Origin of the sequence: Sediminibacterium sp. C3 (assembly GCF_000508085.1) — a bacterium.
In the GTDB taxonomy this organism is placed as follows: Bacteria; Bacteroidota; Bacteroidia; order Chitinophagales; family Chitinophagaceae; genus Sediminibacterium.
Map to the genome: position 1 here is coordinate 2537158 of NZ_KI669560.1, position 189076 is coordinate 2726233.

Here is a 189076-nt window from a genome sequence, read left to right on the forward strand (position 1 = left end):
CATATAGCATGTTCCCGGGCAGAGGCTTCAACGCCAAGCCCATGTATATTACCAGAATAGAAGACCGCAACGGAAACGTACTGGCCACTTTTACACCACAACGTAAAGAAGTCATCAACGATGTAACGGCTTATTCCGTAATTAAAATGATGCAGGGGGTTTTAACCAATGGTACAGGTGCCGGCATCAGGGGCTATGGATTACCTGCGGGAATACAGATGGCGGGTAAAACAGGCACCACCAACAACAACAGTGACGCCTGGTTTATGGGCTATACCCCTCAGTACCTTGCTGGCGGATGGGTGGGTTGCGACGATCGTTTCATCCGCTTCAACAGTAAGAACGGGGAAGGTGGCCGTGCTGCCATGCCCATTTGGGCTTACTTTTTTAATAAAGCCGCGGCAGATCCTAACTGTGGCATCGACACCAAGCTAAGCTTTATTAAACCGGAAGTAATGAGCAACGATATTATCATTGATTATATTAATGGCACCAATCAGATACTGGGTGGAGAAGGGGAAGATATGGGAGCAGGCACTTCAGAAGATTATGAAATTCCCAAGAATATTAAGGCGGAAGACCTGGGTGCGGAATCAGATTTAATCATTGACAATAAGAAACCGGCAACACCTCCTGCAGTACCAGCCAATAATCAACCTAAACAGGCAGACAAGCCGAAAGCAGTATTGCCTCCCCCGGTAAAAAAACCGGGTGGAAATAAATAGTGAATCATTTTAATTATTGAAATAGCTTTCAAAAATCCAATCCTTTCAGGATTGGATTTTTATTAACCCGAATGCGGGGTTTACATCACCCGATGATTGATAAATCATATCAAGGACTGAACGACCATATCTGGCGTAAAACGAAGCCAGGTTCTCCTGTCTTTCCTGTAAACTATTGCCAGGGAACAAAGCTTGTTTAATAGTTTGTATCTGATGAGCTGCAGTAGAAAAATTTCTTTTCTCGGCACGTTTCATTTTCTTTTCAAGCTCTGTTAGTTTTTTCAAAGATTGATGTGACAATGCGGCCACATGATCTTTAAGGCTGGCATCTATCTGTGTTGCCATTTTATTCAACTGATCATAATATGCCTGCAATGCAGCTTTTTCTTTATCCAGATTAAGTTGATGTTCGGAATGTTTCTCTACATACTGACTAATCAGCTGATGCTCAGGAAGAAATAAATCTGCATCAGTAAGTTGCAGCGTTAATTGCTTCTGTACAAGCTTGGCTGAAGAGATAGAGAAAGAATTTCGCAACAGCAACATGGGATAAGCTACCCCGGCCCTTTCAAAAACCGTTTTTAACTCCAGCCAATAAGCCAGTTCACCTCCCCCACCTACAAAAACAATATTGGGTAAAATTGTTTCCTGAAAAGCTCCACGTAAAATTACATTCGGGCTAAATCGTTCAGGATGAGCATCCAGTTCCTGCATGATCTCCTGTTCTGTAAAACGCAACCCGATGGTTGGAACGGTAAAAGCATTGCCATCCTTTTCTATACGTTCTCTTTTATCATCAATTAGATAGAACAGATTAATCGGCCTGCCGGCAGCCTGCACTTTGTAAAATTGCTCCAGACTTTGAATGGTTGCAGATACCGCTTTATGAGAGAACTGTTCGGTAAGTTCTTTCGCCATTACAGGAACAAACAACTTTTTTAACGAAGCTTGATCAGGAATCAATACAACCAAACCATAGTGTCCAAACAAAGCATGTACAATGGATAATGTAGCTTCCTGAATGGTCTTCCCGGTAGCATAATTATTACGTAATAATTGTGCCCATTCATTACCATTCGGTAAAACACCTATCTGACCTGCGATGGATTCTATTAATGACAGCAATTGCTTGTCTACTTTCATCCTTCCCACTGCTCCGGATTGTTTGGTTTCCCAACTCCATCTTGCTCCATCAATATTTACAAACCCCAACTCATCCAGATCGGCATCCTCACTTCCCATGTAAAAAACCGGCACAAATTTTTTATCCGGATATTTTGCAGAAAATGATTCAGCCAGCTTAATCACATGCAGTATTTTATAAATAAAATACATGGGGCCGGTAAATAAGTTGGGCTGGTGTGCCGTAGTAATGGTATAAGTAGCCGAATCTTTTAGCAATGCAATATTCCTGAAAACGGCTTCTGTGTTTTCCTGGCCGTCATATTGCTGCAGTAAAGCCTCTGTTAGCACTTCCCTGTTAACCGGATGGCGATCCCTTGATAGCATGGATGTCTCCACTCCTTGCCAATTGGGCTCATGCAAATAAAAGGGTCTGATATTTTCGTGTTGCTGAAGATAGGCTTCTACAATCTTTGAAAAATAACCGGTACTCTCAAATGGCAAATACGTCGTGCTACAATCCATATCGGTTGTAAAAATACAAATGTTTTAAGCAAATCGGTCAGGACTGAATGGAGTAATATCCATACTCGGCGATTTCCCGTTAATGATTTCGCTCACCAGTTTTCCGGTTCCTGCTCCCAAACTCAAGCCAATCATAGAGTGCCCGGTTGCAAGGGTCAGATTCTCCCATTTGCGGGTTCTGCCAATATAAGGAAGACCATCTGCGGAACAGGGTCTGTAACCATACCAGATATTTTCAACAGGAGGCATCTCTATTTTAAAATCGGTATACACAGACTGCACTGCAGACAGAATCCCTTTAACGCGATTCATTCTGGGTGGTGTGTTGGTTGAAGTAATTTCCATGGTTCCTCCAAATCGGATTTTATTGCCATCCATTGGGGTCAATGCCACCCTACCTTCTACCAATACACTGGGATGATTGATTCGGTATGGTGAGTTTTCCAGGGTAACCGAATAGCCTCTACCTGGCATCAATAAAAGATTCATGTTCAGTTGGCTGGCCAACTCACGGCTCCAGGATCCGGAAGCAAGTACCACTTCATCTGTTTGGTAATTCCCTTTTTCAGTTTTTACTCCAATAATTTTTTTGCCCGCTTTGTCAAATCCGGTTACGGCTTCATTCTTAACTAAACGTACCCCACGTTGGTTTAGTAAGTTTAACAATTGCTGCATCAGCTGATTAGGATACAAATGAGCATCACATTTAAAATACAATGCCCCCATTGCATCCAGCGGAGTATGAGATTCCAGCGCCTGTAACTGCGAACGGTCCAGCATAACTGTATCAGCTAATCCCAAGGCCTGAGCTTTGTCACATAAATGAGCACATTTGTCTCTTCCTTTTTCCGTCTTAAATATTTCTAACAATCCTTTTTGTTCATACGCAAATGAAAACGCTGGTAACCGGTCCCATTGTTCATACCAGTACTTGCTTAAAATGGCAATATCCCGTAGTGGAATAGCAGCGGCTTCTACCTGTTTTTCATTAGCCATTTGCATGAATTTCCAACCCCATTGTATCAGCGACCAGTCTGGTCTTGGCTGAACATAAAACGGACTTTCCGGATTCCACATCCATTTTAATCCCTGCTTAACAATTCCCGGTGTTGCCAATGGCACAAAATGGCTGGGACAAACATATCCGGCGTTCCCATAAGAACAATTATTCTGCATATCTGTACGGTCAATTACGGTTACTTCATGCCCCGCTTCGCTTAAAAACCAGGCACTGCTCAATCCAATAATTCCACCTCCGATTATCGTTACTTTCATTTAATTTGGGTATAATTTTGAGACAATTATTATGGAAACTTACGGAAAAATTTTGCTCATTGCGATGCCCGCATTTTTAGTGTTGATTCTGCTGGAAAAATGGTGGGGAATTTACAAAGGGAATGACACTATTAGAACCATGGATATGGTCTCCAGTTTAACTTCAGGCATCACCAATTCTACCAAAGATGTGCTGGGATTAAGCATTGCGGTAATCAGTTATAACTGGATGGTTACCCACTGGGCCATTTTCCATATTGAATCTTCCGTATGGCTGTATATCATCGCTTTTTTTGCGTTGGATTTAACTGGCTATCTGGTTCACAGGATTGATCATGAGTTTAACTTCTTCTGGAATGCCCATATCATTCATCACAGCAGCGAAGACTTTAATCTGGCATGTGCGTTGCGCCAGAGCATTTCTACATTCGTAAGATTATTCACCATTTTTCTTTTACCTGCGGCACTGCTTGGCGTACCCACGCAAATTATTGCCGTAGTGGCCCCCCTGCATTTATTTGCTCAGTTCTGGTATCATACCCAACATATAGACCGTATGGGCTGGCTCGAAAAAATTATTGTAACGCCTTCTCATCATCGGGTTCATCATGCCATTAATCCGGAATACCTGGATAAAAATTATGGCCAGATTTTTATTTTCTGGGACAAATGGTTGGGTACTTTTCAGGAAGAGTTACCGGATGTTAAACCTGTATACGGAATTACCAGACCCGTAAGAACCTGGAATCCCATCAAAATTAATTTCATGCATTTATGGCTGCTGATTAAAGATGCCTGGCATGCACGCAACTGGTCAGATAAATTGAAAATCTGGTTTATGCCAACCGGTTGGAGGCCTGCGGATGTTGCTGAAAAATATCCGGTATATAAAATTGAAGACCCCTATCATTTTGAAAAATATGAAACCAGAGCCGGAAAGGCATTCACCATCTGGGTTTGGGCACAGTTGGCCATCCTGTTATTGATGATCAGCTATTTATTCGGGAACATTGCCAATATAGGAAGCCCTGGCATATTTTATTATGGCCTGTTTATTTATATCTATGTGTATGCATTTACTGAATTGATGGATGGAAACCCCAAAGCATGGGCCTGGGAGTTGCTGAAACTATCCATTGGAGGATGGTTAATGTGGAATACCAAGGGGTGGTTCGGCATTGAGCAACTGCATCCCATACTACCCTATATCATTGGTTCCTATCTGTTTGTTTCTTTTCTGCTTTGCATCTATTTCAGAAAAGACAGCAACCGTGTTCCTGCAATGGCTTAATACTATTGCATATCATTGGCTGTAAAACTCAACGGCAATAAAGTAGTAGCATCTTCAATTATATATATAGGCCCTTCCTGTCCGCTTAAAATCAAACGTATGGGCTGTTGCTGACGCAAAGTTTGCTCCAGTAAACTCTGACGGCAAATACCACAGGGGCTAACAGGATTATTGCTTTTACCATTCTCGTTATAATAACTGATGGCAATCGTTTTAATTGCCTGGTTTCTGTGCAGGGAAGCAACAGCAGACAACAATACCCGCTCAGCACAAATCCCAACCGGATAACTGGCATTTTCCTGATTGGTTCCTTCTACCCTGCTTCCATCATTCAGTAAGGCAATGGCTCCCACATTAAAATGAGAATAGGGCGCATAGGCATGAGAAGTGATGGCTCTTGCCTGAAGCAATAGAGAAGCATCTTCCGGAGAAAGGGCTGATACATTTTCAAAAACCTGGTACTGAAATGGTATTTCTTTCATGAAATCTATTCAATGACTTTAAAAATCCTGTTCCATCTGGGTCCTTTATTCCAGCTGAACCAGATAAGAGAAGCTTTCCCTACAATATGGGTTTCGGGCACAAACCCCCAAAAACGACTGTCCTGACTTCTGTGTCTGTTATCTCCCATCATCCAGTAATAATTGTATTTAGGGATATACTGATTGGTAATTTGTCCATTGATAATAAATTGACCGTTTCTCTCTTCCAGTGTATTTTGTTCATAAACCGAAATTAATCGGCGATACAATGCAATATTATTGGGAGTTAAAGCAATGGCTTTTCCTTTTTGAGGAATGGTTAAAGGACCGTAATTATCCAGTGTCCATGGAAAATTAGCTTCGTCATTAGGGAAAAACATGCCTACATTGGTATCTACATACTTTACCACAGAAACAACTCCTGGATATTTTTTAACCTTTTCTGCTTCTGCAGCAGTGATATTAAAAATATAAGTTTTGCTATCTGGCCCAGGGGAAAAATTTCCATTGTTGTTCTCCAGATCAATCCCAATTTCATCCTGCAGGAATTCATCAGAAAATCCGGAACCAGAAGTGGTTACAATATAATCAGTTTGCGCCCCTTCCGGATTATCGGCAGGTTTCCCATTGATAAACAGGTCTGCATTTTTAATTTCCAACACATCCCCTGGCATGGCAACACATCTTTTTATATAATTGTCCGTTTTGTCCATTGGATGCACCAGAATGGGATATTCTGCCAACAATGCTTCTCTGTTACCTTTGAACTGACTGCTTCTTAAGACCTCATAGTAAGTTACTTTGCTACCAAATTCAGGCAAATTAATGATGGTATCCCCCGCCGGAAAATTAAATACAACTGCATCATTTCTCTTTATGGCACTGGTTGCCGGCAAGCGTTTATAAGGCAACTGTATTTCCTTGATATAAGAGGGCGTTGTTAAACTGAAGGGCATTATGTTGTGTACAAAGGGAAAAGAAACAGGTGTTTGAGGTATTCTCGGACCATAACTCATTTTACTAACAAAGAGAAAATCATTCACCAGCAAACTCTTTTCCATACTCTCTGTAGGAATCACATATGCTTCAAATACAAAAGTCCGGATAATGGTAGCAGCCACTACTGCAAATACACCTGCGTCTATCCACTCTCTGGAAGCAGGCTTGTGATAATGTTGTAACGCCTCTGGGCCATACCATTTTTCTTTCTCTGAAAAGCCCAGGTAAGGAAAATAAACGAACGGGAAAAATACCACGGCTGCATGTGCAGGCACAGATACTTTTTTAAAATTCATTACAAAAATGATGGTAATCCATATAGTAATGAACTGGCCAGCAATAGGTATCAATTGTAGCCAGAACCAAAATCTTTTAATATGGGCAATACGTACTATTTCCCAAGTGTTATAAAATGGCACCAATGCTTTCCAAGGTTCAATTCCTGCCTTCTTAAACATACCATACATGCCTGCATGCCACCCGATTAACCCAATTAAAAAAATCGCAATACCCATAAGTTGTTTTTAATGTAAACAAATGTATCCAATTCAAATATAACTTTTTACATCTGTTGCTTGTATCTCCTTGCCGGATAAAATAATTAACCTTTCTACTACATTTCTCAATTCCCGAATATTACCGGTCCAGTGGTGCTTTTTAAGCAAATCAACCGCTCCAGCCGCTATTGCCTTTGGTGTTTGCCCGTACTCTTTGGCAATTTCTTCAATAAAATGCTGCACCAACAGAGGGATATCCTCTCTTCTTTCATTTAAGGAGGGCACATGTATTAATATAACCCCTAATCGATGATATAAGTCAAGTCTGAAATTCTTGGCTTCTACTTCTTTCATCAGATCCTTATTGGTAGCAGCCACTACTCTTACATCTACAGCAATTTCTTTATCTCCTCCTACCCTTGTAATCTTTCCTTCCTGCAAAGCCCTTAAAACCTTTGCCTGTGCAGATAAACTCATGTCGCCAATTTCATCCAGAAACAAAGTTCCACCGTGGGCTTGTTCAAATTTACCAATGCGTTGTTTTACTGCGGAAGTGAAAGATCCTTTTTCATGTCCAAACAATTCGCTCTCAATTAATTCAGCAGGGATAGCTGCACAATTTACTTCTACCAGTGGACCTTGGGATCTGTTACTCATTTCATGTAACCATTTTGCAACAAGCTCCTTACCGCTGCCATTCTCCCCGGTTACTAATACCCTGGCATCGGTTGCAGCTACTTTTTCAATGGTCTCCTTAATTTTTTGAATCGGCGCTGATTCCCCAATGATTTCCTGAATACGTGAAACTTTTTTGCGCAATACTTTTGTTTCTTTAACCAATGAGGTTTTATCCATTGCATTGCGAATGGTAATTAACAAGCGATTCAAATCAGGCGGCTTGGAAATAAAATCAAATGCCCCTTTTTTAACTGCATCTACGGCAGTTTCAATATTACCATGACCGCTGATGATAATTACAGGCACATCCGGATTAACTTCTTTTGCCTTTTGCAAAAATTCAATGCCATCAATCTTCGGCATTTTTATATCACAAAGTACCAAATCAAAATTACCCGCTGAAAACTGCGCCAGTCCTGCTTCGCCATCACTAGCTTCCGCGGTTGTATATCCCTCATTGTTCAGTATATCCCTTAAAACATTCCTGATTGCTCTTTCATCGTCTATAATTAAAATAGAAGCCATATATTAAGTTTATTTACGAAGTTAATCATTGAAAACGGATTCTGAATCCTGCATAAAAATTACGCCCTGCTGCCGTATTGTAATAACGGTTTCCCAATGCATTGATATCGTTACCCAGACTGTAGACCTGATTCAGCAAATTATCAATTCCGGTAAAAAGCTGAACATCTTTATTCCATTTATGAAATTGCTGACTAAGTTTTACCTGTACCAGCTGATAAGGATCTGCATACACGGTTGCTGCATCATTCAAAGAAATTTTTCCAGTGAAATTGGCATTACAGAAAATAGACAACCCCGATTTTGTTTTAATATCAAAACCTGTTACCCATACAGTTGCTGGCACTCCGGTCAAGGGATTATTATTTAACTGCAACAGGCCTTGCTGAAAATTCGTGAAACGATATGGCTGATAACTAAATGCACTTTGGTATTCCATATCAAAAGGTTTTCCTTTTCCCATTTGCATCACTTTATAGCGAATGCTTAATTCTGCACCATTTTGCCTGGTCCCCCCTGCGTTCACAAAATATTCATTCCCACCTGCATCTGTTCTACGGACAATGGCATTTTGAAGAGAAAAATGATAAAAAGATGCATCAAAAACAAATTGCCCATCCCCTAAAAATCCTTTTATCCCTCCCTCAAAATTCCATCCCTGCTCGGCATTCAGCAGAGGATAAAATTGCCCATCTGAGGGTCTTATTTCTGCAAGCGTAGGGGCTGAAAATCCCCTTGAAGCCACTCCATAAAAATTTATTGTGGAAGTTACAGCGTAATTAAATGAAACCCTTGGACTTATTGGCGAAGCTATCTTTCTGTAATTGAAAGGCGCTGATACCCTTTGCATAGACTTATACATATAGTCCTGCTGATTAACACTCAGTCCTGCCTGTAGCAAAAACCTCTGGAATGGCTTCCATTTAACCTGTGTAAAAATAAAATGCTGTTGACTATAAATGATATCATCTGCTAAAAGATTGGCTGGCAGTCCTTTATTGTTTACAAAATTTTTTATGCCAGCTTCATTGGCCATATACTCTACACCTGTAGTCCATTGAAACTGATTGGTATTGCCGGAGGGCGACAAAACCCATTGTATTCCTGTTATTAAATTTTTCTCTCTCCGTTTCTCATAATTGGTAATGAAAGGATTTTCAAATCGGGTATCTGAAAAGCCGAGAAATGCATGAATTGAATTCATTCTATTGATCTGGTATATATCCTGTAATCCAAGCCAAATAGTAGCATTACGAATAGATGCTTTCTGCTCTATAGCTCCGGGTAAAACAGGGGTAGCCTGTCTTGATAATCGGGGATTCATAGCTACCTGTGCAAGTGTAATCCCTCCTGGAGTCTGATAAAACAAATCAGTAAAAAGTAATCCTGATTTAATCTGATGTTTATTTATCAGAACCGAATTCTGCCAGAAGATCCCTGATCGGTTCATCGCAGAATGGTCTCTGTATCCATCTTGTGCCAGACGATGCAAATGGAGGGTTGAACTCCAGCTCCGGGAATTGTACTGCTGTGTTACTTGTTGCTGATTGTATCCATAAGATCCTGCACTAAAATCTATACGAATCTTTTGTTGAGGCTTCTCTGTAAAATTTGCGTTTTGTTTCATTAACAATACCCCGCCTGTACCCGCACCATACATACTGGATGCAGGCCCTTTGGCCACTTCTATCTGGTCAAGCTGAGTAAGATCAATTAAATTCAGATAAGTATTCCCTGTAGCATCAGTAAAGGGTATCTGGTTCCAGTAGACTTTAATATTTCTTACTCCAAACGGTGATCTTAATAAGCTGCCCCTTACCGATAATCGATAACTACCCGGTGAACGTTCTTCCATTCTGATTCCTGGAATTCTGTTTAATGCGGGTAAAGCAGAGGCGGCAGAAAAGGATTGAAAATCCTTTTGTCCAACAATGGCAACTGCGGCAGGTGCTTCTTTCCACTTGACTCTGCTATTAAATACAGTTACCATCACGTCCTGCAGTGGTTTTTCAGCCGATATTGCTGAATCCTGTGCCATTAACCGCTTACAAAACAAGAGGAACAAACCTACAAACAAAGCTTTTTTCAAAATCATCATGAGGATAGCTATCAAATAACAAAGCCCGAAATGAATCGGGCTTTATCAGTTCATGTGATATTTTATTTCTTCATGTACATTACTTCTTTTACCAGCTTAACCGTTCTGGTTACATCCGGCACTGCCAATGCAGTCAGATTAGGCGCATAGTGCATAGGTGCATCTGCGCTGGTAATTCTTCTGATGGGTGCATCCAGGTAATCAAACCCTTCTTTCTGAATACGGTAACTGATTTCTGAAGAAACGGATGCAAATGGCCATTGTTCTTCCACAATAACCAATCGATTGGTTTTCTTGACACTTTCTAAAATGGTCATCCAATCCAGCGGTCTGATGGTTCTTAAATCAATCACTTCTGCACTTACGCCTTCCTTAGCTAGTTCTTCAGCAGCACCCAATGCCACTTTCATCATTTTATTAAAGGATACAATTGTAACATCAGTGCCCTGTCTTTTTACATCAGCCTTGCCCAATGGAATATAATATTCTTCATTAGGCACTTCAGATTTATCACCATACATCACTTCACTTTCCATGAACATAACAGGATCCTCCTCAAAACGAATGGCCTGTTTCAATAATCCCTTTGCATCATACCCGTTAGAAGGTGAAACTACTTTTAATCCTGGTATATTGGCATAATAACTCTCGAAAGCTGTTGAGTGTTGTGCTCCCAATTGACCCGCACTACCATTGGGTCCTCTGAATACTATAGGACATCCAATTTGACCACCACTCATCGCAAGCATTTTTGATGCAGTATTCAGAATCTGATCCATGGCCAATACCGCAAAGTTCCAGGTCATGAACTCAACAATGGGTCTTAATCCATTTTGAGCAGCACCCACTCCAACTGCTGCAAATCCTAACTCGGCAATAGGCGTGTCAATCACACGTTTATCACCAAATTCAGCCAGCATACCCTGACTCACTTTATAGGCTCCATTGTACTGAGCTACTTCTTCTCCCATTAAGAACACTCTTTCATCTCTTCTCATTTCTTCACTCATCGCTTCCCGCAGGGCTTCTCTAAATGCTATTGAACGCATGGTAGGTTATTTTAAAATGTGCACAAAAATAGAATTTAAACCTATACAAAACCAAAAAACCCCTCCTGAGTTTTCACCAGGAAGGGTTTTTTATGACTTGTTAAACTATTATTAGAATACGTTCCAGCCAAAGCTTACATAATATAAACCTCCAATCTGTACGTTTCCAAAACCGTTATAGTAGTATTTGTTGAAAATATTGGTACCACCTACTTTAATCAATGACTTGATGCTTGGTATTTTGTAGCTAACCATAGCGTCAACAGTTGAGTAAGAAGGAACCTGACCTACAGCAAATGTACCTTCGTAGTTGAAAGAATCCACCCATCTGTAAGTTACATTAAAGCCATAACGATTGTCTTTCCCGAATCCGCTGTTAGAGAATCCTGCGTTGAATCTGTATTTAGGCGTATTGAAATAAGAAACAAAACCAGCTGGTAATTCTCCAATTACATCAGAATATAAATTGGCATTAACAGAGAAGTTCTTTGGCATCAAATACTCCATTGAAGCACCCCAGCCTTTAACATCTACAGAACCAGGTGCATTGGTAGAAATGCTATAAGCAATTCTGGTATTTGCATTTAAAAGATTCAATGGACTTGGAGGCAATCCAGCTCTTGCCTGTATTACAGTTACTCCACTTAAGAAGTCTCTGTAACGGGCTGTATAAGCATAAACGTCAATCAACAAACGCTTTCCAATCAAGCCCTTGTAACCCACTTCAAATGAAGTAGTAGATTCAGGTTTGAATTCGCCAAACTGTTGTTGTTGAAGTAAACCTGGATTTGGAGCACCAGCCAAAGCACTTGCACCAAAAGCCTGAACACTGGCTAAAGTATAGGCAGGGTTGCCATTGAAATTGTAGAAATCTCTCAATTGAGGCAACCCACCCATCAAACGGGTACCACCACCTACAAGAAGATTGATCCACTGATTCTGTGTAGTTGGGAAACGGTAAGCAGTTTGATAAGAGAAACGTAAATTATGATCCTGTGCCAACTTAATTACCGCAGAAACTCTTGGAGTGAAACGGCCTTTGAAGTTGGTATTTTTATCGTAACGTCCGGAAGCAGTAATCTTTAAACGATCTCCGAACATTTTTTGTGAAATCTGTAAGTAAGCACCTGTTTCAGTAATGTTGATATTACCGGCAGTATCTGCAAACAAGGTTCCCTGAGAGTTTAGACCAAACTGACGGATATTACCTCCAATCATTAAATCTGTTCCTTTTTCAGTTAAACCTAAATCGTCAGAAAGGTTGTATTGTGCTTCCAAACTCTTTAAAGTTGTTCTGTCCACGAATAAACCACCTCCCTGAGAAATTGGGGTATTGGCAATTTGCTGGAATAAAGGATTGTTTCCAATAAATCCGCCAGGTCTTCCCTGATCAGCTACATTTCTTGCAGCATTCAGAATATTCATTCTATTGGCAGCTACTACTCCGGGGGCAGCAGTTTGTGCAGCAGTTAATGCAGCAGTTGGAGATAAACCTGCACCCAAACCAGCAGCATAACCACCAGCCAATGCAGCAATATAAGTACCAATTGCACCGCTTGAAGCAGACCCTACGGTTGCACCCACAAATTGTGGATACCACTGAGTAGCACTTGGCTTCCAGGCTTCATTAAATAAACGGGTAGCAATGGTAGAGTTAAAAGAACCTCCAGAATTTTCGCGGGTTGTGTATGCTCTAACATACCAGTTCTTCGCTTTTAATTCAAATTTGTATTGACCCATTTTTAAGTCCTTCAAAGAGTAACGGTCACTACCTGTGTATACGGTATTACCCATACCCCAGTATCCGGCAACAATGGCTTCAATTTTATCACTAATCTTGTAATGCAATGCACCACTCAATTTAACGTTCAGTGTTGTTGGGTTTACCACCTGACTTTCATCGTAACCAGTTCTGGAAACATACAATGGAGAGTTGGCAAATGTTCCTAAAACAGCAGAAGAAGGAATTGGAGTTGGAGTGGTAATGCCAGGGAATGTTCCTGCTGGTAACAATGCAAGGAATGGATTACCGGCAATAACACCTGCAAATGCAGAACGCAAATCGGCATTGGTTTCATCACCATAAGTGTTAACACCATCGTAGTTTGGATCTGTCAAGCGATTGCCCGGAATTACATTTCCGTTAGGGCTGGCAGACAATGGAGAACGCAGATAGTTGCCGTTGTTATTAGCCAACCAGTCCTGAGCCTGAACAAACTGAAGATTCATTTTGTATGCCCACTTTTCATTAATTTTTTTAGCAAAACGTACACTCCAGTCATAATAAGGAGATCTTGGACGCTGTTTGTTATCTACGTGGTTGATACCAGATTTAATCTGGAAACTCAATCCCTGGTATTTAAACGGATTTTTACTGTTGATCAATAAAGTACCATTGGTACCACCGGGACCATACAATGCAGAAGATGCACCTTGTAATAGTTCCATGTTCTCAACATCTAATTCTGTTAAGCCAATGATATTTCCCACTGAGAAATTCAATCCTGGCGACTGATTGTCCATACCGTCCACAATCTGATTCAAACGAGTGTTACCACTGCTGTTAAAACCACGTGTACCAACACTGGTAAAAGTTAAACTTGCAGTCACCACGTCTACTCCTTTCAAAGTAGCAATCATATCGTAGTAATTTGCGGCGGGAGCATTTCTGATAGCCGCTGGTCCTATTCTTTCAATAGAAACCGGAGACTCAAGAATACGCTCTGGCACTCTGGATGCAGATACAACGATTTCATCACCCAATGTGAAAGCTGTTTCAAGTTCAACAACAATATCCTGATTGTTATCCTTTACAACTACTTCCTTGGCTGCATAACCTACAGAAGAGATCACAAGGGTAAAAGGTAATTTTTGAACAGTGGAAAATTTAAAATTTCCTTTGTCATCGGTATAAGTACCTGCAGTACCTCCTTTAACAGAAATTGAAACCGCAGAAAGGAATTCTTTGGTCTTTCCATTTTTTACACTGCCGGAAACGGTTGTTTGCTGAGCCATTACTGAAATACTCAATAAAAGTGCAAAGACAGACAAGCCGAAATGGGTTAATAGTCTTCTCATATTGGCAATTTTTGTTTGAATTGTAAGGCAAAATACTGTATGTTCCCCTCACATAAAAATTTAATTTACACAATAAATCAGCGGTTTGTGGACAAATTTTAATGAAGCTGGCAGGTTTTAGAAAAAAGCAGTCTAATTTTGGGAAATGGCACAATATAATTTCCCCGATCAAACCGGTTTTTACAGAGGTAAAGTAAGAGATGTTTATTCCATTGGCAGCCAGTGGCTGGTGATGGTTGCAAGTGACCGGATTTCGGCATTTGATGTCATTTTACCCAGGACCATCCCTTACAAGGGCCAGGTTTTGAATCAGATTGCGGCTTATATGCTTGAACAGACCGCAGATATCTGCCCCAACTGGTTATTCGATTCGCCTGCCCCCCATGTTTCCATCGGCAGAAGATGCGAGCCCTTTAAAATTGAAATGGTCGTGAGAGGAAATCTGGTGGGACATGCCTGGCGGACCTATCAATCCGGTTCCCGGATGATTTGCGGGGTAACTATGCCGGAGGGGTTAAAGGAAAATGATTTTTTCCCGACACCCTTAATCACTCCTTCAACCAAAGCAGCTGAAGGACACGACGAAGACATTTCCAAAGAAGCCATTATTGCAGAGGGATTGGCAACCGCTGACGAATGGGATGTACTTGAAAAGTACGCACTGGCTTTGTTTCAAAGAGGAAAAGAAATTGCAGCCAAAAGAGGACTGATTTTGGCAGATACCAAATACGAATTTGGCAAACTGGGAGATACCATTTACCTGATGGATGAAATTCATACCCCGGATTCATCCCGCTATTTTTATGCGGAACAATTCGAAGAAAAACAAATCCGTGGTGAGAGGCAAACCCAATTGAGCAAGGAATTTGTAAGAGAGTGGTTAATCGCCAATGATTTTATGGGGAAGGAAGGACAAACAGTTCCCGCAATGAGCGACGAATGGATACAAACCATCAGTAAGCGTTATATTGAATTGTATGAGAAAGTAATTGGAGAACCCTTTCAGCCTCAGGACTTTTCTGAAGAAGAAACTTACAGGGCGGTTATTCAATCCCTGGAAAAAATACAATAAGGCAGGATTATATCTCCTGCCCCATTTCTTTTTTCGCCTGTACAATTTCGTCCAGCCGGGGTCTGATACGGGCCTGGCTTTTATTGAATATATTACGCCCCTTATCTATCCCTTTTCTTATTTCAGCTTGTCTTTCCAATGGCATATGAATGGTTTCTTTACATTCTGTACTGCAACATCCTTCATATTTTTCTGCACAGGAAGGACATTGTATAAATAGCAAATGGCAACCATCATTTTTACAGTTGGTATGACTATCGCAAACCGCTCCGCACTGATGACAATGTGCAATGATATCTTGTGTGATACGCTCCCCTAACCTATCATCAAATACAAAGTTTTTCCCTATGAATTTAGGTTCCAGTGCCTGACGTTTTATTTCATTGGCATAATGAATAATACCTCCTTCCAGGTGATACACTTTTTCAAATCCTTTGTGCAACATATAGGCACTGGCTTTTTCACAACGGATTCCTCCCGTGCAATACATCACCACATTCTTATCTTCCTTTCCCTGTAACATTTCTACTGCCATGGGTAATTGCTCCCGGAAAGTATCCGAAGGAATTTCAACCGCATTGGCAAAATGCCCCACTTCATACTCATAGTGGTTGCGCATATCAATCACAATGGTATTGGGGTCGTTCAGCATTTCGTTCATCTGGGCTGCATTTAAATACTTGCCCTTACGCTCCATAGAAAATTCAGGATCGTCAATACCATCCGCTACAATTTTTTCCCTGACTTTTATTTTTAGCACCCAGAAACTTTTCCCCTGTGTTAAAGGATCATTTAAACCAGAAGGGTCTTCTACTGCAATATTCAATCTTAGATTTTCCAGCCCGGAAATAGACTCCATAATCCTTTTAAATTCATCCATATGATGCTCAGGTACACTTATTTGCGCATTAATACCTTCCTTGGCAACATATACCCTTCCAAAAACGGAAATAGCATTGTACATTTTGTACAGTTGATCCCTGAATTCCTGTGGATTCTGGATGGGGAAATAACGATAAAAACTAATGGTAATTCTTTTGAACGTTTCTTGCATCAAACGCTCTTTCAGCTCCTTATTGGAGACACGATTGTGTAGTACTGCCATAAATAAATTTTAGACATAGCTATTGCTATGTTCCGTTAAAAAATGGAGCTGCTTGCAGGGCAGCCAAAATTCATGGCAAAAATACAAATTATCTTCCAACAGGCAATGCAATGCGGATACCCGAACGCTGAGCGCCCCCTTGTTCAACAGAGCGTATATAATCCACCCGAATAACCTTGAAGATATTTTCCAAACCTGCAAAATATTCCAGATAATAATTTCCCTTCTCCAGCATCAAAGCATTGGCACCTGTAACCAAAAACCAATTCAGTTTCTTAAATCCCGGAATTTTATTGGTGAACAAACCATTTAAATGGTATTCAATATGTCCTGTACCATACAATGCTACCGTATTGCTGAACCTGTAATAAGGTGCCAGCTGAAAAGAGCTAGAAAAAGGGCTGGCCAGAATAACCTGGTTGCCAATAAAATGAATCTGATCGGGTTCAAAAACTCTGGTTTTCTGCAAAAAGCCCCCAGTAGAAAAAGCATATTTTAATTCCCCCGCAAGTCCCAGATTCATTTCATCTGAAACATTCAACCGCCATTTGGTATAATCTGCGTCCGCACCCAAAACACCTGAAATGGCTTTGGTAACAGATAAATTAAATGTGGGATAACCTGAACCAATATTCACTTTGCGATCAGGATATTCAATATACCTTGCACCAGGAATCCATGTTAGGCCTGCACTTAACAGGAATGCCTTATGAGGTTGCATAGGTCCTGCACCCATTTCAGAAGGATAATTATTGGAAAAAGATCTGTTAGGGAAATCTTTCCAAAAAGCTATATCAGGAAGATTACTCAATGGTCTTCTATTTTGGAATTGTAAGGAAGCCGAAAAATTCAACCCATTGCCGATGCCTGCACTATAATTCATACGCAAAAAATCTGCCTCATATATTTTCATGAAATTCTGTTCGCGCATCAAAGTGTAAATAGAGTTAATCGGCTCAGAAATAGGAGCAGCATTGTTAAACTGAAAAACTTTTTTACCTCCTGCTATTTGAATGGACTGAAAATATTTTTTGCCGAAACTGTAATTCAAAGATATCGATGGATTAAAATGTTTATTTGCGAATCCATAGCGGAATTCTGGGGTTATAGTTAAAGATTTTCTTCCCTCGTATTGCTTTATCCATTGTGGCGCAATCTTTAATACACCTCCTTCCACTGTATTAAAGTTTAAAGAATTAATAAGCGGATCAATACGAAAAGTTATTTGCTCCTTTCTCTTAGAAAAGAATTTACCGGTAAACAAAATAGCTCCAATACTGATTTTATTTCTAATCTTGTCCAGTGAATCCAGGTAAGCCGGGGATTCTCTAACTTTTTCCAAACTATCTTTTTTCTGATAATCTCTAACTTCTTCTATCAGCAAGGGCAATGGACGGATGCTATCCCAATAAGCCATTGGCTTTTTATTGGCGCTATCTTCATATCGGCGAATTACATTGTTGAAAAATTTGGGGTTAAAAACAGGATCAATATCAAATTGGTTGTACACTTGAAGAAAACTTCCAAAAAAATCAAACCCAAAAAATTTTCCATATGGGTAAATCACTTGCTGTTTAATTACCCAAAAAGATTTTAACGGCACATATTGTTGCTGTATTACCAATGAATCCAGCAATTGCATTTGTTGCTCTCTCACCAGTTTCAATTCCACACTCTGAATATGCCAGTCATTTTCGGTAATATGTATATAACCAGTAAATAATGGTTCATAATTTCTTTTTGGCATCACGCGAATGCGATTGATTTCTTTTCCAGATTCATAAAAAGTCCCCTCAAATTTGTACCGGTAAAAATTCAGGGCATTATCCGATATAGGGGATATAAACCCTCTGGGATTCAAGCCATCTCCCAGAGATACAATATTGTCGTAGAAAGAGATAATCTGTGGATTCCCAAATCCAAAACCATTGCTTCTGCCACTGACTTTTGTAGAAACAATCTCTACTTTTCTTTGATTGGGTTCATTTACAGAATACCTGGCAATTGTTTCAGAAAGGAATAACATCTTTCTTTTACTGGTATCACCATCTTCAAAATCTACTTTCTGTCCCAAAAATGTTTTGGGATAATTCCTGAGCTGCATTTGCCCTTTTATATAAACTTCAGCTGAAAACTTTTTAATCTCAGTTCCATTTTCCTTTCTGCGGGAAATGGCATTTCTGATAATGCCGTATGCCGGATCTTCTCCTCCGGTTTTTACAACCACTTCATTCAATTGATAGGTTTGATTCTCCAGAAAAATATCAAGTCTGATTGGCTGATTGGTAACAACAATATTTTTTTCCTGTGATTGGTATCCTATAAATTGAAAAACCAATGTGTATTTACCCGGGGTGAGCAACAAACTATAAAAACCATCACTGTTGGCTGTTGCCCCTTTGGTTGTGCCTTTGACCAGAACAGAAGAAAATGGTAAAGGAGATCGATTGGTAGCAGAACTAATTACACCTGTAACTGTACTGGCCCAAATGGGCACTTGTACCACCATGAAAATTAAAAGAGCTACTACCTTTTTACACATACATTTTATTTTCAATACAAAAAAAGCCCCAATACCTGAGAATTCAGGTTGGGGCATTATAAAATGATGTTAATTTATTATCCTTTGATGCGTTCCTGCCAGGCAAGCATTCCTCCGGTAACATTAATTAAATTAGAAAAACCGGCAGTTTCAAGTATCAGGCATGCCTGTCCACTTCTGTTTCCGCTTCTGCAATAGATATAGATGGGTTCATTTTTAAAATCTTCAATTTCATCCAATTGCATGGTTTGAATATGTCCTAAGGGAACATGTATTCCTCCAATGTTGAAATCTGCTCTTTCATGGGGCTCTCTTACATCTACCAGATGAATAGCTTCTCCACTATCTAGTTTGGCTTTTAATTCTTCTACAGTTATTGTTTGCATACAATATTTTTAAGGATGATGATTTACGGTATCTTTTACGGGTGCCTGTTCACTAATATAAAGGTCGATTAATTGTCCGGATCTGATTTTATTTTTTGCAGGATTGCCATCCATTCCTGGAGTATCACTCCAAAGAGCGGGATTCTGACGAATGATAAAAGCATTGGCGGAATCTCTAATTGAACCGGCTGCTATAATTGAACCAATATTGATATTCATTCCGGTAAGGGTTGATCTTGCCTGATCCAGCGTAAGACCTACTAAATCCGGCACGTCCAGCTCGTCCCCGCCAACACCGCTGCCCAAAACCAGATTGATGATGGTGCCTATGGGCACTTTCTGACCAGGTTTAACAGGAGTTCCATTAATCAATTGCTCTAAAACAGCATTTCGTGCGATATCAGGTTTATAGGTTACAAATCCAAGCTTTAAACCAAGGCTTTGTAGATACATTTCAGCACTACGAATAGAAAACCCGGTTAGATTAGGCATTTCAACCTGTGGCGGAATGGTTCTATTTAGGGTTAAATAAATTCTTCTGCCTGTTTTTACAATAGCATCCGCTTCAGGCGACTGCCTTATTACAGCCTGTTTGGCAATAGTATCTATGTAAACTGAATCCTGAATTACTACTTCAAATCCCTGATCTTCCAGTAGTTTCTGTGCCGCAATTATATGCTGACCAGCCACATTGGGCACTTTCTCAAACTTTCCATACCCAGTTATCCAGTCAAGTGATCCAAAAAATAAGAGAACTAACAGCAGAATAATTCCTATTCCTGTTAAAATATTTACCCAAAGTGGTTTTTCTGTAATGAACTTGAACACTTGCTATTATTAATTTAGTGAAACGCCTGCTCAATTACGGCTGAATAAAAATCCGTCAAACTCATTCCCATAGCCCTCACTTGCTGAGGAATTACAGAAGCATCGCTTTGACCAGGTACTGTATTTACTTCCAGCATAAATGGCTTCTGGTGTTGAGTATCGTATATAAAATCTACTCTAACCACTCCCCTGCAATTGAAGATTTCATAAACCCTTTTTGCAGCGGCTTCTAAAGAAGATTTCATTTCGTCATCAATGATAGCCGGAGTGGTTTCTATACTTTTCCCCTGATACTTTGCTTCAAAATCAAAGAATTCATTTTGGGTAGTTATTTCTGTAATTGGCAACACCCTGATGATACCATTCTGCTTAAACACCCCAATGGTAAATTCTCTGCCCCCAATAAACTCTTCTACAAGAATCTGATGATCTTCTTTGAAAGCTTTTGTAATGGCCTGCTCAAGTTCTTCAGCTTTGGAGACTTTACTCATACCAATACTACTGCCTCCGTTATTGGGTTTTACAAACAAAGGCAATTGCAATTGGGAAAGAATTTCACTTACTGGAACAGGTGTATGACTGAACAAATGCATGGACTTAGCAACAGCAATACCACCAAACGAAGCAACAGCTACCGTATATCGCTTATTCATAGTTAAAGCAGAAGTAGCGGCATCACAGCTTGTATACGGTAATCCAATCATATCAAAATACCCCTGCAATTTCCCGTCTTCACCAGGAGTGCCATGAATACACATGAGAGCCACGTCAAAATCTATTTTTTCATTGTTTTCCACAATTGAAAAATCGGCTTTGTTTACGGGTAACTTTTCTCCCGAAGTGGATTCATACCACCAACCTGTGGCATTGATATCAATTTTATAAACATCATACTTAGAACGATCCACGTGTGTACCGACCGTTAAAGCACTTTTATAACTGATTTGCGCTTCACCGCTCAACCCGCCTGTAACCAATGCAACTTTTCGCTTCATTTGATAGTTTGTGCAATTAAATATGCATTTTAGCCTTCTTAGCCATTAATTCTTCAATGGTTTCCTGATACATTTCATCAGGCACACAGCAATCTACCGGGCAAACCGCAGCGCATTGAGGTTCTTCATGAAATCCCTGACATTCTGTGCACTTATTGGGAACAATAAAATAGGTATCTAGACTGATTGGAGCAAAACGCTGATCTGCATCAACAGTAGATCCATCCATTAGCTGAAAACTTCCTTTGATAGTGGTTCCGTCGGCAATAGCCCACTCAACGCCACCTTCATAAATTGCATTATTAGGACATTCTGGCTCACAGGCGCCACAATTGATACACTCTTCTGTTATTTTGATTGCCATACGAAATGGGTTTGTTAGGTTTGTAAAATTACTTTTGCAGTACCAAAAATACGGTTGACAAATGATTTTACAAGAACGAATTGGATTATTATCCCAATTAGGTCAATATATGCAGGCCAATCCCCCTGAATGGCAAGAAGCTAAAGAACGGGCTTATCGGGAAAACCAGTGGTTTATCCCTGAGTTCATAGAAAAAGCCAGTCAGCAAATTGCCCAAACCTTTCTGGATGAAAAACAACTGACAGCTTGGGCTGAAAAATACCAGGTTCCTGCTTCAATACTCCTTCCGAAACAGGTGGGTATTGTAATGGCGGGAAATATTCCACTGGTAGGTTTTCACGACTTCCTATGTGTGTTTGTTTCAGGTCATATCAGTGTAATTAAACCTTCTTCCAAAGACGAAGTACTTATTAAGCACCTGGTAGCCAAATTGTATGAATGGGATGTTAGAATACAGAACTGGGTATCTTTTGCAGAAAAATTGAAAGGGCTGGATGCCTACATTGCAACCGGCAGTAACAATTCCAGTAGATACTTTGATTATTATTTTGGCAAATACCCGAATATTATCAGAAAAAACAGAACTTCTGTTGCTATTTTAGGGGGATCAGAATCGCCGGAAACACTATCCTTACTTGCAGATGACGTATTGCAATATTTTGGCTTGGGTTGTAGAAATGTAACACAGGTGTATGTGCCCGACAATTATAATTTTGAACCCTTGCTGGATGCCCTGAAGAAATATCCTGAATTCATAGACTACCATAAATACAAACACAACTACGACTATCACCTGGCATTACTTATCATGGGCGGTAAATATTTCATGAATAACGACCTGGTCGTACTTACAGAAAACAGTTCTCCTTTTTCCCCGGTGAGTCAACTACATTACACCTATTATCAAGACCGGGAAATCCTTCTAGAACAACTAAAAAAAGACGAGAATATCCAATGTATAGTTGCAGAGGGAATGGTGGATTTTGGAAGGGCACAGACACCCGGACTAAGCGACTATGCGGATGGAGTTGATACCATGGAATTCTTAACAGGCTTATAAGCTGACATTTTTTCGGAAAAATTTGTTAAATGGTGTCATTGGTCAACTGTCAATTAAACAGCTTTGTTTATTTGCTATCTAATAGGCACATTAATTGATTAAATTTATTAAAACAAACAGCGTATATGAATTGGAAAAATGGTTTACTGATCGTAGGCATTAGTGCCTCTACCGCCCTAGCAAGTGTTTGGGGCTACGGTAAATATATGGAGAACCAGCAGGCTGGAATTCAGGAACAGGGAAAATTACCTGTTAACTATGCTGGATTTATGGGGGGCGCCAATAATGCAGCAAATAATGCAATAGATTTTACTGCGGCTGCCACTACCGGAACCCCTGCCGTTGTACACATTAAAACCAGAACCAAGGCCAAACAAATCAGCAATTCTCAACGCCAGCGTAATCCCTTTGCGGATATGTTCGGTGATGACTTCGGCGATTTCTTCGGGGGTCCAAGAATTCAGCCGGAACAGAGGGCTAGTGGTAGTGGGGTAATCATCACAGAAGATGGTTATATCGTTACCAACAACCACGTAATTGACGGAGCTGATGAAATAAATGTTACCCTGGCCAATAAAAAATCTTACAAAGCCACTTTGATTGGGCAGGATCCAAACAGTGATTTAGCTGTGATTAAAATTGAAGGAAAATCATTCCCCTATATTGTTTATGGCAATAGCGATGACGCCAAATTAGGACAATGGGTACTTGCCATAGGTTATCCGTTCAGTTTAGACGTAACCGTAACTGCCGGAATCATCAGTGCAAAAGCCAGATCCATAGATATCAATGGAAGACAGGGTGCCAATCCAATTGAATCCTTTATTCAGACAGATGCAGCTGTGAATCCTGGAAATAGTGGTGGTGCACTTATCAACACGAATGGAGAACTCATTGGTATCAACTCTGCCATCGCATCACCAACAGGATCTTATGCAGGATATTCTTATGCCATACCCGTAAATATGGTCAAGAAAATAGTAACCGACATTGTTAAATTCGGTACGGTTCAAAGAGCTTATATTGGTATCAGCTATCCTAAGGAAAACTTATCTGATGAAGCTAAGAGAGAACTTGAAAAAGAATTGGGTACTGCCTATAAGGAAGGAGAAGGCGTTTATATTACTGATACTCCTGAAGGGGGTGCTGCTGCAAGTGCAGGTTTAAAGAAAGGAGACATTATTACGAAAATTCAGGGTGTTAATATTACCAGTGGACCTGAATTACAGGAACAAGTGGCCCGTTATAAACCGGGGGATAAGGTTACTGTACAATACAAGCGCGGAGGAAAGGAAAACACCGTAACCATTACCTTGAAAAATAAAGCAGGCAATACAGATTTAGTTAGACGCAGCAGTGTAATTGAAAAACTGGGAGGAGAACTGGTTAATCTGGATAAGAAAGTAGCTACTGCTAATGATGTTCCTGGAGGTGTATTGGTGAAGAAAGTAGGCAATGGCTTGTTGAGTAAGAGCCGTATGGAAGATGGCTTTGTTATCACCGGCATCAACGGTAAAGAAATCGTAAACCTGGACGAACTCAAGATTGCATTAGGCAGTATTAAAACGGGAACCATCCGTATAGACGGTTTCTATCCTGGATTCGAAGGAAGATATACTTATCCGCTTCAGATTACTGAAGAATAAAATAAATTTCAACTTTAAAAGCCAACTGGAAACTAAAAGCCCCGCATTATGATGCGGGGCTTTTTTTATCAATCATTTATTTTTTCATACACCAGGTACTCCCCTGCCTGTAATTCAAAACTTTCTGCATGCTTAAATTGAAATGTTAAGTCTGAAAACAGATTCCTGAATTTTCCTTTTAACCAATCATGCTCAATTGAAATTCGTAATCTGTTGTGCTTTGAAACATTCAACAATACTAAAACTATTTCTTTGCCGCTTCTTCTGAAAAAAGCCATCAGAGAGTGGTCATGATCAGAAGGAAGAATATGCGTTTCACCTTTATAAATTGCTGCATTTCTAATTCTTAATCCTGAAAGCTTCTGATAAAAAGAATGCAATGATGGCTGTTCTTTCCATTCAATTAAATCCTTGTCAAAAAATGCCAATCGCTTCAGCAGTGGATTTTCCTGACCACTATAAATTAAAGGCATTCCTGACCAGGTAAAAGAAAATACAGACCATGCAAGTGCTGCTGAGCCATATTTCTCGTATTCAGTACCATTCCAGCTATTTTCATCATGATTCGAAGTGAAAAATAGTTTAATGGCATGTCTTGGGTATTGCGAATAAGCATGTAATACATTTCGTATTTCATGTAAACTGCTGTGCCCTTCCGCATATCTGCCCGTTTCATGCATCCACCACCAGGCATAAGTGGCATCAAAAACCTGATGATAGTCCTGCACTTCACATTCTGCCAACCAGAAAAGGGGCTTGGTTAATTCACAGCTTAATCTGGCCTGCTGCCAGAAATCAATCGGCACTAAATGTGCCATATCACAACGGAAACCGTCAATATCAAATTCATTTACCCAATAGCGCATGGATTTAATGAGTTCATGTCTCATTTCCGGCACGGCAAAATTCAGATCAATAACATCCTTCCATCCATTTTTTTCAGTGAAATTTCCTTCTTCGTCCTGCATAATCCAGTCGGGATGTTCCAAAGTCCAGTGATGATCACAACCGGTGTGATTAGCCACCCAGTCAATAATCACTTTCAATCCAAGGGCATGGGCATTTTCAACCAATGCTTTAAAATCTTCCTTATTACCAAATTCCGGATTGATATCTGTATAACTGCTACAGGCATAATAGCTCCCTAAACTCCCCTGTCTGCCAACCTTACTAATGGGAGTAATGGGCATCAGCCAAAGTAGGGTAACCCCCATATCTTTTAGCCTTGGCAGATGTTTTGCAAATGCAGCAAAAGTTCCTTCAGGGGTATATTGTCTTATATTAACCTCATATAAAATAGCCGTATGTGCCCATGGCACTACGTGAAAAGATGACTTCATGGTTACCAAATCTTATACGGTAAGATAAGGGTTTATCGTTTGAAAAAACCCAAAACAACACTAAAAGCAACTACAGCCAATGCGCCGGCAACATTCAACCAAAGAAAGCCTAAGCCTATTACATTGTATTTATCCAGTAGAAATAATGCTATCACTAGCAATTCACCAATAACAGCTGCCCAGAAAACAGCCGTGCCGCCTATTTTTTTAAAATAAAATGCCACTAAAAAAATTCCGAGGATTACACCGTAAAAGAGCGACCCCAAAACATTAACAGCTTCAATCAAACTTCCCATTCCTGTAGCAAACTGTGCTGTGATTATGCAAAATACTCCCCAGAAAAAAGTATACCATTTAGAGAGTTGATAATCTTTTAATGATTGTACAGCTATATCAACTGAATCCTTAGCACTAAAAAATCGTTTATGAAAATCAACCATGGTGCAGGAAGCCAAGGAATTCAAGGCAGCAGCAATAGAACCCCAGGCAGCCAGAAATATGATGGCAATCAATAATCCTACCAACCCTGCAGGCAAAAAGTCTACCACAAATCGCAGGAAAATATAATTGGTATCATTGGTGTCAGCAGCAGGCACTGCCTTTTTTATAACCGTTTTATATTCTTTTTTTAGAGCAGCCAATTTTTCTGCCCCAATCGCCACACTGTCTTTTAATTGAGGTGTAGATTTTAAAATATACAATTTGCTATTTGCCTGCTGATTAAATTGCTGTTCTTCAAACTGATATCTGATTTGTAGCAATGAATCTTTATATGGCGTCTGCATGGCTTTGTCTTCTGCAGCTTTGTTAAAGAAAATAGGGGATGGATTAAATTGATAAAAGGTAAACAAAAGAGCTCCCAGTAAAAGAATGAAAAACTGCATAGGAACTTTAACCAGGCCATTCATGAGTAAGCCCAACTTACTTTCTGATTCACTTTTGGCGGTTAAGTATCGTCCCACCTGCGATTGATCTGTACCAAAATAAGAAAGGGCAAGAAAAAAACCACCAATAATTCCACTGATGATATTATAACGGTCTTTCCAGTCAAAGCCGTTTTCAGTAAATCCGGTGGTAATTACATTCATTTTTCCAGCGGCACCACTAACTGCCAGGGCTTCACTAAAACCAACATTTTCCGGAAGATGTTTTACAATCAGGTAACCTGCTATAAACATTCCAATAAAAATGATAATTAATTGCAACTGCTGCGTATATGCAACGGCTTTGGCTCCTCCGGTAACCGTATACACAATTAACAAACCACCCATTACAATATTGGTATAGTAAATATCCCAGCCCATCAGGGAAGATAGAATAATGGAAGGCGCATAAATACTGATGCCGGTAGATAACCCTCTTGACAATAAAAAAAGCGCTGATGTAAAAGTTCTTGTTTTAACATCGAAGCGTTGCTCAAGATATTCATAAGCTGTAATCACTTTTAATTTGCTGAAGAGCGGAACAAATGTGATACACAAAACCACCATTGCAATAGGAATACCAAAATAATACTGAACAAAACGCATCCCATCAGTAAATGCCTGTCCGGGAGCAGAAAGAAAAGTAATCGCACTGGCTTGAGTTCCCATAATACTCAGCAACACAATATACCAGGGCATATTTCGGTTACTCAGAAAATAGCCTTCCATGTCTTTACTGGTCTTGCTTTTGTAAACACCATAAGCAATAATTCCAGTAAGCGTTACTATTAAAACAATCCAATCAGTCAGTCTCATTTAAACAAGTTTGTTATCCATTCAAATAAAACAATCTGACACAGCAAAACAACTAATATAAATATATACCAGCTGCGCCATGATTTAAACAACGGTACTTTCTCTTTCATTTTTTAGACCTTGAGTTTAATAATCCACCTCCCAATAATCCCAACGCCAATCCAATCAACAATCCTGCTTTCACATTTTTCAAAAAGAGTCCAACTATTACCCCAATGATAACAAGCATGAAAAAACTAATTTTTTTCTTGGTTGCATAATTATTTATTGGCAGTAGCCGCAATTAAGTTAGCCAATAATTTATAACTACCCGGAACTCCTGCTGGCAGCTGCCTGAATAAGACCAGACTAACATAAGTAAAATATCCTTTTCCATAACTGGCAGTAACCAAACTTCCCTTTGTAGGCGCATCATTGCTATCCTTCATTTGAAAAAATGCTTCATAAGGTGCTTTTACTGGCTCCATCTGATAAGTACTTCTCTCCTGAACCCAATTGTCAAAATCCTTTTCACTAATCAGGTTCGGATAATTCATAATTGGGTGTTTGCTATTCAGAAATTCCACTGGTGCATTTTCTTCCGTAACTCGAACACCAGACACAGAAAAGTCGTAAGGACCCACTTTAACACGCTTGTTTCCCACCAAATTATTCTTTAAATACTGTACAATTAAATGTCCCCCATTCTCAATGTATTGATTAAGTACATCATTTTTATTCGTGAGCCACTCATGAATATTATAGGCCCTGATACCAACTACCACTGCAGCATATTGAGAAAGTTTGGATAGAACAATATCAGACTCTTGTAAAATATCAACAGTATGACCCAGTTGCAGTAATGCTTCGGGTACTTTGTCGCCTGCACCTACTATGTATCCCACTTTCTTGGGCGTTGAAAAAATAGTTTCGTCAATCAATTGTATCTGGTCTTTGTACAAGTAATTGATTGCGGGTATATGATCATAATGAATTGATTTCAATTGCTGATCAAATGAAAAGTCTTGTCCATTTCGCTTTAACTGAACTTCACCGGTTATTGCATTCCCCTTTTCTTTTTAAGTACTTCTGACAAGGGAAGCGAGTATGGATAAATATTACCTGCAACTAAATTATAAGTGGTGTCTTTGGAAACAAGCAAGTTTTTATCGTCCCTCAAACCCAATTTTACCGGCACAGAATTAGCTGTAAAATTAGACTTGAACTGAAGCTGGATGTCTGGCTGAGGTATCTTCTTTTTATCGGGTGTTTTTAAATCTGAAATAATTACTTTTTTATTCAGCGAAACCAAGACGGGTGGAATAACAGTAAGCGGTTCATACAATTCGCCTCTAACCAGATCTACATATTTGTATTGCAGAGGAGTCCTGAAATTAAAGGTTTCTCCGTAAACAGTAAAGGTAAAACTAGCTTCAAAATCCGGTAAGGAATTAGCAAGTCCAATTAAATGTTGGTCCGAAACATTAAATGTTCCCATATCATTCATAGGAGATGCCAGCCAATAAGGCTGACTAAGCGGTTGATTGGCAGGAATAGTGTACTGATATGTAAAATTGAAATTGTTATTGTTTTGCAAAGGCAGCTGCATAGATGAATCAAAGGCTATTTTACCCTGAGATTTCAGCTGTATCTGCAACAAATTGATATTCGCTTCGCTTCGTTTATTAATCAGGAACTGAATACCCAATTTTTCACCAGGAATCGCATATTCCATTTCAGTAGTTGCTTCAGCAATCAATCCTGAACTGGCAGCAATTAAACGGGACAATTCAGATAATTTCTGATCCTTCCATATTGCATTCATAGAGATTGATTGAATCTGTCGATACAATTCTACAAGTTTAGGTACTGCATTTTCAGGTTTTACAAATTGGAAATCACGAATCAATGCATCTATTTTCTGCTCTACCATTTTACCTGAATTCCCAAATCTGCTCCAATCGGTAATTACTCCATCCATTAACTGAGTCTTAGCAGAGTCTCCGGCAATCGTTACAAAATATTCATACAGTGGCCCTTTTCTTCTAGGCCTGCCTTCTCCCTGACTTTTGTGCATGGATCTGGCTTCTCCTCCAACTTCTCCGTAACTCTGACCAAGAAAGGAATTAAAAACTCCAGCATTTATTTTTAACTGATTTTCACTGGTTGTATTGGCACCTCCGAAATTGAAGGTATTCCATAACAATCTTTTAGCTTGCCAGATATCAACTCCCATTTTTAATTGTTCCGGAAATTGATTTGGATCTGCTGCAGCTTTGAATGCCTCTATGGATAAAATGGCGGAAGAAGCATGATGTCCATGTCCGGCTCTGGCATCTGGCGGGAAACGGTTGATAATGATATCAGGTTGGAATTTCCTGATTACCCATACCATATCCGCCAGCACTTTTTGCTTATCCCAGATAGATAGTGTCTCGGTTGAGGTTTTACTGAACCCGAACTCATAGGCACTGGTAAAATACTGTTCTGACCCATCAATTTTTCTTGCTGCCAGTAATTCCTGTGTTCTGATAAGACCAAGATCTATCCCTTGCTCTGAACCAATCAGATTTTGTCCCCCATCTCCTCTTGTTAAACTGAGATAGGCAGTCCTGTATTTTTTCTCTTTAGCCAAAAATGGCAAAAGGCTATTGTTTTCATCATCCGGATGGGCAGCAATATATAAAACACTGCCCACCACTTTCAGTTTTTGTAATTCCTGAAAAATTGCCGCGCTTCCCATAGGTTCAGGCAACTGTGCTTTCAGACCAGAGAACCCCATGCACCATGCCGCAATAAAGGCCATAACAAAGTATCTAACCATTACATTCAAATGCATAAACAAATTGGTGTTTAAACGAAGATAACCATAGTTATCGCTCTTGCTTAACCATTCAAAAAAAAATATGATGAGTATCATAATTGCGGGTAATGCAGGTCATATTTCACTCATTATTAGCTACTTAGCTTCGCATAAAATATTCGATTATGAAAAAAATAATGACAGCCTTATTGCTTATTGTGGTTAGCCTAGGTGCTAACGCTCAGAAGAAAGGATTACAGGGTACCAGCTTCGTAACCTCTCAGTTTGGCTATACCCAAATGAAAGATGGTATTGACAAGAATACCAATTTAACGGTATTACCCATCGTTGGAACTTTTGTATCTCCTTCTGTAGCTATTGGTGCCGGTATTGGAACAGTTAATATAAAATCAGTAAGTGGCGCAACCACCAATGCCAATACCAGTTTATTTGTATTTCAACCATTGGTAAGAAAATACTGGAACGTTGCCGGAAGTATGTATTTTTTTGGTCAACTGGCTGCACCTATCATCAGTGGTAAAGAAAAGCAAAGCGAATTGAAAGTAACACAGATAGGACTTGCTGCATCTGGTGGCTTTGATATGATTCTAGGCAAACATTTCAGTGTTGAGTTCTCGTATAACCTGGCTAACCTTTCTTTTACTACATTGACTCCAAAAACCGGCAACAAAACAACCATTACCGATTTCTCTCTGGCACATGTAGCGAATGTAGAAAGTGCATACAATACTGCTCTAGGTGGAAGCAATCCAACATTAACTACCCCACTATCATTTGGATTTAAATTTTTGTTTTAGTTTAGAAAAATTGGATTTTTCAACCGGTCAATCTTTTTGACCGGTTTTTTATTTTTTATACCCCTACTGTATAACATTCAACACTAGAAATGAGTCTACGAATCAGAAACCTGTTTAATTTGCAGACACTAATCGTATTTCTATATTCATTTCAATATGAGCAAACCTATTATTATACTTTTATCTAGCTTTCTTGTTTCTCTTTCATCATTTGCTCAAACGATTCAGAAAATACCCTTGGATGGAAACCGTTGGTACCAATTAACCAATGCAGAAAAGGGGCTGCAACAATTAACAGATGGGGATTTATATACCCCTGTAGACGCCCAATACGATAAAATTATACCCTTGCACGAATCTTATTATCCATTATTGAAAGGAGAATCAATGATAATTCAAAGTGTTAGGTTCTATGATTGGGTCGGCATGAGTTCACAGCCCTTTGTGCTCTATATCATCGACAGCAATTGGACAAGGAAACCCATTGCTTCATTCGATGGAAGCAAATACGATAGATGGGTTGGCCCCTACCCCAACAGACCCGATATTATTCAGCTGGATACCCCTGCCACCAATATTATGTATCTGATGCTGGTTTCGCAAAATGATTATCCTTCCGAAATGGAGCTGTACGGTACTTATAAAGCACCTTTACCCGTAACTACGGTTATCAAAAAGAAAAATCCACTTTCGGGCTTATTGGGCATCAATGGGTATGAATGGAACTTTTCAGACGCAAGAACAGACCCATTTAGTATAGATCCTATCAGGCTAAAAACAGTAAAGCAGTTTGGGGGATTCAGGCACTATATGGATTGGCAGAAACTGGAATACAGACAGGGCAGTTATACCTATAGTCCTACCAGAAGTGGCAGCTGGAATTACGATGCCATCTATGAAGCCTGTAAAAAGGAGGGCATCCCTGTATTGGCCTGCTTAAAAACATTACCAGACTGGATGCTGGCATCTTATCCGGATAATTTAAAAGACAACGAAAATAATCCGGTATTCTATGGCAAAAACCTAAGTGATCCTGCTTCTTATATTGAACAGGCTAAAGTTGGTTTTCAGTATGTGGCACGCTATGGAAAAAATAAAAATATTAATCCAGCCTTATTAAATGTATTTGACTCCTCCAGATTTACCGGAGATGAAATCAATACCATAAAAATTGGTCTAGGACTGATTGAATACATTGAATGTGAAAATGAAAGAGACAAGTGGTGGAAGGGAAGAAAAGCCTATCAGACCGGAAGAGAGTATGCAGCCAATTTATCTGCTTTTTACGATGGGCATAAAGGCAGTTTAGGAACCGGCGTTGGCGTAAAGAACGCAGACAGTTCCATCAAGGTAGTAATGGCAGGAGTAGCACTGGCATCAACTGATTATTTCAGAGGCATGATTGATTGGTGCAAAGAATTCAGAGGTTTTCTACCAGACGGATCCGTAAATATATGCTGGGATATCATCAATTACCATCTTTATACGAATGACTCCAAAGCCCAACGCGGCATTGCGCCAGAACTAAAATCGAATAATACCAATGCAGATTCAACTGCAAAAGCTTTCATATTAAATGCAGCAATTTACTTAAATAATATGCCCGTTTGGGTTACAGAAACAGGTTATGATATCAACCCTGGCAGTCCTAATAAGGCAATAGTCGTAGGGAATAAAACGGTATTACAGACACAAGCAGACTGGTTGCTCAGAACAGCCCTATTATATGCCAGAAACGGAATTGAAAAACAGTTTTTTTACCAACTGGAAGATGATAATACAGGATCACCTAAACTATATGCAACCAGTGGTTTATTGGGAGATGCATTGAGTAACAGACCTGCTGCAGATTATATATACCAAACAAAAATGCAGTTTGGAAATTATGTATTTAATCAATCCCTTAATGCAGACCCCATAGTAGATGAATATTTACTGAACGATACCGGGAAAATGTATGTAGTATATATTCCTGATGAAAAAGGCAGAACCGGAGTCTATACCTTACAAATAGGCAATGCTGATTCTGCCTATATCTATACGCCCACAGCAGGTGCCAGTGAAATGACTGTGAGTAAATTTAAAGTCAACAATGGGAATATCATTGTAAATGCCTCCGAAACACCGGTCTTTGTAAAACCGGTTGGAAGGTCAGGAGGTAATCCTACAACCGTTACCGGTATTCAACTATTTCCCAATCCGGTAAAACATTCTATAACCATACAGGGATTGCAAAATGGGAAACAGCAGCATTTAACGGTATTTAATAGCATCGGGAAGAGGGTTTCTCAGGCCATAACCACAAGTAATACCTTTCAGATGAATATGGCTTCTCTGCCGACCGGCATCTACTATCTGGAAATAAGGAACAACGATCAGAAACAAACCCTGAGCTTTATTAAAAGTAACTAAAAGCAAAAAGCCACTCAAATGAGTGGCTTTTGCGGACCGGACGGGACTCGAACCCGCGACCTCCGCCGTGACAGGGCGGCATTCTAACCAACTGAACTACCGATCCATTCCTTTGTTCGACAGGTTATGTCGTTTTTGGGATTGCAAAGATAAGGGGAAAAGAGTTTTTCAAACAAATCTTTTCAAAAAAAAAGCAATCCCTATTTTTACCGCCAAATCATATAATATGCCTCAATACCCCAATAGACAATTTCTTGATTTTGAAACCCCCATCAAAGAGTTATATGAACAAATTGATGCAACAAAAAAATTAGCAGAGAAGAATCCTAAAATAGACTATACCCTCACGCTACAGCAACTGGAAGCTTCTATACTTGAAAAGAGAAATGAAATTACAGCACATCTAACCCCCTGGCAAAGAGTGCAGCTTAGCCGTCATCCCGACAGACCCTATACCCTGAAATACATAGAGAAAATGTGTACCAACTTCGTGGAACTGCACGGAGACCGAAATGTGAAGGATGATAAAGCAATGGTGGGAGGATTTGCTCAACTAGACGGCGAAACAGTAATGATTCTGGGCCAGCAAAAAGGGGTTAATACCAAAATGCGCCAGATGAGGAATTTTGGTATGGCCAACCCAGAGGGATACAGAAAGGCATTACGCTTAATGAAACTGGCAGAAAAATTCAATAAGCCCGTTATCACACTGATAGATACCCCAGGTGCTTTCCCGGGACTGGAAGCCGAAGAAAGAGGGCAGGGTGAAGCCATTGCCCGTAATATTTACGAGATGATGAGACTGAAAGTGCCGATTGTTGTTGTAATCATTGGAGAAGGTGCAAGTGGTGGCGCATTGGGTATTGGTGTTGGTGATAAAACCCTGATGATGGAAAATACCTGGTATACAGTTATTTCTCCCGAGAGTTGCAGTTCTATTTTATGGAGAAGCTGGGACAAAAAAGAAACTGCCGCAGAACAGTTAAGACTTACCGCTTCCGACATGAAGGGATTTGGATTAGTGGACGAAATTGTTCCTGAGCCACTCGGTGGTGCGCACTGGGATTATCAGGAAGCAGCTGATATATTAAAGAAAAATATACAACAGGCTTTGGCTGAATTTAAAAACGTTGATCCCGCAGAAAGGATCAACAATAGAATTAATAAGTATTGTAAAATGGGATTCTGGGAAGAGTCTGCTATATAAGATTTATGCAAGTTCAAAATCAATTAAAAGGAACAGGTGTTGCGGTCATAACCCCATTTACCAAAGAGAATGCTGTAGACTTTACCGCATTGGGCAAAGTCATTGATTTTTTAATCTCCAATCGCGTAGAATACCTGGTTTTATTGGGCACTACAGGAGAAACCCCTGTACTATCCACCGCCGAAAAAACAGATATTTTGTTGTACTCCTATGAAAAAATTGCTGGAAGGGTTCCTGTTGTAGTAGGAATTGGCGGGAATGATACCAGACATTTGCTGGAAGACTTTACAGTGCTACCCCTTGAAAAAGCCACAGCGGTATTAAGTGCGGCTCCTTATTACAACAAACCTTCGCAGGAAGGTATTTTTCAGCATTATAAATTGATCGCCGAAGCTTCTACCAAACCCATTATTCTTTATAATGTGCCAGGCAGAACAGGCAGAAATATGTCTGCAGCAACCACCCTTCGATTGGCCAATGAAGTTCCGAATATAATAGGAATTAAGGAAGCCAGTGGAGATATGGCTCAGTGTATGCAAATATTGAAAGAACGTCCTGAAGGCTTTTTGGTATTAAGTGGAGACGATGCATTGGCTTTACCACAAATAGCTTGTGGCATGGAGGGAGTTATTAGCGTTGCTGCCAATGCGTTTCCGTCAGAATTTGGAAATATGGTAAGAGCTTGTTTAATGAATAACTTTTCTCAAGCCAGAGCAATCAATAACGAATTAATCCCAACTTATGATTTAATGTTTGCAGAAAACAATCCTGCAGGTGTTAAAGCATTTATGTATAAAATGGGGCTAATTGAAAATGTTTTGCGCCTTCCGAACGTGCCTTTGAGCAAGCCGGTGTTCAGTGCCATTGAAGAATGGATGAGTAATAACCGTTAGTATCCTAAAAAAAAAGAGAGTTTAAAAAAATTGCTGAACAAATTCGTTTTCCTTTAACTCAGCAAGGTTTTCAACACTTAAAGGCTTACTTACAAACTGGGCAACAACAGGGAATTTTTTTGCTCTGGAAAAGTCTTCCGGATCAATCGTAGAGGATAGAATTATAACTTTAGTTTGGGGCAATTTATCCGCAAATAGCGGGATATAAGCCTCCAAAAATTCCCAGCCGTTCATAACTGGCATATTGATATCCAGTAAAATCAAAGAGGGTGCGTCAGCTAAAGGATCTGAACTGGTAGCAAATAAATCTTTAAAGTAATCCAGCGCATCACTACCATCAACAGCTGTTACCACATCATTGGTAAAACCTGTTCTTTTCAAAAGTAATTTTGAAATAGTAAGTGAGATACTGTCATCGTCAACACAAAGAATTTTATTAATCATCTATCTAAAGATTCTTTTACTAATTATCCTATTAGATTGAAGATACGGCGAAATCTTTAAAAATGCATCATTTTCGTTTCGCTTTTTCCCATAATACAGACTGTTCGGTAAAACAATATCTCAGTAAACCTGCTACAACCGCATAATTCATCAAACAAAAGTAATAAGGAACAAAAAATACTTTCACTTTTAATTGCCTTTGTTCTAAGATCCAACCCAGCAAGGCCGCCATATAAAAAAACAACTGACTACCCAGCATCAAACCATAGATATTGATCCAACCATAGGAATAAACCAGTAGACAGTTCAATACAAAAGCCAACACCATCATGTAAGGGGTTACCATCCACCTAAGTATCCGATGACTAATATATTCAAAACTTAAAACAGGTTGTTTAAATGGCAATAAAAGCGACTTTAGCCGAATGGTTGACTGTACGCCTCCAGCTGCAATTCGTATTTTTCTTTTTAGCTCCTCCCCTGTATTTGCTGATGCCAACTCAGAGGCATAAGCATCCGGCTCATACACTATCCTATATCCTTTTAATGCAATATGCATTGAAATCATAAAATCGTCTAAAATGGTATCTGGTTCTACCGGTGTATATAGATGGGTTCGAATGCTGAACAATTCCCCCGCTGCACCCACAACCGAATACAACTCAGAATCCCATTTCTTTAATTTTGATTCATATTTCCAGTAGAAACCCTCCCCTGCCGTTGCATCTGCGGTATCATCAATCTGAACTCTTTTTTCTCCGGCAATTGCCCCAACAGTTGGGTCAATATAATGCCTGCACATTAGCATTAACGCCTCTTTGTTTAACATCGTATTGGCATCGGTAAAAACCACCACTTCGGAACTTACCTGTTCCATTGCACGATGAACGGCTGCAATTTTACCACTTCTTCCAGGTTGGTGCATCCCCTTTATTTGTGGATACTTCGCAACAATGGATGGGGTTTCATCTGTAGAACCGTCTGTTATAAAAATGTAAGTGATTTTATCAGCCGGATAGTTTAATGCCAGCGTATTAAGTATCTTTTCTTCTATGCAGTAAGCTTCATTATAGGCAGCAACAATAAGCGTTAAGGAAGGGGTATAACCTGGCTCAGGACTATTCTTTTTTCCTTTTATAATTGCTTTTACTTTCAGCAACAAATACAATAACAATCCATAGCCAATATAGGTATAAAAGACAATGAATACAGATATCCAAAAAATAATATGCATAGTTTTAATTAAGGCTTGAATCCCAATTGCTTACTATTGATACCATTGGTTAAATTCCACCAGATAGCATTAAATAGTTGCTTAATGAAGTTATAATTTTTCTCCCTGATATAGGTTAGCAGATTTCTCGGAGTAACAATAAGCAGAAAATAAAAATAAAAACAAACTGCTTTCAAAAAAGGGGCGTTCCTTCTGATAAAAAGAATGCGATTTCGATTCATGTAATACTCTTTCAAGGCACTTTTCTTTCCAACAGAAATCGACTCTTTATGATAGATGGTAGCTTTCATATTTACCCAGATATCAAACCCATTTCTTCTAATCCGGTCAGCCCAATCCAGTTCTTCATAATAGAGAAAGAAGTTTTCTGCCATTGGACCAGATTTCTGTATGGCTTCTCTGGTAACCATCATAGCGGCACCGTGCGCAAATCCGGTTGGTCCAACCAATTGGTCGTATTGTCCTTTATCTGTTTCGAACTGCCCAATACAGGCGTTTCTGGCTGTAAAATAATTCATGGGCGTATATCCGGCATATTGAAGCATCTCTGGCTGATCAAAATAAAGCAACTTGGGCGAAACAACACCCACTTCTGGGTGTTGAACAAGTGTATCAACCAATTTATCAATCAGTCCTTCAGTAAACTCTGTATCGTTATTCACAAAGAATAGGTAATCGCCGGTTGCTGAATTGAGTCCAAGATTGTTTCCTCCTGCAAAACCCAGATTCGCTTCAGAACGAATAAAATGAACTTCAGGATACTTACTCTCCCAAATGGGAACTGGATTATCCTTACTTCCGTTATCAACTACTATGATTTCAATGTTTTTATAAGTATTCCTGGAACGGATAGAATCTAATAATTCGTCAGTAACATGGCTATGATTAAAATTGACTGTAATAATGGAGACTTTTTTCATGAATCTTATACGGCAATTAGTTCCGTAATTTATTTAAATTAGCGCACAAAGTGAAATAATAGGTGCTATGGCCACGGACAACAGTCAGGTTTTAAAAATAGAGAAGGTTTTTGCTGAGTTTATAGAAGAGCTCGAGAAACAGCCTGTAAGCAAGCAAAAAGCTATAGAAATGCAGCACCTGTTTTTACACACGATGGAAAAAACCTATAAAGTAGCAGATAATTCCTACGTTGATGACGCAAGAGGCAACGAAGAAATTGTTTTAGACATGGATAAGCTATTGAGACAACACCGCTCATTTAGCGTAAAAAACCTGCCAGACAAAGCAATAAACTGGGCAGCGGGATTGGCTTATTCTGGTGTTGGCTTACTTTTTATTACGGTAGGTTTCTTAACCATTGTAACACCTACATCAGCTGAATTTGAAATTGCTACTTTATTTTATTTTAACGAACATGATGGTTTTACCGTTCTTGATGCATTCGCACTAGTGGTGATTTTTATTGGAATATTTTTCTTTATCAAAGCCTTTGTTGCACAGGACAAGAAAGATTAATCTAATCTATTTTTGCATCAATCAAAGAAAGCACTTCGTCATTTTCTGCAAACTTTCTGGCAAAGAAACAACCAGATTGCATCATAGATGGCAAATCATCCTTAGTGAGCATTTTAGGGTTTTTTAACCCTTCGGACCAATCTATATATCTTAGGTTATCATTGACAATATCAGACCTGAAAGTGGAATTATACAAAAGTGTCTGAAAGATAATTTCATCTGGTGCCCATGAATATGAAAAGAATCTTGAGAATGCAGGATTGGTCTCTAACCTTCTGATAATAAAAACTACGTGCTTTAAAGTAATAGTAAACCATTGAGATCTTCCAACTGGAATAAGATTCTCAGGCAGCTTCCGACGGGGCATTATTAAATTAAGGGCTTTCTGGAACTTGTATTTCCCTGGTATAGACCAATGTGTTAAATGATAAGACCTTACCCTGCTTATCGCTTCTGTCCATTCGGTTTCAATGTCCAGGCATTGCATAAATGCTTTCCCCGGATTCATCTTTAAAAAATCATGGAATTTTGAAACGGGCTGTATTGGATAATCCTGCCCACTTAAGAGGTTTACATAATCAATAGCCAACCCTGATGCAACAATCGCCTCAAATCCATTAACAGTAGCTTCTACCATGCTATAAGTTGCCCATTGAATATCGACTCTTTTATCAACAAAATAAACGCCATTAACATCTTCTAATGCCTTTCTGAAAGGCAGAATATCAGTTTTGGCATCCACATGTATGAAGAAAAAAGCTTTGCTGTGCACAAGCTTCTTAACCAGCCGCATCAGCTGACCCGGTTTGGAATGGACAAGAATTAAGTGAGCTACAACCATTTATTTTAGTTTTTAACCACGTAGTTTCTTAATATTTTTCTAATATTAATGTATCCTGATACAAAAATACCAGACAATTTAAATGGTATATGCTGATTAAAACGATAGTAACCGTAAAAAATTCCAACCAATAGGGGTAAAGATGTAGCCAAAGCTGCTCCGTATAAATTTCCCGTCAAATATATACCGACAAAATCGCCAATTACGTTAACCAGCAACATTAGAAGTACTTTAATAAAATTGGCTTTGGGTTGATGAATGATGTCAAGAGAAACGGCAATAAACCGATCAATAGGGTAAAATATCGCCAGCAACATCATTATTCTCAACAAATTGGCTGCTTCAGAATCAACATATTTGCCCCCGCCCAACAACCCTGTTGCAATATCAGCAAACAGTATCGCTCCCAATGCCAATGGAACAAAAGCAAGTGTTAATGTTCCAGCATATTTTTGCATAATATATGCCACTTCACGTTTATTGCCATTATTAAAAGCTTTAGCTAAGGAAGACATAGCAGTGGCCAGCGTACTTCTTAATGGAATTTCAATAATCTCCATGAGTCGGCCGGGTAAATTATAAATAGCAACAGCAGCCGGTCCAAGCATATAAGCCACAATAAAAGTATCCGCACTTCTAAGCATATTTGCACTGATGGTAGTACCTACACTATACTTTCCAAAGTGATAGATTTCCTTAACACATGCACTGGTTTTAGATCCCAGTGTTTTAATGCCAGACCAACCTGCCAGAACTGCTATTAAACTCGTCAATGATGCTGAAGCAATATTTACAATAAACACATTCTGTAAGTGCATCTGATCAAAAACAATTAACAGAATAACAGAGAGGATAAAACTTCCCTGTGTAATAATTCTCAATATCAATAATTTGTCAAATCGCTGATCTGCCTGCAGAATCCACGAAGCAATACCAGAAGGTAAGGTTGATAAAAAACTCCAGCCAAACCACTGAATAATTACCAATATAGCCGGATTATCAAAGTACGTCTTTAGAGGAACAAATAAAAGATTGATGATCCCCAATACAGCTGTAATTACAATCGCCAAAAACCAAACTGAACCAAGCACTTCTTTTGCACGGTCCTGTTGAGTACCCGTATAAAATTTAACCAATGCTACCTGTAAGAATCCGGTTCTAAAAGTATCCAGTAAAATAGCTACTGTCTGAAAAAACACCCAGTATCCAATTTCCTCAACAGTAAGGGCTCTGTATAATACAGCAACTGTTATCATTGCTAATACCGACATTGCGCCATTGCCTGCTAAAGACAAAAAATGCTTATTATTCAATTGCCCTACCAGCTTCTTAATCATAAAGGTCTGAGATAATCTATCTGAATTTACAATAATATTTAATCCAAATGCTTTTCAATAGCTTTATAAATTTCTGCCACACTGTTTTCCCAGGTATGTTCAGCGGCAAAGCCTCTTCTTTTTAATTGCTTCTCTTTACCATCTTCCTGTAAAGCAAGTTCAATTAAATCAATATATTCAGCTGCATTTTTTGCCAGATAAGTGTAATTAGAAAAAACGGCTTCCATAAATGGAGTGCTTGTTGCAATAACAGGCTTTCCCATAGCCAGGTACTCATCAATCTTCCTGGGATAATTACCAATAGTTACCTGACTAATTACTTGTGGATTCAGACAAATATCAAAAGAGTTAATAAAAGCAGGCAAATCATCAGGAGGCTTAGATCCAATAAAATGAACATTAGACAACTGATGGAGTTCGCTTTCTTTAAAGAGGTCGTCCTCAGGACCTACTAATATAAGTTGCCATTGAGGTCTGCTTTTGGCAATCCGGATTAGAATATTAATATCGAGTCGAAGCCCCAGCAATGCCCCTACGTACCCAATTTTAACACCCGGAATCTTTTTAATTTCATCCGGTGCCACCCCATTAAAATTCATAAATAAATCCAATTCGCATCCCTGACCAACATAATAAGAATTGGGATTGTATTGTCTGCAATAATCTGCCAGATAGGTAGAATTTGCCACACAGATATCAGAGGAAGTAATCAACTGAGGTTCCATTTTTTCTCCATGCTTCTTCCAGTAATCTACAGCAAGCATATAGTCTCTGGAATAATAGACAGATAAAACAGGGTTTAACATTTCTTTCAAATGAAAACTCCTGAACATATCATTATCATTGAACAAAATAAATTCAGTGAATCCCAATTTAATAATTGCCTTTTGGATACTACTGGCAAAACGGCGATTATTAATTTTATTCAATACTTTAAAAAGTGGATGAATAGAAATCCAGTTGATAGATTCAATCATTGAATCGGGATATAAATTCCAAAGATTATCACTTATCTGGATTAAACCAGTAGCCCTGCCCTCAATAATTTCTTTCCGTTTCTTAATTTTTACATCACTTCCATTTCGCATTAAAGTAATCCGATCAAGCGGAGAATTTACATATAAAACCCTGTTGTGTTTACTAAATTCAAGAGCAATATTCTTGCAATTACTGCCGATTTCAACATCCCATGGTTGTTGACCAACTATAATAATGTCTCTGCCTTTAATCATAATTTTTTATTGAATACGGGTAATATGTCATTTTGCGAATCAAGACGTTTGGTAATAACAATAAGTGCTGCAACCAAGTAAAATAAGGTATTTGATGGAAACTGAACGATTGCCTCCTGCGGATAATTTCCAATATGATAGGCGAAAATAACCAGAATCATTGCCAAACATATAGATTTTAAAGTCGGATCTTTTATAGAATAATAATTATTGATGCCTACTTTAAGAATAATAAACATTAAAGTACAAAATATCAAAAGTCCAACCCAGCCTGTTTCAACTGCTACCCTTACATAACCACTATCAGGTGGGAAATTAGCAAGAAAGGAATTGGGAGCAAATCTTTTACCCCACATACCAGTAGCGCCTAAACCTCCTCCAAGTGGATGACTCTGAATAAAAGGCTGGATTCGTTTTTGATTCAACTTTCGCACGTTGAATGAAGCATCATCCGAAGGTTTAAATGCAGTTTGAAAACGATATATGGTAGGATTGGATGTTGGAACAAAAATTAAGGCTGCAAATCCCAATGCGCCAACAATGGCCCCAACCATTACTTTTTTATTGAACTTTAAAATGGCATAGAGCGCCATTGCTGCAGGAGGCAAAACATAAGCCCCCCTGGTTCCTGAAAATAACATGGAAGTCAAACATAAAAAGGCACTGATCATCAAAAGAACTTTAGTCCTTCTGGAAAAAGGCCCTGTTAACAGGCCAATACAAAGCAGTGCACTAACCACCATATTATACGAAAAGGCTACCGGATCAGTAAAAATGGAAAACTTCCTCCATTGCCCTCCAATGAATAAAAGCCCTGCAATCTCAGGATCAGAATATAAATAAGCTTCTTCAAATGCTGTAAAACCAATGTATTGTTGCTTGTACCCATACAAAGCTGCAAATACGGAAAGCCCAATCCAGATTTTCAGTATTAACTTGATAAAATCAAGTGATCTGATGTTATATAAAAAAACAAAGAACATCATCATAATTACTGCAACAGATCGAACCGTATATACCCACGCAAGTCTTGACTCTGCTGTTGGATTTATAACCTGAATTAAATTATAACAGATCCAGACAAGAATAATAATACTGATTGGGCTTTTAAAAAGCGCCCAGTTTGATTCTGTTTTTTGCTGAACAAATATTCCCAAAAACAAGAGCAGCTCCATTCCATCCATTAAAGTACCTAAAGGGAAATCCGTAATATTCATCCTGCCTACATACATTATTAAATAAGCCGCAACGATAAAAGTAATAACCCCAAATTTTGGATAAAATATTAGGGCTAATACTACAGGCAACCCAATTAACATTAATAATATAAGCACCCCTGGAACCAACCCTAGTTTACTCACCACTAAGGAAAAAAATACAGCCGCAGCGCCAAAAAAAACCAGACCCAAAATCCCCCCCATTTTTCTTACAATGAAAAAATCATGCAAAAGAGTTAAAAAACCTTTTGGATTGTTTTTTCCACCAACTGGTATTTGGAATGGCTCTTCCATTAAAGAAAAAGTAGTTTGATAAAAAAGTAATAAACACTTGCCCCGGCAAACACCAACGCTGCAAGCTTTGTTAAACGATCCAGTTTTTGCTGATCATGAATAGCCTGCTCTTCTTTACTAAGCCTTTTGGAAGATGGTTTTATTCTCATGTTCAATCGGCATTTTATTCTGTTTCAGCAGAAACAGGTATAAAAAAATAGTTTAAAGAAGATTGTCCCAGATATTTAATCATCTTCTTGTTTTTAATAATGTATGTTTCATATCCGAGTTCTTGCATTAATTGAATACATGAGTTCCTTCGGTTATTATCCCACAATTCCGCCATAACAATTGGGCGGAACTTCGCAATCAGATTTTTGGCTCCCTTTAGAACAAAATATTCAAAATTTTCTACATCTACCTTAATTCCTACCACAGAATTATCCTTATAGCTTTCCCAATCACTGTCTAAGGTTACCATTTCTACTTCCTCCGAAATACTGGCCTTAAGCATCTCCATATCTCCTCTGTCTACGTCCTTATCAATATAACTAAGCCCCTGCTTTTTAACACCTTGGATAACGGGGGTTTTAATCATCACAGGTTCAATGCTCTCTCCTAAAGCTTTCTGTCTCACTTCTACATTATTGACACCAAAAAAAAGAACTACTTTATTAATAATGCCGGATAGTAAGCTTATGGGTTCATAAGAAACAATAGAAAAGGACTTAAATGCCTTTGCAAAAATTACAGTTGTATAACCCACATTGGCTCCTGCGTCAATAACTATCCCGTGTTTTTGCTTTTTAACCAGTTCTATAAAAAAAACAAAATCCATATCATCTTTCAGTAATTGAAACCTGAGCACCCGGTAGATACTAAACCAGAACAGATATGTAGGATATCCGATGATTCTCTGAATAAGAAACTGAATGAAATTTTTTATTTTTTGCGCCATTAATTCAATTAGTCTGTTTTTTTATCCGCATGAAAATGTTTGGTTGCCACAGACCGCTTATTTGCCGAACGCACACTCATTAATGACATCACCTGGTAAAATATAAACTTGGGAATACCCCAAAGTGATTTATAAATTTTGGGGTCAGTATTACTCATAATCAGAGACATCATAAATCCACCGATAAAAATAACAAAACCAAGTGCCCAAAGTAAAGCCGCAAAAGGATTTAAAATCAAATTCAATAAAAGGCAAAACAATCCTAGTAATAAAAAAATGAACAGAGGTGGCCTAAGCAATATCAAGCCAAATAAAAACTGATTCCAGTTGAGTCGGATTAACCCTTTTGCGGTTATTCCAAATCCAAATTTAAAATACCGAAACCAGGTATTAATCCATCTGGCACGCTGATTTACCAACTGATCGCTTTTTGAAGTCTTCTCATCATACACTACAGCATGTTCTGCAAATGCAATCCTATTACCCCTGATTACGATTTCCTTCTGTAATACCTTATCGAAACCAGCTCCTGTAATATCCAAATGCCCCAGGCATTCTTTGTACAATGATGTTGTGAATGCCATACCCGATCCTGAAAGGGTAGCAGAAGATCCTACATTAAATAATACTTTACCATCGTAAAAATGATAATAAATATCTCTTGCCCCATCCAATGCCGCGTATAATGTGTCTAAATTCTTGGCATCCCTTACACCCTGAACTGCTTTGTACCCTAAATCAAAATATTCATTTAATGCAAGCAGATAATCAGGGTCAACCAAATTGTCGCTATCAATAATGGTTAAGCGCTCATGAGATCTCTTAAATCTTTCAATAGCATAAAAATGAGAACGGGTATTACTTGAGAGTGTCTGTTCCGGGCGAAGTATAATAACTCGCTCGTCTTCAAAATGAAGTCCGGAAACATCACATTTATCAGCAACAATATAGATAAGATAATTACTGTAGTTTAGTTTTAAAAGAGAAGATACAACAGAAGGAATTAAAGTGGTTTGTTCATATGCCGTAACTATAATGGCATAATCCGCCTCATCTTTATTAAATTGAATATTTTTCTTTTTGTTACCTGTTAACGCATATAATAGAAGTAAAAAAAAGGGAAGGACCAGATTATAACCAATAGCAATCTGAAAAAAAGCCCAGGCAAATTCGAGAATGAATTGGAAAGTCATTTTACCGCAATTAAATTATTTAGGAATCTTGTTAAGGCGATTAATAATCACTTTATTCAAAGCCCATCCTGCAAACTGATCGCCCAAATCGTAAAGATATTGAACACTTTGATTTTTGCCGTTCTTTATTGTTGTACCAGCAGCATAAATAGCTACCACTTTCTCGGCTAATACCACCCACTCTCTTGATTTATTTAGTTTATCCATGGATGGTGCTTCAATAATAATAATATCAAAAACGTCTCTTAGATAAGTAAGTTTGGGTTTTACAATAGATTCATCACAAAATTCAAAAATAGATGTATCTCCTCCACGGTTTCCAAGAACACTGATCTTGCCTTCCTTGATAATTTCGCCGAGCGTAATCCTGTTTTTTAAATAATCTTCCAGATATGTGTTGGTGCCTGTTGTTTCAGTAATCGTAGGCTGATCAAAATTGCCATCAATTACCAGTACCCGCTTATTCACCATAGAATAAGCATAGGCAAGACCTAATGAAATAAGCGTCTTACCTTCTCCATCAGTTAAACTAGTTATAGCCAGCAATTTCTTGTTCCCCATTTCCCTTTCAACTTCAAAACGGAGGGAACGAAGTAAATTTTTAAACGCAATTGTAATTCTGTTTCCTTCCCCATTCTTCCATAGATTGGTTAAATCTAGCATGGAAGTATTAATATAGGGCAGATAAGCCAGAACGGGAAGATTGGTCTTATTAGCCAGTTCTGAAGCATTCTGTATACTGTCATCTAAATAGAAAATTACAAACAAGGCTGCCAGACAAAAAACAAAACTGATAATACCGGCAAGGGCTACGAGCAATAATTTTTTGGAGGGTTGAGCCGGGCCTGGCATGGCCATTTCAATCTGTCGAAGCTGAACAGTCATGCTCGATTCCAGTGAAGTCTGGTTAAATCGATTCTGAATATCCAGATACTCCTTGCCTGCAACATCCACTGAACCCTCATAACTTTGAATCAGCGCCTCATGAGGAACCAGCATGTCAAACTTTTCATTCAACCTTCTAAGCTCTGAAGAAAGTGGATCAATACTGCTTCTAGCCTGATCAAGTGCTATTTCCAGATTCAGTTTTTGCTGAACCAGCAATTGTTTATTTGCCAACGGGCTTACCAAAAGACGGTCGGTTGATTCTAATATTTTACCTTCCAGTTCACTTCTTAAAGAATCTTGTTTCTCTTTAATTCTGGGATCAAAATTACTTTTAACCAAATCGTTTGTCACCTGCCTTAGCCTGTCTCTGGTAGCTATGACTGATTGATTCACATCCACCACTACACTTTCCAGATATCGCCTGTCTTGTGGACTAAACTTACTTTCAATACCCCGGATTGCTCCCTGGTAGGCTTCAACATCTTTTTGTGCAACTTGCAATCTTGATTCATAATCTGCAATCTGATTGTATAGACTTTTAGCCTGTTCATTCAGATTCAACACCCTGTTACGTATTTTATAGTCTCTCAGCAATCGCATTTTCGCGGTCATTGAGTCAAACTTTTTCTTCATCAGCATATCTAAAAAATTCACCGCCTTCTGCTGATTTCCTTTAATATAATTGCCGTAGAAGTCTACAAATTCTGAGATTAAAGTATTAATTACAAATGCCGATAAAAATGGATTTTCAGACTCATATTCAAAATCTATGAAGTCACTGTTATTAACTCTGTAAATAATAATTTTTTTCTGCAGTGTGGGCTCATCATACCCCATAGAAATGAGCAACTGATTTATTCCAAACTGATCCTTATCAAAGAGAGAGAGGGGCTCTTTTGAAACTATATGTTTTTTAAAAACATCCAGTGCATGAGCTCTCGCTTCAGGGCCTATCTCATTGAGTAGTTTACTTGGAGGTCTGAATGGTTTATCGCTGGTTAAATCATGAATCATTAATTGAAATGAAACCTGATCAAAAATTCGTTTCAACCTGTTCATTTCAATCAGGTTACTGAATTGCTGGGAAATTTTATTCTCGTCCTGCGTTTTATTGGTTTCAAGAAACTGTTGAGATTGGTCTACCAAACCAGTGGATATTCTAGATCTGGACTTAAAGGTATCAGGAAGCTTTCGTACAAGAAAATAGGTTATAAATACGGCAATCATTGGCACAATGAGCAGTATATATTTCCTCTTGTATAACAGTAAAAAAAACTTCTGTAATTCCATTTACTTTATCTCTTCCAGTTTTTTCCCTACCAATTCTTCCAAAGCATTTTTTGCAATTAAAGCGGCACTTTCGGCATCAATAATTTTTTGTCTTTGATCGGCATTCTGAATCATTACTTTAGTAAAGTTTTCTAAAGTCTCCTCTCCCCTTTCATACCGAAACTTCAATTGTTTATACAATGCCTCAATGTCTATTGCGTTCTGATTTTGCACTTTCAAAACAGAAAGTGTTTGCATGTATCTGAAATAACGATTCTTAACATCTGTTTCAAGTGTTATTGCATACTGCTCAGCTGTTAATTGCGCAATTGCCAGCTCCTCCCTCGTTTGTCTTATTACCGTTGGCTTCTGTATGATATTACTGAAATTGATGAATAATCCTATCTGCACACCGGTTAATGTAGCATTGGTTAATGTTACGGATGTACTGGGGCTATAAAATGCTGATAAAGTAAAAAAGTCGAACCAGGAAAGTCTTGCTTTTTGCAAATTATAGTTGGCCACATTTACCCTTCTTAAGTTAGCTTTCATTAAAGGATAATTCTGTTTGGCACTAAAAATCAGTTTCTCTAAAAAAGGATAAGACAACTCAGGAATCATAGATTCCTGGGCCCTAATTTCCCTGGAAGAACCCAACAAAAAAGAAAAAGAAAAAAGCAAAAAAAACAGCCTTTGCCTGATGCAGGAAACTCTTACCGAAGACAGCAGGCAGGATTTAGGGTAATTTATATCTAAACCAATGATTCTCATAAAGATTAAAGATAAATAATATAGTTAAAACCAATAGTTTAGATATCCCCACTTTATTCAAATATCAGGATTGACATCTTAAATAAAGAAAAATCAGCAGAATTATACAGATTCTTTTTGTAAAAGTGCGGGTATGGTTCTAAGAATCAACTTGATATCGTACCAGAAACTATGGTTTTCAGCGTACTTGTTGTCTAACATAAGTCGTTCTTCCTCGGACATTTCACCCTTTCCTCTTTTCTCTACCTGCCAAAGTCCGGTAATACCAGCTGGAGCCATGAAACGCATGGCATATTTATCTGTTGTTAATTTTTCTGCCTCATATAACGGCAAAGGACGATTGCCCACAATGCTCATATCCCCTATAATCACATTCCAAAGCTGCGGTAGCTCATCAATACTGCTGTTACGGATGAACTTACCCACTTTGGTAATTCTTGGGTCATCTTTGAGCTTAAAGAAAGCCGATCCGGCTTTGGCTTTTTTATTCTCGCTGTATTGCTTCTCGCACCATTGAATGGTATCTGAATAAATGGGGAATTTACAACCAGTACCTGCGGCTTTACATTCATCACACAGATATTCCTCTTCTGCTTTATCATTGGTGGTTTCGTCAGCTGCCGGTGCGTATTGGTTTAGGTGTTTTAAATCCTTCAGGCGCTTATCTGCATTCACGTACATAGACCTGAACTTATAAAACTTAAAAGTCCTGTACCCTGAACCCACCCTGAGTGCGTAATAAAAAATTGGGCCCCGCGATTCTAGTTTAAGCAGGATACAAACGGTAATCAATAAAGGCGATAACAACAGCAAAGCCATACTGGCAAAGAAAATATCAAATACCCGTTTAATAAAAGGGGTTTTATATTTATGAAAATCCAATACGTTATTAGCGTGCTTTAAGTCATTCCACTTTTCAATTAAAAAGGGGATTCTGATTTCCAGATTTTCTTTGTGAATAGGCAGTTTAAAAACATCGGCTACACCAGATTTAAGGGTCATTCGAACCGTACTCTCACTCAATTGCTGGCTCACCAGAAAAAATGGCACATTAATGTTTTTTTTATTGACCAGCGTCTCCAGCAAAGAAATACCACCAATACCCAATACTTCACTTTGCGAAACAATAGCAACCAGATTAAACTTGCTTTTCTCCCATTCGGCAAAAAAAAGCAGCGGGTTGGCAAAACGCCTTAAACTGCGTCCTCCTAAATTGGCAGAGGAAAATATTTCGAAAATATTATCATCACAATTGAGGAAAACGATGATTTGCTCCGGGGGGGGTACTGTTGTATTCATTGGCCCTTTTAATGAAATTATTTTCTGATTCTGCGTAAAACTACTCTAAGCCTTGCTTCCAGTTCTTTAGGATTAAATGGTTTTACCAAATAATCATCTGCCCCGGCTTCCAGACATTGTATAATCATTTCAGAACTCTCTTCTCCGGATAATATGATAATAGGAATGGCATTGAAAAAATCACTGGCCCTTAACTGCTTGGTTAGTTCCAGCCCCCCCATTACAGGAGTATTCAGGTCAGATATAATTAAGTCAGGAACATTTCCTTGCTGCAAAAAAGCCATTGCATCAACCCCATCTTTAAAAATTTCTACCTGGTAAAGCGTACTCAGGTATTTTTTTAAAATTAGTTGCATGGTCATCTCGTCTTCAACCACAACAATTTTTAAAGTATCTGAATTTGAGAATGCCATATTTTTAAAATTTTGCTAATGTAAGAAATCTAAATATATTTAAATATATAAGAGCCGAATTTAATAGAAATTAAATCAATTTTTCTACAATTTTATCCCTCATGAGACCTATTTCAATCCCAACTTATATTGAACAATTATTCAAGACCAATCCAAAAGAAATTGCAACCACTGCTCTAATTAGAGAAAGATACGGCAAAATTGCCAATCAGCCGCCTGTGGTTTCCATAGTTATTCCTGCGTATAATGAAGAGGAAAATATTCTTCAAACCTTGCTTTCATTAAGCAACAATGAAACCCAATGGCCTGTGGAAATAATTGTTGTGAATAATAATTCAAAAGACAGAACTGCCGAAATGGTTATGGCCACGGGTATCCCTTGTGTAAATGAACCCAAACAGGGTATCACCAATGCAAGAAATGCCGGACTTGCCATTGCTAAGGGTAAGTATATATTAAATGCCGACGCAGACACTATTTATCCCAAAGATTGGATAGAGGAAATGATTAAACCGCTGGCAACCAACGAAAACATTTGTTCTGTTTACGGTAGATTTTCCTTCATTCCCATTGGCAGTACAGGGAGATTTACCTATTTTTTCTATGAATATTTTGCAGATTTCATGAGGTGGCTGAATAAAGTGTTCAGAGACGAAGCCATGAATGCCTATGGTTTTAATTCGGGGTTCAGAAGAGAGCAAGGACTAGAAGTGGAAGGATTTAACCATCCTCCTGGAACCAATGAGGATGGATGGCTAGCGCTAAAACTAAGAGAAAAGGGATTTGGTAAACTGTACTATGTAACCAATATAAATGCCCTTGTATGGACTACCGACCGAAGAATTCAGATTGACGGTGGGCTTTGGAAAGGAACCTGGAAACGGCTTAAAAGAATGATTGGATGGTAAATAAGCTAATAGTTGAGCATAAAGATGATTTAATCAATTATACCGGTACCTTGCTTGGGCCTAGTGACTGGATTAGCATTAACGAAAAAATGATTTTTGATTTTGCTGCACTTACTGGTGACAAACAATGGGTTCATACCGACCCGGAAAAAGCAAGCAGATGGCTTCCGGAAGGAAAAATTATTGCGCATGGATATTTAACCCTTTCTCTATTATCTAACCTGCTTTACAGTCTGGTTGAAATTAAGGGTATGCAGTCTTTTGTAAATTATGGGATGAATAAACTGAGATTTATTCATCCTGTTCAGGTTAACAGCAGAGTCAGACTCAAAGCCGAACTAAAAGAAACAACCCTTTTGGACAATACAAACATTCAAATATTACTTGGCTGTACTTTGGAAATAGAGGGTAAGGAAAAACCAGCTTATGTGGCTGATCTCATTGCATTAATACAATAAAATATGTTACCATATACTAGTATGGAATTACTAAGATTCCTGTTATTTCATGTTCATCCTTTAGAAAGACTTTTTAGTTACGAAAGATTTGCCCACTTGAATAAAGAACAGGCATGGATGATGATTGAATCTGCCAAATTACTGGCGGATCAGGAAATGGCTCCATATTTTAAAGCCATGGATGAAACCCCTGCTCATTATGATGGAAATGGAAATGTTATTACCCATCCTGCCTTAAAAAAAATAATTACTATAGCAGCAGAGCAAGGTTGGATTGGAGGCAGCGCCATTTTTGAACACGGCGGCATGCAGTTACCTGAATTGATATTTGGAACAGCACATCATATTTTCCAGGCGGCTAATAACGGCGTGCAGGGTTATCTGGGTTTATCTGCAGGAGCAGCGGCTTTAATTACCAGTTTTGGCACAATAGAACAACTTACACAATATGTTCCTAAAATTTATTCAGGTGAATGGCAGGGTACAATGGCCTTAACAGAACCACAGGCAGGAAGTTCACTTTCTGATATAACAACGAGCGCACAAAAAAAATCTGAGTCAGTCTACTTAATTAAAGGACAAAAAATATTTATCTCTGCTGGACAACACGAAGCCTGTGAAAATTTTGTACATTTAACACTGGCAAGAATTGAAGGATCCCCTGCAGGGGTAAAAGGAATTTCTTTATTTATAATACCAAAGTTCAGACCTGAGCCAGATGGTAGCTTAACGTATAATGATGTGTATTGCGCAGGTGACTTCCAGAAAATGGGACAACGTGGATATGCCACCACTCACTTATCCTTTGGAGACAACGACAACTGTATCGGATATTTAGTTGGAGAGCCCAATAAGGGATTGAACTATATGTTCCAGATGATGAATGGAGCCAGAATCAGTGTCGGTTTATCTGCTGCTTCTGTTGCCATGGCTGCCTATCAATATTCACTTCAATATGCCAAAGAAAGACCACAGGGAAGAAAAGCGGGTGATAAAAATCCGGATGCAGCTCCGGTTCAGATTATTCAGCATTCAGACGTTCAAAGAATGCTATTAACCCAAAAAGCGATTGCAGAAGGGGCCATTTCGCTTGGACTGGAATGCAATTTATTATACGATTTATGTCATGCCACTAAAGGCGAAGAAAAACAATCCTACCAATTATTGCTAGAAATTCTTACCCCTATTGCCAAATCATACCCTTCAGAACAAGGAAGCAGATCTGCCGCCCTTGCCATTCAAACATTAGGGGGCTATGGATTCACAACAGACTTCCCTGTTCAACAGCATTATCGCGATTTAAAAATCATGTCTTTGTATGAAGGCACAACTGGAATTCAAGCTATTGATTTGTTGGGCAGAAAAGTAATTATGGAAAAAGGACAAGCACTTGACTTGTTGATTGGAGAATTCAAAAAGGAAATTACCCATGCTTATTCTTCAGAAATACTAACGGCAGAAGCTGAACTGTTAGATCAGGAAGTGGCAAGAATCAGATGGGTTTTAAATAAACTGAAACCCTTTACAACATCAGGAGATACCGCCAGGTATCTTTCAGATGCAACCGTGTTCTTAGAAATGCTGGGATATGCAGTAATTGGATGGCAATGGCTTAAAATGGCTACAAAATCATTGGAATTATTATCCTCAGAGAACCTTTCTTCAGAGCAAAAAGCATTTTATGAGGGTAAAATTCATGTTTGCCGGTTTTATTTCAAATATGAACTACCGCATGCTTCAGCCTGTGCCGCCATCCTAACCAATGAATCGGCATTGACATCCATTCAAAATTTCGACCTGTTCAATTGATTGGTTATATTTACGCATTATATTATTAAATTATGTTGAAAGTAGGTGTATTTGGGGTTGGACATCTTGGAAAATTTCATTTAAACAACTGGAAGGAAATCGAGGGGGTTAAACTTGTCGGATTCTTTGACCCGAATAATGACAATGCCAAAGAAGTAGTAGAAAAGTATGGAATCAAAAGATTTATGGATGAAGATAAATTGATTGATGCCTGTGATGCTATTGACGTAATTACCCCGACCACCCTTCATTATGATATCTGCATGAGGGCTGTTAGAAAGGGCAAGCATGTATTTGTAGAAAAACCTATTACCCATACCTTACAAGAGGGGAAAGACCTTGTTAATATGGTAAGGGAAGCGAATGTTAAATTACAGGTTGGCCATGTAGAAAGATTCAATCCAGCGTATTTGGCTATCAAAGACATGCCCCTGAATCCCATGTTCATTGAAGTACATCGCCTAGCACAATTCAATCCTCGTGGAACTGAAGTTAGTGTAATACTTGACCTAATGATTCACGATATTGATATTATTCTTAGCCTTGTTAAAAGTGACGTGAAAAATATTGCGGCCAGCGGTGTAGCAGTAATGACAGACACACCTGATATTGCAAACGTTAGAATTGAATTTAACAACGGCTGTGTTGCCAATTTAACAAGCAGCAGAATTAGCATGAAAAAAATGCGCAAAATCAGGCTTTTTCAGAAGGACGCATATATCGGAATTGATTTTCTGGAAAAGAAAACCGAGATTATTAAACTGAAACAGCCAGAAGACGAAAAAGCTTTTTCTTTTGATATTGATACACCCAACGGCAAAAAAACAATTGCGATAGCCACACCTTCTATTGAACCTTTAAATGCAATTAAGTTGGAACTAAGTGCATTTGTAGATGCCATTGTTAATAACAAGCCTACTCAAGTAAACGAAATAGATGGATATCTTGCAATGGAAGTAGCCCATCAGATTCTGGATAAAATTAACAATACCAGCATATTGGTGTAAACGAATATTCAATATGCAAAACAGGAAGAGGAATATCAATTTATACATAGTAAGTGACTTTATTTTTTCTCTTGTTGCACTAATCATTTTTTTTCAAGTTTACCCCGAGCTGACAAAGTCAACAATTCAACTTTTTCAAATTGATATTGAAGGGCTTGAAACAATACTGAAATTCCTGTTTATTCCTGCTTACTGGATTGCTTTTTATTTTATTACAGGTAGTTACAGCCGGTCGCTGTATGACAAATCACGACTAAGTGAGTTAACTGCTAGTTTATTACACTCGCTTTTTGGAGTCTTGTTATTGTATATAATTCCCGGATTTCATCTGATACAACAAGCGAATCAGTTCTTTGTCTATTTCATCGTTCAGTTTATTATGATTGCGGGAGGAAGGACCATGCTTCTTTTTCAAACAAAGAAAACACTTAAGCGAGGAGAAGTTTTTTTTAAAACAATAATTGTTGGAAACAATACCAATGCAATCAAAGTATATGAAGCCCTTAATAGAAACTTTAAATACCTTGGCTTTAAAACAATTGGATTTGTATCGGCACACCCGGAAGAAATCAAAAATGGTTTGTCAAAATGGATGCCTCATTTAGGATCAGCCCGCCAGATAAAAAACATAGTAGAAGATTACGAAGTTGAAAGAGTAATCATTTCAATTGATAAAAAAGAACAAGAACTAATTGAAGAAATTGTTCGCATTTTAACAGAGAAAGAAATAGATATTAAACTAGTACCAGACACGATTGATATTTTAGCGGGTTCCGTTAAGACCAGTAATATACTGGGAGCCTTATTAATGGACATTCAGACAGCAACTATGTCTCCTGAGGAGCAACATATCAAAAGAATGATAGACATTCTGGCTGCGATCTTTGGTTTAATTATTTTGAGCCCTTTCATATTATACATCACCATCAGAACTCTTTTAAGTTCCCCTGGAGGGGCCATTTACAAACAGGAAAGAATTGGGTATAAGGGTAAGCCATTTTTTATTTATAAATTCAGGAGCATGTATCAGGATGCTGAAAAAGAAGGTCCTGCCCTTTCCAGTGATGAAGATCCAAGAATAACTTCCTGGGGTAAAATCATGAGAAAATGGAGACTCGACGAATTGCCGCAGCTTTGGAATATTATTAAAGGAGATATGAGTCTGGTAGGTCCCAGGCCAGAACGAGCAATTTATATTAATCAGCTTTTACAGGTTTCTCCATTTTACAGATATCTGTTAAAAGTTAAGCCAGGGCTTACATCCTGGGGGATGGTGCAATTTGGATATGCCTCTAACCTGGATGAGATGATAGAAAGGATGCAGTACGATTTAATTTATGTTGAAAATGCATCCCTTTTCTTAGACTTTAAAATCATGATGCATACACTTCGAATTATATTATCCGGTAAAGGAAAATAATCAACTCTTTGAAACACAATATTGAAATATTGTCATCGCAAGAAATTGACAAAAACAAATGGAACAAGCTTGTCAACGATTGTAACAATGGACTCATTTATGCTCAATCCGATTTGCTAGATAGTCTGGCTGATAACTGGGATGCTGTTATTGTTGGAGATTATGATGCAATTCTACCCATACCCCACAGAAAGAAATGGCATATTTCCTATTCCTACTCTGTTCCTTTTGTTCAGCAACTTGGATTAATTGGAAAGTCGGAGTTTTCCTATGCAGAAAAAATAAAATCACAAATACAGAAAAAATTCTGCTATGGTACTATCCAATTAAATTATGGCAATGTGGCAATAGCCTCTCAATTCGGAGCAACTCCAAAGACCAATATGTATTTATCATTGCAGCAACCATTTTCAGTATTGGAACAAACTTTTAAAAAAGAAATTTCCAGAATAAGCAACAAACTAATTACCAATAACTGGTCTGTTAAAAAAAATATACCCATTAAGGACTGCATGCATTTATACCGCCGGTTACTGGGCCATAAATTGCAGAATATCAGGGAAGAGGATTTTGAAAGACTGGTTCGGTTTTGCCATAAGAATAAAAACGAAAACCTACAATATTTTACCAGAGCTGTAGTGAATCCTTCAGGAGAAATTTGTTCTGTGGCTGTATTACTGAGAGACAATAAAAGAATCTACAATATCATCAATGCTTCAACAGCAGAAGGGAAAAAAACAAGTGCCAATTATTTACTTTATTACGAATGCCTAAAGGAATTCAGCGAATTACCATTGTTATTCGATTTTGAAGGTTCATCTATACCAGGAATTGCCAGCTTCTATAATAAGTTTAATCCCCTCAAAGAATTTTACTTTATATGGCATTATAACGCATTGCCCTTTCCCCTTTCCCTGATTCCTTAATAGGATTTTCTTTTTTGCAAAATAGACTCTGCCAATAATAAATCAACAGGTCGGGTAATTTTGAGATTATCATAATCCCCCTCTATTAAAAAAGTTTTTATACCGGAATATTCTACAACAGTGGCTTCATCAGTAAAAGAATCCTGATAAGCCTGATTAAAAGCAGAGATTAGCAATTCGCTTTTAAATGTCTGTGGCGTTTGTACAATTTTAACCAGATTCCGGTCAATAGCTGAATGACCGGAATTCATATCTACAATTCTAATACTATCGGTTGCGCTTACCACTGGTATAGCAGAGCCTAGCTTAGAAGCCTGTTCATAACAGGCCCTTATTAAGTTGGGTGTAACCAAACACCTAACCCCATCATGAACAAATACAATGGATTCCATATCCAGCAAATCAACCCCATTCTTAACCGAATGAAATCTTGTTTGTCCTCCGGCAACAATGGAAACAAAATCTTCTTTTCCCATTTCAGCTACCAGTTCTTTGCCATGATTTAAATAATCAGAGGGCAAAACCAGTATAATAGAAATATCGCTGAATGCTTCATAAAAAGCGTTCAACGTATACCACAGGAGGGGTTTATTATTCAATAACAAAAACTGTTTGGGAGTACTAACCCCCATTCTGGTACCCGATCCACCGGCAGTGATAATTGCAACTTTTTTAGCCATGATTTATTTATAAATAGCTACCAGGTTTTCACCCTTACTGCTTTTAATTCCCCGATACATTCCAGCACTATTAAACACCATGGCAGTATTGCCTTGTGCATCAATGCCAATCATTCCGCCCTCCCCATTCATGTTCACCAATTTTTCATTCACAACCTTATGCATTGCTTCCTGCAGACTCAATCCTTTATATTCCATCAAACAACTTACATCGTAAGAAGCTACCGCCCGTATAAACATTTCACCATGTCCCGTGCAACTGATAGCGCAAGTTTTATTGTTGGCATATGTACCTGCCCCAATTACCGGACTATCTCCAATTCTGCCATATTTTTTATTTGTCATCCCTCCGGTAGAAGTAGCCGCGGCAATATTACCCGCCGCATCCAAGGCAACTGCTCCAACCGTTCCAAATTTTCTATCCCTGAGCAATTCCTCCAGGTGATGATTGGTATGATCCAAAGAATAATTGTCAGAGTCTCTTATGGCTTTCCATTGGTCGTATCTAAATTGAGAAAAGAAGTAATCATCCGGTTCCAGCTTGATCCCCTGCTGTATGGCAAAATCATTGGCTCCCTTTCCACTTAAAAATACATGATTGCTGTTCGTCATAACTTCAGCTGCCAGTTCAATAGGATTTCTAACATTCCTTACACCGCAGATAGCTCCAGCAGCTAAATTGGCCCCATTCATGATGGCGGCATCCATTTCCTGAACCCCTTTCTTGGTAAACACAGAACCTTTCCCTGCATTAAATAATACATTGTCTTCCAAAACAATGATGGCGGCCTTAACCGCATCAATGGCAGTACCCCCTTTTTCAAGTGAAGCGTAACCACTATCAAGGGCATCCTGCAAAACACCGGAATAAGCATGCTCCAGTTCGGAGGACATATCTTTTTTAAGTATGGTTCCCGCACCGCCGTGAACTACTATGGTAAAATTTGACATTTCGCTAATTTTCAACGAAAGTAAAAATTATGTTGTCGCAAAGATTCTAAATAAATAAGTTGCCTATTAGAAAGCATTGAATAAAAATATCAAATTACTAATGAATCACTAATCAGTCAGAAATAGCCTGACTACTCAATAATCTCTTACATTCAATTAGTAATTTTTCTTTCTCAATGGCTACTGTCCCCACTGATTCACAAACAAGTCCACCGGCAATATTAGCCATTTCAGCAGCCAGTTGAATTTGCCTGGTAACAGCCATTACAAGGGATACTACTGCAATCACTGTATCACCTGCTCCACTTACATCCGCAATCTTTCTTACATGTGTTGGAATGATGGAACTACTCTGTTGATCCTGATAAAAAACGCCTTTTTCAGACAAGGTTATCAACGAGATCTGGTGCTGCAATACCTCATGTAAAATATGGTGTATATGTTGCATTTTCTTTAAATCAACTTCTTCAACAACCATATTCAATCCTTCCTTTACTTCTTTCAAATTGGGCTTGAAAAGGGTTACATTCTTATAGGATAAGAAGTTTTTCTTTTTGGGGTCTACCGCCGAGGTTATCTGATGCTGATTGCAAATGTCTACCAACTTTTCTATTGTTTGGCTGGTAAGAACGCCCTTGTTATAATCTTCAAATATTACAACGGAAGGATGATAAGCATTAATATACGCCTCTACTTGCTTAACCAATAACTCTTCCAATTTTGTATCTATATCGGAAGTAATTTCTGAGTCCAGTCGCATCATTTGCTGATTCCTAGACATGACCCGCACTTTATTGGTTGTAATTCTATCCTTAGATTCAATTACAAAGGAAGTATCAATTGACTGCTCCTTCATTAAACTTAATAAGGTCTTGCCATCAGCATCATTCCCAATAACAGAGATGATTCCTGTTTTAGCACCCAAAGAAGCGGTATTCAAAGCCACATTGGCCGCTCCGCCTACTCTGCATTCCTTGTGACGAACTTCAACAACAGGTACCGGTGCTTCCGGAGATATTCGCTCCACATTACCCCACCAATAAGTATCTAACATCACGTCCCCTACAATCAACACATGTGTGTCTTTGAAACGCTCAAAAAGCTGATCAAAATTCATGGAACTATTTTTTTGCATTCCTAACTGCTATAAAATATAAAGGTATCCCCAACAAAGTAATGATTAATCCTGGCCAGGTAAACTGAGGCTTATAAATAATTAACAATACACAGAAACTAATACCCATCAGCATATAAATTGCAGGTAATACCGGATAACCTACTGCCTTATAGGGTCTGGGCAAATCTGGTCTTTTCTTTCGAAGAATAAATATACCAGCGATGGTGAGAACATAGAAAATAACCACTATAAAGGACACCATATCTAGAAGGTCTCCATATTTACCGCTTAAACATAGCAAACTGGCAACAACACATTGCGCCCATAATGCCCATTCAGGAACAGCATTTTTATTAAGCTTGCCTGCGTTTTTAAAGAAAAGGCCATCCTGAGCCATTGTATAATAAACCCTGGCTCCCGCCAGTATTAAGCCGTTATTACACCCGAAAGTAGATATCATAATCATTGCGGCGATAATATAAGTACCCATGCCTCCAAAAATTACATTGGATGCGGTTACCGCTACCCTATCAGATTCTGCAAATGCAATCTGATCTAATGGCAAAACGCTTAAATACATCAGATTGGCAGAAACATAAATCAGGGTCACTATTAAAGTACCCAGAAATAAACTAAGTCCAATATTCTTTTGAGGGTTTTTAATTTCACCGGCAATAAATGTTACGTTATTCCAGGCATCGCTACTGAATATAGAGCCAACCATAGAAGCAGCAATAGCACCTAATGCTCCTGCACCCAGTACTGGGGCAATGATGGCTGCAGACATTTCCCCCGTTCCCTTTGTCATAGACTTCATAGTAAAAGCATCTGACCAGTTTGCATTCCATACATCAGCATCAGCAGCAAGTAAAAACCAAATACAATCAAGCCAAAAAGAGACAACAACTTCGTTACAGTAAATATGGTCTGAATCATTTTACCCCCCTGCACCCCTTTTGTATTAATATAGGTTAACAGGATAATGATAAAAATGGAAACAAACTGCGCAGGATAAATTTTAAAAGGGCCGAGCAAAAAGAGCACGTCCGATTCATTCATTTCCAATGCCGGAATAAAATAGGCCGCGAATTTGCAGAAAGCAACCCCTACTGCGGCAATAGTACCAGTCTGAATTACAGAAAAGAAACTCCAACCGTATAAAAAGCCGGTAAGTTTATTATAGGACTCTTTTAAGTAAACATACTGACCGCCAGCTTTGGGAAACATCGCACTTAGCTCTCCGTAACTTAATGCAGCGGTTAAAGTCATAAAACCAGTAAGCAACCAGACTACAATCAACCAACCCGCACTTCCTACATTGCGGGTAATATCAGCACTTACAATAAAAATTCCGGATCCAATCATACTGCCGGCTACAATCATGGTTGCATCCAGCAAACCCAGCGTGGGTTTAAAAGAAGGGGTAGTTTCTGACATAAAAAATCCCGCCCATTTTTAAAAAGGGCGGGAATGAAGATAACAAATATGGTTGAACGATTATTGCTTCTTTGGATACAACTTATTTAATCCTGAAACCAGGTCATTAGTAATGTTAAAAGCACTGTCTTTTAAATACATGAACTCCGGTGCACTGGAAAAAATATAGGCATAGCCCTTGTCTTTATTGTATTCTTTCAGGTAGTCTTCAATTTTCTTTTTTACATCCTGAAGCTTCTTAAAGCTTTCGTCCTGCATTTCCTGAGCCATCATTTGCTCTTTACCCTGATAGGTTCTTTCCATTTGTACCAGTTCTTGCTGCTTGCTTGCTAATTCAGCCTGAGAAAGGCTTTGACCCACACGCTGAAGCTCTTGGTACTTATTGGTGAATACATTTTTTAATTCGTTCAATTGCTTTGCATTGGCTTGATCTTTAAGCTGTAAAGAAGATCGAACTTCTTTAAAGTATTCAAATTGATTCTGAATAGAGTCAGACTCAAAATAAGCTATTTTGAATCCGCCTGCACCGGCACTTACAGAGCTGCCGCCGGCAACAGTGGAAACGGCTTTAGCGCTAGAAAAATGCAGATAAAATAAAACAGCTACACCAATAGCAGTAGCGATTGAAAGTCCGGTTATAAAGTTTTTCATAAAGTAATTATTTTTCTAAAATAAGTCAATTTTTAAAATAAAAACAAGGCGATTCATACTAATATAGATTTTCACAAACGCCTATTCAGTAAAAAAGTAGGAAGCATACGCTTCCTACTTTTACTTATCGTTTCAGTAACTGATTACTCTTCCTCATCAAAGCTCATCGCTTCTCTGGTTGTAGCCAGCACTTCATATTCTTCCTTACTTCCTACAATCATATTCTCGAACTCTTTCTGTCCGGAACCTGCTGGAATTAAGTGTCCTGTAATTACGTTCTCTTTCAGACCCAACATCGCATCTGTCTTACCCTGAATGGCGGCCTGACTCAATACCTTGGTTGTTTCCTGGAATGAGGCGGCTGAAATCCAGCTTTGAACACCCAATGAAGCCTTAGTAATACCTAGTAATACAGGACGGGCAGTAGCAGGTTTGGCATCTCTTACTTCAACCAGTTTTTTGTCTGCACGACGTAAGATAGAATTCTCTTCTCTTAATTCGCGTAAAGTAATGATTTGACCCGCTCTCATCTTAGTACTTTCGCCCGCATTGGTTACCACTTTCTTATCGAAGATTCTGTCGTTCTCTTCAATAAAGTCGAAGCGATCTTCTAAGTCCTCCTCTAAGAATTTGGTATCACCAGCATCTACAATTTCCACTTTCTTCATCATCTGACGTACAATCACTTCTACGTGTTTGTCGTTGATTTTAACCCCTTGTAAGCGGTATACTTCCTGAATTTCATTTACCACATATTCCTGAACCGCAAATGGTCCTTTGATAGCCAGGATGTCAGCAGGAGCAATCTGTCCATCAGACATTGGCGTACCAGCTTTCACGAAGTCACCATCCTGAACAAGGATTTGACGAGTCAATGGAACAAGGTATTTCTTAATCATTCCATCACGTGATTCTACGATAATCTCACGATTACCACGTTTCACGTTACCAAAGGAAACAACACCATCAATTTCACAAACAATAGCTGGGTTTCCTGGGTTACGAGCTTCGAACAATTCAGTTACTCGAGGAAGACCTCCGGTAATATCTCTTAGTTTTCCTAAGATACGAGGAATCTTCACCAATACCTGACCTGCTTTTACTTCGTCTCCTTCTTCTACACCAATATGTGATCCAACCGGTAAGTTGTATTGCTTGATATCTTTACCCTCTACAATAATGGTAGGGATTTTTGTTTTGTCCTTGGTTTCAATAACCACTTTTTCGCGGTGTCCTGTTTGTTCATCAGACTCGTCACGGTAAGTGATACCATCAAGGATATTTTCAAATTTGATAGAACCGTTTGTTTCAGCAACAATTACGTTATTGAACGGATCCCATGTACAGATAACATCTCCTTTCTTTACCTGAGCACCATCCTTAACATTTAAAGTAGCACCGTAAGGAACGTTGTTGGTAATCATTAAACGATCGTTCTTCACGTCCATGATTCTAACCTCACCCGTACGTCCGATAACAATTTTAGTCTTGGTTCCGTCATTACCAACTGTATCAACAGTTCTTAAACCGTCGAACTGAATGGTACCATCAAATTTGGCTTGTAAAGTAGATTCAATGGATGCAGATCCGGCAACACCACCCACGTGGAAAGTACGTAGTGTAAGCTGTGTACCAGGCTCACCAATAGATTGTGCGGCAATAATACCTACTGCATCACCTCTTTGAGCAAGATAACCAGTGGCAAGGTTCTTACCATAACACTTCACACAAACACCACGCTTGCTTTCGCAGGTAAGTACAGAACGAATTTCAACTGTTTCAATACCTACTTCTTCAATTTGCTTAGCCACATCAGAAGAAATTTCTTCACCGGCAAGGATGATTAATTCTTCAGTGATTGGGTGGTAAACATTATGTAATGAAGTACGTCCTTCAATTCTATCTGCCAATGGCTCTATTACATCTTCATTGTCTTTCAGTGCAGAAGTTGCAATACCACGTAAGGTTCCGCAATCCTCTTCAGAAATAACCACATCCTGTGAAACGTCCACCAAACGACGGGTAAGGTAACCCGCATCCGCTGTTTTAAGGGCTGTATCCGCAAGACCTTTACGGGCACCGTGGGTAGAGATAAAGTAATCCAATACGTTCAATCCACCTTTAAAGTTAGATAGGATCGGGTTCTCAATTACTTCAGAACCGGAGCTACCACTCTTACGAGGTTTAGCCATCAAACCACGAATACCTACTAGCTGCTTAACCTGTGTTTTACTACCACGGGCACCGGAATCCAACATCATGAATACAGAGTTGAAGCCCTGGTTGTCGATAGTCATTTCGCGAATCAAAGATTCGGTGATCTTCATATCGACTCTACCCCAGATATCAATAACCTGGTTGTAACGCTCGTTATTGGTAATAAGACCCATATTATAGCTATCCCAAACTTCTTCCACTTCAGACTTTGCACTCTCTAATAATTCATTTCTGATTTCAGGAACAATCAGGTCATTCACGCTGAAGCTCAATCCACCACGGAATGCCATACGGAATCCAAGTGTTTTGATATCATCCAGGAATTTAGCTGTTTTAGGAACATCAGTGATTTTGATAATATCCCCAATGATTTCCCTTAAGCTTTTCTTAGTCAACAATGCGTTTACAAAACCTACTTCCTGTGGAACGTACTGGTTAAACAATACACGACCAACAGTAGTATCAATTAATTTCTTTACCAGAACACCTTTCTCACGAACATTGGTTCTGACTCTGATATTCGCATGCAAGTCAACTCTACCTTCATTATAGGCAATGATCACTTCATCCATGCTGTAGAAAGCCATACCCTGTCCCTTGATGGTTTCAGTTTCTGTAGACTTTCTGCCCTTGGTAATATAATACAACCCAAGTACCATGTCCTGAGAGGGAAGGGTAATAGGCGTACCATTCTGCGGGTTTAGAATGTTATGAGAAGACAACATCAACAACTGTGCTTCCAGTATTGCAGCATTACTTAATGGAACGTGCACGGCCATCTGGTCACCATCGAAATCCGCGTTGAACGAAGAGGTAACCAATGGGTGAAGTTGAATCGCTTTACCTTCTACCAACTTAGGCTGGAACGCCTGAATGGATAGACGGTGAAGTGTCGGGGCACGGTTTAATAATACCGGATGACCCTTTAAGATATTTTCAAGGATATCCCAGATAACCGCTTCTTTGCGGTCTACTAATTTCTTAGCAGACTTCACGGTTTTTACAATACCTCTTTCAATTAATTTACGAATAACAAATGGCTTGAATAGTTCAGCAGCCATGTCTTTCGGCAATCCGCACTCATGTATTTTTAACTCAGGTCCTACTACAATTACAGAACGACCAGAATAGTCAACACGCTTACCCAATAAGTTCTGACGGAAACGACCTTGTTTACCTTTCAGTACATCAGATAAAGATTTTAAAGCACGACCGCCTTCAGCTTTAACAGCATTAGACTTACGAGAGTTATCGAACAAAGAGTCAATTGCTTCCTGCAACATTCTCTTTTCGTTTCTTAGGATAACTTCAGGTGCTTTAATTTCTAACAAACGCTTTAAACGGTTGTTACGGATAATTACACGACGGTATAAATCATTCAGATCAGAAGAAGCGAATCTACCACCATCCAATGGAACTAGCGGGCGCAATTCTGGCGGAATAACAGGAATATACTGCATTACCATCCACTCAGGGCGGTTGGTAATTCTGGTGCTTGCATCACGGAAAGATTCAACTACGCTCAAACGCTTAAGCGCATCTGCTTTACGTTGTTGAGAAGTTTCTGTAGCTGCGGCATTTCTTAGAGAGAAACTTAATTCATCCAAGTCAATGCGCTCTAACAAAGCATGAACTGCTTCAGCCCCCATTTTTGCAATGAACTTTTGAGGATCATCATCAGGTAGGAACTGATTGTCTTTTGGTAAGCCATCAATCAAGTCTAAGTATTCTTCTTCGGTTAAAAGATCTCCCATACTTAGGTTCTCTTTAATTCCACCTTGAATAACTACATAGCGCTCGTAATAGATAATGGTTTCTAATTTCTTGGAACTCATTCCAAGTAAGTAACCAATTTTATTAGGCAAGCTCTTGAAGTACCAGATATGTACTACAGGAACTACCAGCTTAATATGTCCCATGCGTTCACGACGCACTTTCTTTTCTGTTACTTCAACACCACAACGGTCACAAACGATACCCTTGTAACGGATACGCTTATACTTTCCACAAGCACATTCGTAGTCCTTAACGGGTCCGAAGATTCTTTCGCAGAATAAGCCATCACGTTCAGGCTTATAGGTACGATAGTTGATGGTTTCAGGTTTCAGTACTTCGCCAAAACTTCTTTCCAGGATACTGTCCGGAGAGGCCAGACTAATCGTGATCTGTGAAAAGGTTGGACGTTGTTTGTTTTCTCTTTTGATTGCCATATCGCGGTTGAGAATTTGAATTTTTTGTTAATCGAATTTAAGATCTAAACCAAGACCTCTTAATTCGTGCACCAATACATTGAATGATTCAGGAACGCCTGCTCTTGGAATATTTTCACCCTTCACAATTGCCTCATAGGTTTTTGCACGTCCAATAATATCATCAGACTTAAGGGTTAATAGTTCCTGCAGGATGTTGGCAGCACCATATGCTTCCAGTGCCCAAACCTCCATTTCACCAAAACGCTGACCACCGAACTGAGCCTTACCACCCAATGGTTGTTGAGTAATCAAGCTGTATGGCCCGATAGAACGCGCGTGCATCTTATCGTCTACCATGTGGTGTAGCTTAATCATATAGATTACACCTACAGTAGCTTTCTGGTGGAAACGTTCTCCGGTTTCACCGTCATACAAGTATGTATGACCGTTTCTCGGAATGCCCGCATCTTTACAGTATTGTTCTATTTGTGCAGTTGAAGCTCCGTCAAAAATTGGCGTAGCAAAACGAACACCTAAACGCTTACCGGTCCATCCTAAAATGGTTTCATAAATCTGACCAAGGTTCATACGGGAAGGTACCCCAAGTGGATTCAATACGATATCTACCGGTGTTCCGTCTTCCATAAATGGCATGTCTTCTGCACGTACAATTTTGGCAACAATACCTTTGTTACCGTGACGACCCGCCATCTTATCCCCTACTTTCAATTTACGCTTAACCGCTAAGTAAACTTTAGCCAGCTTCAATACACCTGCAGGTAACTCATCACCAATAGAGATGTTGAATTTCTCACGCTTGTATCTACCCAACTCTTCATTGAATTTAATGCTGTAGTTGTGTAGAAGGGTATTGATCTGGTCGTCAGTTTTTGCATCACCTGTCCAGCCCAATGGATTGACGTTCTGGTAATCAATAGTGCTTAGATTCTTCTGATTGAATTTAGCCCCCTTACCAATTAACATTTCACCGAAGTTATTGCTAACACCTGCAGAAGCTTTGTCTTTCAACAAGGTCTGTAGTTTCTCTAACAATAATTCCTTAATGGCTTCAACATTTTGCTGATGTACTTTCTCAACTTTTTCCAACAATGCTTTTTCACGAATCTTACCGTTCTTATCTTTCTTAGCGCGCTGGAATAATTTTTTATCAATTACTACACCTTCTGTACCATTTGGAGCTTTCAAAGAAGCATCTTTTGCATCACCGGCTTTGTCACCAAAGATGGCACGCAATAGTTTTTCTTCTGGGGTTGGATCAGACTCGCCCTTTGGCGTGATCTTACCAATCAGAATATCACCCTCTTTAATGGTAGCACCAATTCTGATGATACCATTCTCATCCAGATCCTTGGTTGCTTCTTCAGAAACGTTAGGGATATCCGGGGTCAATTCTTCTTCACCCAATTTTGTGTCACGAACTTCCAGTTCGTATTCATCAATATGTACAGAAGTAAATAAATCTTCTCTAACTACTTTTTCACTGATTACGATCGCATCTTCAAAGTTGTATCCTTTCCAAGGCATGAAGGCAACCTGAAGGTTACGGCCTAATGCCAGTTCCCCATCTTTGGTAGCATATCCTTCAGTTAGGAAATCCCCTTTCTTAACAACCTGACCTTTCTTAACCGCAGGGCTAAGGTTGATACAGGTAGCCTGGTTGGTTTTAATGAACTTAGTCAGCTTATAAACCTGTAAGTCGTCATTAAAGCTTACCAAACGATCTAAATCATTTCTATCGTAACGAACATGAATTTCATTAGCATCTACAAACTCAACCACACCATTACCTTCAGCGTGAATCTGAATACGAGCGTCGCGGGCTGCTTTTGCTTCCAAACCAGTACCTACGATAGGTACTTCCGGAACAATTAGCGGAACTGCCTGACGCTGCATGTTTGATCCCATCAAAGCACGGTTGGCATCATCATGTTCAAGGAATGGAATCAGGGAAGCACTCAAACCAACAATCTGGTTAGGGGCAACGTCCATGTATTCTACTTCCTCCTTATCTAAGATTGGGAAATCACCGGTTTGACGAGAAACTACTTTATCTTCAACGAACTCACCTTTCTCGCTCAACGGCGCATTACTTTGTGCAATTTTCGCAGTATCTTCTTCTTCAGCACTTAGGAAAGTAAGTTCTTTCATGTTCACTTTTCCGTTTTCTACTTTGCGGTATGGAGTTTCAATAAAGCCCATATCGTTGATAGCTGCGTGAACGCATAAAGTAGAAATCAATCCAATGTTTGGACCTTCCGGTGTTTCAATGGTACATAAACGACCGTAGTGTGAATAGTGTACGTCACGAACTTCGAAACCAGCACGCTCTCTGCTCAAACCACCTGGTCCTAGTGCGGAAATACGACGCTTATGCGTGATTTCACTCAAAGGATTGGTTTGGTCTAAGAATTGAGAAAGCTGAGAAGTACCAAAGAATGAATTGATAACAGAACTTAAAGTTCTTGCATTAATCAAATCAACTGGCGTGAATACCTCATTGTCACGAACGTTCATACGTTCGCGAATGGTTCTGGCCATTCTGGCAAGACCTACTCCAAACTGAGCATACAACTGCTCGCCTACTGTACGTACACGACGGTTGCTCAAGTGGTCAATATCATCTATTTCAGCCTTGGCATTGGTTAAACGAACCAGGTACTTGATGATTTCAATAATATCCTGCTTGGTTAATACCTTTTTGGTTAATGGGTAGTCAAGACCCAACTTTCTGTTGATCTTGTAACGACCTACTTCTCCTAAATCATAACGCTTGTCGCTGAAGAATAATTTATCAATAATACCTCTTGCCGTTTCATTGTCAGGAGCATCTGCACCACGTAATTGGCGATAGATATGCTGAACCGCTTCCAATTCACTGTTAGAAGTATCCTTGTTTAAGGTGTTATAAATGATTGCGTAATCACCACCCACATCTTCTTTCTGAATAAATACGCTCTTCACTTCCATTTCAATAATGGTGTCAATTGCTTCTTCATCCAGAACGGTGTCACGCTCCATAACGATTTCGTTACGCTCAATGCTCACTACTTCTCCGGTATCTTCATCCACGAAATCTTCTACCCAAGTTCTCAAAACGCGGGCAGCTAATTTTTTACCAACATGATGAGCCAGCGTTTTCTTGTCCGCTTTAACTTCATCAGCCATTCCAAATAGCTCTAGAATGTCTTTATCGGTTTCAAATCCAATAGAACGCAATAAGGTAGTAACCGGGAATTTCTTCTTACGGTCAATGTACGCATACATTACGTTATTGATATCTGTAGCAAACTCCATCCAGGCTCCCTTGAATGGGATTACACGGGCAGAGTAAATTTTTGTACCGTTGGGGTGAACAGACTGTCCGAAGAACACGCCTGGAGAACGGTGTAGCTGAGAAACAACCACACGCTCTGCACCGTTAATTACAAAAGTACCACGCGGAGTCATGTAAGGGATATTTCCTAAGAAAACATCCTGTACAATGGTTTGGAAATCCACGTGTTCCTCATCGTTACAACTTAAACGCAATTTAGCTTTTAAGGGTACGGCATAGGTTAATCCACGCTCCATACACTCTTCAATAGTGTAACGAGGAGGATCAATAAAGTAATCCAGGAATTCCAGTACGAAAATGTTACGCGTGTCTGTAATAGGAAAGTTTTCCTTAAACACACGGAACAACCCTTCCACATTACGCTTGTCGGGTGTAGTCTCTAACTGAAAAAACTCTTTAAAGGATTCTAACTGGATGTCGAGCAGGTCTGGGGCATCAGCCAAATGTTTAGTTTTACCGAAGCCGACCCTGTTGTTCATTGATGTAGTAGACATATGTATGTAAAACCGGTTTTTGTACAAAATAATTGGGGAGAATGGTGAAATTCTCTTAACGTACAATCGGCGCATTCATCACACAAAATCTGCGATAAAAATGTCCACCCGCTAAATTGCCCAAATTTAAGGATGGCAAAGGTAAGGAATGAATTAGAACCGCAAAAACAAATTTTGCGCCAAACTGCCCTTTGGGGATAAATTAACTCAAAAAAAAACCTTCCCGCCTGAATGTCAGGGGGAAGGTTCCAAATTATGTTGAAGTGGATTACTTAATTTCTACTTCAGCACCTGCTTCTTTCAACTTAGCAGCTAAATCGTCTGCTTCAGCCTTAGAAATGCCTTCTTTAACTGGCTTTGGAGCTCCGTCAACTAGGTCTTTAGCTTCTTTCAAACCTAAACCGGTTAATTCTTTAACGATTTTAACTACACCTAATTTGCTTGCTCCACCAGAAACAAGAATTACATCAAAAGATGTTTTCTCTTCAGCAGCAGCAGCGCCACCACCGTCTCCGGCAGCAACTACAACTGCAGCAGCAGCTGGTTCAATACCGTAATCAGCTTTTAATACATCAGCTAATTCTTGTACTTCTTTTACTGTTAAGCCTACTAGTTGTTCGGCTAATGCTTTTACGTCTGCCATTTTTTTACTTTTTTAACCGCTTTCAAAGCGTTTGCTCCAGCGGATGGTTATAAATATTGCCCCATTTGAACCTCAGGGGCGTTGGGATGTGCACAATAATTACTGAGCAGCAGCTTCTGCCTGCTTTTCGTGGTGTTGTAACAAACCAGCCAAAACACGCTTGGCAGGGGACTGTAACAATCCAATTACTTCACCAATCAATTCATTCTTAGTCTTGATTTGGGTAAGTGCTTTCAGGTTGTTATCGCCACTGTAAACTTCACCGTTAATGAAAGCCGCTTTTAAAACAGGCTTTTCCATATTTCCTTTGGAACGGAAAGAGCTGATAATTAAAGCTGGTTCTTTTGGATTCTCAGAGAACATCAATGCAGTTACATTGTGTAAAGAATCAAAAACACCCGCATATTTTTCAGCATCCAACGCTTCTAGGGCTTTGCGTATCAAAGTGTTCTTAGCCACTTTCATCTCAACATTCTTGTCGAAACAAGTTCTTCTAAGGTTAGAAACCTGCTCTACAGTCAGGGATTCAGTATCTGTGATATAGAAGTTGTTATACTGAGCGAATTTTTCCTTCAGTATTTCAATTACTTCGTTTTTTTGGTCTTTGTTCATAACTAATTTTTTTTAAAACCCGGGTCATTTCCAGCTAAGCAGGATCGCCAGGATTAGTTCATTAATGATTTGGTGTCTAATGCAATACCAGGGCTCATTGTGCTGGCCATGCTAGCTCCTTTAAGGTAGGTTCCTTTAGCAGTAGAAGGCTTCAACTTAATGATGGCATTGATTAATTCGGTGCTGTTTTCAGCTAATTTTTCAGGAGAGAAAGAAATTCTTCCGATAGAAGCGTGAACAATACCAGTTTTATCTACTTTGAAAGCGATTTTACCACCTTTTACTTCATTAACAGCGGCAGCAACGTCGTTGGTTACAGTACCGGTTTTAGGGTTTGGCATCAAGTTACGAGGACCCAATACTTTACCTAATTTACCAATCTTAGGCATAACCGCAGGCGTAGCGATGATTACATCGATATCTACCCAACCACCTTCAATCTTAGTAATGAATTCGTCCAATCCAACATAATCAGCACCTGCTTCGTTTGCAGCAGCTTCTTTATCAGGCGTACACAAAACCAATACTTTTTTGGTTTTACCAGTACCATGCGGCAATGAAACGGTACCACGTACCTGTTGGTCAGCTTTTTTAGGATCTACGCCTAAACGGATATGTAGGTCAACAGAACTGTCGAATTTTGTACAGTTGATTTCTTTAACCAATGATGCAGCTTCCTTAAGAGAATAAAACTTTGCTTTATCCACCTTAGTGTTCGCTACTTTTCTTTTTTTAGTAAGTGACATGTTTAATTAGTTAAGTAGGTGAATAAATTAGTTTTCCCAAGGGGCTTTACCATCAACGGTGATACCCATACTGCGTGCAGTACCGGCAACCATGCTCATGGCGCTGTTTAAAGTAAATGCGTTCAGGTCAGACATTTTGTCTTTGGCAATTGCTTCAACTTGTTCCCAAGTTACTTTACCTACTTTTTGACGATTGCTTTCCTTAGAACCTTTCTGAATCTTGGCAGCTTCCATTAACTGCACAGCAGCCGGAGCGGTTTTGATAACAAAGTCGAAAGATTTGTCAGAATAAACTGTGATAAGAACAGGAACAACTTTTCCCATTTTATCCTGAGTTCTAGCATTAAACTGCTTACAGAACTCCATAATGTTAACACCCTTAGAACCGAGTGCAGGGCCTACTGGAGGCGCAGGATTGGCTTGACCACCTTTCACCTGCAGCTTCACAAAGCCAGAGATTTCTTTTGCCATTTTTATTTGATTTAATTGGTAATAACGTCCCGGTTTTATGCAGGACTCCCAAATTCAATCGCTCTTTAAAAAAGAACTTTTGGGGCGGCAAAGGTAATGATTTATTTGAAACAGCCAAACTAAAATGCATTCAATGCATCAATCACCTGCTGAATAGCCAATTCGGTATGGCAGGCTGAACAAGGAAGGCTTAAAGTGGTTTCGTGAATGGTTTCAGAAATAGGAAAACTTAAATGACCCAATAGCTGCTTCATAGCTTTTTGCTTATTGGGGGGAACAGGATAATGAATTTCCGTTCCAATACCCAGTTTAAGCAGGTATTCCTTCAATTCCGCCCTCTTGGGATGACGAATATTGAAAATATGATATACGTCATGGTAATCCGGGTCAACTACAGGAAGAATAAAATCCTCTTTCAGTTGTTCCAGGTACATAGCAGCCAGCTTGCGTTTGTGATCATTGATTTTGTCCAGATAGGGCAGCTTCACACCAAGAAACATTGCTTGAATTTCATCGAGGCGGCTATTGTAACCTACTACTTCATTATAATATTTCCCCTGTGATCCATAATTACGAATCATTTTCAGGTCCTCGCAGATATCCGGATCATTGGTCAGTATGGCACCCGCATCACCCAGTGCACCCAGGTTTTTGCTGGGATAGAAACTAAAGCCACTCATAATACCAAAAGTACCTGCCATTCTCCCTTTGTATTTGGCACCATGCGACTGGGCACAATCCTCAATAATATGCAGGCCGTGTTTATCGGCAATGGACAAAATAGGATCCATTTCACAGCACTTGCCATACAAATGCACCACCATGATGGCTTTGGTTTTGGCCGTAATGGCTTCTTCTATTTTATTAGGGTCTATATTATAAGTGCGTATATCAGGTTCAACCAAAACAGGTTTATGACCAGCATGAATAATCGCAATAATGGAAGCGATATAGGTATTGGAAGGAACAATAATTTCTGACCCCTTTGGTAAATGCAAGGCCCAGATAGCCAGAATTAACGCATCCAATCCATTGGCAACTCCAACACAGTGATTCATTTGATTGTATCTGGCAAAATCCTCCTGGAATTTCTTTACCTCATCACCCAAAATATACCAGCCTTTGTCCAGAAACTGGCTAAATCTTTTTTCAAATAAAAGAGTATAGGGCTCATTCACTTTTGAAAGGCAGTCGTACGGTATCATTTTTTTTCGGGATAAGGCTCGTAAATATAATCGGAAGAATCAAATGTAGTGGAGGCAAATACCAGCAAAACAGCATCTTTAGAGAAGTCATACATTTTATGCCAGTCTCTGGTTTCCAGAATTAAACACTTGGAAGGATTGTCTAAAAGAAATTCCTCCACATGTTCTCCATCATTGTTCCAGACTTTGCAGGAACCATGAATACAAATGGCAGCCTGCACAGTTTCATGATGACGATGTCCTCCTCTAGCAGTTTCATCTACATTGTAAATGTAGAACACACGCTTAATTTTAAAAGGGAGCAAACGCTCGGCATTGTCCAGTACTGTCAACTCTCCACGGGTATCTTTAAAATTAACAAGATTCAGTATATGCGCCATATGAAACTAAGATATTAAAAAATTAATCAAGGGATTGTTCAGCTAAAAATTTATCAATTTTATCTAATAATTCAGGGGCTTTAACCATATCAAATTTCCGGGCATACAATCTATCTGAACCAATGATATCTTCAAAGTCAGTGATATCAAAAGTCTTGGGACTTGGCGTTTTTGGAGGGTGTTTATAATAATGACAATTCTCATTAACTACCTGCCCAGCGAAAGGCGAATTAAGCAAAATGGTTTGAAACAAAAATTCATCAGGGGCCCAAGAATACCGGAAAAACCGACGCATCTTAGGATTCCTGTCAACTGTTTGCAGAACATATTCAGCTGCTTCAGGGCTGATTGCCCAGAACATGGAACTACCATAAAACTTCATGCCTTTGGGCTGATTGGTTCTTTTAAAAAGAAGATTGATGATTCGTTCAAGAAAAAATTGCCCACGAAATCGAAAATCAGTCAGATGGTATTTATTTACTCTTTGCATTCCCTCCTCCCATTCTCCATTGAAAGCCCTGTATTTCAATAAAAGTTTCCCTTTTCTTGCTTCAAAAAAGGATTGCATCTGAACAGCCGTTTTTATTGGATAATCCTGCCCGCTCATTAAACTGATAAAATCATAGGTTCGTGCAGAATCGAGAATCTCCTGCAAACCATTAAATTCAGCCTGAATTGTACTATAGGCAGCCCATTGAACATCTACCCTGTTTTGAATAAAGTATACATTGGAATATTTGTTCAGATTGCTATGCGATTCCAGGGTAAATTTTGCATCTACATGTATGTAGAAATCAAAATCGGGGTGTTGCATTTGCTGAATCATTCGCTCTGTTTGGAGCGGATTCGTATAAGTAATAATCAGGTGTGCAACTCTCATAATGCTTTGAAGACCGTAAAAGTATTAAATATTAATTAAAAAGCCACTACATTTCGTAGTGGCTTTGAAAAATATATTTAAATTATTTTATGCAATCTTTTCAACCTGCATATAACTTAATTCAACAGGTGTAGAACGACCAAAGATTTTAACGGTAACTTTCAACTTCTTCTTTTCGTCGTTAACCTCTTCAATAACCCCATTGAAGTCGTTGAAAGGACCTTCGATGATCTTGATGGTTTCTCCTACAATGAATGGTTCACTCATAGTTACACCCATATCATTCATTTCATCAACCTTACCCAACATTTTATTCACCTCAGACTTACGCAGGGAAATAATCATTCCCTTAGAGCCCTTACCATCGGTTAAGAAATGCATGACGTTGCTGATATTGCTGATATGCTGAACCATATCATCATTCAACTTTCCGTCTAAAACTTCCATCATTACATAGCCAGGAAAATAGTTCTTCTCGCGCATTACTTTCTTGCCGTTCTGAACCTTATAAACTTTTTCCATTGGAAGGAATATCTGCTTAATGATATCCTGCCAGCCATTTCTGATTACATCTTTGTCAAGGTATTCCTTCACTTTTCTTTCCTTACCACTTACTACTCGCAATACATACCATTTGGTTTCTTGCTGAGGTAGTTCGCTGGTCTGCATTTTTTCTGCTGCTTCCATGATGGGATTACTTGAATAATGAGTAAACTAACTTTAATAATTGGTTGCTTGAAAAATCCATTATCCAAACCATGGCAGTAATAATTACTGTAGCTACCAAAACAATAACCGTACTCTGTTGCAATTGTAACCAGGTAGGCCAGGTTACTTTCTCAAGTAATTCCTGGTAGCTTTCTTTAAAGTATAATGCTATTTTATTCATTTCCGTGTTTGATCGTTTGTTCAGTGAACGATTTTTGCACGGGCACTAGGATTCGAACCCAGATCAAAGGTTTTGGAGACCCGTATGCTACCGTTGCACCATGCCCGTTTTTAGACTTCTTTTTACAAACAAAGTACCTAGCGGATGCTAAGTACTTTGTTCTGTAAAGATATAGTTTTTTGCTGAAAGCCCCTAAGGCTAATTTGCAAATTACTTGATGATTTCAGTAACCTGACCAGCACCTACGGTACGGCCACCTTCACGGATCGCGAATTTCAATCCTTTTTCCATCGCGATTGGCTGAATCAATTTAACGCTTAGGTTGATATTATCACCAGGCATTACCATTTCAGTTCCTTCTGGTAAAGTAACTTCACCAGTTACGTCAGTTGTTCTGAAGTAGAACTGAGGACGGTATTTGTTAAAGAATGGAGTGTGACGTCCACCTTCTTCTTTGCTTAGTACGTAAACTTCACCTTTGAAATCAGTGTGAGGAGTAATTGAACCTGGCTTACAGATAACCATACCACGACGGATATCTTTCTTTTCAATACCACGTAACAATAAACCTGCGTTGTCACCAGCTTGACCTTCGTCCAATAATTTCTTGAACATTTCAACACCAGTTACAGTAGAAGATAATGGAGATTCCATTAAACCTACGATTTCAACAGCTTCACCTACTTTGATGATACCACGCTCAATACGACCGGTAGCAACAGTACCACGACCAGTGATAGAGAACACGTCTTCTACAGACATCAAGAAAGGCATATCGATTGGACGAGGAGGCAATGGAATGTAAGTATCTACAGCAGCCATTAATTCGTCAATCTTACCAACCCACTTTGGATCTTCAGCCAAAGCACCGGTTGCAGAACCCTGAATGATTGGGGTATTATCTCCGTCGAATCCATAAGAAGTTAACAACTCACGGATTTCCATTTCTACTAGTTCAAGTAATTCAGGATCATCAACAAGGTCAACCTTGTTCATGAATACCACGATACGAGGTACACCTACCTGACGAGCCAACAAGATATGCTCTTTGGTTTGAGGCATAGGACCATCTGTAGCAGCCACAACTAAAATAGCACCGTCCATTTGAGCAGCACCAGTAATCATGTTCTTCACATAGTCAGCGTGACCAGGACAGTCAACGTGCGCATAGTGACGATTTTCTGTTTGATACTCAACGTGAGCAGTATTGATGGTAATACCACGCTCTCTTTCTTCCGGAGCACCGTCGATTTCATCATATTTCTTAGCAACGTTACCCATACCTTTCTTAGATAAGGTAATAGTAATAGCTGCAGTTAAAGTAGTTTTACCATGGTCAACGTGACCAATGGTACCTACGTTTACGTGAGGTTTCTCCCTCTTAAAGGTCTCTTTTGCCATTTGTATCGGTTTTTAGTTGTGTTTTTAAAAATTTATATCGCTGCCCTCCCTCAGGCATTGTTTTATCTTCTTTCTCACCCATCCCATTCTTTCCTGACAAATCCAGTTGAACGGGATATCACCAGGGAAATCAATCTGAGCCATTCATCTGAGTGCAGAGCCGTTAGTGAGAATCGAACTCACGACCTCTTCCCTACCAAGGAAGTGCTCTACCACTGAGCTACAACGGCAGACTCAAAAAAATGGAGCGGAAGACGAGGGTCGAACTCGCGACCTATAGCTTGGAAGGCTATCGCTCTACCAATTGAGCTACTTCCGCTTAACCATAAAAAAAGAACTATCATCCGAAGATGAAATGTGGGCAGAGTAGGGTTCGAACCTACGTACACGTGAGTGAACAGATTTACAGTCTGTCGCCTTTAACCACTCGGCCATCTGCCCGTGTTTATTTTACCTGTTTCAGCAGGGCTGAACCAGGATTCAATGAGAGCCGAAGATGGGACTCGAACCCGCGACCTGCTGATTACAAATCAGCTGCTCTACCAACTGAGCTACTTCGGCAAAAAAAGAACTTCCCTATTTTTTGGGATGGCAAAGGTAATGGAAATCTTTATTTGGCAAAATTTTGCAAAGATTTTTTTTAATGATTTTACCGCATTTTTTTCAACAGCAACAAAAACAGGCCTTTTAGGGGCATTTAACCGGAAAATAAAAGAGATTGGTTCGGGAAAATTGCGGCAAGATTTGACTCCTCGTCTGGAAATTGAAAATCAGATTAAGGCATAAAATAAAAAAGCTCCCCGGTGGGGAGCTTGGTTTTAGGCGGCTAATTTTTCTTTTTACGTTTAATTTGATTGATTAATGAATTTAAAGCACTTTCAAATGATTCCTCGAAAGATTTGGAAGAGGACTTTACAAAGAATTCATGCTTAGGAACATGTACTTTAATCTCTGCAACCTTGTCCTTGATGTTGTGAACCACATTATCCAGTTTCAAGAATACATCCACTTTGAGAATCTTGTCGTGAAACGTAGGCAGCTTGGCCAGTTTCTTTCTTACGAACTCTACTAGTTTTTCATCTGCGTCAAAATGGACAGTTTGAATGTTAACGTTCATGGTTAAACATTTAATCGGTGAAACAATAAATTAAAAAGAACTGCCTGTTAAAAACTACCCTTTAACAGGACCATTAAGTTAATCAGAATTCTTCAGGAAAACAAGAGCCTGACGATAATTTTACTGGAATTTTAACAGCTAGGCTTTAGGATGCGCTTTCTGGTATACTTTCTTCAATTGCTCGATGGTATTGTGGGTATAAACCTGCGTGGCCGCCAGACTGCTATGTCCCAGCAAAGACTTAACTGCATTGATATCCGCTCCGTTATTCATTAAATGAGTGGCAAAACTATGGCGTAACACGTGAGGGCTTTTTTTATCAATGGTGGTAACCTGTTTCAAACGGGCATTAACCCATCCGTATACGGTTCGGCTATGCAGCGGCTTTCCGGCTTCATTCACAAAAAGCGGACTGCCCGCAATAGAGGCTGCAGGCCTTTCAGCTATATAATTTTTCAGCTGTTCCATCAGGTCTTCAGCAGCGGGTATAATCCGCTCCTTATTGCCCTTCCCTAACACTTTTATCTGTGAATTGGCAAAATCAATCTGCCCCGGTTTCAAGTTCATCAATTCACTTAAACGCATACCGGTACTATAAAAAAGCAATAGAATCAGTCTTTCCGTTTTTCCCTTCCAATCATCCGAAAAAGGCATGTATAAAAACAAATCTTCCATCTGCTTTTTCTCTACATACACAGGCAATCTTTTCTGTGTTTTTGGAGAAACAACGGCCGTCATAGGGGTTGCTTTTAATACCCCCGTTTTCAACAAATACTTAAAAAATGATTTTAAACTCGAAATTTTCCGGTTGATCGTCCGGGATGAAATCTGATCAGACTTTAACTCTGCCAGCCAGGAACGAACCATGGATGAACTGATAACACTTAAACCGGGGGCATCAAACTGGCTGGCCAGAAACTGGAAAAACTGTTCCAGATCGAGCTGATAGGCTTCCAGGGTATGAAAGGAATACCTCCGTTCGAACCTGAGATAGTTCAAAAACTCCTGTATTTCGGGATATTGAGGAATGGGCATAAAAAAAGTAGTCCAGATTACAACGAATCTACACTACTTAATCGTATGATGGAAGGGAAAAATTATCCCTCGATCTTTCCGCTAGCGATCTGCTGCTTGTAGATAGCTTTCAACACTTGACCACGACGTACAACTGACGGCTTGGTGAATGCCTGGCGCTCTCTTAACTGCAACAAAGTCTTACTTTTCTCGAATTTCTTCTTGTACTTTTTCAGTGCCTTGTCGATGTTTTCGCAGTCTTTAGAATCGATAATTAACATAGCTTATATACCTCCTCAGGTTATTTTTTAGGCGGCGAAGATAAGTCGCCGAAACTAATTGACAAAATATTTATCCTTTTTTACGGCAATGGCCCTTTGTACATATTTACCCAATAGGTCAAACTCAATATTGACAGAATCTCCCAACGTTATTTCCTGGATACTGGTATGCTCAAAGGTATAAGGGATTATGGCTACAGTAAATGCATTGTCGCTCACCTGAAAACAGGTTAGACTGGTGCCATTTACCGCAATTGACCCCTTTTCAATTACCAGGGCTGCAAAAGCAGGGTCAAACTCAAATCGATATTCCCAGCTTCCATCCAGGGTTTTAACCTCCCTACAAACAGCGGTACAATCTACATGCCCCTGAACAATATGACCGTCCAGTCGACCATTCATGATCATGCAACGTTCCAGGTTCACTTTCCTTCCAACTTTCCAATACGCCAGATTGGTTTTTCGTATCGTTTCCTCAATAGCAGTAACGACATAAGAGTCGCCTTCAATTTTTTCAACCGTTAGGCAAACCCCATCATGAGCTATGCTCTGATCTACTTTTAATTCCGGCGCTATGGATGCACGTAAGGTAAAAGTTACATTGGTTCCATTGAACTGAATGGATTCCACAACACCCATTGTTTCTATGATTCCGGTGAACATACTTGATTGAACAGAATTTTCATTTAAAAATTGTGCTAACATTTTTGCAGAAACTTAGCATTAACTAAACCTGCTTTCCTTTTAAAGCCCCACTCACTGCCTGATCCATGGCCCTTTCTGCAAAAGGTCTGCTGATTTCATTTAGCTCTTCAATTTTGGTCTGAATCAGATTTTTATCATTCATAGTCAATGCCATCTGCAGGTTCTGCATAGCACTGGCCGTAGCAATCATTTCTTCTTTTGTTAACAGCTCGGCATTTTTGGCAATGAACTTCTCAGTAACAGATAAAATCTGTTCTGCCTCTGTTCTGGCTTCTACCAATGCCCGGGTTTGCATATCATCTTTTGCATGTGTAATGCTATCCATTAGCATTTGTTCTACTTCTGCATCCGTTAAGCCGTACTGAGGTTTTACTTCAATACTTTGTTCCACCCCACTTCTTAATTCTTTGGCAGTAACCGATAGAATACCATCTGCATTGATCAGAAAACTCACTTCTACTTTGGGCATTCCAGCCGGCATTCCTGGAATTCCTTTAAAATTAAATTCAGCCAGTTTTCGGTTATGTTGTACCAGATCTCTCTCACCCTGAAAAACAGATATCCGCATAGAACCCTGTCCATCTTTTTGCGTGGTATATTGACGTGAAGCCCTGTTGGGAATTTTAGCATTTCGCGGAATTAAAACATCCATTAATCCCCCCATAGTCTCAATACCCAGACTCAAAGGCGTAATATCCAGCAATAAAAAATCTTTGTTCTTACCCGCTAAAATATCAGCCTGAACCGCAGCCCCAATGGCCACCACTTCATCCGGATTTACAGAGTCATTAACAGGTTTACCAAAATAGGCACTCACTTTATCTTTTACCAATGGCACACGGGTACTCCCCCCTACCATTATTACAGCATCAATTTCAGTGGTCTGCAAACCAGCATCAGACAAGGCTTTGGAGCAACATTCAATTGTTTTATTTACCAGAGGGATTAAACACGCATCAAATTCGGAACGACTGATACTAACTTTGTACCCGCTCCAGTCAGCAGCAAATTCTGTTTGCTGGCTCAGCGTTTTTTTGGCTTCTTCGGCCAGCAAGCGCAACGACTGTAACACTGCTTTATCGTTTTGTACTGCACTGAATGGAACATTGATTTGCTTTAACCAGAACTCCATAATAGCCCTGTCAAAATCATCTCCACCCAGATAAGTATCTCCGTTGGTGCTCAATACTTCAAAAATGCCATTGTTAATTTGCAATATGGAAACGTCAAAAGTTCCGCCGCCTAAATCATATACTGCAATGGTTTTATTCTCGTTTTTGTGAACCCCTAAACCATAGGCAAGACTGGCTGCAGTAGGCTCGTTTACAATCCGCAACACATCCAATCCCGCCAGCTTACCCGCATCTCTTGTTGCCTGACGCTGCGCATCATTAAAATAAGCAGGTACTGTAATAACCGCTTTGTTTACCGGCGTTTTCAGAATATGCTCAGCTCTGTTTTTTAGTTCCTTTAAAATAAAAGAACTCAACTCAATCGGAGAATAAAAACGGTCTCCAATCTGCACTTTTACCAGGCTATCTGTATCATCATCAATCACTTTATAGGTAAAGAATCCGGCATTTTCTTTTACATCCTTATAACTCTTCCCCATGAGTCTTTTAGCGGAGAAGATTGTATTGGAAGGATCGGTTTCCAGATAGGTTTTAGCCTGCTCCCCCACTTCAGCATTTCCAAATGCATCAAAGTGTACCACGCTGGGCACAAGGCTGCTGCTATTGTGCTCTTGCAATGCTACTGGTTGCTTGCTCTCCGGATGAATAATGGCCACCAAACTATTGGTAGTGCCCAGGTCTATCCCAACAATTACTTCTTCCTGCTGTAAACTACCGGTCGCTATATTAATACCAATCTTTGCCATAGTTCTATTCGAATTAAAGTGCGAAGGTATTACAATTGAACAGCCCCGTTGTTGCGATTTACGAAATCAATTATTTAGCCGGATCCTGCACCACGGTGGTGGCACTGGCAAAATCGTGTAATGGACCACCCAGAAAAGGGCTAAAAAACAAGTCTATCAACGTTAACCTTAATAAACTTCTGAAACCAATCATATACCAGTTGGGGCGCTTTCCGTTTTTGGCCATCACTCTTGAATAGGTCAGCCATTTCCCGGGCGTCTTTAAGAAGACTAATTCGAATAAAAAGTAATAAACAAACATCAAGGGAAAGAAAAACCATCCGAAATGAAAAGGCGTGTACCGCCAGTAAACCACATAAAAATGATACCATTTAAATAACACAATGGCCAGGATGGTAATAAGTATGGTATCGATAAAAAAATTGATTGCCCGAGTTCCGTCGCCTACACTTTTCATGTCTGATAATTATGAAGCAAAGGTAGCGCATTGGCCAATTGAGTCTAACTTTTGTACATTTGCCCCTCAAATACTTTTCAAATGAACTTAGTGGAAGAATTACGGTGGAGAGGCATGTTGCAGGATATCATGCCTGGCACAGAAGAATTGTTGAATAAGGAAATGGTTTCCGGTTATATAGGATTTGATCCAACCTCTGACAGTTTGCATATAGGCAGTCTGGTTCCCATCTTGTTATTGGTGCATCTGCAAAGAGCAGGACATAAGCCTTTTGCGCTGGTAGGCGGTGCAACCGGCATGATCGGTGATCCCAGTTTTAAAAGTGAAGAGAGAAATTTACTGAGCGAAGAAGCTTTGCAGCACAATCTGGAGGGTATCAAAAAACAATTGAGTAAATTTTTAGACTTTAGTTCTGACGCCCCCAATAAAGCTGAAATGGTGAACAACTATGATTGGTTCAAAGATTTCAGTTTCTTAAACTTTATCAGAGATGTAGGCAAGCATATTACTGTTAATTATATGATGAGCAAAGACAGTGTGCGCAAGCGTTTGGAAGGCAACAATGGTATGAGTTTTACTGAGTTCACTTACCAGTTAATTCAGGGATATGATTTCTACTGGCTGTACCAAAATAAAAACTGCAAACTCCAGATGGGCGGTAGTGACCAATGGGGCAATATTGTTACCGGAACAGAAATTATTCGCAGAAAAGCGGGAGGAGAAGCATTTGCGTTTACCTGTCCTTTGTTAACAAAAGCCGACGGTGGAAAATTCGGAAAAACAGAAAAGGGAAATGTATGGCTGGATCCGGAGAAAACTTCACCATATCAGTTTTATCAGTTCTGGCTAAATGCAAGCGATGAAGATGCCACCAAGTGGATTAAGATTTTTACTTTACTACCTAAAGAAGAAATTGATCAGTTAATCGCTAACCATGCTGCAGCTCCTCATGCGAGAGCATTACAGAAAAAACTGGCAGAAGAAATTACTTGTTTTGTACATAGCCGGGAAGACTATGAGTTTGCAGTAAAAGCTTCTGAGATTTTATTTGGCAATGCATCCACTGAAGCATTGGCATCTTTGAATGAAAAACAGTTGCTACAGGTAATGGAGGGAGTTCCAACCGCTGAAATTAAGCGCAGCCAGATTGTAGCTGGATACGACTTAATCAGCTTACTGGCAGACACAGGCGTAACACCCAGCAAAGGAGAATCCAAAAAATTACTGGCAGCAGGCGGAGTAGCCATCAATAAAGAAAAGATAGCTCCCGAAAAGATAACTGTTGGCACAGCCGATTTGCTGCAAAACAAATATTTGCTTTTACAAAAAGGAAAGAAAAACTATTTTCTGGTAAGGGTTACTGAATAGTTTTTAACGTATTCCAGATAGCTTTTGCTACAAACTCATTACCGGCTGCGTTTAAATGAACACGGTCGGTAGTGAGTAATCCTTTCTCTGCATTATTCGGATTATTCGCAATCAGGTAATTCTGAAATTCCGTTCTTAAATCTGTACAAGGGATTTGCTTCTCCTTAGCATATTGTCTTAACCAATTACTATACATATTCAACTCACCGTCCTGCTCATTGGAATTGTCTTTTCTTTCTCCAATTACAGAGGGAGTACAAACCACTACTTTAGCACCCGCGGCCTGCAGCTTTTTCACAATGGCATCATAGAACTCGGTGTATTTAACATAGTCGGTACCCGTACCGGCAAGGCGCTTATGCCAGACATCGTTAATGCCAACATAGATTACTACAATATCGGGTTGCTTGCTAAGCACATCTCTTTCCAGTCTCAAATACAAATCGGTTACTTTATTTCCACTTATGCCCGCACCCACCAATTCAAATTGATTGCTCAATCCTTCCTTCGCAATCATGGTCTCCATTTGCCGGATATAGCCACCTGCATCGGCCCCCATCTGGGTGATGGAGTCTCCGAAGAAAACAACTTTTTTTCTCTTCTGAAGGGTAAAACTCATGGTGATAACTGCACTGCAAATCAAGAGGAAAAGGAGGAATTTTTGTACCATCTAGGTGTAATTGGGTTATGAAATTCAATTATTTAAGTAAAAGACCTCTTAAAGGTAAGAATTGAGCATTCATTTTCACTTTTTGAATGAAAAAATTTGGAACAATTGAATACTCGTCTTATTTTTGCAGCCCATTCCAAAAGAATGGTCGGATTGCCTGATAGTATAAGGGTAGTACAACTGATTTTGGTTCAGTATGTCTTGGTTCGAATCCAGGTCGGGCAACAAGAAACCCGCAGCATAAGCTGCGGGTTTTGTTTTTTATGCGAGCACCATGAGCTTGCTCAATGGGGCGAGTAAAAAAACAAAACTAGCGCCGCGTTTACGCGGTGCGTGGTTTCTTGGGTAATGCAAAGCGGAGTGGATCAGCGCAGCTAATCCAAGCAGCCGAGTTGCCAAAGGCAACGAAAGGCGTTTGGGTAATTCCCGATATTATAAATGGTTTTCCCAATCCGTCACCATTCTACTCTTTTAAAGATGATTCTTTGCAAAAAGAAATTATGCAATCATTATTAAAAGAACAAACTTCAGAAAAACACAGAATAGCAGAAAGAAAACCATTCAACCTGAGAATGTTCAAAGGAGAATTGTCCGGGGCCGAATACCTCTTTTATTTAGAACAGCAGGAAGCCATTTTTGCAGCACTGGAAACAACTCCATTACCTTATAGTGGATTAAACAGATTACAGGCAATTCAAACAGATATAGAAGAGCTTGTAAAAAAAGGATATGAGCTAAAGGGGGTACTCCCATCAACACAGGCCTATAGCCAATACATCAATGAATTATCCCTGGCTGAAAAACAGCCACATATTTACCTGCATTATCTGGCACTGATTTATGGCGGACAAATGATGAAATCCAAAGTTCCTTCAAGTGGTAAAATGTATGAATTCAACAATATGGAAGAATGCATACAATCTATCAGAAGAATTCAAAGTGACGAATGGGTTAACGAAGTAAACAAAGGATACGACCATGTTATTGCCCTATTCGACGAATTAGAAAACACCTTATTCAGCAAAAAAACTGAAAGCTATGTTTAACTGGTTAGAAGATATTGGATGGATTGGATTCTGGTTCTTTTTTGCAAAAGGAATACTATGGATAATCGTTTTTGCCCTTTTATATGCAGGTGTAATAAAAAAATCAACATTTGAAAAGATAAAATCCAGGTTACAGATTTATAAAAAAAGCAAGTGAATCAAAAAGTCCTGACTACACAAGTCAGGACTTTTCTACTTTTTCAGTACCAACAATACCCCGTTCCCATCAGATTTATTACTGAAGTAATCTACTACCATCAATAAAAGAACCACTGGGTAAAACAGAATAACACAAATACCTGCAATAATTTTAAGCAGATAATTCCCGGAAACAATCAGAGTGGTACAACTATTTAATAACTCGTGACTTAGTTTTCCGGCAGTTCCATAAGTATATATTTTTTTACGTATGGCAAATCCGGCAGTCTCTGTCTTCTGTATAATTTCCTTTTCAGTATATACCCTCTTCCTATTGTTCACACTTTCGTATTGTTCAAACTTCTGAAAGATAATTGTATAGAGCCGGGTGATAAACTTACCATTAATAGGTACATAAAGAAGCAGCTGACCATTATCACCCAAACTTTTATACATATTTTCCAAAGCAATATCATCTTTATCTATGTACTGTAATACACCTACACATAAACCAATATCTGCTTCCTCCTTCAGATGATCTGACTCTAGGTTGATTAACTTACCCGATAAATTAGGTATAGCAAATAAACCCATGAGCTCAACTGATGGTGGGTGATAATCAGCTCCAATAAAAGTTGAGCTGGTAAACTTCCGGGTTAAAGGAACGATGTACTGCCCCTCTCCACATCCAAAATCAACAACAGTAAAAGGTGCAGGCAAGGAGGATAAAACAGACTTCCATTCCCGTACTACATACCACTTGCGCAATTGAGTCAGATAATTCAGACCGTACACCAACTTCACTAAAGAAGGAAATTTTCTTACAAAAGAGGGATACTGATATTGATACGCAACAGATTGAAGCTTAGCCATGTAATTGATCCATACAGTTTTTCAAACTAAGCTTCCAGTCTTTTAATTGAACCCCAAAAACTTCCGAAATGTTTTTCACATCCATCACAGAATAAGCGGGTCTTTTTGCAGGCGTTGGAAAATCAGAAGTAGGAATGGGATGAACCGTGCAGTTCAACCCAGCTAAATCCTTGATGGTAGAAGCAAAATTGAACCAGGTAATTGCACCTGTATTGCTGTAATGAAAAATACCAGAACGATTGTTGCCCTTGACTGAAGCATTCACAATTTGCATAATCGCTTCTGCTAAATCAGCAGCATAAGTAGGACAACCCTGCTGGTCCGCCACTACTTTAATTTCAGGACGTTCCTTCATTAAACGTAGCATGGTCTTCACAAAATTATTTCCATGGGTACTGTAAACCCAGGAAGTTCTAATGATGATTGTGTCAGGATTGTTCTCCAAAGCCTTTTGTTCCCCAATGGCTTTGGTATATCCATAATAGTTAACAGGATTGGTTGGAGTATCGGTAGTATAAGGAGCTTTGCCCTGACCATCAAAAACATAGTCCGTTGAAATAGTGATCAACCGGGTTTGATACTTAGCACAGCAGGAGGCAATTTCACCAACCGAAATGGCATTAATGGTTAAAGCCAGTTCCTTTTCTGTTTCAGCCTTATCCACTGCAGTGTAGGCTGCACAGTTTATAAAAAACTGCGGCTTAACCGAATTAAAAAAAGGTGCTATCGTTTCCGGTGCTGCTAAATCAAGCAGGGTCCTGTCAGTAAAAATAAACTCGAACCTATCCTGAAAGGAAGAAGCCAACTGTTGCAATTCCCATCCAAGCTGACCATTCTTTCCTGTAACAACAACAATTGGCTTCATATGTAAAATCAATAACTATTTTCCGGAATTAAACTCTTTGGGTTGCTTAGACCATTCTTCTTTAGGCAAAGACTTAAAATATTCATAGGTTTTTTTCAAGCCTTCTGCTCTTTCAACTTTTGGCTCCCAGCCCAATATGCTTTTAGCCTTGGTAATGTCTGGTTTTCTTTGCTTGGGATCGTCAACTGGTAAAGGCTTATAAATAATTTTTACAGAAGAACCGGTTAGCTTCAATACTTCTTCTGCAAAATCTTTTAAAGTAATTTCATGAGGATTACCAATGTTTACAGGCATGGTATAATCACTCATCAACAAACGATAGATCCCTTCAATTAAATCATCCACATAACAGAAAGAACGGGTTTGACTTCCATCTCCAAAAACAGTCAGGTCTTCTCCCCTTAATGCCTGACCAATAAATGCTGGTAAAGCACGACCATCATTCAGACGCATTCTTGGACCATAGGTATTAAAGATGCGCACAATCCTTGTTTCCACTCCGTGGAATGTATAGTAAGCTCTTGTGATTGACTCCATGAAACGTTTGGCTTCGTCATAAACGCCTCTTGGTCCTACCGGATTTACATTACCCCAATATTCTTCGGTTTGTGGATGCACCAGCGGATCACCATATACCTCACTGGTAGAAGCTACCAGCATACGAGCGCCTTTTGCTTTAGCAAGACCCAAACAATTGTGTGTTCCCAAAGCCCCAACTTTTAAAGTCTGAATTGGAATTTTTAAATAGTCAATAGGGCTGGCTGGTGAAGCAAAGTGCAGAATATAATCAATGGGACCGGGCACATGAATAAACTTGGTAACATCATGATGATAGAACTCAAAATCTTCCAGTTTAAAAAGGTGCTCTATATTTCTGAGGTCTCCTGTAATCAGGTTGTCCATCCCAACTACTTTATACCCTTCTTTAATAAAGCGATCACATAAATGAGAACCCAGGAATCCGGCAGCGCCGGTAATTAATACGCGTTTCTGAGACATAAGAATAATTTTATGGTCTACCTACACTTTCGTAGTGGTAACCCAGGCCTGTAATAAATTTAACATCAAATAAGTTTCTACCATCAAAAATGACTTTGTTCTTTAATCTGGTTTCAATCATTTCAAAATCAGGTGTTCTGAACTCACTCCATTCTGTAGCAATAATCAGTGCATCTGCACCTTCCAGAGCATCATACTGACTTTCAGCATATTTAACTTTGTCTCCGATGGTATTCTTTACATTCGGCATAGCTTCCGGATCATAAGCAGTTACCGTAGCTCCGGCAGCTACCAGGGCATCAATTACATACAATGCCGGCGCTTCTCTGATATCATCTGTGTTGGGCTTAAAAGCAAGTCCCCATAAAGCAAAATGCTTGCCTTTCAAATTTCCATTGAAGTATTTTTCAATTTTTGGAATTAAATGCAACTTCTGAGCTTCGTTTACTTCTTCAACAGCTTTCAATATCTTAAAGTCGTAGCTCACTTCTTCAGAAGACATAATCAAAGCCTGCACATCTTTGGGGAAACAGCTACCCCCATATCCGATACCGGGGAAAAGAAAACGCTTTCCAATCCGGTCATCAGATCCAATCCCCCTTCTAACCATATCAACATCGGCACCCACTTTCTCACATAGCTGTGCAATTTCATTCATGAATGAAATTTTTGTTGCAAGAAAAGAATTGGCAGCGTACTTGGTTAATTCAGCAGACTTTTCATCCATGAAAATCACCGGATTTCCCTGACGTACAAACGGCGCATATAAATCTGACATTAACTTTTTGGCTCTCTCAGAACGGGTACCTACTACTACGCGGTCTGGCTTCATGAAGTCATCAACTGCAACCCCTTCTCTTAAAAATTCCGGATTGCTGACCACATCAAATTCACCTTTATAATTTTCTGCAACTGCCGCATACACTTTTTCTGCTGTACCAACAGGAACCGTACTCTTATCAACCAGTACTTTATAGTCAGTCATGATTTTCCCAAGATCTTTGGCAACACCTAACACATAACGCAAATCCGCAGCTCCGCCTTCTCCCGGAGGAGTTGGCAATGCAAGAAAAACAATCTCAGCATCTTTCACGCCTTCTGCCAGATTGGTAGTAAAGGTTAATCTTCCTTCTCGTAAATTTCTCAAAAAGATTTTTTCCAGTCCTGGCTCGTAAATGGTGATTTCACCATTGGATAGTTTATTTACTTTGTTCTGGTCAATGTCTATACAGGTTACTTTGTTTCCTGTTTCAGAGAAGCAGGTACCTGTAACCAGTCCTACATAACCTGTTCCTACAACGGCAATTTTCATAAAAATTATTTATTGATAAAGTTTAATACATGAGTTGTGATATGATTCAGTTGGTCCTGATCCATTTCAGTATGAATTGGAAGAGAAATTACGGAATTTGTTAATGCATCGGTCACTGGCATCAAAATTTCTTTTAATCCGAAACTGGAAAACATATCCTGTCTATGGCCGGGTACCGGATAATAAATCATAGAAGGTATTTTTTGTTCTGCCAAATAAGCCACCAAACCATCCCTGTCTACCCCGTGTAATTGCATGGTATATTGATGGTATACATGGGTACTATAGGGAGCTACAAAAGGTGTTGTAATTGCTGGAATGCCTGCAAATGCTTTATTATAAAAAGCGGCAACCGACTGTCGCGCGGCATTGTATTCATCCAGTTTTTTCAGTTTAATATTCAACACTGCCGCCTGAATGGAATCCAGCCTTGAATTACATCCCACCACTTCATGGTAGTATCTCTTTTGCTGACCATGATTGGCAATCATTTTCATCTGATGAGCCAGCGCATCATCATTGGTAAATATGGCACCCCCATCTCCATAGGCCCCCAGGTTTTTAGAGGGATAAAAACTGGTAGCCCCGATAGTACCAATGGTTCCTGTTTTCTTTTTTGTGCCATCTGAAAAGGTATAATCACAGCCAATAGCTTGCGCATTGTCTTCAATTACGTACAATCCAAACTCTTGGGCAATCTCCATAACTTCTTCCATAGGGGCTGCATGACCATATAAATGAACAGGCACTATGGCTTTTGTTTTAGGGGTTATGGCTTTTCTAATTGCAGCAGGATCAATACAAAATGTCTGGGGATCCACTTCTACAAAAACAGGGGTAAGTTTTAACAAAGCCACTACTTCAGTGGTAGCAATATAGGTGAAGGATGGAGTTATTACTTCATCTCCCGGCTGCAAACCCAATGCCATCATAGCAATTTGAAGGGCATCCGTTCCGTTGGCACAAGGGATTGTATGTTTTACATTCAAATAAGCCCCCAAATCCCGGGTAAACTCTTGTACTGCCTTTCCATTGATATAAGCAGCAGTATCTAAAACCTCATGGATGGCAGCATCCACCTCTTTTTTTATTGCTAAATACTGAGAATGGGTATCCACCATCTGTATAGAACGCATATATAAATTTTAACTACAAAATTACTATAAAATCAACAACAAAGATTTGAGTTACTTTTGTTCCAATATGAAATGGGCATACTTTTTATTTACCCGATTATACCCGCTGATTGCCTGGTTGATTTCCCCATTCAACCGCAAAGCAGCCCTATGGGTGGATGGCCGGAAAAATTTGCTTGAAAAATTTAGAATAACATTCGAAAAAAATCAGGAGCCGGTTATCTGGATGCATGCCGCATCATTAGGTGAATTTGAACAAGGATTACCCATAGCTGAGCAACTCAAAGTTGCATATCCAGGCCATCGACTTCTTTTAACCTTTTTCTCTCCCTCAGGGTACGAGAACAGAAAAAATCATCCCATTGCCGATTGGGTTTTTTATCTACCCATGGACAGTGCTGTTCATGCACAAAAACTAATTGAATATACCCAACCCAAATTAGTCCTCTTTGTTAAGTATGAATTCTGGTATTACTATTTAAAAACTTTGCATCAACATAAGATACCTGTTTTACTGGTTTCCGGCGTCTTCCGTTCCAATCAGCTTTTCTTTAAATTATTCGGGGGATTTTACCGCTCGCTCCTGCAATACTTCACACATTTCTTTTTACAGGACCAGGGCTCAGCCAACTTATTGATGCCTATTGTTTCAGCAAGCCGCATCAGTGTTTCCGGCGATACCCGATTCGACAGAGTAATTACCATTGCTGCGGCAGCCCAATCCTTTTCTGCAATTGAAAAATTTGCCAATGAGCAACCATTAATTATTGCCGGAAGTACCTGGAGTGAAGATGACAAAGTATTGCATCATTTTGCCATCAGTCATCCCGAAGTAAAGTGGATTATTGCCCCCCATCATATTGAGAAGGAAAGACTTGAGGAATGTTTACGATTCTACCCCTCTTCTATTCTATATTCAAGCTATGTGTCGGCTAGCCAAGAGGAAAGAAACAAGGTAAACACCCTTATCATTGACAATATTGGCATACTTAGTCAATTGTACCAATATGCCACTATCGCCTTTATCGGAGGGGGGTTTACCAGTCAGGGTATTCACAATACCATTGAAGCAGCAGTTTTTGGGAAGCCCGTTGTTTTTGGACCCGTATATGATAAATACCTTGAAGCAGTAGAACTTATTGAAACAGGAGGAGCTGAATCTGTAGAGACTATCTTAATGTTAGAAGAAAGTTTTAATTCTCTATTGGTTCATGAGGAAAAACGAAATAAAATGGGGGAAGCAGCCAGAAACTTAGTACTATCAAAAGCCGGAGCCACCCAATTTATTCTCAGTTATATTCAGGAAAAGCGTCTTTTGACCAACTGATCAAATAATTTAACAGTAGGATTCTCTTCCAGCCAACCAAGCTTAACCTTTAATTCCCGCTGAATCCAATATTGTGCTTCAGGGTAAATATTAAAGCCGTTGATGGTCTTGATACTTCTCTCATACATATTCTCGTCACCTCTGAACAGATGATTGATAAACAAGTATCTATCGTTAATACTAATTGCTTTTTTAAGATCTCTTACCGGCGTTTCGTCTAGCATATTGGCCACTTCAACCGTATATTCCTTTAACTGCTCATTCAATTCGGGAATATCATTAATCAAAAGTTCATTCACTTCTTTTACCTGTAGCTCCACTTCAGGAACCACTGTAGGAACAACTGGTTGGTGAATCAATGTGGGTATTTCTGTGAAAGATTCAAAAAAGGAATGACCATTAGACAATTTTGCTACTTTCTCATCCTGTCTGGATGAAACTGGTGGCGGAACTGGTTCTGATTCAACAGAAGAATTAGTTATGGCTACGGAAGGCATAACAACCGCTACTTTTGAACTTGAAATATTGGAAGGCTTGTGCATTTGCAACTCCGCCAATAATAGCTGCGCCGTGATAGACAATTTATCCACCGCTTCCTTACGGCTAAATTGTTCTTGTAATTTATTAATTAAAGTACCTACTCTTTCCATAGGAAGCAATACTTTTGGGTTATCCAAAGAAGCAACTTATCAATCTAAAACGAATTTTAAGCTATTTTATTGTTACATGTTTATTGAACCCAATTTATCAGGAGAAAGAAGAGGCTGGATCGAAGTAATCTGTGGCAGCATGTTCAGCGGCAAAACAGAGGAATTGATCAGAAGATTAAAGAGAGCCAAAATTGCCAATTTAAAGGTAGAAATCTTTAAACCAGCTGTTGACAAGCGATACGATGAAAACGACGTGGTTAGCCATGATGCCAATACCATCACTTCTACCCCAATAGAAAACTCTCAGACCATTTTATTAATGGCACAGGATGTTGATGTGGTGGGTATTGACGAAGCACAGTTTTTTGATGCAGAAATTGCTGAGGTTTGCGAAAAACTGGCTTTAAGAGGGGTTCGGGTAATAGTGGCTGGTCTGGACATGGACTATATGGGCAAACCCTTCGGACAAATGCCTTATTTGTTGGCAACTGCAGATTATATTACCAAGCTACACGCCATTTGCATGAAATGTGGCAATATTGCCAATATTTCCTATCGCAAAACCAGTGATGAAGGACAGGTTTTATTAGGAGAGAAAGAAACCTATGAGCCCCGTTGCAGAAAATGTTTTCATGAATAATTTTAGTTTAATATTAGCACTTCTAAAAAAAGACATATTACTGGAAACCCGCCAGCAATACAGCTTTTACGGAGTGCTATTGTACATAGCATCCAGCACTTTTGTGGTATACTTAACCATGGGGCAGCCTGAAGATAAAGTATGGAATGGCCTTTTCTGGGTATTGCAATTATTTATTTGCATTAACGCTGTAGCCAAAAGTTTCTTACAGGAAAACAGAGGCCGAATGTTGTACTACTATAGCCTTAGTTCCCCCTTGCACTTCGTACTGGCTAAACTACTATTCAATGCCATCCTCATGCTTTTCATGACTTTATTAAGCATTGGCATTTTCAGTTTGCTACTGGGCAATCCAACGGTCCGTTTCATGGAATTTGTGCTGGTAAGCCTCCTGGGTGGGATCAGTTTAAGTATGGTGTTTACTTTTTTAGCTGCAATTGCAGCCAAGGCTCAGCAACAAGCGGCCATGATGGCAATTATGGGTTTCCCCATTATCATCCCCCAATTGCTGCTGCTCACGAAAGTTTCAGGGGCTGCGTTTACATCCGCCATACAAAACGGTTGGTGGCAAATGGTGGCCTTGCTATTCGTTCTTGACCTGTTGGTTTTGGCCTTGGCCGTAATTTTATTTCCATTTCTCTGGAAGGACTAATCCGGAGGGATTAGAACCGCAGGTGCCTTACAGTTAAGCCCTTATTAATTAGTTGCTTTAAAGAGTCGATGCCTATTTTCAAATGCTTATCTACAAACTGAGCAGTCACTTTAGAATCACTGGCTTCTGTTTTTACTCCTTCCGGAATCATTGGCTGATCGCTCACCAGCAATAAAGCTCCGGTTGGAATTTTATTGAAAAAACCTACGGTAAAAATGGTAGCGGTTTCCATATCGATTGCATAGGCTCTTACTTTTTGCAGATAGGCTTTAAACTCCTCATCATGCTCCCATACTCTTCTGTTGGTTGTATAAACAGTACCCGTCCAATAGTCCACTTCATAATCTCTGATGGTTGTTGAAATTGCTTTCTGCAGGGCGAAAGCAGGCATTGCAGGAACTTCCGGAGGAAAATAGTCATTCGATGTACCTTCACCACGGATGGCAGCAATTGGCAAAATTAAATCCCCGATTTTATTTCTTCTTTTTAACCCACCGCATTTACCTAAAAACAGAACAGCTTCCGGCTCAATGGCAGTCAGCAGATCCATAATAGTAGCAGCGCCCGGACTACCCATTCCAAAATTGATAATGGTTATTCCGTCAGCAGTGGCACATTGCATAGGCCGATCCAATCCAACAATCGGAACATTGTTCCATTCTGCAAACATTTTCACATAATTACTGAAATTAGTAAGCAGAATATATTTTCCAAAATTCTCTAGTTTTTCTCCTGTATAACGTGGCAACCAGTTGTCTACTATTTCTTCTCTCGTTTTCATATGCAATAATTTAACTTGTAAATATACAAATTAGCCCTGATTTATGCAGTAATCTTAAATTGCACCTATGAATATCCTGTTCCCCGCCTACGAGCCCAGGTTACAAAAACAAGACGACAAAGTATTTACCTGGTGTCTGATCAGAAAAAAATGGGTACTGTTTACGAAAGAAGAATGGGTAAGACAGAACTGGTTAAATTATTTATTAAACCAGCTTCAGTATCCAGCTTCTATGATTGCGGTAGAAAGAGGAATTCAATTAGGCGAATTAACAAAGCGGGTTGATATCTTGGTTTTCAAAGCCAGCTTGCCCTGGCTTTTAATTGAGTGCAAGGAAGAGGATACTACTTTAACAGAAAGTACCGTCCGGCAAATTCTCAGTTATCAGACAGTTTTACAGACCGGTTTTTTAGTCATTAGCAACGGAAACAATACAAGAGGATTTGAAATAAAAGGAACAGAAATCATAGAAATAACAGACTTACCCACTTACTCCTGAAGGGTTTCTGTTAAACTGTATAATTGCCAGTAAATGAATTGTTCCAGCTTAATCAAAAAAAATCCCGGTTCTAAACAGAACCGGGATGCTAAAAAACATTTTATCCTATTAAGGGAAGATACCCAATTCAGTATAAGAAGTACCTACTTTGTTAATGGCACAAACATAGGCAGCTGTTCTCATATCAGGAATGGCTGGATTTTCTTTCCAGATGGCCATGATTTCTCTGGTTGCAGCAATCATAGACTCTTCCAGACCACTGTGAACCAAATCTACTTCCTCTGGTCCGTGCAAAATAATATTGCGTTCCGCAGCACTCACTGTTTTTCCAGTCAGTTCTTCCAGCTGAGTCAGAATTTTGGTATTTAAATTTTCAGTAAATCTTTTTTCCATTCTACCATATCGAACATGGCTCAGGTTTTTTAACCATTCAAAATAAGAAACAGTAACACCACCTGCATTCAGATACATATCTGGAACTACCAACACCCCTTTTTTAGCAAATACCTCGTCCGCTTCAGGAGTCAAAGGACCATTGGCTGCTTCCCCGATAATTTTTGCCTTCACGCGAGGCGCATTTTCACCATTAATTACATTTTCCAATGCGGCAGGAATTAAAATATCACATTCCATTTCAAGCGCATCTCCGCTTTTTGCAATATTGGTTGCTCCAGGGAAATTCAGAATAGAACCTGTTGCTTTTCTGTGCTGGAAAACTTCCTCTTCGTTCAATCCATTTGCATTGTAAATAGCACCTTCATATTCAGCAATAGCGATTACTTTGGAGCCATTCTCACGGAAGAACTTGGCAGTATGATAACCCACATTACCTAATCCCTGAACTATCACAGTCTTACCAACAACGCCGGTTGACAAACCTAATTTCTCCATCACATCCTGCATATTGCAGACTTCGCGGATACCGTAAAAAACACCGAGCCCGGTAGCTTCTTTTCTTCCGCGAACACCGCCCTGTGTTACCGGCTTACCAGTAACACAACCCGCCGCATCAATTTCACCAGGTTTCAAAGAAGCATAAGTATCTACAATCCATGACATTTCACGCTCTCCGGTTCCATAATCAGGAGCCGGTACATCAATACCGGGTCCAATAAAATTCTTCTTCACCAATTCACTGGTATAACGACGGGTAATTTTTTCCAATTCGTATACGGAGTATTTCTTTGGATTGATTTTAATTCCACCCTTGCCTCCACCAAAAGGAACATTCACAATTGCGCATTTGTAAGTCATTAATGAGGCAAGTGCCATTACTTCATCCTGATTAACTTCATCACTAAAGCGAATTCCTCCTTTACAAGGAGACTTGTGCTGGGAGTGTTGTACCCTGTATGCTTCAATCACTTCAATTCTTCCGTCATCCATTTTTACTGGAAAACGCATGCTGTAAATACTGTTACAAGCTTTAATTTGTTCTAACAACCCTTTTTCCCATTTGGTAAAACTGGCTGCTTTATCAAAGCTTCTTTCAACACTTTGAAAAAAGCTGTACGGTTGATGATTCGACATGGCAATCGTTTTATTGGTTAAAATCGAAAATGTAAAATTACTTTTTAAAACCCTCTTTTTCAAGACGGGTGATTTTTTTATCAATGTTTATCAGGTAGGCGAATAATCCGGCTAAAATGGTGAGTACCACCGCCATTACCACAAAGATTTTTCCATTGCTTCTCATAAGACCTTGCTCTGTATCCTGTGCCATTAATTGGGAAGAAATCAGAAAAGCGCTAAGTAATAAGAGGCTGTATTTTATTTTAGTCATTATTCTCCAGTTTATCTTTTAAGAGAGAAAATCGTATTTGTAGGGTACTTATCCAGGTTCCCAACAGGGTCCAACCAATTACTGCCGGATAAAAGACAACTCTCATTTGAGCGTCCATATCCTTTCCGTTTATACCTGGGTTTCCTTCTGCACCTTGGCCTCCCGGATGCAATGATTCAGTTAGTCTGGGTAAAATCCACAATGTTGGGAAAAGCATGAAAAACGCAAATATGTTGTAAACAGCACCGATCCGACCTTTCTTATCATCTTCTTTCAAGCTACCCCTGAGCACAAAATAAGCCAGGTATATCAACATGGCTATCGCTGCACCGTTTTGCTTGGGGTCTCCACTCCAGGGGCTTCCCCACTGATAATTGGCCCAAATAGCTCCGGTTACCAGTCCTAGCATTCCATAAATAACACCGGTAACGGCAAATGCAACTGCATAGTGATCATTCTTAGCAATAGGGTTTCTCAGGTACCGGATAGAATAGATTAAGGATACCAATAATAAGATCATCATTGTAAACCACATGGGAACATGGAAGAAGAAGTTCCGGATAGATTCCTTCATTCGGTCATCCAGCCTGGGCACTTTTACGTAAAATCCGTACGTACACGTGTACACCAACAACAGCAAAGACAATATTTTCCACCAGTATTTCCGAATCATTGAATACAATTTTGCCCGAAGTTCTCCTCTGGGTTTGAATAGCTGCAAAATTAGGTGAAAGCAACTCAATAAACCTTGCCATTGTGTAAATTTTACCTATCATTAGCAATCTGCGCCATCCGCCACAAGAAACCAGTGGACAAATCTGCATTCCATTGGAAACAATGATGGAAAAACCATTGATTTTCGTTAGTTTTGCACACTTTCAAATTCATGCCGTAACATGAAGTTATCCTATTCCGCTCTGGCGGATTGAACAACTTGCTGTGGCTATCATCTTAAAAGATTAGTTACATGAAATTATCTCAGTTCAAGTTTGACCTACCGTTAAACTTAATTGCACAAAACCCAACCAAAAAAAGAGAAGACAGCCGCCTGATGGTGGTAGACCGCAAAAGCGGCCACATGGAAAACAGACATTTTAAAGACATCCTTGACTATTATGATGATAAAGATGTTTTTGTAGTAAACAACACGAAGGTCTTTCCTGCCAGAATGTATGGCAGAAAAGAGAAAACAGGAGCCAAAATCGAGGTTTTCCTTTTACGTGAATTAAATAAGCCCAACAGACTGTGGGATGTCATTGTTGATCCCGCAAGAAAAATAAGAGTCGGAAACAAACTTTACTTCGGAGACAATGAAGAATTGGTAGCAGAAGTAATAGACAATACCACAAGCCGCGGCAGAACCATTCGTTTCCTCTGGGACGACGATGATGAAAGCTTCAAAAAAATGCTTGAATTTTTAGGGGAGACCCCTCTTCCAAAATACATCAAGCGCAAGCCAGATGAAGAAGACAAGGAAAGATATCAGACGGTTTACGCCAAGCACGAGGGCGCCGTTGCTGCTCCTACTGCCGGACTACATTTTAGTAAGGAATTAATTAAAAGATGTGAAATACAAGGTATCCGATTTGCAGAAGTTACTTTACACACTGGCTTGGGCACTTTCAGACCCATTGAAGTTGAAGATCTGAGCAAGCATAAAATGGACGCTGAATATTATCAGATAGACGAACAAGCCTGTGCTATTGTAAATAAAGCAAAAGAGAATGGTAAAAGAATCTGTTCTATCGGCACAACTACCATGCGTGCTATGGAAAGCAGTTTCACAGCACAACAATTGTTAAAACCCAGCGAGGGATGGACCAATCATTTCATCCATCCACCTTATACTTTCAACGTAGCTGATAGTTTGGTTACTAATTTCCATTTACCCAAAACCAGCTTACTAATTATGACCTGTGCTTTCGCTGGGTATGATTTAGCCATGGAAGCTTATAAAAAAGCTATCAAAGACAAGTACAGATTCTTTAGCTATGGAGATGCGTTACTGATTATATAAGGTCTCAGTAAATTAAAATCTACTTTATAAAAAAGCCAGGATGAAATAATGCTCCTGGCTTTTCTTTTTTATTTCTTTCTTGCATTTTTATATTGGCTTTCGTACAAATGAATCCATTCTTGTGGAGTCATTTTCTGCACCAGCTCTCCTATGAGTGCATAGGGAACAATGGCCGTTTTTTTAAATCTCAAACAACTTTTACCTATATCTAATTTTGTAGGTGTGGCTTTGATATAAGACTTGGTAAACCAGTCGTATAAAGCTGGCTGTGCATAAATCCCCATATGGTAAAAAGCAATAAAATTCTTTTGTGCTGCCAGTGCCATAAATGGCAAGGGCAATTTGGGATCACAATGATATCCATCTTTATATATACTATGTGGAACCACATAACCAATCATGCCATAATTCATCACTTCTGAAAATCCAGCAGGAAGGTTTTGTACGATACAATCCCTAATTTGATTGAACATCACTTTTTGTTCTTCAGGAATCTGTTTCAGGTATTCCTCAACTGTTTGGGCATCGCTGGTCATTTATGAAGCAAATTTTAAATTTTGAACCCGTTTATTGGCAATAAAACTTAATGATATTGAAAGTATACCGAACACTAATAGCACAATCAAACTATTACCCAAAGCCTGAACAAAACTAATTTTATTAAGATCTAAAAAGGGATAGGGGTAAACCCCAGTCAAGCTTCCTCTGAGTAATGTATACAAAAAATATACAGCGGGATAAATTAACCAATAGGGAATGGTTTTATATTGGACCCTGCGTTTCGAAGTAAAAAAAGCCCAGTAAAGGAAGGTAAGCATTGGCGAAAAACTATGTAACCCATGATCCGCCCAAAATGCCAGACCAACCGGACTATGCAATTGACTGAGTACTGCATGATATACAATTCCGACAACTGATATATAAACTGTTATTGCAGTTCCGGTTTCAGCCTTCTGCCAGCATTCTTCCTCAGCATTATTCTTGAGCGTCAGATTCAAAAAATAAATAAATACCAGTGTATTACTCAGAATGGTGAAATAGCTAAAAAACCGAACCAATGCATCCAGAAACCCCTTGTATGCAGGACCATGAAGCATCAATGAAAACTGAATGATTAAACTTGAAAGAACAATTACAGCAATGAGGAGCTCCAGCAATTTTTTAGGAATTAAGGGCATATTGGTCAATTACCCTTTGAATTTAATCAAAAAATGATTAATGACCTACTCCTCTCCTTTTAATCATTCCACCCTTTGTATCCTTAATACTGCTCATGACAACAAAAGCATTAGGGTCAATTTTCTCCAATTCTGTATTTAATTTATTGATCTCCAATCGGGTAATAACTGTGTATACAATATCCATGTCCTTTACGTCTCCACTTTTTCCATAGCCTCTTTTTCCTTTGTACACTGTTACACCTCTACCCAAAACGTTAATAATCATTGCTCTAACTTCATCATTATGAACTGAAATAATGGTAACACCTGTATACTCTTCAAGACCTTCAATAATGAAGTCAAGCGTTTTGGAGGCACTCAGATAAGTTAGTAATGAATACATGGCAATTTCCACAGATAGAAAATAGGCAGCCGTAGAAAAAATAATAACATTAATAATGATTATCACATCACCAATTGTCATACCCGATTTACGGCTTATCGCAATGGCCAATACTTCAGTTCCGTCTAAAACACCACCCCCTCTGATAGATAGCCCTATTCCCGCACCTAAAAAAAAGCCCCCAAATACAGAGACCAATAAATTGTCTTTTGTAATATCCGGGAATTCTATAAAATGGACCGTTAATGATAATAATAAAATAGCAATAGCAGATTTTACTGCAAACTGCGTTCCGAGTATCCGGTAAGCAAAAATCAGAAACGGAATATTCACCAACAAAATCAGTAAGCCAACAGGAATACCGGACAATGCAGAAATTAACAGTGAAATACCAGTTGCTCCCCCATCAATAAAATGATTGGTCAATAAAAATCCCTTTAAACCCAACGCAGCAGAAAGCACTCCAATACAAATCAGTAAAGCATCCTTCAAACCAGCAAAAACAGTCACCCTGAAAATTCTAAGGCCTTTTGCAATCTGATAAGCACTATACACACTATCCTGATTGTTATTCTTCTTGTCAGGATTTAAAACACTACGAACAATTAAATTTTTGAGAAATCGATGCATAATTGCAATTTACAATAAAGCAACGGCAAGCAGGAGTAAAGAAGGAATTGAATCGTTTTATAAACTGAATTTTAACAGAATAATTAAATTTTCTATTGTGGATAACGATACTCCAATGGCAGCAAATTAGACAACTTTTCAGACCAAGCCCAATAGTCCAATGTAAGAATATCCTTGCCAAAAAAATAACTCCCATTGGCCAGTACAGAAACAACTTTGGATGCGTCGGGCATAAAAAGTTTGGCGGTTACCGGATCTCCTAATGTAATATCCCTCTTTGATCTTATATATAATGGTGACATCACTTTGTTTTTGTATACTACCTGTAGATAATCCTTGAATTGCAGACCGGCTGTATTGTTATCAATTGCAAAGGCAATGCTATCCCCATTTAAAGGTTTATTGATTAAAACGTCTACTTCTTCCATTAAGGGTTCTCCATTAAGCCTTATGGTGGCACTTGGGGTTTTCTGTCGAATTATCCTTTTTATCTCAAATCCCTCTTCATTAATTTTATTGCGGAACACACTTCGCATAAAATGCATTAAAGATCCTTTGTAAGTATCAGCTCTATTGGCAAGCCATTTTTGATACTGTCGGTTATTTTTTGGTTTCCTTTCTGAAAACAAAGGATAACCCTGGTAAAAAAATATTCTGGTTTTATAATTATGTTCGAATTGGGTAAGCGAGTAAGTTAAATCAAAGCCCAATGCATTATTCTCAATTCGCAATGGTTCTGTTGCATAGGCACGAAGAATATTTTCCTTTTTACTGAAGGTAAATTTAACCGCATCTTTATTGAGCAGCTTACAGTTTAATGCATTAGGAGTATTCCCAATAAGCATTTCCATAAAAAAGATTCCCCATTTCTCCCATCCTTTTTTATCGTAATTCCCAACAACAACTTCCTCCAATTCGGCCACTTGATGCTTTAGCTCAATTTTTAATCCGGTTATGTTTTCCTGTAAGCTTACTTCAGTAGCATAGGTTTCATACCCAATTAGTGCAACAATCAGGTTAAAACGACCGGGACCAGCCAATTCCAGTTTAAATTCACCTGCACTGTTTGTATTAGTACCCACAGATGTATTCGAAAGAAATACACTGGCAGCAGGCAATCCCTGCTTGGTCTTAAAATCAATAATTTTCCCACTAATTATTCTCTGGGCTTCTGCAAACTGTGCAGTTGCTATCCAGAGAATGATGAGAAGGATTTTTTTAATCATAAAATGTCTGTTACAAACCAAATAAACCTGCGTTCAACAATTGCAAGGTTTTGGTTTTATACGTCTGAGGCACGAGTAAGGAAATATTATGCGGACTTCCTCCATAGCTAACCATTGTTGTTGGCACTTCATTCAGCGAATCAAACAGCTTTTGTAACACATGATCGGTCTGAGCAATCTCATTCCCTACAATAGAAACTATCGTCTGACCCTTTTCAACATCCACGCTTCCAAATGGTTCGAGTTCCCTGACAATTTCAGGCAAGAATGCATCCGAATCAATAGTTACCGAAACAGCTACTTCGGATGTGGTAATCATATCAATGGATGTTTTATATTTTTCAAAAACTTCAAATACCTTCCGCAAGAAGCCATAGGCCAATAACATTCGGCTACTTTTAATCTTAATGGCGGTAATTCCATCTTTTGCAGCTACAGCCTTTACCCCAACACTGCCAGCTTCCTTAGTAATGACGGTTCCAACCGCATCTGGTTGCATCGTATTCAATAATTTTACCGGCACATTTTCTTGCTGAGCAGGCCAGATACAGGTAGGATGTAATATTTTTGCCCCGAAATAGGCAAGCTCTGCCGCTTCATCAAAGCTCAACTGCTCAATGGCAACTGTTTTATTTACAATTCTGGGATCATTATTGTGCATTCCATCTATATCCGTCCAGATTTCACAAACAGAAGCATTGCAGGCAGCCGCAATTAGTGATGCCGTATAATCACTTCCTCCTCGTTTTAAATTATCAACTTCTCCCTTTGCATTTTTACAGATATAACCCTGAGTAACAAAAATCCCTGTCCCCTTATACTTATCCAGTAAATGGTTCAGTTTTGTTCTGATAGGAAGAAGCTGTGGCTCTTCGTTGGCATCGATACTCATGAATTCCAATGCGGGCAGTAATTCATGCTGAACGCCTATTTCAGACAGATATACAGAAAACAACTTAGTACTCATTAATTCGCCTTGAGCAAGAATGTCCTTATTCAAAGCCTCACTGAACGAGATACGCAGTATAATGATCAGAAATTCAAAATGTTCCGCAATTATTAAACGTGCTTTTTCCTGATTCTCTGGCTTAGTAACCAGATGATTGATGAAATTCAAATAATGTTGGTGTAATTGCTGAATGGTATCTTTTGCTGAATCTCTATCTCCTTTTGCCAGTAAATCACTGATTTGAACAAGTGTATTGGTTGTACCACTAAGCGCACTCAATACCACAATTTTCTGCTCGGAATCCCTGGTTATAAGTTTTGCAACTTCGTGCATTCTTTCCGGCTTACCCACACTGGTGCCTCCAAATTTCATTATTTTCATTGCTGCCTAATTTACAGCAAATGTAACGCTAACAAGTGAATCACATGCCATAAGGCTTTTGAGTTTCACAACCTAAATTCTCTCCTGGATCTACCCCCAGCTTTTTACAAAAAGCAAGATAATACTGCAATCTGATTTTGTTTCTGCTTGACGTAATTCCTCCGCATTCCAACCCTCCGTTCACAATATTCATAACAGCACCAAAACCGGGCTTCCTACCCATCAATGAATCCTGTTTTGCAGGAATCCATTTACCAGCCATTACTTCATGACAGGAGGGCTTGGGATCCTGTGGTGTTATCCAGAACCATATGGCTGATGCAAAACTCAACTCAGCATTTTTTACCAACAATTCGGGATTCTTTAACAAACTATCTTTATTGCCTAAGACCTGCTCACTAAATAATCCATAATTATAATTCCAGCTCAATTGAATAGGTCCTCTGCCATGATAGGATTTGCCTTTAACAGGAGGATAATAGGGGTCTGTTGTATCACTGTAATGGTCACAACCATTTAAACAAGTCAGTTCTTCTTTATAATACAACCCAAAATCATAAAAACTATTCATATCCATTTCACTACCCCCGCCTGTTTCATGCGAGATGGTTGCCAGAAATGCGGCAAGTTCTCTGCGTTGAATATCCGCTGTTGTACTAGACAAAAATTCTGGGAAACGTTTTGTAGCTGCAACAAAAGCTTCATAAGTATAAAAAGGAATTGCAGCACTATCTCCACCATTGATATGAGGGAATACTGCATCCCATTCGGCCTTGCTTAAAACCGGAAAAGATTCATTAGAATGTTTTTTTGCAGGAAAACAGGAAGCCAAAAGCAATGGAATTCCCATCCAAATTAAAAAAGTTACTAGTAATCGCATAATTGTGCAGTTGAACAATACTACAAACGAATTCCAAATAAATTACCGGTTGCAATTAAATCTTCAACCACCACTGGTAAAAGCGGGATTCCATTTTTTATTCTCTCAGACTCAATCTTTCTTTCAGGATCGCCAGGAATTAAAACCGGATTTGTTGAATCTACTGGTGCAGCGTTGCGAAATCGGCTAATCCAGTTATCCATATGATTCTTAAAAGTGTCAGCAGGTCTGAATGCATCTATTCGCATAGCTCCGAGAAAATGGCCAAGACCATTTCCCGGCATATTCTCCGGCATTGGTATATAAGCCGGAAATGGGGGGGCCCAAGGTCCGTAAGATGCTCCGCTCAGGACTGCTGAAAAAATATCTACAATGCTTCCTAATGCATACCCTTTATGACTACCGTGCGTTTTATCAGATCCCAGTGGAAGGAGTGATCCGTTTTTTTTCAAAATATTTGCATCAATGGATGCCATGCCATTTTCATCCTGCACCCAGCCTTCGGGTGTATCCTGTTGTTTCCTTTGCAATATTTCCAATTTGCCATTCGCTGCAGTAGTTGTGGCAAAATCCGCTATAAAGGGAGGCTCATTCCCCGCTGGTATAGCAACTGCAATTGGATTGGTTCCAAGCATTTTCTCTTTGGAAAAAGTGGGGGCTACCAGTGCACTTGCATTGGTCATAGCGATGCCTATCATATCATTGGGTAAAGCCATCATGGCATGATACCCTGCAATACCAAAATGATTGGAATTTTGCACAGAGACCCAACCGGTTCCTACTTGTTCTGCTTTTCTCATGGCAAGTTTCATTGCATAGGGAGCCACAACCAAACCAAGCCCCTGATCACCATCTACAACTGCTGTTGACGGTGTTTCATGAATTACTTTAATATCAGGTGTGGAGTTTATTCTCTTAGCTTGCCATAAGCGAATATATCCGCTTAACCTTGCCACACCATGACTGTCAATGCCTCTTAAATCAGCGGAGAGCAACACTTCTGCAGCAACAGAAGCATCTTCCTCAGGGCATCCCATCTGCAGAAATACTTTTTTTGTAAAAGAAAGCAATTGAGGATATGGGAAAATCTTTTCCATACCTGCAATGTACGAAGCAAAATGATTAGTTCTCAACCCACTTTTTGAACGCATAAACCCTCTCCCTGCTTACAACAGCCTCATCTGAATAGTTACCGGCTGTCAAAATAATTTTAAGCCTGTTATTGATATACTTTTTTATTTCCTTGATAAATACAGCATTACAAATCATATATCGGTTGATACGGAAAAAATACTGAGGATCTAAAACTTGCATTAACTTTTCTAATGAAAAATCAATCGGATATTTTATACCCTCTTTATTCAGCACGTAAACTGTTTTGTCACTAACAAAAAAGCAGGCAATATCTGTAGTATTAATAAAAATCATTCTTGATCCCAGTTTAATAAGAAATCTGGATTTGAATAATTTTCTATTAAAGGCAAGTTTTGAATCTTCCTGTATTTTTACCATCTCGGGGTAATGATATTTTATGCGTTCAAATTTCAGCAAAGCTTTTGCAATTTCAGCAGAAGAAACAGGATTATTAATGGTATAGATGCTGAAAAAATGATTGGGTATTTTAATTGAAGGCTCTTTAATCATTACAACAGGCATTTCCAGATGTAAATTGGCTTCCTGTTTAATGAACTCGAGCGAATCTGCATCCAGGTCTAAAAAAATCAAATCAAAATCGAAAGTGGGTTTCCATTTTGTTCTGTATGCAGATAACGCTTCCAGATGAACAATTTGCGCTTCATCCGGAACATACTCCTTTATAAAACTGGAGAGCGTCTCTACTAGACTTGATTCTCTGGATACAACAAGTATTTTCATAGTGAATTCAGAAACAAAGAACTTTAGAAAAAAGTTGCAATAATTCGGCAAAAAAATATAATTCCAGGCTATAAATACATAATCCGGATTCGAGATGAATCCGGATTATGCAATTGTAAAAGATGCTAAAATTCTAAGGCAGCAATACACGATTAATTAAGTGTACAACACCATTGGTTGCCACAATATTAACACCACCTTCCAGAATGATATTGGATGCCGGATTGCTACTGGTTGTTATTTTAACTGAAGGAGGGTTTAATCCAATAGTTAAAGTACCTCCTTGTAAAGTTGGTGCAGTAGCTCCATTAATTAAATCACTGGCGAAAACATTCGTGCCAATTACATGGTAACTTACTACAGTATTAATTAAGCTGGTGGATGCTGCATCAATATCAGCTGCTGTATTAAAACCTGCTGCATTGAACGCAGAGTTGGTTGGAGCAAACACGGTCAGTTTACCTTCTGCACCAATTGCATTTAACAATCCAGCTTTGGAAACTGCCGCTACTAATAAACTCAAGTTAGGATTACCTGCTGCAATCTGCTGAATTGTTTGCGTTGGTGGTATTAAAACATTTTCAATCACATGGATAATCCCATTGCTTGCCTGAATATCTGCAGCTTTTACTTTAATTCCATTCACAAAAACACCATTAGCATTTCTGGATGCAAAAATTTTCTGTCCCTGAAGACTACCCACCGCATCACTTGCAGGAACTTCAGCAGAACTTACACGCAAACCCAACACGTGATAAGTCAGGATATTGGCAACCTGGGCAGCGGTTAAAGATTGTAAGGTCGCCTCAGTAATACCTGCTACTGCAAAGGCGGCATTGTCCGGTGCAAAAACGGTTAGTGTACCACTCGACAATGTACTTACAATGCCTGCTTTTTCAACTGCAGCTTTTAAAATACTGAAATCGGCATTTGAGTTAACTATGTCTACAATTGTCTGGGCAGGAGGATTTTCTTCCTTTTTACAACTGGTTCCCAACATAAGGATTAGAGACAATCCTACCATCATTTTCTGCAAAAACTGTTTACTTTTCATAGATTGAAGTTTAAACATTTAGAACAGAAGGAAAGCATAAACGTTGCCTAACCAAGGCTCAACTGTAAAAAATTAAAGCTGAACAGTTATTTATAGAGACTGAATGGTATAAATGAATAAGGGCAATACCATGCATGGTATTGCCCTTTCCAGAAAAAAATTATTTAAAATGGTAAATCATCAAAAGCTTCTGTTATATCAGAAGAAGGTGTCATAGGAGAAGCATTTGAAGCAGGAGCAGACTGATACCCACTGCCAGTATATCCTCCGCTACTTGGAGAAGTGTCACCGCTTCTACTACCTAATAATTGCACACTGCTCACCCTTAAAGTAAGGGTGGCACCATTTGTACCATCTTTGGTAGTGTAAGTTCTGACATCAGGCTGACCCTCTACATATACTTGTGTACCTTTCTTTAAATAGGGGGCAATACCCGTTCTCTCTGTCCAATACGCGCAATCAACCCAGGTTGTTTTATCTTTTTGATTACCCTGAGCATCCTTATACCGTTCCGTATGGGCAACAGTAAAATTGATTACATTTTTCCCATTAACATTATTCAACATGGCATCTTTACCCAGATTCCCAATAGCTGTCAGTTTAATCATAGTGTGTGTTTTTTTATCAATTTCTAAAAAATGAAATTAAGTAAAATGCGTAATTCCCGCATTGCCAATTTGATTTTAACGGTTCTCGAAAGTCTAAATCGACCTTATTTGGCCCCATTGTTCTAATTTTGCAGTAAATATTGGCAATTATGAGTCGTAAGGGGAAAGTTCTGGTGGCAATGAGTGGGGGTATCGATAGTACCGTTACTGCACTTATGTTGCACCATGAGGGGTATGAAGTGATTGGCATAACCATGAAAACCTGGGATTATGCCAGCAGCGGAACCAGCACGAAAGAGACCGGCTGCTGCAATATTGATTCTTTCAACGATGCCAGGCAGGCTGCCGTTCACCACGGTTTTCCTCACTTCATTCTGGACATAAGAGACGAGTTCGGGGATTTTGTAATTGAAAACTTTGTAGAAGAATACCTGGCTGGAAGAACCCCCAATCCCTGTGTAATGTGCAATACGCATATCAAATGGAGGGCTTTGTTAAAAAGAGCCAATGCCTTGGAATGCGATTATATAGCAACCGGACATTATGCTTCTATCAGGCAACATACCAATGGCAGGTATGTAATCAGCAAAGGATTAGATGAAACAAAAGACCAGAGTTATGTGCTGTGGGGGTTAGATCAGGAACTCTTAAGCAGAACCATTATGCCTTTAGGTGGTTATCGCAAGTCCGCCATCAGACAAATGGCCATGGATATGGGCTACCCTGAATTAGCAAAGAAAAGTGAGAGTTATGAAATCTGTTTTGTTCCGGACAATGACTACCGCGGATTTTTGAAAAGAAGAGTGGATGGTTTGGAAGATAAAGTGGCAGGTGGCTGGTTTGTAGACAAAACAGGCAAAAAACTCGGACAACATAAAGGGTATCCATTTTATACAATCGGACAAAGAAAAGGACTGGAGATTGCTATGGGGCATCCTGTATATGTAACCTCCATTGATCCCGACAAAAATATTGTTGTTCTAGGAGATGAAGCTGATCTTGAACAAAATGATATGATGGTGGGAAAATTGAACTGGATAAAATACGATGGAATTACAGACGGTATGGAAGCCATTACCCGAATCCGATACAAAGACAAGGGCGCACTTAGCAATTTATACAATGAACCCAATGGTAATATCAGGACTCGCTTTTATGAAAATGTAAAAAGCATTGCACCTGGTCAGAGCGCTGTTTTTTATGAAGACAATGATGTTATTGGAGGAGGTATAATTCAGCGGGGTGAATTAATTCTTAATCCTTAATCCTGTTTTCTAAATAAAGCGGCGAACATAAAGTCTGCTCTTTTTTCAAAACCAGCAATCAATTGCTGGCTAATCAGTTCAGCTGTAAGAATTGATTGTGAAATATACTGCACTATTCCTTCATTTTCTGCTTCAAATACAGAACAGGTTATATAGAGAAAATACCCACCAGGCCTCAACTTAGGGAATACTGACGTCACAATAGATTCCTGCGTCTTTTGGTATTCCTGAATATGCTCCGTGTTAAAAAAAGAGAGCTGCTCTGGTGTTCTTCCCCAGGTACCACTACCTGAACAGGGTGCATCACAGATTATCAAATCAAATGTCTTATGCTGTAATTCGGGAGATTGAACTGGCTCACTCAGGTTCACAATTACAGAATCAAACTGTCGAATACCTGCCCGCTGAAATCTGCTGATTAAATTTTGAATGATTGTTTTTCTAACATCAGAAACGGTCAGATTAATATTACCTAGAACATCCCTTGCCAAAATTGATTTTCCTCCGCTTGCTGCGCAGGAGTCCCAGATATCAATAGAAGCATCTTTCCCTTTGCGCAGTTTTTTGGCAGGCTCCATTAATACAGCTGTTTGTTGCGAACTATAGTCCTGCACTACAAAATCCTTATCCACTTCCCCTATTCCTTCCAGTTTGGTTCCATTGGCCAATGCCAAACAATTGTCACTGATTGAACGGTAAGCAATATTTGCCTTATCGAGGGCTTTTAAAACATTTTGAAGTCTTCCCGGACGAATACGAATAAACAAATAAGGTTGAATCAAATGTGATTCATTGAATAATTTAAAATCAATTGATTTACTAATCCATTTTTCAAAAGGGAAAATCAGTTCTGATTTAAAATCAGGAATTTCTTTTTGAACAATAGCAATTCGCTCTGATAACGCTGGTGACCATGCTTCTATCCATGCTTCACTGAATAATCCCCCCCAGTCATTGGGCTGTTCATTGCATAAAAAGACCGCAACCCTTATGGCTTCTTCCGTCGGCAAATCAGCTAAGGATTTACCGGTTCTGAAATACTGATAGCAAAGCTGACCAATGAATTTACGATCCTTGGAACCGAACTTTTTGTTCGCAGCAAAATAGGCTTTCAGATAAATCGAAAATGGCGATTCATTCTTAAACGAGCTTAGTATTGCAGCAGCTGATTTTACATAATTGGCTGCGTACTTCACTATAATTCCAATAAAGCTTTAACAGGATCTTTTCCTATCAGCAACAAAGCCGGATTCTCTAATAATTCTTTCACTCGAACCAGGAAGCTAACACTCTCTCTTCCATCGATAATACGGTGATCGTAACTCAAGGCCAAATACATCATAGGACGAATCACCACCTGACCATTGATAGCCATTGGACGTTCCTGGATTTTGTGCATTCCCAAAATAGCACTTTGAGGGATATTGATAATTGGAGTGCTCATTAAGCTACCAAATACACCACCATTGGTAATGGTAAAAGTTCCACCCTGCAATTCATCCGCAGTTAATTTGCTATCTCTAGCTTTTGCTGCCAACTCTACCACTTTCTTTTCAATATCTGCCATACTAAGGCTCTCTACATTTCGCATAACAGGAACAGTAAGACCTCTTGGAGTACTTACTGCGATACTAATATCCGCATAATCGTGATATACAATCTGATCTCCATCAATATAGGCATTCACCGACGGCCACTCACCTAAAGCAATGGCACAGGCTTTAGCAAAGAAACTCATGAAACCCAGATTCACACCGTGTCCCTCTTTAAATTTATCCTTGTACTGTTTTCTGATTTCCATTATTTGCGTCATGTCCACTTCATTAAAAGTGGTCAACATGGCTGTTGTATTCTTTGACTCCACCAATCTTCTGCTGATGGTTCTTCTAAGTGCGCTCATTTTTTCCTGACGCACATTTCTGCTGAACATTGCTCCATCGGATGCAAAAGATTTCTTTCCAGGATTATTAATTGCATCCAGCACATCCTGTTTCATAATCTTACCACCTGTACCGGAAGGAGTAATGGATTTTGTATCCACTTTTTTATCAGCAATAATAGCTGAAGCCACTGGTGTAGCTTTAATATCATTGGATACAGCTGTTACAGGTGCCTGATTGTTTACAACAGGCGCAGCAGCAGATGCAGGTGCGGGTGCAGGAGCAGCAACACCTTCAGGCTTTGCAGCCGTGTCATCAATATTTGCCAACACATCACCAATATTTAATGTGTCTCCCTCTTTACCAACAGTTTTCAGAATACCTGCTTTTTCAGCATTCACTTCAAAAGTGGCTTTCTCACTTTCCAACTCAGCAATCACTTCATCACGTTCCACCCATTCCCCATCTTTTTTAGTCCACTTTAATAGTGTTACTTCATTGATTGATTCACCTACGGTTGGTACTTTTATTTCGATCATAACGAGAGATTAATAAGGTATATAGTTTGACTATTAAATATTAAATGCTGTTTCAATAATTTCCATTTGTTCCTGAGCATGCACTTTAGCATAACCAGTGGCTGTAGCTGCACTGGCATTTCGACTGATTACTCCAAAATTGATAGTTTTCAAATTAGTTTGAAGGAATCCGGCTGCGCCCATATTCAACGGTTCTTCCTGAACCCAGAACCAGGTAGCTTTATTGTACTTTTTGTATAAAGCATCCAATTGCTGAAGTGGCATTGGATAAATCTGTTCCAATCTTACAATAGCAATGTCCTGTCTGTTTTCCTTTGCCTGCTTATCGGCCAGTTCAAAATAAAGTTTACCCGAACAGAACAAAACTTTTTTAACTGCAGTAGCATCCTGAACAAATGCATCATCAATTACTTCTTTAAATCCGCCTGTAAGGAATTCTTCTTTTGTACTGTATGTACCAGGATTACGAAGATTGGCTTTCGGTGAGAAATTGATCAATGGTTTTCTGAAATTCCAGGTAGTCTGTCTTCTGAATGCATGGAATAAATTAGCTGCACTGGTTATATTGGTAACTACCATATTTAATTCAGCACACATTTGAAGGAAGCGCTCCATTCTTGCACTACTATGCTCAGGACCCTGTCCTTCGTAACCATGTGGCAACAACATGACAAGACCATTTTGTCTCTGCCACTTTTGCTCACCTGCTGCAATAAACTGATCAATCATCGTTTGAGCACCATTACAGAAATCGCCAAACTGTGCTTCCCAAATCACCAACGCATTCGGATTAGCCATTGCATAACCATATTCAAAACCTAAAACACCGTACTCACTAAGCAAAGAATTATAGATTCTGAATTGCTCCTGATTTTCCTGAAAATGGTTCAGACGATTGTACTCTGCATTGGTCTCTTCGTCTCTTAATACGGCATGACGGTGGCTGAAAGTTCCACGCTTCACGTCCTGACCACTCATACGTACTACATTCCCATCAGTCAGAATAGAGCCGTACGCCATCAATTCAGCAGTAGCCCAATCCACTTTTCCTTCTGTCTCAAATATTTTAACCTTATCCTGAATTAATTTTTCAATTTTCTTCAATGGCTTAAAATCAGTTGGCCATTTCATCAATCCATTGAAAAGCAGATTGAATTTTGCATCGTCAATAGCAGTGATAGGAGAAAACTCAAAATCCTCAGCTTTCGCTTTTACAAATGATTTCCAAATTAACTCTGGTGGTTGATGTTTATAAGGTAATGGGTTTTGCTTTACTTCATCCAAACGTTCCTGCAAGTCGCTCCAGAATTTCTTTTCCATAGACTTGGCCAGTTCCTGGGCATCGCTTGTTCCATTCTGGATAAGATACTGAGTGTATATTTCCCTCGGATTCTGGTGTTTGTCAATTAAAGCATATAACTGAGGCTGCGTATATTTCGGATCATCCCCTTCATTGTGACCATGTTTGCGATAACAAACCATGTCAATGAAAATATCCGATTTAAATTCCTGTCTGTATCTGGTTGCTATTTCAGCACATTTCACCACTGCTTCTGCATCATCCCCATTTACGTGCAGCACAGGTGCTTGCACCATGGCCGCAACTGAAGTTGAATAATCAGCACTGCGGGCATCATCAAAATCAGTGGTAAATCCTATTTGGTTATTAATAACAAAGTGTATTGTTCCACCCGTATAATAACCACGAAGTTTGCTCATCTGCAATACTTCATACACAATGCCCTGTCCTGCTACAGAAGCATCTCCGTGAATTAAAATGGGTAAAATATTTTCAAAATGACTTTCTGAAATCAAATCCGCTTTTGCTCTAGCAAATCCTACTACTACCGGATCAACGGCTTCCAAATGGGAAGGATTTGGCATTAGCTTCAAATGAATCGTTTTATCATCTAGTGTTTTCACTTCGCTGCCATACCCCATATGGTATTTCACATCTCCGCTTCCCATGGTCTGATCAATGGTTGCTGTACCTTCAAACTCACTGAAAATCTGTTCATAGGTTTTTCCCATGATATTGGCCAACACATTCAATCTTCCTCTATGCGCCATCCCAATTACTACTTCCTGTACTTCCTGATGGGCAGCGGTATTAATAATTGCATCCAGTGCGGCAATGGTAGTTTCCCCTCCTTCAAGTGAAAACCTTTTTTGCCCGATATACTTGGTATGCAAGAACTTTTCGAACATTACGCCCTGGTTGAGTTTTTCCAGGATGCGCTGTTTCTTATTTAGTGGTAGCGGCTTAGCAAAATTTTGCTCCATTTCAGCAGTCAGAAAATCTACTTTCTTCTGATCACTGATATATTTAAACTCTATCCCAACGTTACCGGCATAGGCATTTTGCAGATGCGTAAGAATTTGTTTCAATGTAGCAGGACCCAATCCAATTAAATTGCCCGCCTGGAAAACAGTAGTAAGGTCAGCATCTGACAAACCAAAGAAACTAAGGTCCAGATTAGCTCCCCTGTCCTTTCTTGTTCTGATTGGATTGGTTTTGGCTATTAAATGCCCTTTATTTCTATACCCAAGAATCAACCTGTAGACTTTAATTTCCTGCATCCAGTTAATGGATCCGGCATCTGCTGATCCGGAAGCAGCCTGGCCAGCTGCGTAATTTCCATTGACAGCAAAGTCAAATCCTTCAAAAAACTTTCTTAAATCTGGGTCAACCAGCGATGGATCAGTTACAAAGTCCTTATAAAGACTCTCAATGAATGCCGGATGTGAATGGGTGATGTACGAAAAATCCTTCATTTGGCTTAATTATGCAGCTTTTCAATCTAAATTGGGGCAAATATCGGGCATTGGAGGCAGAAAATAAACCAAAAAATAAGCTAAACCTAGGTTAATTATACACAGTCCGATTTTGAGCTGATTTGGCTTTTTTTGATTTTTTTTATTTAAAATTTTCAAATTTGCCTGAAAGCTATTACCTTTGCCGTCCCGAAAAAATTAGAAAATGGCAAATCACTCAGCTACAAAGAAAGACGTTAGACAAGCCGCTAAGCGCCGTGACCGTAACCGTTACTATGGTAAAACTACCCGTAACGCTATCCGTGACTTAAAAACAAGCGCAGAGAAAAAAGGATACGAAGAAAAGCTTCCTGATGTTATTTCAATGATTGACAAATTGGCTAAGCGTGGAATTATCCATAAAAACAAAGCAGCCAATCTGAAGAGCAAATTAGTGAAGAAAGCAGCAAACTTAGCTTAACTGAGACTGCTCTCCTGAAAATACCTTAAGCCAATCAAATCTGATTGGCTTTTTTTATTGAAACCCCATTAACTGAACCATTCTTGGCTAAGCCTGAGATCCGATAGGGAATTCAACCTGAAACTGATTCAAATTTTCTCCTTTGGCATGATAGCGTAATCTGCCTTTGTGTATTTGTATAATCCTGTCAATAATCGCAAGCCCAAGGCCAAACCCTTTCTTAGTACCTGCATTCGCCCCCCTGAAAAAGGGAAGAAACATTTTTTCTACTTCTTCTGATTTTAGTTGCTTGCCTTTGTTCTGAAATATGATTGATAGCTGCTGATTCCCTGTTTGAATAATTATCTGCACTGCTTTATCTTCTGAATACAAATAAGCGTTTTTAATTAGATTTACAAATGCTGCTCTTAGTAAAGACTCATTCCCTTTCACAATTAACTCTTCATCATCATTGGGGAGCGTATCATAACTGATATCAATCTTACCATCTGGAAAGCTCTTGTTAAAATAGGCAGCAGTATCATACAACAACTCATCTACTCTGAACAGAGGCCAGTTCTCTACAAACTCTAGTTGTTCATTTTGAGAAATTTCTAATAAGGCATTGGTTAATTCTATCAATTGCTGCTGATCTTCTTTTAACGAAAGAAGAACTTTCCGAAATCCTTCAACATCATTCACGTTATTTAAAGCTGCTTCTGTTTGAGAAAGCATCACCGCAAGTGGAGTCCTTAACTCGTGAGAACTATGCTGTACAAAGCTTTTACGATATTCAAAACCAGTGCGAATTCTTTCCAGCATGGCATTAAAGTTCTTTGCAATGGCATTTATTTCGTCCTTTGCAGGTTTTACCGTTATCCTTTCAGATAGGTTAAAAACATTGGTCCGCTGCATCTGATCACTCAACTCAACAATAGGCTTAATGGCCTGACGAACAAACAAAAAGGAAATAACCGCTGTTAGCAATAATGAACCAGCAAATACGCCTGAAAGAATAAAACTCATCGTCTTTACTTTCTTTAACCCTACCATATCAAAAGCTTCTGTAACCAGATATTGATTCTGCTCGGGCTTATACACTGCAACAATTTGATTCTGAGCAGAGTCCGTAACCTGAAGCTTACCATCTTCCTTCACTTTTTCGTAATTAATTTTGGGTACGTCTATAGCACTATTATTCCCCAAACTAAAAACCACAGATAAGTTTGAATCCAATACAAAAAGATGTTCGTTAATTAATGCAATTCGGTGCACTTCCAACACATCATTCTGCTGAATACTTTCGCTTTTCTTTGCAATAGATTGATAAATTTCATACAAGTCCTCGCCCTCCAGTTCTACACGACTATAATAGTCTTCCTCACGGTAAGAAGCATACAAAAAATAAATACTGGTGCAGGCAATCAAAAGAATTCCAGCGACAAAACTGGTAAACAACAAAGCAAATCTGAGCTTTAAATTCATCGGCTATTTTATATAGTAACCAAAACCCGGTTTCGTATGAATCAATTTTTTATCAAAAGGCTTGTCAATTTTATTCCTTAGAAAACTAATATACACTTCAATGGTATTGGTTCCGGTGTCAAAACTAAGGTCCCAAACTTTTTCCAGTATTTCCTGCTTTGAAATTACACGCTCCGGCGTTCTAGCCAATAAAGTCAGCAATGTAAATTCCTTGGAAGTAAGATTTATGGTAATTCCTGATCGGTTTACACTTTTTTGCTTAAAATCAATTTCCAGATCTTCATATACCAGCTTTTCTTCTTTATCTGTAACGTCTGTTCTTTTAAAAAGCACTTTCAATCTGGCAAAAAGTTCATCGAAATGAAAGGGCTTCACCAGGTAATCATCGGCCCCTACATCAAAAGCTTCTACTTTATCATGAATTTCTCCCATTGCTGTTAACATAACAATAGGTAATCTGGCACTGCTCTTTCTAAAAAGTCTGCACAATTCAATACCCGATTTCCCTGGCATATTAATGTCCAGTAAAGCAAGAGAATAATTATTTTCCAGAAACAACTTTTCTGCAGAATCCCCGTCTTTGGCAAGATCAACATCATATCCAACCCGGGTTAATTCTTCTTTAATAGCAGTAGCAAGTTTAGCTTCATCCTCAGCTAAAAGAATTCTATATTTCTTTTCCATTAATCCAACTTTTTAACATTTCCTGCACCAACAATTTTCTGACTAACTTCAGCATTGCCTTTGTAAAAAACATCGCCAGAGCCCATAATTTTTATATCAAGCTGATTGTCAGCAAATACTTTAACATTCCCGTTGCCTGCAATTTTTATTGAAGAATTCTCTGACTTCAATGTTTCTGCATTGCAATCACCGGTTCCAGCAATATCAAATTTAGCTTGCTTTGTTTCACCCGCCAATGTTACATTACCCGAGCCTGCAATATCCACTTCTATCCTAGGAGTATTTACTTCCAGATTTACATCTCCCTGTCCGGCAATGTCTATTTTTAACTCACTGGCCCCGCTAAATTTCCCCTTACCAGTTATATTACCCGATCCAGCCAGATGAATCCCAGACAATCTGGGAGTGGTAATGGTAATTTTAATACCATGATCCGATTTAATATTGAACTTCCGTTTGGTCTTAAATACTAGTTCATCATTGCTTTCCGACATCAATACAAGATGTTGTAAATTCTCATCTGTTTCAACTGTAACAGAAGTTTCTGTACCAGGAATCAGAACAATATCAAAATTCCCTTTAATAACAATTTTCTCTGCTTTTTTCACATTCCGTTTTTCGGAAATAATATTACCGTCGCCATGAACAGTTTTTCCTATCCAGTTACAGGAACTAATGACAACTGCCAATAGCATCAAAGCAAAAACCCGAAGTTTCATATAATCATTTTTTACGTATATGAAAGGTAGCAAAAAATGCCATAAATAGCAGCAGAAGTAAATTTGAATTAACTTTGCCAGATGACAGAAAAAATTCTTATTCTCGATTTTGGCAGTCAATACACACAGCTAATTGCCAGGGCAGTACGTGAGGCAAATATTTACTGTGAAATCATTCCTTTTCACAAGGAATTTACCATAGATGCTACTTTAAAGGGAATCATCCTGAGTGGCTCCCCATTTAGTGTTAATGAAGAAAATGCACCTTCCGTTGATATTGCTGCCTTTAATTCCAAGCTACCCGTATTAGGTGTTTGCTATGGCGCACAGCTTACTGCAAAAGTTTTTGGAGGCAAAGTAGATAAATCAAATAAGAGGGAGTACGGAAGAGCTCAATTAGAAATTATTCAATCAGACTCACTTTTCAACGGCATTCCTGCCAAATCTCAGGTCTGGATGAGCCATAGTGACTCCATTAAGGATTTACCCCAGGGATATAGCATTCTTGCCACTACAGAAAGCATTCCTGTAGCGGCTTTTAAGAAAGATGACACCAACAGTTTTCCCTTATATGGGTTTCAGTTTCACCCGGAAGTATACCATTCAACTGAGGGTAAGAAAATGATTCGCAACTTTTTGGTAGATATATGTGGTTGCACCCAAAGCTGGACTCCAGCTTCATTTGTAGAGGAAACTGTAGCCCGCTTAAAAGAAGAAATTGGAGATAAGGAAGTAATCATGGCTTTAAGCGGAGGTGTAGACAGTACGGTGGCAGCCACATTGATTGCCCGTGCTATCGGGACCAGATTACACGGCATTTTTGTAGATAATGGGGTTTTAAGAAAGGACGAATTTGAGCAGGTTTTAACAACTTATAATGCCATCGGATTAAATGTAAAAGGAGTGGATGCCAAAGAAATGTTTTATGCGGCATTAAAAGACCAGACAGATCCGGAAGCCAAAAGAAAAGCCATTGGAAAATTATTCATTGATGTTTTCCAGTCAGAAGCCCAAAAACTGAATAATATTTCTTTTTTAGGACAGGGCACTATATATCCCGATGTGATTGAAAGCGTTAGTGTTCACGGGCCTTCGCAAACCATTAAGAGCCACCACAACGTGGGAGGTCTTCCCGACACCATGCACCTTTCGTTGGTAGAGCCTTTACGCTATCTGTTTAAAGACGAAGTAAGAAAAGTAGGGCTTGAGCTGGGCATACCGGCGGATATGATCAACCGACACCCCTTCCCCGGTCCTGGATTGGCCATCAGAATTCTGGGAGAAGTGAATGCTGAAAGAGTAGACCTTTTGCAAAAGGCCGATGCCATTTTTATCAATGGACTAAAAAAAGCCGGACTCTATACTCAGGTATGGCAGGCAGGCACCATTTTGCTACCTGTTAAGAGTGTAGGGGTAATGGGGGATGAAAGAACCTATGAATTCACGGTAGCGCTAAGGGCAGTTACTTCCGTTGACGGCATGACTGCAGACTGGGCACATTTACCTTATGAGTTTTTAGCGGACATCTCCAACGAAATCATTAATAATGTAAGAGGAATCAACAGGGTTGTTTACGATATCAGCAGTAAACCACCAGCAACCATAGAATGGGAGTAAACTTGAGGAGTATTATGAAACAACTTTTTGTCATATTGCTATTGGTCTTGGCGTCTTCACTAACCGGGAGCACATATGCACAAACAGCCGGACCACTTAAAATTGCTGTGTTTGCGCCGATTTATATAGACGATGCATTTAACAATGAAAATTATTCATTAGGTAATAACAATATCCCTAAAGCAATACTTCCGGGCCTGGATTTTTATAATGGTATTCAGCTCGCTATCGACTCATTACAGACAGAAGGCCAGCATCTGGAAATTTTGTTTTTCGATTTAAAGAGTAAAAAGGATAACCTAGAGCAGCTCATACAAAGTGGAAAACTAAATGGTACGGATTTACTGATTGCATCTTTCAACAATAGAGCAGACATCAAGCCTCTTGCTGACTATGCAAAGTCCAAACAGATTCCTTTGATATCTGCTACCTATCCAAATGACGCAGGAATTCGCACCAATCCTTTTTTTGCATTGGTGAATCCCACTTTAATTACACATATAGAAGGGCTCTTTAAATATTTACAGAAGAATCACCCTACCGATCCAATTATATATGTAAAAAAGCCAGGCGGACTGGAAGACATGATTGAACAAACTTTTTTTGAATTAAACAAAAAAACACCTGCACTTCCCTTAAAACTGAAAATCATTTCAGTTACGGATAGCATTAATATTGCACTGTACAATTCAATCCTGGACAGTACCCGAACCAATATTATTTTATGTGGCACTGTTAACGAAGGTTTTGGCATGAACCTGGTTAAATCTGTAGCCGCCAACAAAAGTTATAAATCAATTGTTGTGGGAATGCCCACCTGGGATGCCATTAAAGACCTGGGAAAAGGAACAGAAATTATTTACTCCACCCCTTTCAATTACAATAGAGCAGACAAACTATTGCAAAGAATATCCACTCTTTACAGGAATAAATTACAGGGAAGGCCATCGGATATGGTTTTCAAGGGTTTTGAATCCTTGTATTATTTTGGAAAACTGTTATTGAAGTATCCCAACAATTTAGCCTCTCAGCTTTCTGACAACAGTTTTAAGATATTCAATGAGTATGATTTTGTACCGGTTTTACAAAACGGGGAAATCAGCTATCTCGAAAATAAAAAGCTTTATTTTATAAGAAAGTCAGATGGGATAATTAAATCTGTACAATAAACCCTTTTACATTCAGGTTGTTTTAACTTCATGTATAACCACAAAGGGAACAAATCCTATTTACCTCAAAAAAACTGCACCACCTGCGGCAAGCCTTTTTCCTGGCGAAAAAAATGGGCAAAAAACTGGGAAGAAGTAAAATACTGCAGCGACAAATGCAGAAATGCAAAGAAAACCCATGCAAGCCAGTAAAGGATTTCAAATTGTAACCGATTGGCTGCAGCAACAGCAACTAAACCCCTTCCCATTTCAGGAACAAGCCTGGAAGGCCATTTTAGCGGGAGAAAGTGGTCTGGTAAATGCTCCTACAGGATGTGGCAAAACCTATTCTGTATTTCTGGGTGCTTTAATGCAGTTTATCAATGCTCATCCGGCTGATTGGGCTAAACAAAAAAACAATGGTTTACAACTACTCTGGATAACCCCATTACGTGCACTGGCAAAAGATATTGGCCGAGCCATGGAAGAAGTAATTAAGTCCCTGGGCATGCAATGGAAAGTAGCAATCAGAAATGGGGATACCAGTAATGCTGACAGAGCAAGGCAGAAAAAACAAATGCCGGAGATTTTAATCATCACGCCGGAAAGCCTGCAATTACTCTTAACGCAAAAAAACTATCCGGCAATTTTTTCTACCCTTAAATTATTGGCTGTAGATGAATGGCATGAATTGCTGGGAAGCAAACGTGGCGTACAAACAGAACTAGCTGTCAGCAGACTGGTAAACTGTAGTGAATCCTTACAAGTATGGGGCATCAGTGCCACCATCGGCAACCTGGAAGAAGCAAGAGAGGTACTCTTAAGTCCCTTGAAAAAAACAGGAATCACCATTCAGGCAGCAATCAATAAGCCGCTAGAAATTCACACCATTATTCCGGATGAAATTGATTCTTACCCCTGGGCAGGACACCTGGGGATAAAGCTGGCGCATACGCTAATTCCGATTATTGAGAACAGCAATACCACGCTGATTTTTATCAATACCAGGGGGATGAGTGAAACCTGGTACCAGACATTGCTTACACTTGCCCCATCACTTGCTGGTGCTATTGCACTGCATCATGGAAGCATTGAACAGGAATTAAGATTATGGGTCGAAGAAGCATTGCATACACAAAAATTAAAAGCAGTGGTTTGTACTGCCAGTCTGGATTTGGGAGTAGACTTCCGGCCCGTGGATACGGTAATACAAGTAGGGTCTCCCAAAGGCATTGCTCGTTTTTTACAAAGAGCCGGAAGAAGCGGACATCGGCCAGGAGAAATCAGCAAGATCTATTTTCTCCCAACGCATAGCCTGGAATTGGTGGAAGCCGCTGCACTGAAAACAGCCGTTACAGAAAAAGCCATCGAAAGCAAAGACCCATTGGTATTGTGTTTTGATGTGCTGCTTCAATATTTGTGCACACTTGCATGCGGAGAGGGCTTTGACCCCAAAAGGATTTATACCGAAATACAATCCACTTATTGCTTCTCAGATATGCAGGAGGAGGAATGGCAGGAAATATTAAAACAGATTACATCAGGTGGGCAGGCACTGCAAGTATATGATGAATTCAGAAAAGTAGAGATCGAAAATGGCATTTATAAAATCAATAGCCGAAAAATTGCCATGCGTCATCGAATGCATATCGGAACCATTGTAAGCGATGCCATGTTAAAAGTAAAATTTCTAAGCGGTGGATATATTGGGGTGATAGAAGAATACTTTATCAGTAAACTGGAACCTGGTGATGTGTTTACACTGGCGGGTAAAAACCTGGAGCTCATCATGATTAAAGACATGAATGTGCTCGTAAAAAAATCAACTGCTAAAAAATCACTGATTCCTTCCTGGCTGGGGGGCAGAATGAGTTTAACCGCTAACCTGGGAGAAGTTTTAAGAAGAACTTTTTCAAAAGCATTGCAACCCAATTCGGGCATTGAAATGGACAGCCTGCAGCATTTATTCTCCATTCAAAAAAGCTTATCCCATATCCCGCAACCCAATGAATTACTCATTGAACAGATTGAAAGCAAAGACGGCTATCATTTGCTGGTATACCCTTTTGAGGGAAGACAGGTGCATGAAGCATTGAGTGCTATACTGGCATTCAGAATATCACAGATACAACCCATGAGTTTTTCCATATCGATGAATGATTATGGTTTTGAACTGTTGAGCGATACTCCAATACCTGTTGACGATGCCAATGTATATGAATTATTTAGCGATAAAAACCTGCTGACAGATATACAGCAAAGTGTCAACAATACAGAAATGGCCAAAAGAAAATTCAGGGACATTGCGGTAATTGGAGGACTCATTTTTCAAGGAATGCCAGGTGAAAAAACCAAGGCCAGACATTTACAATCTTCTGCCTCTCTCCTGTTCAAGGTATTTGAAGAATACGACCCGGGAAATCTTTTGTTGAAGCAAGCTTACAATGAAGTGCTTACGCAACAAATGGATGAAGTTCGACTCAGATTGGCTTTACAACGAATTGCCAAAAGCAAAATCGTATTGACTTATCCGTCCAAATTAACCCCACTGTCCTTCCCCATTGTAGTAGATGGATTGAACAGAAATAACCTGAGTTCAGAAAGACTGGAAGATCGGGTGAAAAAAATGCAACAACAATTATCTTAGCAATCATGAACGAAGATCAATTGTTAATCTGCAGGGAACAGCATCTGTGGCTTTCGCCCAACAGAACTATATTCTGGGAAGAAGAAAAAACAATGATTCTTTCAGATACCCATTTCGGGAAAACCGGACACTTCAGAAAAAACGGAATCGCTGTTCCTCAAAATATCTATAAAGAAGACCTTCAAAGATTTTTTAGCATTACTCAATTTTACAAAGCGCAAAGAGTACTTGTGGTGGGAGATTTTTTTCATAGCTATGCCAATGAAGAGCTGGATTGGTTTTTGAAATGGAAAAGAGATTTTACACAACTTCAAATTACATTGATAAGGGGCAACCATGATGTATTACCTGCTGCATGGTATGAAGCTGCAGCCATTGAAATTGTACCGGAAACCATGATTTTAGGTCCCTTTCAGTTTCAACATGATTTTGAAGAGACACACAAAAAAAATAAAGACAACAAGGAACTTCAACCGAAGAAAAGCCATTCACCTTATATTTTTTCAGGACATATTCATCCGGGAATTACCATTAAAGGTCTTAGTAAACAAAGCTTACGGTTTCCTTGTTTTTACTTTGGCAAAAACCACTGCATCTTACCTGCATTCAGCAAATTCAGCGGATTGGCAACCATTAAACCAAAAAAGGCAGACCAGGTATTTGCCATCGTAAATGACAACTTGATTCAGACCCAATGATAGAAATTGCCTTTGACAATATTTATGCACACCCATTGCCGGAAAATCATCGTTTTCCCATGCTCAAGTATCAATTGATTCCTGAGCAGCTGATATATGAAGGCACTTATAATCCAGCCCATTTCTTTAGTCCTGCATCCTGTTCAAATGAAACAGTATTAAGAACACATGATGCCGAATACCTGAATAAACTGCTGAACCAAACATTATCAGCATCTGAGCAAAGAAAAATTGGTTTCCCTCAGTCTCCTGAACTAACCCAACGTGAATTAATAATTACGCAGGGAACAATTGACTGCGCCCTCTCTGCACAAAAAAACGGAGTTGCGCTAAATGTTGCCGGTGGCACCCACCATGCATTTGCAGAAAGAGGAGAAGGCTTCTGTCTGCTCAACGATATGGCTGTAGCTTCGAACTATTTACTGGATAAAAATTTAGCTGCTAAAATTTTGATAATTGACTTTGATGTGCACCAGGGAAACGGCACTGCGAAACTCATGGAAAATGAATCCCGAGTTTTTACGTTTAGTATGCATGGGGCACATAACTATCCATTTCACAAAGAAAAATCAGACCTGGATATAGGATTATTAGACGGAACCGACGGTCCAACCTACCTGAAACTATTAACAGAAACTTTACCCAGGCTGATTGATGAATTTCAACCCGACTTTGCCTTCTTTTTGTCGGGCGTAGACGTATTGGATACGGATAAATTCGGAAAACTAAAGCTGAGCCTTGCGGATTGCAAACAAAGGGATCAAATTGTCTTAGAACAATTAAAAAAGAACTGTATTCCGGTTGCTGTTGCATTGGGTGGTGGCTATTCGCCAGATATCAGAACCATTGTGGAAGCGCACTGCAATACCTTCAGATTGGCAGCTGACATATTTAGTTAGCCATATGAATACACGCTAGCAACAACCTGATTTACTAACCAATACTATAGACTGCCTGGTGCTTCACAGGAAAATTACAGCTGCGGGCAATGAAACAATAAGCATTGGCTTTTTCATGCAAGGCATTGGCCTGGTCCATCATCTGCATATTGGCCAGAGAGATTCTTGGTTTAAGAATGACTTCCGTAAACTGACCAGCTCCGGATGGTTCTACAGTCATAATCCCCTCCGCATCATCCTGATAAGAAGTAACTATGATGCCGGTATCCGCACAAAAATGCAGATACCAAAGCATATGACAGGAAGATAAAGAAGCCACCAGCATTTCTTCCGGATTGTAGCGATTGGGATCTCCCCTGAACAAAGGATCCGAACTGGATTCAACAGGAACTTTACCTTCCACCTGAATCAAATGATTTCTGGAATAGGCTTTGTAATTACTGGTTCCGGTTCCCAAATTCCCCATCCATTTAATTCCTACTTTATATAAATGCTGGTGAGCCATTCTTCTTTCAATAAATTGATTTGATCATTAATTCAGTTTCTTTTTCAGGCTACTCACTTGTTCCTGCAAATTATTCACCATTCCAGCCAGTTGATTTACATCCCAGACCGGAGCAGCATTGGCTTTTTGCAAAATGTAAACTGCTTTCCAGATTTCCAGCACGTCTTCTGCACTTACATGGTAAGGTTCGTATTGAGGATTATCGCTGATTAACGTAATTTTATTTTTCAGGCGGTTGTTTTTCACTACCCGCTTGTAAGCCACCCCTTCATTTTTGGAAAGAACGATATAGGTATTGCTGTTTTTTAAATCATCCAGGTCCTCTACTTTTTCGCCTACAATTACACTGCCACTGGGCGTAGGCAACATAGAGTCTCCCATAATTTCAAAAGCCCTGTATTGACCCGGAGCCAGCATGGGTAAAGTAAAAGTATTCAGCTCATCTACAAATTCCGGATCTGCATAACCAGTCATATAACCTGCAGCTGCTTTTACCGGAACAAATCTGATTTCGGCAGACTCACTGATCATTTTTAACTGACGTCTTCTGTCTAAATAAGAACCTCCCTTGCTTTCAGATAAATCTTTAAACAAAAAATCTTCCAGACTTAATTTGAAAATAGAACAAACCTGCTCCATTACCTCGAGCTTGGGTTCTGCCCTTTCTTCTTCATAAGCGCCCACCAGGGAACGTTTGATTTTTAGCTTGTTGGCAAACTCTTCCTGGGTCCAGCCCCGCAGTTTGCGCAGATACTTCAGATTTCTTCCAGCGTTTGACATAACTAATACTTTTAGCGCAATTTACTAAACTTTTTAGTTTTTCCAAATTTATTTTGATTTTTATTTCAGCGGGTCAATTCTACGAACCGATTGAAGTACTTTTCAGCTGTAATATTAAGCCATGAAAAAACTATTCCTATTTGCCTTATTGGGATCTCTTACACAGTTGAACGCCCAGTCTGTGGCCAGCTTTCCTGCTTCGCTTCAGTTAACACCGGAAAAATCCAATTTCGAAAAAACATCTTCTTATGCAGATGTGATGCAGTTTTTGCAGACGATTAAAAGCATGAGCCAACATATCCATATCGGATCCATCGGTAAAAGCACATTGGGAAAAGATATTCCTTATGCAGTGCTTGCCAATCCTGCAGTTAGCACTCCTGAAGAAGCCAGAAAATCAGGAAAGCCTGTAGTATATATTCAGGGCAATATTCACGGAGGCGAAGTAGAAGGAAAAGAAGTATCGATGATGTTAATGCGCGATATTTTATTGGGTAACTTATCGCACTTGCTCAACCATCAGATCATTGTTTTTGTGCCTATTTATAATACAGATGGGAATGATATGTTTGCGAAGGGATTAAGACCGTCGCAAGAGAACAGCCCGCTGGAAACCGGCATCAGGGAAAACGGCCAGGGACTCGACCTGAACAGAGACGGCATTAAGATGGAAACACCGGAAACCAGAGCGATGGTATCGAATATTCTGAATAGCTGGGATCCGCAGATGGTGGTGGATTTACATACCACCAATGGCACTTGGCATGGATACGATTTAACCTGGGCACCTGGATATTTATCTGCGGGAGAACCTGGCCCCTATCACTATACCAACAGCACCATTCTACCTTTTATTACCGATAAAGTAAAAAGGAAAATGATTTATTGTTTGGCCCCTTTGGTGATTTCTATACCAGAGAAGGCTGGCCGGTAAAAAACTTTTACACTTACAATCACCATCCAAGGTATATCATCAATCAGATTGGTCTGCGCAACAGAATGTCTATCCTGAGTGAGTCATTTGCCCATGAGCGCTTTTATCAGCGCATCAACAGTACTTATCATTTTGTAAAAGAAATATTAGCCTATTGCAATAGCAATGCGGCAGAAATTATACAGATCAATCAGCAGGCTGAAAAAAATGCGATAGAACAGGTAAAAAATAATGCAGGAAAAATCAGCAAGGGCGTACGATTCAAAATGGTACCCACTGCCAATGGGATTCGCGATTTCAGAACCTATGATTATATCCCATTCAAAAAAGAAGACGGCAGTACTACACTGACTAAAACAGGGAGGATCATCCATGTAGACAAAGTAAACTACTACGCAGATTTTAAAGACACCGTAAGTGCAACCTTGCCCAGAGGATACATAATACCAGCGGCACTGGATAGCATAGCCGAACATTTAAAACGCATGGGGGCCAAAGTAGAGAAGCTCGAGAAAAAAACGGAGTTCCAGGGAGAAGGATTTCTCATAGAAAAATTCACCAAAGCCAGCAGAAAATTCGAGGGTCACCAGATGGCATCTGCAGAAGGAAAATTTGTTGCCAAAACATTTACTGCAGAAAAAGGAGACTACCTGATTGACCTGGCGCAACCTTTGGCTAACTTAATCTTCTATGCACTGGAGCCACAATCGGATGATGGTTTACTTACCTGGAATTTTTTTGACCAGTATTTAACGGAAAAAGGAATCAGCAATCAGGCCGTGGAGTATCCGGTTTTGAAATTTTTTAGCACAAATACAACAACTAAAAAGAAAAGATAGGCCCGGTCTTATCGTACATTGCAATATGGCAAAAGTAAAAGCAAAAACAAATAAGCAGAAAGTTGAGCCCATCATCCTGGTAACCAACGACGATAGTTATACAGCGCCAGGCATACACGCATTGGTGGAAGCGGTGAAAGGGCTGGGCAAAGTAGTGGTAGTATCACCCGATAAGCCACAAAGTGGAATGGGCCATGCCATTACCATTGGAGAACCTTTGCGTTTACACAGAGTGCACAATTTTGGAGATGTAGAAGCGTATAGCTGTAGTGGCACACCGGTAGATTGTGTAAAACTGGCCGTAGACAAAGTACTGCATAGAAAACCAGATATCTGTATCAGCGGAATCAACCATGGCGCCAATCACTCCATCAATGTAATTTATTCAGGCACCATGAGTGCTGCCCTGGAAGCATCCATTGAAAGTATACCCAGCATTGGATTCAGTTTATTGGATTTGAGCATTGAAGCTGATTTTACAGGGGCAAAGCAATATGCACGCGTAATTGTAGAACAATTATTGGCAAGCAAAAATCTAGACAAGCATATTTGCCTGAATGTGAACATTCCAAAAGTAAAAGCAGAACTGATTAAGGGAATCAAGATCTGTTCTCAGGCATATGCCAAGTACCAGGAAAAATTTGACGAAAGAAAAGATCCACACGGCAGAAAATATTTTTGGCTGACTGGCGAGTTTGTCAATTTTGATAAGAGCAAGGAAAGTGATGTATGGGCATTAAAGAACAATTATGTAAGTGTGGTTCCGGTTCAATTTGACCTGACTAATTATACCCTGAAAAAACAACTGGAAAAGAACTGGAAGTTCTGATAACTCTTAAAGCACAAATATGTTGCTCAATAAAGACTCTATTCCATTCGGCCTTCTGTTAGGATTCCTCGCTCCTGTTTTCGGGCTGTTCGGTTATTACTACTGGAAGTTCAGTTTATTCAGCCTGAATGAATTCTTTCAGGTACTGCTTATGCAGAAATCTTTATTGAGCGGCATCATTGCCATTGCCCTAATTGCCAATGCCATTGTCTTCACGGTATATATCAACAATCAAAAAGATAAAACAGCCAAGGGAGTATTCATTGCAACCTGTATTTATGCATTGATCTCCCTTGGCATTAAGTGGTTTGTTTAATTATTGGGGTTCATGTTTATTGGGATCCAACTTAGCTGGAGCTAAAGTAACTGGGGGTGGTGGCGCAGGAATTGGAAGTTTTCCATACTTGGCTTCAGCTCTTCTCATACTCGTTTGATTATTGAGAATATATTTTTCTTCAGTACCATCTTTAAGCTTGATTTCCATGGTTTTGTGCTGATGATTCCATGAAACATTTGAGACATCTTTATTGCGTCGCATAAATGATTTTATTCCAGACCTATCATTTTTATCTTCTTCCAGAATTGGTTTAATACTTTTGAGATTAGCATCTTTAGTTGCTATTTCTATAACACCATTATCACCTTCAGCCCCATATTTTGAAATAGCTGCCTCGTTTTTAAGCACATTAATTGATACAATTTCATTGGGATTCAACTCATTTAAGCTTTCAAATTCTATTTGCTTCCCATTTAAAACAACAAGCGGCTTTTGTCCGTTTTTTGCAAACACTTTTAAGCCACTACCCAAACCTTCAGTACTTTTACTGAAAGAAAACGACCTTACAGAATCAAAAGACAATTTACCTGTCCCTGATTCAATTTTCTTAACTAGTAGTTTAACTGTATCTTCTCCAGCTTCTGTAAAATCACCATTTTGAGTTGCTACAGCCAACTTTAGATTGTTCTCCATATCCGACAGATATTTCTGAACACCATTCAAAATGGCAACTGCCAATGACTCTCTGAAACTGGTGGAAGTGATTTTTTTCAAATCCTTGGGATTACTCATATATCCTGCTTCAATAAGAATGCTGGGGCAACTGATGTTTTGCAACACGTATATCCCATCTTTCCTGCTCTTGATTCCATTAAAAGGCAAACTCAAATCATCCACTTGATTGGCCACCTGGTTGGCAAACTGTAAATGACTATTGTAACGATCGGTTTTACCCGGACTGGCAATATAAATTTCGGTTCCGGAAAGGTTTGCATTCTTGTCTGCATTATAGTGCAGTGACAAAAACAAATCCGGGTTAGATTTATTGGCTTTTTGAGCAATTTCCATTACGGACTGTGTTTCATCTTCTGTTCTTGTTAAAACCAGATTCAAACGACTATTCTGGTTCAGGGATTGGATGGTTTTGGCCAGTTCAAGTGTCAATTGAGATTCAACTGATTTACCATCAACCCCAACACTACCTTTATCTGCCCCGCCATGTCCTGCATTGATGATAATGGTGTAATCGTTTTTCAAATTAACAGCCATGGGCGAAATGGCCGCAACAGGGCTTCCGGCAACATCTTTATAAATGGTTTTTACAACTGTTTCAACAGATATGGGTTCTGTGGGAGGTGCATTTCTGAAAGCCACCAGTACCACTATAATAGCCAATAAGGGCAATACAATCAGCCTTCTTAGATAGCTGAATCTTGTGTTGGATTTACTTAACATGGCGATACGTCTTTTGATGGGTGAAAAAAAGAAGGGATTGGTTAATTTAAAGGTTTGTTGTGGATAAGCAGCAGTCAATAACATATGCGCCAATGATGCAGTATCTCCACTCTCAACAGATTTTTTATCTGCAATGAACTCATGAATCATGTGTAATTCTTTTTTGATTAGCCAGAAAACCGGATTCATCCAGCCTCCAATCAAAATGCATTGCATCAATAGCTTATCAAATGAGTGCTTTTCTTTTACGTGTGTAATTTCATGCTGCAAAATTTGCTGACCGGTTGAACTGCTTAAATCAATGGCTTCATTCCAGAATATAAAACGGAAGAAAGAATAGGGCGTTCCTTTGGCATTGGTCATGATTAAATCAATCGTACCCAGTTTTTTTGCACTACTCTGCTTTAATAACAGAAAAGTACGAATCAGTGACACCATCAGACTGATGAATAAAAGAAGGGCTCCTCCGATATACAGCAGTTGTAATCCCCTCTGCCAGGTAATGGAATACCAGTGCTGACTAAAACTGGTTTCCAGTTCGGTATTGTTGGTGGCTACTGCTGTAAGCAGATAATATATTTGGGCGTCGCCTGCGTAATTGTTATCGTTCCACTGAATTTTAATCAAAGGAACCAGCCAGGAAAGCACAGCAATCGCCAACAAATAGAATCGGTTGTATTGATGAAATTTACTATCACGCAACACAAACCAGTAATATCCCATCATAATGGCAGAACAAAAAACTACCTGTAGAAAATAATAAATGGTGGTTTGCATAAAATTATTTTTTAGATTTTTTCATTTCCTGCAATAACAACTCCAGCTCTTTTACACTGATGTCTTTTTGTTTTACCATAAAGGAAACAGCATCGGCGAAAGACCCTTCAAAATACCCTTCCACTAAATTTCGAATGGTACTGGAAGAATATTCCTCTTTGGTAACAATTGGAAAATATTGATGCACTCTTCCAATTTGATTCACCCCTACAAATCCCTTGTCCACTAAAATTTTTACAATCGTGGCAATGGTATTGCTATGAGGCTTTGGATCGGATTGTGCTTCAATAATGTCTTTCAGGAACGCGGTTTCCAGCTTCCAGATCGTTTGCATTATTTGCTCTTCTGCTTTGGTTAATGGTTTCATGATGTACATTTACAAGAGTAAACTTATAACTAAATTTTTAGTTTAACAACTAATTTTTTAGTTATTTAACTATTTTTTTAGTTTATCGCCATGAAATACTATGTAATCGCAGGAGAAGCCAGTGGAGATTTGCACGGGAGTAATCTGATAAAACAGTTGCAACTATCAGATCCATCTGCCCATATCCGATGCTGGGGAGGAGACCTAATGCAGGCTGCAGGAGCTCATCTGGTAAAGCATTACAGAGATCTGGCATTCATGGGTTTTACTGAAGTCATCAAAAACCTGCCTACGATTCTGGGCAATCTTAAATTCTGCAAAGAAGATATAATCAGCTTTCAACCCGATGTATTAATCTTAATTGATTATCCTGGATTTAATTTAAGAATTGCCGAATGGGCTAAGAAACAAGGCTTCAAAGTGGTGTATTATATAGCACCACAGGTTTGGGCCTGGAAAGCCAACAGGGTTAAAAAAATGAAAACCTGCATCGATCTGATGCTTTGCATTTTACCATTTGAAAAAGACTATTTCGCGCAACAATGGAACTGGGATGTGCATTACGTAGGGCATCCGCTCATTGAAGTCATTGAAAAATTCAAATCGAGCCATCAGTCGGCAATACAACCAATCATCGCTTTATTACCTGGAAGCCGCAAACAGGAAATTGCCAAAAAACTTCCTATCATGTTAAGTGTTGCCACAAAATTTCCGCATTATGAATTTGTGGTAGCACAGGCACCGGGCCAGGAAGACAGTTTTTACGAACCTTTCTTAAAGGGGCACCAAAATGTAAAAATGGTAAAAGACAGTACCTACCATTTGTTATCACAGTCAACGGCTGCATTGGTTACCAGTGGAACGGCCACACTTGAGACCGCTTTATTTGGCGTACCTGAAATTGTATGCTACAAGGGAAGTTCCATTAGTTATCAGATTGCGAAACGACTGGTAAAAATTAAATTCATCTCGCTCGTGAATTTAATTATGGACAAAGAGATTGTAAAAGAATTGATTCAGGATGAACTGAACACTGCCAACCTGGTGAGGGAGTTGCAATTGATTACCAGCAATCCAGAAAAAATCAGCGAACTAAAATCGGAGTATCATCAACTTTACAATAAATTGGCGGGAGGAGGTCATGCATCAAAAAATGCAGCCAGTTTAATTTCAGCATTCCTGCAAAAGAAATAATCTGTTTCAGTGTTGGGCTAAATAAAATTTAGCGGAACATGGGTATAATTACCTGCTTCACCAAAATGAAAATCACCGCCAGCAAAAACATTACCAGAGAAACTCGGTTCATTCCGTGCATGTATTTCATCCACTGAGATTTGGGAGCGTTAGGATCTGCTTTCTTGATAAATAAGTATTGCTGAATTTGATTCCAGATGCCCATATTGTAAAATTTGTACAAAGATAACAGGAGCGAACCAATTTAGTTCAATCAACCTTATCCCCTTAGATTTGTTAAGTTCAAAAATCACTTTATGCGTCGGATTGTATTTTTTCTAATTTGTATCGTTAGTTCATTCCCTTTACAGGCACAGATAAAAATAGAACTGGAAAGACCAATTGATCCCAATCAAATAGACATTATCCGTGATAAATGGGGTGTACCGCATATTTTCGGAAAGACAGATGCATCCGTTGCTTATGGTCTTGCCTGGGCGCATGCAGAAGATGATTTTGCTACTATACAACAATCTTTAATGGCGGGTAAAGGCATGCTGGCCCAATACAAAGGAAAGGAAGGGGCACAAGTGGATTATATCGTTCGCTTACTCAGAATACCTGAACTGGTGGAAGACCGCTTTGAAACAGACCTCTCACCCGATTTCAAAAAAGTATTACAAGGATATTGTGAGGGCCTGAATGCCTACGCAGAAAAGCATAAGCAAGAAGTCCTGTTAAAAAATCTTTTCCCGGTTACCCCCAAAGACATGATCCGGTATTCTGTTTTGCAATTGTGCATTTTATCCGGAGCCGACAAAGCTTTGTCTTCTATTTTTGGAGGGACCGTTCCTTTACTGGAAAATTTTAAAACGCAGGGGAGCAATGCCTTTGCCTTCAACAGTAAAAAAACAACTGATGGCAATGTTTATCTAGCCATCAATGCCCATCAACCATTGGAAGGACCTGTTGCCTTTTACGAAGCACATTTAAACAGTGAAGAAGGGTGGAATATTTTAGGTGCCAATTTCCCCGGTGCTCCCAGCATTCTACACGGGGTCAATGAGCATCTGGGCTGGGCACATACGGTAAACGAACCTGATAAATTAGATGTGTATCAGCTGGAGATGCACCATAAAAACAAAAATCAATATTTATTTGTTGGCAATTGGGAAACCCTGGAAGAAAAAGACGCATCCATAAAAGTAAAATTGAAACTCATCAGCATATATGCACACAGACCGGTTTACTGGAGCAAATATGGCCCAACAATAAAAACCAAAAGAGGGACTTTCTCTATCCGCATGCCGGCGCAAATGGATATCCGTGGACTGGAACAGTGGTATCGTTTTAACAAAGCCAGAAACTTTACAGAATTCAAAGCTGCATTGGAAATGCGCGCGATACCCGGCTACAACATTGTATATGCTGACAAATACGATACTATTTATTATATCAGCAACGGCAGAATACCGGTCCGCAATAAAGAGTACAACTGGAAGTCTACCTTGCCGGGCAATACCAGCAAAACCTTATGGAATGACTTACATCCCATCAGCGCTTTACCGCAGGTATTGCAACCAACAACCGGTTTTGTTTACAATACCAATCACTCTCCTTTTCATTCTACAGAGGGCAAAGAAAATCCTGTAGTTACCGACAGTACCATGGGATATGAAACCCTGGAAAACAATCGCAGCAAGCGTTTCGAAGCCTTATTGCAGCCACTGAATAAAGTGAGCTACGAAGATTTTAAGCGAATCAAGTTTGACCGGCAGTTCCCATCCACCTTCTATTTCCCTTATAATATTGACAGCTTATTTCTCTTAGAGGAAACCAGGCATACTGATATTGCCGACCTGATTATTCAATTAAAAAACTGGGACAAAAAAGGCGACGCAACGAATATTGGGGCAGGTACTTTCTTTATGATATATCATGATATTGTTCCCAAGCGAAGCAAGTACATGAAACAAGGATATATATCATTGCAAGATGCAGCTGAAATCCTCAGATCTGCGAAAGCCACCATGCTGCAGCAATTCAACAGAACCAATTTACAATTGGGTGATGTACAGAAACTGGTGCGTGGTAATATTGCGCTACCACTGCCAGGATTACCTGATCAGTTAGCTCCCATGTACTCCATTCCATATAAAGAGGGCATGTACAAAGGCAATCAGGGAGATGCCTACATTGAACTGGTAAAGTTCACGAAAGATGGGCCGGTAATTGAATCTCTAAATGTATATGGTGCTTCTGCACGAAAAGATTCGCCCCACTATACCGATCAGATGCAACTTTATGTAGATCAGCAAACCAAACCCATGACTTTAAAAAAAGAATTGGTTTATCAGCAGGCAGTTAAAAAATATCACCCGCTATAGCCCTTTCACAAAGGGAGCCAGCAATGAAGTGATTTGCTGGGTTTCAATGATGAATCCATCGTGTCCATAGGTAGAATCAATTATATGCAACTGCGCATCCGGCATATGTTCTGCCATGAATGCCTGTTCTGCTATAGGGCAAAGAATATCGGAATCAATTCCAATAATCAATGCGGGTTGGTGAATCTGGCTTAATGCCTTAGCCAAATCGCCCCCTCTTCCTCTTGCCAAATGATGACTGTCCATGGCTTTGGTAAGCAACCAGTAACTGTAAGCGTTAAATCGGTTCACCAGTTTATCTCCCTGGTAATTGATATAAGAGGAAGCTTTGAATCCATCCATTTTTTCCGGATCGGGATCGGTTTGTCTTTCCTGAAAAGTAGCATAGTTACGGTAGGTAAGCATACCGATGGCTCTGGCTGCTTTTAATCCGGCAGCACCTGCATTTGGAATATGGTCTTTCCAGGTACAGTCAGCTTCAATGGCCAGGCGTTGTGCTGTATGCACCGCAACACCCCAGGCAGATTCGGATGGAGAAGTGGCTATTAAGAAAAGTTTCTTTATTGTTTCAGGCTCCATCAATGCCCATTCAAGCACCTGATAACCGCCCATGCTTCCCCCCATCAACAAATCAATCTGATCAATTCCCAAATGCGTTCTTAATGCCATATGCGCTTTCACCATATCTCTGATGGTCACCATGGGAAAATCAGAAAAATAAGGAGCATTGGTCAGAGGATTCATGCTCAAAGGCCCCGTAGATCCATAACAGGAACCGATTATATTGGCACAAACAATAAAATAATCGGAAGGATTAATTAAAAAATCATTGCCAACCAATCCCTTCCACCAGTCTGCTGCATCCGCATTGGCTGTTAATGCATGACAGATCCACACCACTTTGGATGTACCTGAAACGAATTTGCCGTAAGTATGATAGGCAATATTCAGTTCCGGGATATTGGAACCACTCTCTAACACAAAAGGGGCTGTATGGGTAAAAGTCTGTAATGCCATTTGCAGGAATTCTTACGCAAAATAAAGACAACTGAGGCTTACCTTTATGTAAATTTTTAAAAGCAGCGGCAACCGATGAAAAAAGAAACAAAAGCCATCCGAATTCAAACAGAGCGAACCAACGAAATGGAGCACTCCACTCCAATGTTTTTAACGAGCAGCTTTTGTTTTGATAATGCAGAAGAAATGAGGGCCGCATTTGCAGACGAATCCGATGATAATATTTATTCCAGATTCAGTAATCCGTCCGTTCAGGAGTTCATTGATAAACTGGTAGCCCTGGAAGGAGCAGAAGCCGGATATGCAACTGCATCGGGCATGAGCGCTGTTTTCGGCTCCTTTATGGCCCTGTTGAAACAAGGCGACCGACTACTATCCTGTAATTCTATATTCGGAAGCACCCATACGGTTATTTCCAAATACCTGCCCAAATATGGAATTGAATACGGATACATCAATGCCAATGCAACTGCTGAAGACTGGGAAGCAGCCATTACCGCCAATACCAAAATGATTTACCTGGAAACGCCTACCAATCCCGGACTGGAAATACTGGACCTGGAAATGATTGGCAAGATTGCCAAAAAACACAATATCTTACTGAACGTAGACAATTGCTTTGCCACACCCGTAAACCAGACTCCTATTGATTTTGGGGCTGACCTGGTGGTTCATTCTGCAACGAAATGGTTAGACGGACAAGGTAGGGTTTTAGGTGGGGCAGTTGTTGGCAAAAAAGAATTAATAAAAGAAATCTATTTGTTTTGCAGAAGTACCGGACCTGCTTTGTCGCCATTTAACGCATGGGTATTAAGCAAGAGTTTAGAGACCCTGGATGTAAGAATGGAACGGCATGCAGCCAATGCCTTTTTTCTGGCAACGGCATTAGAAAACCATTTTGCTATTACACAATTGAAATATCCATTCCTGCCCTCACATCCGCATCATGGCATTGCCGTGAAGCAAATGAAAAATGGGGGTGGCATTATTTGTTTTGAATTAAAAGGGGGGATTGAAGCTGGCAGAAAATTTTTAGACCGTCTGCAAATGCTCTCGCTTACTGCGAATCTGGGAGACACCAGAAGTATTGCTTCGCATCCGGCCAGCACTACGCATGCTAAGTTATCAGAAGCGGAAAGACAAGCTGTAAACATCACGCCTGGCCTTATCCGAATTAGTGTAGGCCTGGAAAACAAAGAAGATATTTTAGCTGATATTTTACAGGCTTTAGGTTAAGCTGCTTTTTTAGTTCTGATAAAAATCATAGCTATCGCTGTTGTAATTAATCCCATTACAAATGCAGCAATTGTGCCTTGTATTGCATAATTCTTGTAATTGAAATTAGCAACAGCTTCTTCCGTTGTTTTATAGTACCCAATTTCAACAGATCTTTTGATAACGTTGGGGAAGTACTCAGGAGTAATTACATAAGTAGTTATCCATTGGGTTACTGGAGTAAGGGCTGCAATAATCAAGGAAAGGTAAATCCCCGAAACCAGTCCCTGCATGTAAGTGATATCACCTGCATAATCCAGTTTCTTTTTTTCTTTCAAAGCCAGAACCATCATCCAAATAGCAGGAATAGCAAACAGATTGGTGAGATACATATGATAATCTATATACTTACCATGCAAGCCGGCAACTTTCTCCATTACCATCCATAGTAAGGTCATAATGGAAAATAAAATAGCCCATTTTACTTCAATTTTAATCGGTTTCATGGTTGGGGAGGTTTGTTTTTTAGAATTTGATTATCTGATTCTTTATCGTGAACTGATTTTAAAACTGGCAGGTGAATATGAAACTGAATCGCAATCAATCTTACCAGCATCACCATTAAAGCAGCAATAGGTGCAGCTACTTCTTTAGATAAATTTAGTTTTAGTAAAAGAAAAAAAGTTACCCCGCCAATTACGCAGGCCATTGCATAAATATCTTTTTGTAAGAGCAAAGGAACTTCATTTAACAAAACATCACGCAGAACCCCGCCAATAGAACCTGTTATGGTTCCCATTACAATACAAACCCAGAATGGAAAACCGGCATCCAAACACTTTGAAATTCCGATGATGGTTACCAGTCCCAAACCAATGGTATCAAATAAAAACAGTGTATTGGTCCAGCGCATCAACTTTTCTTTGAAAATCAGGGTCGCAAACAATGCAACTCCTGTGGTAATAAAATAACGGCTATCCAGCATCCAAAACGGAGTTACATCTAACAACAAGTCCCTTACCGTACCTCCCCCAATGGCTGTAACCAACCCAATCATAAATGCACCAAACCAGTCAACATTTTTTCTGGAAGCCATTTTTATACCGCTCATGGCAAAGGCAAAAGTTCCAATCAGATCTGGCAATATGGTAAAGAAACTATTCAAGTCTCGCTTAAATTTAAAGGTTACCAGTGGGTAAATTCAACTAAATTTAAACAAAAAACCATTCAAATACTTCTTCCGCTTCTATTCGCAGAATTTCCAAATAAATTATGCAATAGAAAGCAATTCACCAAAACTCTGTTCCTTCAGAATGATGTCTGCATGATGATTCAGGAGTTCATCCTGTGAACAGAAAGCAATTCCTAACCCTGCTTCCTTAATCATGCAAAGATCATTCATACTATCCCCTATAGCAATGCAATTTTCTTTGGGGATCTGGTATTTATCCAATAAGCTAAGCACTGCATTGGTCTTACACAGGGAATGTCTGCAAACGCTTTTTGAATTATTAAATAAGAAAGAAGGAATCTTTACTTCTCCTGTACAAATACCTTTTGAAAATTCAAGTTCATTGGATAAGGAAAAATCCATCCCCAATTTATTTTTTATATGATGGGTAATACAATCATAACTATCAGAAATTATCCCGATAATATATCCCCTGCTTTTTAATTCTTTAATTATTTCAGCTGTTCCTTCAACAATAGGTATATGATCTGCAATCTCAATTAATTCCTGATGAGTCTTCCCTTTTAAAAGAGTGGCAATATGTTTAGTTAGTAAAATTGGATTACTCTCAGAGGACCGGATATTCATCAGTGAAGTTTTGAAATCGAACCTTTCAGCGCAGGCATCTATAAACCGGCCTCTCAGCAAAGTATTGTCCATATCAAACACAATCAATTTTTCCATAGCGTCTAGATTGGCACTTAAAGCCAGTTCCATTTGTGTTCTGATTTCATTAAGTACACCCAGTTCTTCAAAATTATACCTGGGATTATTCGAGTTTGCAGCCTTAAGAATGATTGTCTGAGCCACTTCTTTACTCATTTTTCCCAATGCCTGCCAGGGCTTACTTTTATTCTCTATATACCCAATCTCTACTTCTTTCATTTTGGCATTCATCAGATACATATCTATCAGGATACCAATATCCACCCCATAGTCCTCCCGAAAATCCAGTTGCTCCAAAAGGTTTTTTTTACCAGCAATCATTCCGCTAAGCGGTTGACTGAACTTTAATAATTCAGGAAAGAAAATACTCAACAGAGGTTTGGCAGCCAATTCAGTTACCCTGCCGGCATTTCGGCTGAAGGAGGATTTTACAAAATCCACTTCTCCATTTATAATGGGATCAGTCAGTAATTTAATGGTATAATGAGGATAAGGATCTATATCCCCATCTAGAAATGCAACAATAGGATTAGAAGCAAACAATACCCCATCTTTCATTGAAGAACCCTTACCCAGTTTTGTACTGGTTATTACTTTTGCTCCATTTGCTACAGCAATAGCAACGGTTGCGTCAATTGACTTATCATCTACTACTACCACTTCTGTTACATTGGGTTGTGACCATGCAAATTGAATTACGCTTTGAATGGTCTCTTCTTCATTTAAAGTAGGAATAATTACAGTAATCATATGGCTAGTTTTGAGTTAAAACAGAAAAGTCTCAACTCTAAAGCCAATATTGTGCCAATTTAAAATATGTGAAAAAAGATGATTTCTTGTAAACTATAAATCAGTCTAGTAAAGACAAATATTTATTTTTATTATCAATCATGATCCATCCCAATATAAGCGACAAGCCAATTGCAAGCGGCAAGCCACTTGGCGCAACAGTTGCATGAATCAGAACAATACCACACATGATTGGAAAAATTACCAAGGCGCCAATTGCTCTTGTCTTTCTGAATATCAAAAGCAATCCACCCAAAATTTCTACAATAGCAACTAAAGGCATCAACCACTCTATTTCCATAAATGCAGCATTATCAGCAACCAGAGCTGGCGGTAAGTCCTGAGGAACCGGAATATAATTGAATAGCTTATTAAGCCCACCATTCAGAAAAAGTAAAGCTGTTAAAATGGATAGCACATTTAGTATCTTATTTTTCATATCAATCTTTTACTAAATATAGCCATACCAAATGATTTTGTCAAGTGTGTTGTACAACAAAAAAATACAAGGGCATTCCTATGGTGATATTTACAGGGAAGGTAACAGCTAATGCCATTGGCAGAAACAAACCCGGATTTGCCTTAGGAACGGAAATTTTCATAGCAGCAGGGACAGCAATATAAGAGGCACTTGCTGCTAAAATTGCAATTACAAACCGGTTACTGATATCCGACGTAACCATAGAACTTAGATATGCAAATATCACTCCGTTTATCAGCGGTATTAAAAAGGCAAACAAAAAAGGGAATAATCCAAAAGAAAAGAAAGCTTTTAGTTTTTTACCACTTGTGATGCCCATATCCAAAAGGAAAATGGCCAGAAAACCTTTGAATAAATCATTGGTAAAAGGCTTAATACCCTCTGCTTGTTTGGCATCTGCAACCAAACCAATAAATAAACTACCCAGAATAAGCAATACCGATCCATTTGTAAAGGAATGCTTAAATACTTCTCTCTTTTTAATTGTATCCGTCCCTTCAGTGTTGAAAAAATTAATTAATAATAAACCAACAATAATAGCCGGAGATTCCATCAATGCCATTATAGCCACCATATGACCATGCAGATTCAATTGATGCGCTTCTAAATAGGACACAGCAGTTACAAAAGTTACTGCGCTTACAGAGCCGTAAGAAGCTGCAATGGCACCTGCATTATAAATACCTAAGCGCTTTTTTAATATAAAGAAAGTATAAGCCGGAATAACTACAGAAATAGCAATCCCCATTAACATGGTTCCCAGAATTTCAAGCGTGAACTGCTCATGAGATAATTCTTGTCCACCTTTAAATCCAATGGCGAACAACAAATAGAGAGAAATGAATTTGGAAGAATTATTGGGAATTTCAAGATCACTCTTCACACAAACAGCAACAATTCCCAGTATAAAAAACAACAAGGCCGGATTGGTTAGGTTTTCCAGCAGTAAATTAAAGTCCATATGCAATTTTATAGCGATTCATTTTCTTCAGCTCTTTTATAAATCCAGCCTCATTAGATAATACAATACCTCTTACTGTAAAGGATTGAGCAAATTCAATATTTATAGAAACAAGTAAAGATTGCAGTGATTCTACAGAAAGTTCTACCATCAACTCCGCCATTTTAAGTGCCTGTTGTTTTGGAGTTAACCCTGCCAATCTCTCCAACCAGAATTCTTCCTTTAAATCAGCAACAGGATTTAAAAATGAAATATCCCGCTTATAAGAATCATTGATTACAGAAAGTATGAAACTGTTGGATACTTCACTGGCAACGTATATTTCGCTGATATTATTTGCAGTAATAACTCTTTTCAAGTCTTCCATAAAATGGACGTCTTGAGCTGAAACCAGACCAGCTGGTGCAGAAAGAAAAAGAGAATCCTGTCCATATCGCTTCTTAAGTGTGTATTCTAGATTAGAAAAAGGGCAAACAATAAACAGGCGATTATTCATGGGTATTTTCGTTTTTAGGTGAATTTACCTGATGATGAATGGTAAAAACGGCTGTTATTACAGAAAGCGAAGACCACAATTGACTGTTGATGGGGTTATCCGACTTGAACGCAATAAAAATTGTACTTAAGAAGACAATCAATCCAATCATTATTTGCCAATCCGTCTTTTTCATGACTTGTAAATATTTGATGGTGCAAATTTGGGGAGAAGTAATCTATATTTTTTATTTATCTTTATAATATTAATCATAAATTATTTTTATGAACTACACTTTGAATCAGTTACAGATCTATCTTAAAATTGTTGAAACGGAGAGCATAACCAAGGCAGCAGAAGAACTTCACTTAACCCAACCAGCGGTTTCAATTCAGTTAAAAAACTTGCAAGATCAGTTTGATATTCCATTAATAGAAGTGCTTGGCAGAAAAATACACATTACAGATTTCGGAAGAGAAATTGCTGTTTCCGCAGAAAATATAATTAACCAGGTAAATGCAATCAACAATAAATCACTTGCGTTCAAAGGTCAGTTAACTGGAAAATTAAAGATTGCAGTTGTTTCTACCGGGAAATATGTAATGCCCTATTTTCTATCCGGATTCATGCATAAAAATAACGGCGTCCAGTTGAATATGGATGTAACCAATAAATCGAAAGTAATTGAGAGTCTTGAAAAAAATGAAATTGATTTTGCCTTGGTTTCAATTTTACCAGCTGCCATAAATATTGAAAAAATAGATTTACTACCCAACAAACTGTTTTTAATAGGCAATGAAAAAACAACCAAGAATATAGAAGACCTTCCGCTGATTTTTAGAGAAAAGGGATCCGGGACACGGCAAGCAATGGAACAGTTTATCCAAAAGAAAAAACTGTCCGTCCTAAAAAAAATGGAATTGAGCACTAATGAAGCTGTAAAACAAGCCATTATTGCAGGATTAGGGTATTCCATCATGCCAATTATTGGAATAAAAAATGAACTGATGAATAAACAGCTATTCATCATTCCCGTAAAAGGCATGCCGGTTAAGACTACCTGGAGTTTGATTTGGCTAAAAGGTAAAAAACACTCCCCGGTTGCTGAAGCTTATCTGCATTATCTTAAGCAGGAGAAAAACCAAATTGCTAGAGAAATATTCAGCTGGAGTGAAAAGTATTAAGGCTCAAAAAACAATAAATAAACATAGTACTTATCGTTTTTTTCATCGATTGGCTTTATCAATACTCTTATTCTAAGATTGTTAACATACTTACTAGCAATTGTTCTATCATAAGCATAATTGGTATCAAAATCGGTTGAATGGGCAAAATAATACTGTGTTACATATTTGCCGAGAACAGCCTCCTTCCCTTTCAACTCCTTTTCACCCTCCACTTTAATTTCCGGTTTTCTGGTCACACTAAACCCATCCATACCCGCAAAATGATTATTACGAATAAGGATATAAAAAAGGTCACTTGAAATATCTTTACACTGCTGAAACGAAAGACCTGTATCCTTGTAAGGAGACATATAAGCCCAATAAGATATTTTACCTGTTTTTTCATTTATCAAGAGCGTATCTGTTCCGTATTCGCCAATTTGATCGTTCCAGTAAATCTCCCTAACTGTACCATCCGTGATTTTAGAAATAATTCCTCCCCTTCCATAATTTTGAAACTGATTTACGTAATCCTGAATTAATATAGAGAATTTGCCTCTTTTTGAGGGAGGGATAGAAAATACAGTGTGTTTATTAGTCGTCGGTTTCTTCAATTTTGACACATCTATCCGATCATATTTTAAAGCAGTATCACCCAGTGGATATAAGACTTTAATTGTCCCAAATACGCCTTTATTGGGACTTACGGCAACTATTCCCTTGAATTGAGGATTTTCCTTTTCGGGGATATAATAATAGATTGTCTTTTCAATCTTATGTTCATCCTTTGTAAGATCGTACTCATAGCCTGAAATTTCTGAAGACAGTTCCAGAATGTTCAATGAATTCAAAAAATCCGTGCTACTCCAACTCAAGCCCATTGGGTAATTCTTTTCCCGGGAAAATTCCACTAAATAATATGGATTAATACTAGTACCCTTAACTATTTTGCGGGCTTCCAAAATACTTATACCATCCCGTAAAAATTTATGCCCTGCAATTGTTTCAGCCGAATAATGAAAAATCCAATTGGATTTTGCTTTCCAATTTAAAGGTTTGGCGTTTTTATATTTCGTCATTAATTCTTCGTGCCATCGGGCAATATTGGCCTGATTGATTGTAGAACTATTATCTGTCTTTGGATTAATTTCGTCAAAATGATATTGGTTATCTACTTTAAAATAGAATGTCTCTTTAAACTTATATTTCTCAGGTAATTGAAAATTCAAATCAGGATGAAATGCTATTAGTACATCATTACTGTAATATTTGTAATTAGACAATAATACCCCAACCAATTGTTTAAAAATTAGCTCCTCTGTATCATCAATGCCATCTTTTATCCATGCAGGCCAATCATTTCGCGAAACCATTTTAGCGATATCTTTAGCCAATCCCTTGGATAACTTTTCATAATCAGTTAGCTTATCCAGAAACTTCTGATCCTTTTCCAGCTGATACACATGCTTCATTAAAAAGGATGAAGAAGTCATCCTCACCATCTGTAAAGGATTATAGCTATTCAGGCGATCCGTTATTTTAGAATAATTTTGTGCATTGAGTGTAGAAAAACAACCCAGAACTATAAATAATAAAATTTTCCGCATTTTTTATAGCTTTATGCTATAAATATAAGAAAACCAAGAATATTCTTTTCCATTTTAAGCCTTATTCATTTTGATAATTCTATACCCGTAATAAATAAGTATCAGTCCTATAAATTCTGTTACATATAAAACTTCAACATATCCGGCTCGGGTAAAAGATCCTCCTATACCCGGCAACAACCCACCTACAGCAATAAAAATATTACCCCGAAAAGGGGCTTCTTTTATCCCCTGCCGATAGTATCTAATAGCAGAATAAAAAGCTCCTCCTACCAGGAATAAAAACGCATAAATATTAATTAAGGGAGAAAAATATCGAACCCATTTCCATTCAAATACTTTTCCGGTTAACTTATAATTGAAATTGTCTGGAATTGAAACAGGAGTTAAGACAACAAATACCGATGCAACAACAATCAATATCACAATTAAAATACTGGAAATATCAGCGAATCTTCTCTTCATTAACAAGTAGACACTCCCCTGAGCCAAGGGAAAGCCTCCTAATAATGCACCCACAATGTACCAATAACGAACGTTTGAGATACTCCATCCAATCAGCATATTAATACTCTCTGCCAAAGTTCCCAAACCGAACGTCAAAACACCTAAAGACCACCATAACAAATACGTAGTTTTCCGATATTGATAATGACTGAATATTTCTTTGAAAAAGTAAACTGAAAAAATTGTTGTAAAAATGGGGATGCATTCAATGTAATTTTTCATAGTGCAATTCTGTAAAACAAAATTGAATTATACAGACGAATCATCCGTCAGCCAACTGTAAAATCTACTTACGCTGTCTCTTTTCCATTTTTAACCCGTAAACAATACCACCAACTAAACCGACAACAAATCCGATTGGACCCGTGAAAAAAATTCCAAGCAGTGGCCCTTGAGGTGATTCCGGCTTTAAAATAATGGGGCCCAATACACCTCTACATTTGGAAAAAGAAAAAAAGAAGTGATATTGTAATTGATATAATCCGTCTTGTCTTCTTCAAAAGACTCAGCTTCGGTGATTATATTTAAACTAGTTTGTGAAGAAGCCTGGGCTTTAATAATTGCAGAATGACGTCCATAATCTAAAGAGGCATTTGCATATGCTGGAAAAAAAGAAGAAAAACTAAAAACCAGGACCAAAATAGAAACAGACATCCTGCAGAAAAAATGATGCAGCTGACTTAAAACATATTGGAAAAACGTCACAGTTTCTTGCTTCTTACTCATAGTAATGAGTGTAAAAGTAACACCAAATTTCTTAAAGAATTGAAAAGAAAATAAACGGTTACAAAAAATAAGTCTAATGAGCTGAATCTCACTTAGTTCTGGAGGTCATTAATCCAATCATCATAACTAAAGCAGAAATCATAATAACCTGAATTACCAGCGCATTGTCTACCAATGAAATAGAATTTTCCGGTAAAATCGATAAAAACAATAGAATTGTGATAAGTCCTCTTGGCGCAATAAACAGCAATGGCTTTAAGGGCACTTTAAACAATTTTAAAAACAAAGCCCTGAAAACGACAATAGAAGCAACAATTACCAATGCCCATCCTAAACTCTCAGTATTCAAAAGATCAGCAGTATTAATTAAGAACCCGAATAATAAAAAAAACAGAGCTCGAACGATAAAAGCAAATTCAGCAATCGTTTCTTTGAATTTATGAACTTCCTTATTAAGCTCATCTGGTTTAAATTTATCAATCCAGGCAAATCTTCTTAACTCATCAAGATTACCAATGAATAAACCAAACAGCATAATAAAAATCAATCCTGGCAAATGATAAATTTTTGAAACAGAATAAATTAAAATTATCAGTATAATAATTGGAACAAACTTAACATGGTGTTCTATTCTATTAAGCAGAAAAGCCAGAAAAATGGTACAAACAAAAGAAGCAACCAGCACAATTATAATTTGTATAAAAAAAGATGAGACAGCGCTGAAATCAATTACTGCATTAAATGCAACAAAATTAAAAAGTACTACGCCAAGTATATCTGATATACTACTTTCGTAGATAACAAATTCCTTTTTATAAATATCCAATGAACTAACACTTGGTATTGCAATAGCACTGCTAATTACACAAAATGGGACTGCATTAATAAATGCATCTTTAAAATTTACCCCCTGGAAATAATAAAAAAGAAATGCCAGGAAAAAAGAAAGGCAAATCATGGGGATAAAGGCAACCAGTACCGATTTTTTTACCAGATTAAACTTAGACTTATTTAACTCCAGTTCAAGTGCTCCCTCCAGAACTATCATAATTAAACCAACTGTACCCAAAACTGGCAAGAGTGCGGCAAAATTGGGCATAGTTATTTCAACAGTATTTAAAATTTGCTTAACCAGCCATCCAGACAATAAAAGTAAAATAACAGATGGCACTTTTGTTTTAGACGCACTCAAGTCAAACAGATATGCCAGTAGCAATAGTATGCATAAACTAATAATGATGGTTGTTGTCATAATCTGCGGTAAATTTAATTCAAAATGTCTATCTCTCGGGCAAATATAAAATCCAACTCAGTTAAACATCCCAACTCATGAGTGTTTAGCTTAACAATAACAGTATTATAATTGTTAGTCCAATCAGGATGATGATTTAATCTCTCAGCAATAGCTGCAACTGCAGACATAAAAGAAAATGCATTTTTAAAATCTTTAAAAACAAATTTTCTTTGAATTGCATTTACATGAAGTTCCCATGAAGGGTCCAGAACTGTCATATGTTTAATAACTTCATCTGCATTCAAACACTTCATATTTTAAAACAATTAATCAATTAATTAATAATAAGTAGATAATCACTATTTAAAATGCCAATTTGAGAAATCTCCCTGCATATCAACAACCAGTGTTTTATTTTCATTGGTCTTCAATTTTAACCATGGTGCATTTACGCTAGGTACACCTGAAAAACGGGCATTTCCTTTAATATACTTTACATCAGTAAGCAGTTGAATATCTTGAGTAAACGATTTATTGAATCCAGTGATTGACCAGGTAGTAATTACTAATTCATTGGGGTTTATATGCTCTATCTTCAAAACATACCGTCCGCTTAACCAGACCATTGCCATCAGCATCGCATTACCTGCAACCAGGAAAAATGCGAAAGCTATGTATCCATAAACCAGATCTGAATATTCCATAAAAAACCATCCAGATCATGAAAAATCATGTAGAAAACAAAAATGGAAAGACCTAAACAGATCATACCAACCGCATTAAGCGTGTGCTTTCTGTTATTCTGATAAAGCAGAACAGGAAAATCAGTTTGTCTTTTCATTAACTGATATCAGGTTAGATAATTTAACAACGGTTGAGTCGGCCAATGTTTTCAAAAGGATTAACAACAATCCTATCGTCAGCAAATTTTTATTGAAAACAAAGAATAAAATACCACCCAGAATGACCATTAATTGTTGTACAAAAATTCGCATCCAGGGCTGAACAAATACGGGAATAATTGTTTGAGATTTATACGACTGATTGAATAGAAATTGCTTAACAAAGTCAGCAATATGCCAAACAATAATTCCAGAAAAGGCAGCTATAAAGTCCTTCTGCAAAAACAAATAAGAGAAATTCTGCCCGACTGAAGATGGGCTATCCAGGAAATGGCTATCTCGATGCGACAGCATACTAAAAATAAATACAGCCTGCCCCTGTATAAATACAAAAAAAACAATACCAAACATTGACATTACAAAAAAACCAAACAAAGCTGTAGCCCATCCTTTTTGATTTGCTGTTACATCATTATTCGGATAATTACTTTCCTTCCTTTTCAGCAGTAATGTCTGGGTTTCCCTTTTCTGTGCATCACTAAATATAAGTATCAGTAGCATTTTAGCTACTGCAATAAATCCAATAACGATTGTTTCAAAAACATATGCCAAAATAATAAAAACAGGCTCCCATTTAAAAACAAATAAGCCGGTGAAAAACCAGATGGCATTTAACCAAACTAATAAGTTCCAGGTAAATTGATATGTAAACCTTTTTTCCAAGAAATCGTTTAGTATACAATATACTAAAAATTAACCTGTGCCTGAATTCTTAACAGATTTCCTTTTTGAAGATTGTTTTGCAAAATATAATCTTCATACCGCCTATTAGATAAGGTATAATTAACAACCAGTTCAAAGTTTTTATTGATTTGCCATTCTGCTCCAATTTCCAATTCCTTTACATTGTAACTTCTGGCATCTCTCTCGTGCTTTTTACCTCCATTGTATTGTTGATATCGTACAAAAGGAATAAGCGTTTGTCTTGAAAATTTTTTCAGATAACTAAGCATAATATATCCTCCATTTAAGGATTGTACTTCAATTGAATCGGTCTGCTTATTAAATGCAGGTCCCCTTCCAACATTGTATTCAGCCTGAATCCCAAAGGGTTTTGGATAAAGAATAACACTTGCAGCTACTCTTTCATCTGTATAATTTAAATCTGGTTTGTATTTTACTCCTGCCGACAAATTAGACCTGGGAATTACAAACTGGCCTTTGTAAGCTTGAATTCCCATTTCCACAATCTGCTTCCCAACTAACATCGGGTATGAAAATCTGGTTACAGCATGAAGCTTGTTATTTAATTCCGGGCTATTGGCTGTCTGACCATTGTAAAGACCAAATGCAAACATCCCATAATCACCGCTACCTTTTAAACCATCGCTAACTAAATTTGAAAACAGCTTTCTTTTTTCTTTGGGTGCCCAATAAAAGAATACACCAATATCGCGCTCATTGGCTACAGCACTGTTCAATGCATCATTCCGATCTAAGGGAATTCTGTTCTGACTGGATTGCATATTCTCAAAACCGTAGGGAACTTTGCTTTGTCCAATTCGCAATCTGAATTCATTATCATTATCCAGACCAATGTCAAAATAAGCATCTCTTATCTGACCAAAATGCAATCTGTCAGAAGCTGCGCTGCTTGCAAAATCGGGTTGAACATAGAAATAGACTTTCGGTCCTATCTGACCAAAGAAAATAACCCTCATTCTTCGCATAAAAAAACCACCATTATCACCCCAGGATCTGTCACACTGCTCACAATTAAGATTGGGATTGGTTTCGAGCAGCCTGTTATATCGTATTTGACTGTAGCCCCTTATGGAAATGGATTCATACCATTTTACTGACTTTGGCAGTTCTTTGGTCTTCTCAATAGTTTGGGCAGTTGCGAAAAAGGGTAGCAACAAAATGATACATGCAAACAGGCGCATCAGCAAAATTTCGGCAATGTTACATATATCTTCTCTGAAAGATTATCAAATTGTTATTTTTTTAAAAAACTGATTTTATTTGAAAAAAATATTGTATCACGTGTTACTTATATATTTCAATCCCAAAATTGACCCAATCAGGGTTGCAATAAAAAACAATCTCCAGAAACTGGCAGGTTCATGAAAGATAACAATTCCAACAATCACTGTCCCCACAGCACCAATCCCCGTCCATACTGCATAGGCCGTGCCAATTGGCAAAGTTTGGGTGGCCTTGATTAAAAGCAACATACTCATAGTTAGTGCAATTAAAAATCCGGCATACCAGGCATACATAGCTGCCCCGGAAGTAACTTTTGCTTTGCCAAGGCAAAAAGCAAAACCCACTTCAAACAAACCTGCAATAATCAGTATAATCCAGTTCATAAATTAAAAGTATCAATAAAAACCGAAGTTAAATCAAGGGTTACATCGCTGGCAATACATGGGATCCTCTTTTTGCTTTCCAAAAGGGAAATTGATTTCCTCCTCAAACTGACAGTATTTACAAGTATAAACATGAGACAGTACGGATTGAGTAGGCAATCCACAAAGCTCACAGGGTAATCCATTTTTATCTGAGGAAACCACAAAGCCTGGCATAGAACAGGAAGGACAGGTCGACAAAATGGCTTTGGCTAATTTATGAGCTGCTTTTTCAATAATGCCCATCCGGGTTGGATTGTGCATTGCCCGCATGTCTGTTTCAATCCAGAAACGGGCATCTGACGTATTTAATTTGTTGATTGCTTTATTTAAATCCTCCCGATTCCGAATTCCTTTAATCCATTCAGCAGGGGTTTCTAAAGACCTTACCATTACTGCATGTTGCGGAAATTTTACCCTATTCAAAAAATCGTCCAATTCAACACCGGCCACTACTTCCCTACCCTGATAATTGGTTTCAAAAGACAGTTCTCTCACCAATATTTCAACATTATTCTTTCGATCAATAAAAATTAACCATTCATCGTCCGCCTGTAAAAATGGAATAGTCGGATGAGGACCAAAAGAACCTTCACTGGCAATACCCAGATCAAAACCCATGGCATCCATTGCCATCACACATTTTTTTCTAACGGTTTCAACCGGATCCCACTCCCTCTCTATTTCACCTGAGAAAGTTCCCAATTTATCAGTATTAAATTCACTGGGAATTATACATTTAACGCCAATAGATGATTCAATTAAAGGGGCAATTACCTGCTCCTTGCCATGCATGGTTCCTATAACCAAAGACCTATCCTGAAACATCTTCATTCATTAATTTACTTCTTCTGCCCTTTGTTTTTCAACCTGCAAAATATTATTTTGTATATCCTGCATGATCCATCTTGCCCACCAGCTTGCATAAAAATTAAAAGTAGTATTCATTTTAAAAAAACTATACAAATGCAAACGATACTTTCCATCCTGTAGTTTTTCCAATTCATAAGTGCCATTCAATACATCAAAAAATTGCCCGCCAACTACCACATGCTGATCCAGCGTGGTGGAAGGTATTTCATGGGGATTTGCCTTAATAGTAAAAACCATTTTCATCTGATGTTCGTATTCTGTAACGGTTTCATGAAATACTAGGCCATTGGTAAATTCTGCCTTCCTGTAAGCCCCCACTCCCTCATAATTCAATTCTGCCTTAACAGGTCTGGGGAAGCCCAGTAACTTAGTGAGCCAGCCTTTATCCTGAGCAGTTGTAATCCCCTTTACCCTGGTAACATTTTTCCATATTTTATCGGGACTGGATTGAATATCTATAAAGGTATAAGCCTGATAAGTGCCCGGAATGGAGCCGATTGATTGTTCGAGCGGAGACAAAAAAAACGGAAATAACAGCAATAATGAAATTTGCATCTTCGATTGCTTCTGCCTAAATTTTAAATACGCTCCGAAAATACCGCCCAGTGAAGCTGAAGCCAGAAACAAAGGCAAAACCATAAGCCAGCAGGCCCAGCCTTCCCAGGCCAGCAATAATGTAATAATCAGAAAAAGAAAAACAGGCAGCCAGGGTATAAAAATCTTATAAAATACGTTCTCAGCATTCACATCACTGGAAAAATAAACTGAGAGGGCACCTACAATAAAAGGAAGTAATAATAAAAAAGAAAGGGACATTACCGAAAAAAGGCTTTCCCAATCTTTGACGCCGAAAAACAAACGGAGTATGATGGCATATAAAGTAGGAATAAACAACACTTTTATAATAAGGGATACCGTAGGTTTCATTATTGTACTTTTTCGCCTTTACTGTTTATATAATACCCATCTTGTCCTCCAAGTGAAAGCAACACTTTTAGCTTTCCCTTCCGCTTTAATTCTTCCCCATCACCTTCAAGATAATAACATTTGATTAAAGGGAATAGCAAAGACCCGTCCTTTTTAATTAATCCATAAGTAGATTCAGAACCAATAACATTCTTGTTCTCAACTATTTTGGCAACTCCATTTGAGAATGCCCAAACAGACTGATATCGATTGGAAATAACCAATTTGCCGGATGTATCAATAAAACCATATTTGGGGTTGGTAGCCAATACCCCATTTTTCTCAAAACTGACTCCACATAATCCTTCTGAAAAACCTGAACTATGCACTCCCTCAAATTGCCCAGAGATCACCAATTTTCCAGAGACATTAATGAACCCCCATTTCCCATCTGAAACAGAATAACTTAGCTTTCTACCACCAATATATACGGCTGCCAGGCCTTCACTAAAATGACCAACCTGAAAATACTGATGCGGAACAACCAGCTCTCCTTTTTTATTAATGAATCCCCATAAATTATCCTTTACAATAGCCATCAAACCGTTAGAGAATTTTGTACCTGTTTGTTCTTAGTTATAACTAAATTTCTGCAATACCTTGCCCTTATCATCAATAATCATGGCCTTTTTATCTTCCATACAGACGACTCCAACCCCATCTGAAAATTCCCCTGCTCGAATATATTGAGGGGGTACTATTTCAAAACCCTTTTCATTAATATATCCATATTTACCAAAACTAACAATGTAATGTTTACCCTCATTGAACTTGCCTGTGATATGATAATCGTACTTCCCGGGTGTAATAACAGTTCCGGATGCTGTTTTCAATCCATATTTACCGTTATCATCCCTAAAAGTTACAGGAAGATCTTGTGCTATTACATCAAAGAATAAAGACAAAAGAATCAAAAAAAGTCCGGAATGTTTAGATAAATGCATCTCAATAAGCTTTTGTATATAATCAAACTAAATCTAAAAACAATTCAAATGAATTCATATACGTAAAATGGTATATTTTTCCTCAGGGAAAGCATATTCATCCCCTTCCGGAATCCCAAATAATAATTATATTGTCCATTCAAAATTTGCTATATGAATTTAACCACAGGAATCAAGTTATCCTTGATGATGTTTCTTCAGTATTTTATATGGAGTGCCTGGTATGTTACCATGGGTACTTATATGAGTGAGCCACCCTTACAAGCTACCGGTATTCAAATCGGGGCTACTTATGGCGCACTGGCTATCGCTACCATGATTTCACCCTTTTTTGTAGGGTTAATAGCCGACCGCTTTTTTGCGGCCCAAAAAATCATGGGAGTACTCCATATTCTGGGCGCAGGACTATTGTTTATGGCAACCAAAATAACAGACAACAATGTATTCTATTGGGTCATCCTTTGTTATTCACTGGTGTACATGCCCACCATTGCTTTAAGCAACAGTGTTGCCTTTTCACAAATGACTGATCCGGGTAAGCAATTCCCATGGATCCGGGTTTTTGGAACCATTGGCTGGATTGTAGCCGGTGTGATGATTGGCCAAATGGGAATTGAAAAATCAGCAGACACATTTTACATTGCAGCTGCAGTGTCAGGGGGATTGGGACTGTTGAGTTTTATTTTACCCAACACACCTCCTAAAGCGCAAACAGCAGATGCTTCTTCTGCTTTGGGTACGGAAGCATTCGTATTATTCAAAGACAAATCTTATCTGGTATTCTTTATTGCTGCCATCCTGATTTGTATTCCACTATCATTCTACTATGGCTTTGCCAATCCATTCCTGAATGAATTAGGTTTCCCGAATGCAGCCTCCAAAATGACGCTCGGACAGGTTTCTGAAGCCGTATTCATTCTGGCCATTCCATTGCTATTCAACAGAATTGGCGTGAAGAATATGCTGATCTTTGGTATGCTGGCATGGGTGCTGCGCTATGTATGTTTTGCCTATGGCAATGTGGGTGATGCTTCCTGGATGTTGTATGCTGGTATTGTATTACACGGAATTTGCTACGACTTTTTCTTTGTTACTGGCTATATGTACACTGAGAAAAAAGCAGGCGAAAAAATCAAAAATGCCGCTCAGGGTCTGTTCACTTTTGCCACTTACGGATTAGGCATGGTGATTGGTACCAGCTACTCTGGTTTTGTGGTAGAAGGAGCTAAAGTAGGTGAAGGCCACAACTGGATGAGCATCTGGATGGTGCCTGCTTATATTGCTGCTGCCGTATTAGTTTTGTTCATCATTTTCTTTAAAGAGAAAAAAACAGTTACTGCCAATTAATTATTTCACTCAAATAAATTTTCATGCAACGCATTGCCATGTTAGGTTCCGGCTTCATTGGCCGTTTTTATGCAGATTCCCTGCAAGGTTACAGAAGCAAGGATAAAATTGTAAGTATCTATTCCAGAAGAGAAGAGAGCGCAAAAAAGTTTGCGGAAGATTATCAGTGTCATCATTATACTACGGTAATGGAAGAAGCTATTGCCAGAGAAGATGTAGACATTGTTTGTATTTCATTGCCCAATCATTTACACGAAGAAGCCGTGATGCTTTGTTGTAAGCATAAAAAAGCGGTAATGACCACCAAACCATTGGGAAGAAATGCTGCAGAAGCAAAGCGCATGCTGGAAGCGGTAGAAGCTGCGGGAATTTTTAACGGATACCTGGAAGACCTGGTATACACACCCAAATTTATTAAAGCCAGTCAGAGTGTTCACGAAGGCGCTTTGGGAAGAGTCCTTTGGGCAAAAAGCCGTGAAACTCATCCTGGCCCGCACAGCGAATGGTTCTGGGATATTGAACAAGCTGGTGGCGGCTGTATACTGGATCTGGGCTGCCATTGTGTTGAAATCACCAGAAGTTATATTGGCAAAGACATTAAGCCAGTTGAAGTAATGTGTTGGGCCGATACACAGGTAAAACCTATTGAGGCTGAAGACCACGCCATTGGTCTTGTCCGCTACGAAAACGGGGCCATTGGCCAGTTTGAAGTAAGCTGGACTTTCAGAGGCGGATTAGATTTACGTGATGAAGTGATGGGTACGGAAGGGACCATCTGGATCAATTCTTTTTTAAGAACCGGATTCGATATGTTTACCACTGGTAAAGGAGGAGACTATATTGCAGAAAAAGCAGAAAGTAATAGTGGCTGGCTTTTTCCTGTCGGGGATGAATTAAATGAACTGGGTTATAACCATATGTTCATGGATATGTTCAACGCGCTTGAAAAAGGAACAGCACCAAAAGAGACTTTCTATGATGGATATGTGGTGAATGCCATTTTAGATGCGGCATATAAGAGTGCAAAATCCAAAGCATGGGAACCTGTGCAACTGGATATCTGGCGCGGCAAAACAGGACTTACCAAAGAATCTCATCTGGTATCGTACGATGAGAATCATTATCTGGTTAAGGAAGAAACAACTCACTATGGTGCCAGGAAATTAATTCTGAAGCACAAGACTACCGGAAAAATTACAGAACAGGTATTGAATTAATTTTTTCATTTGCCCACTGAAGAGCGGTTTTTAACTGCTCTTCACGGGTTAAATGACTGTTATCGAGCACAATTGCATCATCTGCTTTTCTTAATGGGCTGAATTCTCTGGTACTATCAATCTGATCACGCATTGCAAGGTTCGCTCTTACTTCATCTTTTGTTATTCCAGGATTTTTAGCCGACAATTCCAGAAATCTTCTGGCCACTCTGATTTCAGGATCCGCAGTTACAAATATTTTTAATTCAGCATTGGGAAATACAGTGGTACCAATATCCCTGCCATCCATTACAATCCCCTTCTGAATACCCATTTTCTGTTGCTGAGCAACACCAAATTCTCTTACATAGGGATTTGCCGCTACATCACTTACCAGATTACTTACACGCATCTCCCTTATCTCTTGCTCTACATTTTTCCCATTCAATAATATATCGCTGGATCCTTTCTCTGCATTGTAATCAAAAGCAAGACTGATATTTTTTAACGCTTCCTGAACAGACAAATCATTCGTATAATCAATATCATGCTGAATAAAATATAATGTGATAGCACGATACATTGCGCCGCTATCTATGAAGACATAATTTAGCGCCCTGGCCATTTGTTTAGCCAGGGTGCTTTTTCCACAAGATGAATATCCGTCCAGGGTAATAATAATTTTTTTCATACTGCTAACTTACCCCCAAAGGTAATTAAGAAGGCAATACCACTGTGTCTACCACATGAATCACCCCATTACTTTGGTAAACATTGGCAATGGTTACTTCAGACATACCGCCTTTTTCATCTGTTAAAATCAACTTTTTACCCTTCATGCTGGCTTTTAGAATGCCTCCGGAAACGGTCTTTAATTCGGCTGTACCTTTTCCTTCCTTAATTAAAGCTGCAATAGCTGCAGCATCTAACTTACCGGCTACTACGTGATAGGTAAGGATTTTAGTTAAAGTAGCTTTGTTTTCTGGTTTAACAAGAGACTCAACCGTACCAGCTGGTAATTTTCCAAATGCAGCATTGGTAGGAGCAAAAACGGTGAATGGACCGGAGCTCTGAAGCGTCTCGACCAATCCTGCTGCTTTAACAGCTGCAACCAAAGTGGTATGATCAGCCGAGTTCACTGCATTCGCAACAATGTTTTTTGAAGGATACATGGGAGCACCACCTACTTCAACAGTTTTCTCGCTCATCTGAGCGGACAGGGAATTCACAAAAAAAGCAGAAGCCATTACAAATAGAATCTTTTTCATACTGTAGTTTTTAAATTTTTAAAAATGATACAGTACGTACGAAAGCAGATTCAATTTGGATTGTTAAGGAAAATAAAAAAGATTGGGGTAGTCTGAAATAATTCCATTTACTCCCAGTTTCCTTAACCGTTTCATTTCATCCAGATTATTCACCGTCCAGGGAATCAGTTGCATATTTTGTTTTTTACAATCCGCTACCATCGCTGCATTTACCAGAGAGAAATGCGGACTATAAGCAAAAGGCGTAAAACCCAATTCTGATAACTGTTGATCCAGGCTTCTTTTATCCTCCCCTTCAATTAATAAAACCGCAGGAATGGATGGATATTGCTGGTGCAAATATTGGAGTGTTCTAATATCAAAAGACTGAATCGTTACCCGATTTGTTATCTTTTTATTTTGAATAACCGACACCAATAAATCAACAAAGGTTTTGGGATCGGGATGAAAAATGCCGTCAGTAGAGGGCTGCGTCTTGGTTTCTATATTATAATGTGGCAATGCTTTTTTCTGTTGCTTGGCATAAGCATCTGCCGAATCAATCACTTGTAATAACAGCGGTTTGGTGATGGCCATTTTCTGTTGTTGTGGAAATCTTGTATTGCCCCTGAGTCCTACATCGTAACGTTGGGTAGCAGCATAACTCATCTGAAAAATATTCAGTTGCTTTTCTTCCTGAATAGTAACAGCATTGCCGTCTGGCTTACTGGCAATTTCATGATTAAAAAAAGGTTCATGACTCAATAGCACTTGCTTGTCTTTGGTAATAACCACATCCATTTCCAGCGTCGTTGCTCCTAAATCTATGGCTTTGTACATCGCAGGAATAGTATTTTCAGGAACCAGCCCCCTTGCTCCTCTATGCCCCTGCCAGTCAAATGAGTAATTGCGATTCATTTTATTTTGTTTGATAGGGGTACAGGAAAAAAGAACCAATCCCGTTAATAAGATGACCAGTAAATTACGATATGCTGATTGGTAACTCATGATATTGCTATTTTTTCTTTAATCGCATGCGCATTTCTTCAGCTGCCAACTGTTCTTGCAAGTTCCCCTGCTGCAAAGATTGCAGAATGGCTTCTTGGGTTTCCAAAGGTTTATTCTGACTCCATTTAAATACATGATCTAAACTACTTACCTCAATTTCAAATGCAACAATTGCTTTCATATTTGATTGCACATATTCATGGGTCATATGCTGCATTAGCGAAGGAGAAGAGGAATCATTTTCAAAATGAGCGGTTAATTTATCCAGCAGCTGAAATAAAGCATCCTGATCTAAAAAAGCAATTTTACCCTTGGCCTGAACAGTAGAATAGTTCCAGGTGCTGGCGGTATTTTGTGGTGAATAATGCCGGGCACTTATATAAGAATGAGGGCCCTGAAAAAGCACCAGTACCTGCTGATGATTTTCAAAAGCAAGTGTATGGCTTTGTTTGCGCATAATATGCCCCTGCAAATACAATTTATCCTCTCTGGATTCCAACATCAAAGGAACCTGTGTTGCCACAGGATAACCGTCCTGTCCTATACCGCAAATAGTTGCAAAAGCATTCTCTTTTATAAATGAGATTACTTCATCCCTGTCTGCAGAAGAAAAATAAGAAGTTTGATACATGGCACCTGCAATGTACCACTAATTTGAAAAATCAGAAACTGAATGCCAGTGCAGTAATTGCAGAAAACAAACTGGAAGACGGCATTCTGTTGTTATTGATGAAAATGGCATCCTTACTGTTTAATTGCTTGAGCTCAAACCGCCAGAGCAATTTCTTTGCAATGCTGTAATCAGCATTTAAAGAATAGCCATTAACAATAAACTGATTAGGTGTTCCCGTAAAAACAATGATTCCATATGGATCCCTGAACGACTCAGCCCTGATAGCTATTTTTAATTGGTCATTGAAAGTATACTGAACCATTATTACGGGGGTGTGCCATGATTGCGATTGGGTTAAGCCAGCCATTTTTTGAAAGCCAATATCTAGGCCAGCAGTGATCCCCAGCTGATTATTCAATTGATATTGTAGATATAAATTATGAAAGAAACGTCCCTCGCCAATGAAAGAACTTGAATTCAGGACCCATTTACGATCAGGCCTGAATTGAATCTGATGGCCAAAGGAAGGTGCTTTTGTTCCTGCAGGAATTCCAATAGTCTGCCATCCGGTTAATATCAATCCACTAAACAGCCATTGATTATTAGAACTTATATACGTTGTTTTAACTCCTGTTTCAAAATAAGGTGAATTATCTGCAGCCAGGCTTCTGCTAAGTGTCCAGCAATCTTTACCAATCGCACTTTCAAAACCTATATGGGAATTAAAAACACCTATATCCAGCCACCAGTTTTTACGAGCACTCAGTTTCCAACCGAAATTGGATTCCAATAAATGCTTAGAAATGCCTTTTTCATTTGTATAATTTGCCCGCATATAACTACCGGCCGCCAATGAAAGGTTGGCTCTGAAGCGTTCCTTATTTAGGCTTGCTTTTATAAATAAAAGATTCACTGCAGGCTTTTTGTTGTCACCATAATTATAAGCAAAGGGCGCTCCATTTAAAATGACGGGACCATTTGCATTGTGATGATAATACATTTCTGCATACCCGTTCAGCTCAACTTTATTTGTGCTATCGGTATTTTGTCCCCATATTAACTGAATGCAGAAGCAATAAAATATGGTGAAACGGAATTTCATTTATACCACTTCGATCAATGCTGTCTGCGGAAAATTGGCATTACGCAAAGCAATATTTCTGACTGACTGGGCAGTGAAATTGCGAAAAGCATTTTTTGTGATTTCATCAGAACCAACCATGGCAGGTATTCCCTCATCACCACCCTCACGAATGGTTTGCACCAAAGGTATTTGTCCCAAGAAAGAAAGATCATATTCCTCGGCCAGCTTTTTTCCACCCTCTTTACCAAACAAATAATACTTGTTATTTGGCAATTCCGCTGGGGTGAAATAAGCCATATTCTCCACTAGTCCAATAATGGGTACATTAATCTGGGCCTGACCAAACATGGCAATTCCTTTTTTGGCGTCTGCCAGTGCCACATTTTGAGGAGTGGTTACTATAATAGCTCCTGTTACAGGAACTGTTTGCATCAAAGTCAGGTGAATATCTCCTGTTCCCGGAGGCATATCAATCACTAAATAATCCAGCTCGCCCCAGTCCACATCGGTAACAAATTGTCTGATGGCAGAACTTGCCATGGGCCCTCTCCAGACAACCGCATTTTTTTCATCAACCAGTAAGCCTATACTCATTAACTTGATACCAAATTTTTCCAAAGGAACAATCATTCCTTTGCCGTCTACTTCCTTCATCATCGGACGTGCACCCCTAACTCCAAACATAATCGGAACACTAGGTCCATATATATCAGCATCCATCAATCCCACAGATGCCCCTCCTTCTGCCAATGCCAGCGCAAGATTGGCAGAAATGGTACTTTTTCCAACGCCACCTTTACCACTTACAACAGCAATGATATTCTTAACACCCCCCAGCACTTTCTGGTCATCTTTTCGGGTACTGGTAGTATTGGCAGTAAAATTAACCGTCACTTTAGCCTGCTTATTAACGAGCAATTTGATAGCATTTTCACTTGCCGTGCGCATCATGTCTTTCATGGGACAAGCAGGGGTAGTTAAAACGATGGTGAAGCTTACAGCATCTCCGTCAATCACAATGTCTTTTACCATGTTCAGGGTTACCAGGTCTTTTCCTAAATCTGGCTCCTGTACATTACTCAATGCCTGTAATATTGCTTCGTTTGTCATGGTTAACGCAAGTTTTTGTTAAAATCAATGATACGGTGCAAAGTTAACAACCTAGCACTTTACTTTGTTGTGAAATGCGGAGAACAAATCAAAATAGTACCTTTGTATCCCTTTAAACCAGTGCTGCCTATATGAATAAAATTACATTAGCCTTTTTTTTGATACTGACAGGGTTGGGTTGGACGAATAAGGCGGTTGCACAACAGACGAATCCCTATAGAGATTCTATTGTGCAATTGTATGGCGTAATTATGACAGCTGATAGTTTAAGAGGCATACCTTCAGCTTCCGTAATTGTGGAAGGAAAAGGAAGAGGAACCATTACTAGTTACGACGGGGTCTTTTCCATTGCCGTTATGAAAGGAGACCGGATTACTTTCAGCAGTATTGGATTTAAAAACAACAGCATCCAGATTCCCTATAATCTTGAGAGCAACCAATACAGCGTTATTCAACTACTGGTGAGCGACACAGCCTATCTACCTGCAACCATCCTTAAACCCAGACCTACAAGAGAACAATTTGAAAGAGACTTTCTAAACAATCGATTCCCGGATGATGCATACGAAATAGCCAGAAAGAATACCGACGAAGCCACACGCAGAATCATGCTAAACAGTTTACCGGCTGATGGAAGAGAAGCAGTCAATTTTCAGCTAAGACAGCAAACCAACAAATATTATTATGCCGGCCAGATACCACCGATGAATATTATGAATCCGGCTGCCTGGGCAGATTTTATCACTTCCTGGAAGAGAGGAGATTTCAAACGAAAAAAATAATTACCAATGTCTGTATTTAATGTAACTGTAATTGGTGCAGGAACCATGGGAAATGGAATTGCACATGTATTTGCACAAAAAGGATTTAAAGTAGTACTGGTAGATGTACAGCAGGCACAGTTAGATAAAGCGCTACAAACCATAGGTAAGAACCTCGACAGAATGATCAGCAAAGGATCTATCACCGATGCAGAAAAAGAAGAGACCCTGAACAATATTGTTACTGATACAAAAATCAGCACAGGTGTCAGCAAAGCTGAATTAGTGGTAGAAGCCGCAACCGAAAACGAAGAATTGAAATTAAAAATATTTGCTGAAATTGACGCAGCCGCTCCGGCTAATGCAATCCTTGCGAGCAATACATCTTCTATTTCAATTACCAAAATAGCTTCAGCCACCAACCGCCCCAATAAAGTGATTGGTATGCATTTCATGAACCCAGTGCCGGTAATGAAACTGGTGGAAATTATCAATGGATATGCTACAGATAAAGAAGTTACCGAAACCATTGTTGCCTTGAGCAAACAATTAAACAAAGTACCATCTGTAGTAAATGACTACCCCGGCTTTATTGCCAATAAGGTGTTGATGCCCATGATTAATGAAGCTATTTATTCCTTGTACGAAGGCATTGCCGATGTGGAATCTATTGACACCATCATGAAGTTGGGCATGGCCCATCCAATGGGACCATTGCAACTGGCCGATTTTATTGGCCTGGATGTTTGCCTTAGCATTTTGAATGTATTGTATAAAGGGTATGGCAATCCTAAATATGCCCCTTGCCCCTTACTGGTAAATATGGTAACAGCTAAAAAACTGGGTGTGAAATCAGGAGAAGGGTTTTACGTATATACCCCAGGCTCCAAAGAGCTGGTGGTAAGCCCCAGGTTTTTATAAGGCATTGCCAAAAGCAATCAGATAAATTGCAATAGCAGACAAAACTATGCCTGCCCAATTGATGGCAGATAGTTTTTCTTTAAAAAGTATTGCTGCAACCAGCGTACTGAATAATACAATTCCCATATTGTTAACCGGAATGCTGGCACTGGTTTCCCATGGACTGTCCTGCAGAAAATGAACCAGACACCAGATAGAAAAATAATTGGGTATTCCAATGCAAATCCCTGCAAGTATCTGGTTCCTGTGAAAGATTAGTTTCCGGGATTTATACTGATACATCAATACCACAAAGCCAATGGTTGCCGCAGACAAGAAACCAGAAATTAAAAAGGCATTATTGGTTTCCTTGGTTACATAGTTTTGCTGAACATGATTGATAAGTGCATCCAGAAAACCACTACCTATAAAAACCAAAGCAGGCAATCCAATTTTTTGCAACATAGAAAGATCAGATATGCCACTACCCTCTCCTGATTGCGGATAACAGGTAAATACAACCGCAACCATTGCCAAAACTATCCCGACGATTTCCCAACCCACTACTTTTTCACCATATAAGATTACCGATAGTATTACAGGAATAATCAAAGATAATTTATTGGCAACCGATGCTACTGATACGCCAATTTTCTGAGCCGTAATTCCAATTAAATTAAAGCTGGTAATAAAAAGGGTACCCATTATCATGGCCCATTGAAACCAGGACTGGCCTATAGAATCGGCCTGAATGGGAAAGGATCCGTTAACTACAGAACCAGTAACAACACATGTGATATAGTTGAAAACGATGGCGGGAAAAACAGGTATATTGAATCTGCCACATACTTTAAAAGAGAGCAGCAGATAGCTGGTTAAAACAATGCTTCCAAATAAAAATATCATAAACCTTTTCTTTTAAAATATAATATTGAATCACCCCCAATAGATTCTATTGAATCCGGAACAGCACCATTCAGGGAAGGAGCTTTTACCCCAACCTCATTGGGCAGTTCAATAGGGTCTGCACTTTTTATTACCCTAATCTCATCCCAGCAATCTGCATCCAGAAAGCTTTGCAACAGGGATGCTCCACCCTCCACTAAAATACTTTGAATCTGGTACTGATAAGCGTAATGGAGTATATCAGAAATCCAATTACTATTTTCAAGCAATTGTATAAATTTTACATTTCCTCGCTCAGTGTTTATCTGTTCATTAAAAATGACGGTTGAATTTCCATCAGCCAATACATTAGTGTAACTAGGCAAAATCCCTTTTTTGTCAATCACCATTCTAACAGGACTGGGCCCCGGAAAAAACCGGTTGTTCAACCTTGGATTATCCGTTAATGCTGTCTGTGTTCCTACCAGTATAGCCGATTCTTCCATTCTCCAACGATGCACCAGTTTCTGACTAAACGAATTACTGATTGCAATTTCTGCATCTTTTCGGCCTATCCAGCCGTTGGCTGATTCAGCCCATTTAAGGATGATATAAGGACGCATTTTCCTTTGGAAAAGAAAGAACCGTCGATTCAACCAATTGGCTTCTTTTTCTAGCACAGGACCAATTACTTCCACCCCCTTTTCACGTAGCATAGCTATCCCCTTCCCATTAACTTCTTTGAAAGGATCCAGGCTTCCGATAACAACTTTGGGTATGTTGTTAGATAAAATTAGGTTGGTACAAGGAGGAGTCTTACCAAAATGAGAACAGGGTTCCAGGCTTACATACAATGTAGAAGCCGATACCAGGTGCCGGTCCGATTCAACTACACTATTGATACAATTTACTTCGGCATGTGCTTGCCCGTATTGTTCATGATAGCCCTCCCCAATGATGCGATTACCATACACCAGCACGGCCCCCACCATTGGATTGGGAGCAACTTTGCCCATCCCTTTAAGGGCCAGGTCTAAACATCGTTGCATGAATATTTCGTGAGTAATCAACATTAGCCTGTAAAAATAATCAAATGATGGTTACTTTGCAGCATGACTATTCTGGAGGTAAAACAACATATTATTCAGTCTATTCAATCGGTTTACGACGAGAGAGAAGCAGGCAATATAGCTGTTTTACTCATTGAACATTTTACCGGACTCAGCAAGATGAATCAGTTTCTTGAAAAAGAAAAAGACTGGCCAGAACAGTCTGCCGAGCCACTTGAAGCGGCTGTCCTTCGTTTACAAAAAGGTGAACCCATTCAATATATCATGGGTATAACCTGGTTTTATGGTCTTGAGCTAACTGTAAATAAGCATACCCTAATTCCAAGGCCTGAAACAGAAGAGTTGGTAGAAAGGGTTATTCAATATCTTACCTCCTTAACCATTGAACAACCACGTATTCTGGAAGTTGGAACGGGTTCAGGTTGTATATCACTGGCTGTTGCATCCCGAATACCCAATGCTATAATAACGGCAATTGATATCAGCGAAGAAGCGTTAAAAGTTGCGGAAGAAAACGGCAAACAGATCAAACACAATATTGATTTTATACCGTTAGATTTTTTAAATAAAACCAATTGGACAACCCTGGGGCATTTCGATATAATTATCAGTAATCCTCCTTATATCAAACAAACAGAAGCCCGCAGCATGCATAACAATGTACTTGCTTATGAGCCCCATACAGCGCTTTTTGTAGCGGATAACGACCCGCTTATTTTCTACCGTGCAATAGCAGAATTCAGCAAGACTTTTCTGAATAAACCCGGAGCCATTTTTGTAGAGATTAATGAACAACTTGGGAATGAAACGAAAGCTGTTTTTGAAACATTCTATCCAGTTTCATTACAAAAAGACATGCAAGGCAAAGAGAGAATGATTGCAGCGTTTCAATCATAACAGTCTAAATTAGTTTTGATCAACCGCCATTACAGGTGTTGCCCCTAATTTCTTAATAATCTGCATCACTTTGATAGAAGTACCTAAATGTGAAGTGCTATCACCATTTATAACCACCGTTGGTTTTTCGTTTTCCTTAGAAAGATACTCCTGTAATCTGGATTCAAGGGTTTCCAATGCAACAGGCTCAGCACCTATAAATAGTTGTTGATTCTTGTCAACACTTATTACTACCGTTTGCTTGGCCTTGGTATCAGACTTAGCTTTAGGATTTGCTACTTTAATTACATTAGGATTTGCCAGTGTAGATACAATCAGGAAAAACAGCAATAAAATAAACAATATATCATTCAACGCACCCGTGTGCATTTCCGGACTTGACTTATATCTTTTACGAATGTTCATATTATCTGGTTGGCTCCTGTAAAATATCCATGAAGTCTGCACTGGCAGCTTCCATTTTATTGGCAGTCTTGTCGATTTGTGTGCTCAGGAAATTATGTCCAACATATGCAATTAAACCAATAATCAAACCAGTTGCAGAAGTTATCATTTTGGTATATATACCACCGGCGATGGTATTCAATGTATATTCTCCGGTAGAGGCAATTCCATAAAACAACTGAACCATCCCAATAATAGTTCCCAGGAATCCAAACATGGGCGCTATCCCGGCTATCAATGATAAAATGTTCAAATTCTTCTCCATATTATACATTTCCAGCTTGCCAACATTCTCCATGCTCTTCTCAATGGCATCGATGGGCTTTCCAATTCTTTGCAAGCCTTTATCAATCATTTTAGCTACCGGGTTCTGATGAGAACGTGCATAGGTTTTGGCTGCCTGTACATTACCTGAAAGAATATGATCTCTTATAATTACCATGAACTGAGGATCTATCAAACCCGCTCTTCTGATGGCCAATAATCTTTCTGTAAAGACATAAATAGCTAATATCAGCAACAGGTACAAGGGATACATAATCCAGCCTCCCTTATCAAGCAAAGTCCATAGGGAGACTTTTTCGGCAGTTGCAACAGCAGCGCCGGCAATATTCTGAGCAGTATCGGTCTGTAATAAGTAAAACATGAAAAAGGTTTAAAATGCGAATCTAAATGGTTCTGCAAAAGAACAATGAATCGTGTATAAATAATGCGCCATTTTGTTAATTAGGAAAGCTTTTACACATCTTTAAAAATTACTGGCCCTTTGTTTCCTTCATCTTCATCATTGCCATAATCTGCCGCATATTGTCCTGCATACCTTCCGGACTACCATCAAGGAATATCACATTCCCCTTGCCAATTTCAGCAAAGTTTTTAATAGCTTCCGTCCACATGCTGAATAAAATTACATTGGTATCTAAATTGGCCTGTTTCATTTCTTCTGCAGCCTGACTCATCCCCTTAGCTACTTCCTGTCTGAATAAGGCTACTCCCATCCCTCTTAACCGGGCTGCTTCCCTTTCTGCTTCAGCCGCAATTTTAATGGCATTTCCTTCTGCTTCTGCACCTTTGGTCTTCGTTATTAACAATGCCTGACCTTCATTCTCCGCAGCAGCTTTTAAATTATTGCTGGCTACTACCCTGCTCATGCTCTCCATAATCACCTGGTCAAAAGTAATATCATTGATCTGCAGATCTTGTAAATGGTATCCCCATTCTTCCAAAGACTTGTCAATCTGCTGTTTTACATCCTCCACAATTTCTCTTCTTAGCATCAGAATTTCAGCCTGTCTTTTGGTGGCAACAAATGCCCGTATAGATCCCTCAACGGTTCTGATTAATGCCTGCATTAAGTCTTTTTCTGATATGAATTTAAAAGCAACATTCTTAATGGTTTGCTCATCCTGATTAATCACAGAATAAAGCAACATGCTTTTAAAATAAACATTGGCCTGGTCTACCGTAACTGCCTGAAATTCCAATTCAACTGAACGGTTTTGAATACTTACTGTTTTATAAACCTGCTCTAAAAGAGGAATTTTAAAATTCAATCCCGGCATGAGGATTCTGCGGTATTTACCAAACATGGTAATCACTGCAATCGTGCCCTGATTTACTGTTACCAAACCAGTAAAGACAATAATGATTGCCAACAAAAGCCACCAGTAATTCATTAAAAATTGCATAGTATAAAATTTTAATAAAGATAGGGGCTATTTGTGCAGATTTTCTCCCTTTTCTTCCCACACTTTTACCAGGTTTAACAATACTTCTACCGCCTTTTCCATATCAGATACCCCAACCCACTCTTTTTTGCTGTGAATTGCCTGCATTCCCGTAAAAATATTAGGACAGGGCAAACCCATAAAACTCAGCCTGCTTCCGTCGGTTCCACCGCGAATGGGCTCTTTCACAAAAGGTAGCCGGGCATTGGTATAGGCTTCTTTTGCAAACTCAGTTATAAAGGGATAACGATCAATTACTTCCTTCATGTTGCGGTATTGTTCCTCTTCCTCAAAATGGATATTCACTCCCGTATAATTTAACGCAATCGCTCGTGTAATCCGGATAATTTCGTCCTGATATTGCAAGAGTTGAGGGGTATCAAAATCTCTGATGATAAAATCAATCCTTGCTTTTTCAGCAGTACCTTCTATTTGTACGGGATGCACAAACCCCTGCATTTTTTCGGTAATCTCAGGTGCCAGTCTGTCTTTGGGCAAAGCAGCAATGATTTCAGCAGCCAGTTTAATGGCATTCACCATTTTTCCCTTTGCATACCCCGGATGTGCAATAACCCCTTCTATATTTACGGTAAACCCATTGGCACTAAAGGTTTCATCTTCAAATGTTCCGAGTTCGCCTCCATCAAGTGTATAGGCAAAATCTGCTCCCAGCAATTCCATATCCAAGTGATTGGTTCCCCTTCCTACTTCTTCATCAGGCGTAAATAATATTTTTATTTCACCATGCAGAATGGAGTCATCGCTACATAATATTTCCGCAAAAGTCATAATGATGGCCACACCGGCTTTATCATCTGCCCCCAATAAAGTAGTGCCACTAGCCGTAATAATATCTTTCCCTATATGTTGTTTTAAGTAGGGCATTTTTTCAGGATCAAGCACGATACTGGTGTCATCAGGCAAAACGATGGATTGACCCTGATAATTTTTATGCAGGATGGGTTTAACATGGGTTCCGGAACAATCCGGAGCAGTGTCTATATGGGCACAAAAACAAAGCACAGGAAGGTCTTTAGAACTATTGGAAGGAATGGTAGCATAAACATATCCATACTCATTAACAATAACCTCCTTTACCCCTATTTGCTTTAGCTGCTCAGCGAGTAGGTTGCTTAAATTTCTTTGCTTTTCAGTAGTGGGTACTGTATTACTCTGCGGATTACTCTGTGTGTCTATCTGCACGTACTGCATGAATCGGTCTGCTACACTTACGAATGGCATTGTTACTGTTTTTATGCAAAGTAAGAATAGTTGATTCAACTATTGCATTTGTAAAAACAGATAGGTATTTTGGGGTAAACAAAACACCCCTAAATGAAAAAAACAATGATTGCCTCAATTGTAGGAGGAATCCTGCTATTTATATGGCAGTTTCTTTCCTGGACTGCCATCAATTTGCACAGCCCCTCGCAACAATACAGCCCAAAGCAGGACAGTATTCTTGCCATGCTAAAAACCCATTTAGACAAAGAAGGTGGTTATTATATGCCCTCTTCACCTGCAGGTACTTCTTTTGAAGAAATGGAAAAACTGGCGCAGGACCAGATAGGCAAACCCTGGGCCAGCATACAATACCATGCAGCACTGGAATATAATATGGGATTAAATATGTTGCGCGGACTTGTAGCAAATATCTTCATCATCTGGCTGCTCTGCTGGATTCTGGGAAAGATAAGTGCCAATAATTTCAGTACCACATTTACTGCTTCTTTACTGGTAGGTATAATAGTTTATCTCAACAGTAGTTACACGGGGCATATCTGGTATCCTATGTTCGATATCAGGGCTTATTTAATTGATGCTTTGGTAAGCTGGGCATTGGTAGGCATCTGGTTGGGCTGGTGGCTGAATAGAAAAAACGTAGCTTAAAATAGGATTGCTAAATCATCAAAAAAATAACAATTACAATTATACAATTATTGTATAAAATAAAAGAGAGCGGATTCCGCTCTCTTTTATTTTATAGCTTAAAAGCATTTTGTCTTTTCAATTACCCAATGATTCATTCATTAGGGCAATTAAAATTAAGGAGTGATGATGATAGACTTAGGACCGTCAATGGCTACTAATTCCAAATCAAAAATCAACTCTTCACCCGCTAATGGATGATTGGCATCCAATACCACTACCGTATCTTTTACTTCCACAATCATTACAGGAAAATTTTGTCCTGAACCATTGCTCATATTCAGTTGCATACCTACTTCAGGTACCATGTCTGCAGGAAATCTGTCTTTAGGAAATTCCATAATCATTTCTTCCTGTTTTGGACCATATGCCTGATCTGCCGGAATACTGATTGTCTTTTTCTCACCAATAATCATACCTGTAACACCATCATCAAAACCGGCAATTACCATACCGCTTCCAATTTCAAATTCCAATGGTTCTCTTCCCTCTGAGGAATCGAATGTGTTGCCATTGGTTAACTTTCCGTGATAATGTACTTTTACCTTATCACCTTTTTTTGCTTGTTGCATAAATAAATATTAAGCTGCAAAAATACTATCCTTCCCCAACCTGACGAAGTATTTTTAGTTAAGATTCAATGGAAACCTAACTTTGCAACCTAAAAACTGGTTATGCGTATTGTTTTTATGGGGACTCCGGATTTTGCAGTTGCCTCATTGGATGCCTTGATTTCCAATGGGTTTAATGTGGTTGCTGTAGTAACCGCACCGGATAAACCCGCTGGCAGAGGTCTGAAAATGACCCAAAGTGCCGTTAAACAATTTGCTGTTCATCACAATATTCCCGTTCTACAGCCACAGAAATTGAAAGACCCGGAATTTATTGATGCACTAAAAAAACTTGCGGCTGACCTTCAAGTTGTGGTTGCTTTCAGAATGTTGCCTGAAATGGTATGGAATATGCCGCCCAGGGGCACTATTAATGTACATGGTTCTCTGTTGCCAGAGTACAGAGGTGCCGCCCCTATAAACTGGGCGGTAATCAATGGAGAAAAGACAACAGGTGTTACTACTTTCAAATTAAAACATGAGATTGATACCGGAGATATTCTGCTGCAGGAATCCATGGAAATTGGCGAGGATGAAACAGCCACTGAAGTTCACGACAGAATGAAAATAACAGGGGCCCAATTATTGGTAAAAACGCTTAAACAACTGGAAGCAGGAAACATTCAGGAACAACCTCAACAATTGTCTGCTGACAACAAGCATGCTCCAAAAATTTTCACTGCTGATTGCGTTATTGATTGGAACAACCTGGTTGAAAAACTGCACAATCTGGTAAGAGGGCTTTCGCAATTCCCTGGTGCCATTACCTACCTGGACGGAAAAATATTAAAAGTATACCGCAGCAAAAAAGAACTGGTACTACACCCATTTGAAACAGGAAAAGTATTTACCGACAACAAAAGTTTTCTAAAATTCAGTTGCACCAACGGATATCTTCATCTCCTGGAAATTCAGCTGGAAGGTAAAAAACGCATGCCTGTATCTGATTTTCTCAGAGGTTATACTATACTGGAGAACAGCCATACAAAAGACTAGGCTTATAAGGATTATATACTTTTGGGCAGCGCCTAAATAGGCAATTATTCTATAGCTTTACTTAAGGTTTGCAAGTCTACCAAACCTTGTTTGCGCCATACTTCTTTTCCATTCTTAAATACGATAAATGTGGGAAGTCCTTCTGAACGCAATTCCTTCATTACTGCAATATCAATTCCCCCATCCACTTTTACTAAATTATATTGTGTTCCTTTTTCTTTTTGCAGCTGTTGAAGCACTGGTTCCATTTTTACACAGGGAGGACACCAGGCTGCACCAATGTCCACCAAAATGGTTCCGGCTTTGGTACTTGCTTTAAATGCGGCAACACTCATTTCTGCTCTGGCAGCCTTTGTCTCCAGAGGCATGCCTTCCATACGCCATGCAGACAAACCTCCTTTTAAATTACTTACATCTTTAAACCCGTTTTGCTTCATCCAGTTCATGGCTTCCTCACTTCTGACTCCTGAAGCACAATAGACTAAAACAGGCTTAGTCTTATCAATGTATTGAACCCTATCAACAAATTCCTTTTCGTTTAACCAGTTAGCCTGTAAAGCATTATTGAAATGGCCTCCCTGAAATTCACCTGCAGTTCTTACATCTAAAATCTGAACACCCGGCGACTTCATTTTCTGATCAAATGCTTTTACGGAAATGGAACCGCCTGTTTGTAGCACAGCGCCTGAAACTTCACCTGTCACCTTATTTTCACTGGTTGTAGAATTGCAGGAAATAGAAGCAAGTAACAAAAGAGAAGAAAGGATTTGCGTTTTCATATTATTGTAAATAAGTAATCGTTATAGGAAAATAATTGTCTGCCTTACCTAAGGCGGCTGCAGTAGCATTGCTTAACCGAATAACCAAAGCGGGTGCCCCCTTAATTTCTGGTACAGGTCCCAGAACCCTGGCACATACCGATTTATTATCTGCTGTTGAAATGCGTACAATTGTACCTGGCAAAACATCATTCATTAGCACATAGAACTTCCGATCCGAAAATCCGCTTAAAGATTTAAATATACCCGCATCACCTGCTTTATTAATCTTGGTTTTAGTGGGTTCATCCATTGCATAAATCAATCCAAAGTATCCTTCATCACCTTGCTTGGGTGTATATCGTAACTCTTCTTCACTAATTTTATATTCAACTGGTAAAACTTTATTAGCTTCTTTAAACTGCTCAACAGGAACAGGAGGAGGAACTATATTGGCAGCAGCTTCTGCCTCTTTTTTAGCTTTGTCTGCGGCTGCTTTGGCAAAAAACTTATCTGTTTCTGTTAACGGCTTCATTTCCCCCTTCTTCATTTCTCTGGTTCCATCTACGGATGCATCCATCACATTCGGATCTTTTAGTGGCTGAGGTTCAACAGGGGCACCTATCACCGGAGGCTTCACAAAAACCTGCGCATTGGCCGCCGGAGCATCTGCTTTCATTGCAGCCAGTTTTGCTCCCCCAATAAATCCAATAACAATTGCCTGACCTTTTTTCAGCGCATCTGTTTTTAAATCGTTCCATTCACGCAGTTTAGCCAACGGAACTTTAAAATAACGCTGGCTGAGTCTAAAAAGATTTTCACCATTACCGGCAATATGAAAAACAGGTTCACTGGTCGCGAACTCCTGTTCCTGAACCAGGTTTTCTTCCGATAATGGAATTTTCAATTTTACACCCGGTGAAAGCACAGCACTTACATTGATATTGTTATATGCTGCAATTTGCCTGGGGGTGGCACCATAAATTCTGCTCAGCACAGATAAGGTTTCCTTGCCTTTTAGCTGATGTACAATATGCAGGTCTCCGGTTGCCCCGGCTGCAATTAGTTTATCCTGAGCATTGGCAAATACAGAGATAAAAAGGAGAGTAAATAATATATAATTTCTTAGGTACATAATCAATTAAATGGTCTGCAAAGTTAATCTTTTAATATTCTCCATTCGGATGGATAATAATTATTGATTCGGTTGGGCAAAACTTTAACTAAACCCAGCGTGACTTCCTGAAATGCAACCCAATTCCAACCAATACCCCCATATTCCACTGTAAAATTGCCCCTTTTTAAAAACTGTATGGCAGCATCATTTTCCAGTTGAATAGAAGGAAGTCCTGATTTAGGCAAAACCGAGACCGCCCATTCATGGGAAGGTATCCAGGATTTACCTTTAAACTCTCCCATTTCAATACCTGCTTTTTTAATGTACAATCTAGACGACAATGCCTGCAAGTCATTCACCAAAGCTGGTGGCAAAAACCTGATACTGTTGTTTTGCTTAAAATAAAAGGCTTCGGCAATATCACTTACAAACGGAGCAAGTTGTTCCAACTCGGATTTACCAGGTTTAACTAGAGGCACTTCTCTCAATCGATCCTGTCCGGCAGATTCAGTCCGTTGAAAAACGGATAAATAAAATCCCTCGCCCCTCAGGAGATTCGGATAAAAGCGATAGCCATAGGCTTTTCCCTGATCCGAAACAGATTCAATTATATTCCAGTCATTTTCAATTTTAACAGGAAGGGATACCAGTTTCCATTCATTTAACAGCCAATCAGCTATTTTTTCATCTTCTTCCCATGAATAGGAACAAGTTGAGTATACCAGCAAACCACGCTCTTTTAAACAGGGAACAATATTCGCCAAAATACGTTCCTGCCTTTGACTACAGTGGATTACATTTTGTTCACTCCACTCGTTAATTGCATCCGGATCTTTCCGGAACATGCCACTGCCGCTGCAGGGAGCGTCTACAACAATAATATCAAAATATCCTGCGAAGTCTTTAAAATGTTCAGGATCATTATTGGTTATCACCATATTGGGCATCCCCCATTTAGTAGCATTTTCTACCAATATGGCCGCCCGGGATTTAATTACTTCATTACTTACAATGATCGCATCCGGATAAAGGCTTGCAAGCAACGTTGATTTTCCGCCAGGGGCTGCACATAAATCCAATATTCGCAACCCCTTTCCTGTTCCCTGTATCCTGCTTTGTAAAGCATGTTCCAAAAACATGGAACTGGCTTCCTGAACATAATAACCACCTGCATGAAACAAGGGGTCAAGCGTAAAAGATGGTCGCTCTTTTAAATAATATCCATTCTTGCTCCAGGGAACTCTTTCATCCAGCAAATCTGGTTGAACATTGGCTTTTTTCTGCGGATGCAATCGTATGCTGGTAATCTGTTCCCCTGTTTGGTGAACTGCTTCAAAACTTTCCCTGTCAAAGCCCTTAATGCCAAAGAGAGAATCAATAAACGTTTTGGGTAATTTCACTTTATACTGCTTTTATCTCCGCAACCAGTTTCTGCAATGCAGCTTTTGCATCACCAAATAACATGGACGTCTTTGGCTGGAAAAATAAGGCATTTTCAATTCCTGCGTATCCAGGCTTCATACTACGTTTATTTACAATAACCGTTTTTGCCTGCTCTACTTCTAAAATCGGCATACCGTATATGGGGGATGCCGGATCGGTTTTTGCGGCTGGGTTTACCACATCATTCGCCCCCAAAATCAAAACCACATCTGTGGATTTAAACTCATTATTGGCATCTTCCATTTCCAGCAGTGCGTCATAATTTACATCTGCTTCTGCCAGCAATACATTCATATGTCCCGGCATTCTGCCCGCAACTGGGTGTATGGCATATTTAACTTCTACTCCTTTCTCTTCCAGCAATTGTTCCAGTTCATGACATATATGCTGAGCCTGAGCTACTGCCAATCCATACCCTGGAACAATCATGACTTTACTTGCATAACTCATACAAATGGCCGCATCACTAAGAGAGATTTCTTTATAACTGCCTGTTACAGCCTGTTGTTCTCCTTTGGATGAACCCCCAAAGGAACCTAATAATACATTAGTAAGACTTCGGTTCATGGCTTTACACATGAGTATGGTAAGCAATGTTCCTGCTGCCCCTACCAGAATCCCGCCTGTAAGCATTACCTGATTATCATATAAAAATCCACCACATGCCGCTGCCACACCTGTGAATGAATTTAGCAAAGAAATAACTACAGGCATATCTGCTCCCCCGATGGGTAACACAAAAAGAACTCCGTACAAAACAGCAGCAAAAGCTATGAGATAAAACCAGAAAAAGTTGGTGATGGAAATATTATATGTCAGATACGCTGCAAAAGCAAGAATCCCAATTAAAAGAACATTATTAGCCATTTGCTGACCATTAAATGCCAGGTCTTTGACCTTTCCATTTAACTTTCCCCAGGCAATCATACTGCCCGAAAAAGAAATGGTTCCAATAATAAGTCCTGCAAATATAATTAGCAGGGTTACAGTGTCTATGTTTAACGTAGTTACTGAACTTTCCAGACCCAATTCAGCAGAATGTATCAGATGCCTGAATTCAATGATAGAAATCAATGCAGCACAAGCACCACCCATGCCATTAAAAAGACTAACCATTTCAGGCATGGCAGTCATTTTTACTTTCTGGGCTGCCAGCGTTCCTATTATGGTTCCTACAGCCAAACCGGCAAATATCCATGGATAGTTGCCAAGTTTCACTCCATCTTCGCTATAAAGAAAAATGGTTCCGAATATGGCAATGGCCATACCTGCCGCTGCTACCCAATTACCTTTTCGAGCAGTATCGGGATGAGAAAGCATCTTAAGTCCAACAATGAAACTTAATGAACCCAGGAGATAACAAAGTGTAAGGAGATTTAATTCCATGTTATTTTTTCTTCTTAAACATTTCCAACATTCTGTCTGTCACCACAAATCCACCCACCACATTCAGTGTTCCCAACACCACCGCCAAAAAACCTATACAAAGCGCCAGCCAATCATCTGCTTCAACCTGTCCCATTACAATAATGGCACCGATGATTACTACTCCGTGTATGGCATTGGCACCGCTCATTAAAGGCGTATGCAACACACTAGGCACTCTGCCAATCACTTCTATTCCAAGGAAAATTGAGAGCAGTACTATATAAACCATTTCTATATGTTCCTGCAGAAATACTAAAAATGTATTCATAAAATACTTAGTTATTAATCAATGAAAGAATTCTGTCATGCACAACAGCTCCATTATGAACTATGCAACATCCTTTTACTATATCGTCTTCAAAATTGAGTTGAATAGCACCTTCTTTGGAAACAATCAATTGTAAGAAATTATAAAGATTCTTTCCGTACACTTTACTGGCATCCACTGGCATATCAGCAGCAAGTTGACTATTACCATACAGCGTTATTCCATTGATATGATTGATGGCGTTTTGCTGAACACCAAATACATTACCCCCGGTTGAAGCAGCTAAATCAATTACTACTGAGCCAGGTTTCATTAATTTGAGCATCGCTTCATCTATTAGCAAGGGTGCTTTTTTACCCTGAATCTGTGCAGTCGCTATAATCACATCCGATTTGGCAACAGATGCAGCCAATCTTTCTTTTTGTTTCTGTTTGAATTCTTCAGATTGTTCCACAGCATACCCACCTGCAGCTGAAGCATCAGCAGCTCCCTCTACTTCAATAAATTTAGCACCTAAACTCATCACTTCTTCTTTTACAGCGGGTCTCGTATCTGAAACTTCCACAACAGCTCCTAATCTTTTTGCAGTGGCAATTGCCTGCAAGCCTGCCACACCGGCACCCAGCACCAAAACTTTAGCAGGTGGAATACTACCAGCTGCTGTCATGAACATGGGAAAATAGTGAGGCAATAAATCAGCTGCTTTAAGTACAGCTTTGTACCCTGCAATATTCGCCTGACTACTTAGAACGTCCATAGACTGAGCTCTTGTTGTCCTTGGTATCATATCTAAACTAAATGCAGTGCAACCCAATGCTGCCAATTCTTGCATTTGTGAATAATTGAAGAGTGGCTGCATAACCCCAATAAAAATAACACCCGGCTTTGCTTGTTTCAGCTCTGAGGTTTCAATCCCCCAGAATCCAACTAGAATATCAGCGGTCTGAATAAGAGCCGATCTGCTGGTAATTTTGGCGCCTGCTGATTCATAATCTGCATCGGCAGCAAATGACAAAACACCTGCTTCATTTTCCACCAGCACTTCAACCCCTGCTTGCAATAAAGAGGTTAGCTGAGCAGGAAGCATGGCCACCCTTTTCTCACCAATGGGTTCTTTTAAAATCCCTATTATCATGTTCGTAAGTTAACGCTTTAATAGCGAACGGAGAAATGCTGCTTTACTTTGTTTTCCTTTCTAAAAAAAACCATTCCAATGAAAAACAAATCAATGGTAAGGGTTACCATTTCATCGGCTTGAATTTTTTTCCAGGCTAACTCCATTTCCTTACTCCAGTGAATATCGTCGAAAATCAAAACAGTATTTTCGTGTAAATGAGGCTTGAGCCATTCAAAATAACGCATCGTGGGTTCCAGCCGATGATTTCCATCAATAAATACAAAGTCTAATTGAGCATTCCGAGACAATACCCCCGGCAAAGTTTCATCGAAATTACCCGTTACCTGCTCTATATTTTTTAGTCCGAGATATTGAAAATGTTTCTTAGCAACAGCAGCAATTTCAGATGAACCTTCCATAGTAATTACATTGGCATTGGCATTGGCTGCTGCCAGATAGCTCGTGGTAATCCCTAAAGATGTTCCCAGCTCAAGAATGGTAGAAGAACCAAAATAATTCACCATTCTAAAAAACAGCTGGGCATATTTTTTAGGTTTCAGGGCTGATTTTGCAATGGAGGCAACCGATCTTGTATTGGAAGTGTTCAGTCTTGAGCCAGCACCAAAATCTGTAATATTCAAAAGTGCATTGTCGTGATTGAAAGTTTCTCTGGCAGCCTCAATCAAAGGAAAATAATAAAAGTCTCGGTCATCATTGAATACACGGTCTATTAACTCAAATACAAACGGAGAATGAACACCGTGTCCTTTGGCATTTTCTGCAAATAACCAATACTGAATATATTTTACCCCTAATTTGATTGGACTATACATTATTTATTTTTTTGAGACAGCTGGAGCCAAGTCCATCTGCCACCTGCCAGAAAAGCAAACCAGCTGAAAACAATCGCTATATTTTTAAACCATTCCCAACATGAGTAGGCAGGCCATTCAGCAATATCCAAATACAGGAGCATCATTGCCAAGCTAAACCATTTGCTTTTATTAAAGGTAGCCAAAAGAAATAAAAAAGGTAAGACAAGGGAAGCAATCAATTTAATGGTATTTGCATCTAAATAATCCTGCCATTGAAAGTCTTTGGGTGCAGATGCGGAAATAGATCTCAAAAACTGAATTAATCCAATTATTATCCTGAGTTGATATGCGGCATACACCAACAATATCAAATTCAATATTGGCAAGAGTTCATGAACCCAGCTATTGACGAACTGCTCTCTCCTGACAACCAAAAAAATAATTAATAAAGGAATGAGCCATACGTATAAAAATGGATAGATTGCCATATCAGCTCTTCTTAGTCCACTTTTGAAAACGATAAGGAAAAGCATGTTTTTCATCAGCAGCATGAGCTTCATCCATTATCATTTTCCATTCCCCAACCTCAATTGCAGGAAAAAATGTATCACCATCCAATTCTGCTTCAACCCTTGTTAAATAAATAGTATGAGCGATGGGGAGTGATGCAGCATATAATTCCCCTCCACCTATAATAAAGGATTCTTTGTAATGATTAGAAGCAGCAATTGATATGGCTTCTTCCAGGGAACCTGCTTTTTGTACACCGGCTGCATTCCAATCTGCTTGCCTGGTAACTACAATATTCATCCTGCCATTCAGGGGCTTGCCGGCAAGGGATTCAAATGTTTTTCTTCCCATAATAACTGGCATCGCCCAGGTTGTCTGTTTAAAAAACTTCAGGTCGTTTGGCAAACGCCACAACAGCTGGTTGTTCAACCCAATGGCATTGTTTTCTGAAGCCGCAACAATTATTGATATAATCATATTATACAGCAACCGGAGCTTTAATGGCCGGATGATATTGGTAATTTTCTAATGTAAAATCTTCAAATCTAAATCCAAACAAATCATTCACTTCAGGATTCAGGTGCATCTGAGGAAGTGGGAAAGGTTCTCTACTCAACTGTAATTCAACCTGAGAAAGATGGTTATTATAAATATGAACATCCCCGAAACTATGAATAAAATCCCCCGCTTTTAATCCGGTTACCTGCGCCATCATCATTGTTAAGAGGGCGTAAGAAGCAATATTGAACGGAACCCCTAAAAACACATCAGCACTTCGCTGATACAACTGACAACTTAATTTACCATCAGCCACATAAAACTGAAATAAACTATGACAGGGCATCAGTGCCATTTTAGAAAGTTCACCTACATTCCAGGCACTCACAATCATCCTTCTGCTATCCGGCTGATTTTTAATTTGATTCAACACATCTGCAATTTGGTCAATCACTTTACCGTCTGCTCCTTCCCAGCTTCTCCATTGCTTACCATAAACGGGTCCTAAATCACCATTTGAATCGGCCCACTCATTCCAGATGCTAACACCATTATCATTTAAGTACTTGATATTAGTATCTCCGTTCAGGAACCAAAGCAATTCATAAATGATACTTTTTAAATGTAGTTTTTTGGTGGTAACCAAGGGGAATCCTTTGGAGAGATCAAAACGCATCTGGTATCCAAAACAACTAATAGTGCCCGTACCTGTACGATCGGTTTTTTGGGCACCATTTTCTAATATATATCTAAGCAGGTCGTGATATTGTTGCATACACAAATTAACAACAGAATGGCCGCATTTAACCTTCGTTCAGAAATCTGTGAAGAAATTGTGATTATTGAAAATTATTTTTTCTGCAACAATTTATTGAACCCTAAAAACCAGCCCATATTGCTTACATGGGTTTCAAAACTGCCCATTTTCCCCTGTACACTTAGTCCAAACCCAATGCTTCCTCTTAAAGTAAATTCACTGGACTGGTAAGAAAAGCGGTCAATTCCGCCAGTTACATACTTATAAGTTGTTGTGTTGGAGTACTTCGAATAAACTGCCGGTAACCCAGCTTGTAAAAAAATGGCAAAAGTATTTCTCCTGCTTAAATTAAAATAGTAACGGGCCATTGGGACCAAACCAAGGTCTATACTATTATTTACATCCTTGGTTTCTACATTTGGAAAAAATGGGGGAATTCCATTTGTTACAGGATAGGTCATATACTTTCTCTGCTCGGTATGAAACCCGGCAATCCCCATTACCCCCAGCATTAAATTCTGTTGAATAAATTTCCCGTAGACCGGAGCTGCCAGCAATCCCAGATTGGTATTGTTTTTACGGATAGAAATATCTGTGTACGAACCCAGCATATCTGAATAAACAGGAGAAATGCCAATCCCCCAGAATGAACTTCCCTTGGAAAAATGCTGAAATACAGGTTTATCTGTCTGTGCAAAAACACTACTGCAAAGCAAAGCGGAAAATAAAAAAGTCAGGAATGGTCTCATCAATTTTTGTTTTTAATAAGACGCATTCAGCATTCATTTTGCTGCACCGTTTATACCGCTATGAAACCTTTCGTCTGGCGATTTCTTTACGTATCAACGACAGCTCCCTTCCGGTTTGTCCTGCAACACTGGAATTTTCCTTTGCCCTTCTCATTAAATATGGAATCACATCCTTGATAGGACCAAAAGGCAGGTATTTACTTACTTTAAATCCTTCTTTGGCAAGATTGAAAGTAATATTGTCGCTCATTCCGTATAACTGAGAAAAATGAACATGTGGATGATTATGAGCTAAATTCCTTTCATGCATTATTTGTGCGGCCAGCAAATTGCTTGCTTCATTGTGTGAAGCAATAATTACTGAAATATCTTCCAGATGATCAAAGCAAAACTGTACTGCTTTATTAAAATCCGTATCAGTTGCTTCCTTGTTGGGCTGAATAGGTGAACCATAACCTAATTCCTGGGCTCTTTCTCTTTCCTTCTCCATGTAAGCACCCCTTACCAATTTAATGCCCAACTTAAATTGCTGTTGTTTGGCAATTTTATAGGAAAGCTGCAAAAAATGCAATCGATCGTGTCTGTAAAGCTGAATGGTATTGTAAACAATTACTTTCTCTTTGTTGAAAGCTTCCATCATTTCCATACAAAGACGATCAATTGGATCCTGAATCCAGCTTTCCTCTGCATCAATCAATACGCCAATATTTTTCTCTGCAGCCAATTCGCAAATAGTATACATTCTGTCTCTTACTCTGTCCCACTCTGCAATTTCCTCCTCGTGATCATGAACTCCGCTTCTGAGTCTGGGCGCTTCGTTTAAAGTTTGCAACAATCCAAATCTGGCCAATCCGGTTACTTTAATGCTGATAAATGGAATATTGGTTTGAGTGGATGCATAATTAATCACTCGCATGAACTCTTCTGTAGCATGATCAAAACTTGCTTCAGATTCTTTCCCTTCTACACCGTAATCTAGTATTACCTGAATACCATATTTGCCTAATAAATTTCCAACATTGGCCGTTTCCTCAAGGGTTTCACCTCCTACAAATTGCTTGAAAATAGTTTTACGGATAAGACCATTAACCATGGGCAAGCCTGATTTCATAATATAAGGAGTCAATGTGGTACCAAGCTTTACAAACCACGGATATTCCATGGTTTTAAATAAAAACTTTGCTCCATTTAATTCCTTGTCACTCTTGTAGGCAAAGGCATTCTCGGTATTATCAAAGGAAATATTCATACTAACAGATGTTCGTAGCACAAATATCGGTACTAGTTCTTTAAGAAAGTTTTATTTGTGCAAAAAACAAGAAAAATTCATCAGATTGCCTGGTGGTTGAAAGGCTGTAATACCATTTCACTTACCACCCCGCTGGAAGGTTGCTGACAAAGGAACCAGATGGCTTTTGCCGCTTCTTCAGCAATGATCATTTTATCCCGCTGAACCCTAAGATCAATATTATCCCAGAAAGCGGAATCTATCCCGCCAAGGAATATATTGGTAATGCGAATTTCAGTTCTTTTAAGTTCTTCACGGATACTTTGCATCATGCCTACTAAGCCATATTTACTGGCACTGTAGGCTGCAGCACCTGCCATTGGAACTTTCCCCAATACTCCGGGAATATTAATAATCAGTCCTTTTTTTTGTTCTTTCAAATTGGGTAAAACGGCTTTAACCAGATAAAAAGCGCCAATCAGATTCACCTGAAGCACTTTTTCAAAGGAAGCCGAGTCGAGCGTATCCATGGTTTTTATAATCCCGATTCCTGTAGCATTTATGAGGGTATGAATGAATGGGGTTTGAGCCAAAACCTGCGATACCACCTGGTTAACTGAAGTCTCACTGGTAATATCCATTTGAAATGTCCTGCTCGCAGGTATACCTGCCTGTGAAGCTACTTCTTCCAGTTTCTGACTGTCTCTGCCTGTAATGTATACGATAGCTCCGCTGGCACTTAATTGTTTGGCAACCTGAGATCCAACTCCGCCTGTGGCACCTGCCAATAAAACAACCCTTCCTTTCAATGATTCCATTTTACTGTTTTGCTATACAACAAAGCGAATATGAATTTGTTGTAAATGCCTAATATGAAAACAGTTTCCCTGGTCTTCCCGAACCAGCTTTTTAAGCAGAATAAAGCCTTAAACAACATATACAAGGTTTACCTGATTGAAGAATCCCTCTTTTTCAACCAGTATTCATTTCATTTTCAAAAACTTTTATTGCATAGGGCTAGCATGAAAGCTTATGAAGCATATCTGAAAGAGAATGGATTAGAAGTGGAATATATAGAAGCCAATCAAACTATCTCTGATATCCGTCAACTGATTCCCAATCTGGCTAAACTGGGAATAGAATACATTCAAGTTGCGGACCCGGCTGATCATTGGTTATCAGTCAGGCTTAAAAAAGCCTGTATCAATCAGGGGATTACATTACAGGTATTTACGAATCCGGGCTTTTTAAATACATTGAAAGACTGTGATGGTTTTTTCGAAAAGAAGAAAACCTATTTTCAAACTGATTTTTATACCTGGCAACGAAAACAAAGAAATATACTGGTTAATGAAATGGGACAACCTGTGGGTGGCAAATGGACTTTTGATTCAGAAAACAGGGAAAAATATCCCAAAAATGCAATTCCACCTGCTCTTACCCTGTCACAGGAAAACGCATATATACTGGAAGCGAAGGAATACGTAAGAAAATACTTTCCTAAAAACCCAGGAGTGCAGGGAGCGCCCTTTGGGGATTCAATTAACCCACAGTACTATCCTGTGGACTACCATTCGGCTGAAGCCTGGTTTAATCAATTTCTTCAAGAAAGATTTCATGATTTCGGAAAATACGAAGATGCAATGGTTGCGGGAGAAACTGTATTAAACCATAGTGTTTTAAGTCCATTGATGAATATTGGCTTATTAACCCCTGATTGGATTGTTAGTAAAACACTGGCTTTTGCTCAAAAACAGGAAATTCCAATGAATTCGCTAGAAGGTTTTATTCGTCAGATAATTGGATGGAGAGAATTTATCTATCAGGTATATGGCAGAATTGGTTCCAAACAGAGAACTAAGAATTTCTGGGGATTCAGCAGAAAAAAACCGGCAACATTTTACACAGGAGAAACAGGCATTGTACCTGTAGATGAAGTAATACAGAAACTAAATAAAACAGGATATAATCATCATATTGAACGATTAATGGTTTTGGGCAACTTCATGCTGCTCTGCGAATTTGATCCTGATGAAGTTTATAAGTGGTTCATGGAAATGTACGTAGATGCTTATGATTGGGTAATGGTACCCAATGTATACGGCATGACTCAATTTGCAGATGGGGGCCTGATGACAACAAAACCCTATATCAGCGGCAGTAACTATATAATGAAGATGAGCAACTATCCCAAAGGCAAATGGCAGGAAATTTGGGATGCTCTCTTCTGGCGTTTCATGCATGTTCACAAGGATTTTTTCTTAAAAAATCCAAGACTGGGGATGCTTAACAAAACTTTTGATAAAATGCCGGAACAAAAAAGACATACGCATTTACAAATTGCAGAAGACTATTTAAAAACAATTTCAAAATGATTTATTTCCCAACTAAATACAATGAAATAATTGGCCGCATTGAAGCAGCCGATGCACGGAAATACGAGAAGACCCGAAACTTCATAAATGGAGCTGTAACATACCTCTCGCCGTTTATTGCCAGAGGAGTTATCCAGTTGCCACAAATAAAACAAATTGTTGTTCCGAAATTTGGAAGGTATGTTTCCGAAAAACTCATTCAGGAACTGGCCTGGAGAGAGTTTTTCCAGCGAGTTTGGCAACACAAAGGTTCAGCCATTTTTAGTGATTTGAAACAGGACCAGGAAAATGTGAAGCACAGGCAGATTCCCACTAAAATTGTATCTGCCAATACTGGTATTGAGGCAATAGATAAAGCCATTAGTCAACTTTATCAAACAGGCTATATGCACAATCATGCCAGAATGTATACTGCAATGCTCACCTGCAATATTGCAAAATCACACTGGCATATGCCCGCAAAATGGATGTATTATCATTTATTAGATGGAGACCTGGCTAGTAATATGCTAAGCTGGCAATGGGTTGCAGGATCATTCAGTAGTAAAAAATATTACGCCAATCAGGATAATATCAATAAGTATGCGGGTACACAACAGCATGGTAGTTATCTGGATTGCCCTTATGAAGCATTTCCATTTGCAGAAATACCTGTTGATCTTAAACCAACAGAAGACATTCATTTAACAACTCCATTACCCGAGAAAAAAACGCCTGTTATTGATCCATCCTTACCAACGCTCATTTATAATTCCTATAATCTGGATCCCAACTGGCATAACGAAATCAATGCCAACAGAATATTGCTTCTAGAGCCCGACCACTTTGAGAAGTTTCCGATTAGTGAGAAAGTAATCCATTTTATATTGAATGTTGCCAAAGACAATATATTGGATATTCAGGTGTTTACAGGTGCATTTAAAGAGTTGGAAACTTTGGCTGGCAATAACAAAATCATCTTTAAAGAACATCCCATAGCTAACCACTATAAAGGAATTCAGGAAGAAAGAGCCTGGTTATTTCCTGCCGTAAATCAATACTTCGGAAGCTTCTTTTCGTATTGGAAAAAATGTGAACGTTATTACCAGGAAAAATAGACATTTGCTTATGCAAATCACTTCCATAGACATATACAAGTATTCAATTCCCATGGTACCATTCACCATTGCAACCGGTACCATGCATTACGCACAGAACCTTTTAATTCGTGTACATACAAATGAGGGAATTACTGGAACCGGAGAATGCTCTGCTTTCCCCATGATAGTTGGAGAAACCCAAGCCACTTGTTTTGAAATGGCTAAAGAATTTGCAGCCATTTGGAAACAAAAAGACCCATTGGATATCACTAGCCGGATGCAGGAACTGGATTTATTTACTGCCAGAAATTATACAGCCAAAAGCGCTTTTGATTTGGCATTGCACGATATCGCTGCTCAACACGCAGGCCAACCATTATATGCTTTTCTGGGCGGATCACGTAAGCCCATTATCAGTGATTTAACCATTGGAATTGACAGTCCTGAAGCCATGGCAAAACAGGCAATTGCCTTTGTTGAGAATGGCGTTGAAACCATCAAGGTGAAATTGGGAAAAAATGCAGCCGATGATATTGAAAGAATCAAAGCCATTCGGGATGCTATAGGTTATTCAACTGCTATTAGAATTGATGCCAATCAGGGATGGACATACGATGATGCAGTAACCGCATTAATTGAATTGGGGAAATACAAGATAGAGTTTTGCGAACAACCCATGCGTACCTATAATGATGAATTACTGCCAGCGCTTTGCCAAATTTCACCCATACCGCTTATGGCAGACGAATCCGTTTACACGCATCATGATGCGGAAAGAATCATTAGAAACCAAGCCTGCCACTATATCAATATTAAATTTGCCAAAAGCGGGGGAATTGCAGAAGCTACCAGAATCAACGAAGTAGCTGAAAAAAATAATATTCCTTGTATGATGGGAGGTATGCTGGAAAGCCGACTGGCTTTAACCGCCAAAGTTCATTTTGCCATGTCCAAAAAGAACATTGTTTTTTACGATTTAGACACTTGTTTACTTGGCCATAAAGTGGATCCTGTTACCGAAGGAGTACAATATAAAGGATTGGAACTGATATTATCCGAACAACCCGGAATTGGTGCAAGCGTAGACCTGGATTTTCTTTCTGGACTGGAAAGTATAACCATTTAATCATAGCTGGTTTGGCTATCTTATATTTGCATTTGAAATAACTGTTATGGAGGCGAAAAAGTCTAGTGAAAGTTTTACCATTATGAATGAGTTGGTGTTGCCCAACGATACCAATACTTTTGGGAATTTAATGGGAGGTCGTTTAATGTATTGGATGGATATTGCTGCGGGCATTGCTGCTGGTAAACATTCCAACACGCCAGGAATGACCGCTTCCGTTGACAATTTAAGTTTTAAAAACCCAATCAAACTGGGGAATGTGGTTCATATTGAAGCAAAAGTTTGCCGGGCATTCAATACTTCCATGGAAGTTCACCTGAAAGTCTGGGGAGAAGATTTGCTTCATCAATATAAATACGAAAGCAATGAAGCATTTTTCACCTTTGTTGCATTAGACCCCAACGGAAAACCAAGACCTGTTCCTCAATTAATACCAGAAACTGAAGATGAGCAAAGGCTTTATGATGGTGCATTAAGAAGAAGACAGCTAAGACTCATTTTAGCTGGTAAAATGAAACCGGATGATGCCAGTGAATTAAAAGCCCTATTTGTAAAATAAGGGGGACTATTTGTCGAGCTTACTCATCAAATGATGTTTCCCTTTGAGCATATAATTCTTGCTTTGCTCAATAGCTTCCATTACCTGGTCTAAGATTTCATCTACAGACTGTGTATAATCAATAATCATGGGTTCTTTAAATCTAACCGATAAAAGGGAGCCCTTTTTCTTGAATGACAATCCTTTTTTGGTGAAAGCCCTCCAGAAACCATTGATGACTACTGGAACTACAACGGGCTGGTTATTTTTAATGATATGCGCTGTACCTTTTCTTCCAGGAGCAAAAGGTTTGGTGGTACCCTGAGGAAAAGTAATTACCCAGCTCTTATTTAAGGCCTGATCAATTTTCTGCGTATCAGACTCGTCCCTGTTTCTGCTTACATCTTTTCCTTCCGCTCTCCAGGTCCTTTTTACGGTTAAAGCACCGGCCAGCTTAAACATGCGGCTGATCAGACTGCCGTTCATGGTTTCTTCTGCTGCAACAAAATAAACATTCGTAAAAGGATTCAACAAATAATAAGGTAGTCCCAGTTTGTTTTCCTTTCTCCATTTAACCGCACAGAAAATATGAATGAATGTAACTACATCCGCAAAATAAGTCTGGTGATTACTTACGAAGAGTACATTGTTTCTAGGCAATTTTTTCAAATGCTCCGTACCTTCAATTTTTATAGTATTGATAACTGTAAGACCCGGATAAGTAGCCATTCCTACAAAACCATAAACGAATGATCTTACTAAACGAATATTTTTTAGTCTTTCCACTAAATTCATGTCGATAATAATTGGCCAGCAGTGCAAAATAAGGAATAGATTATACATTTGCAGCAGAAAAAATAACAGATGGCATTAACAACCGTAATTTTTGATATAGATGGATTATTAATAGACAGCGAGCCACTTTGGCATGAAGCTGCAACAGATACATTTAAATCCTATGGTGTTCAACTATCCAATGCCATGTATGCAAGCACTACAGGACTCAGAACCAAAGAATTTGTAGATTGGTGGTTTCAATATTTTAAGATAGACATGCAGCATGCGCCCGATGCAGAAAAGGAAATTGTGAAGGGTGTACTAAAAAAAATTGAAGAGAAAGCCAGCATCATGCCCGGTGTGCCACATATATTTGACTTTTTTGCAAACAAAGAATTTAAAATAGGCCTGGCAACTTCTTCTCCGCCTGAATTAATTGATCTGGTAGTAAGAATGACGGGCATTGGGCCTTACTTAAGTGCCACTTCATCTGCAGAATTTCTTCCTTATGGTAAACCTCACCCACAGGTTTATTTGAATTGCGCTGAAGCCATGAATAGCAAGCCAACCGAATGTATTTGTTTTGAAGATTCCTTTAATGGTATGATAGCAGCCAAATCTGCCAGAATGAAATGTGTGGTAATACCCCACCACTCCCAAACAAAGGAAGAAAAATGGGGGGCAGCAGATTTAAAACTAAGCTCTCTGCAAAATTTTGGCGAATTGCATTTTGACCGTCTGTTTAACAGTTAGCTGTAGTCCCTTTGGGTTCTCTTTAAATAATTGTTACTCTGCATAAGTCAACTTTTGTGTCAACTTATTTTAGGACGAGGCAAT

General features: G+C 39.1%; 191 protein-coding genes and 7 tRNA genes (1 of these 198 cut by a window edge). 54 read left to right on the forward strand and 144 right to left on the reverse strand.

Annotated features, from left to right (window positions below; genetic code table 11):
• Nucleotides 1–725, forward strand: the 3' portion of a protein-coding gene (locus F777_RS16655; protein ID WP_071790323.1) for a transglycosylase domain-containing protein. Its footprint begins 1681 nt before the window's first position; the window shows 725 of its 2406 coding nt (coding positions 1682–2406); its start codon lies beyond the left edge, outside the window; its stop codon occupies nt 723–725.
• Nucleotides 726–770: 45 nt separating this feature from the next.
• Here F777_RS16655 and bshC read toward each other — a convergent pair whose 3' ends face one another.
• Nucleotides 771–2372, reverse strand: a complete 1602-nt coding sequence (gene bshC, locus F777_RS0111760) for a bacillithiol biosynthesis cysteine-adding enzyme BshC (RefSeq protein WP_026752211.1) — start codon at nt 2370–2372, stop codon at nt 771–773.
• A 24-nt stretch (nt 2373–2396) separates the two neighbouring features.
• Nucleotides 2397–3647 (reverse strand): NAD(P)/FAD-dependent oxidoreductase, encoded by a 1251-nt coding sequence (locus F777_RS0111765; RefSeq protein ID WP_026752212.1) that lies wholly within the window; start codon nt 3645–3647, stop codon nt 2397–2399.
• A 64-nt stretch (nt 3648–3711) separates the two neighbouring features.
• On the opposite strand from F777_RS0111765, the gene F777_RS16660 reads away from it, so the two are divergent.
• Entirely contained in the window at nt 3712–4938 is a 1227-nt protein-coding gene (locus F777_RS16660) for a sterol desaturase family protein (RefSeq protein WP_235785950.1), read from the forward strand.
• Nucleotides 4939–4940: 2 nt separating this feature from the next.
• On the opposite strand, the gene F777_RS0111775 is transcribed toward F777_RS16660, so the two are convergent.
• The 6 genes from F777_RS0111775 to F777_RS0111800 all read right to left on the reverse strand — a co-directional run bounded on the left by F777_RS0111775 (nt 4941) and on the right by F777_RS0111800 (nt 14344).
• Entirely contained in the window at nt 4941–5420 is a 480-nt protein-coding gene (locus tag F777_RS0111775; protein ID WP_026752213.1) for a cytidine deaminase, read from the reverse strand.
• A 5-nt stretch (nt 5421–5425) separates the two neighbouring features.
• The gene (lepB, locus tag F777_RS0111780; protein WP_026752214.1) at nt 5426–6934 is read right to left on the reverse strand and encodes a signal peptidase I; all 1509 of its coding nucleotides are present in this window, start codon (nt 6932–6934) and stop codon (nt 5426–5428) included.
• 33 nt (nt 6935–6967) lie between these two features.
• Complete coding sequence (locus tag F777_RS0111785) at nt 6968–8119, reverse strand: sigma-54-dependent transcriptional regulator (protein ID WP_026752215.1); 1152 nt, start codon at nt 8117–8119, stop codon at nt 6968–6970.
• A 25-nt stretch (nt 8120–8144) separates the two neighbouring features.
• A complete protein-coding gene (locus F777_RS0111790) occupies nt 8145–10217 on the reverse strand; it encodes a TonB-dependent receptor (RefSeq protein WP_026752216.1) in 2073 nt (690 codons plus the stop codon).
• A 62-nt stretch (nt 10218–10279) separates the two neighbouring features.
• Entirely contained in the window at nt 10280–11266 is a 987-nt protein-coding gene (locus F777_RS0111795) for a pyruvate dehydrogenase complex E1 component subunit beta (RefSeq protein WP_026752217.1), read from the reverse strand.
• Between the two features lie 111 nt (nt 11267–11377).
• Nucleotides 11378–14344 (reverse strand): TonB-dependent receptor, encoded by a 2967-nt coding sequence (locus tag F777_RS0111800; protein ID WP_026752218.1) that lies wholly within the window; start codon nt 14342–14344, stop codon nt 11378–11380.
• 145 nt (nt 14345–14489) lie between these two features.
• On the opposite strand from F777_RS0111800, the gene F777_RS0111805 reads away from it, so the two are divergent.
• On the forward strand, nt 14490–15416 hold the full coding sequence (locus F777_RS0111805; protein ID WP_026752219.1) for a phosphoribosylaminoimidazolesuccinocarboxamide synthase: 927 nt from the start codon (nt 14490–14492) through the stop codon (nt 15414–15416).
• A gap of 7 nt (nt 15417–15423) precedes the next feature.
• Here the strand turns inward: F777_RS0111805 and F777_RS0111810 are convergent, their stop codons facing one another.
• From F777_RS0111810 to F777_RS0111835, 6 genes are all read right to left on the reverse strand, one after another.
• Nucleotides 15424–16521: an oxygen-dependent tRNA uridine(34) hydroxylase TrhO gene (locus tag F777_RS0111810; RefSeq protein WP_026752220.1), complete on the reverse strand. Its 1098-nt coding sequence runs from the start codon at nt 16519–16521 to the stop codon at nt 15424–15426.
• Between the two features lie 88 nt (nt 16522–16609).
• Complete coding sequence (locus F777_RS0111815) at nt 16610–19063, reverse strand: DUF5686 and carboxypeptidase regulatory-like domain-containing protein (RefSeq protein ID WP_161631514.1); 2454 nt, start codon at nt 19061–19063, stop codon at nt 16610–16612.
• Nucleotides 19064–19140: 77 nt separating this feature from the next.
• The gene (locus F777_RS0111820) at nt 19141–19449 is read right to left on the reverse strand and encodes a rhodanese-like domain-containing protein (RefSeq protein WP_026752222.1); all 309 of its coding nucleotides are present in this window, start codon (nt 19447–19449) and stop codon (nt 19141–19143) included.
• A gap of 9 nt (nt 19450–19458) precedes the next feature.
• Nucleotides 19459–20277 carry a PASTA domain-containing protein gene (locus F777_RS0111825; protein ID WP_051408596.1) on the reverse strand — a complete coding sequence of 273 codons (819 nt, stop codon included), beginning with the start codon at nt 20275–20277 and terminating at the stop codon, nt 19459–19461.
• 14 nt (nt 20278–20291) lie between these two features.
• Nucleotides 20292–21272, reverse strand: a complete 981-nt coding sequence (locus tag F777_RS0111830; protein ID WP_026752224.1) for a D-alanine--D-alanine ligase — start codon at nt 21270–21272, stop codon at nt 20292–20294.
• 16 nt (nt 21273–21288) lie between these two features.
• A complete protein-coding gene (locus tag F777_RS0111835) occupies nt 21289–21636 on the reverse strand; it encodes a 4Fe-4S dicluster domain-containing protein (protein WP_026752225.1) in 348 nt (115 codons plus the stop codon).
• Between the two features lie 61 nt (nt 21637–21697).
• Between F777_RS0111835 and F777_RS0111840 the strand changes: the two genes are divergently transcribed.
• Both F777_RS0111840 and F777_RS0111845 read left to right on the forward strand, forming a co-directional pair.
• Nucleotides 21698–22696 carry an acyl-CoA reductase gene (locus F777_RS0111840; RefSeq protein ID WP_026752226.1) on the forward strand — a complete coding sequence of 333 codons (999 nt, stop codon included), beginning with the start codon at nt 21698–21700 and terminating at the stop codon, nt 22694–22696.
• 125 nt (nt 22697–22821) lie between these two features.
• Nucleotides 22822–24342 carry a S1C family serine protease gene (locus F777_RS0111845; RefSeq protein ID WP_026752227.1) on the forward strand — a complete coding sequence of 507 codons (1521 nt, stop codon included), beginning with the start codon at nt 22822–22824 and terminating at the stop codon, nt 24340–24342.
• Between the two features lie 68 nt (nt 24343–24410).
• Here F777_RS0111845 and F777_RS16665 read toward each other — a convergent pair whose 3' ends face one another.
• The 5 genes from F777_RS16665 to F777_RS16675 form a co-directional block, all read right to left on the reverse strand.
• On the reverse strand, nt 24411–25682 hold the full coding sequence (locus F777_RS16665) for an alpha-amylase family glycosyl hydrolase (protein WP_037369430.1): 1272 nt from the start codon (nt 25680–25682) through the stop codon (nt 24411–24413).
• A gap of 32 nt (nt 25683–25714) precedes the next feature.
• Nucleotides 25715–27421, reverse strand: a complete 1707-nt coding sequence (locus F777_RS0111855) for a sodium:solute symporter family protein (protein WP_026752228.1) — start codon at nt 27419–27421, stop codon at nt 25715–25717.
• A 106-nt stretch (nt 27422–27527) separates the two neighbouring features.
• The gene (locus tag F777_RS18495; protein ID WP_255326483.1) at nt 27528–27650 is read right to left on the reverse strand and encodes a hypothetical protein; all 123 of its coding nucleotides are present in this window, start codon (nt 27648–27650) and stop codon (nt 27528–27530) included.
• A 31-nt stretch (nt 27651–27681) separates the two neighbouring features.
• Nucleotides 27682–28404, reverse strand: a complete 723-nt coding sequence (locus F777_RS16670; protein WP_037369433.1) for a hypothetical protein — start codon at nt 28402–28404, stop codon at nt 27682–27684.
• Nucleotides 28405–28457: 53 nt separating this feature from the next.
• The gene (locus F777_RS16675; protein WP_081720513.1) at nt 28458–30320 is read right to left on the reverse strand and encodes a PIG-L family deacetylase; all 1863 of its coding nucleotides are present in this window, start codon (nt 30318–30320) and stop codon (nt 28458–28460) included.
• Between the two features lie 68 nt (nt 30321–30388).
• On the opposite strand from F777_RS16675, the gene F777_RS0111870 reads away from it, so the two are divergent.
• Nucleotides 30389–31021 (forward strand): hypothetical protein, encoded by a 633-nt coding sequence (locus F777_RS0111870; protein WP_026752229.1) that lies wholly within the window; start codon nt 30389–30391, stop codon nt 31019–31021.
• Nucleotides 31022–31177: 156 nt separating this feature from the next.
• Complete coding sequence (locus F777_RS16680) at nt 31178–33433, forward strand: T9SS type A sorting domain-containing protein (protein ID WP_051408598.1); 2256 nt, start codon at nt 31178–31180, stop codon at nt 33431–33433.
• A gap of 32 nt (nt 33434–33465) precedes the next feature.
• On the opposite strand, the gene F777_RS0111880 is transcribed toward F777_RS16680, so the two are convergent.
• Nucleotides 33466–33539 (reverse strand) — tRNA-Asp (locus tag F777_RS0111880).
• Between the two features lie 120 nt (nt 33540–33659).
• Between F777_RS0111880 and F777_RS0111885 the strand changes: the two genes are divergently transcribed.
• Both F777_RS0111885 and dapA read left to right on the forward strand, forming a co-directional pair.
• Nucleotides 33660–34640 carry an acetyl-CoA carboxylase carboxyltransferase subunit alpha gene (locus F777_RS0111885; RefSeq protein WP_026752230.1) on the forward strand — a complete coding sequence of 327 codons (981 nt, stop codon included), beginning with the start codon at nt 33660–33662 and terminating at the stop codon, nt 34638–34640.
• Between the two features lie 5 nt (nt 34641–34645).
• Complete coding sequence (gene dapA / locus F777_RS0111890; protein ID WP_026752231.1) at nt 34646–35533, forward strand: 4-hydroxy-tetrahydrodipicolinate synthase; 888 nt, start codon at nt 34646–34648, stop codon at nt 35531–35533.
• Between the two features lie 21 nt (nt 35534–35554).
• Here dapA and F777_RS0111895 read toward each other — a convergent pair whose 3' ends face one another.
• The 3 genes from F777_RS0111895 to F777_RS0111905 all read right to left on the reverse strand — a co-directional run bounded on the left by F777_RS0111895 (nt 35555) and on the right by F777_RS0111905 (nt 38131).
• Nucleotides 35555–35977, reverse strand: coding sequence for a response regulator (locus F777_RS0111895; RefSeq protein WP_026752232.1), 423 nt, complete (start codon nt 35975–35977; stop codon nt 35555–35557).
• Between the two features lie 67 nt (nt 35978–36044).
• Nucleotides 36045–37211 (reverse strand): glycosyltransferase family 2 protein, encoded by a 1167-nt coding sequence (locus F777_RS0111900; protein ID WP_026752233.1) that lies wholly within the window; start codon nt 37209–37211, stop codon nt 36045–36047.
• Between the two features lie 8 nt (nt 37212–37219).
• Nucleotides 37220–38131, reverse strand: coding sequence for a glycosyltransferase family 2 protein (locus tag F777_RS0111905; protein WP_026752234.1), 912 nt, complete (start codon nt 38129–38131; stop codon nt 37220–37222).
• A gap of 67 nt (nt 38132–38198) precedes the next feature.
• Here F777_RS0111905 and F777_RS0111910 point away from each other — a divergent pair, with 67 nt between their 5' ends.
• On the forward strand, nt 38199–38687 hold the full coding sequence (locus F777_RS0111910) for a hypothetical protein (protein WP_026752235.1): 489 nt from the start codon (nt 38199–38201) through the stop codon (nt 38685–38687).
• A gap of 1 nt (nt 38688) precedes the next feature.
• On the opposite strand, the gene F777_RS0111915 is transcribed toward F777_RS0111910, so the two are convergent.
• The 11 genes from F777_RS0111915 to F777_RS0111965 form a co-directional block, all read right to left on the reverse strand.
• Nucleotides 38689–39528, reverse strand: a complete 840-nt coding sequence (locus F777_RS0111915; RefSeq protein WP_026752236.1) for a beta-1,6-N-acetylglucosaminyltransferase — start codon at nt 39526–39528, stop codon at nt 38689–38691.
• 5 nt (nt 39529–39533) lie between these two features.
• Entirely contained in the window at nt 39534–40865 is a 1332-nt protein-coding gene (locus F777_RS16685; protein WP_051408599.1) for a lipopolysaccharide biosynthesis protein, read from the reverse strand.
• A gap of 38 nt (nt 40866–40903) precedes the next feature.
• The gene (locus F777_RS0111925) at nt 40904–42097 is read right to left on the reverse strand and encodes a glycosyltransferase (protein WP_026752237.1); all 1194 of its coding nucleotides are present in this window, start codon (nt 42095–42097) and stop codon (nt 40904–40906) included.
• On the reverse strand, nt 42094–43608 hold the full coding sequence (locus F777_RS0111930) for an O-antigen ligase family protein (protein WP_026752238.1): 1515 nt from the start codon (nt 43606–43608) through the stop codon (nt 42094–42096). Before F777_RS0111930 ends, F777_RS0111925 begins: the two co-directional genes overlap by 4 nt.
• Entirely contained in the window at nt 43608–43757 is a 150-nt protein-coding gene (locus tag F777_RS18020) for a hypothetical protein (protein WP_161631515.1), read from the reverse strand. The genes F777_RS0111930 and F777_RS18020 overlap by 1 nt, the downstream gene beginning before the upstream one ends.
• Before the next feature lie 14 nt (nt 43758–43771).
• Nucleotides 43772–44545, reverse strand: a complete 774-nt coding sequence (locus tag F777_RS0111940; protein WP_026752239.1) for an FkbM family methyltransferase — start codon at nt 44543–44545, stop codon at nt 43772–43774.
• Nucleotides 44546–44553: 8 nt separating this feature from the next.
• Complete coding sequence (locus F777_RS0111945) at nt 44554–45738, reverse strand: glycosyltransferase (RefSeq protein ID WP_026752240.1); 1185 nt, start codon at nt 45736–45738, stop codon at nt 44554–44556.
• A gap of 15 nt (nt 45739–45753) precedes the next feature.
• Nucleotides 45754–47853 (reverse strand): exopolysaccharide transport family protein, encoded by a 2100-nt coding sequence (locus F777_RS0111950; protein ID WP_152530913.1) that lies wholly within the window; start codon nt 47851–47853, stop codon nt 45754–45756.
• Nucleotides 47854–47916: 63 nt separating this feature from the next.
• Nucleotides 47917–48666, reverse strand: coding sequence for a TolC family protein (locus F777_RS0111955; RefSeq protein WP_026752242.1), 750 nt, complete (start codon nt 48664–48666; stop codon nt 47917–47919).
• Nucleotides 48667–48768: 102 nt separating this feature from the next.
• Nucleotides 48769–49965, reverse strand: a complete 1197-nt coding sequence (locus tag F777_RS18435) for a sugar transferase (protein WP_026752243.1) — start codon at nt 49963–49965, stop codon at nt 48769–48771.
• A gap of 17 nt (nt 49966–49982) precedes the next feature.
• Complete coding sequence (locus F777_RS0111965; protein ID WP_026752244.1) at nt 49983–50378, reverse strand: response regulator; 396 nt, start codon at nt 50376–50378, stop codon at nt 49983–49985.
• Between the two features lie 101 nt (nt 50379–50479).
• On the opposite strand from F777_RS0111965, the gene F777_RS16690 reads away from it, so the two are divergent.
• From F777_RS16690 to F777_RS0111995, 6 genes are read left to right on the forward strand one after another with little or no spacing between them, the layout of a single operon-like run.
• Entirely contained in the window at nt 50480–51286 is an 807-nt protein-coding gene (locus F777_RS16690) for a glycosyltransferase family 2 protein (protein ID WP_051408600.1), read from the forward strand.
• Nucleotides 51280–51744 (forward strand): MaoC family dehydratase, encoded by a 465-nt coding sequence (locus tag F777_RS0111975; RefSeq protein ID WP_026752245.1) that lies wholly within the window; start codon nt 51280–51282, stop codon nt 51742–51744. The genes F777_RS16690 and F777_RS0111975 overlap by 7 nt, the downstream gene beginning before the upstream one ends.
• A 3-nt stretch (nt 51745–51747) precedes the next feature.
• The gene (locus F777_RS0111980; RefSeq protein WP_026752246.1) at nt 51748–53553 is read left to right on the forward strand and encodes an acyl-CoA dehydrogenase; all 1806 of its coding nucleotides are present in this window, start codon (nt 51748–51750) and stop codon (nt 53551–53553) included.
• Between the two features lie 32 nt (nt 53554–53585).
• The gene (locus tag F777_RS0111985; protein WP_026752247.1) at nt 53586–54560 is read left to right on the forward strand and encodes a Gfo/Idh/MocA family protein; all 975 of its coding nucleotides are present in this window, start codon (nt 53586–53588) and stop codon (nt 54558–54560) included.
• Between the two features lie 13 nt (nt 54561–54573).
• Nucleotides 54574–55980, forward strand: a complete 1407-nt coding sequence (locus F777_RS0111990; protein ID WP_026752248.1) for a sugar transferase — start codon at nt 54574–54576, stop codon at nt 55978–55980.
• Nucleotides 55981–56009: 29 nt separating this feature from the next.
• Complete coding sequence (locus tag F777_RS0111995) at nt 56010–56906, forward strand: hypothetical protein (protein ID WP_026752249.1); 897 nt, start codon at nt 56010–56012, stop codon at nt 56904–56906.
• Here F777_RS0111995 and F777_RS0112000 read toward each other — a convergent pair.
• The 23 genes from F777_RS0112000 to F777_RS0112110 form a co-directional block, all read right to left on the reverse strand.
• On the reverse strand, nt 56903–57586 hold the full coding sequence (locus tag F777_RS0112000) for a 2-C-methyl-D-erythritol 4-phosphate cytidylyltransferase (protein ID WP_037369438.1): 684 nt from the start codon (nt 57584–57586) through the stop codon (nt 56903–56905). The genes F777_RS0111995 and F777_RS0112000 overlap by 4 nt on opposite strands.
• 3 nt (nt 57587–57589) lie before the next feature.
• The gene (locus F777_RS0112005) at nt 57590–58537 is read right to left on the reverse strand and encodes an isoaspartyl peptidase/L-asparaginase family protein (RefSeq protein WP_026752251.1); all 948 of its coding nucleotides are present in this window, start codon (nt 58535–58537) and stop codon (nt 57590–57592) included.
• A gap of 112 nt (nt 58538–58649) precedes the next feature.
• Nucleotides 58650–59654 carry a bifunctional heptose 7-phosphate kinase/heptose 1-phosphate adenyltransferase gene (locus tag F777_RS0112010; protein WP_026752252.1) on the reverse strand — a complete coding sequence of 335 codons (1005 nt, stop codon included), beginning with the start codon at nt 59652–59654 and terminating at the stop codon, nt 58650–58652.
• 4 nt (nt 59655–59658) lie between these two features.
• Nucleotides 59659–60462, reverse strand: a complete 804-nt coding sequence (locus F777_RS18500) for an APC family permease (protein ID WP_255326488.1) — start codon at nt 60460–60462, stop codon at nt 59659–59661.
• A gap of 5 nt (nt 60463–60467) precedes the next feature.
• Nucleotides 60468–61091, reverse strand: a complete 624-nt coding sequence (locus F777_RS18505; RefSeq protein ID WP_255326489.1) for an APC family permease — start codon at nt 61089–61091, stop codon at nt 60468–60470.
• Between the two features lie 60 nt (nt 61092–61151).
• The gene (locus F777_RS0112020) at nt 61152–61742 is read right to left on the reverse strand and encodes an OmpH/Skp family outer membrane protein (protein WP_026752253.1); all 591 of its coding nucleotides are present in this window, start codon (nt 61740–61742) and stop codon (nt 61152–61154) included.
• A 143-nt stretch (nt 61743–61885) separates the two neighbouring features.
• Nucleotides 61886–66169 (reverse strand): DNA-directed RNA polymerase subunit beta', encoded by a 4284-nt coding sequence (gene rpoC, locus F777_RS0112025; protein WP_026752254.1) that lies wholly within the window; start codon nt 66167–66169, stop codon nt 61886–61888.
• Between the two features lie 27 nt (nt 66170–66196).
• Complete coding sequence (gene rpoB, locus F777_RS0112030) at nt 66197–70000, reverse strand: DNA-directed RNA polymerase subunit beta (protein WP_026752255.1); 3804 nt, start codon at nt 69998–70000, stop codon at nt 66197–66199.
• 268 nt (nt 70001–70268) lie between these two features.
• On the reverse strand, nt 70269–70643 hold the full coding sequence (rplL, locus tag F777_RS0112035) for a 50S ribosomal protein L7/L12 (RefSeq protein WP_026752256.1): 375 nt from the start codon (nt 70641–70643) through the stop codon (nt 70269–70271).
• 99 nt (nt 70644–70742) lie between these two features.
• Nucleotides 70743–71255: a 50S ribosomal protein L10 gene (gene rplJ / locus F777_RS0112040; RefSeq protein ID WP_026752257.1), complete on the reverse strand. Its 513-nt coding sequence runs from the start codon at nt 71253–71255 to the stop codon at nt 70743–70745.
• 53 nt (nt 71256–71308) lie between these two features.
• Entirely contained in the window at nt 71309–72001 is a 693-nt protein-coding gene (gene rplA / locus F777_RS0112045; protein ID WP_026752258.1) for a 50S ribosomal protein L1, read from the reverse strand.
• A 27-nt stretch (nt 72002–72028) separates the two neighbouring features.
• Complete coding sequence (gene rplK, locus F777_RS0112050; RefSeq protein ID WP_026752259.1) at nt 72029–72472, reverse strand: 50S ribosomal protein L11; 444 nt, start codon at nt 72470–72472, stop codon at nt 72029–72031.
• Nucleotides 72473–72591: 119 nt separating this feature from the next.
• Complete coding sequence (locus F777_RS0112055; RefSeq protein WP_026752260.1) at nt 72592–73677, reverse strand: DegT/DnrJ/EryC1/StrS family aminotransferase; 1086 nt, start codon at nt 73675–73677, stop codon at nt 72592–72594.
• Complete coding sequence (locus tag F777_RS0112060; protein ID WP_026752261.1) at nt 73674–74057, reverse strand: sugar 3,4-ketoisomerase; 384 nt, start codon at nt 74055–74057, stop codon at nt 73674–73676. Before F777_RS0112060 ends, F777_RS0112055 begins: the two co-directional genes overlap by 4 nt.
• Nucleotides 74058–74079: 22 nt before the next feature.
• Entirely contained in the window at nt 74080–74937 is an 858-nt protein-coding gene (locus F777_RS0112065; RefSeq protein ID WP_026752262.1) for a beta-1,6-N-acetylglucosaminyltransferase, read from the reverse strand.
• An 87-nt stretch (nt 74938–75024) separates the two neighbouring features.
• Nucleotides 75025–75624, reverse strand: coding sequence for a transcription termination/antitermination protein NusG (gene nusG / locus F777_RS0112070; protein WP_026752263.1), 600 nt, complete (start codon nt 75622–75624; stop codon nt 75025–75027).
• A 7-nt stretch (nt 75625–75631) separates the two neighbouring features.
• Nucleotides 75632–75826: a preprotein translocase subunit SecE gene (secE, locus tag F777_RS0112075; protein ID WP_026752264.1), complete on the reverse strand. Its 195-nt coding sequence runs from the start codon at nt 75824–75826 to the stop codon at nt 75632–75634.
• A gap of 37 nt (nt 75827–75863) precedes the next feature.
• A tRNA-Trp gene (locus F777_RS0112080) sits at nt 75864–75934 on the reverse strand.
• 102 nt (nt 75935–76036) lie between these two features.
• The gene (gene tuf / locus F777_RS0112085) at nt 76037–77227 is read right to left on the reverse strand and encodes an elongation factor Tu (RefSeq protein WP_026752265.1); all 1191 of its coding nucleotides are present in this window, start codon (nt 77225–77227) and stop codon (nt 76037–76039) included.
• Nucleotides 77228–77385: 158 nt separating this feature from the next.
• Nucleotides 77386–77457 (reverse strand) — tRNA-Thr (locus F777_RS0112095).
• Between the two features lie 13 nt (nt 77458–77470).
• Nucleotides 77471–77546, reverse strand: a tRNA-Gly gene (locus tag F777_RS0112100).
• A 39-nt stretch (nt 77547–77585) separates the two neighbouring features.
• Nucleotides 77586–77668: transfer RNA gene (locus F777_RS0112105), tRNA-Tyr, on the reverse strand.
• Between the two features lie 47 nt (nt 77669–77715).
• Nucleotides 77716–77788, reverse strand: a tRNA-Thr gene (locus F777_RS0112110).
• 27 nt (nt 77789–77815) lie between these two features.
• Here F777_RS0112110 and F777_RS17665 point away from each other — a divergent pair.
• Nucleotides 77816–78013, forward strand: coding sequence for a hypothetical protein (locus tag F777_RS17665; protein WP_026752266.1), 198 nt, complete (start codon nt 77816–77818; stop codon nt 78011–78013).
• Between the two features lie 40 nt (nt 78014–78053).
• Here the strand turns inward: F777_RS17665 and F777_RS0112120 are convergent, their stop codons facing one another.
• The 6 genes from F777_RS0112120 to F777_RS0112145 form a co-directional block, all read right to left on the reverse strand.
• The gene (locus F777_RS0112120) at nt 78054–78344 is read right to left on the reverse strand and encodes an HPF/RaiA family ribosome-associated protein (RefSeq protein ID WP_026752267.1); all 291 of its coding nucleotides are present in this window, start codon (nt 78342–78344) and stop codon (nt 78054–78056) included.
• 138 nt (nt 78345–78482) lie between these two features.
• Nucleotides 78483–79379: a tyrosine-type recombinase/integrase gene (locus tag F777_RS0112125; RefSeq protein WP_026752268.1), complete on the reverse strand. Its 897-nt coding sequence runs from the start codon at nt 79377–79379 to the stop codon at nt 78483–78485.
• A gap of 62 nt (nt 79380–79441) precedes the next feature.
• Nucleotides 79442–79639 carry a 30S ribosomal protein S21 gene (rpsU, locus tag F777_RS0112130; protein WP_026752269.1) on the reverse strand — a complete coding sequence of 66 codons (198 nt, stop codon included), beginning with the start codon at nt 79637–79639 and terminating at the stop codon, nt 79442–79444.
• 54 nt (nt 79640–79693) lie between these two features.
• The gene (locus tag F777_RS0112135; RefSeq protein ID WP_071790324.1) at nt 79694–80344 is read right to left on the reverse strand and encodes a riboflavin synthase; all 651 of its coding nucleotides are present in this window, start codon (nt 80342–80344) and stop codon (nt 79694–79696) included.
• A gap of 22 nt (nt 80345–80366) precedes the next feature.
• Nucleotides 80367–82223: a Fe-S protein assembly chaperone HscA gene (gene hscA, locus F777_RS0112140; protein ID WP_026752271.1), complete on the reverse strand. Its 1857-nt coding sequence runs from the start codon at nt 82221–82223 to the stop codon at nt 80367–80369.
• Between the two features lie 70 nt (nt 82224–82293).
• A complete protein-coding gene (locus F777_RS0112145; RefSeq protein ID WP_026752272.1) occupies nt 82294–82680 on the reverse strand; it encodes an RDD family protein in 387 nt (128 codons plus the stop codon).
• 81 nt (nt 82681–82761) lie between these two features.
• Here F777_RS0112145 and tyrS point away from each other — a divergent pair, with 81 nt between their 5' ends.
• Nucleotides 82762–84048 carry a tyrosine--tRNA ligase gene (tyrS, locus tag F777_RS0112155; RefSeq protein ID WP_026752273.1) on the forward strand — a complete coding sequence of 429 codons (1287 nt, stop codon included), beginning with the start codon at nt 82762–82764 and terminating at the stop codon, nt 84046–84048.
• Here tyrS and F777_RS0112160 read toward each other — a convergent pair.
• Nucleotides 84038–84718, reverse strand: a complete 681-nt coding sequence (locus F777_RS0112160) for an SGNH/GDSL hydrolase family protein (RefSeq protein ID WP_037369445.1) — start codon at nt 84716–84718, stop codon at nt 84038–84040. The two genes, tyrS and F777_RS0112160, sit on opposite strands and share 11 nt — an antisense overlap.
• A gap of 154 nt (nt 84719–84872) precedes the next feature.
• On the opposite strand from F777_RS0112160, the gene F777_RS0112165 reads away from it, so the two are divergent.
• From F777_RS0112165 to F777_RS18095, 3 genes are all read left to right on the forward strand, one after another.
• Nucleotides 84873–84943, forward strand: a tRNA-Gln gene (locus F777_RS0112165).
• Nucleotides 84944–85218: 275 nt separating this feature from the next.
• On the forward strand, nt 85219–85764 hold the full coding sequence (locus tag F777_RS0112170) for a biliverdin-producing heme oxygenase (protein ID WP_152530914.1): 546 nt from the start codon (nt 85219–85221) through the stop codon (nt 85762–85764).
• Nucleotides 85757–85921 (forward strand): hypothetical protein, encoded by a 165-nt coding sequence (locus F777_RS18095; RefSeq protein WP_173399621.1) that lies wholly within the window; start codon nt 85757–85759, stop codon nt 85919–85921. Before F777_RS0112170 ends, F777_RS18095 begins: the two co-directional genes overlap by 8 nt.
• Before the next feature lie 35 nt (nt 85922–85956).
• On the opposite strand, the gene F777_RS0112180 is transcribed toward F777_RS18095, so the two are convergent.
• From F777_RS0112180 to F777_RS0112200, 5 genes are read right to left on the reverse strand one after another with little or no spacing between them, the layout of a single operon-like run.
• Entirely contained in the window at nt 85957–86775 is an 819-nt protein-coding gene (locus tag F777_RS0112180) for a class I SAM-dependent methyltransferase (protein WP_026752276.1), read from the reverse strand.
• Nucleotides 86768–87640: a dTDP-4-dehydrorhamnose reductase gene (gene rfbD / locus F777_RS0112185; RefSeq protein ID WP_026752277.1), complete on the reverse strand. Its 873-nt coding sequence runs from the start codon at nt 87638–87640 to the stop codon at nt 86768–86770. The genes F777_RS0112180 and rfbD overlap by 8 nt, the downstream gene beginning before the upstream one ends.
• Nucleotides 87641–87655: 15 nt before the next feature.
• Entirely contained in the window at nt 87656–88639 is a 984-nt protein-coding gene (locus F777_RS0112190; protein WP_026752278.1) for a UDP-glucuronic acid decarboxylase family protein, read from the reverse strand.
• A gap of 10 nt (nt 88640–88649) precedes the next feature.
• Complete coding sequence (locus F777_RS0112195; protein ID WP_026752279.1) at nt 88650–89951, reverse strand: UDP-glucose dehydrogenase family protein; 1302 nt, start codon at nt 89949–89951, stop codon at nt 88650–88652.
• A gap of 5 nt (nt 89952–89956) precedes the next feature.
• Entirely contained in the window at nt 89957–91087 is a 1131-nt protein-coding gene (locus F777_RS0112200; RefSeq protein WP_026752280.1) for a DegT/DnrJ/EryC1/StrS family aminotransferase, read from the reverse strand.
• 67 nt (nt 91088–91154) lie between these two features.
• Between F777_RS0112200 and F777_RS0112205 the strand changes: the two genes are divergently transcribed.
• Complete coding sequence (locus tag F777_RS0112205; protein ID WP_026752281.1) at nt 91155–92414, forward strand: 3-deoxy-D-manno-octulosonic acid transferase; 1260 nt, start codon at nt 91155–91157, stop codon at nt 92412–92414.
• Here F777_RS0112205 and F777_RS0112210 read toward each other — a convergent pair.
• A complete protein-coding gene (locus F777_RS0112210) occupies nt 92387–93091 on the reverse strand; it encodes a hypothetical protein (RefSeq protein WP_152530915.1) in 705 nt (234 codons plus the stop codon). The two genes, F777_RS0112205 and F777_RS0112210, sit on opposite strands and share 28 nt — an antisense overlap.
• Before the next feature lie 49 nt (nt 93092–93140).
• Between F777_RS0112210 and F777_RS0112215 the strand changes: the two genes are divergently transcribed.
• Nucleotides 93141–93704: a thymidine kinase gene (locus F777_RS0112215; RefSeq protein WP_026752283.1), complete on the forward strand. Its 564-nt coding sequence runs from the start codon at nt 93141–93143 to the stop codon at nt 93702–93704.
• Nucleotides 93697–94356: a heme exporter protein CcmB gene (locus F777_RS0112220; RefSeq protein ID WP_026752284.1), complete on the forward strand. Its 660-nt coding sequence runs from the start codon at nt 93697–93699 to the stop codon at nt 94354–94356. The genes F777_RS0112215 and F777_RS0112220 overlap by 8 nt, the downstream gene beginning before the upstream one ends.
• Before the next feature lie 10 nt (nt 94357–94366).
• Here F777_RS0112220 and F777_RS0112225 read toward each other — a convergent pair whose 3' ends face one another.
• A complete protein-coding gene (locus F777_RS0112225) occupies nt 94367–95137 on the reverse strand; it encodes an AMP nucleosidase (RefSeq protein ID WP_026752285.1) in 771 nt (256 codons plus the stop codon).
• A 67-nt stretch (nt 95138–95204) separates the two neighbouring features.
• On the opposite strand from F777_RS0112225, the gene F777_RS16700 reads away from it, so the two are divergent.
• Nucleotides 95205–95636, forward strand: a complete 432-nt coding sequence (locus tag F777_RS16700; RefSeq protein ID WP_037369448.1) for a type I restriction enzyme HsdR N-terminal domain-containing protein — start codon at nt 95205–95207, stop codon at nt 95634–95636.
• A gap of 108 nt (nt 95637–95744) precedes the next feature.
• Here F777_RS16700 and F777_RS0112235 read toward each other — a convergent pair whose 3' ends face one another.
• Genes F777_RS0112235 through ccsA form a run of 3 tightly spaced genes read right to left on the reverse strand, consistent with a single transcriptional unit; the run spans nt 95745 to nt 98092 of the window.
• Nucleotides 95745–97166, reverse strand: coding sequence for a Glu/Leu/Phe/Val family dehydrogenase (locus F777_RS0112235; protein ID WP_026752286.1), 1422 nt, complete (start codon nt 97164–97166; stop codon nt 95745–95747).
• 37 nt (nt 97167–97203) lie between these two features.
• On the reverse strand, nt 97204–97419 hold the full coding sequence (locus tag F777_RS18100; RefSeq protein WP_037369450.1) for a CcmD family protein: 216 nt from the start codon (nt 97417–97419) through the stop codon (nt 97204–97206).
• Entirely contained in the window at nt 97412–98092 is a 681-nt protein-coding gene (gene ccsA / locus F777_RS0112245) for a cytochrome c biogenesis protein CcsA (protein ID WP_201767610.1), read from the reverse strand. The genes F777_RS18100 and ccsA overlap by 8 nt, the downstream gene beginning before the upstream one ends.
• 294 nt (nt 98093–98386) lie before the next feature.
• Between ccsA and queA the strand changes: the two genes are divergently transcribed.
• Nucleotides 98387–99436: a tRNA preQ1(34) S-adenosylmethionine ribosyltransferase-isomerase QueA gene (gene queA, locus F777_RS0112250; protein WP_026752289.1), complete on the forward strand. Its 1050-nt coding sequence runs from the start codon at nt 98387–98389 to the stop codon at nt 99434–99436.
• Nucleotides 99437–99504: 68 nt separating this feature from the next.
• Here queA and F777_RS0112255 read toward each other — a convergent pair whose 3' ends face one another.
• From F777_RS0112255 to F777_RS0112300, 10 genes are all read right to left on the reverse strand, one after another.
• Complete coding sequence (locus tag F777_RS0112255) at nt 99505–99972, reverse strand: DUF1801 domain-containing protein (RefSeq protein WP_026752290.1); 468 nt, start codon at nt 99970–99972, stop codon at nt 99505–99507.
• A complete protein-coding gene (locus F777_RS16705; protein ID WP_051408602.1) occupies nt 99973–100614 on the reverse strand; it encodes a Pr6Pr family membrane protein in 642 nt (213 codons plus the stop codon). It abuts the gene before it with no gap.
• 37 nt (nt 100615–100651) lie between these two features.
• Nucleotides 100652–101629, reverse strand: coding sequence for a YitT family protein (locus tag F777_RS0112265; protein ID WP_026752291.1), 978 nt, complete (start codon nt 101627–101629; stop codon nt 100652–100654).
• Nucleotides 101630–101721: 92 nt separating this feature from the next.
• On the reverse strand, nt 101722–102855 hold the full coding sequence (locus F777_RS0112270) for a carboxypeptidase-like regulatory domain-containing protein (RefSeq protein ID WP_026752292.1): 1134 nt from the start codon (nt 102853–102855) through the stop codon (nt 101722–101724).
• Nucleotides 102856–102865: 10 nt separating this feature from the next.
• Entirely contained in the window at nt 102866–104185 is a 1320-nt protein-coding gene (locus tag F777_RS0112275) for an aspartate kinase (protein WP_026752293.1), read from the reverse strand.
• 40 nt (nt 104186–104225) lie between these two features.
• Nucleotides 104226–105065 carry a chitinase gene (locus tag F777_RS0112280; RefSeq protein ID WP_026752294.1) on the reverse strand — a complete coding sequence of 280 codons (840 nt, stop codon included), beginning with the start codon at nt 105063–105065 and terminating at the stop codon, nt 104226–104228.
• 20 nt (nt 105066–105085) lie between these two features.
• Nucleotides 105086–106162, reverse strand: coding sequence for an Ldh family oxidoreductase (locus F777_RS0112285; RefSeq protein WP_026752295.1), 1077 nt, complete (start codon nt 106160–106162; stop codon nt 105086–105088).
• A gap of 25 nt (nt 106163–106187) precedes the next feature.
• The gene (locus tag F777_RS17410; protein WP_051408603.1) at nt 106188–106940 is read right to left on the reverse strand and encodes a LytR/AlgR family response regulator transcription factor; all 753 of its coding nucleotides are present in this window, start codon (nt 106938–106940) and stop codon (nt 106188–106190) included.
• A 133-nt stretch (nt 106941–107073) separates the two neighbouring features.
• Nucleotides 107074–107994 carry a fasciclin domain-containing protein gene (locus F777_RS0112295; protein ID WP_026752296.1) on the reverse strand — a complete coding sequence of 307 codons (921 nt, stop codon included), beginning with the start codon at nt 107992–107994 and terminating at the stop codon, nt 107074–107076.
• Nucleotides 107995–108158: 164 nt separating this feature from the next.
• Nucleotides 108159–108602 (reverse strand): single-stranded DNA-binding protein, encoded by a 444-nt coding sequence (locus F777_RS0112300; RefSeq protein WP_026752297.1) that lies wholly within the window; start codon nt 108600–108602, stop codon nt 108159–108161.
• A gap of 149 nt (nt 108603–108751) precedes the next feature.
• On the opposite strand from F777_RS0112300, the gene mnmA reads away from it, so the two are divergent.
• Nucleotides 108752–109867, forward strand: a complete 1116-nt coding sequence (gene mnmA, locus F777_RS0112305; protein WP_026752298.1) for a tRNA 2-thiouridine(34) synthase MnmA — start codon at nt 108752–108754, stop codon at nt 109865–109867.
• Here the strand turns inward: mnmA and F777_RS0112310 are convergent.
• Genes F777_RS0112310 through F777_RS0112320 form a run of 3 tightly spaced genes read right to left on the reverse strand, consistent with a single transcriptional unit; the run spans nt 109864 to nt 115061 of the window.
• Nucleotides 109864–111063 carry an RsmB/NOP family class I SAM-dependent RNA methyltransferase gene (locus tag F777_RS0112310; RefSeq protein WP_026752299.1) on the reverse strand — a complete coding sequence of 400 codons (1200 nt, stop codon included), beginning with the start codon at nt 111061–111063 and terminating at the stop codon, nt 109864–109866. The two genes, mnmA and F777_RS0112310, sit on opposite strands and share 4 nt — an antisense overlap.
• Nucleotides 111063–112286 (reverse strand): 2-oxoglutarate dehydrogenase complex dihydrolipoyllysine-residue succinyltransferase, encoded by a 1224-nt coding sequence (gene odhB, locus F777_RS0112315; protein WP_026752300.1) that lies wholly within the window; start codon nt 112284–112286, stop codon nt 111063–111065. The genes F777_RS0112310 and odhB overlap by 1 nt, the downstream gene beginning before the upstream one ends.
• Before the next feature lie 33 nt (nt 112287–112319).
• Nucleotides 112320–115061, reverse strand: a complete 2742-nt coding sequence (locus F777_RS0112320) for a 2-oxoglutarate dehydrogenase E1 component (RefSeq protein WP_026752301.1) — start codon at nt 115059–115061, stop codon at nt 112320–112322.
• A gap of 205 nt (nt 115062–115266) precedes the next feature.
• On the opposite strand from F777_RS0112320, the gene rpsT reads away from it, so the two are divergent.
• The gene (rpsT, locus tag F777_RS0112325; RefSeq protein ID WP_026752302.1) at nt 115267–115521 is read left to right on the forward strand and encodes a 30S ribosomal protein S20; all 255 of its coding nucleotides are present in this window, start codon (nt 115267–115269) and stop codon (nt 115519–115521) included.
• 87 nt (nt 115522–115608) lie between these two features.
• On the opposite strand, the gene F777_RS0112330 is transcribed toward rpsT, so the two are convergent.
• From F777_RS0112330 to F777_RS0112340, 3 genes are read right to left on the reverse strand one after another with little or no spacing between them, the layout of a single operon-like run.
• Nucleotides 115609–116985, reverse strand: a complete 1377-nt coding sequence (locus F777_RS0112330) for a sensor histidine kinase (RefSeq protein ID WP_026752303.1) — start codon at nt 116983–116985, stop codon at nt 115609–115611.
• Nucleotides 116986–116988: 3 nt separating this feature from the next.
• Nucleotides 116989–117669: a response regulator transcription factor gene (locus tag F777_RS0112335; RefSeq protein WP_026752304.1), complete on the reverse strand. Its 681-nt coding sequence runs from the start codon at nt 117667–117669 to the stop codon at nt 116989–116991.
• Nucleotides 117669–118388, reverse strand: coding sequence for a head GIN domain-containing protein (locus F777_RS0112340; protein ID WP_152530916.1), 720 nt, complete (start codon nt 118386–118388; stop codon nt 117669–117671). The genes F777_RS0112335 and F777_RS0112340 overlap by 1 nt, the downstream gene beginning before the upstream one ends.
• Nucleotides 118389–118469: 81 nt before the next feature.
• Here F777_RS0112340 and guaA point away from each other — a divergent pair, with 81 nt between their 5' ends.
• From guaA to F777_RS0112370, 6 genes are read left to right on the forward strand one after another with little or no spacing between them, the layout of a single operon-like run.
• Nucleotides 118470–120005: a glutamine-hydrolyzing GMP synthase gene (guaA, locus tag F777_RS0112345; protein WP_026752306.1), complete on the forward strand. Its 1536-nt coding sequence runs from the start codon at nt 118470–118472 to the stop codon at nt 120003–120005.
• A gap of 14 nt (nt 120006–120019) precedes the next feature.
• Nucleotides 120020–121174 (forward strand): ABC transporter substrate-binding protein, encoded by a 1155-nt coding sequence (locus tag F777_RS0112350; protein ID WP_152530917.1) that lies wholly within the window; start codon nt 120020–120022, stop codon nt 121172–121174.
• A gap of 30 nt (nt 121175–121204) precedes the next feature.
• Nucleotides 121205–121366, forward strand: coding sequence for a DUF2256 domain-containing protein (locus F777_RS18635; RefSeq protein ID WP_071790325.1), 162 nt, complete (start codon nt 121205–121207; stop codon nt 121364–121366).
• Nucleotides 121338–123800, forward strand: a complete 2463-nt coding sequence (locus F777_RS0112360) for a ligase-associated DNA damage response DEXH box helicase (RefSeq protein WP_026752308.1) — start codon at nt 121338–121340, stop codon at nt 123798–123800. The genes F777_RS18635 and F777_RS0112360 overlap by 29 nt, the downstream gene beginning before the upstream one ends.
• Nucleotides 123801–123805: 5 nt before the next feature.
• Nucleotides 123806–124498, forward strand: a complete 693-nt coding sequence (gene pdeM, locus F777_RS0112365; protein WP_026752309.1) for a ligase-associated DNA damage response endonuclease PdeM — start codon at nt 123806–123808, stop codon at nt 124496–124498.
• The gene (locus tag F777_RS0112370; RefSeq protein WP_026752310.1) at nt 124495–125397 is read left to right on the forward strand and encodes a histone deacetylase family protein; all 903 of its coding nucleotides are present in this window, start codon (nt 124495–124497) and stop codon (nt 125395–125397) included. The genes pdeM and F777_RS0112370 overlap by 4 nt, the downstream gene beginning before the upstream one ends.
• A gap of 34 nt (nt 125398–125431) precedes the next feature.
• Here the strand turns inward: F777_RS0112370 and F777_RS0112375 are convergent, their stop codons facing one another.
• Nucleotides 125432–125902 carry an OsmC family protein gene (locus F777_RS0112375; protein WP_026752311.1) on the reverse strand — a complete coding sequence of 157 codons (471 nt, stop codon included), beginning with the start codon at nt 125900–125902 and terminating at the stop codon, nt 125432–125434.
• 27 nt (nt 125903–125929) lie between these two features.
• On the reverse strand, nt 125930–126682 hold the full coding sequence (locus tag F777_RS0112380; protein WP_026752312.1) for a LexA family transcriptional regulator: 753 nt from the start codon (nt 126680–126682) through the stop codon (nt 125930–125932).
• Between the two features lie 121 nt (nt 126683–126803).
• On the opposite strand from F777_RS0112380, the gene F777_RS0112385 reads away from it, so the two are divergent.
• Genes F777_RS0112385 through F777_RS0112400 form a run of 4 tightly spaced genes read left to right on the forward strand, consistent with a single transcriptional unit; the run spans nt 126804 to nt 129600 of the window.
• On the forward strand, nt 126804–127616 hold the full coding sequence (locus F777_RS0112385; protein ID WP_026752313.1) for a M14 family metallopeptidase: 813 nt from the start codon (nt 126804–126806) through the stop codon (nt 127614–127616).
• On the forward strand, nt 127568–128455 hold the full coding sequence (locus F777_RS0112390; RefSeq protein ID WP_026752314.1) for a M14 family metallopeptidase: 888 nt from the start codon (nt 127568–127570) through the stop codon (nt 128453–128455). The genes F777_RS0112385 and F777_RS0112390 overlap by 49 nt, the downstream gene beginning before the upstream one ends.
• Before the next feature lie 25 nt (nt 128456–128480).
• The gene (gene surE, locus F777_RS0112395) at nt 128481–129284 is read left to right on the forward strand and encodes a 5'/3'-nucleotidase SurE (RefSeq protein WP_026752315.1); all 804 of its coding nucleotides are present in this window, start codon (nt 128481–128483) and stop codon (nt 129282–129284) included.
• Between the two features lie 19 nt (nt 129285–129303).
• A complete protein-coding gene (locus F777_RS0112400) occupies nt 129304–129600 on the forward strand; it encodes a hypothetical protein (RefSeq protein ID WP_026752316.1) in 297 nt (98 codons plus the stop codon).
• On the opposite strand, the gene F777_RS0112405 is transcribed toward F777_RS0112400, so the two are convergent.
• Nucleotides 129601–131793 (reverse strand): M56/M15 family metallopeptidase, encoded by a 2193-nt coding sequence (locus F777_RS0112405; RefSeq protein WP_026752317.1) that lies wholly within the window; start codon nt 131791–131793, stop codon nt 129601–129603.
• 4 nt (nt 131794–131797) lie between these two features.
• Nucleotides 131798–132160, reverse strand: coding sequence for a BlaI/MecI/CopY family transcriptional regulator (locus tag F777_RS0112410; protein ID WP_026752318.1), 363 nt, complete (start codon nt 132158–132160; stop codon nt 131798–131800).
• Between the two features lie 90 nt (nt 132161–132250).
• Between F777_RS0112410 and lpxB the strand changes: the two genes are divergently transcribed.
• Nucleotides 132251–133354, forward strand: a complete 1104-nt coding sequence (lpxB, locus tag F777_RS0112415; RefSeq protein ID WP_026752319.1) for a lipid-A-disaccharide synthase — start codon at nt 132251–132253, stop codon at nt 133352–133354.
• Between the two features lie 28 nt (nt 133355–133382).
• Here lpxB and F777_RS18105 read toward each other — a convergent pair whose 3' ends face one another.
• Nucleotides 133383–133559, reverse strand: a complete 177-nt coding sequence (locus F777_RS18105) for a DUF6728 family protein (RefSeq protein WP_173399631.1) — start codon at nt 133557–133559, stop codon at nt 133383–133385.
• A gap of 91 nt (nt 133560–133650) precedes the next feature.
• On the opposite strand from F777_RS18105, the gene F777_RS0112425 reads away from it, so the two are divergent.
• Nucleotides 133651–135720 carry a penicillin acylase family protein gene (locus F777_RS0112425; protein ID WP_026752320.1) on the forward strand — a complete coding sequence of 690 codons (2070 nt, stop codon included), beginning with the start codon at nt 133651–133653 and terminating at the stop codon, nt 135718–135720.
• Here F777_RS0112425 and metX read toward each other — a convergent pair.
• Nucleotides 135715–136737, reverse strand: a complete 1023-nt coding sequence (gene metX, locus F777_RS0112430) for a homoserine O-acetyltransferase family protein (protein ID WP_026752321.1) — start codon at nt 136735–136737, stop codon at nt 135715–135717. The genes F777_RS0112425 and metX overlap by 6 nt on opposite strands.
• 75 nt (nt 136738–136812) lie before the next feature.
• On the opposite strand from metX, the gene F777_RS0112435 reads away from it, so the two are divergent.
• Complete coding sequence (locus F777_RS0112435) at nt 136813–137973, forward strand: trans-sulfuration enzyme family protein (RefSeq protein WP_026752322.1); 1161 nt, start codon at nt 136813–136815, stop codon at nt 137971–137973.
• Here F777_RS0112435 and F777_RS0112440 read toward each other — a convergent pair.
• The 7 genes from F777_RS0112440 to F777_RS0112470 form a co-directional block, all read right to left on the reverse strand.
• Nucleotides 137970–138458, reverse strand: coding sequence for a DUF4199 domain-containing protein (locus F777_RS0112440; protein WP_026752323.1), 489 nt, complete (start codon nt 138456–138458; stop codon nt 137970–137972). The two genes, F777_RS0112435 and F777_RS0112440, sit on opposite strands and share 4 nt — an antisense overlap.
• Nucleotides 138455–139117, reverse strand: a complete 663-nt coding sequence (locus tag F777_RS0112445) for a trimeric intracellular cation channel family protein (RefSeq protein ID WP_026752324.1) — start codon at nt 139115–139117, stop codon at nt 138455–138457. The genes F777_RS0112440 and F777_RS0112445 overlap by 4 nt, the downstream gene beginning before the upstream one ends.
• A 105-nt stretch (nt 139118–139222) precedes the next feature.
• Nucleotides 139223–140599: an HAD-IB family phosphatase gene (locus tag F777_RS0112450; protein WP_026752325.1), complete on the reverse strand. Its 1377-nt coding sequence runs from the start codon at nt 140597–140599 to the stop codon at nt 139223–139225.
• 100 nt (nt 140600–140699) lie between these two features.
• Nucleotides 140700–141077: a DoxX family membrane protein gene (locus F777_RS0112455; RefSeq protein ID WP_026752326.1), complete on the reverse strand. Its 378-nt coding sequence runs from the start codon at nt 141075–141077 to the stop codon at nt 140700–140702.
• Between the two features lie 40 nt (nt 141078–141117).
• Nucleotides 141118–142080, reverse strand: a complete 963-nt coding sequence (locus tag F777_RS0112460) for a sodium-dependent bicarbonate transport family permease (protein ID WP_026752327.1) — start codon at nt 142078–142080, stop codon at nt 141118–141120.
• Nucleotides 142070–142576 (reverse strand): hypothetical protein, encoded by a 507-nt coding sequence (locus tag F777_RS0112465; RefSeq protein WP_026752328.1) that lies wholly within the window; start codon nt 142574–142576, stop codon nt 142070–142072. The genes F777_RS0112460 and F777_RS0112465 overlap by 11 nt, the downstream gene beginning before the upstream one ends.
• Complete coding sequence (locus tag F777_RS0112470; RefSeq protein WP_026752329.1) at nt 142569–142751, reverse strand: hypothetical protein; 183 nt, start codon at nt 142749–142751, stop codon at nt 142569–142571. The genes F777_RS0112465 and F777_RS0112470 overlap by 8 nt, the downstream gene beginning before the upstream one ends.
• Nucleotides 142752–142839: 88 nt before the next feature.
• Between F777_RS0112470 and F777_RS0112475 the strand changes: the two genes are divergently transcribed.
• Nucleotides 142840–143739, forward strand: a complete 900-nt coding sequence (locus F777_RS0112475) for a LysR family transcriptional regulator (RefSeq protein ID WP_026752330.1) — start codon at nt 142840–142842, stop codon at nt 143737–143739.
• On the opposite strand, the gene F777_RS0112480 is transcribed toward F777_RS0112475, so the two are convergent.
• The 14 genes from F777_RS0112480 to F777_RS0112550 form a co-directional block, all read right to left on the reverse strand.
• A complete protein-coding gene (locus F777_RS0112480; protein WP_152530918.1) occupies nt 143736–145115 on the reverse strand; it encodes a hypothetical protein in 1380 nt (459 codons plus the stop codon). The two genes, F777_RS0112475 and F777_RS0112480, sit on opposite strands and share 4 nt — an antisense overlap.
• A 267-nt stretch (nt 145116–145382) precedes the next feature.
• Nucleotides 145383–145955, reverse strand: coding sequence for a hypothetical protein (locus F777_RS0112485; RefSeq protein WP_152530919.1), 573 nt, complete (start codon nt 145953–145955; stop codon nt 145383–145385).
• 288 nt (nt 145956–146243) lie between these two features.
• Nucleotides 146244–146561: a hypothetical protein gene (locus F777_RS0112495; RefSeq protein ID WP_026752333.1), complete on the reverse strand. Its 318-nt coding sequence runs from the start codon at nt 146559–146561 to the stop codon at nt 146244–146246.
• 88 nt (nt 146562–146649) lie between these two features.
• A complete protein-coding gene (locus F777_RS0112500) occupies nt 146650–147813 on the reverse strand; it encodes a cation:proton antiporter (RefSeq protein ID WP_026752334.1) in 1164 nt (387 codons plus the stop codon).
• Nucleotides 147814–147827: 14 nt separating this feature from the next.
• Nucleotides 147828–148100, reverse strand: coding sequence for a 4a-hydroxytetrahydrobiopterin dehydratase (locus tag F777_RS0112505; protein ID WP_235785952.1), 273 nt, complete (start codon nt 148098–148100; stop codon nt 147828–147830).
• Between the two features lie 54 nt (nt 148101–148154).
• On the reverse strand, nt 148155–148499 hold the full coding sequence (locus F777_RS0112510) for a hypothetical protein (protein ID WP_026752336.1): 345 nt from the start codon (nt 148497–148499) through the stop codon (nt 148155–148157).
• A complete protein-coding gene (locus F777_RS18025) occupies nt 148466–148636 on the reverse strand; it encodes a hypothetical protein (protein WP_161631516.1) in 171 nt (56 codons plus the stop codon). The genes F777_RS0112510 and F777_RS18025 overlap by 34 nt, the downstream gene beginning before the upstream one ends.
• A complete protein-coding gene (locus F777_RS0112520; protein ID WP_026752337.1) occupies nt 148620–149360 on the reverse strand; it encodes a DUF6498-containing protein in 741 nt (246 codons plus the stop codon). Before F777_RS0112520 ends, F777_RS18025 begins: the two co-directional genes overlap by 17 nt.
• Before the next feature lie 23 nt (nt 149361–149383).
• Entirely contained in the window at nt 149384–150583 is a 1200-nt protein-coding gene (locus F777_RS0112525; RefSeq protein ID WP_037369460.1) for a porin, read from the reverse strand.
• A gap of 96 nt (nt 150584–150679) precedes the next feature.
• The gene (locus tag F777_RS0112530; protein WP_026752339.1) at nt 150680–151009 is read right to left on the reverse strand and encodes a DMT family transporter; all 330 of its coding nucleotides are present in this window, start codon (nt 151007–151009) and stop codon (nt 150680–150682) included.
• A 33-nt stretch (nt 151010–151042) separates the two neighbouring features.
• Nucleotides 151043–151882 carry a DUF6671 family protein gene (locus tag F777_RS0112535; RefSeq protein ID WP_201767611.1) on the reverse strand — a complete coding sequence of 280 codons (840 nt, stop codon included), beginning with the start codon at nt 151880–151882 and terminating at the stop codon, nt 151043–151045.
• Nucleotides 151883–151885: 3 nt separating this feature from the next.
• The gene (locus F777_RS0112540; RefSeq protein ID WP_037369462.1) at nt 151886–152848 is read right to left on the reverse strand and encodes a hypothetical protein; all 963 of its coding nucleotides are present in this window, start codon (nt 152846–152848) and stop codon (nt 151886–151888) included.
• On the reverse strand, nt 152848–153426 hold the full coding sequence (locus F777_RS0112545; RefSeq protein WP_026752342.1) for a WG repeat-containing protein: 579 nt from the start codon (nt 153424–153426) through the stop codon (nt 152848–152850). The genes F777_RS0112540 and F777_RS0112545 overlap by 1 nt, the downstream gene beginning before the upstream one ends.
• 33 nt (nt 153427–153459) lie before the next feature.
• Entirely contained in the window at nt 153460–153831 is a 372-nt protein-coding gene (locus tag F777_RS0112550; RefSeq protein WP_026752343.1) for a WG repeat-containing protein, read from the reverse strand.
• A 153-nt stretch (nt 153832–153984) separates the two neighbouring features.
• Here F777_RS0112550 and F777_RS0112555 point away from each other — a divergent pair, with 153 nt between their 5' ends.
• The gene (locus F777_RS0112555) at nt 153985–155178 is read left to right on the forward strand and encodes a nucleoside permease (protein ID WP_026752344.1); all 1194 of its coding nucleotides are present in this window, start codon (nt 153985–153987) and stop codon (nt 155176–155178) included.
• A gap of 23 nt (nt 155179–155201) precedes the next feature.
• Entirely contained in the window at nt 155202–156395 is a 1194-nt protein-coding gene (locus F777_RS0112560) for a Gfo/Idh/MocA family protein (RefSeq protein WP_026752345.1), read from the forward strand.
• Here the strand turns inward: F777_RS0112560 and cmk are convergent.
• The 6 genes from cmk to F777_RS0112590 all read right to left on the reverse strand — a co-directional run bounded on the left by cmk (nt 156373) and on the right by F777_RS0112590 (nt 161436).
• The gene (gene cmk, locus F777_RS0112565) at nt 156373–157065 is read right to left on the reverse strand and encodes a (d)CMP kinase (RefSeq protein WP_026752346.1); all 693 of its coding nucleotides are present in this window, start codon (nt 157063–157065) and stop codon (nt 156373–156375) included. The genes F777_RS0112560 and cmk overlap by 23 nt on opposite strands.
• Before the next feature lie 25 nt (nt 157066–157090).
• Nucleotides 157091–157642, reverse strand: coding sequence for a fasciclin domain-containing protein (locus tag F777_RS0112570; RefSeq protein WP_026752347.1), 552 nt, complete (start codon nt 157640–157642; stop codon nt 157091–157093).
• 63 nt (nt 157643–157705) lie between these two features.
• Nucleotides 157706–158539, reverse strand: coding sequence for a glycerophosphodiester phosphodiesterase family protein (locus F777_RS0112575; protein WP_051408685.1), 834 nt, complete (start codon nt 158537–158539; stop codon nt 157706–157708).
• A 97-nt stretch (nt 158540–158636) separates the two neighbouring features.
• Nucleotides 158637–159260, reverse strand: a complete 624-nt coding sequence (locus F777_RS0112580) for an FMN-binding negative transcriptional regulator (RefSeq protein ID WP_026752349.1) — start codon at nt 159258–159260, stop codon at nt 158637–158639.
• Nucleotides 159261–159291: 31 nt separating this feature from the next.
• Nucleotides 159292–160344 carry a porin gene (locus F777_RS0112585; protein ID WP_051408605.1) on the reverse strand — a complete coding sequence of 351 codons (1053 nt, stop codon included), beginning with the start codon at nt 160342–160344 and terminating at the stop codon, nt 159292–159294.
• Entirely contained in the window at nt 160345–161436 is a 1092-nt protein-coding gene (locus F777_RS0112590) for an Mrp/NBP35 family ATP-binding protein (RefSeq protein ID WP_026752351.1), read from the reverse strand.
• A 131-nt stretch (nt 161437–161567) separates the two neighbouring features.
• On the opposite strand from F777_RS0112590, the gene F777_RS0112595 reads away from it, so the two are divergent.
• Both F777_RS0112595 and F777_RS0112600 read left to right on the forward strand, forming a co-directional pair.
• The gene (locus F777_RS0112595) at nt 161568–162218 is read left to right on the forward strand and encodes a carboxypeptidase-like regulatory domain-containing protein (protein ID WP_026752352.1); all 651 of its coding nucleotides are present in this window, start codon (nt 161568–161570) and stop codon (nt 162216–162218) included.
• Between the two features lie 6 nt (nt 162219–162224).
• Nucleotides 162225–163118, forward strand: a complete 894-nt coding sequence (locus tag F777_RS0112600) for a 3-hydroxybutyryl-CoA dehydrogenase (protein WP_026752353.1) — start codon at nt 162225–162227, stop codon at nt 163116–163118.
• On the opposite strand, the gene F777_RS0112605 is transcribed toward F777_RS0112600, so the two are convergent.
• Together F777_RS0112605 and ribD are read right to left on the reverse strand one after the other, a co-directional pair.
• Entirely contained in the window at nt 163113–164003 is an 891-nt protein-coding gene (locus F777_RS0112605) for a hypothetical protein (RefSeq protein WP_026752354.1), read from the reverse strand. The genes F777_RS0112600 and F777_RS0112605 overlap by 6 nt on opposite strands.
• Nucleotides 164000–165055 carry a bifunctional diaminohydroxyphosphoribosylaminopyrimidine deaminase/5-amino-6-(5-phosphoribosylamino)uracil reductase RibD gene (ribD, locus tag F777_RS16715; protein ID WP_037369467.1) on the reverse strand — a complete coding sequence of 352 codons (1056 nt, stop codon included), beginning with the start codon at nt 165053–165055 and terminating at the stop codon, nt 164000–164002. The genes F777_RS0112605 and ribD overlap by 4 nt, the downstream gene beginning before the upstream one ends.
• A gap of 39 nt (nt 165056–165094) precedes the next feature.
• Between ribD and prmC the strand changes: the two genes are divergently transcribed.
• Nucleotides 165095–165949, forward strand: a complete 855-nt coding sequence (gene prmC, locus F777_RS0112615; protein ID WP_026752355.1) for a peptide chain release factor N(5)-glutamine methyltransferase — start codon at nt 165095–165097, stop codon at nt 165947–165949.
• A 9-nt stretch (nt 165950–165958) separates the two neighbouring features.
• Here prmC and F777_RS0112620 read toward each other — a convergent pair whose 3' ends face one another.
• The 4 genes from F777_RS0112620 to pepT all read right to left on the reverse strand — a co-directional run bounded on the left by F777_RS0112620 (nt 165959) and on the right by pepT (nt 169362).
• On the reverse strand, nt 165959–166354 hold the full coding sequence (locus F777_RS0112620; RefSeq protein WP_026752356.1) for an ExbD/TolR family protein: 396 nt from the start codon (nt 166352–166354) through the stop codon (nt 165959–165961).
• A 1-nt stretch (nt 166355) separates the two neighbouring features.
• Nucleotides 166356–167039: a MotA/TolQ/ExbB proton channel family protein gene (locus F777_RS0112625; protein ID WP_026752357.1), complete on the reverse strand. Its 684-nt coding sequence runs from the start codon at nt 167037–167039 to the stop codon at nt 166356–166358.
• Between the two features lie 109 nt (nt 167040–167148).
• Nucleotides 167149–168081: an SPFH domain-containing protein gene (locus F777_RS0112630; RefSeq protein ID WP_026752358.1), complete on the reverse strand. Its 933-nt coding sequence runs from the start codon at nt 168079–168081 to the stop codon at nt 167149–167151.
• 27 nt (nt 168082–168108) lie between these two features.
• Nucleotides 168109–169362, reverse strand: coding sequence for a peptidase T (gene pepT / locus F777_RS0112635; protein ID WP_026752359.1), 1254 nt, complete (start codon nt 169360–169362; stop codon nt 168109–168111).
• 93 nt (nt 169363–169455) lie between these two features.
• On the opposite strand from pepT, the gene F777_RS0112640 reads away from it, so the two are divergent.
• Nucleotides 169456–170010, forward strand: a complete 555-nt coding sequence (locus tag F777_RS0112640; RefSeq protein ID WP_026752360.1) for a hypothetical protein — start codon at nt 169456–169458, stop codon at nt 170008–170010.
• A gap of 155 nt (nt 170011–170165) precedes the next feature.
• Here F777_RS0112640 and F777_RS0112645 read toward each other — a convergent pair whose 3' ends face one another.
• A complete protein-coding gene (locus tag F777_RS0112645; protein ID WP_026752361.1) occupies nt 170166–170621 on the reverse strand; it encodes an FKBP-type peptidyl-prolyl cis-trans isomerase in 456 nt (151 codons plus the stop codon).
• Between the two features lie 102 nt (nt 170622–170723).
• Here F777_RS0112645 and fmt point away from each other — a divergent pair, with 102 nt between their 5' ends.
• The gene (fmt, locus tag F777_RS16720) at nt 170724–171656 is read left to right on the forward strand and encodes a methionyl-tRNA formyltransferase (RefSeq protein ID WP_037369470.1); all 933 of its coding nucleotides are present in this window, start codon (nt 170724–170726) and stop codon (nt 171654–171656) included.
• A gap of 44 nt (nt 171657–171700) precedes the next feature.
• On the opposite strand, the gene F777_RS0112655 is transcribed toward fmt, so the two are convergent.
• The 13 genes from F777_RS0112655 to F777_RS0112715 form a co-directional block, all read right to left on the reverse strand.
• Complete coding sequence (locus F777_RS0112655) at nt 171701–172435, reverse strand: rhodanese-like domain-containing protein (protein WP_026752362.1); 735 nt, start codon at nt 172433–172435, stop codon at nt 171701–171703.
• Between the two features lies 1 nt (nt 172436).
• Complete coding sequence (locus tag F777_RS0112660; protein WP_026752363.1) at nt 172437–173549, reverse strand: LysM peptidoglycan-binding domain-containing protein; 1113 nt, start codon at nt 173547–173549, stop codon at nt 172437–172439.
• 23 nt (nt 173550–173572) lie between these two features.
• The gene (locus tag F777_RS0112665) at nt 173573–174931 is read right to left on the reverse strand and encodes a methyltransferase RsmF C-terminal domain-like protein (RefSeq protein ID WP_051408606.1); all 1359 of its coding nucleotides are present in this window, start codon (nt 174929–174931) and stop codon (nt 173573–173575) included.
• 1 nt (nt 174932) lies between these two features.
• Nucleotides 174933–176360 carry an NAD(P)(+) transhydrogenase (Re/Si-specific) subunit beta gene (locus F777_RS0112670; protein WP_026752365.1) on the reverse strand — a complete coding sequence of 476 codons (1428 nt, stop codon included), beginning with the start codon at nt 176358–176360 and terminating at the stop codon, nt 174933–174935.
• Between the two features lies 1 nt (nt 176361).
• On the reverse strand, nt 176362–176670 hold the full coding sequence (locus F777_RS0112675; RefSeq protein ID WP_026752366.1) for an NAD(P) transhydrogenase subunit alpha part 2: 309 nt from the start codon (nt 176668–176670) through the stop codon (nt 176362–176364).
• Between the two features lie 7 nt (nt 176671–176677).
• Nucleotides 176678–177805 carry an NAD(P) transhydrogenase subunit alpha gene (locus F777_RS0112680; protein WP_026752367.1) on the reverse strand — a complete coding sequence of 376 codons (1128 nt, stop codon included), beginning with the start codon at nt 177803–177805 and terminating at the stop codon, nt 176678–176680.
• 17 nt (nt 177806–177822) lie between these two features.
• Nucleotides 177823–178620 carry an O-methyltransferase gene (locus tag F777_RS0112685; protein ID WP_026752368.1) on the reverse strand — a complete coding sequence of 266 codons (798 nt, stop codon included), beginning with the start codon at nt 178618–178620 and terminating at the stop codon, nt 177823–177825.
• Nucleotides 178620–178913, reverse strand: coding sequence for a hypothetical protein (locus tag F777_RS17920; RefSeq protein ID WP_152530920.1), 294 nt, complete (start codon nt 178911–178913; stop codon nt 178620–178622). Before F777_RS17920 ends, F777_RS0112685 begins: the two co-directional genes overlap by 1 nt.
• 178 nt (nt 178914–179091) lie before the next feature.
• Entirely contained in the window at nt 179092–179589 is a 498-nt protein-coding gene (locus F777_RS0112695) for a dihydrofolate reductase (RefSeq protein ID WP_026752370.1), read from the reverse strand.
• A gap of 1 nt (nt 179590) precedes the next feature.
• Entirely contained in the window at nt 179591–180385 is a 795-nt protein-coding gene (locus F777_RS0112700; protein ID WP_026752371.1) for a thymidylate synthase, read from the reverse strand.
• 74 nt (nt 180386–180459) lie between these two features.
• A complete protein-coding gene (locus F777_RS0112705; protein WP_026752372.1) occupies nt 180460–181116 on the reverse strand; it encodes a hypothetical protein in 657 nt (218 codons plus the stop codon).
• 58 nt (nt 181117–181174) lie between these two features.
• Nucleotides 181175–182365 carry a proline dehydrogenase family protein gene (locus tag F777_RS0112710; protein ID WP_026752373.1) on the reverse strand — a complete coding sequence of 397 codons (1191 nt, stop codon included), beginning with the start codon at nt 182363–182365 and terminating at the stop codon, nt 181175–181177.
• 80 nt (nt 182366–182445) lie between these two features.
• Nucleotides 182446–183162: an SDR family oxidoreductase gene (locus tag F777_RS0112715; RefSeq protein WP_051408607.1), complete on the reverse strand. Its 717-nt coding sequence runs from the start codon at nt 183160–183162 to the stop codon at nt 182446–182448.
• Between the two features lie 54 nt (nt 183163–183216).
• Here F777_RS0112715 and F777_RS0112720 point away from each other — a divergent pair, with 54 nt between their 5' ends.
• Genes F777_RS0112720 through F777_RS0112735 form a run of 4 tightly spaced genes read left to right on the forward strand, consistent with a single transcriptional unit; the run spans nt 183217 to nt 187483 of the window.
• A complete protein-coding gene (locus F777_RS0112720; RefSeq protein ID WP_026752375.1) occupies nt 183217–184719 on the forward strand; it encodes a cryptochrome/photolyase family protein in 1503 nt (500 codons plus the stop codon).
• A complete protein-coding gene (locus tag F777_RS0112725; protein ID WP_026752376.1) occupies nt 184716–185816 on the forward strand; it encodes an FAD-binding domain-containing protein in 1101 nt (366 codons plus the stop codon). Before F777_RS0112720 ends, F777_RS0112725 begins: the two co-directional genes overlap by 4 nt.
• Before the next feature lie 10 nt (nt 185817–185826).
• Nucleotides 185827–186924 carry a mandelate racemase/muconate lactonizing enzyme family protein gene (locus F777_RS0112730; RefSeq protein WP_026752377.1) on the forward strand — a complete coding sequence of 366 codons (1098 nt, stop codon included), beginning with the start codon at nt 185827–185829 and terminating at the stop codon, nt 186922–186924.
• Between the two features lie 46 nt (nt 186925–186970).
• Nucleotides 186971–187483, forward strand: coding sequence for an acyl-CoA thioesterase (locus F777_RS0112735; protein ID WP_026752378.1), 513 nt, complete (start codon nt 186971–186973; stop codon nt 187481–187483).
• 6 nt (nt 187484–187489) lie between these two features.
• On the opposite strand, the gene F777_RS0112740 is transcribed toward F777_RS0112735, so the two are convergent.
• Nucleotides 187490–188257 carry a lysophospholipid acyltransferase family protein gene (locus F777_RS0112740; protein ID WP_026752379.1) on the reverse strand — a complete coding sequence of 256 codons (768 nt, stop codon included), beginning with the start codon at nt 188255–188257 and terminating at the stop codon, nt 187490–187492.
• Nucleotides 188258–188326: 69 nt separating this feature from the next.
• Here F777_RS0112740 and hxpB point away from each other — a divergent pair, with 69 nt between their 5' ends.
• Entirely contained in the window at nt 188327–188992 is a 666-nt protein-coding gene (gene hxpB / locus F777_RS16725) for a hexitol phosphatase HxpB (protein ID WP_037369474.1), read from the forward strand.
• The last annotated feature ends 84 nt before the right edge of the window (nt 188993–189076 follow it).

Excerpts from the sequence above, each read along its gene's own strand:
- F777_RS0112265 (WP_026752291.1), bottom strand. The coding sequence starts at position 101,629 with ATGCATCGATTTCTCAAAAATTTAATTGTTCGTAGTGTTTTAAATCCT.
- F777_RS16675 (WP_081720513.1), bottom strand. The coding sequence starts at position 30,320 with ATGATACTCATCATATTTTTTTTTGAATGGTTAAGCAAGAGCGATAAC.
- F777_RS0112295 (WP_026752296.1), bottom strand. The coding sequence starts at position 107,994 with ATGAAAAGTAAACAGTTTTTGCAGAAAATGATGGTAGGATTGTCTCTA.
- F777_RS0112680 (WP_026752367.1), bottom strand. The coding sequence starts at position 177,805 with ATGATAATAGGGATTTTAAAAGAACCCATTGGTGAGAAAAGGGTGGCC.
- F777_RS0111870 (WP_026752229.1), top strand. The coding sequence starts at position 30,389 with ATGAAAAAAATAATGACAGCCTTATTGCTTATTGTGGTTAGCCTAGGT.
- F777_RS16685 (WP_051408599.1), bottom strand. The coding sequence starts at position 40,865 with ATGATTAAGAAGCTGGTAGGGCAATTGAATAATAAGCATTTTTTGTCT.
- F777_RS0112010 (WP_026752252.1), bottom strand. The coding sequence starts at position 59,654 with ATGAATTTTGATCAGCTTTTTGAGCGTTTCAAAGACACACATGTGTTG.
- F777_RS18100 (WP_037369450.1), bottom strand. The coding sequence starts at position 97,419 with ATGACTAAAATAAAATACAGCCTCTTATTACTTAGCGCTTTTCTGATT.
- F777_RS16660 (WP_235785950.1), top strand. The coding sequence starts at position 3,712 with ATGCCCGCATTTTTAGTGTTGATTCTGCTGGAAAAATGGTGGGGAATT.
- F777_RS0112410 (WP_026752318.1), bottom strand. The coding sequence starts at position 132,160 with ATGAAACCATTAACCAAAGCAGAAGAGCAAATAATGCAAACGATCTGG.
- F777_RS0111785 (WP_026752215.1), bottom strand. The coding sequence starts at position 8,119 with ATGGCTTCTATTTTAATTATAGACGATGAAAGAGCAATCAGGAATGTT.
- F777_RS0111795 (WP_026752217.1), bottom strand. The coding sequence starts at position 11,266 with ATGCGTTCAATAGCATTTAGAGAAGCCCTGCGGGAAGCGATGAGTGAA.
- F777_RS0112500 (WP_026752334.1), bottom strand. The coding sequence starts at position 147,813 with ATGACAACAACCATCATTATTAGTTTATGCATACTATTGCTACTGGCA.
- secE (WP_026752264.1), bottom strand. The coding sequence starts at position 75,826 with ATGAATAAAATAGCATTATACTTTAAAGAAAGCTACCAGGAATTACTT.
- F777_RS0112450 (WP_026752325.1), bottom strand. The coding sequence starts at position 140,599 with ATGATTACTGTAATTATTCCTACTTTAAATGAAGAAGAGACCATTCAA.
- F777_RS0112580 (WP_026752349.1), bottom strand. The coding sequence starts at position 159,260 with ATGTATCAAACTTCTTATTTTTCTTCTGCAGACAGGGATGAAGTAATC.
- F777_RS0112380 (WP_026752312.1), bottom strand. The coding sequence starts at position 126,682 with ATGTCAAACGCTGGAAGAAATCTGAAGTATCTGCGCAAACTGCGGGGC.
- rplA (WP_026752258.1), bottom strand. The coding sequence starts at position 72,001 with ATGTCACTTACTAAAAAAAGAAAAGTAGCGAACACTAAGGTGGATAAA.
- F777_RS16705 (WP_051408602.1), bottom strand. The coding sequence starts at position 100,614 with ATGCCCTTAATTCCTAAAAAATTGCTGGAGCTCCTCATTGCTGTAATT.
- ccsA (WP_201767610.1), bottom strand. The coding sequence starts at position 98,092 with ATGATTCGGAAATACTGGTGGAAAATATTGTCTTTGCTGTTGTTGGTG.
- F777_RS18025 (WP_161631516.1), bottom strand. The coding sequence starts at position 148,636 with ATGAAAAGACAAACTGATTTTCCTGTTCTGCTTTATCAGAATAACAGA.
- F777_RS0112550 (WP_026752343.1), bottom strand. The coding sequence starts at position 153,831 with ATGCATTTATCTAAACATTCCGGACTTTTTTTGATTCTTTTGTCTTTA.
- F777_RS0111945 (WP_026752240.1), bottom strand. The coding sequence starts at position 45,738 with ATGACTTTCCAATTCATTCTCGAATTTGCCTGGGCTTTTTTTCAGATT.
- cmk (WP_026752346.1), bottom strand. The coding sequence starts at position 157,065 with ATGAAAAAAATTATTATTACCCTGGACGGATATTCATCTTGTGGAAAA.
- F777_RS0112060 (WP_026752261.1), bottom strand. The coding sequence starts at position 74,057 with ATGGCGCATATACTGAATCTTGTTAATTTTAAAGATACCCGTGGAGAG.
- F777_RS0112405 (WP_026752317.1), bottom strand. The coding sequence starts at position 131,793 with ATGCAAACCACCATTTATTATTTTCTACAGGTAGTTTTTTGTTCTGCC.
- F777_RS0112590 (WP_026752351.1), bottom strand. The coding sequence starts at position 161,436 with ATGACAAACGAAGCAATATTACAGGCATTGAGTAATGTACAGGAGCCA.
- F777_RS0112705 (WP_026752372.1), bottom strand. The coding sequence starts at position 181,116 with ATGAGACCATTCCTGACTTTTTTATTTTCCGCTTTGCTTTGCAGTAGT.
- F777_RS0112475 (WP_026752330.1), top strand. The coding sequence starts at position 142,840 with ATGAACTACACTTTGAATCAGTTACAGATCTATCTTAAAATTGTTGAA.
- F777_RS0111790 (WP_026752216.1), bottom strand. The coding sequence starts at position 10,217 with ATGATGATTTTGAAAAAAGCTTTGTTTGTAGGTTTGTTCCTCTTGTTT.
- queA (WP_026752289.1), top strand. The coding sequence starts at position 98,387 with ATGAAATTATCTCAGTTCAAGTTTGACCTACCGTTAAACTTAATTGCA.
- F777_RS0112300 (WP_026752297.1), bottom strand. The coding sequence starts at position 108,602 with ATGATTAAACTGACAGCTATTGGGAATCTGGGTAAAGATGCCATGTTG.
- F777_RS0112725 (WP_026752376.1), top strand. The coding sequence starts at position 184,716 with ATGATTTATTTCCCAACTAAATACAATGAAATAATTGGCCGCATTGAA.
- F777_RS0111910 (WP_026752235.1), top strand. The coding sequence starts at position 38,199 with ATGGCCACGGACAACAGTCAGGTTTTAAAAATAGAGAAGGTTTTTGCT.
- F777_RS0112660 (WP_026752363.1), bottom strand. The coding sequence starts at position 173,549 with ATGTACCTAAGAAATTATATATTATTTACTCTCCTTTTTATCTCTGTA.
- F777_RS0112170 (WP_152530914.1), top strand. The coding sequence starts at position 85,219 with ATGCAATCATTATTAAAAGAACAAACTTCAGAAAAACACAGAATAGCA.
- rplL (WP_026752256.1), bottom strand. The coding sequence starts at position 70,643 with ATGGCAGACGTAAAAGCATTAGCCGAACAACTAGTAGGCTTAACAGTA.
- F777_RS0112545 (WP_026752342.1), bottom strand. The coding sequence starts at position 153,426 with ATGGCTATTGTAAAGGATAATTTATGGGGATTCATTAATAAAAAAGGA.
- F777_RS0112270 (WP_026752292.1), bottom strand. The coding sequence starts at position 102,855 with ATGATTAAAAAAATCCTTCTCATCATTCTCTGGATAGCAACTGCACAG.
- F777_RS0112555 (WP_026752344.1), top strand. The coding sequence starts at position 153,985 with ATGAATTTAACCACAGGAATCAAGTTATCCTTGATGATGTTTCTTCAG.
- F777_RS0112620 (WP_026752356.1), bottom strand. The coding sequence starts at position 166,354 with ATGAACATTCGTAAAAGATATAAGTCAAGTCCGGAAATGCACACGGGT.
- F777_RS0112120 (WP_026752267.1), bottom strand. The coding sequence starts at position 78,344 with ATGAACGTTAACATTCAAACTGTCCATTTTGACGCAGATGAAAAACTA.
- F777_RS0112220 (WP_026752284.1), top strand. The coding sequence starts at position 93,697 with ATGAATAATTTTAGTTTAATATTAGCACTTCTAAAAAAAGACATATTA.
- F777_RS0111990 (WP_026752248.1), top strand. The coding sequence starts at position 54,574 with ATGCAAAACAGGAAGAGGAATATCAATTTATACATAGTAAGTGACTTT.
- F777_RS0112330 (WP_026752303.1), bottom strand. The coding sequence starts at position 116,985 with ATGAATTTAAAGCTCAGATTTGCTTTGTTGTTTACCAGTTTTGTCGCT.
- odhB (WP_026752300.1), bottom strand. The coding sequence starts at position 112,286 with ATGATCGAAATAAAAGTACCAACCGTAGGTGAATCAATCAATGAAGTA.
- F777_RS0112350 (WP_152530917.1), top strand. The coding sequence starts at position 120,020 with ATGAAACAACTTTTTGTCATATTGCTATTGGTCTTGGCGTCTTCACTA.
- F777_RS0112435 (WP_026752322.1), top strand. The coding sequence starts at position 136,813 with ATGAAAAAAGAAACAAAAGCCATCCGAATTCAAACAGAGCGAACCAAC.
- F777_RS0112005 (WP_026752251.1), bottom strand. The coding sequence starts at position 58,537 with ATGTCAAATTTTACCATAGTAGTTCACGGCGGTGCGGGAACCATACTT.
- F777_RS18105 (WP_173399631.1), bottom strand. The coding sequence starts at position 133,559 with ATGGGCATCTGGAATCAAATTCAGCAATACTTATTTATCAAGAAAGCA.
- F777_RS18435 (WP_026752243.1), bottom strand. The coding sequence starts at position 49,965 with ATGAATACAACAGTACCCCCCCCGGAGCAAATCATCGTTTTCCTCAAT.
- F777_RS0112205 (WP_026752281.1), top strand. The coding sequence starts at position 91,155 with ATGAAATGGGCATACTTTTTATTTACCCGATTATACCCGCTGATTGCC.
- F777_RS0111930 (WP_026752238.1), bottom strand. The coding sequence starts at position 43,608 with ATGGAAGAGCCATTCCAAATACCAGTTGGTGGAAAAAACAATCCAAAA.
- guaA (WP_026752306.1), top strand. The coding sequence starts at position 118,470 with ATGACAGAAAAAATTCTTATTCTCGATTTTGGCAGTCAATACACACAG.
- F777_RS0111815 (WP_161631514.1), bottom strand. The coding sequence starts at position 19,063 with ATGTGTAAAAAGGTAGTAGCTCTTTTAATTTTCATGGTGGTACAAGTG.
- F777_RS0111830 (WP_026752224.1), bottom strand. The coding sequence starts at position 21,272 with ATGAAGCGAAAAGTTGCATTGGTTACAGGCGGGTTGAGCGGTGAAGCG.
- F777_RS0112145 (WP_026752272.1), bottom strand. The coding sequence starts at position 82,680 with ATGAAAAGTGTAGGCGACGGAACTCGGGCAATCAATTTTTTTATCGAT.
- F777_RS0112385 (WP_026752313.1), top strand. The coding sequence starts at position 126,804 with ATGAAAAAACTATTCCTATTTGCCTTATTGGGATCTCTTACACAGTTG.
- F777_RS0112235 (WP_026752286.1), bottom strand. The coding sequence starts at position 97,166 with ATGTCGAATCATCAACCGTACAGCTTTTTTCAAAGTGTTGAAAGAAGC.
- F777_RS0112225 (WP_026752285.1), bottom strand. The coding sequence starts at position 95,137 with ATGAAAACGAGAGAAGAAATAGTAGACAACTGGTTGCCACGTTATACA.
- tyrS (WP_026752273.1), top strand. The coding sequence starts at position 82,762 with ATGAACTTAGTGGAAGAATTACGGTGGAGAGGCATGTTGCAGGATATC.
- F777_RS0111765 (WP_026752212.1), bottom strand. The coding sequence starts at position 3,647 with ATGAAAGTAACGATAATCGGAGGTGGAATTATTGGATTGAGCAGTGCC.
- F777_RS0112200 (WP_026752280.1), bottom strand. The coding sequence starts at position 91,087 with ATGCGTTCTATACAGATGGTGGATACCCATTCTCAGTATTTAGCAATA.
- F777_RS0112675 (WP_026752366.1), bottom strand. The coding sequence starts at position 176,670 with ATGAATACATTTTTAGTATTTCTGCAGGAACATATAGAAATGGTTTAT.
- bshC (WP_026752211.1), bottom strand. The coding sequence starts at position 2,372 with ATGGATTGTAGCACGACGTATTTGCCATTTGAGAGTACCGGTTATTTT.
- F777_RS0112255 (WP_026752290.1), bottom strand. The coding sequence starts at position 99,972 with ATGACCAGCGATGCCCAAACAGTTGAGGAATACCTGAAACAGATTCCT.
- F777_RS0112730 (WP_026752377.1), top strand. The coding sequence starts at position 185,827 with ATGCAAATCACTTCCATAGACATATACAAGTATTCAATTCCCATGGTA.
- F777_RS0112640 (WP_026752360.1), top strand. The coding sequence starts at position 169,456 with ATGAAAAAAACAATGATTGCCTCAATTGTAGGAGGAATCCTGCTATTT.
- F777_RS0112735 (WP_026752378.1), top strand. The coding sequence starts at position 186,971 with ATGGAGGCGAAAAAGTCTAGTGAAAGTTTTACCATTATGAATGAGTTG.
- F777_RS0112685 (WP_026752368.1), bottom strand. The coding sequence starts at position 178,620 with ATGTATAGTCCAATCAAATTAGGGGTAAAATATATTCAGTATTGGTTA.
- F777_RS0112625 (WP_026752357.1), bottom strand. The coding sequence starts at position 167,039 with ATGTTTTACTTATTACAGACCGATACTGCTCAGAATATTGCCGGCGCT.
- F777_RS0112655 (WP_026752362.1), bottom strand. The coding sequence starts at position 172,435 with ATGAAAACGCAAATCCTTTCTTCTCTTTTGTTACTTGCTTCTATTTCC.
- F777_RS0112600 (WP_026752353.1), top strand. The coding sequence starts at position 162,225 with ATGTCTGTATTTAATGTAACTGTAATTGGTGCAGGAACCATGGGAAAT.
- rpsU (WP_026752269.1), bottom strand. The coding sequence starts at position 79,639 with ATGTTAATTATCGATTCTAAAGACTGCGAAAACATCGACAAGGCACTG.
- surE (WP_026752315.1), top strand. The coding sequence starts at position 128,481 with ATGGCAAAAGTAAAAGCAAAAACAAATAAGCAGAAAGTTGAGCCCATC.
- F777_RS0112215 (WP_026752283.1), top strand. The coding sequence starts at position 93,141 with ATGTTTATTGAACCCAATTTATCAGGAGAAAGAAGAGGCTGGATCGAA.
- F777_RS0112585 (WP_051408605.1), bottom strand. The coding sequence starts at position 160,344 with ATGAAATTCCGTTTCACCATATTTTATTGCTTCTGCATTCAGTTAATA.
- F777_RS0112360 (WP_026752308.1), top strand. The coding sequence starts at position 121,338 with ATGCAAAGAAAACCCATGCAAGCCAGTAAAGGATTTCAAATTGTAACC.
- F777_RS0111915 (WP_026752236.1), bottom strand. The coding sequence starts at position 39,528 with ATGGTTGTAGCTCACTTAATTCTTGTCCATTCCAAACCGGGTCAGCTG.
- F777_RS0111855 (WP_026752228.1), bottom strand. The coding sequence starts at position 27,421 with ATGAGACTGACTGATTGGATTGTTTTAATAGTAACGCTTACTGGAATT.
- F777_RS0112720 (WP_026752375.1), top strand. The coding sequence starts at position 183,217 with ATGAAAACAGTTTCCCTGGTCTTCCCGAACCAGCTTTTTAAGCAGAAT.
- F777_RS0112440 (WP_026752323.1), bottom strand. The coding sequence starts at position 138,458 with ATGAAACCGATTAAAATTGAAGTAAAATGGGCTATTTTATTTTCCATT.
- rpoB (WP_026752255.1), bottom strand. The coding sequence starts at position 70,000 with ATGTCTACTACATCAATGAACAACAGGGTCGGCTTCGGTAAAACTAAA.
- pdeM (WP_026752309.1), top strand. The coding sequence starts at position 123,806 with ATGAACGAAGATCAATTGTTAATCTGCAGGGAACAGCATCTGTGGCTT.
- F777_RS0112180 (WP_026752276.1), bottom strand. The coding sequence starts at position 86,775 with ATGGCTAAGCTTCAATCTGTTGCGTATCAATATCAGTATCCCTCTTTT.
- rpoC (WP_026752254.1), bottom strand. The coding sequence starts at position 66,169 with ATGGCAATCAAAAGAGAAAACAAACAACGTCCAACCTTTTCACAGATC.
- F777_RS0112715 (WP_051408607.1), bottom strand. The coding sequence starts at position 183,162 with ATGGAATCATTGAAAGGAAGGGTTGTTTTATTGGCAGGTGCCACAGGC.
- rpsT (WP_026752302.1), top strand. The coding sequence starts at position 115,267 with ATGGCAAATCACTCAGCTACAAAGAAAGACGTTAGACAAGCCGCTAAG.
- pepT (WP_026752359.1), bottom strand. The coding sequence starts at position 169,362 with ATGCCATTCGTAAGTGTAGCAGACCGATTCATGCAGTACGTGCAGATA.
- F777_RS0112425 (WP_026752320.1), top strand. The coding sequence starts at position 133,651 with ATGCGTCGGATTGTATTTTTTCTAATTTGTATCGTTAGTTCATTCCCT.
- F777_RS0112340 (WP_152530916.1), bottom strand. The coding sequence starts at position 118,388 with ATGAAACTTCGGGTTTTTGCTTTGATGCTATTGGCAGTTGTCATTAGT.
- F777_RS0112190 (WP_026752278.1), bottom strand. The coding sequence starts at position 88,639 with ATGTCTCAGAAACGCGTATTAATTACCGGCGCTGCCGGATTCCTGGGT.
- F777_RS0112710 (WP_026752373.1), bottom strand. The coding sequence starts at position 182,365 with ATGAATATTTCCTTTGATAATACCGAGAATGCCTTTGCCTACAAGAGT.
- F777_RS0112280 (WP_026752294.1), bottom strand. The coding sequence starts at position 105,065 with ATGCGATTACTAGTAACTTTTTTAATTTGGATGGGAATTCCATTGCTT.
- tuf (WP_026752265.1), bottom strand. The coding sequence starts at position 77,227 with ATGGCAAAAGAGACCTTTAAGAGGGAGAAACCTCACGTAAACGTAGGT.
- F777_RS0111805 (WP_026752219.1), top strand. The coding sequence starts at position 14,490 with ATGGCACAATATAATTTCCCCGATCAAACCGGTTTTTACAGAGGTAAA.
- F777_RS0112630 (WP_026752358.1), bottom strand. The coding sequence starts at position 168,081 with ATGCAATTTTTAATGAATTACTGGTGGCTTTTGTTGGCAATCATTATT.
- F777_RS0112465 (WP_026752328.1), bottom strand. The coding sequence starts at position 142,576 with ATGAATAATCGCCTGTTTATTGTTTGCCCTTTTTCTAATCTAGAATAC.
- F777_RS18635 (WP_071790325.1), top strand. The coding sequence starts at position 121,205 with ATGTATAACCACAAAGGGAACAAATCCTATTTACCTCAAAAAAACTGC.
- F777_RS0112455 (WP_026752326.1), bottom strand. The coding sequence starts at position 141,077 with ATGAAAAATAAGATACTAAATGTGCTATCCATTTTAACAGCTTTACTT.
- fmt (WP_037369470.1), top strand. The coding sequence starts at position 170,724 with ATGCGTATTGTTTTTATGGGGACTCCGGATTTTGCAGTTGCCTCATTG.
- dapA (WP_026752231.1), top strand. The coding sequence starts at position 34,646 with ATGCAAGTTCAAAATCAATTAAAAGGAACAGGTGTTGCGGTCATAACC.
- F777_RS0112495 (WP_026752333.1), bottom strand. The coding sequence starts at position 146,561 with ATGAGTAAGAAGCAAGAAACTGTGACGTTTTTCCAATATGTTTTAAGT.
- F777_RS0112125 (WP_026752268.1), bottom strand. The coding sequence starts at position 79,379 with ATGCCCATTCCTCAATATCCCGAAATACAGGAGTTTTTGAACTATCTC.
- F777_RS18495 (WP_255326483.1), bottom strand. The coding sequence starts at position 27,650 with ATGCTTGTTATCATTGGGGTAATAGTTGGACTCTTTTTGAAAAATGTG.
- F777_RS0111775 (WP_026752213.1), bottom strand. The coding sequence starts at position 5,420 with ATGAAAGAAATACCATTTCAGTACCAGGTTTTTGAAAATGTATCAGCC.
- F777_RS0112320 (WP_026752301.1), bottom strand. The coding sequence starts at position 115,061 with ATGAAGGATTTTTCGTACATCACCCATTCACATCCGGCATTCATTGAG.
- F777_RS0111940 (WP_026752239.1), bottom strand. The coding sequence starts at position 44,545 with ATGGCGCAAAAAATAAAAAATTTCATTCAGTTTCTTATTCAGAGAATC.
- F777_RS0111975 (WP_026752245.1), top strand. The coding sequence starts at position 51,280 with ATGGTAAATAAGCTAATAGTTGAGCATAAAGATGATTTAATCAATTAT.
- F777_RS0112160 (WP_037369445.1), bottom strand. The coding sequence starts at position 84,718 with ATGGTACAAAAATTCCTCCTTTTCCTCTTGATTTGCAGTGCAGTTATC.
- F777_RS0112285 (WP_026752295.1), bottom strand. The coding sequence starts at position 106,162 with ATGGAAAAGATTTTCCCATATCCTCAATTGCTTTCTTTTACAAAAAAA.
- F777_RS0111895 (WP_026752232.1), bottom strand. The coding sequence starts at position 35,977 with ATGATTAATAAAATTCTTTGTGTTGACGATGACAGTATCTCACTTACT.
- F777_RS0112740 (WP_026752379.1), bottom strand. The coding sequence starts at position 188,257 with ATGAATTTAGTGGAAAGACTAAAAAATATTCGTTTAGTAAGATCATTC.
- F777_RS0111845 (WP_026752227.1), top strand. The coding sequence starts at position 22,822 with ATGAATTGGAAAAATGGTTTACTGATCGTAGGCATTAGTGCCTCTACC.
- F777_RS0112540 (WP_037369462.1), bottom strand. The coding sequence starts at position 152,848 with ATGAAACCTACGGTATCCCTTATTATAAAAGTGTTGTTTATTCCTACT.
- F777_RS0112055 (WP_026752260.1), bottom strand. The coding sequence starts at position 73,677 with ATGATACCGTACGACTGCCTTTCAAAAGTGAATGAGCCCTATACTCTT.
- F777_RS0112525 (WP_037369460.1), bottom strand. The coding sequence starts at position 150,583 with ATGCGCCTGTTTGCATGTATCATTTTGTTGCTACCCTTTTTCGCAACT.
- metX (WP_026752321.1), bottom strand. The coding sequence starts at position 136,737 with ATGGCATTACAGACTTTTACCCATACAGCCCCTTTTGTGTTAGAGAGT.
- F777_RS0112560 (WP_026752345.1), top strand. The coding sequence starts at position 155,202 with ATGCAACGCATTGCCATGTTAGGTTCCGGCTTCATTGGCCGTTTTTAT.
- F777_RS18095 (WP_173399621.1), top strand. The coding sequence starts at position 85,757 with ATGTTTAACTGGTTAGAAGATATTGGATGGATTGGATTCTGGTTCTTT.
- F777_RS0111800 (WP_026752218.1), bottom strand. The coding sequence starts at position 14,344 with ATGAGAAGACTATTAACCCATTTCGGCTTGTCTGTCTTTGCACTTTTA.
- F777_RS0111840 (WP_026752226.1), top strand. The coding sequence starts at position 21,698 with ATGATTTTACAAGAACGAATTGGATTATTATCCCAATTAGGTCAATAT.
- F777_RS0111950 (WP_152530913.1), bottom strand. The coding sequence starts at position 47,853 with ATGATTGCCGTATTTATAACCTATTTTCTTGTACGAAAGCTTCCTGAT.
- F777_RS16690 (WP_051408600.1), top strand. The coding sequence starts at position 50,480 with ATGAGACCTATTTCAATCCCAACTTATATTGAACAATTATTCAAGACC.
- F777_RS0112460 (WP_026752327.1), bottom strand. The coding sequence starts at position 142,080 with ATGGACTTTAATTTACTGCTGGAAAACCTAACCAATCCGGCCTTGTTG.
- F777_RS0111925 (WP_026752237.1), bottom strand. The coding sequence starts at position 42,097 with ATGATTAAAGGCAGAGACATTATTATAGTTGGTCAACAACCATGGGAT.
- F777_RS0112135 (WP_071790324.1), bottom strand. The coding sequence starts at position 80,344 with ATGTTAGCACAATTTTTAAATGAAAATTCTGTTCAATCAAGTATGTTC.
- F777_RS0112400 (WP_026752316.1), top strand. The coding sequence starts at position 129,304 with ATGTTGCTCAATAAAGACTCTATTCCATTCGGCCTTCTGTTAGGATTC.
- F777_RS18500 (WP_255326488.1), bottom strand. The coding sequence starts at position 60,462 with ATGACAAAGGGAACGGGGGAAATGTCTGCAGCCATCATTGCCCCAGTA.
- F777_RS0111955 (WP_026752242.1), bottom strand. The coding sequence starts at position 48,666 with ATGAGAATCATTGGTTTAGATATAAATTACCCTAAATCCTGCCTGCTG.
- F777_RS0112670 (WP_026752365.1), bottom strand. The coding sequence starts at position 176,360 with ATGGAATTAAATCTCCTTACACTTTGTTATCTCCTGGGTTCATTAAGT.
- F777_RS0112575 (WP_051408685.1), bottom strand. The coding sequence starts at position 158,539 with ATGAATCGCAATTACTCATTTGACTGGCAGGGGCATAGAGGAGCAAGG.
- F777_RS0112375 (WP_026752311.1), bottom strand. The coding sequence starts at position 125,902 with ATGGCTCACCAGCATTTATATAAAGTAGGAATTAAATGGATGGGGAAT.
- lpxB (WP_026752319.1), top strand. The coding sequence starts at position 132,251 with ATGAAATACTATGTAATCGCAGGAGAAGCCAGTGGAGATTTGCACGGG.
- F777_RS18020 (WP_161631515.1), bottom strand. The coding sequence starts at position 43,757 with ATGAGAATAAAACCATCTTCCAAAAGGCTTAGTAAAGAAGAGCAGGCT.
- F777_RS16665 (WP_037369430.1), bottom strand. The coding sequence starts at position 25,682 with ATGAAGTCATCTTTTCACGTAGTGCCATGGGCACATACGGCTATTTTA.
- F777_RS0112695 (WP_026752370.1), bottom strand. The coding sequence starts at position 179,589 with ATGATTATATCAATAATTGTTGCGGCTTCAGAAAACAATGCCATTGGG.
- rplJ (WP_026752257.1), bottom strand. The coding sequence starts at position 71,255 with ATGAACAAAGACCAAAAAAACGAAGTAATTGAAATACTGAAGGAAAAA.
- prmC (WP_026752355.1), top strand. The coding sequence starts at position 165,095 with ATGACTATTCTGGAGGTAAAACAACATATTATTCAGTCTATTCAATCG.
- hscA (WP_026752271.1), bottom strand. The coding sequence starts at position 82,223 with ATGGCAAAGATTGGTATTAATATAGCGACCGGTAGTTTACAGCAGGAA.
- F777_RS0112700 (WP_026752371.1), bottom strand. The coding sequence starts at position 180,385 with ATGCAACAATATCACGACCTGCTTAGATATATATTAGAAAATGGTGCC.
- F777_RS0112000 (WP_037369438.1), bottom strand. The coding sequence starts at position 57,586 with ATGGCTAAAAAAGTTGCAATTATCACTGCCGGTGGATCGGGTACCAGA.
- F777_RS0111980 (WP_026752246.1), top strand. The coding sequence starts at position 51,748 with ATGTTACCATATACTAGTATGGAATTACTAAGATTCCTGTTATTTCAT.
- F777_RS0112020 (WP_026752253.1), bottom strand. The coding sequence starts at position 61,742 with ATGAAAAACTTTATAACCGGACTTTCAATCGCTACTGCTATTGGTGTA.
- F777_RS17410 (WP_051408603.1), bottom strand. The coding sequence starts at position 106,940 with ATGAAAATACTTGTTGTATCCAGAGAATCAAGTCTAGTAGAGACGCTC.
- F777_RS16680 (WP_051408598.1), top strand. The coding sequence starts at position 31,178 with ATGAGCAAACCTATTATTATACTTTTATCTAGCTTTCTTGTTTCTCTT.
- F777_RS18505 (WP_255326489.1), bottom strand. The coding sequence starts at position 61,091 with ATGTCAGAAACTACCCCTTCTTTTAAACCCACGCTGGGTTTGCTGGAT.
- F777_RS0112530 (WP_026752339.1), bottom strand. The coding sequence starts at position 151,009 with ATGAACTGGATTATACTGATTATTGCAGGTTTGTTTGAAGTGGGTTTT.
- F777_RS16700 (WP_037369448.1), top strand. The coding sequence starts at position 95,205 with ATGAATATCCTGTTCCCCGCCTACGAGCCCAGGTTACAAAAACAAGAC.
- F777_RS0112065 (WP_026752262.1), bottom strand. The coding sequence starts at position 74,937 with ATGAGAGTTGCACACCTGATTATTACTTATACGAATCCGCTCCAAACA.
- F777_RS0111985 (WP_026752247.1), top strand. The coding sequence starts at position 53,586 with ATGTTGAAAGTAGGTGTATTTGGGGTTGGACATCTTGGAAAATTTCAT.
- F777_RS0112470 (WP_026752329.1), bottom strand. The coding sequence starts at position 142,751 with ATGAAAAAGACGGATTGGCAAATAATGATTGGATTGATTGTCTTCTTA.
- rfbD (WP_026752277.1), bottom strand. The coding sequence starts at position 87,640 with ATGAAGCCAATTGTTGTTGTTACAGGAAAGAATGGTCAGCTTGGATGG.
- F777_RS0111885 (WP_026752230.1), top strand. The coding sequence starts at position 33,660 with ATGCCTCAATACCCCAATAGACAATTTCTTGATTTTGAAACCCCCATC.
- F777_RS0111905 (WP_026752234.1), bottom strand. The coding sequence starts at position 38,131 with ATGAAAAAAGTCTCCATTATTACAGTCAATTTTAATCATAGCCATGTT.
- F777_RS0112510 (WP_026752336.1), bottom strand. The coding sequence starts at position 148,499 with ATGGAATATTCAGATCTGGTTTATGGATACATAGCTTTCGCATTTTTC.
- hxpB (WP_037369474.1), top strand. The coding sequence starts at position 188,327 with ATGGCATTAACAACCGTAATTTTTGATATAGATGGATTATTAATAGAC.
- F777_RS0111965 (WP_026752244.1), bottom strand. The coding sequence starts at position 50,378 with ATGGCATTCTCAAATTCAGATACTTTAAAAATTGTTGTGGTTGAAGAC.
- F777_RS0112595 (WP_026752352.1), top strand. The coding sequence starts at position 161,568 with ATGAATAAAATTACATTAGCCTTTTTTTTGATACTGACAGGGTTGGGT.
- F777_RS0112275 (WP_026752293.1), bottom strand. The coding sequence starts at position 104,185 with ATGAAAATAATGAAATTTGGAGGCACCAGTGTGGGTAAGCCGGAAAGA.
- rplK (WP_026752259.1), bottom strand. The coding sequence starts at position 72,472 with ATGGCAAAAGAAATCTCTGGCTTTGTGAAGCTGCAGGTGAAAGGTGGT.
- nusG (WP_026752263.1), bottom strand. The coding sequence starts at position 75,624 with ATGGAAGCAGCAGAAAAAATGCAGACCAGCGAACTACCTCAGCAAGAA.
- F777_RS0111900 (WP_026752233.1), bottom strand. The coding sequence starts at position 37,211 with ATGCATATTATTTTTTGGATATCTGTATTCATTGTCTTTTATACCTAT.
- F777_RS0111835 (WP_026752225.1), bottom strand. The coding sequence starts at position 21,636 with ATGGCAATCAAAATAACAGAAGAGTGTATCAATTGTGGCGCCTGTGAG.
- ribD (WP_037369467.1), bottom strand. The coding sequence starts at position 165,055 with ATGTTGATTACTCACGAAATATTCATGCAACGATGTTTAGACCTGGCC.
- F777_RS0111810 (WP_026752220.1), bottom strand. The coding sequence starts at position 16,521 with ATGGCAGTACTACACAATCGTGTCTCCAATAAGGAGCTGAAAGAGCGT.
- F777_RS0112605 (WP_026752354.1), bottom strand. The coding sequence starts at position 164,003 with ATGATATTTTTATTTGGAAGCATTGTTTTAACCAGCTATCTGCTGCTC.
- F777_RS0111820 (WP_026752222.1), bottom strand. The coding sequence starts at position 19,449 with ATGCAAACAATAACTGTAGAAGAATTAAAAGCCAAACTAGATAGTGGA.
- F777_RS0112195 (WP_026752279.1), bottom strand. The coding sequence starts at position 89,951 with ATGAAAATTGCCGTTGTAGGAACAGGTTATGTAGGACTGGTTACAGGT.
- mnmA (WP_026752298.1), top strand. The coding sequence starts at position 108,752 with ATGAGTCGTAAGGGGAAAGTTCTGGTGGCAATGAGTGGGGGTATCGAT.
- F777_RS0112370 (WP_026752310.1), top strand. The coding sequence starts at position 124,495 with ATGATAGAAATTGCCTTTGACAATATTTATGCACACCCATTGCCGGAA.
- lepB (WP_026752214.1), bottom strand. The coding sequence starts at position 6,934 with ATGGGTATTGCGATTTTTTTAATTGGGTTAATCGGGTGGCATGCAGGC.
- F777_RS0112335 (WP_026752304.1), bottom strand. The coding sequence starts at position 117,669 with ATGGAAAAGAAATATAGAATTCTTTTAGCTGAGGATGAAGCTAAACTT.
- F777_RS17665 (WP_026752266.1), top strand. The coding sequence starts at position 77,816 with ATGGCAAAGGTAATGGAAATCTTTATTTGGCAAAATTTTGCAAAGATT.
- F777_RS0112570 (WP_026752347.1), bottom strand. The coding sequence starts at position 157,642 with ATGAAAAAGATTCTATTTGTAATGGCTTCTGCTTTTTTTGTGAATTCC.
- F777_RS0112645 (WP_026752361.1), bottom strand. The coding sequence starts at position 170,621 with ATGCAACAAGCAAAAAAAGGTGATAAGGTAAAAGTACATTATCACGGA.
- F777_RS0112535 (WP_201767611.1), bottom strand. The coding sequence starts at position 151,882 with ATGAAGATGTTTCAGGATAGGTCTTTGGTTATAGGAACCATGCATGGC.